The following is a 230,686-nucleotide window of genomic DNA, read 5'->3' on the forward strand; positions in this document are numbered from 1 at the left end:
AGGGATATAGACTCATTTTCATAACCCTTAAATATGTAAGGCAAGATATTCAAGCGTTCCATCTAAGACTATGCTTTATAAGTCTAATACTTTTCTCCATAGCCTAGAACGTTTTTTATGACTGCAATTATATAAACTGTTCGACGTGAAATATTAATGTACCTATATAAAATAGTCTCATTATTTATTTTCCAGATTGTGTAGAACCCACTCAACCAGGAAAATTGCTGAAGGGATGCGCTCTGTTGTATCACCTAAAAATAGCTTATTAAGTAACTCATCTAAATGAATTGGCTTATTCGGCAACGTTTGAATATACCTTAAAGCAGATCCCGCTGGCGGTACTGGCTTATTATTAATAGCCCATATCCCTTCTAACAATGTCCAAGTTGACGTATGAACTAAGTATGAAGCTTTTAACTCATCATTTGCTTTTAAAGCAGATTGAATTTTAATAAGCGAACTATGCAACCAATGAGAAATGCCCTTCATTTTGTCGCTTGAAACACGATAGTTTTCAAATTCATATGTAGCTATTTCCTTTAACTTTTTTAACTCACCGCTTTTATCAAACAAAATTTTCCCTTCTAGAAATGAGTATAGTTCCATCGGATTGTTTTTAAAGTTTACTTGAATTTGATTAAAATCTGCACCCTTATATTCAACTAAAATATCTTCTCTCATTTCAGAATGAAATTTCTTCTTTTGTCCGTCTTCTAAAAGAATATAGAAGTCTAAATCAGATTCAGGATATGCATCGCCTCTTGCAACAGATCCAATTAGCATGAATCCATTTACCTTTTCCATAGATAAGACTTCCGCTACTATTGTTTGCACTAATTTTTTATGTTGTTCATATGTAATGAATGCAAGTTTTTCTATCATTCCCATCCCCCCAGTCATAAAAAAGAGGATACATGATTGCTTCTACAACATGTATCCTCTACTTATATATTACGACTGTTGATAAGCCGATTTCGATGATTTCACATAATAAACTGCATGATCCACATTAATAATATGATCTGGCTTTGGTTTACCACGGCCCGCTCTATGTCCAGCTAAGTGTTCTTCACTTGTTTCCCAGTTTTTCCATGCTTCTTCAGATTCCCAGCGAATCATTACGACAACTTCTTCGTCGCCGCGTCTTACTTTTTTCACGAGAACACTTAAATCGATGAAGCCTTCAAATTTTTCAATAATACCTTCTCCAGTGAAACGTTCTACAACTATATTTGATGTACCTTCTTTTACTGTAAATGTTTTCGTTTCGATAAACATATATCCCACTCCCTCTTTGTTATACGAATACTAGTATTCTTCTATTATAATTGATTATGATAATTATTTTCAATTGTAAAGTTTTAATTTTTTGAATTATGCTGATTTCTTTTCTATCGCCTCATCTAAAAATTTGAAATATGGAAGTAACATGCCTATTAAAGATGTAACACATATAATTGCACCGATGATTACATATAGCGCTCTTACTCCCCACATTTCACTCAATATCCCCCCTACTAACACACCTAATGGCATAGCGGATCGTATAAAAAATAAACGCACTGAAAATACTTGTCCTATCATATTATTTGGGACGGTTTGTTGGCATATTGTCGTGTTATGAACATTGAAAAATGCAATACAAATCCCTGCTATTACTTCAATTATTATTGCAATGATAATACTATGATTGAATCCTAATAAAATGTATGTGAGTCCCCCTATAAACAATCCTCCAAGCATAAGTATACGCCGGCTTTTATATGTTACTTTTCCGACTAATACTGAGCCAATTACGTAGCCAAGTGGAAAACCTGCCATGAAATAACCGTACTCTGCATATCCCGCTGACAGCTCGTCTTTTATATAAGGAAGATTTGTGACCATCGTTACCCCTACTCCAAACTGCACGAAAGTAAGAAATATACCGAGCCAAACGATGATTGGTTTTGTGAAAAAATATGTAAAACCGTGAAAAAACTGTTCTAGCCACGTTTTCCGAATAGGTTGCGACGTTCTATTTTCTTTTATATAAAATAAGAAAGTGCCACTAACAAATAAACATATGCATACGAAAGATAATGTAAGTTCTGTTCCAATCAAATGAATGACTACTCCGCCTAATACTGGCGCAAGAAACATCATAAGGCGAGTCATTCCATCAATGTACGCATTTGCATCTTGAAGTTGTTCTTTCCCTACAATGCTCGGTGTAATTGCTTGACTTGCAGGTGTATAAAGTGGTGTAATAAGTCCCACTACAATTTGAACAACATAAATGTGCCAAACTTCTATACTACCCGAAACTAGCATCACCAAAGGTAATAAAAATACGGACGCTCGTATCCATTGTGAAAATATCATAATCCACTTCCGGCTCCATTTATCAATAAATGGGCCACTTATTAATTGCAATATGAGTGATGGGATGAAATATAATAACCACATACTACTTAAAGCCATTTCTGATCCTGTTAACTCATATACTAGAATTGAATTACCTAACGTTCCGAAAGCCCCTCCTAATTCAGAGATTGCACTACCAATCCACATAAAAAAGAACGAACGATTTTTCAATACACTCTTCATTATAGCTCACCAACTTTTCTCTTAAACTCCTCCCTTTATGTACATTCTTGTTGCATATTATCTACTCAAAAACGCTTCTAATTCTTTCGCTAACGACTGCACTGCTTTCTTCCTTAATACATACTTTCCATCATGTATATCAACTAACTTCGCTGCACGTAACAATTTCAAATGATGGTGTACTGTCGATTTACCAAGCTGCAATCTTTCCGTTATTTCCTGTAATGTACGTTCTTTTTCAAACAACATTTTTACAATTCGCAATCTCGCCTCATCCCCAAGAGCCTTATGTTTTTGAACTAAAAAATAATTCGGTTCATACGGATCTTCAGGATGAATGCTTTCATTCGCAACTGGATAATGAAATACTTTCGTATCATCAATATCTGCTTCAATATTCCACGGTCTGTACGTCATTTGCGGAATAAGAAGTACGTGATGAACACTTGGCTCTGGCATATAGTTCACGCCACCAGTCGCCCACTCGACAAACTCTTCCGGCTTCATCTTTTTATTCATTTCATTTTTTGCTTCATAATCTCGTTTTAATATAGAAAGTATTTCTTCTTCCTCACTCTTAATTACACTCTCATACCAACCTGTCATTACAGCGATTAAATGAGATTTCAGCACTTGTACATCTACATCACATATAAAGCGAATGTACGTAGAGAAAAACTGATGATCATGTGTTAATTCCTTTAGTTCATGTATTGCAGTTCCATCTCTACTTGCGGCTAAACGTCTTTTTTTCTCATATTTCTCCCCTAAAAACGGTAAACATATATACTTCAAATCTTCTTCTGAAAGTGAATCGATTTTAACATGAAACTGTGATACATCCTGTATGTCTTCTTCATACAACAACTGAAGCAATGCTTTCCACGTATTATTTTCTTCGACAAATTGTAAGTGCTCTCTCATTTCTTCTGTTAATGATTTCTTAATTTCTTCCCATTCATTTTGACTCTTTTCAAGTGTATCAATTAACCTCTTATGAGTAATTGCTGCAATGCCAAGCGCACATTCGAAAAGTATCGAATATTTCACTTGAACGTTATAAGTTTCCCTCTTTCTACTCGTTATGTGATAGACCTCCATTTTTATCCCCTCCTTGTTTGCTATATATCAAATTCTATTTTTATCGAATTTAACCTTCTATATTTTTAGAATTATTTTGCGACTTCAAAAAAACTCTAATCCATGAGCAAATAGAGAAAGGTTTATACTCTTTTTCATTCTGACTCAATTAAAGCCTTGATTATTAAGTATCATATTAAAAAGAAGTTTTTTAATGGCTCTGTTATAAGTTGTCTTTCACCCTCTTGTGCAACTATAGAAAAGGTTTATTGAAGAGAAAAGAGAATTGGTTTTATTAAGAAAAATGAACAGGAGGCTATACGAATGGGAAGAAAAGAAATGTTGCAAAATGGAGTCCAACAAGTTTTTTACGAAGAAGAATGGTACCCACCAATATCAGAAGCGTTAAAGAATCTTACGGTTGAACAAGCATGTTGGCAACCAGAAGGTGCTGCCAGTAATACGATTTGGGAAAATGTGAACCATTTATTAATCTTTAAAGAACGCCTACTTTCCCGCTTACATGAAGACGACACATTTGTTGCTCCACAAAATAATGATGAGACGTTTATCCAAGGTGGACCTAATGATGATGCCGCTTGGTAGCAAACCGTAAAGCGAACGCTTCAAGTACATGATGCCTTACAATCTTCATTAACCGCCCTTCAAGAAGCAGAACTAGATCAACTAAGTCCTTCTCTACCAGTTTGGCAACAATATATGAATATCCTTTTGCCTGATGCTTATCATACAGGACAAATTATACAGCTTCGGAAACTTCAAGGTTCATGGCCAACTCACCGTTCTTATTTATAAAGTGAAATTTTAATCAGCTCTTACCAATCGGGATTTTGCGGGCAGCCCATCCCCACCTCACTTCTTTGCTTTCCTTGAATTTTGAGGTAAAAATCTTACTGTCCGTTAATCCGGAATAAACGATGTTTAAAATCGCATACGTTTAATATCCAACAAAACAATTGAAAACAGCTAATTGTTCGATAATTACTGCGATTTCTCAAAATAAAGCAAATTAAAATACATTGATTCCTAACATAACTTACATGCTTCATAACTTCTAATCATAATCCAAATTTGGAAGAATAGATGCTTTTTTATATACAAATAATAACTCTCAAGGAGTTGTTGACATGTATTTCATATTGAATATGTTAGGGATTTTCGTTGTCATATTAATCATTTTCTTATGTTCGCCTAATAAAAAACATATAAAATGGAGACCAATTGTAATTCTCATCCTATTGGAGCTTTTTATTACGTGGTTTATGTTAGGCACAAAGCTCGGCAGTATTATCATTAATAAAATTGCGTCATTTTTCAGTTGGCTACTAGCATGTGCGAATGAAGGTATTCGATTTGCATTTCCTTCAGCTATGGAAAGTCAGCACATTGATTTCTTCTTTAGTGCGTTACTTCCTATCATTTTTGTTATTACTTTTTTCGATATTCTTTCTTATTTCGGAATCTTAACTTGGATTATTGATAAAGTAGGTGCAGTTATTTCAAAGATTTCTCGTTTACCAAAGTTAGAAAGTTTCTTTTCGATTCAAATGATGTTTTTAGGAAACACCGAAGCACTTGCGGTTGTTCGTGATCAATTATCTGTTTTAAAAGAAAATCGATTATTAACTTTTGGAATTATGAGTATGAGTAGCGTTAGCGGATCCATTCTTGGTGCTTATTTATCAATGGTTCCAGCAACATATATTTTCAGCGCAATCCCATTAAACTGTATTAACGCATTAATTTTAGCCAATGTATTAAATCCTGTGGAAGTTTCGAAAGAAGAAGACGTTGTTTACACACCTTCAAAACATGAAAAAAAGGATTTCTTTTCTACTATTTCAAACAGTATGTTAGTTGGGATGAATATGGTTATCGTTATTTTAGCTATGGTAATTGGTTATGTAGCTTTAACAGCATGTTTAAATGGGATTTTAGGATTTTTTGTAACGGGGTTAACAATTCAAAAAATCTTCTCCATTATCTTTAGTCCTTTTGCATTTTTACTCGGTTTATCAGGCAGTGATGCTATGTATGTAGCTGAATTAATGGGGATCAAAATAACGACGAATGAATTTGTTGCAATGATGGATTTAAAATCAAACTTAAAGTCGCTACAACCGCATACGGTTGCGGTTGCAACGACATTTCTAGCTTCTTTTGCTAACTTTAGTACAGTAGGTATGATTTACGGAACTTACAATTCATTATTTGGCGGAGAAAAATCATCAGTCATCGGTAAAAATGTTTGGAAGCTTCTTGTTAGCGGGATGGCTGTTTCTTTATTAAGTGCTATGCTCGTTGGGCTATTTGTATGGTAATTAATTTTAATAATAAAAGACACCCAAGCCAATTGAGTGTCTTTTATTATTATTTTCGAATTTGTCCATTTCCACGAATCACATATTTTGTAGAAGTTAATGCTGGAAGCCCCATTGGTCCTCTTACGTGTAACTTTTGTGTACTGATACCAATTTCCGCTCCGAATCCAAATTCGGATCCATCTGTAAAACGAGTCGATGCATTATGATAAAGTGCCGCGGCATCTACAGAAGTAAAAAACTTGCTGACGTTTTCCTCGTTTTCAGTAATAATTGCTTCAGAATGCATAGATCCATACGTATTTATATGATGAATCGCTTCTTCAACAGTGGAAACCACTTTCACTGCTAGTGTGAGAGATAAAAACTCAGTTTCCCAGTCTTCTTCTGTCGCAAGTAAGATAGAAGAATCAATCGCCACTGCTTTATTATCACCACGTAGCTCCACTCCTCTTTCATTCAAGGAAGAAAACAACTCGCTACCATATTGCTCTGCCCAATTCTCATGAAGTACAATCGTCTCAATTGCATTACATACAGATGGACGCTGTGTTTTTGCATTTATAATAATATTAAACGCCATTTGTTTATCTGCTGTTTCATCAATGAATATATGACAATTTCCCGCACCTGTTTCAAGTACTGGAACAGACGCTTCTCTCACTACTGTATCAATTAATTGTTTACCGCCTCTTGGTATAAGAACATCCAAGTACTCGTTCAATGTAAACAACTGTTTTGCACTATCTCTCGTTGTATCTTCTATGAGCTGTACACTTTCTGAAGGCAAGCTAGTTTGCTTAAGCGCCCGGTGAATAACGCTAACGATGGCTTTGTTAGAATGGATAGCAGAAGAACTACCACGTAGTATTACTGCGTTTCCTGTTTTCAAACAAATTGTAGCAGCATCAACAGTTACATTCGGTCTTGCCTCATAAATCATCCCGACAACACCAAGTGGTACGCGCATCTCCTGAATAGATAGTCCATTTGGCCTTTCCCATGCACTTACACATTCTCCTACAGGATCACGTAATTCAATTAGCTGCTTAATCCCCTCTGTCATATCAATAATACGATTTTCAGTTAGCAGAAGACGATCAAGGAGTGAATCAGAAAATCCTTTTGCCTTACCTTCTTCAATATCCCTCTTGTTTTCTTCTAAAATATAAGCTGTTTCTAATATTAACTGATCAGCTATTGCGGAAAGTGCTTCGTTTTTTTGCTCTGTAGATTTAAGCACAAGCTCTCTAGCAACCTCTTTTGCTTTTATCCCCTTTGCCAACACTTCATTCATTTTTATTTCCTCCTTTTTAAAGTGAAACCCAATGATCCCTATGGATGACTTCATAACTATGTCTCTCGCCTCTTACTTGAATATCTTGGCTTTGCATACCTTTTACATCTATTAGTTCCTCTGCACTATATGTGCATTGTCCTTTTCCTATTACGCGCCCTTGTTGCGTTACAACCTCTACAACTTCACCCACTTGGAAAAATCCTGATACATTCGTAACACCAGCTGGAAGTAAACTCTTACCATGCTGAATGATGGCAGTAGCTGCCCCAGCATCTACTTCAATTTGTCCGCTAACAAGCGAATGTAAGGCAATCCATTGCTTGTTCATCTTCATTTCTTTTTGAGGAGCATTACCAACATACGTTCCATCACCCTTACCCTTCAAAACATCTACAAACTTTTCCTGTCCACGTCCTGTTCCGATAAATACACTCACACCAAGAGAGAGCGCTGTCTTTGCAGCGTCGATTTTTGATTTCATACCGCCAGTCCCAAGTTTTGAGCCAGCATCTCCTGCAAGAGAAGAAATTTCTTCCGTAACTTCAGGAAGAAAATAATATTTTTTTGCATCCGGATTTTTCTGAGGATTTTTGTCATATAACCCGTTCACATCCGTAAAGATCATAAGCATATCCGCCGAAACAAGCCCGCTTACTAAAGCTGACAGCATATCATTATCACCGAACGTCAGCTCCTCTAAAGAGATGGAATCATTTTCATTAATAATTGGAAGAGCGGAGCGGTTTAATAATTCTCCTAACGTAGCGTAAGCATTACTATATTGTTCTTTTCTAGAAAAATCACTCCTCGTCAGCAAAAGTTGCGCAGTAACGATGCCATATTTACGGAATTCCTCCGTGTACGCCTGCATTAACAAACTTTGTCCGACAGCTGCTGCAGCCTGTTTCCCTTTAATCGTTACAGGTCTGCTAGGATATCCTAGCGCTGAAAAACCTGCAGCGACGGCTCCAGATGTAATTAACACAACCTCGTGCCCCTCTTCTTTCAACCGAGCCAATGCGGCAACGTGATCTGAAAGCTGTTCTGTAGAGATGCCTCCGTGACTATCTGCCAAGGAACTACTCCCAATCTTTACAACAACTCGTTGTTTTTTCACTTTTTTATCCCCCAAGTCTAAAATCAAAGTTTTTTATAAATTACACTTCATTCACTTTGTAACTATATCTATTCTCATCAATGCTGCAATGAGGTATTTAAGAGCAAAATAAAAATGACCGCTTCGCCCTTAATAAAATAAAAAGGACGAAACGGTCATTGTTCCGCGGTACCACCTTAATTGATATACATAGATATCCACTTGGTGCCTATAACGCAGGCGAACGCCTAAACTTTCATTTAAGACTCAGGGATAGGTTCGATATATTCTATACGAGGAATCTTTCAGCCGGTGAATTCCACTCTCTTTCGCAAGAAGACATATGTACTAATTCCCTTCAACGATTTTCAATCTAATTTTTTTATATTATGCGATATAGTTCGATTCGGTGTCAAGAGGTATTTTTAAAAATAAATAGAGCCGCAAGTTATTTGTATGAAATTATCGCCCTACTGAATGAAAATACAAAATGATATAAGTTTAACTCATATTCATAAACATAAAACCTTACATTATAGTGTATATATTTACATAATGTCGAATATAATTAATTTTTATCTTTTAGTGTTGCAAAAAGGAATATATTCTCTTAGAATGTTTCTTTATATTGCACAGGGATGTTATTCTTATTCTAAGAAAATAATATCAAACCGATATAATTGATTATAAAAGGAGCAAGATTGAGTTATTATGGATAAACAAATTGGATTCATCGGTTGCGGAAATATGGGAATGGCTATGATTGGCGGAATGATAAACAAAAATATAGTGTCTTCAAATCAAATTATTTGTTCAGATTTAAACACTGCTAATTTAAAAAATGCTAGTGAAAAATATGGGCTAACTACAACTACCGACAACAATGAAGTAGCTAAAAATGCTGATATTTTAATTTTATCAATCAAACCAGACCTATACGCGTCAATAATTAATGAAATAAAAGAAATAATCAAAAACGATGCTATCATCGTTACGATCGCTGCTGGGAAAAGTATTGAAAGTACTGAAAATGCCTTTAATAAAAAAGTAAAGGTTGTAAGGGTAATGCCTAATACTCCTGCTCTTGTTGGAGAAGGAATGTCTGCATTATGCCCGAATGAAATGGTGACAGAAAAAGATTTAGAAGATGTACTAAACATTTTCAATAGTTTTGGTCAAACAGAGATCGTAAGTGAAAAATTAATGGATGTTGTCACATCCGTAAGTGGTTCTTCACCAGCTTATGTATATATGATTATAGAAGCGATGGCAGATGCTGCTGTACTAGATGGTATGCCAAGAAATCAAGCATATAAATTCGCTGCTCAAGCTGTGTTAGGCTCTGCAAAAATGGTACTAGAAACAGGAATACATCCAGGTGAATTGAAAGATATGGTTTGTTCTCCTGGCGGAACGACAATAGAAGCTGTAGCAACATTGGAGGAAAAAGGACTGAGAACAGCGATTATTTCAGCTATGCAGCGTTGTACGCAAAAGTCTGTTGAACTATCTGGTCAAACTAAAAAGTAAAACTGTAAAAGAGATCGCGTTAGCTATGAATTCATATGAATTTAATTAGAAATTCACTACATGATAAACGGCCAAACTCATATATAATTGAGTTTGGCCGTTTCAGTTTTAATTATATTAAAATAATTTCATTCAAATCTTCTTTACAGGTTCTGTTTTATCCCTTACCTATTCCCTACTATGATTGTGTAATTTTATTAGAAACTAATAATTTTTCAATGCACTTCGGTAACATATCTAATAGCGTTTCAAATGCGTAGTTTACATCTAGACGTTCTGTCCATTGATGTGCATCTTTTCCTACCGGCCCCATATTTAATACTGGAACATCAAACTCTTCTAATTCCTGAAGCGGAATTGAATAACCTTTATCCCATAATGGCATATTGTCTACAAGCGAACTCATTGAATCCAGTGGATACTGCAAGCCTACATAACTTAAATCTGAAATCCCCCCAAAATAATTTTGGTTTTCAAATGTAATTTTATGATTGTAGTGTGCATACTTTTCCATTTCTACAACTACCTCTTTTATTAAAGGATTGTTGCGTGAACTCACAGCTGGATAGTACGGCGGAGCGAAGAAAAGTACAATCATCGGTGCCTTTTCTTTACATAAAATCGCTAATTTATCTACTAAATCAATGGTTACCGCACGATCATCTTTATCTCCTCTATTTTTTATAATATTAGATTGAATATGATTTATTTTTTCTCGTCCATGTTGCTCAATTGCATATGTGATAAGCTCTTCATAAGTTAATACATTTACTTTGAGATTAGGTGGTATAAATGGATTATATTTAGAAAAACGATATGCATGTTTTTCATACGACTCTTCTATTTTCTCTGCTACTTTCGTTACTTTTTGACGTAACAATGAAACTACATCTGTCATTGATTTTTCTAATAAAAACAAATTAAATAATGTAACTGCACGATGCGGAATTTGTACAGAATAATCCTCTTTTAAGTCCCTTTGAAGTAAGTTAGTTGGCGGAGGACTCGCTTCCCCTTCTACAATATCACAAAGGTCTGTGTTTAACTCTAATTCTGCTGTTATTAATGAAGCCATATAACTCCCATTTAACCCTGCAAAAGGTTCACCTACATGTGTCTCTTTTCCGTAGCAAAGAAAACCAGGTAACACTTTACCAATAGAGCCAGTGTAAATATACTTATTTTGGTCACCAGGATGTCTTGAAAACATAGGCTCTGAGTTTAGTACCGTTTTATACTCTAAATCATGTTCTCTTGCTAACTCTAGTAATCTTGGAACAGCAGCTCTCATCCCTACAGAGTTTACTTCTTCATCTGGTACAGCCAATAAAAGAACATTCCCATCAAATCTTTCTTCGCAAGCTTGCTCAATCATTGCCATTTGTAATACGAGGCCGCATTTCATATCCATTGTTCCTCTACCAAACAGCCATTCTCCATGTTCTATATCTTCACGTACATGGTCTGGAAGTTCATCTTTATGAGAATAAAACATAGATGTTAACTTTTTAGGATTAAATGCATCTTCTTTCCACATTCCGTAATCTTGTACATCTACAACATCAAAGTGACTTACTAGAATTACAGTATTTTTTGTACTATCGCTTTTCTTTACTAGTGCTGTAACAAAATATCGTCCGTCCCCTGTCGGATTTTTTTGCAAATGGTGCGGGTTTTGTTTGAAATACTGTAAGTCAGATAATTGTTCCACAACAAAGTCTGGCAATATTACTTCAGCTTCTGAACCGGTAATACTAGGAATTTCAACAAGACTGCTTAATAATTGAACCAATTGTTCTTTTGATTGCCACTTTGACATATAAATCCCCCTATTTTCCGCATTATGAAAACTAATTCCAGTATATGAATAAAAAATGACGACAGCTATCAAAATTATAGTTCTGATGTACTGCCGATTTTTATTGATATTTCATGAGCCGCTTGTTTTACCTTGCTAATAAGAAAAGATAGTCGATCATCATTAATACGATGACTAATTAACCCAACACTTAATGCTCCTACTACTTTATGATTAAATCCGATAATAGGTGCAGCTACTGAAGCTGTCCCTTCTGTTTTTTCACCATAACTGACAGCATATCCTTCATTTTTTATTTGCTTTATTTGATTAAGAAGAATTTGCTTTTGTTCTGGTAATGAAGGAAGTAAATACTCTACAATATGTTCCATTTCATTCGTTTTCATATTGGCAAGCATCGTTTTATTTGCAGCACCAATTGAAAGTGGAATTTGTTCTCCTAGATTATCGATAACTCGAATTTTTAAAGGACTATCAATTCTTTCAATGATAATAGAATGTGTTCCGTTTGGAATATTCAAATAGACACTTTCTTCCACTTCAGAAGCCAAACGTTTCATCACTTCTCTTGCAACAGATCTATAGTCTACCTTCTCCAATTGACGCAACCCTATTTCCATCCACATTGGTCCAATTTTGTACTGTTTTGTCTCTGTAATTTGTGTAACTAACCCATGCTCCATTAGAGAGTTAAGTAATCTATGTACTGTACTAACCGGGAGATGTGTTCCATCAGCTATATCAGAAATAGCCCAATACTCTTTTTCATTTGTAGAATTCAATAATTTAATAATACTTATCGCTCGATCAATGGACTGTACCATAACTCGCCTCAACTTTACTCGTAATATGTTAGTACGCTTAATTAACTATCAATTTAGCAAACATTCGAAATGAAATCAATCTATTTATTTAATTTTCTAACAATAAAAACATATCACTAACAACGAATTGAAAACGCAAACAAAAAAATATTGACTTTTCTTTTTAATTATCTGGAAATTATAACAAGATTTCACATCACGGAATACATTCCATAATACGGAAAAACATCAAACGTTATTCTATCAACTACGAAAGTGAGGAAAACAATGGCGCAAGTAAGCAATACAAACAATGAATTAAAACGTACGATGAAAAGTAGACACTTATTCATGATTGCACTCGGTGGTGTGATTGGAACCGGGTTATTTAACGGATCTGGCTTTATTATAAGTCAGGCTGGACCTGGTGGATCCGTACTTGCCTTTATTGCTGGTGGATTATTAATGTATTTCGTTATGCTATGTCTTGGTGAACTTGCTGTAGCCATGCCTGTTTCAGGTTCTTTTCAGGAATATGCTACTAAATTCATCAATCCTGCAACTGGCTTTACAATCGGATGGTTGTATTGGTTAAGCTGGGCGAATACGACCGGTCTTGAATTTACAACTGCCGGTATTACAATGCAGCGCTGGTTTCCTGATATTCCTGTTTGGGTTTGGTGTTTAATATTTGGCGTTACCATCTTCACTATTAACGCATTATCTGCTCGTAGTTATGCAGAAACAGAATTTTGGTTTTCAAGTATAAAAGTATCTGCCATTATAGCTTTTATAATTCTTGGTGGCGCCGCTATGTTCGGTTTTATTGATTTAAAAGGCGATGAACCAGCTCCACTTCTTTCAAATTTCGTAAATCATGGTGGTTTATTTCCGAATGGACTTGCAGCTATTCTATTAACAATGGTTACAGTCAATTATTCCTTCCAAGGTACAGAGCTTGTCGGAATCGCAGCAGGTGAAAGTGAAGATCCAGCAAAAACTTTACCTCGTTCTATTAGAAATATTATATGGCGCACAATGTTTTTCTTCGTCTTAGCAATCTTTGTTCTTGTTGCTTTAATTCCTTGGGAAGAAGCTGGATTAACAAAGAGTCCATTCGTTGCTGTTTTTGATAATATCGGTATTCCATATGCAGCTGATATTATGAACTTTGTTATTCTTACTGCTGTTCTTTCTGTCGCAAACTCAGGACTATACGCTGCTACTCGAATGCTTTGGTCTTTATCAAAAAACGAAATGGCTCCAGCATTTTTAAAGAAATTATCATCACGTGGGATTCCTCTCAACGCTTTAATCATGACAATAGCTATTTCTGCTTTTTCTCTTTTGACAAGTGTAGTAGCTGCTGAAACTGTTTACTTGTGGCTCATTTCAATTTCCGGAGTCATTACCATTATTGTTTGGATGTCAATTTGTGTTTCTCAATTCTTTTTCCGCAAACATTATTTAGCAGACGGCGGAAAATTAGAAGACTTAAAATTTAAAACGCCACTTTATCCACTCGTACCAATTCTTGGTTTTGGATTGTATGGCATTATATTAATCAGTCTTATTTTTATCCCAGAACAACGACTTGGAATCTATTGCACTGTCCCATTTATCATCTTTTGCTACACTTACTATCACTTTAAAGTTAAGAAAAGAAATTCTACTAACACTCATAGTGAAACTAAAATTAGCGAGACTTCGTAATATTTGACTATACATAAAAGACTACACATGGCGTTTCACTTCATGTGTGGTCTTTTTTCATCATTTTAATATGATTTCATCTGAATTTAATGAATATATCCCCTTTCCTACAAAAGTAGTAGAGTGTTCATTTAAACACTTACTACCTCAGTGGGATTTATCACATTCCAATTTCAATATAATAGTAAATAGGTATATCGGATATAGATGTACATTACTAGGCTTATACATATTTCAACTTTAGAATTATATTCACTATTGAATTGGTAGTTACCAATAAAGAAAGAAAGAAAGAAAGGAATGATCATAATAATACAGAACATATACGAAACTCATTTACATGTAAGAAATTTAGAGAAGGCAATAAATTTCTATCAAAACAAGCTAGGATTAACGTTAGCAAGAAAACTCTCCAAAAGAAGAGTGGCTTTCTTTTGGGTCGGAGAAAATAAACAACAAATGCTTGGACTATGGGAAGTACATAACATTGAAGACTTTGAGCCGAGACATTTTGCTTTTGGTGTAAATTTAGAGTTTTTAATGACTTCTAAAGCGTGGCTAGAGGAACGTGGAATAGCAGTGATAGGAAGTCAAGGAAAAGGAAATCAAGAGCCAATTGTCCAAAGGTGGATGCCTGCTGCAAGTGTATACTTTCTAGATTGTGATGGAAACAAATTAGAATTCATTTCTATGTTACATGAGAATCCAGATGAATTAGAATATGCGTCCTATTTAAGTGTATGGAATGCGGAACACCAAGAAAAATGAATGGAATTTTCGTTCAAGTCTTTTCTTATTTTTGGATATAATGTTGTACGATCCCCCCTTTTACTATGAATTTGTTAACATAATGCATTTACTGTCATCTTATATTTGTACTTACGTACGAGCAATTCCTAATCTGCTTCAATTACAATTTGAATTATGTAAATTTTCCTCTTATCTGGTCTGGCATCTACTCTTTAAACACAAACTCCCCTTAAATCGAAAATGATTAAGGGGAGTTTTATATACGATGCAATTATAGTTCAGATTTCACTCGAACAGAAACATTATTTTTAATTATATTTTTGACATCTTTAAAGCTAACAAAATTGTTACTTTTCTCATCCCAAAGACGGAAACGTAGTGATTGTAAGCTTGTAGCAAGCGTAATCGTTGGTACATTTTTTAACGGAAGCGTATTATTGTGTGCCTCTTCTAGTTTATAGTTAGGTACCCTTGGGCTTAAATGGTGAACATGATGGAATCCAATATTACCAGTTAAGAATTGCAAAATTTTAGGAAGCTTATAAAAAGAACTTCCTTCCACTGCCGCTTTCACATATTCCCAATCTTTATCCTCTTCAAAATAAGAATCTTCAAATGTGTGCTGTACGTAAAACAGCCAAATCCCTACTGAACCTGCTATTAAGAATATAGTACCATGTACTAACAGAAACGATTGCCACCCAATTGCCCAGCAAAGTATAGCTACTACAGCAACAATTATAATATTCGTCAAATAAGTATTCATACGTTCTTTCTGCCTTGCACCTTTTCGGTTAAATCTATTTTTAAGCAAGAAAACATAAATCGGACCTAATCCAAACATAACGAATGGATTGCGATATAAGCGATATGCTAAACGAAGTCTAAATGGTGCAGCTACATATTCATCAACTGTAAGCGTCCAAATATCCCCTGTACCCCTCTTATCCAAATTACCACTCGTAGCGTGGTGAATAGAATGTTCATGCCCCCACTGATCAAATGGGAATAATGTTAAAACACCCATACACGTTCCAACTATTCTATTTGCACGTCGACTTTTAAAGAACGAATAATGGGTGCAATCATGAAAAATAATGAAAATTCTTGTCATAAATCCAGCGGCTAACAGTGCTGGAACTAATGTTAACCAATAAGAAACTGACAAACTTTTATAAGCAAGGTACCATAAAATAATAAATGGCACGATTGTGTTGATCAGTTGCCAAACACTTTTTTTAATCGTTGATTTTTCAAAAGGAGCAACTTGTTTTTTTAAATTTTTAGTATTTTCTAAGGTCATTGTTCTAATTCCTTTCCTTTTTGTTGCTAATTCATATTATAGCACACTATTAGTATCAGGTGTTAAAAGTAGCTATAATAAATATTATATACTATGAAAATCTCTTTTTTCTTACTCATTACTTACAAATTACTTACGCCCAAAATAGCTTCTATAATTGGACAGGCGGAGTATTTTATTTATAAAAGAAACTTCGAATTTTTCCAATAAGTACATAAAAAAACAGCAAGTTTTTTCACAAGAAGAAAAAAGCTGCGATAAGTCAGTTTCACCGACTTATCGCAGCTCCTCTTCGTTTTACCTTATTTTATCGATGAAGCCACACTGCACCTGCAGACTTGTCTTCAGCTTGGCCTACCACTTCAAACTTCAGTCCTAGTTTCGGTAACTTACGTCCTGCATCAGGAATAATGCTGTTGATGTATTGCTTAGAATCATCAAATTTTGCCACTCCTGGTAATCCTTTATAATCGAAGATACCGCGAGTTGGTGAATTTACTTTCCATGCTGGTGTTTGATCAAATGAGAATGCCGCATCGGCAATTTGGTAACGCGTACTGCTCTTCACAGTAGGTTGTCCGTTTAATGTCCCTACAATTGCCTCTGGATGAGAATCTACTACTCCTAAGAACCCTTCACCTGGATGAACGCCTACCCAGTTATCTGTAAAGCTTTGATCCGCATACCATACAACCATTCCTGTATTAAATACTGGACCACGTGCATGTTGTAACGCAGTGTCAGAACCAGCGTAATTTCTCCACTCTACATAGTAATTATGTTTTTTCTGTTCAAATCCGTTAGACACAGTAAAGCCTTTTAACGTCATTGCTGGCTGACCTTCTGCATCATCAGAGAAAACAACTTTTCCATCTACAGTTAATGCTGCATTATCTAACGCAAACCCTTTATAAGCTACTGCAATATCTGTTAAGTACTCAAATTGCAGTTTTACTTTTTTTCCTTTGAATTGGCTTAAATCGTATGATTTATCAACCCACTTACCATCAGTTGTATCCGCGCCGCCTTTTACATCTTTTTCGCCCATTCTATCAATGCGTGTCTTCGTTCCATCTTCTGCAATCGCATATACGTCAAGGAAATCATACTTCGCTTCAAGTTCGTAAAATGCCTTATAATCGAACTTAGCATCCTTTGCATTTGTTAAGTCAAATACTGGTGTCTCAAGTGTTGTATGAATGTCATTTCCTTTTGTACTGTAATAGAACTTCTTACCAAACGCTGATTCGATATTTTTTATATCTTTGTCCGGCAAGTTAACACGAACGATTCCAGGTCGTTTAGATTTTGTAGTACTTTGATCTACATATGTCGCAACACCGATTCCTTTGCTAAGTTTGTCATAATCTACTTCAAGGATATTCGCCCAGTTCCCCTTCATATTCTTTTGGAAAAATTCTTTATTTTGTGGTGAGAAACTCGTTGGCTCTGTTCCTGCAATTTTTCCAGCCCAGCTACCACCACTCATAATAGACCATGACTCAACAGGTTCACCTTGTCCTGAGTACTTTGTATCATATTCATCTGGTAAGCCTAAATCATGGCCATACTCATGTGCAAACACACCAACTGCCCCGTCTTCAGGCTCGATTGTATAATCATATGCAGCCATCTTTCCGCCCCAGTTCGAAACAGAAGATTTCGTGCCATCAATTGCATATGGTTTTGAACCTAGTTTTGAACGATGTGACCAAATCGCATCATCTTTCAATTTACCGCCGCCAGCTTCTTGACCAACGCCAGCATGTACAACCATTAAATGATCAATAATGCCATCTGGCTCATTTTTATTTCCATCACCATCTTGATCGTATTGATCAAATTGGTCATAGTCTGCTAAATTGACTCCTTTTGCTACCGCTGCTTTTAATGCTTCTTTCACAAAATCTTTTGGTCCTAAAGGCCCCTTGTTATCATGCCCAGTACCTGCATCAGCACCATAATCTGATGCTTTTCCTGGAACAGTAAGCCATTCTGTTACAGTCCCATCAACTGTGTAGCTACCACCAGATTGTTCTTCATAATATTGCTTAAATGTGTTAATCTTCGATCCATCAAATAAAGTAAATGGTTCATCACCAAATAACATTTTTTGATAATGTTCACGATTAAAGTCTTTAGAATACATGTATCCTGGCTCTTGATCAATATTGTTATGCTTAAAATCGCTAAATTCTACAAGTAAAACAAGTACTTTATCTTTTCGAACAGCTCCATTGTATTCTTCTTGCTTCGCTGATGTAGTAGGTACTTTTCCATTTAATTTCCCAGGGTTCAATGCTGCACCTTGTCCAGCTACCGGGCCTACTTCAGGCTGCTGCGCCTGTTCATTTTCCTTCATTTTTGCATCTTTTACTTTTTTCATAAAATCAGAAGCTTCTTGCGTAAGACTATCTCCTGTTAAGATTTCTTTCCCAGGGTTTTCCCCTTTCTTTTTCTCAACATATTTTTCGACAGCCTTTGACGTCTCAGCTTGCGATGCAGATTGATCAATTACCCCCCGTTGTTTTAGGGCTTCAGCCAAACGCTCCTCCGGTATTAAGTGCTCATCTATTGGTAGAGATGATGTTGGTGTCTCAGCATACGCTGCGTGACCTCCAAAAGCAAACGTACTACTTAGTACTGCTGCTGTTGTTAATACCGCTAATGGTTTTAATTTCTTTTTCTTTTTCAATGTATTTCCTCCCCAGTGTCTGCAAATTATCGTTTTTTGCCGATAACAACATAATATTCGTTATAATACGAATATTCAATATTTTTCAACAAATAAAATGTTGAGAAATATTTTTTATGCAGGGTGAAATACATAAGATAGAAAAACAAACTCACCTATAAATAACAGTGAACTTTTTTAGTAAAAATAAGAATTAAATATTTTCTATACTACTTAATCTATGGGTTACCATATTACTCACTAATCTCATTATTACAAGCTAATAGTGGTTCGTACATCATTATAGCGTGATTCTCTGTTACATATTGATCTTCTATTAACTGTTTCTGTAGATTATATACTTTACGTTGAATCACATTATGTCGTATATAACCGCCCCAGTATGCAGGTTGAATTGAGTGTTCTTTCTCATACACTTCATATTGATAAAGTTGCGGATAGACTGTTCTCCATTCACCAACTAAATGTTCATCTGTCATATAAAGGTGAAGTTGATACGGTTGATCCGTTTCATTTTTAATTTGTAAATCCAAATAGTTATAGGAACAAGTTGCCCCACTCCCAAACGGTTGAGTTCGCCTAGAATCAGGAAAGACATCAAAGCTATGACGATATCGTTCGGTTACTGTCAGTGGTGTATGTAGAGTCATCCAATATATTAAATTTGAAAGCTGACAAAGACCTCCTCCAATACCTGATTGAAAAGATCCGTAGTGTAATACCATACCTTCTACATACCCTTTTTTCCTCGTTGGCTTACCTATTAAACGCCAGTAAGAAAATGTTTCTCCCGGTCTAATGACGATACCATTTAGTTTTTTAACAGCAATTTTCAAATTAACAACCTTATTCTGTTGATACCACATATCTACATCTTTAAGCTTACGAAGTAATATTGTTTGGTGCTGAATTGCTGTACAAGGTAGCTTTTCTTGTTGGAACCTTTTTGCATATGTTTTTCCGTCTGCTAACCACTGAATGTGCCTCTTTGTAGAGTAATACCACTTACCTAGCATAATGCGATACTTAGACCGCTGTTTAGGACGTAAGTGCACTATATTCATTTTATTCCCTCTCTCTTTCTTCAACTAAATTCTAATATATTTCTAATTCAATAAATTACAGTTTTCTTAACTGCATAATAATTTCCGCAAAAAAATAATAAATTTACTCTAGTGGAGATTTTATTTTGATGATTGCTTTATAATTATATAAAACTGAGCTTCAATACAATAAATTGAAATAAACACATTATAAATATAACGGATAACCTTAAATAAAAAATAATGAACATTAAAGAAATTCTAAAGTATTAATATATTTTTCGTAAATATTAATTGATAACCCATTAGACTTTACTATATGTATAACTTCTTATTCTACAAAACGAAATTTTTTAATGTAAGAAAAAACTATACTTTCCCTTTAACATTGATACCAGTCTCATATGGAAAACTTTACAAAACAATTCGAACACTTGCATTTAGAATAAACACAAAAAATTGCCACCAGTTAGCTTAACTGGTTGGCAATTTTTTAACGAGAATGCTTTACAAATAGTTGAATTGCTTCTTCTGGTACATAGCACTTTCCATTACTCTCTACAATAATACTTCTTAATTCATACCCTTTACCATTGATACGAATTATATTTTTGTTACCAAATAATTGTGCTTCTACTTTATTATGTTTTACTACGAGTAACGGGTTTGCTCCTTCGGTTTTGTTGGCTGTTACAGTTGCACCGATCTTCTTAAAGGCTTGTTCACTCTCTAAAAATATTTTATTCGTTACTTCTTCTAAGTTAAAGCCCATCGCTTTCGCCATCGTCTTCGCAATGTCTGTATTTTGGATTAAGCCTTCTGGTTTTTGAGGTCCATAAGAATGTAAGAATACATCCTCACCTGTATGTCCTCCTGTCGTAAAGCCGATATTTGCACGATTAGCCAATAATGTAGTAAGAATTCGTCCTACATCCATTTTCTTTTTTGCCGCTTTTAATTTTTCTTTTTCATCATGAGTTAGATTATCCAAACCGTATAGTTTAGCTACATCTTCTACATTTGATAAATCAGATTTCAGTTTATTTATAGTTCCTTCAAGTGTCATTTTCGCCTTTTTCAATGGATCAATGTATGCAGAAACCGGTGTAGTATTGTATCCTTTTGTCGTATTCCTATTCCCTATAGAGATGCCGCTGTTACCATGATCAGTTAAAGCGATGAGCATCGTATCCCCATCTTTCTTCGCAAATTGTAACGCCTTTGCTACCGCTTCATCAAATGCCAATATATCACTAATCATCCCAATTGGATCATTAGCATGGGCTGCCCAATCAGGCTTACTACCTTCTATGAATAAAAAGAAACCATCTTTATCTTTTGATAATGTTTGAATTGCTTTTTCTGTCATTTGAGAAAGTGTTGGTTGTTCTGGGTTTGTTGCTATACGATCCGTATCAAACGCAAGAGCATGATGTGAGAAAGAGCCCCAAATTTTATTAGATTTGGAGTTCAATAACGCATCTTTCGTTTCAACAAAATCGTATCCTTTGTTTTGAATCACCTTTACTAAATTTTCACCATCTTTTCGGATTCCATTACTTTTCATAGGTAACAGCGCCGCTTTTCCCCCGCCTAATACGACATCTATATTTTGATATACTTGCTGCTTCGCAATTACGTCAAATTGCTTGCGATTGACATGGTGAGCCGAGAATCCCGCCGGAGTAGCATGCTGAATTTCAGATGTAGCAACAATTCCAGTTGCACGGCCAGTACGTTTTGCACCTTCCAATACGTTTGCGACCGGCCGTAACTTGTCCTCTTCTTTTATTGGCTTTAAGCTAGGCGAACTTACAATAGAAGGTAGTACGCCTACATATCCTGAATTCGATTTATTTCCAGTTGCTAATGCTGTTGCTGCTGGCGCTGAGTCTGTAATAGCTGATTCCGCCGAAAACGTACGAACTCCTCCTGTTACAATTTGATCTAACGTAAGCGGTGCCCCTTTATACCAGCGAGCCAATGTTGTCGCCGTTGAACTCGTTCCGTCCATAACCATCATAATTATATTTTTAGGCTGATGTTCTACTTTTTTCACCTTAGCTTTGGCCGCATGATAATTCATCATACTTTCCATACTTAATACGCTTACTATTATAGCTGCCACTAATAGCAACTTTTTCATCTTCACACCATAATTCAACATGATTGTTCCTCCATAAACTTTGCATTCATTTAAATACACACTATTTCCTTTTCCATACCAAAACCTACATATGTTTTATTAGTTCCCAATTCTCATAAAGCTAACAATAGTTACTTTCCCTTTCTTTCCTTTATTAAATATCGGTATGTATCATCTATCTTATAAAAAAGATTTAACACCCTTTTCATTAATTACTTGTTTAACAATAAATCCTCGATCAAAAGAAATAAAAATTTATTGTTAAACAATAAATTTCGTGTTAAATTAATAAGATATTAAATAAATGAGGTGCTTTTTATGAAACAAGGATCCACACTCTTTTTAAAGACCGTTGTGATTCTGATCGGAATCCCCGTTCTTGCTATGTGCATTTTTTTAGTCCCTAAAATAGGAGCTTTCGCTGCAGAATTATATCCAGATATTGCATATATTAAATATCTTGTATTTATCAATTTATATGCAACAGCAATACCTTATTACTTCGCACTGTACCAAACATTTAAGCTTTTAAACTATATTGATAAAAATAACGCATTCTCAGAGTTATCTGTTCAAGCTTTAAAAAATATTAAGTACAGCGCATTGGCAATTAGTGTATTATATGTATTAGGTATGCCACTTTTCTATCTCGTGGCAGAGAGAGATGACGCCCCTGGCATTATTATTATCGGAATGATTATGATTTTTGCTTCAATGGTAATCGCGGTCTTTGCTGCCGTTCTCCAAAGACTATTAAAAGATGCTATAGATATAAAATCAGAAAATGATTTAACGGTCTGAGGTGAATAATATGGCAATTATTATTAATATTGATGTAATGTTAGCGAAAAGAAAAATGAGTGTAACAGAGCTTTCGGAGAAGGTTGGAATTACAATGGCTAACCTTTCTATCTTGAAAAATGGAAAAGCAAAAGCAGTCCGTTTTTCAACTTTAGAAGCAATATGTAAAGCATTAGAATGCCAACCGGGGGATATTTTAGAATATCAACCTGAAGATACCGAGTAAAAAGAGTCCTTCATACGAGAAGGACTCTTTTTATTACACATTACGGTGCAAAACTAATTTGACCAGTAAACAATAGGATAATTGCTATGATCCAAAATATAAAAAATGATGAGGACAGTATTAATGAAAGAATAGCAATTCCCTTCTTCTCTGTTCTTTTCGTCATTGTGATTATTGAAAGTATGATCCCTACACCTGTCAGGGCAATTGTAATATAATCTCCAACTATATTACCTGCATTGGCTATCCTTGTTGGCGTTATAAAAACGAATAGAAAACACAAAATGCCGATGAGTAAAGATACATAGCTTATTATACTGTACTTCTTTTTAGGAACTATTTCAGTTTTCATACTAACCCCACCCCTTCTATATAGCTATGAGTTTATATTAGCATGAATAACCATAATTTAGTTATGATAAAAAGCAGATAAAACGGCCACTATCACTTTATCTGTCTATTTCTATCTAACAACTAACCTGACTATTTCTTTACTAAAGATATACAATCATTCTTTAATCCACGGCAATTGGTATATAATAGCTCTAAAAAATAAAGACTGTACCTTTAAAATGAAAGATACAGTCTTTATTAATAACTTTTTTTATAAAGAAAACTCTCTATCACTCACTACCTTAAAAAACTCCGAGTAATGTGATAAAGAATAATCCGCTACATCACAATTACCTTGAAACATACATGTTGAAATACCTAATTCTTTTGCAGGTAATAAATCTAATTCTCTATCTCCAATAGCTAAATCAATATTGTATTTTTTATGCAGATGATTATAAGCTAAAGAGTTTGGCTTTCGAGGAAAGCCATCGTCAATTGTAACCATATCTACGAAGTATTTTTCCCAGCCGTAATATTTTAAAATGCCCATAACCCCTTCCCTATGTTTATGGGTCATAATCACATTTTTATTTGCAAATTTCAAAACCTCTTCGACACCTGCAAAAGGTTTCATATCTTTTGGCGTGAATTTCTCCTTCAAAACTTTAATCTTTTCTTCCTGCTCGCATGAAATATTATAATACTGAATTGCATGAGAGTATGATATTTTTAAGTTTTTGTATATTTCTTGTTTTTCTACTGAGTCACCTAATATTTCAGAAAGCATCATTGTATATGCAGGATACGTATCAAATAACGTCCCATCAAAATCCCATAAAATATTCATTCTATTCACCTTCTATTTTCAAATCATTCAATGACTAAATCCGCCCTATCCCTCGGCAATTCCGTTTTTAAGTAATAATCCTCTGCTTTCCAATACCTATTTTCAAACTTTGAAAGGTTTTTCTGCGTTTTTTCACTCTCACGTAGAAACCTTGTCTCTCTTGGACAGTCCAAATAGACCATATAATGAAAAAAATCTCTCCATTCTTTTCGCTGCAGAAAAACTCCTTCAATAACAATTACGCCTACAATAGGAATCTGTACTTTTTCCATTTCACATATATCTGTTTCTTCATGAAAGAAAGGTAATTTCAATTTTGTTTCATGTTGTAGCTTTTGAAAAAATTTCCGCCTTAGCCATTCAATGTCCCATTGTAAATAATAATACTCATACCATTCTTCATATCCAGTATGATATCGTTTATTACGCTCCACTATATGATCATCAATATGGAAAATACGAAACGGAATGCCTTCTTGTTTCATATTTTCTTTTAAATTGGCTACGAATGTTGTTTTTCCAGATCGACTTAAACCATCTATACCTAAAATGAATCTATTTTCCCTATGCTTCTTCATAATCGTTATAAGTTCGTTTGTACTCATTACTTCTTCCACTCTTCTTTTAATAAAGAATATAAAATGGTATCATGAGCAACTCCATTTTGAATCATATGTTTTCGAAGGAATCCTTCTTCTTGAAATCCTGCTTTTATTAATAACTTTTGAGAAGCATTATTTTCTACATATACAATCGCTGCGATTCTTATTAGTTGCAGTATTTCAAATCCGTAAGCTAAAATTGCTTGTAATGCTTCCAATGCATATCCTTGTCCCCAATATGTATCATCTAATTCATAACCAATTTCAGCTCGTTTATGATGATTATTAATTAAATGAAATCCGCACGTTCCGATTAATTGGCCCGTCCCTTTTTTCTCGACTCCCCAGCGAAATACACTGCCCTCTTCATAACGATTTTTGAACGTTTGAATCGTTGTTTTCGCTTGCTCAATATTTTGGAAAGAATCCATTCCGAAATAACGTATAACTGATTCTTTCGAAAAATATTGGAACATCGTTTCTGCATCTAATAGTGTAAGTTCTCTTAAGAATAAACGTTCTGTTTCTAGTTTCGGAAATCCCATCTCTCTTTCTCCCTCTATTCTAATGAACTGCAAATTTCAATATAATTTCCATCTGGATCAGCAATGTAGGCAATTGTTTGTCCCCACGGTTTTACAATTGGCTCCACTAAAATTTTTATACCTTGCTCTCTAAATTGCTCAATCGTTTCTTGTACATTCTCAACAACGAATCCTAACTCGAAATGAGAAGACTGTAATTCACCTTCTGTAAGCGGTAATCCTGTTAATTCTTTCACATCTTGCCGCGTATTCATCGCTAAAATGGTAGTTCCAGTATTAAATTCAATATATGTTCCGTGCTCTGCTTTTATAGGTAACTGTAAAATATCTTTATAGAACTTTAAACATTCCTCAAACTTTTCTACATATAAAATGATGTACTTCATTTTCAAATTCATTTTACATCCCCCTTTGTATCTATCCCTAAAATTTCGACAAAAGTCTCATAAAAACCTTGTTCCTTGTAGTAATGAGCAAAAAAAATGAGGCCGATTTCTCGGCCCCCCAGCTTATTGGCATAAAACAGGAGATTTGGTTTGGACATAACCAGTTCGTACTTTTATTATATTTTATTTTTTCTGAATTTTAAATACATTAAACACCTATTTATATTGAGAAAGTTTTTTGCTTGCATAAAATTAAAGATTTTAAGAAATGATACAAATGGAGGTGTATACATATGGAACCAATGCTATGTCCAAGTTGTAAAACGAACCGTACTCGCTTTAATATTCTTGAGCAACAAGTAAAACCAGTCAAAATAAATCCACAAACTGGTCAAGTGGAAGAAGAATACACAAATGAAACGATGAATGCTTTTCATATGGCTTATCAAGGACCTACATACCGTGTCCAATGTGCTGTATGCGGACTTGTTGAAAACCCTGAACAATTTATTAAACCTGCGCAAAATCAGTCTTTCTAATAAAAATATGATTATCCCTTGTAGAAATAGATTTTTCTATAAGGGATTTTTTCGTTTAATACGTTAATTAAAAATGTATTTCTTCCTTATTATATTTTAAATTCCACACCATTTTAGTAATATTTATATAAGGGAGGTGAAACAAATGATTTTAAATAAAAAGATAATGCTTCCATCAACATTTCTACTATTAACTTGTCACATAATCATCTTTTACTTTTGGATTTCCGATTGGAAGAAAATCTCGAGTTCTTACGGTTTAGCTATATGGATACTTTCTACTATTTGTGGTCTTTTACTTTATTTCCTTTATAAAAAACAAAAATCTAATAAAGTGATATTCATTGCTAGTTCGTTATTATTAATTACTTCTTCATTTATGATTTTTTTAGGTATTGTTACTGGTATCATCTTTGTAACTGTTAGTTCTATGCCTTAAATATACAATATTTTATTATATAAAAAATACCCAACAAAACAAGGATATATAGAAATTAAAGAAGATGATTTCCATTCAATATACAACCATCTTCTTTAATAAACCCAATCTTTGTTACAATATTTCATTTTTTAACTTTTTAATCTTCCAATATACATTAATAAATATATATAAATACATACAACCTATAAATCCTATCATGCCTTTAAATATATAAGGAATTCTAGATTCTGATGGTCCAAGAAAACATAAGTAAAGCGCTGGCATTATTGTTACAAACATAATTACAAAAAACTGTAACAACTCAGTAAGTTTTTGTATCCTCGTTTCCTTCTCTGAATATATATCAGGTAACTCATTTTCCTCTTCTACTTCTTTACAAAAGTAATTCCACTTCGCAAAACTCGTTACATGTTTCCAGCCACACATTTCATATATTTGGATATATTCTTTTTGTTTTTCTGTCGAATCTTTATACTCTAATCTAAAGTCTGCTTTATATACTACATCTTTCGGCTCAGTTTTCTTAAACGTATACATTACGTTATACTTTTGTAACGCCCAGCCTTGTTGATGCATTTTACGTAAATACGCTTCTTCTTTTTCTAAGCTCCATACTGCGAAAGGTTTGAATATCTTCTTTGTCTCCATCTCTCATTCACTCCCCTAATATACTATTTCCATTCCTTACAGATCTCTGCAATCTGTTATACTCGAGCTCTAACACTTCTCTCCCAAACGGCGTTAACTCATAGCACTTCTTTCTGTCTGTAGAGGCAACTTCAACAATTAACTTCTCTTTTAGTAATTTCGTCGTATTTCCATATAAAGTACCAGGGCCGAGCTTTACTTCCCCATTTGTCATCTCTTCTACCATTTGCATAATTCCGTAGCCATGCAACGGCTTCACGAGTGACAATAATATGTAATATGTCGCCTCAGTTAACGGAATATATTTTTGCGCCTTCGCATTCATTATAACTACCTCCGATACATCGATATATGATATATCGACTCACGATACATCGTATATCGATATTGTATAATTATATTCCAAAATATGCAAGAGTAATTTAATAATTAAATATCCATTTCTTTGAATTAAAAAATCATACCAATTTTCTGAATAATTTGTTAAAATATAGAAATATTAGCTCTTTTATAATGAAAGGAATGGTACATATGATAAATAAATTGAAAGAAAACATCGGATCTGTGTTTGTTGGTAAAGAAAATGTTATTGATCTACTGCTCGTTTCACTTCTTGCTGATGGACATGTACTACTCGAAGACGTGCCTGGTACTGGGAAAACGTTACTAGCGAAAACCATTTCAAAAAGTATTGGTGGTAGTTTTTCTCGCGTTCAATTTACCCCTGATGTACTTCCAAGTGATGTAACAGGTATTGAATACTTCAACCCAAAAACAAGCGAATTCGAATTAAGAATTGGACCAGTTATGACAAACATTTTGCTAGCAGATGAAATTAACCGTGCAATGCCGAGAACGCAGTCGAGTTTGTTAGAAGCGATGGAAGAACGACAAGTGACGCTGGAGAAGCAGTCAACTCCTCTTCCGAAACCGTTCTTTGTTATTGCGACGCAAAACCCAATTGAATCACAAGGGACTTTCCCTCTTCCAGATGCACAGCTTGATCGCTTTTTAATGACGATTTCAATCGGTCATCCAACTCCTAAAGATGAGTTACAAATGATGCGACGTTTTCGGAACGATTTACCATTAGAAAGTGTCACATCTGTCATCTCATTAGAAGATATTTTAGAAGCTCAAAAACGAGTAAAAGAAATATTTGTTTCGGAACCGTTAGAACATTACATTATTAAACTTGCTCATGCTACAAGAAATCATGATTATATCGCTAACGGTGTAAGCCCACGTGCCACATTAGCTTTAGTACGTGCTGTTCAAGCTTTAGCCTTTTTACGCGGGAGAGAATATTGCACACCAGAAGATATACAATTGTTAGTTCCTTCTGTTTGGAATCACCGTATCGTCTTATCAATGGAAGGTGCCCTGCGTACGACAAAGAATGATATTATGCAAAGTATTTTAAAAGAAGTTGACGTACCTGTGGAGATTGAACAAGCATGAATGGACAGCGTGTTGTAACTGTGCCTTTATTTTTTCAACTCCATATTATTCAACTAACCGTTCCAATCGCATTACTTTTCACATTCTTTTCCCCGCAACGAATGCTTATGTTTCTCTTTTTCTTCTATTATTTATTTGCGATTTTTATTTATAAATATGTCGCTTTCATAGAGAAGAAGTTTCAAATCATAAATGAGAAACAAACTACACGGATTTTTCCTGAGGAATCTGGACAGTTTTTTATTCATTTAAAAAATGGAGCCAGCATACCAATCGTTAATGGCGTTTGTTACTTTCATTTAAATTCGTCCCTTATACCGCATAAAGAGCAAGGCATTGAACAAATATCAAAAACGTTATTCTCTTTCCCATTTTCACAACCTGCACATTCGGCACAAAAATGGGGGTTAACATTAACCGCCACGAAGCGTGGTGTGTTTCAAATTGAACAATTTGAATGTGTATTAAAAGATCCATTTCATCTATTAACTGTACATTTACCTGTTTTTGATAAATTAAGGACTGAAATTATTGTGTATCCTTCTCCTAAAGAAGTAGCAGGTTTGCAAGAACTTCAGCAACTTTTGAATGGATCTTATCGAACGAATTTTTCTTTTTACAATGATGAAACATCTATTATCGGTGTAAAGCGATATGAGCGTGAGTCTTTCCGCTCTATTCATTGGAAGGCATCTGCTAAAATGCAACAATTACAGGCGAAGCAATATGAACCTGTAAAAAATTATAGTTGGACGATTTGTCTTTCTTTAGCTGCCGATCGTGGATTTGGTTGGAAAGATAATGTAGAAGAACTTATTTCATATGCAACATACATTTTCCAGTATGCAACGAAGCACCACATTCCGTTTGAATTGTTTATTAGTGTATTAGCAGAAGGCGGTGCATTACATGTACCGTTAAATGAAGGACAAACACAATATGCAAAAGCTTTAGAAGAATTAGCCCGTATTTCAGATGATAGTACGTTACTTCCGAAACAAGGATTCCTTCATTATGTAAAGAGAAAAAGAGAACGATCGTCTACAATGATATACATTGGTTTACAAAGAAATGAACTCCCTCTTCTCTCGCAGCCAACGTTTCTCATTACTAGTGAAGGGATGGTGGAACCAGTTGAAAACTTGGCTATATCACATTCATGATTTCATTCTGCTCCTTCTGCTTTCATTATTAACAGAAAGAGATGAACTAATTAGTATTGCAATATTTTTAACAACAGGCTATATTGGAGTATTTCTTATTCATAAATTTATGCAGAAAAAAACAACAGGATTTGTAATACTTTTAGTTCTTCAAATCGTTCTTTTCTCTTTATTTTTACCTTTTTCTCTATTTGGCACAATCATATTACCACTATTTTTCTTTATCGTACATGTGGTCGGACCTGGATATCCAGTTCAAAAATCTTTAGGTGGTATTGTATGGTTTGTCGTTTCAGCTATATTTTATGCACCCTTTCCACCGTTGTGGAAACTATTAATGTTAGCCTTGCATCTTATGATTACATTTTGGTTAACCGGGGCAAATCGCAAACAACAACTATTACGTTTTTCTTCTATCATTACGATTGGCTTAATGAGTATATTAATTGTTCAAGTATTTCCTTTCATTCGACTTATTTTTGGTTTTATAACGGAAGTAGTCGCATTAGGCGTCGGCTATGCTTTAATGCCATTAATTAAAGCAGCGGAATTAAAAGATACTGAAGATGTTTGGGCAAATAAAGGACATCTCTTAAAACCAAAAATTGAAGACGGAAAAAAAATTCCTGATTTTGATCCAATACTCATAAATAGCACTACAATAATAGTCTGTACAGCTATCGCTATTTACGTCGTTTGGAAAATAGTAAAAAAACGAAAACATTTAAGTTTACCAAATATGCCCGCCTTCGAATCTACTATCATTACTGATAAAGAAGGAATGAGCCAAAATCGTTTTAAACGAAATAAACCGCCACATAACGAAATTCGGAAGGAAATTTTTAAGCTAGAGAGTAAGTTAACCCCTCCTTTAAATAGAAAACGGGGAGAAACTGTTGAGGCTTGGCTAGAAAGAATAAACGATGAAGAAGATGTAAATATTCAAAGTGATATTATTATAGATACTTATAATACGGTGCGTTATTCAAATAGTGCAAACACTGTACTTCTACATGAATTTAAGGAAGAGATTCATAAGCTTTATGCATATCAAAAAAGTTTGAAGAAACGAAAGAAATAACGTAACAAAAAGACTCCTATATTCATAGGAGTCTTTTTGTACTTCTACGTTGCTTTTTAAATGGAAGCATTCTTCCCTGCTTCAATTTCTAATGACTCTTCATGCCACCAAAGTGTTTCTTCAGGGTCTTCTTTAGCGATTTGGTGTGCTTCTTTTTTCGTTTCTACTGTAGGATATGAACCTTTTAGCGCACGCCCTGAAGTTGTAACGAATAGTACACTAAATACAACTAATCCAATAATACTTACACCTGCTAAATAAAATGCCGGTGCGAGCGGGTTACCAGTTGCATGAACTAAGTATGAACATACAAGCGGTGTTGTTCCACCGAATATCGATACAGAAATATTAAATGAGATCGAAAGTGCTCGATAACGTACATCAGTGAAAAAGAGTGATGGTAATAATGAAGGTAATGTTCCTTCATATACACTTAAGAAGAAACCTAGTACGAAAATACCTGCAAATATAGCTGCAATATGTCCGTTACCTATTAGTAAAAATGCTGGAATTGCAAATACAGTTAAACCAAGTAAACCAATTTGCACAACGCGTTTATTACCAATTTTATCACTTAATTTACCGAAATATAGTGCTAGTGGAATCATAAGTGCCATCGTAATAGAAATAATTAATAAGCCTGTTGTTTCTTCGACTTTAAGTACTTGAGTTAGATAAGAAGGAATATACGAAAGAATCATATAATTTGTAATATTAAAGAAGGCGACAATTACTGTGCTTAATAAGAAGTCTTTTTTGTGATATTTAATAATATCCATGAATGAAAATTGTTCATTGTCTTCAGATTCCTCTTGTGCTTTTTCCATCTCTTCAAAGATTGGAGATTCATCTAGATGACGGCGTAAGTATAAACCGACCAAACCAATTGGTGCAGCTATTAAGAACGGAATACGCCATCCCCAGCTGAGCATTTGCTCATCTGTTAACAATAACGTCAAAATGGTAACAATTACCGATGCAGCAATGTAACCTGAGAGTGTTCCAATTTCAAGACCACTACCGAGTATACCACGCTTTTTATCTGGAGAAGATTCTGCGATATAAACCATTGCTCCTGAATATTCGCCGCCTGTAGAGAAGCCTTGAATCATTCGGGCAACTAAAAGTAGTATTGGTGCCCATACACCAATTTGTTCATAGGTTGGTAGTAATGCGATGAATAATGTAGAAAGTGCCATTAAAATAATAGTAGTACTTAACACGATTTTTCGGCCGTACTTATCTCCTATTCTACCAAAGAATACACCTCCGATTGGTCGAACGAGAAAGGCTGCTGCAAATGTACCGAATGTAAGTACAAGTTGCAATCCACTATTATCAACACCAGAGAAGAATAATTGACTTAAAATTACCGCTAAATACGCGTATAATCCGAAGTCAAACCACTCCATTGCGTTCCCTATACCAGTAGCAATTACTGCTTTCCTGGCTTGTTTAGGATTAACAATATTAACGTCTTGAGGTTCAAAATTTAAATCATTATTTTGTTGCATATAATAAAACAGCTCCTTATTTAATTTAACTTCTTTAAGCACACCTTCTCTTATTGAATAAAATTAATTCGAAGCACTTAAGGAAAAGCAACGTCTCCTTATCTGTTATTATTATTTCACATAATTAATTATTTGTCCAATTAAATGCTCTTTTTATATAAAATTAAACCCTGTTTAACTTGTTATAGAATGACGTTCAGCTTATATAACACATACCTTTACACTACAAATGAAACTTTCATTTATTTATATTTATAACGTTTCTATAATTGCTTCCTTTAACCTAGAAATTAGTAACTTTTACTAAAGATTTGCATATATTTAAAAAGTGAACTCATTAGCTCGAATTTTGTCTTATTACATTCAACTATAGTATTATTATAGATTTAAAGGAGGCTATTTTATGTTGGAAATAATACTTTTACTTGCTACTGTTTCTTTTCTCTTCATTATTTCTGGATTTTTCATTACCTTAAAACAATATAAAGAAATAAAAAATATAAAGACTATATTAACTACAAAAAAAGAAAATGAGAAAACTACATCCAAAAACTCAATCCCTATGCAATTAGACCTTAGCGTTCTCAATAATTTACTCGCGTCTGGAATAAATAAAGGTTCCAATTCAAGTAATGAAAATTCTAAGTCTGATAAAACTAAATAGTGGTTACGTATATAATAAAATATATATCTCCTATTTTATCTAACCTTATTAATAACTACCTCTGATTAAAAAGGAGACTACTTATGTGTAAAAATCCGATTTCTATTATTATTCGTATACAGCATAACATAAAAGTTTTACCTGAAATTTTGAAAGCCTGTGAACAACTACAGCCTTTAGAAATTATCCTTACTATTAACGGATGTATCGATGATTCCATTGATATTTCACAATCTTACAATTGTAAAATTATCACACTAGAAGTACCGACAGAATCAAATAATTGTTATGTAATTGGTGCAAAAAAAGCAAAGGGTAAGTACCTCTTATTTTTAGATGCAAATTACATTATCCAATCTTCCTTACTTACACAATTTCTTCAACCATTACTAGACGAATCAGCTGACATAGTATTAAACAATTTAGATGACTTTTTTTATCAAAAGCAAAAGCCAACTATAGAAATGATTTGGCAGCAAGTTACGAATCATTTTTTTCATCGTCCAGATTTACATGTTAACTCACTATTATTTCCTCCCTATGCAATAACAAAAGAGATTCTTGATGCAATTACTCCAGAAAGTTTATTAAATCCGATATTAGCACAAATGAAAATTATTAAAAATAAATTTCGCATTAGCAATCATTTCAAAATTTCTATACCGCAAATTCCCTCCTTCCCCTCAAAACAACTCATTCGTTATCACCTAGAAGCAATTGAAAATTGGGTAAATATATTACAAGATTCAAGAGGAAACTATACTGATAATAATCGAAGGCGGGATATTATTTTAGAACTTCAAAACGGCGAACAAAGAGCTATATCCAAAATAATTACAGGTAAAGAGTTTTATTCAAATACTTATGGAAATAAACAATTATCCATCATTATCCCTGTTCAAAATGAAGAAAAAACGATAGAATCTATCATTTTTGAGGTGCAGAAATTAAAACCTTTAGAAATCATCATTATTGTTAATGGATCAACAGATAAAACAGAGGAATTGGCGAAGAATTGCGGTGCAACAGTTATTACTTACAAAGAAGCACTCGGCATTGATACCGGACGTGCCGTTGGTGCATATTTTGCAAAAGGTGATATATTATTATTTATTGATGGTGATTTCTTAATTCCTAGTTCTGATTTATTACCATTTGTACAATCTGTTCAAAATGGAACCGATTTAGCTTTAAATAAATTAGAGCACTACTACATGTATCGTGTTCCTTATACTATCGTAACTGCATGTAAGCATGTTGTTAATTTAGCATGTAATCGAAAAGATTTAGGTATGGGCTCCACAACTGCTGTCCCTCATGCTTTTAGTCGAAAATGCATTGATACAATTGGGTTTGATTCTCTTCTTTCACCAACCTTAAGTCAAGTTAAAACAATTTTAGCAGGATTGCATGTACAAAATGTTCATTCTATCGACGTTGACAAGATAAATCGAGTTCGACCAGAAAAACACTTCTCGCAGGAAGGCTACCTTTCATTAGCAACGCAACAAATCATTGGTGATCATATAGAAGCAATTTCTTACCTCATTGAACAAAAAAGAAACACTGAATGCTTTTAATTGTATATTCTTACCACCAAATAATATATGAATTCATTTTAAATATATAGCAAAATAAAAAAAGATGGTTGTAACCATCTTTTTTATTTTTACATTAGATCAAAAGAAAAGTAGCAGGCAGGCTTTTCATTTCTGTATCTTTCTTAAGAAGTTTGAAAATAGAGGCTTGTTAATGAAGAGTCAACACTTAAATCATCTTTTAGTGCAATTGAGAAACATGCAACTAATGGTAAAGTAATAACAATTGATCCACTAGGACTAATTACAATAGTAGGACTTGTCCCACATGTGCCTCCACAATCGACTACTGCATCAATTCCACTACCAGGGGTAATTGTAATTTTAAGACACACATCTAAACAAACATTATTCGTAGTACATGCCATAACTCTCCCTCCTTTCTTTTAACAATATATGCAGTTAATTAAATTCGGACACGACTCTCTTACTAAGTCTTATAAATTAGATGTTATTTTATTATTAACTGCATAGAAAATTAACGTTTTATTAAACTATCTAAATCAACTAAAAAACTCAAATCATCCTTTACTGAAATAGAAACACATGCAATAAACGGTATTACATTAAAATTAGATAAACATTCATCATTGCACCTTACGAATATTTCTGCCCCACCATTTGGATTGACTTTAGTTTCTAAAGAAATATGAAAACAACTTTTATTGATGCAAGACAAGATATTCCCTCCTTTCTTATATCTAATATCAATTTATCCAAAAATAAAAATACCGTTACAACTTTATTTACTCTTTACCTTCCATACTTAAAATAAAAAAGATAAAAGCTTCTTCATATATATAAAGAAGCCTTTACCTTTTAGTTACTTGTTCATTTACTATCAGTCAGTGAAACATGCTCTTCACTTGTACCTGAGCTAAAAATAATAAAAATTTTTGATTTTAGTTTCATTGCAATACTAAATATCGTCAAGTTGCATAAATGAAATGTTTAAGTTACTCATTCAATAGACAAATTTACCTTTTAAAATAAATCTTTAAAATCCTTATTCTTCAATAAATATGAAAGTCCTTCTAAATGATCCCCAGTAATTCTCAATACAGCTGGTGGATGTCCTATCGTCGCAAAATGCTCTTGTGGCCGAATACGATTTGGTTTCATTACATCTACAAAATGGACACATTCGACTTTATACCCTTCTAATATTGCCTTTACTTGTGCAACACACGCTGTGTGAAGAGTGTCCCAGCCAATTCCCTCTAAACATTTTCTACTAATAGCATGGGGAACAGCAATTGTAGATCCTACCCCTAAATCTTTACGGTTACAAGCAATATTCAACATATATTTATATAAACTTACAATATATAGAGGAAATCTAAGATTTAAATTTAAATCATTTAAAACCATATCAACACCATCCGCAACAGCTTGCGTTAACGGATGAAGATCTTTTGCTGGAATAGCAAAATCAGCATCAATAAAGAGAAGTATATCTCCTGTCGCTTCTTGTGCACCAATTGCCCGTCCTACATCATGCCCTAATCTTTCTTCATAAACAATTACTGTTGCCCCTGATTGCTTAGCAATTGCTTCTGTTTGATCTGTTGACCCATTAATGACAACAATTATTTCTTTCGGTTCAATTTTTCTTGCCTCAAGAATAACTTCTTTAATCGTTGATTCTTCATTTTGTGCTGGTATAATAATTGATAACTGTTTTCCATTATAAATAGAGGAATTCATTCCCCATCCTTTATGGAAACGTGAATAATTCTTTTGGTTTTTTAACTGCTCTATAATTTCTCTTTTTCTTCCTCCATCTGTATAATTACCTCTATCATCTTTTCGTTGTAACCAACTCTCCAAAGCTTTTATATTTTCTTTAATCTCATATACTTCTAATTTAGTTAATCCATTTTTATAGAAAGAGGTTTTGTTTGCAGGCATATTATTCAAGGAGGTGTTAGTGATGGCTGACGAGGATTGTAGTCGCCACCCTTTCTCAATAAGAGTTACTTGGGACAGAATAGGGTTCTGCAAGATATCATATCCAATGTCTTCAATTGCTTTTTTAGTAATAGCATATGGCATAGATAACATCGAATCATATTTTAAATCCATACGCCCCAATACATCGTTTACTATTTTTTTATACACCATAGCAATGCTTGGCCATTCTACTCTCATCTTTTCAAAACAAACCGAGTCTATATTATTTAAAATTACATCCTGTTCCTTTTTTAGTAGCGGTTCTATAAATCGTTCTAATTCTACCGAAAAAATAACATCTTCTCCATTTAAAAATAAGACTACATCACCATTGGCGACTTTTGCCCCATGAACTGGTGCTTTCCATTTACTTTTCTCCTCAATCACAACAACGTTACTTTCAACAAATGTTGGTATAGATTGTATCGCACTCATTCTATCATCAGCTACAATAATAATTTCTAGTGGTTTTATATGCTGCACTTTATTTAAAATTTGATTCAATTTTGATTTTTCTTCTCCTAAAACTATAACAACTGATAGGTCCACTTCTTTTTGTTCTTCTTTTACAGTCTGATTAGGTTTTACTTTTTTTATATATTCAATTGTTTCACTCTTCCCTACAGCTGCATGCCCTGCTTTTTTATCAAAATATAAGTCAATTATAATTTGATTTACTTCCGTGTCTTTATCAAGTTGCTCTAATTCGGAAATAAATGGTAGCAAATGATTTTGCACATCAAATTCACACGCGAAATTTTGCAAAAAATAAATATTCGGTACATATTTAATGTGATTAAAAAATTTCACAACATTAATTCTTTCGCCAAATTTCTCTTCAACTTCTTCTCTTGATAAATTTGGATAAGACAAATCGAAAACTAGATTTATTGGTACAGGTATCCATTTTAATAAATTTGTTTGAGGATTATTAATGAAAGCTGTGGAGCCCTTAACGAATCCAGCTAAAATTAAAGACATAAATCCTCCCCCAGAACTGCCATAAAACAACACATTTTTCGAATCAACTTTTAACTTTACAAATACTATTTCTAAAATATTTGCTATATCTTGTAAATAAAATCTATTTAACTCTCCCTGTCCCCAACCTAAAGATAATTTTCCAAGATATAACGTAGGGTCATTATAATATATAACAGTATCTTCAAATTCATCCATCCAAGAATGTCGATGAAAAATAGGTGGACCAATTGGCTGTTCTTGAAACCCACCTGCTCCGGATCCAAAAACAATAGTGTTAGAAGCATCGGGCTTAATACGAATTAAAAATTCATACGTTACTTTATCCCAATCAACCTTGAGTATAAATGGTTCTGTAATTTGAAAATCCATTTGCCATAATTGTTCATATGAAATGTTAATTATTTTATACTGGTCTAACAGTTTAATCACCCTTTCCATCCATTTCGAGTTGTTCTATCAAGTAAGAGAGAGCTTCAACGTGATCACCAATGATTCTTAATACTGCCGGAGGATGCCCATTGTGACTTACATTCTCCATTAAACGAATTCTATTCGGTTTTACAACATCAACGTAATGTACACATTCTACTCTATACCCTTGTAATATTGCTTTTACTTGTGCAAGACTAGGGCATAGTAAGCTTTCCCAGCCTATTGCATCTAAACATGATCTACTCATAGCATGTGGAATTGCTACTAATGAGCCATTGCTTAATTCTGGACGATTATATGCTAAATTAAGCATATATTTTACGACGTCTACAACATAAAACGGAGGGTGTAACATCGGATTCAAATCATTTAATGCTATGTCTACACCAGCTGAAACTGCTTTTGTAAAATGATGCAAATTACTTCCTGAAACACTAAAATCACCATCAATAAATAAAAGAATATCTCCTGTAGCTTCAAGCGCTCCAATAGCACGTCCAACATTATGACCAAGTCGTTCGTTATATTCAATAATAGTAACACCAAGTCTTTTAGCAATATTAGCCGTTTGATCTGTCGAACCATTTACAACGACGATGATTTCTAGTGGTTCTATTTTTCTCGCCTCAAGTATTACTTGTTCTATAGTCTCTTCTTCATTTTGTACTGGTATAATGACAGAAAGTTGCTTCCCATCATAAATTGAAGAATGCATTCCCCACCCTTGATGATAGGAAGGGTATCGCTTACATTCACCTAGTTTTTGAACAATATCTCTTCTTTTTCCTGCATCAGTAAACCCTACTCTTCTTCCTTTTTTCTCTATCCATTTAGCTATACCGCGTAAATATCTTTCTACTTTCTCTTTTTCATTTTTGGATAACTCTTTTTTTATTAAATATCCTCCTTCCTCTATAATCTCATCTTTAGATAACGTATTGATTGCATATTGATCGTTAATCCGCCACCCTTGATTCACAATCTTCATATGAGATAGAACGATATCTTCCATATAATTAAAGCCGATATTTTCCACTACTTCCTTCGTAAGCGCATATGGTAACGAAAGTATTGAATTGCTTTTTAAATCTGGTCGACTTAAAATTTCATTTAACATTTTTCTCCATACAATATCCATATTTGGACATTTACCTATTTCTATCAATTTATCTATTTTATTTAAAACTACATCGGCTTGATTTGTAACAATTGGCTCAATAAATCTCTGCATTTCATTTGTGGATAATAAAAAATTACTATCTACAAATAACAATACATCTCCTTTTGCTGCCTTTACAGAAGCTTCATACCCATCATAATACGTACTATATTTATCCATCAAAACAATATGGCATTTATGTTTCTTTGCTATTTCATACAAATTACTTCTATCGTTAGGAACTAAAATTATAATTTCAAGAGGATTTAGCTTCCATATAGATTGAATTGACTCTTCTAATATTTGCTCTCTTTCACTGTACAAAATAATAACCGTTAACGATTTCATTACACGCCCCCTTTACACATCATGTGACATAAAATATTAAGTATTACCATTTCCTATGAATTTGCTACTTTATTAACATATTCAAAAGTGAATTATACTGTGTGAAAACAAACGTCTATTTTTAAAAATATAATTCTGCACTTACCTCCTTTCTCTTATCATTGTTTGTTACAACTCTCACCATAAAAAACAAAAAAAGTCCTAATTTCTTTAGGACTTTTTTAAATAAATTTATCAATATTATTAATTTTATATACTACCTTTTTCCATGTTATACCGCGATCTTTTGTAGTAAATATTTCTTTTTTATTACACGCCCAACCTTTACGCCGATTAAAAAAATGCAAACAAAATACATTTTTTAACAATGGATTACTTGATACTTTAATCCATTTTGCTCCTTTTTTTATTATTTGATACACACTTCCATTTTCACTATTTATAACCCAGCCATAATAGGAACTAAAAAACGAAACAGCCACTTTACTAGTATTTATTGTTTTATTTGAAATATGCCACGAATTCCCCTTATCAAATGAGTAATTCATTAAAAATACATCATCATTCTTTTTAGTTGGTATTACTAATAAGTTATTTTTATAGATTGCTTTATAAGCCATAGCAGTCCCATTATTAATTCCTTCAAGACTTGGAATATCTTTTATAGGATGCCAACTTTCCCCACCATTTATTGTTTTAAATACCGTTGATGTTTCATAATGTTTTTGTAATGAAATAAACCCAATTAGATCGTTTATAAATGTTATCCCTGAAATACTATCACTAATACTTATATTTTTTATTACTTTCCAAACTTTCCCTTTCGTTTTCAAATAGTATAAATTATGTTCAAATTTATTTGATGCGAGCTTTCTAGATAATACAATCCATATACTATCCATATTCGTAGCATGCAATTGTACTTGAACATCAGTCGATTTCTCCCAATCTTCTTCAACCGGTAAAATAAACTCACTCCACCTTTCTCCTCTATTAACTGTATAAAATATAGCTGGCAATAAATCGTCATTCTTTTTTGTTAAACCATATGCCCAAGAGCTTCGAGCGTTTATTGGATACCCAAATAATACAATTGAATTAAGAGGATTGACAACATCCCATTCTACTCCTCTATTTTGAGTATATAAGATAGCCTGCTTTTTATTTGTATATTGAATACTAGCCCAACCATATTTATCCGTTCTCATTTGTAAAGAAGTAAATTGAATATCATTATTTTCCAATATATCACCTCATTCTTATTATTTATATATTCGTATGCTATTATTTTCAAAACGTTCTATCATTAGTTATTTAAACCACCTGCTTTATCTACTATCTTTATACTTACTTTCCCTTTTCTTCACCACTCAAATATAACGAAATTCCTTCTATTTTTCCGTTATCATATACAAACGACTGTATTTTACAAAATTCAACTATAAAAAATGCACCCCAATTGTAAACTATCCCCAACAATTAGAGTGCACTTTATATAAAATATAGCTTTAATTTTTAAGCACTTACTACAGCAGCAACTTTATCTAAACAAATAATAAACTGATTCATAAATGCGTCAATTTCCTCTTTCGTAATAATATACGGCGGAAGTAATCGAATAATATTCCCTTGTGTTACATCGACTAACATTCCTTTATTCATTAGCTCAACCTGTAATTTCTTCACATTTTCATTCGTATCATTCAGACTAATTCCAAACATCATGCCAGCATGACGCACTTCCTGTATATAATAAGAATTTTCTTTCTGAATGTCTTGCAGTTTGTCATTCAAATATAGTGACGTTTCATAAGCTTCTTGCATTAACCCATCATCAAGTAATGTATTTAATACCTTTAAACCTAAAGCTGTTCCCATTGATGAATGAGCAAACGTTGTCCCGTGATCTCCTGGTGAAAATACATCACATAACTTTTCACCTACAATAATTCCTCCTAGCGGTATCCCGCCTCCTGCTCCTTTACCAATTTGAATAATGTCCGGTGTGATATTAAAATTTTGATAAGCAAATAGTTTTCCCGTTCGACCCATACCACTTTGAACTTCATCAACGACAAGAAGTACATTATATTTTTCACATAAATTTTGAACACCATGCAAATATTTACTTGATAAAGGATAAATTCCCCCACTTCCTAAAACAGGCTCTAGCATAATCGCAATTGGTTTTTCTTTAATAATGGTCTCCTCTAATTGGTCTATATTCTCACGCTCTACTTCGTATACAGGAATAGATGTTTTAGGGAAATTTTGATATACCTTTTCTTGTCTCGTAAAATGTAGTGCCCCTAACGTCCTCCCGTGAAAACTATCTTTTAACACAACTACTCCGTCACGCTCTTCATTCGCAATAGATCTATATTTATCAATTAATTTTAATGTCGTTTCTGTCGCTTCCGTACCAGAGTTTGTAAAAAAGACTTTTCCGCTTTTTAAAGTACACTCTACTAATTTCTTTGCATACTCAATTGCAACTGGGTTTAAGAAATGAAACGGTAAATGCAACGATTTCACAACTTGCTCCATTGTCGTTTGTACAATTTTAGGATGATTGTATCCTAGTACATTTACTCCTACGCCAGAAAATAAATCTAAATACTCTTTACCATCTACATCATATAGTTTACATCCTTCTCCTCTTTCCATTGCAACCTCTGTCCGACAATATGTAGACATCATATATTCTTTATCTAATTGAAACCAATCCGACATGTTAAATTCCTCCTAGTTATTTTTCCTTTTTTAACGTTTATTCTCTATATAATCGTTTATAAATTAAGTTTTAAGATTGAAATTTTAATAGTGGTTTTCTTCCACATTTTTTATTAAAACGTGTGCTTTCTCTTCCCGATATTCATTTTTCCATAATTTCTTCTATTTCAACAGGTCCACTACATATGTGTTTTTTTCATCTAGCGGTATGTTACTGCTTTGAACTTTGTATGTCATACATAATCGAGACTATAAAATCATATTTAGTAACAATCGACGAAAAAATTTGGAGGCTATATCGATGAATGAAAAATATGATAAACATAGGAAAGAATTATTAGAAGAAGACTTTAATAAACATCGAGAACTTACTGAACCAGCTAAATTTCACTCTCAAACAGTTGGTTCACGTGGACCTGTACTAGAGCAAGATAGTGTACTGCATGAGTCATTACAACAATTTATTCATGAAAAAATTTTAGAAAGACCTGTTCATGTAAAAGGATTTGGTGCGTTCGGTTATTTTCAAACGATATATTCGATGTCTGAACATACTAAATTAAGTTTTTTACAAAATTCTAATGAGAAAGTTCCTGTTATGGTTCGATTTTCGTTAGCTGTTAGTACGAAAGGAACACCGGATACTGCTAGAAATGTACGCGGTTTTTCCACAAAATTTTATTCAAAAGAAGGCATTTTTGACCTTTTATGTAATCACATTCCTGTTTTTTCTGTCCGTGATCCAATGCGTTTCCCTGAAACGATTCAAGCATTATTGCCTTCACCTAAAAATAACTTAATAGACCCTAATAGATTTTGGAGTTTTGTCGCTAAAGCACCTGAATCTATTCATTTTGTTGTCCGTTTATACTCTAATAATGGTACGGCCAAAAGTCTTCGCCACATTCCAGGACATAGTGTTAATACATATGTATGGAGAAATGCGGAAGGTAATCGAAAGTATGTAAAGTATCATTGGTACCCATTTGAAGGTGTACAGTACATTACTAGTAAAGAAGCAATTAAATTAGCTGCTGAAAATCCTGATTATAGCGGGAAAGATTTATATGATGCTATTGAAAATGGTAAACCAGTGGAGTATGGTTTATACGTCCAGCTCATGGATCCGAAAGATGAAGCGCACCTTTCTTATGATCCTTTAGATGACACAAAAGTATGGGATGAACAGACGTATCCTCTCATACCAGTCGGGAAAATGGTATTAAATAAAAATCCTGAAAATTTTATGGAACAAGTAGAAAAGGTCGCATTCTCTCCTTCTAATTTACTGGATGGTGCAGAACTATCAGATGATAAAATGCTGCAAGGGCGCGCTAACATTTACAGTGATTCACAAAGAAGAAGAATTGGTCCAGAATTTCGCAAATTAACGATTAACCAGCAGCAAGATTGGACACCTGCTAATCAAATTACAACCGGTGAAGGAAGGTACGTTGAAGGTAAACTTGAAAGAACTTCTATAATGAAACAGGATGACTTTACGCAGGCTGGTGAATTTTATACGAAGTTACAGCCAATAGAAAAAGAACATCTCGCTGAAAACTTAGCTAGTGATTTGAAAGTTATATCCGATGATATTAGGGAGATCGTTTTGGGGTATTTCAATCAAGTATCAACTGATTTGAAAACAAGCATTGAGACAAAAATGAAAGAGCATTAAGAAGATTAAAACATGCTTTACGAATGAGAATTCAAATCTATATTAATTATTTTCTTGTCAAAATCCAATGAGGTTATTTAATTTGAAAATATAAAGCCAACATATCCCTGTTCTATAATTAGAACAGGGATATGTTGGCTTAGTTTAATGTTTAACATTACATACTTTATTTCGCTATAAAATGCGATAAGTAGCCTTTCAAAACAAACTATAGTAAACTATTTTACTTGTACCGTATAATTCCCTGTTCCACCACCATACTTATATACACTTAAGTAATATTTCCCTGGCTTTGCATTATAATTTCCAAGCAATTTGTTTCCATCACGTTTTGTTGCATAAGCTACATAATTATTTAAATCTGATTCAGAATATAATACCCAGTTCAGTCCAAGATTTTGTTCGTTCGTAACAGAAATTTGTAAATCTTTTTGATCCTTTACATCAATAACAAATTTATCCCCCTGATCTTGATCGCTCAAGGTTCCTCTTAACAAAATATTCAAAGATAGTGGGTTTGCTGTTTCAAATGAATTATTTGGTTCTTTTTCTACAGCCGTACCTTCTTCCGTATTCACTCCGCTAAACACAACATCATATTCAAATTGCCCAGCATTATTTACACGGTAATTTACAAAATAAGCAGTCAATGTTTTATATCCAGTCCACTCTTTTCCTGAAAGACGTTTCAACATATCATTTGTTGCTTCATTCATCACTTTCCAGTCCTCAACTTCTCCTTTAGCCACACTTCCTGTATATGTTCCCTGTAGTGTAAATGTATTAAAGAATTGTGATTTATTCTTTGTTACTTTCACATCTTTTAATTTCGCTTCATTCGTAATATCTGAAGTAACGTCCGAAAGCGATTTTGGATCATGTTGAGTTAAATATTCATCTGATACTTGTGGAATCGTATACTTATCGCGATTATCAATAAGCATTTGCATATAAGATTGATATTCTTCATTTAACTTATTATCTTTGCTTAATGTAGCACGGTATGCATCGTAACTTGAAACATCATTTGCGCGAATTAAATCATGTACTTTATCGAACATTTCTGGGCGCTTATTATACATATATGATTGCAGCGCAAACGAATAATTATAAAAATCCCACGTTCCATATTTCGCATTTAACGTTTGTGATGCTGTATAACGTTTTGCAGGATCATTAGATAACCCGCCAATTATACTTTTTCGCGGTACTACACTATCTAATCGAGTTGCACCTGCAAAGAACTCTGCATTCCCTTCTTCAAACCATGTTAAACGTTCATTTTGATACATTTCCCCTTGGCCCCATAATTCCTGAACTTCGTACCTTCCCTGTAAGTAGTGCGTAAATTCATGGCGGAACAATTCTTCCAGACTATAAATACTTTGCTCTGGTGTACGTTCATATGTAAAGAAAGTTCCTGTCCCTTCAATATAAATCCCACCATTATTCGTTTCATATCCGTACAGTTGATGATTAAATTGATACTCATCTGGGCTATTATAAATAACCATCGTTAACACATCATCAGCATGTCCACTTTCAAGTGGTTTATCGCTACCAACTGTACGATAAAATTGAGAACGCACCTCTTTTGCCGCCCAGTATAGACGTTTAATTTTCTCTTCGCTAACTTTATCCCCAGCTTTAAAGACAATTGCTCCATCATCAAACGTATACGTTTTCGGTAAATATTTCTTTTTACCTTCTTCTCGAATTTGATCTAAATTTACAGTTTTTCCATTCGCATCTATTCCTCCATAATTTGTAGTAATTTGTTCTGCCGCAACAAAGTATTGCTCTCCTAAATATGGGTAAATTCGCATTGCATCTGTAACAACTTGTTGTCCTTTTGTCGGCGTGCTATGAAGCTTGCCCAATCGGCCAGCATAATAAATTCCATTATTAATTAACCATCCGTTTTTATTTGTTACTGTACCAAGTAGTGCAAAACGATTTACTTCATTAATAAAGTTATCGATATTCCGAAACCACATCGTATCTTTTGGCTCTTTTCCAGTCGTGTACATATCCGTCTGAATATCAAAGTCAATTCCCTTCATCAACTCATATATAGCGTCTCCTTTTGTTCGGTCTTCAATGAAAGTTGCAAGATTATCGTTATATTGTTTAAAAATTTCACCTGCATATAAAACCGTTTCAACATCTGCTGATGCATTTCCAATTAATTTTCCATATGATGCAATTATTTTATTTTGTTCTGATGTACCAAGTTTGAAATTTGGATTTTTTGCAATTGTTTTTAAAGCTGGTAAACACTTATCATGGTAGCTACGCTCATTTAGTTTGCTTAATTCATCATGGTAAAAACCTAAATAAAATGCTGCACGTAGAGCTTCTACTAATGTTTCAATCCCTTTTGAATCATCTTTCGTATAAGCTTGTCCTTGTTCTGCTAGTTTATTAATAATTGCTTGCATTCGGCTATCATCTTGATAGAATTTAAGACTATCACTATTAAACTGAAATAATTCCGGAATTTGATACCATTTAATTGTCACAAGAAGATCAGTTAATTGTTTATTATTTAATTGATTTAACTCAGCCATTGAATACTTTTTTTCTTCAGCTAACGGTTTAATATTATCGGTTGGTGCTAGTGGGCGCTGTGATAAATCCGCTAATTTTAACCGTTTTGTAAAAGATGCATTTTCTTGTACTTTTGAAGGGTGCGCCAATTCATCAACAGATTTCTGTATTCCTACCGGCTCCATTTGTAATACGTTCTTCACATTTTGCTCTTTTGTCTCTGCTTGAATTTGCAAACCATTACATGTTATTGTCACTAATCCAACACCAAGAATCCACTTAGAAATTTTCGAATATTTAACCATCCCATTGCCCCCTAATAACTTAAAAGAAAATTCAGAATTTTAAATCCAAAAAAACCACTTATTTGTATGTATTTACAGTTCCGCTATAAATACAACTATGATTAATAATGCAATAGTAGCTTGTTTTATACTATTACGAGTACAGATTCCTTACATACAATCTCCCTTCCTTACATGTAATACAAGCAAAAACCGTGCCAATCATATTTCTTATGAATAGCCAACATTCTTTTATAAATACTGTAGAATAAAATATACATAGGTGGTTCGGTAATGTATAAATCATTTGACACAAAATCTAATGTTTATGAAGAACAAATTCATTGAATATTATAAGTTCATTAGCCAGTAAATAATCCCCAATTATTAAATCTCTCAAAAAAAGGTAAACAAACATATTCCATAAAGCTAATATGTTCGTTTACCTTTTTCTATTTCACATCAACAGCAAAATATCGTTGAATAAAAACAGTATGAATAAGTATTTTGTTATTCATTTCTCTTTTTCATATAATCTTTTTCACATTGCAACAGCTTGAATTTCACTTTTTTCCCTTTCTTCTTTTTCGTTTTTATAACGAGCCATTCCCCTTTTTCAACGTCTAGTTTTAGGCGTTTCATTACATTGATATTATCTTTTTCTTTATAAAGTAAAAATGCTTCTTGTGCCCTCACAAATAAGCTGGGCTGTTCGCTAAATCCACCACTATCATAAATTTTAGTTAGCGAATTATAATAAGAATCATTTTCCTTTCCACCATACATCAAATGAGCAGCCTCCAGATCTCTTTTACTTACTTCCCAAAAACTATGTTCATCAATATTTAAATTAAATGTGGATTTAATGTCCTGTATTATATTCTTCACATGCTTTTCATCTCTAACTTTTCTTTCTTCGAGACAATCCGAAGATAATTCTGGTGCATCTGATTGGGAATGTACAACGTGTTGTATCGATACACACAGAATAAATACGCTTAAAATGTAAAATATTTTTTTCATATTTACATATCACCTCAAATGATTTAGATACTATATCATTTGAGGCTTACAATATTCTTATGCTAATAATGAGAAAGATCCTATAAAATTTTTATAGGATCTTTCCTTTTAATATTGCTTTATCAAATTCACGGGCGGGGCAACTACCTTACTACTTTTCACATCATATAATCCTATAGGTGTTACTCGTATAAAAGGCAAGTGCGTCGCAGAAAAGAATAAAATTGTAAATGCTGGATCATCATGCGCGTAGCCACGCTCTTGTAGTAATTTCACCATCTGTTTCTCTTCCTGTATTAATTCTCTCATTTTTAAATTAGACATAATCCCGAGCAATGGTAATGCTATTTCGTGTAACACTTCATTGTTTTCTGCTATGACCATTCCACCACCGAGCTCTTTTACTCTACGAAAAGCTGTGAGCATATCTTCTTTTCTTTTTCCGATAAGAATGATGTCACCTGTACCAGAATAAGAGCTAGCAAGCCCACCTAGTTCTTTCGCAAAACCTTTCACAGCTATATTCACTTGCCAACTGCCATCACGAGCAATCATCATAAAGAAACATTCATCATGATCTGTGGACAATTCATCACAGTCTATATTAATTTCACTAGTGTATGGTTTTGTAATAACGTTGTTTAATAAGTGTATCCCCGTTTTATTAGAGAAAATCATATCCTCTTTTTCTATTGACCAATCTAATAATAATGGAGTTACTTTATGTTTACTCCAGTCTATATGTAATGCTTCATGTGTATTTACACCGTCACGCTTCACCCATTTCCCCTTTGCAAGGACACTGATTGGTACTGGGTTTTCTTTACTTTCTAAAATATTGATATTAGCAATTCTACCTGTCGCAATCGAACCATGTACATGTTCCATATTATAATAGCGAGCAATATTATAACTTGCCATATCGTATGCATCTATTACTGGCACGCCTTGTTTTATCGCGGTAGAAATCATAACGTTTGTCATTCCATTCTCATAAAACGAAGGATGTGAGCCGTCTGTTGTAAAAAAGAATCTATCAAACTGCTTTACGCCTAGTTCCAACAATTCTTTCAGTAAAACTTCTAAATCTGGGCGGATTGAAGAATTTCTTAGGGAAACAGTGTAACCTTGCATAAGACGAGTGAAAACTTCCTGCCCTGTCATCGCTTCATGATCACAATCTGTACCTAACAGTTTTAACTTCGCTAAAGTCGTTTCAGATGCACCCGGAAAATGTCCTTCTACTTTCTTTTGCAATCGCTTCGTTTCCTGCACCCAAGTTAACATTTCATCATCGCCATGTAATAGTTTTGGCCATGCTGTTAGCTCGCCGCCTTGAAGAACCGCTTCATGCTGCAGCCACTCTATTATTTCTTCACGATTAAACAAAGATTCTCCGTTTTGCAATTCAGTCTGTCCATCAAAACGGCACCACCAATACATACTTGCTGGAATCTTATTGAATTCATCTAATAAACGAAATGCTTCTTCACGCTTTAATGTGAAAAATAAAGTTAAATTATCATTAATAAAAGTTGTTGTCCCAAACTGCATCGCATGATTCGCTAGCGTCTCTGGGTTATATAACTGATACGGATGTGCATGTGGTTCTATGTAACCGGGTACGACATACTTTCCTTCGCAATCAACAACTTCACACTCCGTTAATTGCTCTGGCAGCTGCTCCCCTACGTATACAATTCGATCATTATATATCCAAATGTTCGCTGTCATCCACTCGCGCATATAAGAATTTAAATATGTTGCATTCTTTAATAATATGTGTGTGCTTCTCTTACCATCTAGTACTTCAACATGTTCTCGTAATTGTTTATTACTCCATTTATAATGATTTTTCCCCATTGTATTCAACTCCAAATCAACTCATAATTATTTTGATTAAAACGAGTAATATTTAACTAACTAAAGTATTTTCCATTCATAACTCCCCTATTGGTGCCCCTATATCCTTCATTATATGTAAAAATTTAAAAAATAACAATTTTCAGAACTATATACATACCTCTTTTATCCAAAATAAAAAAGAATGTCATGTAACTGACATCCTTTTTTATTTTGTCGTAAGCATTAAGATTGATTTTCACTTTGGAATACACTTGATGTCATATCATAAATGCAACTACTGTCCATAGTTGCGAACTTAAAAAAGCACCTCTTTTAAATACAACTATAACAAAATTCTATTCATTTTCTTTTCATCTATTTATTAAATTCAATTTGCATCATTTTATTTAACTGCGGAACAATATCGACCCCACCTATTGAGTTAAGACTGATAGCTAATGTATGTTTGCCTCCAATTACTCCCCCAGCAAAAGTTGCAAATCCAGGAATTCCTCCTCCATGCCCCCAAACTGAAACACCGTTTGGAAGTTTAGTCTCATAGATTCCAAGACCGTATGCGTCACCAACCCCTTTGCCTTCTATAGGAACTGTAGTAAGCATTTCTTTTAGCTCGCGTTCCTTCAGTAACTTACCACCAAGTAAAGATGAAAAGAACTTATTTAAGTCATCCGCATTAGAAATCATATCTCCAGCTGCATTAGCTAAACTCGGATTATAATACGTAATATCTTTGAACTCGCCTGTTCCTTCCATTTTCACATATCCACGAGCATGATTCTTTCCTGGGATGACGGGTGAATTTCCTGGTAAAAACGTATTTGATAGATCCAAAGGTTCAATAATTCGCTTTTCGATTTCTTCCGCATAACTATTTCCAGTTATTTTTTCAATAAGCATTCCTAGTATTACGTATCCTGTGTTTGAATACAACCAATCTTTACCCGGCGAGAAATCTGGAGGCAGCGAAAGGCCTATTTTCACTATTTCTTCTGCTGTATACGTTTTTTTCGAATTCATTATGTCCGCGTCTTTTGACTTTAAGTATTCAGCGATACCACTCGTATGATTCAAAAGTTGTCGTATCGTAATTTGATTACCATCATACCCATTTCCTTGCACGAGACCCGGTAGCCACTTTTCAATTGGATCGTCAAGTTGTAAGCGATTTTCTCCTACTAATTGAAGCACAGTCGTCGCAGTAAACGTCTTCGTCACACTACCAATCCGAAAGCGATAATCCGAATTCACCGGTTTCTTTGTACTTAAGTCCGCCACGCCAGCAGTAAAACTACTAGTTTTTCCGTTGTTAGACGCCTTAGCTAATATTCCTACAGCACCAAGCTGTACTGTTTCCTGCATTACTTGTTTCCAGCCATTACGATTCTTTTGATCATGTACTTGTGACGAACTAGAAATATTTTGAGTTGACTCTGCAGTCACAGTAAAACCAGGTGTGAATAGAACCGTACCCGCTAATAAAACTGCAAAACTTGCTAACTTAATTGAATTACATTTTTTCATAAGGCTTTCTCTCCTCCATTAATATCGGATTGATTCAAGCTATACTTTCATCCTATATGATAAATCTCTCTTTTTTCTTATCCATTCCTTACGAAATACTTACGTTTAAATTTAAATACGGTAAACTGAGGAAGAGTTATGCATGCAAATAAAAAGAGAACATGTTTTCATTTTTTATGTAAACATGTTCTCTTAAACATTTAAAATTCTATATCAACTTTTCATCCTATTCTTTACACAACTAATTTATATTCCTTTTTACCAGCCCGCACTAGCATTCATACCATTTCCAATAATAGAAAGTAATAGCGGCCATAATACTGGTCCTAGTGTAAGAAATATATTTAGAAGTATGAGCATTCTATATCTAACGGTGAAATTGTGATTTTTACGATTAACAAATACTAAACTGATTAATGATATTATAGTTGTTAAAAATAATACTAACATTAGCAACCAATACCACACCATTAAACTAAGACTCCACGGTGTTAATAGCTCATGTATGATACAAAATGAGATTCCTAATACAGCAAAACTAAAAATAGTCACCGATGTTTTTATAAGCCATTTATTTATTTTTTTATCGTATGTATTTTTACAATATAAATCTATTAAAGTATATAAAGATAAATATGCCATTAATACACCTATCCAAGACAATAACCAGTCTCCGTCTCCTTTGAATAATACGTACAGTAACCAACACATACCTACTGCTGAAAAAACAAAGGAAATAAGTATGCTTTTTAATACCGATTTCATTACATTTTCACACCCTTAAAAAATCAAAAATTAATTATAATTTATAAAAATTAAGTATAGGTTAACATGTAATGAAGTATAAGTAAATAAAGTTAATTTTGTTTACCTATTTGAAGACGGTTTCATATAAGAAAATAATTCATGTTAATCAAATTTCCGTATAAAAATAGAAAAGGTGGATATTTATGTATCCACCTTCCCGTCTCCCTCTACCCACTTCATTATTTCTTCCACATCTAAATCCGTATACGTCTTTTCACCATAACGAACAGACTCATATAACGAGATAATATCTCTTGTTCTACAAATTCTTTTTAACCATTGTTGTATCGTTTCATAGGACCTTCTCTGTTCATGAAATGGTAATGTTCTTTCCCATTCAACTAACGTTTTTCTTATCTTATCTGTCGGTAACGGCCGTTCTAACTGATGAATGACTTTTTCATTCTTTATGCTTCTTACCGCAGTTTGCTTTGTGATCGATTCTTTCTCCTGTACTATTTCTGTTCTCATCAATTTGTTCCTAATATACTTGTAGATGGCATATATAATTAATATTGCGATTATCACATAAAAAACTATAGTAATCCATACATTTGAAAGAACAGAAAGCACGTCACTCCATAGACTTTCTCTTTCGAAAGGTTGAAATTTTTTACCCGTTTTCGTTCTTATACCCGTATCTTTTACTTCTTCATATTCATCTTCATCTATTTTGGAATCATCAAAATTTTCACCTATACTAGTAAAGTCATAATTTCTTTCCGATATTGTCTTAGTCTTACTGAAAAAACGCTCTTTTACTATGTCTTGTACATACACAATACCTTGTGATAACGTTATCGCACTAATCGCAAAGAAAAGTATGATTAAAGTTCTCACACTCCATAACTTCACTTTCATATGTCGCTTTTTATTCACCATGACATAAGCCCCTTCTTATTCTTTCATTACAATCCATTTATTCGTTCTACTGTATTTCTTTGGTGAAGTACCAATAATTAAAGGAACCGCATCCAGTTCCTTTCGACGAAAGCCTGCTGTGTAAAAGTAAGAAGAAGATATAGGCGTATCTTGGTCTGATATCGAGGCAAGTATCCTTAATACATTTTGCAAATGTTTCCGATTATCCCCATTTTTTATATGTAGCAAACCGTTATCTTTTACACTATTGATCCATACTTCAAACGAACAGTTTTGCATAAGAAGTTGTTTGCATATACCTGCTGTTAATTCAATTAGTTCCTCTATATCATTTCGCAAAGAAACACCACTTTTATTTTGCAAGTTGAGATAAATCGCGTATTTATCACATTGTGTTCGCTCATACTTTTTCGCAATTATCGTCCCTGTTTTCGCTGTTGCACTCCAGTGGATGGAACGAAAATCTTCATTTTCATAAGACTTTACTCCCATTACTTTCGTTTCATCATATAAGGGTGAAGACATCGCTTTTCGAAATCCTCGTGACCATTCTTGTAATTCAGGAACTTGTATTTTCGGAACAGCTGGTAAGACTAAATAAGAGGGCGTATCAACTTGTTTATATGTTATATGGTTCGTTATAAATCCAAAGAGATCAGTAATAACAATTTCAACTTCTTCCCATTTCGCGATGCCTCTTTTTAACGCTACAGCTTGCAAATCAAATGAAACTGACTCCCTTCCTTTTAAATTAAAATTCATATAATAATTTGAACCTGTACTATGATTTTTGTTTATTTCATCATGATTCCAAGTTAGCTTATTTTCACATTTAAATCGAAATACGATATTAAGAATAGGAAATATCGACTTGTTTGAAATTTTCATTTTGCACATATTCGTTTCACCTATAAAAACATTCGAATTCCCTTGACTGTATTCCCATTCAACACGAGATACTTTACGTATATATACATGCATAGCACCTATTAAAATTACATATAAAAATACGAGAGATAAAAACAGTAGATTACTTGAAAATACACTTAAAATAACGGCTACAACTGACATAACCCCCATTACGAAAGGCTCCGCTAAAGGTGTATACACAAGCTGTTGATTCATCGTACATTCTCCACTGGCACACTAATCGTATGAAGAATTTCTTTCATAATTTGTTCTTTCGTCGTTTTCATCTCTCCCTCAATCGTTAACGTTAAACGATGAGCACAAACTGATGCAGTGAGCGTCTTAATATCATCTGGCGTACAGTAATCTCTTTCATTTAATATTGCCCGTGCTTGAATCGCTCTCATAAATGCCAACGTTCCCCGAGGGCTTACACCAATTTCAATTAACTCATGGTTACGAGTTGCTTCAATAATTTCAAGAAGATAATCTTGCACATCATTCCCTACTAACACTTCTCTTGCACGCTTTTGCATCGTAATAATTTCTTCACTTGAAATAATAGAGTGTAATGTTTCTAACGGATCATTCATTTGAAACCGATTCATCATTTCCTTTTCAGCTTCTCTCGTAGGATAACCTTGGCGAATCGTAAGTAAAAATCGGTCTAATTGAGCATCTGGTAAAGGAAATGTGCCCGCTGATTCGAGTGGATTTTGCGTTGCTATAACTAAAAAAGGTTCTGGTAATGAATGTGTCTGTTTCGCAATTGTAACCGTACGCTCTTCCATAACCTCAAGTAACGAAGATTGTGTTCTCGGTACAGCTCGATTAATTTCATCCACTAATACGATATTTGCAAAAATGGGTCCTAACCTTGTTTTAAAATCCGATTCCTTCACATCAAAGTATTCAAGGCCAATAACATCTCCAGGCAAAGTATCCGCTGTAAATTGTATTCTTTGAAATTTGGCGTCCACACTTTTAGCCAAACTTTTCGCTAATGTTGTTTTTCCTGTCCCAGGTACATCCTCTAATAAAATGTGTCCTCTTGCTATAAGAGCTATAGCTGCCAGTTCAATCGATTCGTCTTTTCCTATAATAACCTTCGAAATATTATTAGTAATTTTCTTTAATGTACTCATATATTATCTACCACCTTTTAATTATCTAAAAATTAAGAATATATTTTTTCCAAATTATAACATGTAATTCGAAGATGAAATAGAGTGAAAATGAATCTTTTATTTTTTCTTCATTGCACGCAAAAAAGCACCTATTGTCGTATATTGACAATGAGGTGCTTAACTCAATCCAACAGCCTTCTTTCCCTCTAATTTTTAGTAACAATACATCCTTTTTACTCCCATGCATACATTGTTTTCAATTAACTAGTAAAATGCATTCTAATATTACATATAATAAAAACCATTTCGATTTGTTCGTTATAGAACTTCCTGTACATCGACACTCTCAATCTTCACTTCATACATATTTGGGATGCTTGCTTCTTTTGGTACCCATGCATAATAATTTTGATCATTTTCTAATATAAATTGAACTAACTTTGTTTCTGAAACATTCCAGAAATTTTTAAGATTATCAATGTAGTCTTCTAAATCGTCTTTATAGTCCAGTTGTAATATATAATCTCTTACCGTCAGGGCAAACACAATTAAACTTCCTAATAGATTTTTTTGCTCATTTTCTTCTTCATACTCTTGTGGTAAGAACCACACTTGACCTATTCCTATCGTTTTTTTGTATTTTTCATAAAAACTACTATCATCCATATTCTCATAATCATGTATTAATTCATTGACCAATGAATGCCATTTTGGCGGAATAATATTTTCCAATGCAGGATTATGTTCAATTCCTTCTACTATATCCTCGATTTCTTCTGTCTCATCTTCATAGTGATATTCACTTAGGTCTATATGCTTGAATTTCATTTCATTTTTATAATGTGCCAAATCATATGGATAATGATTATTATCTTTTAAACTTGTATCATCAAGTCCGAGTATCTTTACTATTGCAGCTGTCTCAAAGCTCCAATACCCCACATATCCAGGTTCTTTATGTGCATTTTTCCATTCATAATCATAATGGCCTTTAAACCATTCTTTCTCCATGTACGTTTGCAATCTTTTAGACGCTTCTTTTTTATCTGTTTGTGCAAGTTCTATAATCTCTCTCGTTTTTGCATATGGATTTTCTTTATAATATCTATTCGTCATTTTTGTGTATCCGATATCACTAGCGCATAAGAGGAAATCGATTACTGCGTCGTTCATATTTTCCTTCTCAACTAGCTTGGCTAAACTTACAAGATTCTTTTTATCTGTTTCTAATAAAATCCCTAGAGATATCATCCAAATTAGATTTAAATATCCAACTTCATTTTCCCCTATATGCCTCAAATCAATAAGAGCTTTGTCAAAATCTCCTTCTATTGTATGGATAGCTTCTCCTAGGGAATATTTTGCGTTAATATCCTCTAACTCATAATTAAAATTTAATAGATACCTTCCTTCTATAAGACTTTTATTATCTTTAGCCTTTCTTTGAATACCATTCCTTTCATCTTCTTCAAAACTTTTAATCTCCTCTCTATTTTCCTCAATAAACTCTTTATTATATTCTATTCCTTCTCTACATTTTTCTTCTATACATAAAGGATCTCTCATACTATTCAATTCCTCCTAGTTCCTTAAATTATGGCCATTCTCCAATTATGTCTCCCTTTGCATCTATTCTAAATGTTTTCACATTTCCACTACTATCAACCTTTGATAACACTCTCTCAACTTCCTGATCTTGTAATGCTTTCGTAATCTTTGATGCTAATTTTGCATCTCCATCAACTGCCATCAATATTCTACTTTTTCGGGTCTTCGCACCATTCAACCAATCATTTGACATTTGTCGTCCATCTTTAGTTTTCCCCAATTGTGAACTACCAAACTTAGCTTCATCTATAACGTATTTGATCTTTGATTCTGCATTTGCATTTTCGTATAATCCATCAATCCCTTTTACTATTTTATCATTTATGCCTGATGATGCACTTTTTCCGACTGGCTTTAAATCAAATCCAGCTTCTTTTAAACTTTGATTATTCAATAAATTGTCACTAGATTTTATTTCACCATAGTTCCCTTTTTGCTTATTTGTAGCTGTTTTTGCATCAAAATTATCTACATTTGTATTTTTGTTACTGCTAGGTTTACCGTTAGCCGCACCCCCACCAGAAGACTGGATTTTTTGAATAGTATCCTTAGTATTTTGAATCGATTTATTCCAAACAAATCCACCATGTACAAAAAGACTTGCCACAGTAGCTGTTGCTGCTATATCTAATGGAATAACAATTTGTGACGCTAACCCGCCAGTTCCTACTTCTGCTACGATAATCCAGTCGTTGAAAACTTCTTCATATCATGAAAGAGAATTGTGGAAGCACTTCATCATTTGAAACTTTTGTTTTGGTATTTTTGGATATATAATTCACCAAATATTGTAATTCCGAAATAAAAAGCACTTGTTGCTTTTAGTCGGCAATCAAGTGCTTTAAGTTCATCTGCTTATTAAGTAGGATCATTTGAGGGGATTTTCAATTAACTTTACAATATCTTTAAAACTTAGGAATTCATTAGTTTCATGTTTATTCCATTTATTTATATTCTTAGCTCACTAATAGCTATCTCGCCTAGTTATTGTTCTTATATTCAAAAGAATTATCTCTCTTCTTTGCACAAATATAAGTATTGGCCAAACTCAGGGAATGTATCCCAATTTCTAGATACATCATCTTTTGTCTCTCGCTCTTCTACTTCTCCAGTTTTAGAATCTTTTTGCTCCATAGCAATATGACCATTTTCTTGATACCCCAAAATCATACTTTTTAACTGTGTATCCCCGTCATATTCCCAATACATTATTGTCCTTAGGAATAGTCTATTATCTTCTTTAACAATAAAATCGTAGTGTAAATATTTACGAAGAAAATCATCCAAAAAACTTACCGATACCCATTTCTCAGTGACATTTACTAAATACTTTGGCTGCTCTCCATCACTAAGAACAGCAGTATAAGAATGACGATTTTCATGAAGTGTCTTGGCTGCATTCTCATCAATAATATTCCAAGGCTTCTTTTTTATATTAGACCACTTATCACAATAATAAATTTCCATTAATTATACACCTTCCCATTAATATCACGAATAATAATCCCTTTCTCATTCGCCTCTTCAATAATTTTTTGTGGAACTGGCTTTGTTTGTACAGGGATTTCCAAAATTAACTCTCCATCTAGTCGACCACCTTTTAAAGCATTAGGATTAAATTTACCTGAAGAAATTTCTGAACCGGAAGAATACTTTTTAGTAAACTCACTTAGATAACTTAATGCCGTCTTTTCTTTTACTTCAGCCAATTGGGTAAATTTCCTCGAGACAATTTCTTCACCCGGAATATAAGAATCTACAACATATTTCTTCCCATTGATTTCCTTTGCCTCTAACTCTACTTCATTATAAGGATATCGAGGACGATTTTCCTTATTAAATCTATTCCCTGCTTCCCATTGCTTTTTCACAAAGTCCGGTATTGATTTCTTTTTAGATAGTGTTTCACCCGTACCCTTACCACCATCTTTAGACTTCGCAAACTTATAATAAGCTTCTATTAATTCGCCTTGAGGTATTTTGGTTACGATAGTTCCACCAACACTAGAGAGTGCATAGGAAGCCTCTCTCTTAAATGATTGTAACATTTCAAGCGTAGGCTTCAATTCTTTTGCTAGTTTTACCGCATTAGCAAATGTACTTACTCCACTTGATGCTTTTGCTCCTTTTGTGATATGGCCTACTTTATTTAGTGCCCTATCGCCTAATATTGTGGTAGCTATTTGTGTTAATCCATAGGTAGTCAATTCTGTACGACTCTCTGCATCTCCCTCTATCATATCTCGTTTTATTTTATTTGAAAATGCATGCCACATATTTTTTGCAGTTTCATCCAAATGAAAAAGTGCATAGGTTACATTAATAAAAGTTCCTATGTCCATATTACTTAAAGCTATTGCGGACTCGATTTCATCACCAATAGCTTTCCCCGATCCTCTTTGAATAGCTTCCCACATCTTTTTCGCTGTTTCAAACGTGCCAACTATACTGTCTGTCGCATCGTCCCAAGCATTTCTAACCGGAGATTTCTTCTCAATTATGTTATTTGTTTCTATATCTTTAATTGACTGATCATTTTTCCGAGCTATTTCTTCTATAATCCCCTGAATCGAACTCACCCAATCCATATTCAATCCTTGTATACTAAACGTCCCACTCACAGGGCTAAATCCTTTCCCACTTTGCACTTCAGCGAGTCCGGCTGTGATGCTAGCTGCTAATTGGAGAGCGGTGCTGTAGTTGTTGCTGGATGAATGATTGAATTCATATAAATGCTCTAGTTTTTCTTCCAGTTTTTTTCTCATTGCACCTAATACCGTTACAATTGCACCTACTCCGGGCATTGGTGTAAGTACTTCTATTGCTTCTATACTTGTAATCGATTGATTAATTCCCCTTATTTGTTCTCTTATTTCTTGTTCAATCACATCTGTCGAAGCAACTTTCGCTTGGAACTCATTTGGAAATGCTTCGTTTTGGCGAATTAATTCTTCACATAAGCATATAATTCCTTGCGCTAATGGCCGAAATGTTTGGACAAGGTAGGATTTTGCACTACTGTATGTTTGTCCTTGTAATACTGTGTCTATCGCAAAGGCATCAATAGATTGAATGACTTGTTCCATACTTTGAATCGTAGCATTACATATAGCGTTCATACTTTGAGTTTGACTTTGTACTTCTCCCAAATACATGTTTAAACTCATGTATTGGCCTCCCTTTGTAGTTGCTGCTGTTCATAGGAAAGGTCGTTTTCTTTCTCACTGAGATGCCGTTTTTCTTTAAGCAACGTCTCTTTTTCATTTTCTAATTCGAATGTAAGTTTTCTTTCATACTGTCCGATTTCTTGCCGCATATTCGTAAAAAGGTGAAACACTTCTTTGTCGCCGTGCCAAGTTTCTAGTATTCGGTTAAATAAACGATTACTTCTATTTTTCCATTCATGAAAACTAGCCTCAGCTCGTTCTTGATTTTGCAGCGCGATTCGGTTTTCATTTTGTTCTTCAAATATAATTCGTAATTTTTGATTACATTGATTGATTCTCGTTTCAATTCCTTGACTCATCTTTTCCCCCTACCTTTTCCCCTTTACGTAGGTTGTTACATTATTGAAAAGTCTTTTGAAGTCCTGTATCCATTTTCTCAAATTCATTTGCTACGGAATGGATATTATCAATTGTTTGTTGAAAAGCAGTACAAAATTGTTTCGTGATCTGTAAATTTTGTTGATTTGCTTCTTGTGCCTTGAAGTTCGCAGATAGTGTAGTACGCGTTGCCTTATTTATAGAGCGACTAGTAGCACTTTTCATTCTATCTGAAGCATTTCTCATTTTCGTTGCAAGTTGCGTTGCCGTATGCAAATTACTTTGAAATTCTCCCATTACTTGCTCCTCTCTACCTTTTATTTACAAGAAAATTATACCACGGAAAAATATCCCAATAAACCGAATGTTCGAATTTAACATACAATTCAGCACTGTTACTGAGGATACGAGCAACGCTTATCTATCAACATAACTGAGTCCAAAATGGATTCTACTTATACAAAAAAGATGACTTCAGCCATATGATATGATCCCCTTATAGTAGACAGTTGAAAGAAAGTTACTTTACTGTTTATTATGGAGGGGATTTTTTATGGGGAAAATTAGAAGAACTTTTTCAATTGATTTTAAAATGAAAGCTATTGAATTGTACTCACATAGAGGAATTGGAAGCAAATTAATTGGAAAGGAATTGGGAGTTATATATTCAGTTATAGATAGATGGATTAAAAAATATGAAAATGAGGGGATTCTGGGCCTACAAGAAAAACGCGGAAGATCTAAACAAACAAATGAAGTCAGTCAAGATGCTAGAATACAACGATTAGAAGCGGAAAACGCATACTTAAAAAAGCTATTAGCTACGAAAAAGGAGATGAGGTCAACAAAAGTAAATCAGTAGAATACGAAGTCATTCATACCTTAAAACAGAACTTTTCAATTGTATTGCTTTGTGAAATTGCAGGTGTTTCAAGAAGTGGATATTATAAGTGGGAAAAAAGAATCAACGATCCCTCTGAAAAGATGAAAGAGGATCAATTTATCATGTCTAAAATAGTAGAATGCGAACGAGATCCAGATATAAATGGAAGCTATGGTTACCGAAGAATTTGTATATGGCTCAAAAAGTATTATGGTTTACAGATAAATCACAAAAGAGTATATCGTTTAATGAGGAAAATGGGGATACAAGCTAAGATTCGAAAGAAAAAGTGGAGGCATTTTGGTTTAAAAGAACAATGCGTCGTGTCGGAAAATCTGTTAAACAGAGAGTTTTCAACTACAAGACCAAATGAAAAATGGGTTACAGATATAACCTATCTTACCTTTAACAATAAGCGCATATATCTTTCCGTGATACTAGACCTTTACAATAACGAAGTTGTGGCCTACCAAATGAGCGAATACAACAATTTAAAATTAGTTACAGACACAGTCAATAAAGCCTTAAGAAAAAGAAAAGTCCACGAAACAGTATTACATAGCGACCGAGGTTATCAGTATACGTCAAAAAAATATAACCAATTACTTAAAAAGCACAAAATAACTGTGAGTATGTCTAGGAAGGGAAATTGTTACGATAATGCATGTATAGAGAGTTTTTTTAGTCATTTTAAGGCAGAATGCTTTTATAGACATACGTTTCATGAAAAAGCAGAAGTTTTTAAGGCTACTAAAAGATATATGGGCTATTACAATAACAAAAGATTTCAAAAAAGATTAAACAACCTTAGTCCTATTGAATTTGGAACTAAGGCTGCTTAATGAAAAGACACCTAATCTATTACTGTCTACTTGACAGGGGTAAGACCAATATGCTAAAGTCATCTTTTTCTACCTTATTATTTTACTAACTCTCCATTATAAGCTTTTATATCAAGAGGAGCAGTTAAAAATTGTGCTGCTTTACTAACGAAAGATGTGAAGTGTTCACTCGTATTATGGCTCGCAACTGCTGCTTCATCTTTCCATACTTCTACCATCGTATAAACACTTTCTTTTTCTGTATCTTTATATAAGTCATAAGATACATTGCCACTTTCTTCTCTTGAACCATGAATGAGTGGCTGAATTTCTTCTAAAAATGCTTGTTGTTTTGCTGGGTCTACTTGAAATATTGCGTGAATAATAATCATGGTGCTTCCCCTCTCATCTTTCACTTATTGAAGTTCTTTTATAAAATTATTTCCACTCTGCAACTTTTTCAATTGGAAGACGTACTGATTGGTAACCACTGTCTGCAGCTTTCCCGATTGAAATTAACATAACTGGTACGTAGCTTTCTTTATCTAGTCCAAATGCTTCTGCGATTTGATCTTTCTCAAATCCACCAATTGGACAAGTGTCATAACCGTGCGCACGAGCTGCTAGCATAAATTGCATTGCTACAAGACCACCGTCAATTAATACCGTATCTTTCATTACTTCTGGTGTAACCATAGAGAAGTAAGCTGAAAGTTTTTTCATTTGATCTTCTTTTACTTCTGCTGGCATAAGTCCACGCTCTACTGCTGTACCGTAAATTTCTTCTGCGTTATCAAAGTTGTTTAAATCACCAAATAAAGCAATCATTGCTGAAGACGTTTCTACTTGAGATTGATTGAATTTCGCAAGTGGCGCAAGTGTTGCTTTCGCTTCGTCACTTTCAATCACTACGAATCTCCATGGTTGCATGTTTACTGAAGATGGTGCAAGTGTTGCTTCTGTAAGAATTTCTGTCATTTCTTCTTTGCTAATTTTCACTGAAGGGTCGTACTTACGAATTGAACGACGTCCTGTTAAAATTTCGTTAAAATCATTTGTTTTTACTGAGTTAGTCATAGTTGTATTCTCCCTTTTTTATAATTCTTTTATATTTTCTTGAATGTGATTTAACATATTTAAAAGATTATCGCGTTCTTCCTCACTTAATCCTTTAAATGCAGATGCGGCAAAACGTTCTTTTTCCTCTTGAAACGCCTGAATTTTATTTCGTCCCTCTTCAGTAAGAGAAACTAACGTAATTCTGTTATCATCTGGATTTTTACGTCTTACAATCATTTCATTGGCCTCAAGCTGCTTTAAATGCCTTGTTATCGCAGCATTATCAATATTCACTTCTTGCTGAAGTGCTTTTTGACTAATTTCACCTACTTCAAATAATTGAAGTATAAGCTCTAATCGAGACTGGCTCATACCCGTACACCCTTCAAATTTCGAACTTACTTCTTTATTTAGAAAGTGTAATTTATATAAAATAATCGCTTCTTTTGAGCATGAACTTGTCAAATTAACCCTCCTTTACAATCAAAATAAAAACATTTGATGTATCAATAGTTGATATGTCAATTAATATAATCTATATCGATTTAGAATGCAAGCATTTTGTTTTCATTTTATTTTTTCCAAATTAAGGCGCTTTGTAGCGTTACAAATAATGTTAATTGCACTATAATAATACTAATTTAAAGAACTGGAGAGTGATTGATAATGCGGCAATATACAAATAGAAATGAGGAATTGAAAATGGAAAATGAAATGAGGATATTCACAAATGACAACAATAAATATAGGGATTGTCGCGCACGTAGACGCTGGCAAGACGAGTTTGACTGAGCGTATTCTTTATGAAACGAATGTGATTAAAGAAATTGGCCGAGTAGATAGTGGTAATACACAAACTGACTCAATGGAATTAGAAAGACAACGCGGAATTACGATTAAAGCATCTGTCGTTTCTTTCTTTATTGATGCTGTAAAAGTAAATGTCATTGATACACCTGGACACGCTGATTTTATCGCTGAAGTGGAGCGATCATTCCGCGTTCTAGACGGTGCGATTTTAGTTATCTCTGCCGTTGAAGGTGTGCAAGCACAAACAAAAATTTTAATGCGAACATTACAGAAACTAAACATACCGACTATTTTATTCGTTAATAAAATTGATCGTAGTGGCGCAAACAATGAAAAAGTTATGAAACAAATAAAAGAGGTTCTTTCAAATGAAGCATTCCCCTTCTATTCTGTTCTAAACGAAGGAACGAAAGAAGCCCGGATCATTGAATACAAATCATATGACGATTGTATGGAACTGTTAGCACCATTTAATGAATCGTTACTTGAATCATATGTAAATAACGAAATAATACCGGACGCACTATTAAGAGAAAAACTAGAACAGCAAATACAGCAAGCAAATGTGTATCCAATCTTTTTCGGTTCAGCAATGACAGGTATAGGAGTAACTGAACTACTTGAAAAACTACCGGCCCTAATGCCAGCTCTTACATCGGCACAAGAGGAACTATTATCCGGTATTGTTTTTAAAATTGAACGTGAACCTTCTGGAGAAAAGGTTGCGTATATAAGAGTTTTTTCAGGTAGCTTACATGTTAGAAAATATGTTAATATACAGCGCAGTAAGTCTCTATTCCATAAAGAAAAGATAAAAAAAATGTGCCTATTTCATAATGGAGATACCGTTCAAACTTCTACCGTTCCTAGCGGTGAGTTTTGTAAAGTGTGGGGGCTGAATGATATTAAAATTGGTGATATTATCGGTGAACGTACAGATTATATAAAAGATATTCACTTTGCCGAACCACAAATGGAAGCTGCCATTGATGCGGTACCTAAAGAGCAAATTCATAATTTATACGCTGTTCTTATGGAACTATGTGAAGAAGATCCGCTCATTAAAGTTTGGAAAGACGATGTTCATAATGAACTATATATTCGCCTTTTCGGTGAGGTACAAAAAGAAGTAATTGAAACAACACTTTATGAGAAATATAATTTGCAGGTTAATTTTTCAAATACGCGAGTTGTATGTATCGAGAAACCAATTGGCGTAGGCAATTCTGTTGAAGTAATGGGTGAAAAAGAGAATCCATTTTACGCAACAATCGGATTCAAAGTTGAACGTGGTGAACTTAATTGCGGTATAACATATAAATTAGGTGTTGAGCTCGGCTCACTACCTTTAGCATTTCATAAAGCGATTGAAGATACGGTATTTCAAACGTTAAAACAAGGATTATATGGGTGGGAAGTTACAGATATTATCGTCACGTTAACACATACTGGTTATGCTAGTCCTGTTACAACAGCGAGTGACTTTAGAAACTTAACACCGCTCGTTTTAATGGATGCTTTAAAACAAGCTGCAACATATGTATATGAACCAGTTAATGCGTTTGAATTAACTGTACCGGAGCAAGCAATTAGTACCGCAATGTATAAGCTCGCTGCCGTTCCAGCAACTTTTGCAGAGCCTATATTAAGTAATAACTCTTACCAGTTAACAGGATCATTACCTGTTGCGAAAACAGAGAGTTTCAAACGAATACTACATTCATTTACAGAAGGAGAAGGCATATTTACAACGAAGCCAGCTGGTTTCACAAAACTTATGGCTCCCTTCCCTACTCGAAAACGTGTTGATTATAATCCGCTGAATCGTAAGGATTATTTACTTCATGTTTTGAAGGCTTATTAAAGTAAAAGAGGTGCAATTCGCACCTCTTTTGCATGTATTAATAGGTTAGTTTGTCCTAACAACTTCTTTAAGTTTTCCTATTATTTTCGCTATAGCCTCAATTGAACTTTCTGTTTCATATTCTCCAACATTTACAGAATGATTTGCATTTTTGACAACTTCAATCTGTAAATTTGTTTTATGTAACTGATCAACTTGATCTGCATTGTATTGATGATCTTTATCCCCAATAACTAAAAATCCTTCGTGATTACTATGCAAGATAGAATCAAAAATCGTATCAAACGTCAGTAACGGTGTCAGTAATATCATTTTCGACTGTAAAAACTCTTCTCTCTTCATTAAATCATTCGCAATTGGAATTGTTCCGAGTGACTTCCCTAAAAATACAGTATCGTTGTATTGCTCAGCTTTTAATACTTCCTTCATTACAGGATTCATATCATCCATCATTATTTTTGTTACTTCTTCCATTGGTTTATTCATTACTTGTTCGTCGTAAGAATAATGAATATGTACAACATCAATTTTATGTTCAAGCATAAGCATCGTCGCGTAATAAAATAACGGCTTATCATAATTGTATCCTGAACCTGAAAACATAAAGCAAACCGTACTAGAACCTTTTTCGATATGTGTGTAATAAATTACTTTGTCATTTATATGTATCTCTTTTTTAATCCCCTTCATCCTTTTCTCCTCCGAATACATTTAATCTTGTAAAATGATATGTTCTGTATGAACTGCTATATTCTTTACTTTCTCTTTTATAAATGCAGGCTGTAAATTATATGCATGTAACTCTTCTACCGGCACCCACTTAAACAAATATGTTCTATCCTCTTCTTCCAAAATATATTGATCCGCTCCATTTGCAGGTAATTCATGTAGCTCTACTTCATAATAAAAACTAATCTCATGAAACTTTTGCTCAGAAAGTGTAAAGAAATTTTCTACTGACCATATTAATCTCTTCCCTTTAATAGGAGCAGCTAGTTCTTCTGCAAGTTCCCGTTGTAACGCATCCTCACTGTTTTCTAACATTTTCACTCTTCCGCCCGGTACGTACCAAAAATCTTCACCGTCACCTTGCAGAATAAGTATTTTATTATCCTGTTTACAAATTGCTCCAACGCGGTAATTAAAACATGTTTCCTCAACTTTAAACGTAAGATCCATCCGTAACGCCCCCTTATATAAATATCGAATTATTACAAAACAATTATGTAATTACTGTACAAATAAGGTTACAAAATTTATCCACTCCATTCAACGGTTTTTGAATTTTCTAAACTATTATTTTTCATCATTACAAGTGTATATACATATGTTACAATCATATTGCACACTAGAAAACATTATGGGGGTACGGATGGAAACGTTATTAATCCAGCAAACTGAGAAATCAAATAAGTTTTGGAAAATCGTTGTGAAAGAAAAAGACTATGTTGTGTTTTACGGAAAAATTGGCACAGCTGGCAGTGTGAAAGCGAAAGAGTTTGAAACAGAAGAAGAATGTATGAATGAAGCTAATAAACTAGTTGCTTCCAAACGTAAAAAAGGATATACAGACCCGTTGCCTGGGGAAGATTACATAAAAGAAAAAACGATAACCGAAGAAGAATTTTGGGAGCTACTTCATCGTGCAAAAACGAAAGGTGAGGACCAAGAAGAACAAATAGAATGGCTTACTTCTCACCTTGCTAAACGTACAGTACATGAAATTGTAGCTTTTGATACGCTTATGCATCGCCTTTTGAAAGACTCCTATACCTCCCGTTTATGGGCAGCAACCTATATTATTATGGGTGGCTGTTCAGATGATACTTTCGATTACTTCCGCGGATGGTTATTATATCAAGGAAAAGAGACATACGAAGCTTGTATTGAAGATCCAGAACGATTAATTCCTGTATTAGAAAATTTGAGTGAGTATGACGTCCCAGAAATAGAAGAACTTTCTTTATATTTCGGTTTCACTGTATATGCAGAAAAAACTGGTGACGAAGATGATACTTACTTTACACTTTACCATGTCTTATCTAATGAAGAATTCGACGATGTAGATTTTGAATTTGACTGGAATGAAGACGATGAAGAAGGTTTAAAAAAGATGTTTCCTAGGCTATGGGAGATGTATGGGGAAGAACCGATTGAGTGGTAGATTAATTATTCGTAAAAAAGTGCCTTGTTTCTTTAGTAACAAGGCACTTTTTTTGATACTATATTTAAATTATCATCTTTCCACTCTCCCACCACTCCATAAAAGTCTTTAAAGAAGGAGCAACCCACGTTCTACTATCATTTTCATGGTTCCATACATATATATCATCTCTTTGTACTTTTCCATTCAAAATAGAATAGCCAAACAAATCACCATTTCCCCCATCAGCAAAAAATAATAAACAGTCAAAAGGCATGTATAAATCCTTAAAATCAACTATATTTCTCATACTCATATTTTCAGTTTTAATTTTTGAAGCAGACCATATAAAGTCACCGTATTCACCTTCTATACCGTTTGTTTCCTGTAATAATTGATATAAATCATTCGGTAACTCCACATGTAAACATTTTTGTATATCAGTAAGTTCATCCTTCGTAGCTGGGTTTTTCAAGCTTAAATTTGATGAGATACTGTGAATGGTGTCTTTCCACATCACCTTTTCCTCCTTATGTGCAATCAAGCATATTCAAAGAACTCCGCTAAATTTATTGATACCATCTTTCTAACAATTCCTTCTCCCTCTCGCCTGAAATACCTGCTTTTAATTCCCATTCTTCCGTACTCTCCATCCACTCATACACATCTGTAACTGTCTCTTCTATTCTTCTAAAAGTAAGCCCTTCATTAACCGCACTTTTAATACTAATAGAAAATCCACCTCTCCACGGCTTCTTTTCCCCTTCTAATGGAAAAGTTTCCGGAAGCCATAATGGCATTTCTGTCCAAGGCTGCACATTATGTTCACTCATAAACGATTCGTCTACCCAAACAAATTCAGCATCACTATTCGTAACCTTTTTACACGTATTTAATAGCTCTTCCATCGTCAATTCATCATTCGGACCTGTTATATTGAATGTACCTGCTTTATTATTTTCTGCCATGTTGAGTCCAAATCTCGCTACATCTTTTATATCAACTATCTGCACTGGACGATTTTTTCTTCCTGGAACTAACACGTTACCTCTTTTTGCTACACGCTGAATCCAGTATGGAAGTCGATCTGTATAATCAAACATTCCTGAAAGAAGTCCTGCTCTTACATGTAACACACGCCCCGGCCAATACTTCTCTGTTTCTTTTTCACATAATACTTTCAGTGCACCATAATACTCATAAGGTGAAACTTCACCATTCTCTACAGCCTTTATTTGATCATCCGTCGGTTCGGGCTGTAATATATAATCTTCTTTTATGTCATGCGGAATCCAATCTTTATATACGGAAAGGCTTGAGATGAATACATAGTGTTCAATATTATCTTTGAGCACTTCTCCAACATTCCTAATATGATGTGGAGAAAATCCACACGTGTCTATGACAACATCCCACTTTCGATTTTTTAAACTTGATACATCGTTATTTCTGTCACCGATAAGCTGCTCCACTTCAGGAAAGATTTCTTTGTTTGTTCCGCGGTTAAATGATGTAACTTCATACCCTCTGTTCAAAGCCTCTTCTACAAATGCTCTTCCTAAAAATCGTGTACCGCCTAGAATTAATATCTTCATAGTTCTCCCCCATTCTTGATTAATAACCCTTCCTAATGTTTAACGATTTTTTATTGAGGAAAGTTACGGGGCTCGTTTAAATTTTTCTACAAGTTCACCATTACTCTTTTAAAAGTATATACTCTTTGATTAATCTCCATCTATCCTTTGCTTCTGGCACAACTTCAGAAGCCATCACCACCACCAATTCCTTCTCTGGAATACAACAAATCATATTCCCCCCATCACCCATTGCACAGTATGAAAAGATTCCATCTTCTTCTCGTAACCACCATAAGTAACCATATTGATTTGGGTTCATTTCTGTCGATTCTTTTATCCATGATTTTGATAGTATTTGTTTTCCATTATGAATACCTTCATTCAAATACATCTGTGCAAACTTCGCCATATCTCTAACCGTTAACGTTAGTCCCCAGCCACCCGTCGAAATACCATTTGGATCGTGAACCCATCCTTTCACATCTTTTCCGAATAAGTCATCAAATCCAAATGCTTTCATATTGTAGTTTGGAATTTCTCTCATGCCGAGTGGCTGAAATAAGTATTCATTCGCAAATTCACGCGCATTTTTTCCTGTTGCGTTCGTTATGATCGCTGATAGTATATGAGCTCCTTCAGATGAATATTTAAAAGCCCCAATTTCTCCGCCTTGTCCTATCCTATTTAACGTATACTGTACCCAATCTCGTTGCATACATAGTTCTTCTAACGGCTCCTGCCAGTCTACGAAAGGATGTGGAGCTGTCATTGTCAACAGATGTCGTACTGTTATTTCAGATGAATTAACGTTATATTCCGGGAAAAATTCTATTACTCTTTGATCAACGCTTTTTATATAGCCCTTATCTATACATATCCCAATTAGCGCAGAGATTATCGTTTTTGTGACTGACGCTATGTGAAATGCATCATCTGGACCGTAACCGTTATAATATTTTCCAAAAATAACATTACCTTTCTGCACTACTAACATACCATTCATATTTTCATATTCTTCTTTTATAATCTGATCTAACTTTTCAGCAATTTTCATTATTCCTTCCCCTTTAACCTATAATTAAAAAGGTTCGATAGGTACATATATATCAACTATATGTTTATGCTTTGGATGCTGCTTTGGGTCATTTCTATATACTTCAAAAGGATACGAATCTCTCGGTTTATATCCGCTATTTGGAAGCCACTCACCGTATATAAAGTCCCATGCTCCTTTATATTCATCTTGGCATATTTCAAAATGTCCTACTGCATACTTTCCAGAAGGTATTACCATTATTCCAACGTCGTTCGTTTCTACTGTGGATTCATCTGAAATTGTTACACATAAACTTGTTCTTAAATGATAGTCCTCAGTAAATTCATGATGATCGTGGTAAATGGTTAATACTTTCGTATCCTCAAATACATGATAGTTTTGCTTAGCTGCGTAATGAAATAATTTCTCTATCATTTTCGGAAAAGCTATAGTTAACTCTTCATATGTACCGATATGTCTTATGTATGCGACGTTTATATTGTCTGCTGTTACAATTTCAACATTTCCTCGAACCTTCTTACATTCATTGTATTGAGAAGTTCTTCTTACGTCTTTGCAATTCTTGCTATTGTCGTTTCGATATTGAGATGGACTTACGCCGTAATAATTTTTAAATGTTCGGGAGAAAACTGCTGAATCTGTGAATCCGAAGTGATACGCAATATCTGTAATCGTCATATCTGTCCGATATGTAAGTAGATGTGTTGCCCTTTCTAACTTCAATCGGTTTACATACCGTGATAATGACTCGTTTACTATCCCCTTAAAAATCCGATGAAAATGAAACTTTGAAAATCCTGCTACATCCGCTAACTCTTCAATTGAAAGTGAATCATTTATGTTTGATTCTATATAATCTTGCACTTTATAAATGCGTCGTAAGTATTCATTTCTACTTTGTTTACTCTCCATACTTTTAGCTCCTCACAACAAAAAGAACCATCCTAGAATACTTTTAGGACGGCTTTCTATTCGTAATAGATTCTTCCATATTTTATTGTTAAATCGATATAATTTCACTATATTTTTTAAGCTGATGGTAATGTGGCGTTATCCTAATTTAATTTAAAGAAATAACTATTTTTTTATAGCCCTACGCAAGTTAATAATATTATTGGGATTTAGCTCCCATTGTCTCATAAGTTCTCTTTGTCTTGTTTTTAAGTCTTCAAATGGTTCTTCCACCATGTCGATTTTATTAAATTTCCCTTCGAAAACTAAAGCATTTTTTATCTTTTTATATCCACCAAAACCTAAGTCATCATTTAGTAACCAGACTACTCTCTGTATTTTTGCAAATAAAATACCACCTGTACACATTGGGCACGGTTCCAACGTGCTATAAATAGTAAACCTCTCATTTTTTATTTTTGCATCAAACATTGCTTCCCCTGCATTGCGAATAGCGTCTAACTCTGCGTGAGCTGTTATGTCTTTTTCTGGATGCACTCTATTCCTTCCTCTTGCAATGACATTATTATTTCCATCAACAATAACTGCTCCTACTGGATATGTGTTTTCTTTTAATGCCTTTTCTGCTTCTTCCAATGCCATCTGTAAAAAATATCTATCCCTCTCAAAATTCATATAGATCCCTCTTTTTTAGATGAAATTATGTTATGGAAATTCCTTTCGACTATCATACTAGCTTCTATCAAGCTAACAAAGTCAGCTATTCTTTATGCAACGGATAACATTTTCATATACATTTAACTCAGTGGGTTTTGGTAAAGCTTATTTTTCTACACATTTTTCAAAAATAAAACTCTACTACCGCCATTCCCATCATAATTTGTATGTACCGATACACCCTCTATCTCATCATCCCCAGCCTCAATTTGAAAGCCAATCTCCCTATGAAACTGTATCGATTTTTTATTAACTGGTGACGTGATTGCTTTTACAACTTTACGGTTATTTGCACGTGCGACATCAAAGAAATACGAATACAATGTCGATGCAATTCCTCTTCTTCTATACTTCGGATTGACACCGATAAAATGAACGTACGCTTCCTCTTTATGCGTTTGTGAGAAGAATCCGCATAAGAAACCTAACGTTTCTCCCTCTTCTTCAATAATAAAACTCGTTTCTTGAAAGTGAATGAAGAACAATTTTGGCAACATGACAGCCATGTCTCTCCCGCCCCACCAATCATTTAAAACAGAATGAATCTTTACATAATCTTCCCCTTGGATGTTTCTTACTCGCATATGTTTCTCCCTCTCACTCACTTCATTTTTTCATAAATTTTAATGACTGTTTCTACTAATAGGATGAATACCCATATCCCGCAAAATACGAGAACTGACTGAAATATAGAACCTAGCATAACAATACTTATTAAACCTAATTCTGGCCCTGAAATGGGCATTTCATCAAATCCTATATTATGTATAAATGGACCAGTTGAAAAAGCCATTAAAATAGATCCTATTAAATAAATCACACTCATTATTTTGAATATTTTTATAGAAAGATACGAAGTTTGTTCTTGCTCCACTTGTGATAATTCGATTTCACCGCTCGCAATTCCTTTTTGTAAACAGTCCTCACATAGAAATTCTTCCTTAATTTTTTTACCACCGTGCAATGTACCTGTAATTTCTTTACAGCGCGAACACTTTCGATTTATCATTTTGTTATCACTCCAATCTCGTAAGATTATACTTATACAATTCTGTTTTTACCTTATTATTCCTTTTGTGTATTTTATAGAGAGGTGACGTGTTTTATGATATCTAAACTTATTTTTGGTTATAAAAAGCCTACTGAGCAATATGTATTACGGCCTAGTTGTTATGCAATTATTTTTAACTCAACTTCTTCAAACATTGCTATTATCCAAAAAGGAGACCGTTATTTTTTACCTGGTGGCGGTATGGAAGGTACCGAAACAAAAGATGAATGCTTACATCGTGAACTACTAGAGGAATTAGGATGGGCAATTGAAATTAATCAATATATCGGTAATGCAATGCGATATTTTTATGCGGAAAAAGAAGATACATATTATTTAAACGATGGATTTTTTTATATTGCGAACATGGTGCAGACACAAACTGAAAACTATGAGGAAGATCATGTTTTGCGGTGGATGTCTCCTTTACTTGCTGTAGAGCTTCTCATTCATGATCATCAAAAATGGGCTGTTGAACAAGCGCTTTTATTACAAAAACCAAAAGGATCTCCTTCTATATGAAAGAGATCCTTTTTATTGTTAACTTACTTTTTTCAAATTGAGAGCTGGCTTTTTGATTCCACCCTTTTTTACAACATATAAGCCGATAAAGATTATAAGTCCGCCAACGAGTTGCATCATGTTGATTTGCTCTCCGATAGTTACTGCCGCGAAGATAACTGCGAACAATGGTACAAGATACATATAAACCATTACTTTCGTTGAGCCTATTTGACTAATACCGACATACCACATTGCTAGCCCAAAGATTGTCGCAAAAATAATTGAATATGCTAGTGAACCCCAACTTGGCATGTCTACTGGCCACGTTAATGTGTTTACGTTGAATAAACAGTATATAACGAGAGGTACAATTCCAATTAAAGTAGACCATGATGTGACTCTCATTGCGGAATATTTTGTTATAAGAGGTTGCGCTAATATTGGATACCATCCCCACGCAATCGCTGCGACTAATCCAATTATGTTTCCGAGCCACGCATATTCGTAAGTAGTTCCTCCTGTATGTCCTGTTAATAAAACGAATGCTGCACCAATAAACGCTACTATTGAACCAATTTGTACTTTCATCGAAAAACGTTCTTGTTTGTGCAATACTGCTAATATCCCTGTAAAAATAGGTGACATCGCAATTAATAATGAGGCGTTCGTTGCTGAAGTATATTTCACAGATAGCATAAACATCGTTTGATACATTGCCGTACCAACGATACCGACTGCTACTAATCGTAACCAATCTTTTTTTTCAATACGTAATGAGCGTTCCATCATAAAAGTGATAAGTAATAATACCGGTGATGCTACTAAAAATCGTAAACTATTAAATTGAATGGATGACATATATGCCACTCCATACTTTCCTATTGTATAATTTGCTCCCCATACTAATGCAACTGATACTAGGAGCCATTCCATTTGCCATCGTTTCATCCGAATCTCCCCTTCCCTATTTAGCATAGTAAAATTGGCTGGATATAACACCGTCCAATTGGCTGTTTTTTTACCCAGCCAATTTGCTATACTTGATGTATATAAGAGATACGGAGGCGTTTTTTATGGAATGGAAACTAGATAGTGACAGTAAAATCTCTATTTATCAGCAAGTTGTTGACTTTATTGAAAAACGTATTACATATGGAGAACTTCCTCCAGGAAGCTTCCTCCCTTCAGAACGGAAATTAGCTACGCAGTTAAATGTAAACAGAAGTACAGTAACGACTGCTTATAATGAACTACGTGCTATGGGAATTGTAGAGAGTACGACTGGTAAAGGAACACGCGTGAGTACACATATGTGGGGTGTTTCTCCAACATTAACGCCGAACTGGAGAAATTTCGTAGAAGGTGGTACTTTTTTACCAAACTTACCACTACTTCGCCATATTCGGGCAGAAGTACAACAAAATGAAAATATTATTGATTTTGCAAACGGAGAGCTCGGTTGTAATCTTTATCCCCACGATCAACTACAAGCGATTTTACGTGAACAACCGTTAACGCATTCATTAAGTTACGATCATCCGCAAGGCTATCTCCCGCTAAGACAAGCGGTCGTAAAATATATGAAGGAATATTTAAAAGTTGAGGCGACTGAACAATCCATTATGATTACATCTGGCGCACAGCAAGCACTTCATCTTATCGTACAATGTTTATTAAATCCAGGTGATGCTGTTGCTTTCGAAAGTCCTTCACACTGTTATTCCCTGCCTCTATTCCAATCAGCAGGTATTCGTATTTTCCCATTACCTGTTGATGAACATGGGATTAACCCAGATGATGTACAGGAGTTATATAGAAAACACCGTATTAAAATGATCTTTTTAAATCCAAATTTCCAAAACCCTACGGGAACGATGCTTCATCCAAACCGTAGAAAAAAACTATTATCACTTTGTGCAGACTTACGAATTGCGATTGTGGAAGATGATCCGTCTAGTTTACTTACGCTAGAAAAGAAACAACCTTGCCCTACTTTGAAATCAATTGATGAAAATGGAACTGTCATTTATGTACATTCTTTATCAAAAATGATTGCACCAGGCTTACGAGTTGGTTGGCTCGTTGCCCCGCAGTCTGTAGTAGAAAGGTTATCCGACGCAAGGCACCAAATGGAATTAGGTATGAGCATTTTCCCACAGTGGCTTATGCAACAATTTTTTGAAACTGTACCATTTCAGTCGCATATCGTACCGTTACGAAAACAACTAGCAGAAAAAAGAGACGTTATCGTCCACGCTCTAAACGAGCAACTTCATGATAAAATCTCTTTTTCAAATCCGACCGGTGGAATATACATATGGGGAAAATTAAAAGAACCGATAAACGAAAAACAACTTATTATGCAAAGTTTAAAACAAGAAATTGCTTTTATGCCAGGTAGTATTTTCGGCGCAAAAGATGGTTATATACGTTTATCTTATGGAAAAGTGAATATTAGTCAAATTGAGGAAGGTATTTCTCGTTTGCGGGAGGCTATTTTGGTTTGTGAAAAATAACGTGAGATAAAGCTTTCTCGTTTGACAAAAGAAAAATCTACCATTATTATCAACACGAACCTAGTTATAGGAGTGATAAAAATGAAAATTTACGTTGATGCAGATGCTTGTCCTGTAAAAGATGTAATTATTTTTGAAGCTACGAAGGCAGAAATTCCTGTTACCCTCGTTACTAGCTTTTCTCATTATTCTAATGCTCAGCAACCAAAAGGAGTAGAAACAATTTATGTTGATTCTGGGGCAGATGCTGCAGATTACCGAATTATGCAGTTAGCAAAAAAAGAAGATTTAATCGTAACACAAGATTACGGTCTTGCTTCGCTCGCTTTAGCAAAAGGCTGTATCGTACTACACCATAAAGGCTATAAGTATACGAATGATAACATTGAACAATTGTTACAAACACGATATTTAAGTGCAATGGTTCGAAAAAGTGGTAAACGTACAAAGGGACCGAAACCATTTACAGCAGAAGATAAAGAGAAATTTAGAGCGCTCTTTAAAAGTATGATCTCACTTTAAAAATGAATCGTCTATTTGCTAGGAAAACTTCGCAAAACAAAGAAGAGAATATCGTAATGAACATTCTCTTCTTGAGGTTTACCCGTTTAAAATGAAGGTAAATTATCTAAGTTATTTTCTTTTATTCCATCCGGTTCACTACGTATAATATCTCTGCCATACTTATGAAATACGTCCACATGAGCTAACTTCCCTGATTTCGCTTCATTAAGAGCAGTCATATAATCTAACTCTCTCCCGCTACTTGTTTTAAACGCTATTAAATCTCCATCATCATTTTTACGAACAGCAACAATTTGTTCTGCTCCTGTATTGACTTCATGGCCTACTTCAAATTGAGCTTGCTCTTCTCCTTGATGTAAATAATCATTATACACCTTTTCAAAGTCTTTTTTGTCCATAAAACTCACCTCCAACACATTTTATTAGTATGGTTGGGAGGTAGTGGTTTTATGTACTTTTCTCTTAGAAAAACGTATTTTTAATACCTACGCAACCCTTTCAAAGTCTCCAATATATCATCTGTAAAGGCTGTGCTACCCTCTGTCTCTAAAACTCTAAAATATAAACTTCTTAAGAAAGCTCTAATATTTTGTACTAAAATATCATATTGAGGATGCGGGATGTCTTCAACAATTGCTATACTATGTAACCAGTTGCTCCACTCTTCTTCAGTTAAAAGATTTTGGTTACGTAACGACATAATTGGTGCTACTAATCTCTCATCCTCAAAGTGAATGTATACATAGTCATGTAAGCGTACCTTCTGACGAACGGCAGCTAGTATTGCATATGAGAACTCACGATTTTGGATTGTACGCGCTAAAGCATCAAGCGCATCTGCTGCATGTGCAGTAGAGTGTGCCCAGCCTTTTCCTTCTACGTAGCCCCTTACATCTTCTTCTAAATATACATATTCCAACACTTGTTCTGCCACACTGTACAATTGTTCTTCCGATAACAACGGTTCTCTTTCATGAACAGATAAAATAAGTGGTGGAATTAATACGGAGAATGCACGTTTAAATACAGAGTCTGTTCCCTTTTCACCAATTTTATAAAATAAATAATCAGGACTAATTGCTTGTAGCATTAACCCTCGTAATTCTTTTTGTCTAAACACATCATTTGTAATCCATGTATGAAGCGTACTATAAATTAAATCATCACGTAATTCAGCATCTGGTGATCCGATATAATCTAGCATCCACTGCGCATACGGATATGCATCTACGTCTTCTGGTACAGCATAATTATTATTTTTAATTTGTAGTAGTTCTTCTTTTAGTTCTAGTACTTCTGTCATTTTTTTATCCCCTTTAAATTTCTCTTCCTAAATTATTCCCTATTAGTATCATAAAATTAAACCCATTCTTAACGCAATATAAAATGGAATCATTAATTATCTTCACTATGTAACAGTTCTTCCAATGTTGCTTTAACTTCTTCTTCTAATTCATTAATCGTTCCGCTATAAAGTGTTCCTATGCTACTACTTTTTCGATATCCTTGGTAATAATACCAAAGCGAAATAGTACAGACTTCCCATGATTTTGAAGCATCATATTCAAAATTAATTTCTGATCTATATTCATACTCTAAACAATTCTTAGATGTTAGTTCTTCTAATTCATCACCGTCTATATCTCTTTTAATTGACAGCTTCAAATTTAATTTACCATTTTGCGCAAAACGTTCTTCATATATTTTTTGATACTTACTGCAAATGTCTTCACTTATACTCTCTAGTTCCATTATTTTTTGTTTTAACTGTTCATTTATCTGTTCATTTTTGATTTCTAAATATTGTCCATCCTTCTCTTCATTCACTTTATTATTTTTTTGAAACCATCTAAACAAATGTTCATTCCCCCTATATAAACTGTATTAATGTCTTTTAAATAGAACTACTGGATCATCAAATTTACTATTTTCAAATAAAACATCTGCAAGTTCTTTCGGATTATGCTCATCTATATACAACTTACAGGCCGCATGATATCTGTTCAAAAACATCTTCTCTGCTTCTTCATAACTTCCAAAAGCTTCAGTTTCCCGCTTAGCACCACGTTTTCTCGCAATCTCAAAATTTGTATCTACAAAGATTTTGTAATCAAATAAATACGCAACGTCTTTTTTCAATAGAAACGTTCCATCTACTATTAATATCATATTTTGCGTGGCCAATAGCGGCTCATTATGTACAGACATATCCGTTATTAAGTTATGAGAAATCGTTTCATACTGTAAATTCCCGTTAGGTCCTAAAGGCATTAATAATCTTTCTTTGAAAGCTGTATAATCGTGTGCATCTTCATAATACCCTCTTGCAGATTCTTTTCCTTTTGCATAGCGAATCACTCTTGGATTATGAAAATCATCAATGCTGGCGCGTGTTACTGGTAGTCCTCGTTTTTTTATTTCTTCCGCTAGTTCGTTTGCAAATGTTGTTTTTCCTGATGCTGTAATACCACTTACTCCAACTCTTGTTGGATAGGTTAAGTTTAGCTTTACAATATGATCTGCAATTTCTTTGATTCGTTGTTTTCGGTTCATGATATCTCCCTTTATAATTAGTTTACATAATATAATTATAAGTAACAATTCATGTCACTATTTGTCGGTAAATCGATATCCTTTGTCGAATCGTTGATATATCGAAAAAATCGTTGATATATTTTAAGTTATGATAGATATATTTGAAAAATCGTTGATATATTATTAGCTTACTTCCCCTTAAACCCCCGATATAAGGCCGTCCGTAACTCTTGCTTATACTCTTCAATTTCTGGCATTTCGAGTTCTTCTGCTAATCTGATAGCTAATTCAATATCATACGGTACTCGTACAAGTTGAATAGAAAAGCTCGCCGCTTCTTTTTCATTATATGTTCCTTCAAATATTAAATAGGAAGCTTGCGTTATTTCAAGTGGGTTTCCTACGCTACCGGCATTACATAACGTTTTCCCTCTGAAATTTTGAACGAACGCTTGGTGAACATCGCCGTAACAAACGACATCTGGTTTTCTTTCTCCTTCTATATTTTCTGTCAGATCACTATTTTCGAACATACTAATACGTTCTTCTCTTGAAGCGTGTGGTTGAATTCTTTCATATAAACTTCTCGGTGAAGCGTGAAACATACGAATGAGTTTTCCACTCATAAAAAATTCGATTGAAAATGGTAAACTTCTTAAATAATCATTTTGTTCTTCCGATAATTGTTTTTGATGCCATTTTAATGCTTCAAATTCAGTCGGCTTTGTAATAAAATCATCCCAGTTTCCCATTACGACTACTTCACATTCTTTACGAATGATTTCAATTGCTTCACTGGAATGAGGTCCTTTTCCTACTAAATCTCCAAGGCAAATAATGCGCTCGATTCCTCTTAATTTAATATCATTCAACACGGATTCTAATGCTTGAATATTACCGTGAATATCTGAAATTACTGCTATTTTATCCATATAAATTACTCCTTTATTTATTAAATTCGCTTGATTGATACCATTTTGGAATATAGGATGAAAAATCATTATGATCTTCTAAAATTCCATTTAATCTTTCCTTCATATCATCTAATAAATATGGTGTGCTTCGGTTTGTCCATACGATATCAGCCGGGAATATCATTGCTGCATATAATGAGTACAGTTTCCAAAAATGTAGATCAGGTTCTCCTCCGCAATAACCGTGAACTTGTCCAACCGCAAATGGTTTGCTTATATTCGTTGTAAATAGTGCTACTTTATAAAAATCATGAATAGGATCACCAATATCGAATCTAGCAAAATCAATGACAGCCCGAAACTCATTTTGGTCAATCATTATATTAGCCGGATGAAAATCGTCATGTAAAAATACGATGGGACGATTTTTTAATAAATCTTTATGATTTCCTACAAAATCTATCACTGTATTTAAACGAAAAAAGTCTACTTCATATTCTTTCAACGCTTCTAAGTATCTCTCATATTTACTCCATATAGACATTTCCCATGAATTACTTTTATCTTCTTTTTCAACTAAATGAATCTTTTTTAGTACTTCTCCAGCCTTTTTTCCAGCCCTATACTGCTCTTCTGTAGACAACGTTCTTAATATATCTTCACCATCTAATCCATCAATCCATTCAAAAACTTGTACACATTTATTGAATTTAGTAAGACTAATAAAATGAATTAATTTTGGCATAGGAATATGTAAAGAATCTAGCTGCTGCATATATTCATATTCTTCCTGCTTCCGTTCAAAATATGATGAATCGCATACTTTAATAAAATACGAGGCCCCACTCTCTAATTCAATTTTATATTTCTCATCGAATGAAAAGCCTTTTGAAATAACAGTCGCTTTTAACATACGAGGCCATTCTAGTATTCTCTCTATCTCCCTAAGCATTTCTTTCACAACGTTCACCTCTATTAATATATGTACAAACTACCTAGCACTTCATGCTCTCGTTTATTTCCACCTTTAAACTCTACTGCAAATGGATATTCGCCATTCTTATTCAAATGTTCTAGTACTAGCCCTTCTCCAATCGGTTCACAAAACTGCACATGAATATTTCCAAACACTACACTTTGACTCTCAGCATTCCATTTTTCATTTTTCACAACTGAGCTTGTAGATAGTCCCATTACTTTTTTCCATTTCCTTACTGTTTCTCGAACGTTTTTTACTGCGTAATGAATCGTTTCAATTTGTTGCACTTTGTTTTTATGTTCAGTGATCATCCCACTGTTACGTAAATCGTTTCTTCTTTCTTCGTCCGTTTCATTCCACTGTATAAAGAAAGGTAATTTCGGTCCGTTCTCTTCTTGCTTAACAAATAACATTTTCCATTCTAAAAGCCGGCCATCTTTTCTCATGCGTTTCCCTTCAAATGGCCCTATCGTATGTAAGCCGTACTTATTAAAGTTAACTGCTAGCTCCTCAATTGCATCTGTTCGGATCGCGATTTGTAGCATTCCTTCTCCATTTTGTAGTTTCGCCACTGTTTCTTGTACTAATGGATTTTCTGCTTCTTTCGCTTTTTCTTCATGCTGAACTGCTAAAAATTCTATGTATGATAAGTCAAAATAACTTAAACTATTCCAAGTACCCCAAGTAGTATGCTCTCCGCCTAATACAGTATGAAATCCAAGCTCCTGCATTTGTTTTGCCGCTTCCTCCGGTGTACATTGCACTGCGTGAACGAGATGATCAAATGCTAACATATTCTTTCTCCCCCTTTCTCTCCATCCTTTTATTGTATATTTTATTTTTCTTTCATTCAATTCAAAAACTTTAAAACCTAGTTGATTTATACGATTAATATGTATTATAATGAAACAAATTTAATTATTGCTGATTGGAAAAACCAAAGGCACTTTTCTCATACGGGAAAAGTGTCTTTTTCATTTATTATTACAGGGGGATTATTTATGCAGAAATTAATTGTCTTTGCTATTATTGGATTTTTCGCTCAACTGATCGATGGAGCACTCGGAATGGCGTATGGGGTAACGTCTACTTCACTATTATTAATGTTTGGTATTGCACCGGCTGTAGCTTCCGCATCGGTTCATTTAGCTGAAGTCGTTACAACTGCAGCTTCTGGCGCATCTCATATCAAATTTGGAAACGTTGATAAATATACAGTTTCCAGGCTTACATTACCTGGGGCAATCGGCGCATTTGTTGGGGCATGTTTTTTAAGCAATTTACCTGGTGATGTAATTAAACCGTACATTTCCGTATTTTTATTTACTTTAGGGGTTTATATTTTATTACGATTCATCATTCAAAAACAAATTGTCACTTCAAATAAGCGTATGTCTGCAAAACAACTTGTGCCGCTTGGTTTATTCGCTGGATTCGTTGATTCAACTGGTGGCGGTGGTTGGGGGCCGATTACGACACCTGTTCTTCTAGCAAGAGGAAATGAAGCTAGAAAAGTTATTGGATCTGTAGATACGAGTGAATTTCCTGTTTCACTCGCTGCAACAATCGGCTTCTTCATCTCACTTGGCTGGGAACAAGTAAGCTGGGTTTGGGTATTTTCTCTCATGCTCGGTGGTATCGTAGCGGCACCAATCGCGGCATGGCTAGTTCGCATCGTTCCTTCTCATTTACTTGGCGTATTAGTTGGTGGTCTTATTATCTTTACAAACATTCGTACACTGCTTACTACATTTAAAGTGGATCCAACTATTATTTCACTTTCTTACGTTGCAGTTGGTCTTGTCGTTATTATTTCTATTTTCATTGCTGTTCGTAATCATTCCAATCGTCCTAATACGTCAACGGCTGAGTATCCGAATGATCAGAAGCAAATGCTACCATAACTATAAAAAATACCGCTCAATTTAGAGCGGTATTTTTTATTTTTCTATTTTCCAATTAATCATCATTTCTGTAGCATTTACTCTCTTCATATGTAACTTTTCTAAAACACGCATCGAACTATAATTATCTAGAAGTGTCTCTGCAATTATTGTTTCTACCTCACCTGTTTTGAAAGCCCAATCGATTAGTTCTTTTACAGCTTCTGTTGCATAGCCCTGATTCCAATATTTCTCAATGAATCCATAGCCAATTTCTACTGTTTGATCCTCGTTTGGTTTCCCTTTAAACCCAATATCACCTAAAACGCTATCGTCTTCTTTTCGAAGAACATACCACGCCCCCCATGGTAATAAAGTTGCATCTTTTTTTACATTCTTTACATGCCCTACAATATGCGGACCGCTATTATATCCTTGCTCGTTAGCGACTTGAATCCTCTCTTCTGTACACGGCACTATATAGAGCCTTTCTGTTTCTAATTTCATTTTGATTTCCCCTTTTTGCTTAAACGTTACCCTAATTATAACAAATAATATGACTTTATTATGAATGTCGAATTATATTTTTCTGAATTTTCTTTTAATTTAGAGGGTTTTTCAATATTTTTTGCGAAACATTTGTATAACAATTTTTTCTTTGCTTATTGCTACATAATAGTAGGTTCGGGTGGAGTTTTGCAAGCGTTTCCTATACAATAACCGATATTTTTTGACTTTTCCTAACAAAATATCTTGCAATATATTCAGAAAGTCATTACAATTGCCATATATTAAAAATCTTAGCAATATATAAATCCTCATCAATCCGATGAGGTAGAGGTTGCGACTTTTAATAGTAAAACGGACGAGACACAGAGAATGTCAGCTGACTCCGTTTGAAAGGAAAAGTTGCCGAAGTTTATATTTCTTCTCTGGAAATATGAGCTGGGGCTGTCTCCGAAAGGAACAGAACTGTCACGTTTACAAAATTACCGTGTAAACGTGGGGTGCTATCTTAACGGAAGGGTATGATGGGGTGGTTATTTGTGAAACGTTCCGCCAAATTCCTTTGGCGGTTTTTTGTATTTTTCTCCCCCGCTCCTTCCTAACCTACAAGAAAAGGAGTGTTGAACATGAATAGCGCAACAAATCAATCTACCTCTAAAACGCAAACTACACAAGGACAAGGTGAATTAAAACGCGGATTAAAATCTCGTCACCTTACGATGATTTCTCTCGGTGGTACAATTGGTACCGGACTATTTCTTGCCAGTGGTGGTGTCATCCATACAGCTGGACCTGGTGGCGCATTAATTGCATACGCCGCAATTGGAATTATGGTTTATTTTTTAATGACAAGCTTAGCTGAACTTGCAGCTTACATGCCTGTTACTGGATCTTTTAGTACGTATGCAACAAAATTTGTTGATCCATCACTTGGCTTTGCACTTGGATGGAACTATTGGTATAACTGGGCAATTACGATTGCTGCTGAACTTGCAGCCGTAACATTAATTATGAAATTTTGGTTCCCAGATACCCCTTCTCTTATTTGGAGCGGATTATGTTTAGCTATTATTTTCCTTTTAAACTATTTATCTGTTAAAGGGTTTGGTGAATCTGAATATTGGTTCGCACTTATTAAAGTAGTTACGATTATTATCTTTTTAATTGTTGGTTTCATGATGATTTTTGGAATTATGGGCGGTGAAACGGTTGGATTTAAAAACTTCACTGTTGCAGATGCACCATTTAACGGCGGTATCATGGCAATTATCGGTGTGTTTATGGCAGCTGGTTTCTCATTCCAAGGTACTGAACTATTAGGAGTAGCTGCTGGTGAAACTTCTGATCCAGAGCGTAATATTCCGAAAGCGATTCGTTCAATCTTTTGGCGTATTCTTTTATTCTATATCCTTGCAATTCTCGTTATCGGTTTATTAATTCCTTATACAACTGAAAGCCTTGCTGCAAGTGATGTTACAGTAAGTCCGTTTACACTTATTTTTGAAAAAGCGGGCGTTGCCTTTGCTGCTTCTGTTATGAACGCTGTTATTTTAACGGCAGTACTATCTGCTGGTAACTCTGGTATGTATGCATCAACTCGTATGCTTTGGGATTTAGCTCGCCAAGGAAAAGCACCAAAGTTTCTTGGTAAATTAGATAGCCGCGGTGTACCTGTTAACGCATTAATCGTAACATCAATTGTCGGTAGTATCGCTTTCATTGCTTCTTTATTCGGTGACGGTGTTGTATACATTTGGTTATTAAATGCATCAGGAATGTCTGGCTTTATCGCTTGGGTCGGCATTGCAATTAGTCATTACCGTTTCCGTAAAGCGTATATTGCACAAGGAAAAGATTTGAAAGACTTACCATATAGAGCAAAATGGTTCCCATTTGGTCCAATCTTCGCATTTACACTTTGTATCATCGTAATTTTAGGACAAAACTACGGCGCATTTATGGGTGAATCAATCGATTGGAATGGCGTACTCGTTTCTTACATCGGTTTACCACTCTTCTTAGTACTATGGTTAGGATATAAATTTACGAAAAAAACAAAAGTGATTCCACTTGATAAATGTGAACTAAAATAAAGTGAAACGAGCAAACAAATTTGTTTGCTCGTTTTTTGTTGCAAACCTCTTTCCTTCCCTATTGCTCCTGTTTTTGCCATAATAGAAGAAATATAAATAAAAGGTTGGGATACAATGAACATTCGCATTACTGATGAAGCAAAAGCAGCTATACATAGATTAGAACGTGAAGACAAAAAGATCCTTCGCATTAGAGGAACAATGACAAACTCCTGTAGTATTTTCGTTGATGTCGATTTAATTTGGGATACATTTAACGCAGATGATGTTGTATATGAAGATGTGGAGCTTATCGTACAAATGGATTCATTTACGAAAGACTACACTGGTGATACAGTGAAGCTTGATTATAAGACGACAGGTTTTAGTATTACGACTCCGAGTGAGACTTTGGTTTATGGATTGTCGATTAAAAAATAAAAATTGTTTTCATTTGACCACCGAGGTGAAAAAATGGGTAAATATGTTCCGTTAAAATTTTTATTTAATGAAGAATTAGCAGAAAAAATAGCTGATTCTATTTGTAAACACGATCCTTGTTTCTCTAAAAGCATCTTTGTAGATTCTGTAGCTTGTAAAGTTGAAAATTTAGAGTTAAAACAGCGTATTGAAGTAATTGCAGATGAATTACACAATGCTTTACAAAAAGATTTTAATGCCGCAATACATATATTACTGAAAACATTAGGACCAGAAAATACAACAGAAGTAGGCACATTTACAAATGGATATATGTACATGCCTGTTGCAAAATACGTTGAAAAATATGGGCTTAACGATTTTAAAATCTCGTTTAATGCAATGTATGAAATAACGAAAAGGAATACTGCTGAATATGCCATTCGGCCCTTTCTTGAAACATACCATGAAGATACACTAAACATATTACAACAGTGGATTCATGACGAAAACAGCCACATTAGGAGATTAGTTTCTGAAGGTACAAGACCAAGGCTTCCTTGGGCTAAAAAAATAGGAGCTCTAAAAGGTGATTTTCAGTACAATTTACAACTTCTTGAACCATTAATGAATGACCCTTCTAAATATGGTCAAAAATCTGTAGCCAATCATATTAACGATATTACGAAAGAAGATAAAGAACTCGTTTTTCAGTGGTTACAGCAATTACGTGATAAACAGCATCCTATTAATCCTTGGATTATAAAACATGGGTTAAGAACAGTTATTAAAAATGGTAATTTACCAAAAGATTTTTGTTTTTGAGTATTTTAAACAAAAAGTCCTTATACTTCAAAAATGAGGTATAAGGACTTTTTCTCTCCCAAACATTATCCTTGCCTTAAAATATTTTGAAACATTTCCGGCTTATTTCGTTCAAAACTTTCTATTAGTCCTTTTCCAAATATCGTTATACTCTTCTCCCAAGGATGACCTAAATACCCCCACTTAAAGTCCTTCTGAATAAAAAAGTAGTAATCTCCATTCGGAAATATTGGTATAATCCACTCATCAAATTCATTTCTTTCAAACTCTAAGTGAGGATTCACCCAATAACACTCATGTTGCCAATCTAGTGCCATTATATATTCATTCGATGCTGTATTTTCCTTAAACACTTGTAACGCTTTATCTTCCAAATCGTCATACACATCTAAATCTACCGATTCTCCAAAGTAATGAGAAATATTATATGTAATAAAAGGACTTGGCACCTTAAATGATGGAAATGTAGAAACACTTGGCGAAAACTCAAGTTCACTATATAACTTGTTCCAAATTCGATCATCCTCTTTGTCTGTAAACTCCATCCAGTTCTTCATTAAACAACACCTTCCTATGTAAGTTCAAAGGATTTTCACTCTATAATGCCGAATATATAAATAACCATTCTCACAAGGAGCGAATCTATATGAATCTATTCGAACACGAAACGTAAAACTGCCTCTCTTTCATAAGAGGTCCTCCCTTTTTCTTTTCTCATCATATCATTCATTTACGAAATAGGAGGACATAATTATGAAACGTGATCCATTATTTTTAACTTTATTAGAAAGTACAAATACACATTTTAGCGGCTGGGATTTTTCTTTCATTTCAGAAACGGGTCGAATGAAGAGCGAGCCTTTATCGTGGTCATACGGCAGCATTGCTTTCCTGCTTATGCAACGTGCAAAGTCAATGCTCGATATGGGTACTGGCGGCGGAGAGTTTTTATCTATGTTACAACCTTTCCCGTCAACTATTTATGCGACTGAGGGTTATGCTCCAAATGTGCCAATTGCTCGGAAGAAATTAGAGCCTTTAGGAGTTACAGTCGTCGAAGTGATTAATGATACTGTATTACCATTTCAAGATGGGCAGTTTGATTTCATTATAAATCAACATGAATCCTATGCTGCCTCTGAGGTAAAACGAATTCTTTCTCCACATGGCGTTTTTCTTACACAACAAGTTGGTGGTCTTGATTGCGCGGTACTGAATGAGCAGTTCGGCTCACCACTAAATAGCGAATTTGCAAGTTGGTCGCTTGAAGCGGCATGTAGTGAGTTAGAGGAAAATGGATTTACTATCTTAGATGCAAAAGAAGAATTCCCTTTCCAACGCTTTTATGATATTGGCGCTATTGTCTATTATTTAAAAGCGATTCCGTGGCAAATTCCTGATTTTACTGTCGAAAGGTATTATAAGGAACTATATCGTATACATGAAATCATCTTGCAAAAAGGATATTTTGATGTGAAGCAACATCGATTTATCATTAAGGCGATTCGTGACTAACGGAAAAGAGGTGGCAAAGCCACCTCCTTTTTTGTTCCGTTTACGTATGTTCTCTACTCTTTCACCATAAGAAAAGTTATATCATACATATTACAATTCTGACCAATAAATTGTATTTCTGAAACATATAATCACTTCGTATATATAATGAGAACAAAAACGTGATTTTTCACTATCCTCTTCTATTGAGAAATGAGTTGTTTTTCATATCGCTTGTTCGCATCATCTTCTGTCAAACATGCAGTTGTGTAATGAATAATATTCCGGTTATCATACGTAAACATATGTTCTAACTTATTTTCTTCTGTTAATACTGTCGGTAAGTATTTTGGTAAATTGCTAACTACACCTCTATTATCACCATCTAATATCCAATCAATTTCTTTCCATTCTAATAATCCTTCAGCCGTACGTAATGGTGTATTCATTTGCATTCCATCTGGAAAATCAGCAACGAACACATACATTCCTTCACTAGCCTGGGGCTCATCTTTACCTTTAAAAACAACAGTCCCTTTATACGTTACACTTGAAAGTTCTATACCCGTTTCCTCAAACGTTTCTCTAATTATTCCTTCGTATGGCGTTTCATTCTCTTCTATTTTTCCTCCAACACCATTCCACATCCCCATATTCGGCTTTTTATTTCTATTTAATAGCAGTATTTTATCGCTTTTTCTAATAAAACAAATTGTGTATTTGTACATACGATCATTTCCTTTCATTTTCCACATGAGTTATTTGGCTTATTTTCAAGTAAAAACACTCGCCTTACAATTCCTTACTACATAATATATAGTACAACTTTCATGCGTAAACACTTTACGTCAAACGAGAGAATCCTTTTTAGAAAGGAGAATTTAAAATCGATAATATAAGCAATGAATTTCTAAACCAATATTACAACAGCCTCGTGTGGTTAAACGATACACACTGGTTCGGGGTTCCAATCTGTAAACTTCCCTCTGATCTCTTTTTGTATCAAGAAATTATTTATGAATTAAAGCCCGATTTAATTATTGAATGCGGGACTTTTCACGGTGGTAGTGCACTGTATTTAGCTTCTATGTTAGATTTAATTGGAAAAGGTCACGTACTTACTATCGATATAACTCCGCAGCCAAATCGGCCATCACATAATCGGATTACGTATTTAACAGCATCTTCTGTTTCTGTGCAGGCCATCCAAACAATTGTAAGCATGCGCAAACCTGATGATGTGGTTTTAGTTATTTTAGATTCTGATCATAGTAAAGAACATGTCTCCAAAGAACTATTACTATATAAATCTATCGTCACTACTGGCAGTTATATGATTGTAGAAGATACCTCCATTAATGGAAATCCGCTTCTTCCCGATTGGGGTCCTGGCCCGATGGAAGCTGTGGATGAGTTTTTAACTAAAAATAATAACTTCATAATCGACGAGTCTAAACATAAATTTTTCATATCATTTAATCCAAAAGGTTTTTTAAAGAAAATAAAGTGAAACTTTAATAAGTGGGGTTTTGCTCATCCCCCACTTATTCTATCATTTTCATTTTTGAAAAAGGATAATATACAAATTCCACCTTGCCTATTATGTTATCTTCTTCAATATATCCTAAGCCATTTCGACTATCTCTACTTACTTCGCGGTTATCTCCCATTACAAATAACTTATTTGGCGGAATTTTTGTCTTTTGAAAATTATAAAATACTTGTGTGTTGTTAAATAAATCTTTGTTTGTATATGGTTCTTCTTGCTTTTTATCGTTCACATATACCTTTCCGTTCGTTATGTTAATTACATCACCAGGAAGCCCTATTACACGTTTCACATAATATTTCGATTCATCCTCTTCTTTTATAATGACAATTTCTCCGTGTTGTAAATTAGAAAGACGTACTACCGCTTTATTTACAAATACGTAGTCTTCTTCATATAAAGTCGGCTGCATCGATTCCCCTTCCACCTTACATAAAGTAAAAGAATGGTAGCCTATGACTATCACCAATATAAATAGTATGTACTTTCCCCAGCCTCTCTTAATCTCCTTTTTCATATCCATTCCCACCTTATAAAGCGCTTTTTAACTCAAAAAATATATCACTGCACAATATGTTTCCATGCAGTGATACTATTTTTACTGTGCCTTGTTCGGTTGTTCTACTGGAATTGAATTTGCATTTGATCTATTTGTTTTTAATTCAAAATACGCATCCAAAATCTCTTTACCAATCGCAGAATTAATTCCTGATTTATCATCATTCACCCATGGTACAACAACTGAAAAAGCTACTTCCGGATCAGCATCATATGGTGCATAACCGGCAAGAGTTAAATTATAACATTTTTTTCGGTTGTTGTTCTCATCTCTTCCAATATCACTTTCTCCACCATATACTGTCTCAGCTGTTCCTGTTTTTCCCGCTGGTTTATATGGTAGACCTTTAAACGTTCCGGTACCTGTTCCGTCAGCTTCTTGAAAAACTCTTCTAAATCCTTCTTTTACATGATTAATGTACGAAGTGTCCATATCCACTCTATTTAATACAACTGGTTCAATCGACCGAACGACTTTTCCTACATCCTCTGGTCTATTCGGTTGCTCTCTAACTTCTTGTACAATTTGTGGTTTCATTCGGTAACCGCCATTTGCAATGGTTGAAATATATTGCGCAAGCTGAAGCGGCGTATATGTATCATACTGTCCAATCGCGTAATCAAGTAAAAATCCGGGTATGTTATCAGTTCTACCTATTTGACCGATTGATTCATTTGGCAGGTCAATACCAGTCGACACACCTAGGCCAAATTGTCTAAAATAGTAGCGCATTTTATTAAATGTTTCTTGTTTAATGTCCAATGGATTGTTTGGGACATAATTAATGCCTGCCATTTTTAAAGCTGTATTAAACATATAAACGTTCGATGACACTTGCAAAGCTCTTAAATCATCAATATCTCCAAATTCTTTCCACGATTTCTTCGGCTTAGAACTTCCTTTAAAATACATTGGCGCATCAAAGAAATGTGTATACGGCTTAATCGCTTCTGTTTGATATCCAGTTAATAAAGTAGCCCCTTTTACAGTTGACCCTAACTCATAAGAACTTGTCATCGTTCCTAATGCATAATCTTCTATTTGCATCCCGCCATCTTTATTTACAATTTTCTTTCCTGCCATTGATAAAATTTGACCGTTTTTCGGATTCATCATTACTACGAACGCACGATCCATCATCGGCTCTGCAGCATGAAAGGCTCGTAAATTCTTTTCAAGGCTGCCCTCTACTCTTTTCTGTAAATCCATATCGACTGTTAACATCAAGTTATTTCCACTTTTTCCTTCAGTCACTTTTTCTGTTCGAACAATCTTCCCTGCTTTATCCATAATATTTTTAGACTGTTCCTTCGTTCCATGTAGTGCATCTTCATATTGTTTTTCAATGTAACTTTTACCAATACGGTCGTTTCGATTATAATCACGAACTAAATAATAATCTAATTGTTCTCTTGGCAATCCTTCATTTTCATTAGAAACGCTACCTAGTATAGAGCGCAGTATTTTATCATTTGGGTATTCACGTTCCCAATCTACTGTCGTATCTACCCCTGGTAAGCTTGCCAACCTTTCACTAACGACAGCATATTCATTTTGACTTACATCTTTTTTAACGATTTGCGGCGTCATTTTATATCCCGCATTCATTTTGCTTTTAATTACTAATACTTCTATATCTTCCTTTGAAAGCTCATTTAATTCTTCTTGTGTAATTCTTTCCCGGCGCAGTTCTTCTACTTTTTTATCTAACTCTTTTCCTTCTATTTCTTGCTTTCTAAATTTACTCTCATCTTCTTTCGTTACTTTCGCTGCTGCCCGCTTTTCATTTAACTGCATCCAAAAATCTTTCTTATCTGTCTCTGTTAACTTATCCATGTCCTCTTGCGACATTTCAATTAGCTTAGCTAAATCTCTTGCTACTTGTAAAACTTCTTTCGAGTCTACTCCTCTCATTTTCGTATATGTAACGGTTCGCAATGGTTTATTATTTACAATAACGTGACCTTGCCGATCAAACATTTTCCCTCTAGGAACGGGAGTGCTTACCGTTACATCTTCCTTTTTATTTACTTCATTTCTATACGTTTCTCCATCAATGATTTGTACTTTACCTAATTGAATTATAATAGCTGAAAATAAAAGAAAGACAATAAAAAATAGTACATTTAACCGAAATGGAATATGAGTCTTTTTCTTTTTCGATTGTTTTTTCTGCTCCTTTTTCTGTCTCATTTCGCTCCCTCGCTTCATTCTATTAACATTTCTACGCAAAATCATTATGTATCAAATTTATTTATATGATATATATAGAATTTTATATTAATTATAAAAGAAATAAAAGATTTAATTTTCAGTTTTTTGTTTTTACATCCTATTTATTACCATTCCCTTAATGCACAATAACATGAATATTATTCTAAAAGAAAAATGCGGCAAATTGATTTTTATACCATTAGTTTACATTTCTTTGTATACTAAAGAAATAAATTCATAAAAGACATTTCTTAAGGAGAGAACGGAAATGACAGATTCGTTTACCATACATACTCATACACCACATTGTTTAAACTTTATGATCTACATTCAAAATATTTATCTCAATCAAAAAGGAAAAAAAGAAAATTTTCGTTTTCCTTACATAACAAAAACATTACATTTCTCCACTGACTTTAAAACAAATTTCAAAGAATTATGGCTGACTCTTCGTAAACAAACTGCTAACGACAGATATGATTTACAAATTTTTCACGAGGAGAATCATATATTTTATAAGAAGCTTTTTGACGCTAATTTATGTGATGAGGAATCATTTAAAGAATTAATATATAGTTTTAAAGTATGGTGGACTAGCATAGCAGGTCAGCTTTCAATAGAATATTCCGTAAGTAATTATAGTGAACAACTTTATAATGACTTAGTTCTATACTTAAAGCAAAACGAAATAAATCCTTTACAACAGCTACATATTAGCTTACTTTATGACGATTGTGTATTCGCTAAAGATAATATTACTTCTTACTCTGCTATTTTACCTACGAAACAATTTTTTATAAATTATAGAGATGTTGTTACTACATTATCAAAATGTTTTCATATGGCTTAAAACAGTGATTACTCAAATAAAAAACTGAGGCAGATACCTCAGTTTTTTCGATAACTTATTTCATTGAAGATAACCCTTCAACAAACTCACCAATCTTATTTTGAAAAACAAAATCAAAGTTATATTCCTGTCCTGTTAACTCTTCATTTACTAAAATAGTTGTTGCTCCTACTTCCCTCTTTGCAATTTGCGGGAATGAAGCGACAGGCTGTACTTTTAGTGATGTTCCCATAACGATAAGCACATCTGTTTCATATAAACGTTTGATAGCATTTTGATATTGCGGCAGTGTATCTCCGTATAAAACAACGTCTGGATTTAAAATGAAATTACACTTCTCACAACGCGGTACTTCATGATCAATCATATACTGTAAATCATAGCCTGATTTACATTTTGGACAATGTGCTGTTTGAAGTGTTCCATGTAAATCAATGACATGCTTACTGCCACCTAATTGATGTAAACCGTCAATATTTTGCGTTAAAATCGTAATATCTTTCCCTTGTTCTTCTAGCTCAGCTAAAAAGCGATGGCCACGATTTGGTTTATATTGATGGAACGTATTAATTTGAAAGATTTCTTTATAATGCTTCCAAAATTCTTTCGGACTTCGGTTATAGTACCCTCTTGATAAGTACATCTCCACATTCGCATCAGCATACAATCCATTTGCTGAACGAAAATCTGGAATACCACTTTCCGTACTTGCACCAGCGCCTGTTAATACTGTAATTTTCTTCGCTTTTTCTAAAATTGAACGTACTTCTTCAAATTGTTGCACAAAAATCACCTCTATGTATTTTCCTATTCTTATTATACCAGTTGTTTACAGGAGGTGTTGTACAATTCATTTTACTTAATGCGTTGCGCCCCCAACCTCTACAATATCTACCTTAACTGTCGTCGTTACTTCGATTGCCAATTGTATCCCCTTACGAATAGTAGAAAGTGACATACTCGGTTGCCCTGGATAATTACTCGCTTGTTCTGGTAAAAACGGAATATGAATGAATCCGCCTTTTATTTTCTTATCATGTTTCTCTAGTTCATGCATAAGTCCATAGAATAAGTGATTACAAACGAATGTGCCTGCCGTCTGTGAAACAGATGACGGTATACCCTCTTCGCGAAGTTTTTTTACGATTGCTTTCATCGGAAGTGTAGACCAATACGCAATCGCTCCTTCTTCTACAACCGGTACATCTACCGGCTGATTCCCTTCATTGTCAGCGATTCTTGCATCATCAATATTAATTGCGATACGTTCTATCGTAATATCTGGTCTGCCCCCAGCTTGTCCAATGCATATAATAATTTCCGGCGCTAGTTCTTCTATATACTCTTTTAATACGCTTATTGATTTATGAAATACAGTTGGTACTTGTTTGCTTATTATCTTGTATTCTCCAATTGTTTTTTCATGCAAACCTTTTGCTACTTCCCAAGCTGGATTGATATTTTCTCCGCCGAACGGATCAAACCCTGTTAATAATACTGTTTTCATAGTTTTATCCTCCTAATTAGAAACGATATACTAGGCCGTACATAATAAACATATTTATGATAAAAATTGAAAGAGCAATTGGTACTTGCGCTTTAATAACCGCATTTTTATCCTTTAGCTCTAAAAGCATCGCAGGTACGATATTAAAGTTTGCTGCCATTGGTGTAAGCAGCGTTCCGCAATATCCAGCAAACATACCGAGCGCTGCCATAATTGCTGGGTTTCCGCCGTGCATTTGAACTATTAAAGGTAAGCCAATTCCGCCAGTAATAACAGCAAACGCTGCGAATGCATTTCCCATTACGACTGTAAATAGCATCATGCCTAAACAGTACGCCATAACGGCAACGAACGGATACTCTGTCGGTAGCACTTGTCCGACTAAGTCTGAAACAACTTGTCCAACGCCAGACTTCGCGAATATACCGCCAAGTGCTGCTAACATTTGTGGTAAAATTACAGCCCAGCCAACAGCTTGTAATAATCTGCTTCCTTCTTGTACAGGTGTTGTTATTTTTGATTTTGTAATACGCATCGCCGCAACAAATGCGAGTAATGCACCAAGCGCTAGTGCAACTAATGTTACTTTATCTGGATCAACAAGAGAGACATTTCCCCATTTAATTTTCCCTAAGGTCAACGTACCGATAATTGTAAAAATAGGAATTAATAGTGCAGGCATAAAAATTTTATTTTTTAATTTCTCAGCATGTTTCACACGTTCTTGTACTGGAACTTCTTTTTCCTCTGATTTTGTTACTTTATTTAGCGAGGCTAAAACGACCATAGCGAGCACGATACAGCCAACGTAAAACGAAGGAATTACATTTCCAAATAAAAATGTAACTGCAAACAATGCCCAAAATAAACTAGAACCGAATCTGTTTGGATGTTCACGATCGAATGCGATACGAACAGCGATAAAAGCAACGATTATCCCTAATACATAATAGATTGTATCCATTGTGATGATGTTCATATTAAATTGCCTCCTTCTCTTCTTTTCCTTCTGCCTTCATTGTTTTCTCTATATATTTATCAAACCTTCTAAATCTAATCCAGCTTACAATAAGTGCAGATATTGCTGTCGGAATGCCCCAAAGTGCCATATCCCATACTCCGACATGCATACCTACTGAATCGAAGAATCCTTTCATTAATAAAATAGCTCCAGTTGCGATGAAAATATCTTCTCCGAAAAACCAAGCTGTATTTTCAGCAGCTGCTGCGTTTGCTTTAATCTTTTCTCTTAATTTTTCAGGAAGTTTACCGTATTTACCTTGCGCGGCCCCTTCTGCCATCGGTGCAACGAGCGGCCTTACTGTTTGCGCATGCCCACCAATATTAAGCCCTAGTGCTGCTGATGATTCTCTTATCGTAAAATATGACATTAATACTCTTCCAGTTGTTGCTCCTTTTGATTTCGTTATAAGTGCTTCTGCTCTTTCTTTTAAACCGTAACGCTCTAAAATTCCGATTACCGGTAAAGTTAATATAATTGGCATAGACATATATCTATTTTCTATGAAAAATCTACCGAACATGCTGATCACATCATAAAAACTTAATCCTGAAACCATACCAGTAACAATACCTGCAACCATAACTACTAAAAGTGTATTTAATCTAAATAAAAAGCCCACTGCAACAAGTAGTATTCCGATTAATTTAATCATCCCAGCACTTCCCCCTATTTTTTATTTCGGTGCACAAATAGAAATATCATTAAGTTTGAATGTTCTGTATATTCTTTTTGCAAATTGCACTGCTTTTTCCCCATCACCGTGTAAACAAATTGTTTGCGCCTGAACTGCTACTTTCTCTCCATTGACCGCATTTACATGGCCTTCTTTCACCATTTGAAGTACTTGCTTTATCGCTTCGTCTTCATCTTTTATAAGCGCATTTTCTTCTGTACGGCTCGTTAATGTACCATCTTGCTTATATGTACGATCCGCAAAAGCCTCTTGTACAAGAGTTACTTTGTATTTTTCTGCAGCCTGTATAAACGCCTCGCTATTTGCTAATCCATAAAGTAATAGACTTGGATTTATATGATAAATTGCCTTTGCAATTGCATCTGCAATTTCCGGATTAGACGCCGCCATATTATATAAGGCACCGTGCGGCTTTACATGCTGCATTTTCCCGCCTGCCGCTTTCACAAATGCGTCTAATGCGCCTGTTTGATATAGAACATAATCGTATACTTCACTTGCTGAAACATTCATGTTTCTTCTACCAAATCCAATTAAATCAGGAAATCCAGGATGCGCCCCTATTGCTACGTTATGCTCCAAAGCTTTTTCAACAGTTTGACGCATAATAGACGGATCACCCGCATGAAAACCGCAAGCAACGTTTATAGAGGAAACGAACGGAAGAATCTCATCATCATTCCCCATTTTATAAGCGCCAAAACTTTCTCCTAAATCACAGTTTAAATCGATTGTAGTCATAATGTATTCCTCCTAATTTCAGCTTCGTAAAGCGATGAATTTCTTTAATAAATTCATATTTACTTCTTGTTCTATGTACAATTGTTCCGCTTCTTCAAGCGTAATTTTCTCAAAAGAAACATAGTCCCCCGGCTTTAGCTGGGCAAGAAGAGGTAAATCTACTGAAATGATATTTCCCATTCTCGGATAGCCACCTGTCGTTTGCCTATCTGCCATTAATATAATCGGCTGTCCACCATTAGGAACTTGAATGGTTCCTAATGTAACAGGACTCGATAAAATCTCTTTTTCTTCATTCCTATTTAAAACCTCTCCCTCAACCCTATAGCCCATACGGTCAGCATAATTAGATACCTTATACTCTTTCGTAAAAAATGCCTTTCTACTTTCTTCTGTAAATTGATCGTATTCAAAGTCAGTTATGACACGAAGCTTTGGATGTTTCTTATACTTTGGTAGTACGCTGTTGCTAATTGCCCATTTCGTTTTTATTCTCGCATCTTTTTGTAAGTCTAGAATGAAACGACTCGCCATTTCTGGTTGTGCACCAATTTGGAAGTAGTCACCCTTTTTCAGCATTCTTCCTTCTATACCACCAATCGCAGCACGTATGTACGTACTTTTGCTTCCCATTGTACGCTCAATATGTATACCACCCGCAAAAGTTACATACGCTCTGCAACCACTTTTCACTTTTCCAAAACAAAGCATACTACCTTCTTCCGCTAAAATGGGACGCCATAACGGGATACGTTCTCCATTCAATAACGGTTCCATATCTGCTCCGCCAATCGCAAGTAAAGTCGTTTTCTTTATTAACAATTTAGGTCCCATAATCGTCATTTCGAGTCCCGCTTCATTCTCTTCATTACCAACTAACATATTGATCATCCGAAGTGCACTTTGATCCATCACCCCGCCAACTGGCACACCGTATTGTTGATAATGAGATCGCCCTAAATCTTGGACTGTTGTAAACATTCCCGCATGCAAAACCTCTACATCCATTTTTTAGCCCCCTCAAGCGATACGTACTCTTCCTTCGTTATTGGAATAAATCGTAAATACATACCACTTTGAATATATGTCGGTATTTCTTCTTCCGGATTAAATAATGAAATAGGAGTTCGGCCGATAATATTCCATCCTCCTGGTGTTTCAAGCGGATATATACCTGTTTGATTTCCGCCAATACCTACTGAACCAGGAGAGATTTGTAACCGTGGTGTTTCTTTTCTAGGTGTTTCTAATTCTTTTGAAAGTCCTCCTAAATACGGGAACCCTGGTGTAAAACCTAGCATATATACAAAATATGTAGTTTCACTATGTATTCGAATCACATCTTCTACTTGTAAACCGTGATAATGCGCGACTTCTTCTAAATCAGGTCCATATTCTCCCCCGTAGCACACTGGTATAGAAATATGTTTCACATCCTGTTTTACTTCTTCTTTATAAGAATCACACAGCTCCTTTATATACTGGCGAACGTAATCATGTGACCTTTCACTTCTCTCATTTCCCTTCCATACTTCGTATACATTGTAGTAAACAGCTAATGAAGTAAACGACGGAACGCACTCTATCATTCCTGCAAACGGATGTTGCTGCAGTGCTTGAAATAACCGCTGTACTTTCTCATATATATCCCTCTTAATTTCTTCACCAAATGTAACAATAATTGCTTGATCCCCTAACGCAGAAAATTTCATCCTACTCCCTCTTTCTATGCCAAAAAGCCGAGTTCTTTCGAAATGCGATGCGCTGTTTCTTTCACCTTCGCAATAAAATATGAAATGTTACTTTCGTTGTACTCAATTGCTAATCCCGAAATACTAATGCCTGCTACAACCGTTCCATCGCTCGCGAAAATGGGTGCTGCTATCGCGGCTGTATGATTTTCTAACTCAGAATAACTAATGGTGTAGCCTTCCTTTTTTGCCATTTGCAACACTTCTAACAATTGTTTCTTATCCACGATTGTTCCATCTGCAAACTGTTTTAAATCCACTTCCTCTATGTATCTCCGTTTCTCTTCCTCAGAGAAATACGATAGTAAAATTCTTGGACATGCGCCAGCATAAAGCGGTGCTCTTCTTCCAACCGCCGTATACACGCGTACCGGCTGAACACCTTCCATTTTTTCAACATAAATTGCGTCATTTCCATCCTGAATTATTAAATTAACTGCCTGTCCTAAACTATCTCTAAGTTCTTTCATATAAGGAATTGCTATATTTCTTACTGATAATCGTTGTGAAACAAGTTGACCGAACCGTAAAAATACGACCCCTAAACGATATTTCCCCTTTTCGTTTTTTTGTAAAAACTCCATCTCTTCCAACGAGCCAATTAAACGATAAACAGATGTTTTCGGCATATTTGTAAGCTGAACCATCTCTGTTAAACTTAGCTCTTCATGCTCATAAAACAACTCCAAAATATCCATTGTCTTAACTGCCGTTTTATTTATACTCATTCTATCTCCCTTTCGTTCCGAATTACGGAACTTAAATTCCGTTTTTCGAAACAAACATATAATTTAAAATTATAAAATATTCTTTCAATTCAATCAATAGATTTTAAGCAAATAAAAAAGTATGGAAGAATATCTCTCCCATACTTCACCACACTTTATAACGCTCTTACTTGTTCCAACGGCCAGAAAACAGCTTGTCCTTTTCCGACAATTTCATCTTCTGAAATAAAGCCAAACATGCGACCATCCTTAGAAACTTCACGATTATCCCCTAAAACAAATACTTGGCCTTCTGGCACTTTCGTTTTCCCAGTGATTTGTTCTAACGTAAAGTCTGGAGTTAATACACGGCCTACTGCTTTTTCTTTAAACTGTTTTAAATATGGTTCTTCCATCGCTTTTCCGTTTACATATAAAACATCATTTTTATACTCAACTGTATCGCCTGGCAAACCAATTACTCGTTTTACTAAATCGTATCCTTCTTTCCCGTGGAAGACGATAATATCAAAGCGATCTAATCCACTTATACTATAACCAATCTTATTCACGAGAACTCTTTCGTTATTTTTTAAAGTGGGCATCATTGATTCACCTTGTACTAAAGAAGGTGTAAATAAAACACCGCGAATAATAGCAATTAATACAAGGGTAAAACCTATCGTTTTAGCCCAAGAGAATAATTCTTTCTTCGTATTTTCCTTCATCGTTTCTCCTCTTTCTTAAGCACTTATTTTATTATTTCAACTAATTCTTGTACTAAATTAGGATCTATTTCAGAAAAACATGATTTTCCTTCTCTTACCGCTGTACCGACATGCGCCTGCGTGATTCCAGTTTCATCTAGCAATCGCTTTATATTTTCTTTCGTCACGCCAGCTCCAGCTACAAGCTGAATTTGACCCTCACTTACCTTTTGCATTTCTGTAAGCACCGGAATATTCTCTACTATATTTCCTTGTCCACCTGAAGTTAAAACGTGAGTCACTTTATGAAACTTCTTTAAAGTGCTCATCGCTTCTACTGGATTTTTTATATCATCTATCGCACGGTGGTACGTTACATTTATTCCATCTACAACAGATAGTAAATCCGCTAATTTCTCTTCATCCACTTCATTTCGTTCGTTTAATACGCCTAATACTACCCCAGCTGCTCCTAACTTCTGTGCAACTATAATATCTTCTTTCATCATTTCAATTTCTTCTTCCGTATATGTAAAAGACTTCGCATGCGGACGAATCATAACATGAATTGGTATACTTACCACTTCTACCGCTTTTTTTATAAAAGCATAACTCGGTGTTAAACCACCTTCTGTATAAGATGAAATTAATTCAATCCGCTTCCCGCCAGCACTTTCAATTCGTTTTACATCTTCTAAACATGTTGCAATAACCTCTAGCATGAGATGACCTCTTTTCGTGCTTTTTTCTTATTATAACATTAGTAAAAATAAGAAGCCTAGCTTTCTCCTTTAAAACTTAAAAAAGAAGAATGAAAAGAAAGATTTTTTATTGGCAACGATTATTGGTAACATCCTATTATTCATGTACACTCCTACCATAATGAAAAAAGCCCTTCATTTTGACGGATTTTTCTAATTTCAAGCTTTTCTTTCCTCAGTTTTCATATCAATGCCTAATTGATCTTCCAATAACTTTACACCTTTCTTTGTAAGATGGACAGCTCGGTTCTTATCCGTTTTCGTAATCCATCCCTGTTCAAAAAGCAGTTTTGCAATTGCAGACCCTAACCAACCAGAAATATGGTAACGCCGTTCACTCCAATCAAGGCAAGGTTTTGCAAATACCCTCCTTTTTGTATCTGCCTCATCAACATTTATTCCAAAATTCAGAAACCATTTCTTACCTTGTTCCGTTACAATGTATTCTCCATCCTCTAAAATTATAAATTGCCTATCTAGTAATTTTTCAGTTATCTCTACACCGAGTTTGCCTGCAAGATGATCATAACAAGTTCGAGCATAACGAATTTGTTTTAGTTGGCTTGATTGTTTTAAAGAGCGAACTTGAACTGTTGGTGCAATTGTCCCTAACTTTTCAAGCACTTCTGCAACTTCTTGATTAGCAAGTCGATAGTAACGATGTCTACCATGTTGTTCAACTGTAAGTAAATTCCCTTCTACTAATTTAGAAAGATGCGAACTAATTGTTGGATGTGACACTTTTGCCATATAAGCCAATTCACTAGCAGGTAGTGCCTGATTATTCATTAGACAATCTAAGATGATTGCTCTTGTAGGTTCAGCAATTAGTTTAGCTATATATGAGATATTCGGATATACATTCATATTTCGATGATACCCTAACTATTAAATTGATACAATTATTTTAAGTTTAATAGTAAAGGAGAATGTATTATGAATGCAATTGATCTTAGTATATTAAATTTAAAAGAAACGAGAAGGCGCTCAGAAAAATTATGGAATTCTCTTCCCGATAATTTTCTTAATTGGAAGCCTGATTCTGAGGCTATGTCCTTTGGTGAAATGATTCGTCACGTATGGAGCTCAACTTTTTACTATCATATGATTATAAAAAACAACGGTTCAATAAACGACATACGTACCCCGTATGATGACGAGCCAATTACTTGTGTAAAAAAAGAAATTGAATTGGCACAATCACACTTTACTGACTTCATAGAATATGTTCAATCAATAAGCATAGCCGAGCTAGATTCAAGACTTATTGATAGAAGTGATGTTGGCTATCAACGATATTTAGGTGATATGCTATTACGAATTGCCTATCATGATGCGGTCCATGCGGGTCAATTTTTACAATATTTGCGAATGGTTAACTTGGAAAGACCTTTAATTTGGGATTAAATACGAAAAATGTTTATACAGCCTCCAAACTGGCATTACAATAAGAATTTTTCAACAAGAAACAATCACAACACCATGATAATCATTTATATTAAAAACCTACATCTCCATTAAGTACTTCATACACATAAAAAGCACGGGTTTGATTACTAATCAAACCCGTGCTTTCAAAACAACTATAATATCCATAAACAATAAAATGTAAACTTCAAAAATCACGACCGAAACGCCGCATCCGCCAGCATAGACAATGTTGCATCATCCATCGGTGGATTGTGTAATCCTGCTCTGACGTTTAAATAGTAACGATGGAGCGGATTTTTTTCTGATAAACTTTTTGCTCCTACGATGCGCATCGATTTATCCACTATAGATATCGCCGCATTTGTTACAGCATATTTCACAGCTGCTAATTCTGCTTGCAGTGATAGTTTATCTTCTGCCTCATCGTACTTTTTCGCAATTTGATATAAAAAGACACGAGCTTGCATAAGCTCAAGTTCTAACTCTCCAACTAATTTTCTAACATTCGGCAATAAACTAATAGAATGATTTAAACTATTTGGCTTGTATGATTCCGCAAATTGAACTGCATAATTTCTTGCTGATTGTGCAATTCCTAAATAACATGCTGGTATATGTAGCAACCAGCCAATACCCTTTTGTTTCACTTTCCCGCCTTTTACATCCGTAAAAAAGCGGTTGTCTATCTCTACATTTTGTAAGACAAGGTCGTGGCTAGCAGTCCCTCGCATTGCAACGCTATCCCACGTTTCTTCAATAGATACACCGAGTGTATTTCTTGGAATAACAAACTCACCAACTTCTTCACGGCCTTCCATACTTGCTGAAATAATAAAATAATCAAGTACTGGCGCCATCGTTGTAAAAGTTTTTCTTCCATTTATAACCCACTTCTCGCCTTGTTGAGCCGCTATTGTTTCTGGTTTGCCGCCACGCGTCGGACTCCCTGTTTTCGGTTCTGTTGCTGCCCTGTTAAAGAGCGCACCATTACGTACTTCTTCGCAAAACCATTTGAACATCTCATCATTCCAAGAGCGATTTTCCGCTAGCTCCTTCACAATGCCAAGATGCCAGCCAATCGATAATGCAGTAGCTCCACAGCCTTCCGCGATTTTCTCTTGAAATAAAACGAAGTCATATAAAGAAATGGCACTACCACCAAATTCCTTCGGTAACGTTAATTTCGTATATCCGATATCTTTCAAATCATTTATATTTTCATACGGAAATGATCCTAATTCACTTAGCTGATGCTCCCTTTCCATGAACTTCGGAATCAATTTATTTATTTTCTCAATAATTAAAGACTGTTCTTCTGTTTCAACAAATGAGAGTGCCATACTATAATCTCCTTTATCCCGCTATTTGCGAGCAGTAAAACTCCCACCTAAAAATTCAGGTGAAGCAAAGGAAGTTAGATGGGAGATCAACTGCCCGTAAACGCCCGATTGGTTCAACTAATAATCAGTGAGAAACCCACCCACTGATTAAAGTTTCACTTTATGCTCGATTCATAAACCGTTCATTTTGTCATTATGATTATATGAAGCTACCTCTCTATTGTTTCACTATTCCGATAAAAATACAATGTTTTTGACTAATAAGAAAAGTTCCTATTTAAGGATAGATCCTTTTCTTATATTAGTCCCCCTTCAATGCTTTTAATGGCAAAGAGGTTACATATCCAATATACGAGAATAATTCTTTAAAGAAGAATGGTATTTCTGTATCTAACGTTTTATATGCTGATGTCGGCGTTGGTGAAGCATACGCTTCAATATTAATATGTTTTGCGATTCTCATTGCCCGTTTCATATGAAGTGGATCACTTACAATCGTGTATGTTTGTATGCCGTTCTCTATTCCAACTTGCTTCGCATTTTTTAAATTTTCTTCAGTGAAAAGGGATTTAGTTTCAATTAAAATATCTTCCTCTTTTACACCTTGTTTCATTGCATATACTCTTGCAGTACGTGCTTCCTCGAGTTCTGCCTCGAACTTTGTACCACCTGTAAAAATAATCTTTTTAATATTTCCGTTCTTATATAAAGAAATCGCATGATTAATTCTTTCTTTAAATACAGGAGATGGTTTTCCGTTCCATGAAGCTGCTCCTAGTACGATACCAGCATCCGTTTTCACGTCATCATTTGCTTTAAAACGATAACTCCAAATATCGTAAGCTGCATAACTTACATATAAAATAGCAGAACAAATCATTAGTAAAAATACTTGAAAGATTCGTCTTTTCTTACTCTTCTTATTTTCTTTCATTTGTAATTGCCTCCGTACATCATCCATACTTCTATAAAAAACATTTATATCAAATCGTTTTGTTTGAGTTTATTTAAAAGAAGGAACTTTACTTGTTATTTATGTATAAAAGGGTTTTCATTTAAAATTGAGGATTATCAATTCATTTTCATTTGCGGTTTTCATTACATTTTTTAAATTCATAAGTTTATTACCATACAACTACATTGTAACGAATTTTTTCTCAGAAGGGAACGATGAAACAAAAGGAATTAAAATAAAGTAGCATTTTGTAAGAAAAAAGGTATATTTTTCATATCTCACGAACAATATACCTTTCAAAACACGAATTATAACTTTTCTTTATACAACTCTAATTTTTCTAACAATTTTTCTTTTACGCTTGGCCATTCACTCGAGATAATACTGTACACCACCGCATCTCTCACATAACCATTCGGTAATTTTCTTTCATTTCGAAGCACACCCTCTTTTACTGCGCCTAACCTTTCAATTGCTCGTTGTGCTTTTTCATTTCTTGCATCCGTCTTAATTTGCACTCTCAGCATATGCAATTTTTCAAAAGCATACTGAAGAAGCATATACTTACACTCTGTATTTATACTCGTACGTTGCACACTCGGATGATACCACGTTTGCCCTAACTCAACTGTCTTATCTTCTACTGAAATATTATATAAACGTGTACTTCCTACAATCTTATTCGACTGTTGATCTACGACTATGAAAGGTATTTGAGTACCTCTTCCGTAACCCTTTATCGCTTTTTGAACGTATTGTTGCATATCTTGCACACTATCCATTTTAGAGATTAAATACGCCCAAATATCCCGATTTCCTTCTACAATCGAAAACAAAGTTTCGACATCAGTATTATCCATTAACCGCAACTTTGCTCTTTCGTGAATAATTTCCATTTTTAAGCCCCCTTTGTTGTTACTATATCATAAGAATCAAAAACGCATTATAAGAATAAAAAAATATAAAGAAACGAATTCTTTTCAAATATATTCTTCTCGTATAAGGTAGGAAGACTCATCAGTAATCATTAAAAAAAGAATTTTTTGATAATTTCCAATAAATTCTATATAATGATAAACGGGAGGGGATAAAAAATGCTAGATCAAATTACTTGGGGAACGCCAGGCAGCTTATTATGCTTAGGATTCTTTTTTGCGGGACTAGGAATCTTCTTAAGAAGCGTTACGTCATATACGAAAAATAAATAAGAATATCCCGCTTTTAAACAAAAGAAACCCTCTTTTTACAGACGGCTTCTTTTGTTTAACTTTATCTTATTAAAACTTCAAAGCAACAAATAAGCAATCGGCGTAATAATAAGCAACGTTAAAATCGTTCTCTGCACATATAAAATAATGAGTTCAGATACTTTTAACGGAATATCTGTTGATAATATACAAGGAATGGAAGCGGAGAAAAACAAAATAGATGATACGGAAACAACTGCAATAACAAACTTTGTCACGAGTGGTGCACTTACTACTAATAATGACGGTAAAAACATTTCTGCAATGCCAACTGATGCGGCTTTAGCAGCTAAGTCTGCTTCTGGTAATTGTAATAGCCATGTAAACGGATAGAAAATATAACTAATCCAATCAAATGTTGGCGTGAACTTCGCTAAGACGATACCAATTAATCCTACTGACATAATGGATGGTAAAATTCCCATTGTCATAATAAATCCGTCTTTTAAATTCATTGCAATATTTTTCATAATGCTCGGTGCAGACTTTGATACTTCTAACGCATCTTCCCAAGCACGTTCTAACATTTTCTCTTTATAAACAGGCTCTGGGAACCCTTCTTCTGTTACATATGTATCTGGTTTTCTACTAAGGGGCGGGATTCTTACGGTGATAGCAGTCACGATGAATGTTACAACAAGTGTAGTCCAAAAATAAACATTCCATAAATGCATAATATCTAATGTTTTTGCGATGATGATCATAAATGTAGCGGATACTGTAGAAAATCCTGTAGCGATAATCGCCGCTTCTTTTGTCGTATACTTTCCTTCTTTATACACGCGATTCGTAATAAGGAGAGCAAGCGAATAACTTCCAACGAAGGACGCAACTGCATCGATTGCCGATCTCCCCGGCGTATTCCATAATGGCCTCATAATCGGACGACAAAATGTACCGATAAATTCAAGCAATCCATATCCGACTAATAACGCTAAAAACGCCGAGCCAATTGGAACGAGCAAACTTACTGATATGACTAGCTTCTCATATAAAAACGGTCCAACATCTGGCGCAAAGAACCAAGCTGGTCCTACTTTTAAACAATATAATATGCCAAAAACAACGCCAACTACTTTTAAAATAGAAAAACAAATGTCTACGATAGATGCATTCCATTTCTTCGTATAAAATGGATAAATCGCACCAATCGCCATAACAAATAATGCATAATAAGGTACTACGCCAGGAACCGAAGCCCTAATCCACGATACGATATGATCAATCATAATAGACGATGCACCATTTATCGTAACAGGAACGAAAAACATAAACACCCCAACGAGACTAGCAAGTATAAACCGAAGAATAATCCCCTTCTCTCGCCCTGTCTTAATTACATTACTCTTTAATTCAATTTCACTCAAAATTCGACACCTCCTATTATCTAAATATTCTGTATAATAATGTTGTATTCCTTCTTTCCATTTCTACTATTTAATCATATGAAAAAGCCTATTTTAAAATAGGCTTTTCTATTACCTCTCATAATCATCCACAAGCACTTGAATGATACGATACGATTCTTCTGCTACTTTTTCATTACTATCCCAATTCGCATCATATGTAATTATCGCCTTCCAAAGTGCCCATCCTCTCGCTCTATTCCACGTCTCTTCATCCATGCGTAATACTTCTTTAAATACATTTCTACTATTTGCATCAAAAAACGTCCACGCCATCGCTGCATCACAAGCAGGATCTCCTACACCTAAAATACCAAAATCAATTACAGCACAAAGCTTTCCATCTTTAACGAGTAAATTCCCTGGCGCTACATCTCCATGAACCCAAACTGGCTTACGATCCCATGTTGAACTAAGTGCTACATTCCAAAGGTGTTTTAATAATGCCTCGTCAAAAACATCCTTATTATTTTCAATAGCAACTCTCGCCTCTTCATCATATACAGATATAAGTCCGCCCCTGTAAAAATTATGTGTTCCAGCTAAAGGTCCGTTACTCGCATTAATAGATTGCAATTCTACTAAAAAAGATCCTAAGTCCGCCGCAAATTCATTTAAATCCCGAACGTTTTGTTTCGTAACTGTTTCTCCCTCTATCCACTTATTAATAGACCAAGGCAATGGATACGCTTCAGACGGATTTCCTTTCGCAAGTGGGGTAGAAATCGGTAAAGAAAGCCCCTTATTTAATATAGGAAGCCAACTATTTTCTTTCTCTACTTGCGGTGCATATGCCACATCACTTGGCAATCTTACACTCATCTCATCCCCTAAGTGAAACGTCCTATTATCATGCCCACTAAACTTTACAGGTTTCACTTCTAAATGGGCCCATTTAGGAAACTGTTCCTGTATTAACTTTTCAACTAAACTTATGTTAATTGGATGCATTCACACTCTCCTTTTCTTTTGAAACTTACTAAGCCCATCCGTACTTCCAACATATTCAAAACTATTTTTCTTATAAAAATCATTCAACGTACGATTATGCCCCACGCAATCTAACTTCAAATACTCTTTATCACATTGCACATTCTCTTCTACCCACCGTAAAATCCATTCTCCTATTCCATATCCCTTATACTTCCGTTTCACCGCAAATCTATGAATATATAATGAATTAGAAATTTCCTCTTTACCAAAAATATGTTCATCCCATTCATTTTGTTTAGGAGAAACTGTAACCGTACCAACTATTTCAGCTTCTTTCAGAACAACATATGTATATTTCTCTCTTATACATTCTAGTATTTCAGCCGTAGCTTCCTCTCCTAAAAGATACTGCCACTGATCCACTTCTTTATATTGTAGCCATTGTGCTACCTCTTTTAATAAAAGGATAATACTATCACTTTCATTTTCAGTAGCAATTCGAATTGCATATTCTTTACTTATATTTCTCTCCATATTGCCTTTCCCCTTTCAAATTGCTACCATACTGACAAACGAGTCCTTCCATCATTTTCATCTGTAATATATTCTACATAAAATCCTTGATTCACTGCGTTTTCATACATTAATTCAATCGATTTTTGATCTTTCGCATAAATTTGTATGTATTGAGCATCCACCGCTAATACAACTACCTCACACTTGCTTTCCTTAAACTCTTCGTATGTTTCAATATCTATCGCTATTTCTCCTTTAGGATATGCTTTTAAATCTGCAAAAATAAGATAATATATGTTGTCTTTAACTAACTTTTTCAACGCTAACCCTTCCACTACACTTGGTTCTTCTGGAAATAATGCCTCATCCAATTCACCACGTGCTATTAAGTAGGACTCCTCATCCCTCACTCGCCAATCAAATACAGTAATATCAATTGGCTTTAATACTTTCCAAAGTAAATTATCATATCCATCTAGAATATCTACTGTAATCCCTCTTTTCATATGTCTGCTCCTAGCTTATTTATTTTTGTTCTATACATTATATATGAAATGTAATTACTATATTTTGTCGATACATAAGTACATCATAAAAAAACCGCTCCACGACTAGCGAAACGGTTTCCTTCTGCTTACATTTAAATATTTCATTCAATTGTTGGACTACGTTTTAAAATATTTTTTAATATATGCACCACATCATTCGTTCATTCTTAATGCTCACTTCGACTTTACAAAGTAATATAAAAACCATACTGCATGATTTTGTTCATCCGCAGCTATTCTCCGTAACAACTCTTTCAAATGTACATCCGATGTCTCATCTGAAATTTCCAAATAAAAATCTACTGTTTTTTGTTCATCTTGTATAGCGAACTCTAATCCTTGTAAATACGTATTTGGGCAGTCTTCAGTAATTTGTGGTTTTGGCTGCCTACCAGTTAAGTTCGTATAAATTTGTACAAAGTTGTGGAAATGCTTTATTTCATCATTACGAATTTCAAGAATTTGTTTTTGTTCTACTTGATTTGGAGCCATATTCGCTAATTTTGCATAGCAGCTTATAGCGCTATACTCTCCATTTATAGCTTTTTCAATATCACTAATTAACTTATCATTCTGCCTATACCAATCATAATAATTCGAATTATACATCATATCCCTCCATACTTTCGCTTAACATTTTATGCATTTAGAAATAGTAGGAGCCTGTGTATATAACGGGACGGCTTTAGATTGAAAGAAAAGTTTGAGAAAAGGGTCTATTTTGTAAAGGAATTGCTTATTCATAAAGTGAAACTATAATCAGTGGGGATTTTACTACACGGCAAATAGCGGATAAAATATCACTATTTTTTTGTACGCTGTTGCTATAAATTCGCGAATGAATCAGGTTTCCAACCAGATGTGGTGTTGAGATGCGAAGCTATTATGAATCCAGTCATATAACTAGGAGGTACCACTATGCCATCTTTATTTAAAACTATGGCCTTCCAGCTGAAAACCGAAAGACTTGAGCTTAGTATGTGGGAGGAATCCGATTCCGTTTGGCTGAGCAAATTAATTGGCGAACGTGGCGTGGACATTCCAGCCGTTGATTCCGTTCGTAACCGGCTTATTGAGATGCGCAAGAAGGCAGACGAAAATGGTATTTCCCTTCTCACTATTCGAAGGAGAGACGAAGGCGATTTCATTGGGTACTGTGGCTTAATTATCGGTCGTTCCACACTTGAAGAGCCGGAGATTGCATACGAGTTGTTCCGCAGCGCTCATGGTAAAGGTTATGCGACTGAGGCCGCATCTGTTGTACTGGACGCGGCGATTGCTACTGGGCGCCAAAGACTTTGGTCGACTGTAGGTGCTTGGAATATCGCTTCCCTCCGGGTACTAGAAAAGATAGGATTTAAGCGGCATCACAGTACGTGGGATGATGAACGTGGTGAGATTGTTTGGAACGTACGCGATCTTTAAAGATTTCGCCTTAATTTTAAACACTACACTTTTCAACAATCAGGCATTTACATTGAGAAAAAATCACAAACAAGCCGTTTCACTAATTAGTGAAACGGCTTGTTTTTAAGCGTTCAATTCTGTTTTATGCCCTTTTACTACACTACGTTTGAGTGCAGTTGCTAATATAGTAACCATACTTACTATACCAATCCAAACGAGTACAGTAACAGGTGTATTCCAGCTTAACCCTTTTCCAAAGAAGAAGATTTCTCTTAGGCCTTCAATCATAAATTTCATTGGTAACCATGAGTAAACCCAGTCTTGATAAAACGGAGACAACATCTCAGGTGCTAATGATAATAACGGTGCCCCGAAGAATAGTAATAAAGCGAATAAACCGATTCCTTTTAGCCCAACTAATGATAGTACTGCAGATATCATTAAGAAGAAACTAAAAGAAGTAATGGATAAGAATAGAGCTGTATCCGTGAAGTTCGAAATATTTAACCCTACCATCCCATCTGCAATCCATGTAAGACCAAACCCAATTACAAGTGTCGCAATAGCTCCTGTTACGATTTGTTTTACTTTTAACAGAAAGTTTTCTTTTCTTGAGCTTACTGGCATTTTACTAATCGCAATAAAAATAATCGCTGCACTAGCTAAACTTGCAATCCATAACGGCTGGAATAATGATATTGGTGAGTTACCGTTCGCACTATTTTTGCCGACCTCATTCACATTTTTCACGTTCTTTACAATAGGTGTTACTAATTTCTCAGCTTGATTTGTTGTTACAGTAGCTCCTTTTGCTTTCAACCCTTCTAATATTTGTGTACGAACAGTATTGTTCATATTATCAACAATCGCCTGTAATATTTGCCCTGCCATAGTTGATGCAGCCGTATTCATTCCTTGATTAATATATATTTCTATCTCAGGTGAAGATGGCTGTAGTGTTCGTAACGACGCTTGTTTTGCGCTAAATTCTTTCGGGATGACTAATGCCGCGTAATACTCTTTATTGTTTAATCCCTTTTGAACGGCTTCTTTATTTTTTACTTCTACCCACTTCACTGCGGGTTCTTCCTCTGATTTCGCTGTTTTTTTCATGTTATCAACGATCGTTTGCCCCATATTCATTTTCGGTTGATTTGGAATTTCTACACCTTGATCCTCATTTACAATTGCAATTGGCAAGTTTTTCGGCTGCGGTTGAACAGTTGGAAATAGCGTTAATGAAAAAATAAAAACAACAAGTAGTGCAATAACTGGTGATAAAAATAAAAGTTTATTTTTAAACATTTTCTTTTCTCCTCCCTTAATTTGATCTATAATAACCAACAACGTGTTGTTTATTTATATTTTGAATTATATGTTCGAGTTGAACCTTATACAATAATCAAAAATCGTGAATGTGTTGGTTATAAGACACATTTTCCAAATGTGTTGAGTAAAATTAAGGAGGGATATGCTTTGCGCGATAATAATTTAGATTTGCGTGTTGTTCGTACGAAAACTGCCATACGAAATGCATTGGTGGAGCTAATTGAAGAAAAAGGTTTTGACGCCATTACAGTGAAAGATATTACAACGAAAGCAAACATTAATCGCGGTACTTTCTATGCGCACTATCAAGATAAATTTGATTTAATGACAAAATGCCAAGAAGACATTATGTACGAGTTTTCTAGCATTGCTAAACAGAAATTCCCGGAAGTTATTGCTGACCTTGGATCAAATCCTTCTCCAACAATGCCATTTATACTTATCACTTCTATTCTTGAATTTCTAAATGAAAATAGTGATTTTATGAGAGCTGTACTAAGTCCGAAAGGAGATTTATCTTTCCAAACAAAACTGAAAGACTTTATGTGGAAAACATTATTTGAAGATACGAATGGTCCTCTCATTAATAAGAAGAATTTACTTGTTCCAAGCGAATATTTAACTTCTTATATGGCATCTGCACATATAGGTGTCATCCAACAATGGTTAAATAATGGACAAAAAGAAACACCTGAGGAGATTGCTCGCTTTTTATCAACTATTGCAGTTCATGGACCTTTTTATGCAGCTGGTTTAAAGAAATAAGTCAGCTTGCTTAGTAATTTCTATTATTTTATTAATAACTTGAAATTTATGTTTCTGTAAAAAAGCTGTTGAAAGGACTTCCCCTTCAACAGCTTCTACATTATTAACGATATAAACGAACTGCACCTGCAGAATTATCATCTGCTTGTCCAACTACTTCAAATTTCAATCCGAATTTTGGTAATTTACGTCCTGCATCTGGGATTAAATCATTTATATACAATTTAGAGTCATCAAACTTCGTTACACCTGGTAATCCTTTGTAATCATATGTTCCGCGTGTTGGAGATACGACTTTCCATGCTGGCGTTTGGTTAAGGGAGAACGCAGCATCTGCGATTTGGAATCGTGTACTATTTTTAACAGTTGGTTTGCCGTTTAGTGTTCCAACAATTGCCTCTGGGTGAGAGTCAACAACTCCTAAGAAACCTTCACCTGGATGTAAACCAACCCAATTATCTGTAAAGCTAGAGTCTGCATACCATACTAGCAGACCTGTATTATATGGTACACCACTGCTATATTTTAACGCTTGATCAGCACCAGCATAGTTTCTCCACTCTAAATAGTAGTTATGCTTCTTCTTATCAAAACCGTCTGCTACAACAAAACCATTTAATTTAAATTTCGTTTCGCCTTCTGCATCATCAGAGAACACAACATTTCCATCTACAGTTAATGTAGCATTATCAAAAGTAAAACCGGTCGGCGCTAAACCACCATCTGTAATGTATTCGAATACTAATTTTACTTTTTGACCTTTGAATTTGCTTAAGTCATAAGACTTATCTACCCATTTACCATCTGTTGTGTCTAGACCATTTTTCACATTTTTTTCACCAATTCGATCCACTAACGTTTTCGTACCATCTTCTTTCACTGCATGTACTTCAAGGAAGTCATAATCCGTTTCAATTTCATACATTGATTTATAATCAAACCTCGCATTTGTTGCATTTGTTAAATCAAACACTGGCGTTTCTAATGTTGTATGAAGGTTATCACCTTTTGTACTATAGTAGTACTTCTTACCGAATGCAGGCTGAATACCTTTTACCTCTTTATCTGGTAAGTTAACACGAATCAGACCAGGACGATTTGATTTCGTTACACTTTGATCTAAATACGTCGCATAGCCAATACCACGATTTAATTTATTATAGTCAACCTCTACAATATTGGCCCAGTTTCCACCCATGTTCTTTTGAAAGAACTCTTTGTTTTGCGGAGAGAAACTCGGTGGCGTTGTTCCTGCAATTTTACCAGCCCAGCTACCGCCACTCATAACAGACCAGGAGTTAATTGGCTCACCTGCTCCTGTGTACTTCGTATCATACTCATCTGGAAGACCTAAATCATGACCAAATTCATGTGCGAATACACCAACCGCTCCGTCTTCTGGCTCAATTGTGTAGTCGTATGCTGCCATCTTACCGCCCCAGTTATCAACTTTTGCTTTTGTTCCTTCAATTGGATATGGTGTTCCAAGGTGCCAACGATGTGACCAAATTGCATCATCACCTAGTCTACCACCGCCCCCATCTTGCCCAACTCCAGCGTGAATGACCATTAAGTGATCAATCAGACCATCTGGTTCATTTTTATTGCCATCACCATTATTGTCATATTGATCGTATTCGTCAAATTCAGATAAATCAATACCACTTTCTACAGCCGCATTTAATGCCTCTTTTACAAAATCACGAGGTCCTTTTGGTCCCATATTATCATGACCGCCATCTCCTGCATCTGCGCCATAATCTGCCGCATTACCAGGAACTGTCAACCACTTTGTTACTGTGCCATCTACTGTATAACTACCACCAGATTGCTCTTCATAATATTGTTTAAATGTTGGTACTTTTGAACCATCAAAGAGTGTAAATGGCTCATTACCAAATAACATTTTTTGATAATGTTCTGGATTAAAATCATTTGAATACATATAACCTGGTACTTGATCAATATTGTTATGCTTAAAGTCCGCAAACTCTACTAGCAATACGAGAACTTTATCTTTACGAACATCGCCGTTATATTGTTTTTGCTTCGCTGAAGTAGTTGGTACTTGGCCGTTTAATCCCCCTTTAACCGGCTCTTGTCCCGCTACTGGACCACTAGCAGGTTGATCTGCTTTTTCTTTCTCATCTGCTTTTGCATCTTTAACTTTTTTCAAAAAGTCAGCCGCTTCTCTCGTAACACTATCCCCCGCCGCTGGTTCTTTTCCCGCATTTTCTCCTTTTTTCTTCTCTACGTATTTTTCAACAGCTTTTAATGTGTCTTCTTTCGACGTAGATTCATTAATTACACCGCGTTTCTTGAGCGCATCTGCTAAACGCTCCTCTTGAATTAAATTTTCATCAATCGGACTTAAAGTTCCTCCATTAGACGGCGTTGCCGCATAAACAGATTGACCCCCATACCCAAATGTGCAACTAAGCACAGTTGCCGCCGCAAGCGTAGACAGCACTTTAAAAGGCTTTTTCTTCATCCCTATTCCTCCCCAATATTAAATACGATACAACGTTTATATATTACTGAAAATTCAGAAAATTATCAATGTATTGTCTGAATTTGTAATATTTTTGAAAAAATCCTTTGTTTTAGATGAACATACATTCTGATTCATCAATATTTCAGAAAATATTGATGAAAGTTGATAAAACTATTAAAATCATAAAGAAATCGTCCACTATATTTAGTGGACGATTTCTTTATTTATCTAAAATACAACTACAACACTTCAATATATCCTTCTGTTCCATGTACCCGAATTCGTTGCCCGTCTTTTATTAGTTTCGTAGCGTTCTCTACTCCAACAACTGCTGGCAGGCCATACTCACGTGCAATCACTGCTCCATGCGTCATAAGCCCGCCGACTTCAGTGACTAACCCTTTTATAGAAACAAACAAAGGTGTCCACCCAGGATCGGTAAATGCCGTAACTAATATATCTCCATCTTCCAAATTCGCGTCTTCCATGTTTAAAATAACGCGTGCTCTCCCCTCAACCACTCCAGAAGAAACAGGCAAACCTACAATTGCTTCAGCCGGGAGATTTTCGCGTTTGTACTTACCTGTAATGATTTCTCCATCAGACGTGATAACACGCGGAGGTGTTAGTTTTTCATATAATTTGTACGCATTTTTTTGTTTATGAATAGTCTTGTAATCTAGTTTATTTGTGCGGACGACTTCGTGAAGTTCTTCAAAAGTTAGATAGTATATATCTTCTATTTCATCCAGAACATTATTTTGCACAAGTTTCTCTGCTTCTTTCAGTAATGCCTGCTTATATATGAAATAACGATGAATCATGCCGTATTTCGGATATTCACGATAACCGATGAAATTGCGGATGTTACGAATCATTCTCTTCGTCTCTTCTACTTTTTGTTCCCCATCCGGCAAGTGCTGCAATCGCTCTAACAACTCTTTTTCTTTTTTCAAAGCTTCCTGCAGCCCTTCTTCAAACTTCCGCTTACTAGCACCATATTCAAAGTCTCTTATATGATTTAAAATCATCGGTATAATTGTAGCTGGCTGTTCACTCCAGCGCGTTTTCGTAATGTCGATTTCTCCGCTGCATCTCATTCCATATTTATTTAGAAAAGCATCGATTGCATCCCGAACTTTTTCCCCGCCTTTAAACTGAATTAATTCATCTAAAAAGCTATCATCTTCTACATGCTGTAAATACGCAATGACTTCCGGATACGGCCGAATCACATCTGCCACATCCAATAACGCTAGCCCCATTTCTGACGTAATATTATGTTGTACAGATTGTGAAAGTACATCTGCTGCATTTTTTTCTCCTAGCCACTGCTCCATCTTTTCATTAATCCATGATGAAGCATTCATACCTGCCATAATGATAGCTATACTTTGCGAGTTAAATAATACTTTCTTTAATTGCTGAATGTCTTCTAAAATAAAATCAAGTACATCCACCCCTGATTTCGTTTGCATGTTTCGTTTTAATTCTTCTATTGATAATTCACTATTCTTTATTAAATTCGTAACGATTTCCGGATCGTTTTCAGGTTGTTGTTGCGAACTTGCAGGTGGCACATTTTTACTAAGATCCTTTTCTTTTTCATCATCCGATAACAATTTAATAAAATTCTCTCGCTCAATTACAGTCGTTAATGCATCTCGTATGAGCGGATCCGATTTACCTAAAGCGTTTATTAAGTAATCTCTGCTAGCAGGTGAAGCTAGTCTTTGCGTAGCATCAACAAATAGTCTTCCTCCGGCTTTACACATAGGTGCACTAGTCGTTAACAGGAAAAAAGATAAACCTAATGGTTTCATCGCATCGGTCATCATTTGTTGGTGACCAACTGATATATACACGTGATTTTCCCCATCATTTACTTCTGGAATTGGATATAAAGTCGTAATCGGTCTGCTTTGGACTATATAAATTGTATCATCAACTAAGCACCATTCAATATCTTGCGGACAACCAAAATAAGCTTCGATTTGTCTTCCGATGCGTGCTAGTTGTAAAATCTGTTGTTCAGTAAGTGTTTGAAATTTTTGCTGATTAGGAGCAATTTTCTTTCTCTCTGTTCCGCCTTCTTTTCGTCCATAGATGGCTAATTTTTTCGTTGCGATGACCTTTTCGACGATTTCGTCTTCTTTTACCTTATAATTATCGGCAGAAACCAATCCAGATACTAGCGCCTCGCCAAGTCCAAAGCTGGCATCGATTGACAACACCTTCCTATTCGAAGTAATCGGGTCCGCAGTAAATAAAATCCCTGAAGCCTCAGGGAAAACCATTTTTTGAATGACAACACATATAGAAACTTGATTATGATCAAAACCGCTTTGCATTCGGTATATAACCGCCCGATCTGTAAACAAAGAAGCCCAGCATTTTTTAATATGCTGCAAAATGTTTTCTTTTCCAATAACATTTAAATACGTATCTTGTTGACCAGCAAACGAGGCATACGGTAAATCTTCAGCAGTAGCACTCGAACGCACTGCATATGCATGTTCATCGCCAAAGTGCGAGAGATAATGAGCTACTAATTCCACTACATCAACTGGAATTTCCACCGCCATAATGACTTCTCTAATCTGCTTACTAATTTCACCAATTCGATCTCGTTCCTCAATTTTTAGCATTGCTAATTGATTCAATAAAGTTTGAAACGCTCCATTTTTTCCGATGGCCTGTTCATACCCTACCGTTGTAACACAAAATCCTTCTGGCACTTGTATCCCTTGAATATTGGATAACTCCCCTAAATTCAATCCTTTTCCACCAACGAGAAAAAGCTGCGTTTTTTCTATTTCCTGAAAATCGAGAACGAAAGAACTCATTTGGCACCTCTCCTTACTATTCATGTGTTCTTGATTGTAACAGTAGTAAATGAGAAGAAACAGTCTATTTCGAACGTAAATTACATGATATAATTAAGTTAGGAAGAGATCATCACTTCTATTTCCCCTCTAATTCACTTCAATTACATCACCAAACTTAAACATTCTTTTATTATGAAAAGCAATCATTAGACATAATGGATTTCTATCGAACTTTGTTATGTCTTTTTTATATAAATCCATATTGTAATATCTTTATAAATCTTTTATTAAGCCATAAATTCGCCTCAAGAATAGTAGAATCTGTGACTTTAAAAGCAATATTTTTTGTTTGCACTTTATATAAATTGATATGAATCCCTCTTAATTCTAGGACTAAATTATTGTTTTTTAATCCCACATTAATTCTTTTCTCAAATTCGCCAAAATGAATTTTCAAGATTAGGGAACTATAATGTCGTATTAAAATATATTAAGGGGGAGAAAAATTGGACAATGAAATGAATTATGGAAGTGATTACAAGTTTATTCCAGCAACTTCAATTGAAAGTGGTCACGGCATCGAAGTATTGCCTGATTTATTTTGTTACACGATTCAAATCGTCAATATATGCTTTGTTGGAAATCCTAAGACCAATGATTTTGTTTTAGTTGATGCTGGAATGCCTAAATGTGCAAATGAAATTATCTCTATCGCTGAGGATCGATTTGGTACCAATAGTCGCCCAAAAGTAATTATTTTAACTCACGGCCATTTTGATCATGTTGGGGGAATAATTGAACTCATCAAGTATTGGGATGTTCCCGTCTATGCACATCAAATGGAGCTACCGTTCCTGACTGGACAACAAAGCTATCCAGAACCAGACCCTACAGTTGAAGGTGGTATGGTAGCGAAAATGTCTCCTCTGTTCCCAAACGAACCAATTGACTTAGGAAATAACGTAAAAGCGCTACCTACCGATGGAACTGTTCCCCATATGCCAGAGTTTAGATGGATTCATACACCAGGACATACTCCAGGACATATTTCATTATTCCGAGAAAAAGACCGAACTTTAATCGCTGGGGACGCTTTTGTTACAGTGAAACAGGAGTATCTATATAAAGTAATAACCCAAGAACAGGAAATAAGCGGTCCGCCTCGTTATTTAACAACAGACTGGAAAGCCGCTAAAGAGTCAGTTCTTAAGCTAGAAAAGTTAAAGCCTCTAACCGCCGTTACTGGACACGGGATACCGATGTCGGGTGAATTGCTATCAACAAGCCTCAAAACACTCGTTCAAGAATTTGATAAAATTGCTGTACCTGATTACGGAAAATATATAGATAAAAAGATGCATTAAACGCGGGAATACTTTGTTTATTTTTATATTAACGAATCAGAATATGATACAAAATCAAAACACCAAAAAATATTAAGTTTAATATGAAAAAAACTGTACTTAGGCAACCTCTCTATTATAAGAATGGAACTATCCTTTGTGAATAAAGCTCGATATTCCGCAAATACTATCCATAGTATAAGCCTGCTTCTTACCCAGGTTGTACTTCTTACCATTAAAGGGTGATTAAAACGGGTTACGCTATATAAAAGCATAATCCGTTTTTAATGAAATATTGTATTCCATATACATTTAAACAATGGAGGAAAATAATGAAACATATTGTTGCCTTATTAATTAAGTACACAGCGATAACTGCAGTATTGCTAATCATGCTCAGTATCTTTCAAGGCATTTCAATTCCTAAAGTATTATTAATTTCTCTTTTCCTTACGGGCACTGCCTATTTAATCGGAGATCTCTTCATTTTACCTAAATACGGAAATGCGATTGCTACAATGGCAGATTTCGGCTTAAGCTTTTTCGGAACTTGGTTACTAACATCCTTGTTTACTAATTTAGATGCTACTCGTAATATTGGATTTTCTTCATTTTTAGCTGCTTTAATTATTGGCGGAATAGAAGTTTTCTTCCATATTTATATGCAGAAGTTAGTACTGCGTAATGACAATAAATTAAGAGAACATAATCATATTCCCCATGATAAATACGCTATGGAGATATCAGATGAATATATGGATTCTTCCACAATAAATAAGTCCAAGCTTGAGGATACACCTAAAAAATAAAAAAGTGGCCAACACCACTTTTTTATTTTTGTTTATTACGCTTGGTCAGAATTTCTTACATGTAATGGAGGTGGAACTACCCATCCCTTTTTCTTACTTAAACGTAGCAGAGTTACACCTGCCTGCGCTTTTTTCATATGAAATTGTCCGAATAACATACCTACATCTTCTCGAAGGCATTTTCCCATTACTTGACTACATGTCACAAGTCCAGCTGCTAATCCTGTAGAAACAGCTGCAGCAATTTCAACATCATTAATACGCGCTCCCGGAGGAATGTCTTCAATAGATGCAACTGGTCGTTCTGGAGGAGCAGGCGGTAAAGCGACCCCATTAATCTTTAAAAGAGCTTTTAATTCTTCTATTTCCGAATTCATATCATTTTCAATTAAGCCTTCTAAAAACTTCTTCAAATCTTCATCACCTGTGTGATTCATAAACACTTGATGGCTTGCAATTGCACCCTGTGCAGCAAGAAGATAACTCCAAATGTCAAATACTTCTCCGTAATGTAAAGGTTCATTTTGAGGATTTCCACTTAATATACCCATTTTTAAATTCCTACCTTTCGAAAATATCATAATAAATATTGATTTCAATATTGAAATCAAATTTTTAAGTATGCTTTTTCCTGCAAAAGATTTTCTACTATGCATGGAAAACACCTTTCCAACACTGCGTGTTTATTGTTTAGGAAAGTAGTTTACAAATTAAATACTCAAAGATTATGAAAGAAGATTATCAATAATCTTTGAGTGAGAATCTGTTTAATATAAGGTTTTTTATTTTTATGAATACACAAAAGAAATTGATTTACATATTTGCTATATTTTAAGCCAATTTACTTAGCGGTTAGCTCTACCACCAAGTTGTTGTTCTGCCATTGCTACTAAACGTTTTGTAATTTCACCACCAACAGATCCGTTTGAACGAGCTGTTGTATCTGCACCAAGTTGTACACCAAACTCTTGTGCAATTTCATATTTCATTTGATCAAGAGCTTGTTCAGCGCCTCGAACTAATACTTCATTACGACTTCCACTATTATTTTTTCCCATATTGTTTCACCTCCGATGTTTTTAATATGCTACAAATTATGAAATAATAATTATCCTTTTTATGGAAATTAGATTATGAATAAAAATTGATTTTTTTCTTAAAGTAGGGCAAAACATATAAGAAAGAATAACTGATATAACATACTTTCATAACAACACTATGTATACTTTCTAATTCCCTTCAGTAAACAAAAGAAAGATTTCTATTTCACCAAGAGATTAAATAAAATTATGTTTTGAGACATAATCCAAAAGGAGATATGAGATGAAAGCTGTAACCTATCAAGGACCAAACCAAGTACAGGTTAAACAAGTGGATGATGCAAAATTAGAGAAAAAAGATGATATTATTGTAAAAATTACTTCAACCGCTATTTGCGGTTCTGATTTACATTTATATCAAGGCAACATGCCCTTACCTCAAGGATACATTATCGGCCATGAACCAATGGGAATTGTTGAAGAAGTCGGGCCAGATGTCACTAAAGTGAAAAAAGGCGATCGTGTTGTCATCCCATTCAACGTTTCTTGTGGACATTGTTTCTATTGCCAACATGAAATGGAAAGTCAATGTGATAACTCAAACCCTCATTACGATTCTGGTGGATACTTTGGTTATACAGAGAAATTTGGTAATCATCCGGGCGGACAAGCAGAATATTTAAAAGTTCCTTTTGGAAATTTCACTCCATTTGTTATACCGGAATCATGCGAACTTGAAGATGAATCCCTACTATTTCTATCAGATGTTTTACCAACAGCCTATTGGAGTGTAATAAACGCAGGCGTTAAGCCAGGTGATACTGTTATCGTCCTTGGTTGTGGACCTGTTGGATTAATGACACAAAAATTCGCTTGGATGCAAGGTGCTAAACGTGTAATTGCAGTGGATTACTTAGATTATCGGATGAATTATGCAAAAAAGATTAACAATGTTGAGGTATTTGAGTTTACAAAATTCCCCGATATGGGAGAACATTTAAAGGAAATTACACGTGGCGGTGCTGATGTAGTTATTGATTGTGTGGGGATGGATGGAAAAAAATCGCCTCTAGAATTTCTGGAACAAAAATTAAAATTACAAGGTGGAACTCTCGGTCCTATTCAAATCGCTACGAAAGCCGTAAGAAAATATGGAACGGTTCAAATGACCGGCGTTTATGGTGGCAATTATAACGCCTTTCCACTCGGTGCATTTTGGGTTAGAAATATTAATCTTAAAATGGGACAAGCACCTGTCATTCATTTTATGCCGGAACTATTTGAAAAAATAACAAATAAAGAATTTGATCCAAAAGAGATTATTACACACAAAATTCCCCTTGAAGAAGCGAGTTATGGTTATCAGATTTTTAATAATCGTGAAGACGACTGTATAAAAGTCATTCTGAAGCCTTAAAGCTACAATTCATTATTCTTAATGAAAAGATAAGATTACATTTCGTAATCTTATCTTTTTTTATTAAATGCTAAGTATCTATCCCCTATTTTCATCTCACATCTAAAATAGTTATTTTCAAAAACTTTGCATTTTGAGGTAATAAATAATTGGTAAAAACATGAATTAAAGTATTAAGTAACCAAATAGCGGACACGATAACAATGTTAACTAACTTAAAAGTGATGTTGATTATATTGCTGCTCCTCTTAATTTTGTTTCTATGAACTATTAAACGCCACTGTTACTTACTTATAATCTCCCTACCTCTATTCACATATAAAATCCCTATATTGTAAACAAAGAGGAGGGACTTGTCCCCCCTCTTCTTTTAATTTTTCTTTAAAAGAGTTGCTCCTGCAATCCCTGGATGTGTCATTTCGAATGGATCTAGAATTAACTCTAAGTCTTCTTGTGACAATACACCATTTTTCACACAAAGTTCTCGAACGGATTGGCCTGTTGCAATTGCTTCTTTCGCAACGCGAGCTGCTGCTTCATAACCGATATGAGGGTTCACGGCTGTAATAATTCCTACACTTTTCTCAACATACTCTTTTAAGCGATCTTCATTCGCTTCAATTCCTTTTAAGCAATTATCTGTAAAGGCACGGAAACCGTTATTCATAATGCTAATCGATTGCAGTAAGTTGAAAACAAGTACTGGTTCCATCACGTTTAATTCTAATTGTCCTGCTTCTGAAGCAAGGCAAATTGTATGATCATTACCTATTACTTGGAACGCAATTTGATTAATAACTTCTGGCATAACAGGGTTTACTTTCCCTGGCATAATAGATGAACCTGGTTGACGAGCTGGTAACATAATCTCTGCTAAACCAACACGTGGACCTGATGCCATTAAGCGAAGGTCATTCGCAATTTTAGACATATTCATCATACATACTTTCAGTGCTGCAGATACTTCTGTGTATGCATCTGTATTTTGCGTTGCATCTACTAAGTCTTCTGCACCAACTAGTGGTAGTTCACTAATTGCAGCTAAATGTTTTACAACTGCTTCAATATATTCTGGATCTGCATTTAAGCCTGTACCAACTGCAGTTGCTCCCATGTTCACTTCATATAAGTGTTGACGTGATTGCTGAATTCGTTTCATATCACGTTCAAGTACACGAGAGTACGCCTTAAATTCTTGTCCAAGGCGAATTGGCACAGCGTCTTGTAAATGTGTACGACCCATTTTAATCACATGATCGAACTGTTCTGCTTTTAATTCAAATACATCGTGCATATAACCCATCGTTTGTAATAAACCTTCTAATGCGTTTAATGTAGCGATATGAATCGCTGTTGGGAATGCATCGTTTGTTGATTGCGCCATGTTTACATGACTATTTGGACTAATATAATGATAGTCTCCCTTTTCCATCCCTAATAATTCAAGAGCACGATTGGCAATGACTTCATTTGCATTCATGTTCATTGAAGTACCCGCTCCGCCTTGGATTGGATCTACGATGAAATGATCATGCCATTTTCCATCAAGAATTTCTTGAGCAGCTTCTGCGATCGCGCCGCCCTTGTTCAATTCCAATCTTCCTACATCTGTATTCGCAAGCGCTGCTGCTTTTTTTACAATTGCGAACGCTCTAATTAAACTTTCATGAATTTTATACCCTGTAATCGGGAAATTTTCAACAGCGCGTAAAGTCTGAATTCCGTAATATGCCTCAATAGGTAATTCCTTTCCTCCCAAAAAATCATTCTCCACTCGCACGTTCTTGTTTGTCATTGCCATTTTAATTTCTCCCCCATATTAAATGTAAAACCTAAATAAATCATATGAAGTCATTACCAATCCTTATCAGATTTTATTGTTAAATCGTAGGCTAAAGGCTCTTCAATAATTTTTTTAATCTCTTCTAATTTATTAGTTTTCCCAAGCGCCCACATCAATTTTGCTATGATGGCTTCCGTATTCATATCTCCAGACAATATTACTTGATGTTGCGCCACTTTCCGTCCTACTTCATAGAGAAGTATGTCTTCTCCTTCTTCCAGGCATTGAGTAGTAATCACTACAGCAATCCCCATTTCAGTCAACTCTTGAATTTTCGAAAGCAAGTTCCTTCCTTCAAAAGGTAATCCACCGTTTCCAAAACTTTCAATAATAATCCCTTTATACAAATCTTTTAAACAATCAAATACCTCAGGCTTTGTACCTGGATACAATTTCATAAGAAAAACATCCGTACATAAATTAGTATTTATTGAAAGTTCACTATGTGAGGAAGTTGGCTTCCAATGATATTTCACCTCATCTTCATTTACCTCAGCAACATATGGATAATTCACACTTTCAAATGCATCATAACTTTTTGTTCGCATTTTAACTGCTCTCGTCCCAATAATCACCCTACTATCAAAAACAATAAACACACCGCCAACATCCTCACAGGCAAACCTAAGAGCATCAGCTACATTTTTCTTTGCGTCTGTCTTTTTAAAACTAATAGGTACTTGTGAACCTGTTAAAACAACTGGTTTTCTTAAACCTTGCAGCATATAAGATAACGCAGAAGATGTATAAGCTAACGTATCCGTTCCATGTGTAATCACAAACCCGTCATAGTCATCATAGTGATTAAAAACAGCATTAGCTATTTCTTTCCAGTGCTCAGGTTGCATATTGGTACTATCAATATTCATTAAGATTTTGCAATCTATTTCTAAGTTTCGAGAAGACTTCGAAAAATAATTCAATAATTCCTCAGCGGACAATCCTGGAACAAGCCCCTCATTCCCCTCCACAGATGCAATTGTCCCACCAGTTGCAAGTAATAAAATTTTCTTCATACACAACCCCTCCATAAAATAAACAACGATATTGCGTTCGCGTAATGCGTATTTATATTTATCATTATAGAACTTAATTTGAATTAATCAAGATTTTGTATTCAATACGCGTACTTTTTTTCTATTCTTGATTCTTTTTCTATGTTATAATTAATTTAATAAAATTAGATGGGGTATGAGACGAATGCTGGAACGTTTATCTAAATTAAGAAAAAATCAAAAATGGTCCTTACAAGAGACAGCAGATCGACTTGGGATTGCGAAAAGCACCTATGCCGGGTATGAAAATGGTTATAGATTACCTTCATTACAATCTTTATCAAAGATAGCCGATTTATTTGATACATCTGTAGATTATATATTAGGCCGAATTGAACATTCACATCAAAACAAAGATGTAATTGATATTACAAGACTCCTAAACGATCCAGATACAACACTTTTAATAGATGGAGAAGCACTGTCAACAGAAGAGATAATAGATTTTATTGCTTTTGTGAGAAGTAAACGAGAACTAAGTTCCAAGAGAATAGAAAATATTGAACCAACATGTAAAAATTGATTCAATAAAAAACGAAGACACTGTACTCTTTAAACTTAGAAATACTTAGACAATTAATTTGCAAACGGTTTATATAATGAATTCTTAGCAGCTGGCCTCATTCGGGGACTTATACTTGGAAACAATCCCATTGGTTATATGATTCAATTATTTTTCATCATTTGTATAGTGGTAGCAGCTATTTTCGGAGGTTTCACATCCAATAAATCAATTATCATGAAACAAGGATTTCTCGCTATTTTAGCGTTGCTTGCCCTTTTATCTGTCATATAGAACTAAAGCTTTTCAATAAAGGAACTCACTTTTGAAGAATACGCCATTCTTTCTGTAGATTTATAAGAAAGAATGGCGTTTTTGTATGTCTATTTCTGCATCGAAAGAATTTGAAAGTATAACAGAATTTAAACAAGAATTAGCAAAGTATATAAAATACTATAATCATGAAAGAATCAAGGAAAAATAAAAGGAAATGAATCCAGTATTGTACTAGGCTCATTCCCTAGAGGCTACTTAATAAACCGACCTTTCTAACTTTCGGGGACACAGTCTAATTGAAGTGCTACAAGCAACGAATTTACTATTTTAAAGTTAAGTGTTTAACCTTTAAGTACTTAAATTCTTTTTTCCAGATAAAGCATACATTATATCTTGATGTTTTATTGTCCTCTTATAATTATGTGGTATCGGGAATTTATTTCGGTGTTCTTTTATTATAATTATGATTACTATAAGTGATAAAGCTACAGGTATAAAAACGATTAACAAAGCATCTTACTATTTATGAAATTCTTTGTTAATCGTTTCTCTTCTCCCTAATCTCCTGCGAGACTATATTTTTTTATTAAAATTTTCCATATCTTATTTGATTTATTCTGTAACACCAGATTGGGTTACTTTTACATCAGCTGTTACACGAAAACGTAAATGTTTATAGGATTCTTCCCATTCTTGACTGTTCCATTTTCTTACGTGAGTTCTACCAAGCTTTCTAAGTCCTATAGGATCTGTGTCTTTTTTAATAAATCTCTTTATCAATGTAGTTGCTTTTTTTTCTATTTCTTTTTCCATAATTTTTTCTAATTTTTTTATTTCTTTAGGATTATCTAGATTTTTTGTTTTTGTAAATTCTTGAATTTCAGCTTTAACTTGAATATGAGCATTTACGAATGGATGCTTACTATTCCCCTCCATCTTATATTTTGTTCTAGCTTTTATATTCTCTATCGTGGCGTAAGTATTTGAGGAACCAGGTAGTTTGAATTGGTATGTACCTTGTTTAAAATTATCTGTCAACAATTTAAATACAAATAAATCTTTAGGGTTTACTTTATCAACCATTTTACATCTTTTAAAAAGTGCTATTCCATCTAACTCCAACACATTACCTTTTTTAGATATTATCGGTAAATATGAATCTCTCGCATCATCATTAAGTTGGTTTAAAAACATAAAAAAATTTGTTTTTGGCTGCGTTCCATTATCCATATTTTGCTCCAGTAAAGAGGATAGATAGGAAGCAATTTCTTTTTCTTCAGAATAATTCCCCTTTAATAGTGATTCCCCTTTTACATTTGTAATTGCTAAATAAATTGCATTTCCTACACTAGGATTTCGGTTCAAAGTCTCTAAAATTTCCTGCATTCCCTTATCAATTATTTTTTCATTAAATATAATAACACGCAATTGCCCCAACTCTAGAGGTCCAGAAGATTTTTCGGATGCTCTTGCAAGAACTTCTCTACCAGTCTGGCCTGATGCTGAATAGATTTTCGTTTCACCTTGCCCGCCTCCTTTATAAGCTGAAATCGCAAAGGTTCCTTTTAGCTTACCTTTTGCTTCGGTATCATATGCCGCAACTTGAACTAAGTCAATGTCATCCACAATTTTCGTTTTAGCACAACCTATTAAGAAGACACTTACTATAAGGAAAAGTATCCATCGCTTCATGTTTATCTCCTTAACTTTATTTTGGCGGTTTGAATTAGCCATAATATAGGTAGGTATACATATATATATACAAAGCCAATTTGACCTGTCCAAGTATTTAATAAGTTAATTTTATTACGGTTATTCAAGAAAAATGATAAAACAAAGATGAACAGGATGATAACTGGCAAAACATATTTTTGCTTTATTCCCAGTGCCTCTTTTATACCACGACTTACTCCCCATAATGTAAAGGAAACATTGGGTAATATAAAAAAAGCCCAAACAGAAACAATAATGTATTCAAACCGCTCTATAAAGGGAAATTGTATAATTTTAATCATGCTTAAATATGCCCATATCGCGCTCGCTAGTTGTTTTTCACTAAAAAACGCAAGAGTTAAAATCATAAGGTATGTGTAGACAATAGTCGTTACTAAATTTGCATAGTGCGCATATTTTTGAGACGTTCTTGCCTTTTTAATAAATGGGTAGTATAACAATAACATTTCAAATCCAAAAAAACTAAACATATTTCCTTTCATTCCTTTCATAATTTCTAGGAATGAATGCTGTGCAATTGGAAATAAATTTTGGAAATCTGCATACTGCAAAGGATAAAAAAATGTGAAGATTAGAATGCTTGGGATAACGATTCCAAAGAAGCCGATTCCAGCAACTACACGAAATCCTCCAGTCACAATGTAATAACATAGACCCAAAAAAGCCCCTGCTATAATCCAAGATGAAATGGAAGGAAACATCCAAACATGTACTACTTCGATATAGGTATGTAGTGTTGTTGCACCTAACAATACAATATAAGATAAAAAAATGAAGTTGAACAATCCACCAATCCATTTTCCAAGTACGTCTTGATTGATTGCAATGATATCTCCATTACCCTGATTTAAAATCTGATATATGATCCAAATCATAAGATTAACAGATATTCCAAAAAGCAGCGTGCTAATCCACGCATCATTTCCAACTAATTTTGCACTAATCCTTTCAAAACCAAGCATACCAACCCCCATCTGTATAGTAATAATTAAAAAAAACACCATATATGGAGAGACTTGATACTCAATTGGGATCTGTTTCATAATGCTCCTCCCTGTTAATTTCAATCATCAAAATCATTTCGTGATTTAATTTTATTTTTCTCTACCTCTTCTGGATTAAAACGAAAACGCTGTTTAGATCTTGAAAAAATAGGACGTCGAAACATCGCTGAGATCGGCAAACGGATAATGCTGTCTTTCCAATCTGTAGGGCGTGTAGGATAAAAAGGAAACAAATAAGGACGTCTTAATGATTCTGTACGTAATAAACGTGCTAAAAGCAAAGAGCTTGTTAAAACAATTCCTAATAAACCCAACAGGTGTGCAGATATTATAAAAGGAAAACGAATTACTCGAATTGTATTACCAATTCGATATATTGGTGCTGTAAATGAGCTAAGCGCTGAAAGTGCAACAATAATAATAAGTACATTACTTGTAAGACTTGCCTCTACAGATGCCTGTCCAATTACAATACCACCTACTATACCGACAGTTAGACCCACTTTAGTTGGTAAACGTGCCCCCGCTTCTCTCAGTAATTCAATCGTTATTTCTAAAAAAAGCGCTTCAATTAATGGAGGAAAAGGTACTTTACTTCTCGATATGATTAACGTTTCAAGAAGTTCTTTTGGAATAAGCTCGTAATGATATGTTAAGATTGCAACATATAATGGAGTCGTTAAGACAGAAAACATAAAAGCAAAAAGCCTTAATAGACGAAAAAAAGAGGCAATAATCCAAGGCATGGTGTAATCTTCTGTCGTAGAAAAAAAGTCAATTAATGTTGTTGGAAGAGTGATCGCATAAGGTGAGCCATCTACAAAAAGTGCAATTTTTCCTTCTGCCAATACAGCTGCTACACGGTCTGGTCGTTCTGTATTCAAAAATTGAGGAAATATAGAATTCGGGTTGTCTGCAATTAACTGCATCAAATACGTGCTATCCAAAACGTGGTCTGTTTTTATTAGACTCACCCTTTTTATAATTTCTTGTAGATTTTGATCATTTACAATTCCCTCAATATATACAATCGCAACGGTTGTGTTAGATAGAGAGCCTACTTTCAATTCCTTCATTTGTAAATAAGGTGTTGGAAGCTTTCTACGTACTAAATTTAAGTTTACATCTAAATCTTCAACAAACGCGATTTGTGGACCCACGATATTGTATTCAATTTCAGCTTTTGTAATATCTCTTTTTTCTTTCTTTGCCACATTGATTAACAAGCCATTTAATTTATCTGTATCGAACTGAATAAGTATATAGCCGTTTAAAATACTATCCTGAATATCTTCCATTTGATTTGTTATTTTTGAATTTTCAAAGGGTAAGACAGACCGAATATCTTGTAATGAATCGAAGCTCTTCTCTTTTATATAAGTTAAAACCTCTTCATGAAATATATTTACATCGATTAAGGTTCTAAAATATGAAATGACTATAGAGGATTTGTTTGAAGCGATCTCCAACGTTATAAAATCTTTAGATTTTTTTAGTAATTGCATTAATTCCTGCAAAGATTTTATAGAGTGAACAGGTACTTTTTCATGTGGTTTCAATTGATAATACCCTTCCTTTCAAAAAGAACCTATATATAGTTTTTAGAAATTTCTATTTTAAAAATGAGGGATATTTATATGTGAATATGCTCCTTAAAAATAATGCCTTTTTAACTAACTTAACCAAAATTAGTTAAAAAATGTATTAAAAGTAAAAATTTGAAATGTATCCAGGAAAAATTACAATATTAAAAACATCCTTTCTTTTGGTTCTAAAGAAAGGATGTTTTTATAACAGGCTTTTTCAAGTATCTATTCTATAGGGTACATTTACCAGTGTTCTTCTCTTTATTATTTCATTAAGTAACATTGGCATTACATTCTGTATGGTTTCTTAAAAAATTTCAGTAAGAGAATATCTTAATTTTGAAGTGTACAAATAGGGAGAGTGACTTCAACTGTAGTCCCCTTATTCATTTCACTCTTAATAAATATCTTTCCCTGATGTGTTTCAATGATTTTATAACAGATCATTAATCCTAAGCCAATCCCCTCTTCTTTAATACTATAAAAAGGTTCTCCGAGGTATGGTATACGTTCTTTTGGAATCCCACACCCTTGATCGATAAAACGAATGCTTACTTGATTATTATCAAGTATATTTATTTGAATCAGAATTTCCCCTCCCATCGGCATAGATTCAATTGCATTTTTTAATATATTAACAAATACTTGTTTTAATTGATTTCCTTCACATGAAATCAATGGAATACCAGGGTTAAGATCGATTCTAAATTTTATATTATGCATCATTGCTTGAGGTTGTAGTAGCATTAAAACTTGATCCATTAGCACACTAATGTTATTAGGTTGCATTTTTACTACCTGTGGTTTGGCTACCGCCATAAATTCAGTTGTTATGCTCTCTATACGCTCAATCTCTGATGATACTATATTAATATAACCCTGATTATTCTCATTTTCCGTTGATTTTAGTAATTGCATGAACCCTTTCATTGCAGTTAATGGATTATTAATCTCATGAGCCATTACAGTCGCTAATTGTCCTACAACAGCAAGTTTTTCAGATTTTCGTAATAATTCTTCTGTTTTTAGCCGTTCAGTGATATCACGAGAAATACTTAGAAAAACTTTTTTACCATTTAAGTTAAAAACACGAACACTAAACTCAGTTGTTATTACTTTTCCTGTTGGAAAAACATATTCATCTTGCAAAGTGAAGGAAGTTTGTCCTTTTTTAATTTTTTCTAATAACCTTACGATTATTTGAGAATCTTGTGGTACTATATTTGAAAATGATAATGAAAGCAACTCTTCTCTACTATATCCAAATCTTCTACACCCAACAGGGTTTACCTCAATAAATCGACTTGGAGTATTATCTTCATTCAGCTCTACTACATATACCGCATCAGTTGCTTGTTCGATTAGTGCACGGTACTTCATTTCACTATCTCTTAATTGCTGGTGTAATTGATGCCGTTCTCTTTCTGCTTGTTTTCTTTCAGAGATGTCTCTACATATTGCTGATAAAGCTATCACATTTCCTCTTACATCTAGTATAGGAGAAACTGTCAGACTGATATCAAGAAGACTCCCATCGCTCCGTTGTCTAACAGTTTCTAATCTAGTAACCACCGATTCTCCCGTTAGAATTTTCTGAATATTTTCAAGCGATTCTTCCATTAAAAAATCTGGTACACAAGGTAATCTCTTACCTATGATTTCTTGTGATGACCACCCAAATATCTTTTCATAAGCTTTGTTGGCTTGTAAAATATGCCCTTCTCGATCAGAAATGGTAATAGCATCTAGATTGTGCTTTATAAATGATTCTAATAATTCTTTGGTAGCGCTTAATTCTGATTCTACCTTTTTCCTTTCGGTTATATCAACTGTAGAACCAACAACTTCAATAACTTGTCCATTTCGTTTAATTGGCCTAAGCGCAATAAGAATAATAGTTTTATCATTTGGCCAAGGTAATTCAAATATAATTTCTTTTCCTTCCCATGCCTGGAGATAGTACTTCATCAATTGTGGAACTAAATGTGGAGGAATAATAGAAGCATCAATAGTACGTAAGCTTTTTCCTACCACCTGTTCAGAATAAAATCCGTTTTGATAATAAAACTGTCCATCACATAAAGTGTGTATAAAGTGCTTATCCACTTTTTTAAATTTAAAAATTCCTCCTTGAAGCTCATGTACGGTATCTGTAAGTTCTTGCTTCGATTTTTTTAATTCTCGATTCATTTTAGATAAGTCCTGTGTTAAATAATACAATCTCTGGTAGGCTTCCATAAGAAATAGCCCAATTAAAAGTCCTAACGCTATATATAATAAGCCTCCTGTGTAAAGTAATGTAGTATTAAATAATACGCCAACTAACCACTTTATTCCAATAAAAACAGAAAAATATAACGATGCACTTTTAAAAGGATGTAGTTTTTTAAAATAAGTTTTAAAAGTAGAAAATAGAATCCCCATACCTAAATAAGCAATCACAGGAGGTTCCCAATACCCTCCAGTGTAAAAGATACGCATTACAATTATGCTAATTAACGTAATCCAACCAGCAATACGACCAAAGTAAATAAAAGATAGAATAAGAGGAACAACTCGAAGATCGTAGGAAAATCCCATGTATGGAAAAGAAAAGAACATTAACGTAACTGCAATAATCCCTCCATAGAGCTTTTCGAAATATCGACTAGAATTAATTGTAAACACTTGAATAAATATTGCTGCGCTAACTAATAAAGAAAAAATAGAAAGGTTGATGAAATAATCTTTAATAATCATGTAATGTCCCTCCTTGCATTAAGTGTATTCGACAAAAAAGCTAAAAATCCTACAAATTGTATAAACAGTTCAAATGCATAAATTTTAAACTAGGATAAAATCTGGAAAAGTAAATAAGGAGCACAGCAGATGAGATATTTTAATGAAAAATAGTTCAAAAAAGATAATAGTAACCGTTGACTACTATTATCTTTTTTCTTTAAGTTATCGTAGTATGTCTGAAACTCTAAGGGACGTGGTATGTCATTTCATCAAACAATAATTATATACTGAGTCATGAATATAGGAACTTCAACAGTAATTTTTGAAAAATAACATAAAAAAACAAAACTATCTTTGAAAATGGAAAAAATCTATATGAATGTCAACTAATCTATGTACAAAAACGTTCACTTAATTTTGCATAAAGTCACTCCACTTAGGAAGCTAAGTAGTTCCTCAAAGTCGATAAGAACACCTGTAGATGCTTCAGGATAACTACATAATTGTATGAGTAATGTACTTGAAACCTTTCGGTAAAGCCATCCACATAATGCAAGTAACGCCTTGGTTCAATATTTACTTTTTCTTGAGCTAAGTATTCTAGGACATAAGGAGAAATATGCCATTACAATTTTTCAATTAACTTGTTGTCTAGTTTATTGTCCAGCTCCAATTACTTCGTTACTTTCAGATTCAGTTCATTATATTTTGTACTTTTTCTTTATACACAACATATTCTTTACCATTCACTACTGCTACTACCGCAAATTCATCATTTGGATTGAATGAAAGCCAATCAGCCCATATGTTAGTATTAGCCCCTCCACTCCACATATTATGAACAGTGTTTTTAGTTAAATTCATAACTTTATAAGACGCATTTGGCGCATTTGTTCCAGTCTTTATTTCAAAAGTGTATGCGTTATGAATCTTTTTATAAAAGTAGAAAACGTTTGATGGACGAAGCTGATTCAAAAAATCCTGTTCTTTTTTCTCTGCAATTTTTATCCCTTCTTGCAAAGTGACAACATCTGTTTTTAATGTTTTCCAACTGTTTTTCGCTGCATTCAAGCTAGGGGTTAAGAATTTATATTTATTTTGATCAGCTTTTTGATCAGCTTTATCAATATGTCCCAGTACACCCGAATATTGAGAATCTAAATCCTCCCATTGCGTAGACATATAAGTAAGAGCAGTGATAGCACTATCAAGCATACTATGCATATCACTAATATTATGAAATGCAACTCCAACTACACGATTCAATGTTATTTTATAATCTACAGTCTGACGCAATTTTGCTAATTCAGGTTCTAGCCAACCTAACTTACCTCTTGCATCACCTATCATTATGCCACCAGCAATCAAGGTTGGAATAAAGGGGATTTTCACCATGTCTAACCCCTTAGATTCTATGTCTTTCTGATATTTTACTTGTCCTAAAAGGTCCTCTAGACGCTTTTGGTCCGCCTCCACATCAGCACCTTGGTTTTTTAAAATCGATTGCAATGTCTCTTTATGACTTCCAAATGTTCTAACATCTTCTCCAATAGCATTTTTTAATTGAATTAATTCTTCTATTAATGCTTTTGCAGACTTTTGATTTTGTTGAATTCCTCCCTGTAGATCTTTAATCCCTTTTTTTAAAGTATCTCCATTTCCAGTATTGATCGCCTCTACTAATGTTTCATAATGATTTTCAAATTTTGTATCGTATTCTATAATGCCTGTCAATGTATCAAAAAGTTGTTTTTTTACTTGTGTATTCCATGTAACAGCATGTGCTCTTGCATTCTTTTGATCTTGTACAATTTTACTAGGTAAATCTGCATTTCCATTAATAGTTATTCCTTCAAAACTCACATCTGGATTATTAATTAGCAAATAAGAGTATTCATTCATAGCTTTTGCAAATAAACCAGCATCTTGCAAAGCTTTTTTCATCTGTTCTTCATTTGCTGAAAGAGATATATTTTCAATGTTCGTTTGTTCAATTTCAATTGCAAAAGTTTCTATTGGTATGACTGCATAAGTAGTTGTTATAGTTATAAACGCTGATACAGCGAGTAGTTTATTAGGGATTTTTTTCATCATTTCGTATTCCTCCTATATAAGGTATGGTTTCAAGTTCTAATCTTATTAAAAAGCGATGTCTTTCAAAATGAGTTCTACATCTTTTATCAGTATCGTTTGAACTTTCTTTAGCAGCCTTCAAATCATTAAGTATTAAAGAAAATGTATATAATCTACTTCAAATTAACCGATTCTGTTGCAAATTTTAAAAAAGCAATTAAACTACAAGGTTATTTTTTATTCGAATCATACTTATATATAATTGAAAGGCGAAGTCTTTAATGAGACTCCGCCTTTCTGTTATATAAGGATTTATTAATTATTACTTTTCTGTTTAACAGTGTAATCATAGACTTGCTATGTTTTAGTTCACTTTACAACAGAATTAATATTTCCCTATTTTTGTGGAGTAACAGTTTCCACTTTTAATTCCTTTATTCCTTCTTTTAATGTAACAGCATCTGTTCGTAATGTTTTCCAACTGTCTTTCGCTGCATTTAAATTAGGTTTTAAGAATTTAAATTTATTTTGATCGGCTTTTTGAGCTGCATTCTCAATATGCCCTAGAACGCCCGAATATTGAGAATCTAAATCATGCCACTGCGTGGACATATAAGTAAGAGCGTTAATAGCATCATCAAGCGCCTTGTGCATTTCATTAATATTACTGTAAGCAACTCCAACTACACGATTTAAGGTTACTTTATAATCCACGGTCTGACGTAATTCTGCTAATAAAGGCTCTAACTTACCTAAATTATCCCTTGCTACTCCGACTATAATACCGCCAATTATTGGTAGACCCAAAATAGCACCCTTCATTACATTAAACCCATCAGATTCTAATTGTTTATAATAGTTTACTGATCCTAATACTTCTTCTAGACGCTTTTGATCGGCATCAACATCTGCACCTTGATTTTTTAAAATTGACTGCAAGAGCTCTTTATTACTTCCAAAAGCTCTAACATCATGTCCAATAGAGTCTCTTAATTTAGTTAATTCTTCTATTAGTTGTTGTGCATACTTTTGATTTTGTTGAATTTCACCTCGCAAATCTGTAATCCCTTCTTTTAAAGTTTCTCCATCCCCTGTATTAATCGCTTCTACCATTGTTTCATAATAATTGTCAAATGTTGTATCGTATTCAACAATACCATTCAATGTATCTAAAAGCTGTTTTTTTACTTTCGTATCCCAAGTAACAGCATGTGACCTTGCATTCTTTTGATCTTGTACGATTCTACCAGGTAAATCTACATATCCATTAATGGTAATTCCCTCAAAATTCACATCAGGATTCTTAATTAACATATAAGAATAGGCATTCATAGATTTTGCAAATAATCCAGCCTTTTGCAAGGTCTCTTTCATTCTCGCTTCATTTGCAGAAAGAGCCGTATCTCCATTGTTCGTTTGTTCAATTTCACTTGCAAAAGTTGTTACTGGTGAAACTACATTAGCAGTTGTAATAGTTAATAGCGTCGATACAGCGAGTAATTTGTAAGGGATTTTTTTTATCATTTCATTTTCCTCCAATTTAGGTGTTAAATTTCAGTTCTACTCCTGTTTAAAAGCAATATCCTTTGAAATGAATTCTGCATCTTTATGAATATCATTCCAACTTTCTTTAGCGGCTTTTAAATCATCTGGTATTAAAGAGAATTTGTGGTCTTGCATAGAATCGATATTATCCAGTAAATCTGTATAATTTGCGCCCATTGTATTCCATTGCTTTTGAATATTTGTTAGAGACAATATCGCTTGATCTACAGTCTGATATAAATATGCCAATGTTTCTTTCGCATTAGTAAGCGAAAGAACTGCTTGATTAGCACGATCTGCTTTCATACTTAATTCTCCGATTTTGTTAGAAATTTCATTATAGGAGTCCATATGCTTAGATGCTGTGACACCAGCCGCAGTTCCTAGACCGATACCAGCTGCACCAAGAGCCGAGAGTCCACCAACAACAGCCGGTGTTGCTGTACCGCCAGTTACAACAATAACTACCGCTCCTCCAATAGCTGCAATAACTAAAATAGCTGCTCCCAATCCACCACCAATTGACCATGCTAATACATCATCAAAATGTTTTTTCTGAGTAGAACGAAGTTGCTCAATTTCAGCTTGAAGTTGTGGAATCGTTGCCTGTTGACCTGCTAATATTGCAGTTAATCCACCTTTCCCATCTGGACCACCAACATTATTTTTAAAATCTGTAGAATTTTGATATAGTTTCCCTTTGAAGTCTTGTAGCATCTTAATCACATCTGTAACTTCTTTTGAATTTGTATTGATTGTAGTAATTAAATCATTTATACCCTCTTTTAGACCTGCCTTATCTTTCTTTTGTACAGTTTCTACTAATGTGTCGTAATAATTTTGAAATTGTTCATCGTAATTTACAATATTACGAGCAGTTTTTTGAATCTGTGGCTTCGCTGTATCTAACCAGTAATTCGCATTGATTCGTGACAGCTCTTGATTAAGGTGAATATTTTTGAGCAACTCTCCCCCCTCTGAGCCTAAATCGATATTAGATAAATTTACATTTGGTTGCTTAATCATTGTTTTTGCGTATAAATCCATTACTAGAATATGAGACCCTGTTTCAGCCAATGCTTTCTTCAGTCCTTCGGGGCCTAATGCATAATTGCCTACTTTTTGTTCTTGAGCAGTCGTTTCTTGTGCAAATGCATGAATAGTGTTACCGGTAGTAGCAGTTATAACAGTTGCTAATGTAGCTAAAGTTAGTACTTTGAATGGAAATTTTTTCATGACTATTCTCCTTCTTTCGCTAAATGCTTATAATCTTTACATATTTCCGAAAAACGCAATATTAAAATTTATATACTTGTTCTTCAAGGTAACTTATTACATTTTTTAATTGTCTTAATGTATCTTTTTGAGACTGCTCGTTAGTTGTATCAACATTAGTAGATAATTTTGTAATGCTATTTTTTATTAGATTTAAATCTTCTTTATAGCGCTTTAGTAGATCCAGTTCTACATCTACTTGATTTGCAAACGTATGCAAATCATTTTGTGTAAGAAGAAGCATTGATTTTTGTAAATCAGCTATTGATAATTTCGTTGTTAAATCATATATTTTTTGATTTTGTTTCTCTAAATCATCTAAATATGCTCGCTGTTCTGCTGTTAATTTATTTACTTCAGCAAAAACGCCAAATGTTTTCTTAATCTTTTCGGTATCAATGACCTTCATCAGGTCATACTCTTGTGTTTTTGCTGCGGCTGCGGCTGCTATTTCACCTTGTTTGCTTTTCTCAATTGCTTCACGAGCTGCTTTTTTTGCTGATTCAATCTCTAGAGCCGTTTTACCTTGCTCTGTTGCTTCTTGCACTGCTTTTTTCTCAGCTTCTAGAATAGAGTTGTTAATTTCTTTTCCTTTGTTATATGCTGCCACCCCTGCTTGCGCAGCTGGTTCAATAATTTCTTTTGAAAGACTATAAACTTCTTTGAATATAGCAAATCCCTGTTCATTTAAAGCCCCTGGTATTAATGCAATTTGCTGTAAATCATTTTGAATTGCTTTTTTTGTATTTAATATTTCATTTTTTAACTGATCTATTTTTCCTGTTCCATCTGTACTTAGTATGCCTTGCGCAGTTGCCACATTGGTATCAAAATCTTTTAATTTTTTATCAAGCTGTAATTTAAGATCTGTTAATTCATTGATTTGCCGTTGCGTATTTTCTTGATTCGTCATAGCCATTTCTTGAAGTACTTCAAGTCTATCCGAAAACCCTTCTCTATCTTCTTTATTGTCTACAAACGATTTTAATGTCGGGTAATAGCTATTAAATTTTGTTACAAATCCTTTGCTTTTTGAATTTAATAGAATTAACTGTGGATAGAGTTCCGATGACCATTCCTTCATATCTTGTTTGATTAGGAATTGATTTGTATTTAAAGCTGTGACTTCCTCTAACTGTACATTAGGACTCATTAAAGATTGATCAATATACGTTTGGATTAATTTAGATTGCGCACCTAATTTTCGTAATGAAGAGGAAATATCCATGCCTTCCTGTTGAGTTTCTGCTTGAACGATTGGTGTTGCGAGAGTATTGATAGGAATATTTCCTCCAGTTACAATGGATGTGACTAATAATCCTGTAATTATTTTAGTTTTCATTCCGTACACTCCTTTACCATTGTTTTTATAACTTAATTCATATAACTTGTATGACCTCTCTCTTTGTAAACTGATTAAGAAGGAGAAATCTTTCAGATAGGATAATATCGTTATTTTTTACTTCTAATAGAATGTAAGGATTTTACTTACCTCTCACTTCGATACTCTATTTTTTCAAATATAAATAACAAAAATTTATTAACTATATTTGAATCAAGCACCCTATGAATAGTAAATGTGTAATTCTTCCCTAGAATTGCGGTTTAACTTACAGAACCGCGAGAATCAATAAACCAATGCTTACAGTTAATCTTGCCATAACATTGTTTAATTTAAATTTAATAATATTACTCTTAGTTTTATCAGCAAACTCCTTACTAGACTAAAAAAGGTAAAATTATACTGTACATCGCTTATACTTTTATTGCGGAATAACTTCACTTTTGTTATGCAGAAACTTAGAACACGTTTATTACAAACTTGATTCTTGACCTCTTGTAAATAAATAGACTATTCGAAAAATATTTTCAACATAATGTTACTTACAACTTCACTATAATTCCTATTAGCGTAACCTTATCCTTTCTGTCTGGTCATACCAGTTATGTTGTTCATTAAAACATTAAATTTTTAATGCGTAAATAGAAAAATTTTGTCGATTACGATCGATAATTTACTGTTAAATAAAAATATGAACCGAAAAAAATTATACAAATATAGTTATCCGTAAATTTCATTTCTGTAATTGTAATGATTACAAATTAATGTGTATACGGTTAAAAATAACTATTTTAGCTCAACCGAGAAATTTTATTTTAGAAAAAATACTTATAGAATAATATAATAGGTCTTTTTATACTTTTTTACCTTTATTTAGTTATGTATAATTGCATAAAATGTAGATATATTTAGTAATATATGTTATATTGTTGATTTTTTCACAAAACATCCTAATATCATTATTAACAAATATTCAGTATGAAGATATTAGTCTATAAACTTATCATCGTTATAAACATAGGTTTTAAATTACAAAAAAGCTGCAAAGCTTCCTTGGAACACTTTGCAGCCTTCTGTCTTTTTGTTTTCTTTAGCAAAATAATGGTTAGTGAATTTTCATTTTTGGGGATACTTATACCCATGTTTAAGTCTTTACATTGGAGACAGCAGATAACAAGCTTATATTACTGTATATTTTTCACGGTACTGCCTAGGAGTCATACTAGTGATTTTTTTGAAAACTCTTATAAAATAACTTTGGTCATTAAAGTTAAGCCAAGCACAGATATCTGATAACGAATAAGTAGTGAGTGTTAATAATTTCTTTGCTTCTTCCACTCGTTCCCTTTGAATATATTCGCTTAAAGTAATTCCCATTTCTTTTTTAAATAGTTTAGACAGATAAGTAGGCGTAATTTCTAAATGATTAGCAAGTTCATTCAGAGATATTCCATCGTAAACATTTTTATTAATATGTTTTATACATGTAGTAACCGCGTAAGAATACTTTTTTGCATTGTATTCTTTCACACGATCTGCAAAAGTACGTAAAGCATCCCCTGACAATCGCTTTACAGATTCTACATTATCTAATTGTTCTAGGGTTTGTATATATAAAATACTATGAGCAAAAGCAATATCTGGTGGCAGGTTTCCTTCTATTGCATATCGAGTGGCTAAGGTAATCGCAATAATTCCAAGGTTTTTTTGATTCCTGAGCGGATCCTCTATTAGCATAAGTTCAACATCTTCTTGCGAAACCGCATACATATACTGTATTAACTTTTTTTTATTTCCTTCTTTAATAGTCGAAAAGAAATCATTTACTAATGCCATATTGTGCGTTTTAGGTTTGTTTTGTCGGCGTTTTAAAATATATAAATCCGGTTTCACAATTTTATTAGGAACTTCCTCTAGTACTTTATTTTTTTCCAAGACAATATCTACATCTAACTTTTCATTGAAAATCATGTAATGTAATAAAATTCCCATATCAATTAATGTAGTTTTTTTAATCTCAGATAAACACTGATAATAGGCAAGTCTTTCTTGAATGTTATCATTTGCTTTAAATTCTTTCTGAAATTTTATGATCATATCATCTGAATCTTTTGGATGTATAGTAGGACCGATTATAATAGTCCCTTTAATATCATCATGATTTTCTATATGAATTAGAACAAAATTTTCAAGATAGTTGTTACTTCGGAAAAGTGGCAAGTTAAAGGGATCGTTTTCTTGATAAATATCAGTAAGATGTTCTTCTTTTGAAGAATAAAAAGGACTACAAACATTATCAGATGTAGAATGATATAAAATTTTTCTGTCTGCAGATAAAATATGTACAGGGGCATTAAATGCTTTATGTGCAAGATCACACAAGTGTTGTATATCGATAGAAGTATTCATTACATTCTCCTTTATAGATCCATAAAATATATTCTGTTATATATAATTCACGACAAATAATACTATAAAATATCAAATTAGTACAATTCACAACAAAATATTACTATATCTTTTTTATAAAAATCATATATTATTTAATTGTAGTTAGCATCTAAATATCAGAGTAGATAAGATAAGTAAAGGAAATAAGCTAAGTTCTTTTCTTAATTCTACAAGATATAATTATTGAACTTGAGAAAACAGTGAAATACTACAAAATACAGTGGTAGTCAATGCGAGGACCAAGCTGGAAAAAGATTTAAAATAAAGCGAAAATAACAGGAGATACTGTACCACCGCAAGAAATAACAGTCAAAGTTCCAATTCAATCACTTATACAAATTGAATTCAAAAAAATAAATACTGCTAATTTAAATATGAAACTGAAAAACTATTTTGCTCCAAATTTTAAAAAAAGATAATAAAGAAGTTGTGAAATTGGAAACAGATGAAAGCGATACGGCTATTTTTGAAGCACTATGCTTTGAAAAATACAAGGTGGAGGAAATTCAAGTACTCAACTAAACATTTAATTGAGAGAAAGGTCTTTTCATCAACTAAAAATAAAAAAAGAATGGAATTTTCAAAAAAATGACACTATATTACTGGTCGCAACATTAGCTTACTTTCCACAAAAGAGGAAAATATATATAGACTTTACAAATACTAAAAATAGCAAACTAGATGGTTTTAGTACCGCATCACATAAAGTGAAACTTTAATCAGTGGGTGTTTTGTTCATCCCCACTGATTATTAGCCCACACCAATCGGGCTTTTACGGGCAAATAGCGAGATAAACTTATTATTAATTTCCAAATACAATAGTTGTTAATCAACCAAAAACTTCAATAACCAAGGTGCACAGTAAATTGACATCAAAACAATTCTTACTACAATATCAAGTTTTGCTTATTCTATAAAAAAAGAAATATCACTTAAAAACTATTCCTTTATATCGATTTAGACATAAAACATTTTATTATATCGGCTTAAGTATTATGGAATTAAAATTGCAAATAACACCAAAACTCTTTAAAGGGTTCATACATCGCTCGTATCGAATTTATCACCTTCCAATACCTACGTCATTAACATAACTAAAAAACATCATTACAAAAGAATCTGAGAGGTTTTTTCAATTTCGAAATTTATTTTTTTGTAAATTAAAGGAAAAATAATCCGTATATATACGGATTATTTTCTTAGTGTAGTCTGTATTGACCTGTTAACTGTTTTTCAGCCATTCGAACTAAGCGTTTTGTAATCTCTCCACCGATCCGAACCATTTGCAGATGATGTGATGTATCAGGTCCCAGTGTGACTCCTAGTTCAAAAGCAATTTCATACTTCATTTGCTCAATAGTACTTGTAGTAGCAGAAATAAGAATTTCATTTGTATTACTTTCGTATCTTTGAATATTTATAAATAACATGTACCTAATTATGCTATTTACGCATGAATAACCTTATTTATTCCAGTATTTTTATAGGAACCCTTTCCCTCCCCTTATTTCACCAATTAAATTTGAAACACAAATGTACATTGCATTTCAATATAACAATAAAAGCTACAAAAGCAACGAATTTACTATTTTAAAGTTAAGTGTTTAACCTTTAAGTACTTAAATTCTTTTTTCCAGATAAAGCATACATTATATCTTGATGTTTTATTGTCCTCTTATAATTATGTGGTATCGGGAATTTATTTCGGTGTTCTTTTATTATAATTAAAGTTTGAAGTTCTATGCTCAATACTTTTGCGAGGACATGATAGTTATATCCATTATTTAACAGAGAAATTATGTCATAAAACATAGTTTTTCCACCCACTAATTTTACTAATTTATTCTTTAACTCATCCCTTTTTTCTTTAGCTTCATCAATTTCTAACAACATAGATTTTTTATTTGTCTGCTTAATGTATTGAGTATACAACTCTGGGAATTCTTTTTGTACTTCTTTGTTTAATACTGGTCTATATTTAATCATATAAGTAACTTGTAACAAAGAGCGTTTTAACAAACTATCTTCAATGAGATACGCTACTTTATTAAATAAATGTACATATTCCTCAATATTGGAATAACTATTAAAATGAGCTAATACTCTACTTTTTATACTAAAAGCCTTGCCTACATAAATAATATTGTCATTATAGTCTTTAATGAAATAAATACCACTGTCAGATTTTTTCAATTTATTATCCAATTCTTCTATACTCATAAAATGCAATTCACTCATACTTCTCTCTCCTTAGCAGTTTTAAATCGTAAAAAACAAGCAAGGTTTCTAAAAAAGTACTTAGCTGCCCTAGCATCTCTTATTTTATCTCTTGCTAAATGTCAAAAAACTGCTTCTATGTTACTCAACTATCAATATGATTATTAATAAAATTTTCGATCGTTATTATCTCGCAATTTTATCATGTAATTTCGAGATCGTTTCCTCATTTAAATTACTGTGTTTTATCGAATAAAGGAAATATACTACTACCCCAATAGTAATCCAAATACTAAAGTACACCCATGTCCTTAACGGTAAATTTAGCATTAAAAACACACAGCATACAATTGCAACGCATGGTAATACAGGTACAAAAGGTACCATAAATCCACGTTTTAAATTTGGGTGTGATTTACGAAGGATAATAACTGATAGACAAACTAACGCAAATGTCACCAAACTACCGATATTAACTAAATTAACTAATTCTTTCAAATCAATAAACCCAGCTATTATAGAGCTCCCTATTCCTGCTAATCCAGTTATAAAAGTGGGTGCTCCAGTTTTCTTATTAACTTTCGCAAATGATTTCGGTAACAATCCATCACGACTCATTGCAAAGAATACTCGTGTTGCCGCATACATATTGGAAAAAATAACAGCCATAAGGCCAATTACAGCACCTGCAGCAATTGCACCAGCGACTTTTCCTTGTCCTACAACTTCCATTACATACGCCATTGCCTCAGGAACATTTAATTCTTTATAGGAAACCATTCCTGTCATAACAAGGCATACCATAACATAAATAATTGTACATATGATTAATGATGCAATAATACCGATTGGAAGATTACGTTTCGGATCTTTTACTTCTTCTGCTGAAGTTGCTAATATATCAAAACCCGTAAAAGCGAATAAAATAGCTGCTCCACCCGTAAAAACTCCACTTAAACCGTATGGTGCAATTGGTATCCAGTTCATTGGTTTTACATAGAATATACCAACCGTAATAAACAACAAAATCATTCCAATTTTAATCAATACCATTGTATTATTGATTCGTTTGCTTTCCCTCGTACCACGGGATAACATCCATGCTAATATCAATGTAATAATTACTGCTGGTAGATTCACAATACCACCATGCGAAGGAATCGTTACTAGAGCTTTAGGTATCTCTAATCCAAATCCCTTTATTAAATTGTGGAAATAGCCTGTCCATCCAGCAGCGACAGCTGCTGTTGCCACGATATATATTAACAGCAATGACCAACCTACTAGATGAGCAACAAACTCACCAATTGTTGCATATGAGTACGTATATACACTACCAGACGCCGGGAGTGTAGAAGCAATTTCCGCGTAACATAATGCTATAAATCCACATATAATTGCTGCAAGTATAAATGAAAAAACAACTGCTGGACCAGCATTTCTTGCTGCTACTAATCCAGTTAACACAAGAACGCCTGTTCCAACTATCGAGCCTACCCCTAACATAATTAAATCAAATGCCCCTAATGTTTTCGTTAAAGTCTTGCTTTGATTATGCTCTAACAATTGTGTAACGGATTTCTTTTTTAGTAAATTACTCATATTTTCTGTATCCCCTTTAAAATAAGGTTTGTTCTTCTCGTTAGTGTTGTATATAAATTTACTTAGTTATTAACTAGCCTCATAATATTTCTTTTACATTAAATAGATTTGAAATATTATATAAATTCGCTTCTCACTTACTAGTTAAACTAGACATTTCCATAGATTTTTGCGTACAACGTTTCATAGCTGAAATGATAGCTGTTCTTAAACCTTTTTCTTCTAGCGTTACTACAGCTTCTATCGTCGTTCCACCTGGAGAACAAACCATATCCTTCAATTCACCTGGATGTATTCCTGTTTCCAATACCATTTTTGCAGAACCTAATACAGCCTGAGCCGCAAATTTATAAGCTTGTTTTCTCGGCATACCACCAAGTACAGCAGCATCTGCCATGGCTTCTATAAACATATACACATATGCTGGAGAAGAACCACTAATAGATGTAACAACATCCATTAGCTTTTCATTTATGACCTCCGTCTGGCCGAAAATATTAAATATGTTCAGTACCTCTTTTATATCTTTTTCTGTAACCATTTCATTAAAACATAACGCAGACATTCCTTCTCCAACAAGTGCCGGTGTATTAGGCATTACTCTAACAACTTTTAACTTTCTACCAAATTCATTCTCAGTGCTCTTAATACTTTTTCCTGCAGCAATAGTTACAACGATTACATCATTTTTTATTTGATCTTTTATTTGGTTAATTACCGATGAGTATAAATCTGGTTTGATTGATAAAATTAAAATGTCAGCACTGTTAGCGACTTCATTATTGTTAGTAGTTATAGTTATGCCATATTCATTACTAGCATTTTTTAAATTAATGACGTTTAAATCTGAACAAATTATTTGATCTGGAGAAACTATATTTTTTTTTATCATCCCACCTATCATAGCGATACCCATGTTTCCACATCCGATGAATCCTATTTGTTTATTCATAATAATTTGCTCTTGCTCCTTCTACTCTAAATTTTATTGATTTTGAAATTATTATTCTAAATAAGGGCTATTACAATTACTGGGTTTATCAATAGAATTTCAAAATTCTCCTTCCTATATAGAGCTTACATATACCTCTAATAACTTCTTTGCTTTCGCTGAATTTTGAGGTGGGGGTCTTACTGCCCCGCAAATAGCGGGATAAAATCATTTCTTTAATCTATAATAAGAAGGACATAAAAAAACAAAAAGTTACAAAAATTTTTAAATTAAAATTTTTGTAACTTTTTGTTTTGATGCAAATATAATTTCAATTAAGGTATCTCACCGTTTTAAACTTGACGCTCCATAATCTTGTATAGTTACATTTATATGATATTTAATCGGTACCATACTAAATGTTCGATCCCAATCTTTTTTGACTTTCTCCCATGTTCTCGGGTGCTTAATTCTTAATTGGTTTCCAAAACCCGCAATATCGACTTGGTATTCTTTTTGTATTTTTTTTGTAACATGATGTACTAAGTGCTTTACTTCTTTTTCAATAGCTTTTTCTTCCCTTTTCAAAAATTCATTTTCAAAATCTTTTCCTGATTGCATCCAATTTTCAGACAAACGCCCTTCTGATTCAATGTTTACATCAAAGGAAATATTATTTCCGTTAACATGTGGTATGATTTTGCTTTTTATTGACTTTATTTCGTATATAATGAGTTTCTTTGATTCTTTATCAAAAGTTTTTACCACACCACCATTCCTTTTTCCGTTTATCCATACTACTCCTTCCAATTCCTGCTCATTTAAAAAGCCCATCAACTTTTTTGTCTTCCCTTTAATTACAGCAGCTCCTGCAAATTTTGTTTCCCCATTTATCGAGATTACATTTTGCAAAAGAAAACTGGCCCCTGACCGCATCTTTCCTTCCAATTTAGCGAGCGATACAGGAGGTAAAATCCTTGTTGTTCTATTTCTATTATCTGCAATTCCAGACAAACGAAATGCTGGGATTTCTCCTTTTTTGTTTGATTCCAGTACCTCCTTCGCTAGACCCTTGCTAATTAAGAGCATACAGCTAAGCCGAACTTCATTGTCACGGAGATACTGTTCAAGTAATTGTTCTAAACTGTATGTACGTACAAGACTATCGCTAATAACAATATTTTTTAAATGTGGGCTGAACATTGTGCTCTCTCTTTTCAATGAAAACTCACGAACAATTTGATGAATGGAATCACCGGTCTCAGAAACATTTATATAACGTTTTTGTTGTCCATTTCCTTTACTTTGTGCTTGCGAACTAACAATTTGATAAGTAGCTGTTATAAGGTTTCTTTTAGGATAACCTCCTTCCTCATCCTCTTTCTCAATTGTTGAATCCTTCCCTTTATCTAGTGCTATACCTGCAGTTAAACTCAATTCTTCTACTTCTTTACTGCTCCAACACCCTGTTAAAAATAGAAGCAAAAGCGTCCATAACAAAGCCAAATAGAACCGCATATAATTAAATTTATGTTTCACACTACTCCTCCTTTTAATCGCGTAATAATAAGAAGAAGCAGTGGCAGTAAACCAAATAAAAATAAAGCAGCATTACCGAGCATATCCCCCAATTTAAGCAAGTCATTTATATTTTTCGAAGTCATAGCAATGATGTAAATGATTGGAATCAAAGCAAAAATAAATGGATGAATACTCTTTTTAAAGAGTTGCGCTAATCCTAATGCAGCTGCATAATAACTAATCGTATAGGTAGCAAATATTTGCATAATCCATATTACAAGCAGTAAAGATTCAAAACGTTCAAATATCAAACCAGAAATTTCAAAACTGCGCATAAGGTCAATTGTCGGCCATGTTCTTGTTACAACCCCATCAACTGATAATGCACCAATGACCATTACAACAGTTATTACATAAAAGATTAACGGAATAGAAATTCCAACTAAAATAGCTTTTACTGCTTTCTTTCGTTGTTCCATAAATACCAAAAGAATTAACATAATTTCAGGACCTGTATATGCGAGAGACGTTGTTTTTATCCCATCTAACACTGGTTTAATTCCCAAACCTAATACGGGACGGAGATTATCTATCTCGAATATTCCGATACTCATAAAGGAAATGATTAAAAAAATAAAAACAGTAATAGGAAATATTATTTCAAACATCCGTGCAATTGAATTAATACCACCCATAATCAAATAGAGACCTATCCACATAAAAGGCATAACAATAGCCCATGTGGGGGTTCCTTCTAGTAAAAAAAAGCTTATTACTTCTGCCATTGAACGAATTTGAAATGCTGAAGTTGTAAGAAAATACCCTATAATAAGAAAACTAAGCAATCTCCCTATCCATTTCCCTACAATATCTTGACTGTATTGGTAAAATGTTTTTTCTGGAAACTGCTGACTTAATTTGACCATAATTACTCCTGAAACCATTGCCAGTATCCCACCTAATATCACACTTAACCATACATCTGGTGTTTTCACTTTTTCCACAGATGCTCTGGGCAAAGTAAGAATTCCTGTCCCAAGTATGTAATTTACAATAATAACAACTGCTTGTGAAGTTGTTATTCGGTCTTTAGGTATAGTAATCACTGAAGGCCACTTCCTTTCGTCATCAGCTACCTTTTGCGGATAGTTTTTTTGGTATGCATTATTTTCGGTCGACGTCTCATTATTTTTAATGGCATGCGAACCATAAAATCTTTCCAATCACTGAATCGATATGGAACAGCAGGGCTGGTATAAGGAACGCCAAAACTTTTCAGTTTCACTAAATGACTGCAAAGTAAAAGAAAGAAGAGAATAACTCCATACAATCCAAATATCGCAGCACAAAACATAGCTACAAAACGAAGAATGCGTAACGTAATTCCCACACTATATTGCGGAATAGTAAAAGAAGAAATAGCTGTTACCGCAACAACGATAACCATTATTGGACTAACAATTCCTGCTTCTACGGCAGCCTGACCAATTATTAAACCGCCCACAATTCCCATTGCCGGTCCAATCGGTTTAGGCAGACGTAAACCTGCTTCTCGTAAAACTTCGATAGCTACTTCCATAATTAACGCTTCTATTAAAGCGGGAAAAGGAACTCCTTCTCGCGATCCGATAATAGAAATAGCGAGCTTAGTGGGAATTAATCCTGGATGAAATGAAATAAAAGAAATATACAGTGCTGGAGCAAATAATGAAACAAAAGCTGTCATGAAGCGTAATAAGCGGAGAAGCGTACCAGGAAGCCACCTTTCATAATAATCTTCTGGTGATTGCAGCAGCATACTAAATGTAACTGGAGCAATTAAAACAAATGGTGTTCCATCTAACAAAATAGCTACTCGACCTTCCATCAAAGCACTAATAACACGATCAGGTCGTTCTGTATTTTGAATCTGCGGAAAAGGACTGAGATAATTATCTTCAATAAGTTGCTCTATATAACCAGATTCGAGTACACTGTCTATGTCAATTTTCTGAATTCTGTTTTTTATTTCATCCACCAATTCTGTACTAGCAAGATCTTTAATAAATGCGACGACTAACTCTTTCTTTGCACGTTCTCCTACTGGTAGCTTTACTAATGATAAGCTCTCATCCGCACAGTGTCGTCGCAAAAGTGAGGTATTATCACTTAATACTTCAGTAAAACCGACCCGTGGCCCTCTGACTAATGCCTCCGATACTGGTTCTTCAATGTTTCGTTTATTTGCTTTTGTTGTACCAAGAATAAACACATCTGCTAAACCATCAATTAAAAGAGCTGTTGAACCTATCAATACTTTGGGTATTAAATCTTTTATGTAATGGACTTCTGCTACTTCACTAATTGTAAGAACTTTATTTTTAATATATTCTTTTGAAACAGTCCCCTCCACATAAGAAGATTCATTTTTATATTCATCAGAAAAATCATCCATTAGTAATTTCATAATATGTTTGTCAATTATCTCTTTATCTGATAGACCATCAACAAAAACGATCCCAGCCTGAATATCTGTGCGTCCAATATTAAACTTCCGAAATCGAACATCAGAATTATGTCCGATTTGTTGCTTTATAAGTTCTAAGTTAGAGGCAAAATCATTTGTGAAATGAACGTTTGTATTTTGAGATGGTTTATGCTCTTGTTTCGTTTTACTTTGAATATTATTTTTTTTCACTTGTTTGTCTCTTGACTTCCACCAACTCATTCTTCCCACTCTTTCTCTGACATACGAACCCAATGAAAAAATCTTGAGATAGTATACGGAATTAAAAACAAGATAAAAGCTTGTACAAAGACTTTCCAATCTGGAAGATAAGAAGTAATTATGTTCCACATTTTTATCACCCAATTTATATACTCTGCTAGGATTGAGATTTCTAAAAAACGATATGTACTTAATAAAAAATAACGATAAGATTAAAGAGCAGAAAAGCGAGACATTATGCTTATTTAGTACCAATAACCTAATTAGTATAAAAACATTTCTGACCTAAAATACCATTTCCAATTATAATTTGTTAAATATTATCTCCTTTTCCCTTATTTATATGCCCGCATTTGAATTTCAAATAATATAAGGATCAATGATATTTCCTCTTAAAGAAAAAAAGATGCCAGAAGGTAGCATCTTTTTTTCAATTCAACTTACTATGTATTTATATTTTATTGTGAAAATACTCGTTTTTTTTAATGAATATTAATGTGTAAAAAATACATATTCTTTTGTTTTAAGTTCATACACTTCTACCGAATCGATACGGAATTTTCTGATTTTAAAACCAATATGAAATAAAGGAAAATCCTCTCTTAGAAAAACTATATAAAACCAATAACATGAAAACAATTATCAATCTATCAATTGAAAATAATACTTAGCAAGAGTTTATTATCTTAACTCCAAGTGTATTCGTTTTGCTTCAAAATAAAGAACTTGAATAAATTTTTTCGTATCAATACGAGCAGGTAATGTTGGTTCATTATTCAATTCTGTCATCTTTCTCCTTACGGTAGTAAAATCAAAAAATCTAGAAGCATAATTTTCGAACTTCGGGTTTAAAAAATCAGTAAGTCCAAGGGATGCTAAATGGTTTAATGATTGATAAATTGCTCTCCGAATCCGTTGTTTGGAAGCTTCTATGAACCTTTTTAATTCGGCATCTTCAGCTGAATCCCCAAGTTTTTTTTGAGCTAAATTCATAAAAATCTCTTTTAGTGAGGGAAAGCCTTGTTCCAACGTGTTATCTTGTTCATATTTATATAAATAATCTAGCATATCCATTAAATCTTTACTTCCACTTTCACTGGCTATTCCTAATTCAGACAAAAGAAAATGAATGGAATTTTGAAAATGATTGAAAGTATTTAAATGTTTTTCATTACGGTATTTTTCTTGCACAATTGAATTACTATCCAATTTTAGTACCATATTAAGCGATTCTTGAATGTTTTTTATTGATTTTTCCAAACGAATTCGTTCAATGACTTTCCGAACAACTGTTAATACTTCAATCCGGTTAATTGGCTTAATAATATAGTATTCAACACCAAGCGAATAAGCTTCAGCAATTAATTCTTTTGATTCTACTTGAGAGACCATGATGATTTTCCCTTTAAACGAAGGCTTTATTTGACGAATTGTTTTTATTCCATCTTGATTCGGCATTAACAAATCGATAAATAAAATGTCTATATTTTTAAGGATTACCATTTGTTGCTCTAAAGATAAACCATCCTCAGCTTCTCCTATAACCTCCCCAAGATCTTCATCCTCGATAATTTGAGCCAACATTGAGCGAACCGCTTTTTCATCATCTACTATATAAAAATACATAGAATCACCCTTTCGAAATTATATGATCAATCCCTAATCTAATTATAAAAATTGATCCTTTTCCTTCGGTTCTGTCCTCAAACGTAACATCACCTTCAAGTTGTGCGACCATTTCTTTAACATACGATAATCCGATACCTGTCGATGGGTTGCCTAAATCATCATATTTAGAAGTAAACCCAGGCTCAAAAATTGAATCTTTATATTTTGAAGAAATACCAGGACCATTATCGCCTATTTGAAATTCAACAAAATGGTGGTCTTTATTAATGTCAATTGTGATGGTTCCCATACCTTGGATAGCTTCTACAGCGTTTGTAACGATATTATTTATAATAGATAAGATTGTGTAAATATGATAATGAGGATGCACACCATCAATTTTATACACAAATTGGATGTCTTTCTCTAGCAACCGTGCATATTTCGTATTTGCCCGTATAATGATATTTACTAGTTCATGTACAGACATATAATCTGTAAAACTTTCATCAGAAATTAATTTTGAAAGTCCCGCAAAAATACGTTGGTTATCCTTTTTAACGTCATGGACCTCACCAGCAATTTGTAATGCCTGTTGCCTTAAATCCTCAAACTGAAAATCCATCTGTTTGTGCTCAAAGGAGTCTAAGGTTTTATATAAATCATAGGATTTTTTTGTTATATTCTCAGCATCTTGTAATGTTTTCTTTAAATGAACAGCATCTTCATATAAATTAGAGATGAGCATGAGCATATGTTCATTTTGTTTCTTTATATGTCTCTCCCTTGATTGCGCTTCATACAATTTCATCATATTGAAAAAGCTTAGAACTATAAAACTATGGGAACATGCGATAACAATGATCTCATTTATTGCCTGGGATGTGATCGATGTTTTTAATACGAAATATTGAATCATTAATTCCACACAGTCTGACAGTATTTCAATCATGCAACCAATAAAACCAATCATTAGTGGTTGATGATAAAAACGTTTGATTTTTGCTAAATGAAAGAGATACGAATAGGTAAAATAAAAGAAAAAACTAGGATAGTGAGTATGAAAAGCGGCTAGCCAATCCATATTTCCCTTTATAATGACATCCATTGAGATACGAAATACTACCACGACTATCGCTGTTAAAAAACCCGGTAAAAATGCTGGAATTCGTCGAAACAATAACAAAAAAAAGAAAAATGTTGGTGCACCAAAGCTCATTCTAAATGTTTCATTTAAAGGAAATGACTTTATTTCACCTACTAAGGGTACTGTAAGTATCATTAAAACGAGAATATAGATGTCTTTTTTTACTAAATTACTAAGATTCAAAATAATCACTTCTCACTTTCGCCTAACAGTCAGTATACAAACCTATTTGCATTAATACAATACTTACTCTATTTTTTTCAAAAGCTGATAAATAAGATATAAACGAAAGCATTATAGATTGTGAGTATTCATTACACCCTTCTACTTTAGAAAGATACTTTATAACTCAAAAATGTTCAGACACAATATAAGGTCTGAACACTTTTGGACTCGCTCTAACACCAAAATATCTGTGCTCCTTTTTAAAATATACTTAAATCCCATTCTTTTGCAATATGTTCTAACAACATAATTCCTGGTAAACTATTCCCATATTCATCAATGGCTGGTCCGTAAATACCAATACCACATCCATCTTGGAACGATAAATCCTTCCTAGATTTTGAGGGAACAAGTGTCATAATTCCGCCGGATACCCCACTCTTAGCTGGTAATCCAATGAAAGCAGCAAATTTTCCAGAAGCATTGTACATTCCACAAGTTAGCATTAAAGCTTTTGTTAACCTAGCTACTTCTTTAGGGAGCACTTGTTCTTTGCGAATAGGATGATATCCATCATGTGCTAGTATAAGCCCTATTAAGGCAATATCTTCTGTATTTATTTCAATCGAACATTGTTTTAGGTAAACCTCTAGTGTCTCCTCCACATCTGATTCTAGAAAACCATTCTCCTTTAAATAGTATGCTAATGCTCTATTACGATGAGCCGTTTCCCATTCTGATTGAAATACTATTTCATTAATAGCGGGACGCTTCTCTATCATTTTTTCAATTAATACGTATAGAGATTCTAATTTTTCTTGCACCGATGTCCCTGGCAAAAGTGAAGCTATCGTAATCGCTCCAGCATTGATCATAGGATTAAAAGGTTTTCCTGGTTTATGTATCTCTAAACGAATAATTGAATTAAAGGCATCTCCAGTTGGCTCTACGTCAACTCGTTCTAATACATAAGAAATACCGCGACTTAAACAAGCGGCTATAAAACCGATTACTTTTGATATACTTTGTAATGTGAAAGGTATCTCCCAATCTCCTGATTTTATCATTGTTCCATCTGGCTTTACTATACAAATACCTAACTGCGATACATTTATTTCCCCCAGAGCGGGAATATAACTGGCGCTTCGTCCCTTAGCTGCATACGCTCGATAATGAGCTACCCATTGATCTAAGCAAACTTTTTCTTGACCCTCAACTTGAACGCTAGAATCCTTTATCATTTAATCATATTCCCCCGTACTATTAACTTTATATAGAATGATTTTTTCTTTACTATAATCAATAATATTTGCACTAGAACCAAGAAAAATATTCAGACATATTGCAGTCTGAATATCCTTCTTATTACACACTTTTCTTTTTTGAAGTTTTCTCATAACTATCCCAACATTCAATATTTTCAAGCCCTTTAATGTTTTCTTTATAAAAAATAGGATCTTTACCAGCTTTTTTCTGGTTTATATAATCTTGTAACGCCGCAAATGCTACTTTTGAAAGTAAGGTAATAGCAATTAAATTAATAATAACCATAAAGCCCATAAATAAGTCCGCTAAATCCCATACAATTTGAATCTTTGCAACAGAACCAAATACAATCATAGCCAACACACTTATTCTGTATATCATTAACCACACTTTACTTGTATGTAAGAAGCGAATATTTGTTTCACCATAATAATAGTTGCCAATTAACGCACCAAATCCAAATAAAAAAACAAAGATAGCAAGACAACCCGATGCCCAAGGACCTATGTGTTCACTTAATGCTGCTTGTGTAAGTGCAATACCATTTAATCCCGGTTGTTTATATGCATCAGACAGCAAAATAATAAAGGCAGTGCTAGTACAAATGATCAGTGTATCCGTTAATACACCAAATGCTTGAATCAGTCCTTGTTTCACCGGATGACTTGTTGTTGCTGTTGCGGCAACGTTTGGTGCACTTCCCATACCAGCTTCATTTGAAAATAAACCACGTTTAACTCCATTCATAAGTGCTGCACCAATTGAACCGCCTGCTATTTGTTTAAAACCAAATGCGTTTTGAACAATAAGAGAAAGAACTTCCGGCATTTTTGATATGTTGGTAACTACAACAAATAATGCGACTCCAATGTATAATACCGCTAAAAATACCACCTTGTATTCAGCCATTTTTGCAATACGTTGTACACCACCAAAAATAATCGCAGCGAAAGCAATGGCCATGATTATCCCAACTGTTAGACGATCTGTACCAAATGAGTTTTGAAAAGCAATTGTAACTGTATTTGATTGTACTGAATTGAATACAAGTCCAAAAGTAATTGTGATTAAAATAGAGAATAATACTCCCATCCAACGTTTATTCAACCCTTTTTCCATATAATAGGATGGACCACCGCGGAAACCAGTTTTATCTTTTACTTTATATATCTGTGCTAATGTGCTTTCGACAAAACTAGATGCCGAGCTGATAATAGAAATAATCCACATCCAAAATACAGCTCCAGGACCACCTAATGCAATTGCAATCGCAATTCCTGTAATATTCCCTGTTCCAACGCGGGCTGCCATACCAATACAAAACGCTTGAAAAGGAGAAACTTGATCTTTAGCACCACTTTTTCCCTCCATTAATACACGGACCATCTCTTTTAACATTCGAAACTGTACAAAATTCAATTTAAATGTAAAATAAATTCCGCAAATAACAAGCATAATAATTAACAATTTAGACCATAAAAAATCATTTGTTGATCCGACTAAATCTACAAAAAACCTTTCCATATCATCACTCCATACCAAAATTTATCTATCATAATCTATATAAAATCACCTATATTTCCTGGTATAAATACCTCTTTCATATTCAAATACAACAAGGATAAAAATTTTCTATATGAATCGGATTGGCCTGTTTAAGCAAACATCACAACATGTAACCGTAAAACTGAAATTTTGAAGTACTTAACAATTATACAAACGGATGCTCTACCCCTTTCTGCAAAACTAATATTTTTATCCACTAACATTGTTGTACTACTATGTTTGTTTCGTTTACCGGTGATTTAAATCATAATAATCAATAGTGATTAAGTGGTTTTTTGTTAATCTTCTCAAGAACATGGAAATATCTCCTTTCTCACTACTAATCTCAAAAATAGGCTAGGTAAAAACTTCGCGAAAAACTCTATAAAGCGCTTTCACTATTCAACTAAGAAAATCTTGTCTTTAATTTATAATTAAAAGTACAGAATGTTACGAAAAAGTACAGATTTTTATAAAAACAAAAAATATTTTAAGTTTTTTCCATCTAAAAAACACTGAGATTTTGTAAATTTTATACAGTATCCAAACGTCGCAGATTCTGTTCTACCTAACCTTTGACAAGCCTCTATTTTCTTCATAAAAAACATGCATACTTTTTCTCTTTTAGAACTTCTTATAAAGTATTTGAAATCAAGAATCAATAGAATATTATAAGAATATTAAAAAAATAAAGCATTTAATTTATTTATGGTATCATACAAAAAACATTTGTTTTCTCAATTAATCCCCCTAGCTGGATTCGTCTATATTGCACATATTTACAACATGAAAGACACTAAGCAAAAAAGGATTTTATTGAAGGGATGAAACATTACAAAACTCTTATTTAGGAACTTATGACATCCTCTTTTCTAGCAATATCGAGTTATCCCAAAAAACGTATATTTACTAACATAGATTACAGGTGGTGTATTGTGAAAGAAATAGTATTCGTTCAAAATAAAAAAAGACTCCTTATGAAATTCGGATTTTTAAAAAAAGATTTAGTACTTACCATTTCACTAATACTAGCAATTGTAAGCTGCTTAATACATTCGCCAAAGATCGAATATATTAACTTTGAAGTGTTAATTAGCTTATTTAATCTAATGGTGGCCATTAAGGCCTTGGAACAGCTAAAGATATTAGACAAACTTGCCGTTGCCATTTTAAATAAATGCAATAACAGCAGGTCAATATCTATTATTCTAATTTTGTTATGCTTTATTTGCTCCATGTTTGTAACAAATGATGTCGCTCTCCTCACTTTTGTACCAATAACACTTGTCATTAGTAAAAAAACACAAATGAACATGATGGATACAATCATCTTGCAAACAATTGCGGCAAACATCGGTAGTAGCTTGATGCCTATGGGAAACCCACAAAATTTATACCTATATTCTTACTATGGAATTAAGCTCATCCCATTTTTAGGTTCAATCCTGCTTTTAGCTGTACTTGGAATTAGTTTGTTATTTATATGTACTCAAAAACTTCAAAAAACAGATTTGAAAATAGAACTACCTGTTATTACCGTGAAAAATCGAAAAAAAGCTAACGTCTGGATTTTAATACTTCTCACTATCATTGCATCTATTTTTGGTGTCATTAATTATTACATTGCACTAATAGTCACATTGATAGCAGCATTTACGTTAGATAGAAACTTACTATTTAAGATCGATTACTTTCTTCTAATAACCTTTGTCTGTTTTTTTATTTTCATCGGAAACATTTCACATTCGGATGCACTGGAGACATTTGCTCGCGCTAATTTAAGAGGAGATACTTCAGTCTTCTTTAGTTCCATATTTTTGAGTCAATTGATTAGCAATTTTCCTACTTCAATTCTTCTATCAAACTTTACTTCTGATTGGAAAGCTTTATTACTAGGAGTAAATATTGGAGGGCTCGGAACAATCATCGCATCTTTAGCCAGTGTAATCTCCTATAAACTATTCATTCAGGCCAATGTTAAAGAGAGCAAGGCGTATTTAATTAAATTTAGCATTTACAACTTTTCATTTTTAATCATACTTACATGTATACAATACTTTATGTTTAAATTTCTAAAAATTTTTTAAAAAATTGATTCCTTTAGAAAAACCCAAATTTCTCAATTTAATGCTGAGATATTTGGGTTTTAATATAGGTATGTTTAAAGAGCTACAACAAAGTTACCATCAATTTAATATTTTGAGATGTTCTCACAGCGAAAATCTTTTAGCTTTTACGTTGTTTATTAGATTTCAGTTCATTTTTGAAGTCTTCTTCACAAAATCCTTAATGCCCCTCAATTTTTTCCTGCTAATATTATCTTTAATGGTTGAATCTATTTCAATTTCTAATTTTGCAAATGCTGCTCCTACACAATTATAGATACTTAATCCAAAAGCAAGATGTCTTGCAGTACCACTAAATGCCTTTTTAATATCAATGTCAGGACGATAAACGTTGAATTTATCAGGCCTTTCAAATACGTTAGAGTCACAATTTGTTGCACCAATCATACAGTAGTATCCACATAACTAGTTACATTCTCCTTTTTTCTATTGTTAATAGCTTCGTAATAAAAGCTGTTAAACATCAAAAGTGCGAAGTCTTAAATTAAACTTCGCACCTTATACAAATTTACAATCCGTGACGATACCAATACAAATGCAATACTAGATACATACTAATCACTCATTATATCTGTTGCTCTTTTAATTGGCCAATGTATAAACAAATCCTTTTACTTAGCCATTCTTCATGATTGGCTTGATTGTTTCTAGATACTTAATCCCTCTATACTCTTTCAAGCGGTAATCCATTCCGATGGAAATTACAAATGACAAAATTTATCCGTTTTTCCTACTTTCTAAATTCAGCAAGTAAAATGTTCTTAAAAACTTCCGGGTTATTAAGGTTTAAACTGTTCGAATTGATAGCGAGTGTATGTTTACCTCCAAGTGTTCCACCAGCAAAAGTGGAAAACCCTGGAACGGCACCCCTGTGTCCCCATACCGAGACACCGTTCGGAAGCTTAATTTCAAGTATTCCAAGACCATATCCGGTTCCCTCTCTATTTGTAGGAACTGTAGTAAGCATTTGTTTTAACTGCTGTTCCTTCAGTAATTTGCCACCTAGTAAGCAAGAGAAGAATTTGTTTAAGTCGTCAGCAGTAGAAATCATATCTCCATCCGAGCTACCTGGGTTAATATAAGTAACATCTTTTAGCTCACTCGCTCCGTCTAGTTGCAAGTAGCCACGGGCATGCTTGGTGCCTGGAATCACGCTTGAATTACCAGGTAGAAATGTATTTGACAAATCCAGCGGTTCAATAATCCGATTTTCAACCTCTTCCGCATAGCTGTTTCCTGTTACTTTTTCAATAAGGATTCCTAGTATTACATATCCTGTATTTGAATAAGACCAACCCTTTCCTGGGGCAAAGTCTGGGGGAAGTGAACTCCCCATCTTTACAAATTCTTCAGCCGTATACGATTTTTTTTTATCCGTAATATCGAAGTCTTTTGAATTTATATAGTCAGCAATACCACTTGTATGATTCAATATTTGACGGATAGTAATCTGGTTACCATCATATCCGTTTCCTTGAATAACGCCAGGTAACCATTTTTCAATGGAGTCGTCTAGATTCAAACGGTTCTCTCCAGATAATTGAAGTAGAACTGTTGCAATGAACGTTTTCGTCACACTGCCAATGCGAAAGCGAAAATCTGCTTTCATTGGTTTCTTAGTTCTCAGATCCGCTATCCCAGCCGTATAACTCCAAGTTTTACCACCCTTAGAAATTTGAGCGAGTATTCCCGGGTATCCAAGTTGCAGTTCATCTCGCATTGCTTTCTTAACGGAAGTACGATCGCTTTGCGTACTTGTTTGTAACGAACTAGATACATTTTGCGTAGGTTCTGCTTTTACAACTGATGTTGGTGTTATGTATAACAGGGAACTTCCACCTATTAAAAGCGCTAGACTTGCACATGTAATTTTACTGCGTGTTTTCATAAAGAATTCCTCTCTTCTATTTAAATTGTATTGATGGCTAATAGCTGTCTCATATACGAACCACACAGCTATCAACTCTCCCAATGATAAAAGTCAACACTGAATTTGCAATCAACGTACTAATCATTATTTTCACAAACACCATTGTGTTCTAACAATCTCTAAATCACTCTTTTTCCACATACATATTAACCATAGAAATTACTTCTTTTCCTTAAAACACTCTTGTTACTGATTATTTGTTTTATATGTAGGCCGTACTTGTTCCCCCCTTCATGCCTCCTTATATTTTTATCCTACACAATGAAAATCTCTTTTTTCTTACCTATTCCTTACAAATTCCTTACATACAAAATCACTTCTACAATAGGATTGAAGTAGCATCTGTGCCCGAAAGCGCAAAAAACACCGATGCTTTTCGCTTCAGTGTTTTTGCGCTTTACATATTGTAAGATTCGTTTTACTCTTAACAGGTTAAACTGCTGATTTTTTCTAATGCGATTATTCTTCTTGCTATATAAAACAAATTTCATTGTGTTATATGAAACACTATGAAATTTGTCATTAAGGCACATGATTCTAAATTTATTGATGTACTTGAGATGGACTCACTTTTTGAATTTGAACAAGTATATCAAACGCTTTACCTAATGATATATCAACAGTTTTTGGTATATCAGGCCCTTCGGTAGTTATTCCAGCGAAAATTGGATGTTGTTCGTTTAACCAAGTTTTTGTCACGCCGTTCGCCTTACGTAAATCAATAAAAAATTGATCTTTTTTAACTTGTCCAAAGATGTAGTTATAACTGTTTGGATCATCCGATTTTAATGTTCCATAGGGGCCAAATTCACCATTGCTATTCTTCACATTGTATTGTCCTTCATAAACTGACGTTCCAATAGATACGTACCGTTTTCCGTAATATTCTGCTAAATGCTGCCCTGCTACTTTAGGGTATATAAAAGAAAGCATATTTGTTTTCGAAACGTGTCCATTATGTCCCCATACAATGGTTTTTCCTAAATGTTCTTCAGTCCACTTCGCATTTTCATACATTGCAATATCATGTTTCAAATAAAAATCCACTGGTTTATCAGGAGGTGTCGCTAACATTGTAGTAAACTGTTCAATAATACGAGCATTTTGCTTTATCCATACGAACTCTTTAGATTTCCCATTTAAATGACTTTTATTTTCCTCTAATAAAGCACTAATTTGTTTAGCATCTAAAACATACTTTTCTTTTTCTTCTTTCGTAAGGCTTTCAAAAGTATTCATATCCTTTGTTACAGGAATAAGCCCTTTTATCTTCTCTTCTACTCTAGGCAACAGTTTTGAATTATTCGCTTTAATATATTCTATTATATTATTATAAACATTTTCGTTTACTGATTGAATGTCCATCCCGATGACACGTACTTTCGATTTATGTTTTGGATTAGCATTATATTGCCGAATCCAATCAAGTAAATCTAGCATTTCTTTCGTCTTAAATACAGGTGTTAGATGTTGGCTTGGGTTTCCCTTACCAGTAAGAACATATCGATCAAGTTCCAAGGCCCTGTCCCATCCCTCTTCTAAAACTAGATTGGTAAAGCCCTTTTCAGATACTAAATACTTAACAATGCGGTGTTTCATCGTAAAAACTTCATGAGCCCCATGCGTAGCTTCACCTAAACCTACAATTGAAGCTGAACCTACCATATCCTTAAGTGGTTTCAAATCATTAAGAGATGCAGTTGGATTAGTTGTTTTTAAAGGCTTTGCATGTGCTTCTAACCATTTCGCTATTTGATTTGTATTATAGGGAGCTGTAACAGAAACCTCTGTTTTCGAATCTGCATAAGTATTTCCTACAAAATGAGTCATTGTTATAGCAGAAACAACAATTGCAATAATCATTTTCTTTTTCATAAAAAACCTCCTGAAATATTTACTTATAGCTTTTTGACATACTCTGCCAACTTCCGTTTAAAACATTCATTTTCTTATTACTGTTAAGATACATTTATTCTAGTTCCTAAAACTCACTTATTTCTTAATAGGTTCTTAAGAAATTCTTAATTCATTTATACAAATATAAAACTAAATAAGCTTCAATTCATTGTATTGTAAATTCCTCATTGCATAACATTATAATGTACAGATATTCGTTATAAATGATGTTATCTAAAGTATTCAATTTCAGTATGTATTATTAACGTAGTTAATATATGGTTAATATGAAGTTCCAAATTTTGATTGTTTGTAGTCTCTTTATCATAGAGTTAATTTAGGGGTTATTTTTTGTTCACTTCATTTTTTTCGGCACTCTGCATCTAGACGGTATACCCATTGGCCACAGTTAGACTATTTCAAATCAAAAAAATAGATTACCTGCACACTAAAGAGTATAGCGCACAGGTAATCTAGTTGTTTTTGAGATTAATAAAAAACTAATTTATCTTTTGAATTCTTCCATCAATAATAGACTGAATTGGTTCTTTTGATTTTTTTATATAATCTACTAATGCTTCAAAATCAGTTGATCCTGTTTCAGCATCTTTACCGTTTTTAAAGGATACAAATCCATCTCCACCTGAAGCTAGAAATGCGTTCGCAACGACGCTGTAAGTTTTAGAAGGAATAATTTCTTCTCCATTTGTTAAGCGAATACTTGTTACTTTTTCTCCATTAGGCTTGTTCGCATCCCAAGTGTATTGGATACCTGAAATTTGAAGCATTCTTGTTATGTCTTTTTGCCATTGTTGATTTAAAATATCACGAATGTCTTGACCTGTTAAATTTACTTTTATTAATTGATTTCCGAATGGTTGAATACCATATATCTCTCCCCATGTAATATCACCAGCATCTAAGTCATTACGAATACCACCAGGATTCATAAGTGCAATTTGGGATTGCATTGTTGTACGCTGAGCATCAGCAACTAAATTTCCAAGAGTAGATTCACCAGCCATATTTTGTTTGCGATCTAGTGGAGCGATAGACTTACCTACAACTTCATTAACAAGAGGTGCGATTTTTGCTTGATATTTCTCCATCTTCTTCTTTATTTTTTTATCAGGCTCTATGCCTTCATGATAAGTTGTAACAATTTCTGCTTTTTTCTCAACAATATCTTGTGTCTTACGATCAATCTTTACATCAACATCAGCAAAAGCCATACCATAAGAATTTGCTTGTACGACAAGTTTATTATTAACAGTTCCATTTACATAGGTGTGGCTATGGCCACCAAAAATAACATCGACTTCTGGATCAGTCTCATTTGCTAATCGGACGATATCACCATTTGTTACGCCGTTCCCATCTGTTATACCTCCGTTATGTGCAAGAACAACGATAGATTTAACGCCTAGTTTTTTTAATTGCTTTACGGATTTGTTAATAGCTTCAACTTCATCTGTAATTTCTACATTCTTTAGCATAGTAGGCATAACAAGGTTAGGAACATCCGTTGTTACGACTCCAATAAAGCCAACAGGAACTCCTTGTACCTTTTTTATAGTGAATGGTGGTAAAAATAAACGACCGGTGGATTTATTATAGAAATTTGCAGCAACATATGGGAATTTTGCTCCTTTAAAATTTCCTGTTTTCTCATGGTATCCACCATAAATAAGGCGGTTCATTTCTTCAACACCTTCATCAAATTCATGATTTCCTATCGTTCCAACATCGAATTTCAAATCATTTAGAAATTCAATTGTAGGTTCGTCTTGTAATAATGCTGAAACAGGAGTACTTGCTCCAACAACATCTCCAGCATGTACCTTTAATGTATTTGGATTTTGTTTTTCACGATCACGTAAATAAGCCCCTAAGTACTCAATTCCCCCTGCATCTTTATTGTTAATTTTTTTTACAGTGTCTAGTTGCCCATGAAAATCGTTAATACCGAGCATTTGTACATCTATGTAGCGATTTTGTTCTGTACTTGCTTGGATTGAAGGCGCAGCAAATACACTAGTAAAAGTAACTGTACTTAATGCTAAAGCAACTGGAATAATTTTTTTCAACATAAAATTTCTCTCCCCTAATTAAAATCTGACATAATACGATGTTATTTTAATATATTAAGAGAATTATTTCCATAAAAATTCTACCAATTATAAAAATTAATAAGATTTTATTGTTTTCTGACAAGATATTTCTTCCTCAAAAAATGTACATTTCTTTGTTTTGCGGATTATTCAAAATATTATCTTGATAGTAATATAGCAATACATCTAAAAGACCTAAAAAACTCTAAACAATAAATTTTTGCTGTTAAGAAGAATATTCAATTCGAAACTAATGAAGATTTATCAACCTAACATATCAATACCACCATTTAAAAAGATGCTCCTGGATTTATCCAAGAGCATCTTTTATAAAGCTTTATTTTTTACTTATTTATAATTTATCAACTAACAAGTATATAGTTGTAATCAGTCCTTTAAAAATAATAGGAGTGCTTCATTAAATTCTTTAGCATGCGTTGCATTTAGCCCATGTGGACCACCCTTTATTAAGGCTACTTTAGAATTAGGAATTGCTTCATGTGTTAATTTCCCACTATATTCATATGGTACAGTTGCATCAGAATCACCGTGAATAATAAGAGTAGGTATATTAAACTTCTCCAAGTCTTTTCTAAAATCTGTCTTACTAAAGGCGGTAATACAATCAAGTGTTCCTTTAGGTGATGCACTGGCTGCAATATCCCAATTATATAAACGGAATGGCTCACTAACTAAATCTGTTCGATTACCAGCCGCGAAAAATCCCTTAGTAAATTCATCAAGAAATGCAAGGCGGTCATTTATCACACCACTTTTGAATGCTTCAATTGTTGCATCATCTAAGGCCCCTTCAGGATGATCCTCTGATTTGTATAAATACGGAGGAACTGCCCCAGCAAAAACAGCCTTTTCAATACGATCTGTTCCATACGTACTAATATACCGGGCTACTTCGCCTCCACCCATAGAAAAACCAACAAGTGTGACATTTTGAAGCTCTAAATGTTCTAATAGTTGATGTAAATCAGAAGTAAAGGTATCATATTCATACCCTTCCCACGGCTGAGATGATTGTCCAAATCCTCGACGATCATATGTTATAACTCTGTATCCAGCCTCAACAAGAGCGGGAACTTGGTATTCCCAAGATCGACCACTTAACGGCCAACCATGAATGAGTACAACTGGTTTTCCTGTGCCATGATCCTCATAATATATCTCAATTGGTTCTTGCTTTTCGGTTCCTACAGTAATTTTAGCCATGCTTCTACCTCCTAAAAATATTCCAATATGTATCCTTTTCTTCAATAATCTAGATGAATGTCATAACCTATTCATGCACGTTTATGTTGTGAATTCTAAGTATGAAACTCTATTGTTCCAATGCATTCATTTTCTCCTTTTGGAACAATCCCCCCTCTAATACCTTTTGCATCATAAAATAATTACTGAACATTACTCCTATTCAATTGTAATAACAAAAATAGGTGACTATCAATATCGTTCTATCTATAGGATGTATAGGTAAAACCAATCTATTTTATAGTGAAAACAACTATAGTTACGACCTATACAAATTATAGATAATTTAGAATTGATTAACGAATCAGTTTTCAAATACTATAAATTTGTATAGCACTTCATGTTCTGTGAATGCTGCTATAACCAATATTATTGGTCAGCTTAGTTATAAACGAAGAAACTTATGATAGTATCCGACTATTTAAACTTTCTTCGATTACTTAATTTTTAGGAGGAATACATAATGACTGATCTCTATTCTCGTATTAACAAAGATGATGCTGTTGTGCTTTTAGTAGATCATCAAACTGGTCTTATGTCCGGACTAGTACGTGACTATGGTGTTGATGAATTCAAGAACAATGTTTTAGCTCTTGCTCATACTGCTAAGTTTTTTAATTTACCAGTTATTTTAACAACAAGTTTTGAAAACGGGCCTAATGGACCTTTAATGCAAGAATTGGTTAATCTCTTTCCTCATGCACCAAAAATAGCTCGACCTGGACAAATTAACGCATGGGATAATGATGATTTTGTAAAAGCAATCGAAAAAACTGGAAAAAAACAACTTATCATCGCAGGCGTAGTTACGGACGTTTGTGTTGCTTTCCCGGCACTTTCCGCTATAAAAGCTGGATATGAAGTATTTGCTGTTACTGATGCTTCAGGAACTTTCAGTAAACAAGTTGCAGATGCTGCCAATACACGTATGGCACATAGTGGCGTGCAACTTATGAACTGGTTTAGCGTAGCTTGCGAATTACAACGCGATTGGCGCAACGATGTCGAAGGTTTTGGCAATTTGCTTGCTAGCAATCTTCCAGGCTATCAAAATATAATTGGAAGCTATAGAGGAGCTCAGCGAGATCTTAGTAAACAAAATGCATAAATGTATCTCAAGGAAATAGCTTTAAATCACCTTTTTTAAAGTAGATAGTATAAATTTAGTGCTGATTAAATCAGCACTAAATTTAAATTAAAAAGTATAGTAGAGCTTCAATTGACAGAAGATACATTACTTTCAATAAACAATTGAAAAAGGAGCGTTTTATTATGAGTAATTTAGAATTGTTAAATCCGGAGAACAGTGCCTTAATTTTAATTGATTTTCAACCTCAAATGACTTTTGGAGTTGCAAGTATTGATAGACAAACATTGATTAATAACGTTATGCTACTTGCTAAATCAGCAAAAACTTTTAACGTACCTACTATTCTTACTACAGTTGAAACACGCAGCTTTTCTGGTTATTTTTGGCCACAAATTCTTGATATATTCCCAAACCATGAAATTATAGAACGTAGTTCAATGAACTCTTGGGAAGATCCGAAATTTGTTGAGGCAGTTAAAGCAACCGGTAGAAAGAAATTAATATTTGCAGCACTTTGGACTGAAGTTTGCCTTGCATTCCCTGTGCTTGAAGCAATTAAAGCTGGCTATGAGGTATATGCAGTTGATGATGCTTCAGGTGGTACTAGTTTGACAGCACATAACGCTGCTATGCGTCGTGTAGAACAAGCTGGTGCAATTCCAGTGACAGCAATTCAAGTTTTACTTGAATACCAACGTGACTGGGCACACAAAGACACTTATGATGCTGTAATGGAGATTGTAAAGGAACACACTGGTGCTTATGGTCAAGGTGTAGAATACGCATATACTATGGTGCATGGCGCGCTTCCAAGCAGGAAAATATGAAACAAGAAGGAGTAGCTGTCGAAGAGACTTATACAGGGAACACGATGGATGCCGGCAATCCAGTAACAACGATTGTTACATGGGAAATTCAAGAAGGTAGAGAAAAACAGTTTGAAACATGGAGACATGAAATTGAGGCTGCGGCTACTAAATTCCCAGGACATTTAGGTGTAAATCTAATAGTCCCAAGTAACGAATCCAGAGAGTATACTGTTATTTTTCGCTTTGATACGTATGAGCATCTACGTACTTGGCAAGAATCAGATATTCGCCGGGATTTGTTAAAAACGGCGGAGCAATTTCAAGCCACTAATCCAACTTACAAAACTGAAAGCAGTTTGGCTTATTGGTTTGTTACTCCGAAAACGCCAGTTCCACCGCCAAAATGGAAAATGTCTATCGTTACCCTTCTGGGTGTATGGCCTCTTAGCATGTTAGTTCCTAAAGTGATAGGACCTATTATAAAACATATGAATCCTATTATGTCAGCTTTTTTTGTTTCTGTATGTATAGTGTCCTTGCTATCATGGGTAGTCATGCCGATTTTCGGTAAATTATTTCATCCATGGTTACAAAATAATAGAAAGTAGACGAGGTGTGAACATGAATTTACCGGATATGATCTTATATAACGGAAAAATTACTACCCTTGACCCTTCTCAGCCTGAGGTATCTGCTATCGCCATAACTGATGGTTTAGTCACTGCAGTAGGTGGAGATGAGCTTCTTAATAGTGCCACGGAAAAAACAAAAAAAATAGACCTTAAAAGAAAGAGAGCTATTCCAGGCCTGAATGACTCCCATATACACGTGATTCGTGGTGGTCTGCATTATAATATGGAATTACGTTGGGAAGGCGTGCCATCACTTTTTATTGCTCTAGAAATGCTCAAAGAACAGGCAAGGCGTACACCTGCTCCTCAGTGGGTAAGAGTAGTTGGAGGCTGGTCTGAATTTCAATTTAAAGAGAGACGGATGCCAACATTAGAAGAGATTAATGCTGTTTCTGAAGACACGCCTGTCTTTGTGCTACATCTTTACGATAGAGCACTTGTAAATCGTGCAGGGCTACGTGCACTGGGATACACGAAAGATACCCCAGACCCTCCAGGCTGTTTAATTCAGCGGGATAAAAGAGGTAATCCAACGGGCCTTTTAATTGCTAACCCTAACGCTTCTATTCTTTATTCAAGTTTGGGTAAAGCTCCAGTACTTAATCTTGACGACCAGATTAACTCAACTCGCCATTTTATGCGTGAATTAAATAGATTAGGTATTACAAGTGCCATCGACGCAGGTGGTGGTTTCCAAAATTACCCTGATGACTACAAAGTTGTTGAACATTTAGCCGAGAAGGAACAATTAACTTTGCGTATTGCTTATAATCTATTTACGCAAAATCCTAATCATGAATATGAAGACTTTGCTTCATGGGCAAACATTGTTTCTCCCGGTCAAGGAAATGATAAGTATAAAATGAATGGTGCCGGAGAAATGTTAGTATTCTCGGCAGCCGATTTTGAAAAATTTCAAATGCCACGGCCCGAACTAGCTACAGTAATGGAAGCCGACTTAAAGAAAGTAATTTCTCTATTGGTGGAAAACCGTTGGCCATTCCGTTTACATGCAACTTATGACGAGTCAATCACACGTTTCTTAAATGTATTTGAGGAAGTTAACAGAGAAATTCCTTTTAATGGGCTACGCTGGTGGTTTGATCATGCAGAAACAATCTCAGATCGTAGTATGGAACGTGTTAAGGCTTTAAATGGCGGTATTGCCATCCAAGACCGCATGGCTTTTCAAGGTGAATACTTTGTTGACTTATACGGAAAGGAAGCTGCAAAGCATACTCCTCCGATTTATCGTATGTTAGACCTTGGTATACCTGTTGGCGCCGGTAGTGATGCAACCAGGGTTTCCAGCTATAACCCTTGGGTTGCTCTTTACTGGATGGTTGCTGGAAAAACCATTGGTGGGCTTTCCATATACGATGAAAAAAATAAACTTGATAGAAAAGTAGCCCTGGAATTATATTCAAAAGGAAGTGCGTGGTTCTCTGGCGATGAAGGTAAAAAAGGAACCCTGGCAGTAGGTCAGTTTGCTGATATTGCTGTATTGTCTGCTGACTACTTTACTGTGCCGGAAGAAGAAATCAAAGACCTTGAATCATTGCTCACCATTATGGGTGGGCAGGTTGTTTATGGAAATAATGAATTTAAAAACTTATCACCTGAATTGCCGCCAGCATCACCTGATTGGTCACCGACGGGCGTTTATGGTTATGGTGGTGCTAACCTAGCCAACACTATACTTTCTCACGATTCCCATGATAACAAGTTACATAGTTGTAGTAACCCTCTCCATCAACACACTCATACCGTAATAGGAAAAGATGGAACTAAATGGGGTATTGGTTGTACTTGCTTTGCTTTCTAAATCAAAACCACCGGTATAATGCCGGTGGTTTTCTTTCTACAATAAGGATATATAAATTCAAAATAGCAGTGTATATCCCTACATGGAATCTGTTACTATGCGATAAGACCGAAGAATTGATTGATTGATTGATTGATTAACTTAACTTGTTTTTGATAGCCTTCTCTCCTTGCAAAGTCTGTCCTTTTTTCCTTAATTAAAAGTCAATGGTATCCCCCTTTTTGATCGACTACACCACACATATAAATCCACTGTCCTTCGACTTTAATATAGATTTTAATTTTTTCAATTGTTACACTAGGATCATTATTATTTCTATTACACTGATACTTTTTGAGAATCATTTAACTTCTGCATAAAGATGCGTGCTGCAAAACTTAAAAATTTATCATCAAAGTGTATAAGATTAATATCTTGACTTGGTGTTGGATCAGTAATACGAACTATGCTCAAAGTATCATTATTAACAAAGTTAACCAGTGAAAGAGGTATTATGGCAACACCATGTCCATTGTATACAAGGCTCAATAGAGAAATAGAAGATTTTGTTTCTATATTTGCTTCAGATAAAGATAACCCTAAACTCTCACAATATATCTTAATAGATTCACGACAACTACATGAAACCATTACTCTACTGAGCCCTACTAATTCTCGAAAAGAAACAAATGATTTTTCATTCAAAGGATGATTTTTGGGAATTACAAGGACGAGCTCTTCACTATACAAAAGGGTGTTTGTTAATGTGTCTGGAATTTGAGCACTACGTGTAATCCCGAAATCAATATTTTTGTCAACGATTTGATTTACAGCAACTTCGGATTCTATAATCTTTACTACAATGTTGGGATAATGTTGTTGAAACTTCATAATATAGGGTGTTAAATAAGTGAGATCCTCTAATAAACCTCCTATAGTAATCACACCTCTTTTTACACCCTTTAATTCAAAAATTTCATTATAAACGTCATCAAATTGTTTCATGATAAATTTTCCTTTATCAAATAGCAGCTTACCCGCTTCTGTCATTTTGATACCTCTTCCAACTCGATGAAACAAGGGTGTATCAAGTTCACCTTCTAAAACTCGTATTTGTTGACTTAAAGTCGGCTGTGAAATACCTAGAACTTCCGCAGCTTTAGTGAAACTATTATTATTACAAACTTGAATAAAATACTCTAAATGACGTAATTCCATTCTTGATACCCACTCTCCGCTTTATGAAAGATTTATAATTTAAAGGACGATATGTATACATTAACATAACAACTTTATTTCATATTATACCGATTGAAATTACACGCTTTATTCATTTTGTATTATAATAAATTTACTACCATTTATTAATTTTTCCTCCTATTTATTTAAATTATATTTAATTAGGACATTACTAATTCGAGATATATTTCTAAAGATTTATAGTTCTAGTGCATAATACCCTAATTTTTTCAACTTTTCGATTATCATTTTTTTCTCAGTATAGTCCAAACCACCAAATATTTGCTGAATCGCCTCTTTATGCTGGGGAAAAATAATATCCATTAGTTCAATACCTTCTGAAGTAATTGACGCATACGTGACACGGCGGTCTTTAGGACATGGTTTTCGTATTAAGAACCTCTTCTTTTCCAACTTATCCACTACATACGTGATACTACTACTTGCAAGTAATATTTTGTCTCCAATTTTTTGTATAGGCTGATCGCCTTTACTATACAGTAGCTCAAGCACTGCAAATTCAGTTGGATTAAGTCCATAACTTTTTATATCCTCTTCAATACGCTTAGTAATTGACTGTACTGCCCTTGATAATATAACAAATAACTTTAAAGATAAGCTCTCATCGTTAATCACGCTCATAATTACCAATCCTTTACAAGTTATCTTGAATTCGAGATTCATTATATTATCGTCAAAATATTATGTCAATCATTCATTTTAGCTTTATCAATCCATTTATAATTTATTTCTCAACATATGACATATGGAATTAGAAGAAAACAATTGTTACTATATAAGTATCTCAATTACGTTATTTCTTTTAAAGAGAGCTTGTTTTTAATCGCAAGTTCTCTTTTGCCATATTCTAAATTGAATCCGGACAAATTTCAGAGTATATGATATAGTTTTTAAATAAAGATTAGAGCTCTCCTACAGGAAGGAGAGCTCTAATCTTTCATATAAATATTCACCATTTTTATCATTGTGAGGACATCAAAACTTTAACTTGATGGGGATATGGTGCTATCTCAATTAATAAATATTACAAACCATATATCTATCATATTTTTTATAAACAGGATTAATTAGATTTAAAAAAAGATTTCTTTTTCTTTACTCGTAATAAGTCACCTGTCCATCCTTTGAATCGCATATACATATACATACCCGCTGTTGTGAAAATAATAAATAAGAGAGCGATTAAATAGCTATATTTCCATTCTAGTTCAGGCATGTATTTAAAATTCATACCCCATAATGCTCCTAAGGCTGTCAAAGGCGTACTCACAGCAGTTAATACAGTAAGAGCTTTCATAATTTCATTCCCACGATGAGAAGAAACAACTTCTTGTAAATGAATCATCGTGTCTAATTCTTCTTGGTACTCTTTAACAAGTTGTAATCCACGCTCTAATTTTACGTATGTTTGTTTATAACAAAGGGTGTTTGTTAGTTTTTCTAACCAAGCTTCTTTTAGGCCTTGTAACACTTCTTGTATTAAGCGAAACACATGTGTGTTCATAAATAATTCATGACGAATATGATAAATCCTTTCTAAAACTGCTATGTTATTATGATGATAAAAATCCCATAATACATTTCTGAAATTGTTTTCAAAGTAGTCAACCTTTCGCAAATAATGAGATATAAACATTGATAAGATAGCACATAATCCTTCAGCGGAACTATTACAATTTTTTGTACCCATAGGGAAATTATGTATTATTTTTTGGAAATCCTCTTCCTCTTTTTCCTGAACTGTTATCAGTATTCCATCAGCTACGAAATAATGAAGAAATTTTTGAATTTTGGCGTCCTTTTTATCTTGATCATATAAAAACGAACCATATACACAAGTTTGACTTGGTGATAACGTATAAACATATAATCCATTTTCACAAGGAGAACTTATTTTCTTTACAAATTGAGCGAAATAAGATGTTACATCACGAGGGATTATAGAAGAAAGTTTTTCAAGCTCACTAGTTTTCACATGATACCAACTCCATTTCGTCATTTTTATGCATTCCATATTATTCTTCCTTTCTAAATAGTTTTATGTTTGATTGAATCATATCCGTAATACGAAATTTGTATGTAGGTATTCATGTCTTGGAGGAAGAGTTTTTAGATCATCTAAATTACAAAATAAATAACATAGGAGGTCTTATTCTTTTAAAAGGAAGACCCCCTATATATTAGTTATTTTTATTTTCAATTTTAAACATTTCCTCTATACAAGCACTTTTTATCTTTTCTTATAAAGAATTTATTATATGTGGAAAAGAAGCTACATAATTTGGCACGTCTATTCAACGAACTCCATTTCATTCGTTATTATAATTTGGATTCATATGCAGATTGATTGGTAATGTCCTCAAATACTTGACTCCCAATAATGTAGTATCCATGGAGTGCAGCCTCTTTCGAAGCGTCTACCATACGGAAAGAAGAAATTTCACTTTGCATTTTTTCAATTCGTTTTTTGTGGAGATCTACTATTCCTCCTGTCCAAATAATAGTGTTATACTGTTCTAACTTAAATTGTTCTTGTAATACACGCATGACGTCTTGGAAGTGTGCATCCAACTCTTTTTGAATCAAAGTATGAACCTGACTTGTCTCATGATTTTCTTCTCGACATTCATATCCTTTTTCTAATATGTTTGGCATGTCGTTAATATGCAATTGATTACTTTCACCCTCATGATTCTGCACGATATTCTTAATATTTTTCAAAGGCTTGCTACATCCTAGTTCCGCCTCATAATGATTTAAAATGACATTCTGTTTCATATCTGTCATTTCTACTGTACGAAATCCGCCATCAATAATTAAGATGCGATCTCGTTCCTGAATGATTCCCTCTTTTAAGAAATAGGCATGTAAAGCGACCGGTTGCTGAAGAATCAAAGCATTTTCCACCGTAATATGAATAAATTTCCCATCAATTTGTACGGAAGTCTCTTTTTTTAGTGCACGTTGTAATTGCTCATGCTGACTACCAAAACAAGTAACGGGGAGCCCAGTAACAACTAGAGGTAACACGACATTTTCTTTATAATCCTTTGCAATGCAACCAAATATTTGTTGTTTAAATCGTTCGCTTTCATAATAATTTTCTATTTCTTCGTCAAATGGAGGAAGAAACGAAGCGTCAGATTGATGTGCTTCATTTCCCATGTAGTATGCAAAATCTAAGTCTATAAAACTTACCTTTGTTAAATCTTCACTTTCAGCATGATTAGGTACAGGGGCTAGTGTGGAAGCTTCACTCTTGATTGTCATCTCAGAATCTACATCCTGTCGATATGCCCTTTTGGTAAAGCCAATTCCTACATCAATTGCATACAGAGATTTCATACTTTTTTCCTCACTTTCTATTTTTAGAATTAAATCTAGGCACTCTCTTCTTTCCCTTCTTTCACATATTTCTTTTCATTTTTCGTTTTTTCCCCGTCTAAGTTCTTACTATTTTCATTTATTTCGTAATCCTTTTCACCTGTTTTCTTTTTATTATTTTCGTTTTCTGTTAAGTCTTTAATGGTAGAAATGACAACTGGTGTGGCTGTAAGCAGTTGTGGTAATGTTTGTTTTGCAACATTAGCTGCAGTTACAGAAAATTGTTTACTTGTCTCAGTTACCTTCTCCAATGTTTCCTTTATGTTTCCTTCTTGTAGTTTTTCTTTTACGCTTTTTCCTTTTGTTTGTATAGCTTTCCGATTTTCTTTTTTTAATAGGGAGACTATGACTCCGGTCGTAATTCCAATCACAGCATATTTAAATATTGTATGTTTCATTTTTCTCATCCTTTTCTATTTTTATTTTCTTCCATGCTACAAACTAAAATAATTCCCTTACCTATTTATCAGATGTTGCAATCTATTACAGAGAATGATAGTTTTGCGGCTGCCTAGCATTCGCCATTGGTACTTCAGCTGTTACTAGGAGTAAAATCTTCCCTTGATCTAGTTTTTCTTCATATAAGTTAGCTTCCTCCTTCGACAACCCCATTTCTTCCATTTGATTTCGAAGTTCGTCCCCTTTTTTGGAGAAAAAGTTGATAATACTTGTTCCCAATCCTTGTTCTTTTACTCCAATCGTATTTGTGTTTGTATCATCCGCAATCCTTTTTGTTATATGTTTTTCATGTGCTAAAACATAAATGTCATCGTGGCGAACCCCTTGCAATTCTAGCTCTTTTACTTTCATAACTACTTCCTGTTCATTTTGATATTCATAAACTACCGTTTTTCTTTCATTCGTATGCATCGTATCTTTCCTCCTTTAGATTTTTTATTTTTTTATTTAGTTGTTATGTAATATGTAATACACCTATTTTAAAGATGTTAAACCTAAATTTTCAAAAAATTTTACACAATAGGTTATTCATGTTTTTAATATCAAAGAAATGTCACAAGCACTTTGCTTTGATAAAAGCGCTCCAAATAACGATTTGTTTGGAAGGTAAGCCCATTGTTTTATAGAAATCATAGCAAAATAAAAAAGCACTCCTTTTCAAAGAGTGCTTTAAAAAAACATACAACCTAATCAAAATATTTCTATTTTGATTACGGAAAGAAAGTCCTTATTAAAACATATGGTTGCTAATTTAATTGCGATCTGCCTTGCACCCAAGCAGCAATATCATTTATAACATACTCAGGGATATTAGCAGGACTATAATATTCATCTGGCTTACTTATTTCCCCATCACCCTCTGTAAAGAAATGATTTAACTTTGGATATAGTCGATAATCTACGTTATCTCGTTCTTTTAATTGTTCTTTCCAAAGAGGAATTTCAATTTTTGATTGAACTTGATAGTCTCTTTCTCCTTGAATAATAAGAAGCGGTGTCTTTTGTTCTTTTGACATTTCTGCCGCTTTAATTTTCCGTATAGAATCCCAAAATACTGCTGACCCTAAGTAAAAATCTTTTGGGGGATTCTGACCAGAGAAATTGGGATCATTTAATAATTCAAATTGCGATTTGTAGAATTTATATTGATCCAGGTTCATTGCTCCAATAGAGAAAAGGTACTCAAATTGATCTAAAACAACGTCTTGGATCGTACGAGCTGGCCCTCCCATTACAATTGCTCCAGCAATATTTTTATTTTGGTCTTTTTCAATCATTTTCGGAAGCATCATTCCACCTTGACTATGACCAAGAATATATATTTGATTCTTATTTATTAGAGGCTCATTTTTAAGAAATTGAGTTACAAGAAGAGCATCATCTGTTGTCTCTTTATCAACTGTATAAAAGGGACTGAATTGTGTTTTCAACCCATGTTCATACGTTCTTTTATTATAGCGAAGGACAGCAATTCCCTTCGATGCAAGACCTTCAGCTAAATCGCGAAATGGTTTTAAAGCAAACGCTGTTTCATCCTGATCAGTTGCTCCTGATCCTTGAACAAGAATAACCGCTGGAAAAGGCCCCTTTCCTTTTGGAACCGACAATGTTCCTGGTAATGGAAATGCACCACTTCCAACTACTACTTCTTTATCAACAAATGACTCAGGCTTACTATATGATGGACGCTCTGCAACAGGACTAAACGACATGCTGAGTTGAAAATCGTCTATTTTTCCAGATGGATCTAGTTTAATTAGTAAAGGTACAGTCATTTTTTCAAAAACTAATTGAATCTCCACATTTGTATGAACAGGATTTGTCTCTTTTTGTGTAACCTCTCCAATTTCTATAAAAGAACCTGCTTGTAATTGCACTGGGAGTCCCCCCCAATAGCTCTTCAACCATTCTTCGGATATTATTTTCTGTAATGACCTTGAGGTTAAATCAAATGCAGATTTATAATCTTCACTATTCATATGGCGAATAAATGAAAGAGTAGTAGATATAATAGGATTTTCATCATCACTATTGTCTACTTTTTTTATAGTTGTGTTTGCTTCCTTTAATTTCGAACTAAATTGGTAGTTAAACGGATAGTTATATGTATCAGGATATAAGCTTGTTTTCAATACTTCCGTATTCCGTCCCTCATACAAACTTGAAGAACTCGTAAAATTTTCAGGTGAAATTACTTCCTCCGCATATGAGACTGAAGGAATTGCTATTGTAAAAATTGCACTGACAAGTAATAACTTATTACTTATTCTTCTTTTCTTACCCATAATTATTGATTCTCCTTCCAAAATTTAAAATTTCTAATAAAACATGCCAACTATAAGGAAAATAAAAATTATTAAAGAGATTAATAATCTATTTTACGCTCCCCCCTAACTAGTTAAAAATCTATCATTAACAAACTTCAATAAAAAATGCCTTCCCCCTCTTTTTTTTATCATTGGATTTTTCAGTGACATAGAAGCGCAGCGCTGCATTACATGTAACTGACCCATGGGGTTCTCTATTCTAAAAGAAAGCAGCACCCCACAAGATACTTTCTTTAATTGTTCTCACTCTAATTTATTTAGATAATTCTCTTATTACTGTAAGATACATTTATTCTAAATCCTAAAACTCACTTATTTCTTGATAGGTTCTTAAGAAATATCAAAAAATAAAGAAAAAAGTTATTTGGTTATTCATTCCGCAAGCTTAATGCTCAAGTTAGTTTTTTTCACACGGTTAAACTTTATTAAGAAAACCTTAAGAAATTTCCCTCTATATTTATAAGAATTTTTTTCTATACTGAAGCATGTAAATGAACAAGAGGAGAAACGATAATGAGAAAATTTGTAATTTGCATATTAGGAATAGGCCTTCCTATATACTTACTACCTTTCATATTACGCGGGGATTTAGACAGATTTAATCCGATTGCTGAAGAAAAAAATGTATATGCCGTTGCGAAAGGATATGGTGTTCCGGATTATCATCAAAAAGGAAAAGCTATGTACTCACTAAAAGCTGTTGATGAATTAAGCAATGAAAAAGAATATAATGTTGGAACGAACACGCCTAATGATTTTATAAGAAAAACTTACTTAAAAATTCATGTAAAAGGAAAGTATGTGTATTCTTACGATATTATTTCTAAAGAGGATATTCCGGAGAAAATAAGGGGACAATTGGAGATAGCAAATAAATAAAAGAGCCAATTCATACGAGTTGGCTCTTTATTCTCTCTTCCATCTACCGCTGGGAGAATTCTTTCGGTAGATTTATTAAATTCGTTATCATTGTTTCAATAACCATTCTTCAATTACTTTCACTGTTTCATCTCGTTGTGCTTTTGGCGTAATTAAACTCGCATTATCACCTTTTTGCTCACCGTACATGCCAAAATTAGCATGATTCCCCCCTTTTATCATGTGCATAGTATTATTCTTTGACATTAACTTTTTATTGTTCTCTATTTTTTCTACAGTTGCTAAAGCATCTACTTCCCCGTAAATTGATAACATTGGAATCGACTTAGTAGAGAAGTCATCTGCAGGATACGAACCTAAGAAAATAATCCCGTCTACCTTTTCTTCATGTTGAAAGGCATACCTAGAAATCATAGCTCCACCCATTGAATGCCCAGCAACATACCATTTTTGAACTTCAGGATACTGTTCAATTACACTATCTACCTCATTTATTCCAAATATCGCTAAATTTAATGGTAACTTAGGCATTACTACAAAATGCCCATCTTTTGCAAGAGCTTCTCCTAAGTAACTATAAGCCTCGGCTTCTACTTTAGCTCCTTGATAAAAAATAACTCCTATTTTTGCATCTTTCTCTCCAAAAACTATATAATCTGCATCTTTTTTATCATCTACTAAAGACAAAGCCTCTTTCGTTGGTTTATAAGTAAACTGAGACCAAGTTAAAAAAGTAATACTTCCGATCATTAAAATACCTAATACAGAGTACAGAACAATTTTTATCCATTTCTTCACACATATGACCTCCCTAAGATGTGTATATTCTATACTTTAGATTATCATTAATAAACATAAAAACTCGAGCATTTTCTTTGTGCTCAAGTTTTCATTTACGTCTTTAATTTATACTATAAATTGTCCAAGATAAATATGTAGCAAATGCAGACCATAAAAAATATGGGATTAGCAACCATGCCGATACTTTAGATAAATTGGAAGAAAACATAATGAGAAGTAACGTAGTAATAGCGACTAGTAAACAATCTACTGTTGCTAAAAATAAATTTTTTTGGCTAAATTGAAAGTAGCTGAACGCTTGATTGAACATATAATTTAAAAGGAAAATAAACCAAAATGTTTTTGGCTTGAATCCATAGTTGTTGTAAATAATTGCAACTGATAATGCAATAAGTCCAAATAATACAGCCCATATCATTCCGATTGTCATACCAGATGGTGTCCAAGACGGCTTTTCTAACGCATCATACCAAGTACGATCAATAGGGAATAAAACACTAGAAACATAAAACAAACCATATGTTAGTAAAAATACTATAATACTAGATTTTTTCATAAACATTCTCCTTTTTACTAGAAGATTATAGAAACTTTATATGATTAGTATGTCCTTGTAATGGATAAAATTCTAATATTAAAATTCAAAATACATATTGTTTAACCTATTTCATACAAATTCTTTCATACTTTTATATGCACAAAGGGCTCTCTCCCGTGCTGCCTTATGATCAACAATCGGAAAAGGATATGTATCCCCAAGTTTTATATTGGATTTTTGTAAAATATGCTCAGGTGCTTCCCAAGGCTTATGTATATATTTGTTTGGGATATCTCTTAATTCTGGTACCCATCTTCTTATATACTCTCCATTTTTATCAAACTTTTCTCCTTGTGTGATTGGGTTAAAAATACGAAAGTACGGTGATGCATCTGCTCCACTTCCAGCAACCCATTGCCATCCCATTGTATTATTTGCAATATCAGCATCTAGTAGTGTATCCATAAACCATTTTGCTCCTTCTTGCCACGGAATTAACAAATGCTTTACAAGAAAAGAGGCTACAGCCATTCTTGCCCGGTTATGCATAAAACCTGTTTGCCATAGTTCTCGCATTCCCGCATCAATAAACGGATAACCCGTTTTCCCCTTTTGCCATACTCTTAATAACTCCTCTTCCTTATCCCACGGGAAATTTTCAAAGCTCTTATTAAGAGGTTTATATACTGTAAATGGATAATGATATAGTAAATAATAAGAAAACTCTCGCCAAATTAATTGACGTATAAAGCTATTAACTTGTTTTTCAAAAAGACTACATTGTCTTTCGGTACTTTTATTTATTAAGTAATGAAACATTAGCTTTACTGATATTTGACCAAATGAAAGATACGGTGCCAACATCGAATGGACATTTTGACCTGGAAAATCTCTTCCTTCACTATAAGAGACTAATTTACTAGAGAAAAATTTCTTGAATGTTTTATATGCCCCTTCTTCTGTCGGATCCCATATTACTTCCATATGAGATGTCCACGGTATAATCGGCAACAATTGTAATTCTGAAACAGATAAGCTTGCTGGTAAAGAGTTCCCCCACTTTATACTCTGCACTCTGCTAAAAGGTTTAGGTATTACCTGCTTTTGAAATGCATTGTAAAAAGGCGTAAACACCTTATATTCAGTGTTATCTTTCTTTTTAATAATCCACGGTTCTAATAATAAATGCGAATTAAATTCTTTACAGATAATACCTTTATCCTCTAACATCATTTTCATTTTTTGATTAGATTGTAATCTGTCCGGATCATAACAAATATTCCAATATACAGCCGTTATATCTAATTGCTCTATGAGAGAAAGTATTTCTTCCTCCGTACGTCCTTTACGAATTATTAAAGTAGAGCCCAATGCCTCAAGTTGCTTCTTTACATCTATTACAGCATGGTGCAACCACCACTTTGACGCACTTCCTATTGAAAAAGTTTCATCTTGTATATATACAGGAAGAACCTCACCAGACTGAACAGCCTCAAATAGAGCTGGGTTATCATATAAACGAAAATCTTTTTGAAACATAACAATAATTTTATTTTGCATGGCTATCCTTTCTAATTCTTAAAGCACAATTCATTCTTTATTAGAACAAATACTTCTGTTATTTTTAAATGATTATAAGAATCATTTTTTGTAATTGCAAACAAACTCTTCTATCTTTAATGGATTTTTCCAACTCTTAATAAAGATAAAAATATAATGCACTTTGTACTTATCTTAAACTCTTATAAAATAAAAAAGAAAATGGAGAGAAAGATGAAAAAACAATTTTATAAACAATCAAACTTAAATACATCTATAGATTCAACAATCCTATGGACTTTTCAAAACCAAAATGCCATAAATACACTTTTGAATGAAGGTAAGCTTATAGCCGATCCTATTTTTGTTAGTAAAGAAGATTGCACAGCATATAAATACATTGTAAGACACATGAAACAGAAAGGTATTGAATTTATTATAGATTTACCCATTTGGGCATGGCATTCATGCAATGGTTACCAAAAGAAGCCTACTTATGAGACTGCAAGAGAATTACTATCAGATATTCAATTAGAGAAAGAAATATACCTCATCGAATTCACATGTCCTAATTTTTTATTCATGTTAACAAACTATAGCCGATGGTGCGACATTTATTTTAAACTTACTGGCAATCCTAAAGCAAGTGTAACAAATGATGAAGAAAAATACTTATTTAATCTTTACCCTACCATTGAGGAAGAATGGGAATATCATCATATCCAAGCAACTCTACCCTACCTAAAAAAAGAATGGATTATACAAATAACTGAACTTAGTAAAATGAATGGATTTAACAAATAATATTGTTTATGAATGCTTTATTTAAGCATTCATAAACATAACAAATAGTCACATGAAACTAATACATTTAAAATAGCTTTTTTTATAATGGAATCCTAAATATGCTCCTTACTACTATGATTTTGTATACATGCAGTTTACTCATTTAGTTTTGGTCTAGTTTGTAAATATAAATTCAAATCTGGACTTGAACCGTTAATAATTATATCTCGAACAATTTTAGAAAGTACCATACTATAAACTAATCCATTATCTCCATACGCATAGATAAAGTGACAATTTGGAAACTCTTCATACATTCCAATTATAGGTAAACCATCATGAGTACCACCATAAAAAGCACTTAAATAAAATTCAGGTTCAACTGTTATATTGGGAAAGAGCTTATTAAATTCATTCACTAATTTCTCTTTTTTATGGATTAATTTTGAATCTCTTTCTTGAGCAATGTTTGTATCTTCATCTAATCCACCTATAATAATCCTATTATCTACAGTAGTTCTCATATAAATATATGGTCTCGCAGTTTCCCAAATGAGAGTGCGTTTATACCAAGAAGATAAATCTTCCACAGGATTAGTAACAATTGCATATGAGCTAATCAGTGTAGCGTTCTTTTCCTTTTTAAATTCCAATCCTTCATATCCTGCAGCCACAATTACTTTATTGGCAGTAATAGAATTGCCCTCCTTTGTATAAAAGATAGCACATTCTTTCTCTAACTTTTTGCCAACAATCTCTGTATCTTCATAAATGTGAACTCCTTTATTAGAGGCTTGTTCTAATAAACTATGTGTAAATTTATAAGGATTTATTTCACCATCATTATACGTATAAATAGCTGCACGTTTTTTAAATGGATATCTCTGTCCAATTTGTTTTTCTGATAACCAAGCCGCTTTAAAATCATGCTTATGTAAATAATACAGTTCCTTTTCTAATTTCTTTATATCCTCTTCATAACTTGCATAATATAAGCTGTCACGTCGTTTAAAGTCAGAGCAATAAGGCAAGTTTTGATCAGCATATTCAATATCATTAATAGCTTGTTCACATAATTTCATATGCTTAACTGCATACTCTTCCCCAAATGTATTTACAAGTTCAAAAAACATCTTATCACCTAAATATTGAATAAGTGCTGTATTTGTAAGGTTACTTCCATGTCCTACCTTTCTTTTATCAACGATAACAATATTTAAATCTGATTCACTCAAATAGTATGCTGATTGAGCACCCGAACTTCCTGCTCCTATTATTAGTACGTCACATTTTATATCTTCGTCCAAACGAGGATAAGAAGGTGTATTAGAAAAAGTCGTGTTCCAATATAATTTCCCTTTCTGTAAATCCATTTTAATTGCACCGTCCTAAATAAAATAGTTATATCCCCATCGGTATCTCCAAATCATTCTTACTATATACTTCTTATCAAAATTATCTTGCTATCATGAATAAAGGTTTTCATAAACCTAAAAGCCTTGTCTTAAAAATTTTTTCGAAAAAACGTCAAATAATTTTTTATTTTTATTATAAAAAGAGCAAAAGATCTCCATTTATAGAAGATTTCTTTTACTCTTTTTTAAAGGAAACAACTCCAAATATTTAACATATTATAGTATCTACTAAATAAAAGTTGCTTATCTATCGATAACTTACACATAAGAATGCATTTGTTTCACTACTTTATTAACAGAAACTTTAACAACCGTTTCTTTTTCCCCTGTTCTATCAATCTTGAAACCATGAACTTTAACATCAGACGGTACTAGTGGATGATGACAAATCATATCTATACTCTTCTCAATATTTTCACTAACATTTTCTTTTCCACTTAGCCATTCATCAAGGCTACCACTTGAAAATTCAGGCATGCAATTTTCAAAGAGATAGTCTAGTTCCCTGTTATTTTTTATGGAATCACGTTGAATTTGTAGATTAACTACATCAGTTTCTTTATCCTCTATTCCTACAACGAAAATTTCTTTAACATTTTCTTGATAAATAGCAATAATAATAGATCTCATTATATCTCCATAAGGATGCACAATTACAGAATCGTAGCTGTGTATAGTCAACATGTTTTCTTGTTGAATGTTAGTTACTTGTTGGATAATAGGCTCTATTTCATGTTTAATGTCTGTTAACAATAAAACTTTTTTATTCTTTGAATTCATATGGAGCACTCCTTCTTCATTATTTTATTTATGAAACTTTTAAGCTAGTAACAATAGTTGATAATTCATTACATGATTGTTACCAGTTTTTCCAGTGTCCCTCTGGATCAACACTTGCAAGTCTAACCCATCCATTTTGAACTTTTTCTCGAAATGTGAAATCATTATTTAGCAAACGTTCTATATATTGACTAGGCGCTTGAATTACAATTAGTAAACGAAGTGGTGAATGATACGTTTCACTATCTGACTGCATAACGGATTGCCAAGGTAAGCCTGGCAACAAATCACTTGCATTTCCCTGCATAACACCTAGACCCGCGGTTACAGTTTGGGTTGTTTTGTTTCCACTACCATAATAATGAGGAGCTACAGTTGAAGCGTAATATTGTAGATTTATCCACTGAGCTACTGTTCCTGGTCCTGCAATAATGTTAGCTAATATATCGCCACTTTCATCCTGTTTCCAATCATAATTATGAAGGAAAGCCCTACCTTCTAAGTCACAATCCTGAGTTAATTCTCGTTGCCCGATAATAAAAGATGCATTACGAGCTAATCCCCATTCTGGACGTATTTCACTCCAATCTTCTGCAAATCGATGTGCCTCTTTACTCGCATTTTTTATTTTCGTTTTAAAATTTGGTAATTGCGTTAAACGCTCTCTATTTGCATGTTGGCTCACATTTGGCATAATCGATTCGATACAATCAAATGCTTCTTGCGCAGTTTCCGAAAGTTCTGGGACGTAAATCCATTCCAATTCGTCCACTGTTGTTTTATGTTCAGCTGCTGCAAAAATGGTATCCTCAGGAATTTTAATACCTTCCACAAACAACGCCTCTCTCACTTCTGGGAGATTACATAAAGTAGCAAAAACTCTTGCATTGAATCCTCCTGCTGCTCCGCCACAAGCACCACACTCAAGTGCTGCAGCATAAGGATTGTTCGTACTTTGACTACTATGTCCGCACATTACAACTAAAGGAGCAAATTTTTCTGTCAGTCCCACCATTTTTAAAGCTTGACGCACATAGTTCACTTTTTCTTCTTTCGTAAAACCGATAGGTATCTCGCCCTTTGTGTCATGAACATGATTAAGCGAGAATGTTGTATCAGGTTTTTGTAACATAGTTTTACGAAGGTTACGAATGAAGCCACCAACTCCTCTTGGGACAAAGCTTCTTGTCACCATCTGTAGACCAAGTAAAGGACCACTTAACTCAGGTAGCACCATACTTGTCAGTACGTTCTGTTTCATCGTTTTAAAAGTATAACGTACCGAACTGCCTACCCTCTTACGTTGCTCATAAGATTTAAGTTCATTTTCATTTGTGAGCTCTTTTATTTGATGTTTCGGTTTGAGTATAACTGGCAAAGAAGGATGGTTGTTATTACTACCTAGTTCACTAGTTGCAATTGGTAACCCAAAGAAACCAGCTATTCCAAATGTTTCAAACGGACCTAATTTTTCAAGATGGCGACGAAACGGTTCTGAACGTACATCAATACAGAATGCTAATTGAGCTAATACACGCTTTTTATCATTGGTTGCACGTTGTGTAGAAGCAATCTTCTCCCTTAATTGCTCTGCATGCGTTTGTTCCCAAGCTTCCAGCCAAAGTTTCTTGCGAATATTTTCATCAAAACGATAAGCGAATACTAATAATTCACTTTGTTCAGTAGCAGGCATTTGTAACCATTCCCGTGTTGAAATATTCCCCCAATAGATCCAAGAAGCTATAAGTGGGACGATCGAAACTTTTTTCTCAACCTTTTGATTTTTTAAAGGTAAATAAGGTTTTACAATAGCCAGCTCCATAGAAATTCGAACTGCTAAATATTCTATGAGAAGTTCCTGTTCCTGAATTGATTGTTGTGAGCGCCATCGTATCATTCCTGACCACCCAGGCAAAGAAAGTAAGTGCCCTTCAAGGTAAGATTGTATGTTAGATTCAGAAATTCCTAGTTCAGATAATGCTCTCGCTAAAGCTACTTCGGCATCTTGTGGCCAATTTTTTAAAACTTTACGCTCATTTTTACTGAGCGCTGGATCAAATTTAATAAGGTGTTGCCATGCGCGATAAAAACCTTTCTCTCGATTTGGCATCGTCCAATTTGATCCGGATTCATCAAGATATAATTTACACCATTTAATGATATGATAATTAAGAACATCAGATAGGTTTTCACTATTTTGACTCTCTATAAGCGAACTTATTGGCTGCATAACAGAGGCTTGCATACTTGCTGTATTTATATAATTCATTTCTTCTGCCAATTTATTTACTTCTGGCGATGATAATAGACTAGAAGGTAATTTTTCTAACTTTAAAGCTGCTTGGCAAAATCGCTCTGCTTTCTCTCGCGGAATATGAAAAGATTGTGAATCCAGCCAACGAGACAAACTCATTTGTAAAAATGATTCCTCAATCTCACCTTTCGCTTTTGCCGAATGAATCATGGAGGCACTAGGATAAATATCCACATTACGAGCTTCTTTTAACCAATTTGCGACTTGTTCAAATGATTGCTTTTCAAGTCCCATCCAAGGGTGGTGAGCTGCAAACGTAGAGATAGGCCAAAGTGGCGCAATAACTCGGCTAGCAGATGCAACTAAATCATTTATATTATTTTCTTGCATATCAATGTTTGTATCTTTCTTTAATATTGACGGTATGCTCATCACGAATTACCTCCCTTTGATACATAATGTTTCAGATAGCTTGGGTGACTTTCTACTGACTTTCGTCTCGCCTCACCTACTCGAACTAACCAAAGATAAAGTACAGCGAATAAAGTAGAAGATTGATGACGAGTAACGAAAGTACTAATAACACTACTAAATAGTAAAATACATATAACAAAGATAACGGCTGGAGCTGAAGGTTGAACACTTTGATAAATATCAGTATGCAACCATTTATAAAGAGAATTATGAACGGTAAAGTAAATGAGAGAAAATCCAATCAAAACAATTACGCCAGCAATTCGTCCCATTCTTCCCTCTCCAAAAACAACAAGCTGTTTCCATGAAAAGTATAGTGACCAGCCTAAGATTAACGCACTAACTAGTTGATACCCCTCTCCAGAAGTCATAAACCAGAAAGTAATTGCTATAAATAATCCTAAAACACGCCCAACTATAATCCATAAATTGGACATCTTTTCATTAGACTGATTCACTACCCCAAAACGTTGCACGGAAGAACCAGCTTGTAAAAATAGTGTAGCTTTAAACAAACCATGTAAAATTAAATGAATAATAGCCGCTAAATAGGCGCCTAATGCACATTGAATAAGCATAAATCCCATTTGTGCAATAGTTGAACCTACTAGCTGACGTTTATAATCAACTTGGACTAAACTAATTCCTGTACCTATTAAGATAGAAATACTAGAGAAAATTAGTAAAATTATTTGTGCAATATCATCATGAAAAAGAGGTGAAAATCTAGTTAACATGATACCGCCAGCATTTACTAAACCCGCATGCATAATAGCAGAAACAGGAGTTGGAGCAACAGCAGACTCAATTAACCATCTTTGAAAAGGCCATTGTGCTGCTGGAATCATCACCGCTAATATAATTAATAAGTTAATTCCTGTTCTCTCCAATGTTCCATGTAGCACTACATTTTCATTCGTTAAAACTGATGTTAACTGCCACTGTCCTGTTACTTGAAAAAGCCAAATGATAGCTGATAGTAAGGCAATCCAACTTATTGTAAATAGGTAGCCCGAGATTTTAGTTGCTTCACTAACTACTTTCCACCCTTTATTTAGCCCTATAAGTAGAACCAATCCTATAAGCGTTGCTCCCCAACAAATGAGCATTAAGCGAAGATCATCACTTAACCATGCAACCGAAGATACACCTGTAGTAAATGTAAAAAGTGCAAAGTATTTTCGATATGAACGATCTCCCATTAAATAACGTACAGAGAAACGCTGAATGATTAAACCAATTGTAAGAACAAAGAAAGCCATTAACCAAGCTAAAGTATCTAGATGCCAAGGCCCCACAACTCTATCTCCATTGTTATTAACAAGTGCGAGTAAAGAAACCAATGAAGGTAAAGCAGCGATACCAATATGGATATGAACAAAACGTAAAGGTATCCTTGCATGTAAAAATAATAATCCACTTAGCCAAGAAGCACTAAGCGCCATAAAAAATAAAGTTAACAGTGTTGATGAACTCAGCGAAATTAACATGTTAAATACTCCCTTCTAAGCGAAAATAGCCTATAAAAATTCCTTTTCATTACGATAGTTTTTTAAATTTCAATTTTCATTCACTCTTTTTAGTACATCGTTTTTTCCCATAAAAAAAACCGACAACTTCCATAATTCAATGATTTTATATCATCATTGAATTATGGAGATTGTCGGTTTCACTTCAACTAACTTCAATAAAGTTTTTTGAAGAGCTCCCATTTTATAGAGGATAGTAATGTATGTATTACTCCTATTAAAAATAACAGTATATCTCTGATCTCCTAGATTATGCAATCAATATATCAATTTATGTTATGCGCTATCTTTCAATTAAGAAACTTTTTCATTTAGTCAATATTACATATTAAAAAAATGCTAAAGCCTTAATTATAGCAAACAGTTAAAATAAGCATCTATTAATTTTTTAAAACAATTATAAGATAAACTATATTAAGCAGTTTGTCAATTTATTTATCAGTTTTTTTGAGCCTTATTCCAATTAAAATTCAGTATACGTAAATAATTTCAAGTTATTAATTATTATCATGTTAATAAATTTAAATAAAGCGCAAAACTTTTAGGTTTCTTAATTATCTCCCACTAACCCTACGGTGGTTTTAATTTTTAAAATTTTTCCTCAAGATTATGAAACAATTTAAAAATCATTACTCGTTCACCAGTACGGGAGCTTATATCCGTATGAAAACTTTTCACTTTTTCTCCAGTTAATTCTAGTATAATCTCTTTCAAATCTTCAATTCCAGATTCAACTAGCTCCGAACGATTTTTCTTTATCGTTAGCATACCGTCTTTTGTTTCGCAAACCGTATATTCAGCTGGCGTTAAAATACCTTGTAAATTTACGATAATCATATCCCGTAATATATCTGTCTTAACGGATATAGACCCGCGTCCTAGGTAGTCCTTTTCCCAGTGAGTAATTGCTTTGCTTATCTCTGATTCAATAGAGCCTTTTGAGTTTTTCATCTTTGTATCCTCCTTCAATAAAATGTAATTACATTTATAATTACAATAACAATATAATAATCTGGATTGATTTTATTTTCAATTATTGAGAAGAATTTATAGGAATCGTTGTCATGTATCCTTTAGTATTAAGGTGAATTTTTATATTGTAATATACATTTTTTGATTATTCCCCGATAAAATACTCTTACTATAAAGACTCTGTTGCATAGATTTCAAAAAAGGACATTCCAGAGAAAATAAGAAAACTCTTGTAACGTAATATACAAACAAAAAATCCTACACTTATGAGTAGGATTTTTCTCTATTTATATTAGTCAAAAAACTAAAAGTATACCTGCCCTCCAAACATATTACCGATTGGGTTTATGCATATTTCCTTCGAATTTTGCCAACCACCAATAACAGTAAAGGAATCCCTAGCTCATAAACAGGAAATGCAATTGGAATTACGAAAAATATGTAGTAATAATGGGTAAATGTTTGGATATTTTTAACTGACACAGCTATGATGAACGAAATAGGAGCAAGAACTAACGCTACTTTTCGCCAATCCTTCAAATGAAATATTTGTGCTGTTCCATAACAAGCGATAAACATGTATAACGCCAATTTCACAAAAATACTAAAAAACCAAATAATAACTATCAAAATATCCACATTTTGAATGAACTCCATGACAGATATGTATCGGCTCAAATCGTAAACCGGATACAAAAAACTTGAAGATAAATTCGGACCGAATGTTAAAATGACCGCTAATGTTCCAATCGTTACCATGAAAACGGCTAATCCTACCCCCAACATCGCCCTTGATGACGCTTGCTCTGGTTTATCCATAAAGAAAACGAACATCATCATCATAACAGCCTCTCCAAAAAATGCGGCTACAGGAGTATAGGAACCTTTAAGGATGGGAAGCCAGCCAGAATCGTGATAAATAGGCCGCATATAATCCCAATTCATATTGCCAACATTCAAAATGATTACAAACGTTATCATTAAAAGTACAATTGGCCCTATGATTTCACTTAAACGTCCAATACCTTCCACCCCTCCTTGGTAAATGATAAAAATGAGCAATAACATCGCAGTAAAGACAATGACCCACAAAGGTGTATTATGAAACAAAGCGATAATAATGAATTCACCAAATTCACGGACGGTTATCCAAATTATCATGTACCACCCAAAGAAGTAAGGAATCATCAGTAGCTTTCCTAGCCATTTACCAAGAATAGTTTGACTAAATTCAATGAGAGTTTGTTTCGGATAAAGCGAACCAAGTGTAGTTGCCAAAAAAGTAAGAGCAACCCCTATCACTCCTGCAATCAAAATCGAGATCCACGCATCTTGTTTGACAGTACGAATCGTCGCTGGAATAACTAGAAGGAGTGATTGTCCCACTTCAAATGTGAACATCATCCAAAAGATTTGCCTGCCAGAGATTTTCATCGAATTTCTCACACTCTATATTCCTCCTTATTTTTTCATTTCATTTTTCTTCAACTGCAACGGTGGTCCAGTCAGTCCTACTCGCCGAATAGTGAGCTGTGTATGAACAGAAACCTCCACTTTTCGAAATTGTTTACTCCAATTCTTTTTTAACCCTTTCCATTCGGATGGATATTTTTGATGAATGGCTTCTCCAAATCCAAAGATATCGGTTCCGTATTGTTTTTGAACCTTTTTAATAGTTTGGAGAGCTTCCTTTTCGGACTGTTTTTCCAATACATGTTCTAAAAGAGTAAGATTTTTTGGCTGCGAAAGATCTAAATTCGTATTGTTCTCCTGAATTGTTCCTTCACCAGAAAAAACAATGTCACACTTAATTGTGTCCCCTTGTATAGTAGGTATGATTTTTCTATTGATCTTTGTCATATATAAACTTGCACTACCATTTCCTTTAGAGGCCGTTGCTGTAACTGTCTGTTTACTTAAACGATTCACTATCCAAAGAGTAGTTAACCATTCCTGCATGTTCAAGTATCCTACCAATTTGAAATCGTTGTTAAATATAGCACCGCCTACAATTTGAAACCCTTTGACCTCAGTTTTTCCTTTTTTATGAGACACATTTAGTTTAATAACGGGCAAAATCGGAGTGATTCCATCACTCGTACCAGCAATAAGAAAATTTAATAAAGACATATCTCCCGCTGCCTCTATTTGCATATGCTCTTTAAGTGCCCCAAGTGCCGGGATAGACTCTAAAGGGATGGATGCTTTCAGAAAATCTTTTGCAGTATTCCCTTTTATGACAAACACACCTGCTCGTAATCGAATATCAGGATCGCGGCTATATGCATCTAAAACTGGAGCAAGACCACTTTTAGCCATTTTTTCTCCAATCAATATTACACGCTGGTGCCCTCGAAAAATTTCTCTCGACATTTTTGTTTGCATCATTTGTATAGCTTCATGTGTATCCCTTCCCGTTCCCGATTCTGTAAAAAACGCTTTTCCTGCATTACTTCTTCCGCTCTGTCCCATTCCCATTTTTGATGGAATAATAAACTGAGCACTAATTTCAATCTTATTATTCTTCGCTTGATCAAGTCCCCATCCTAATTCTATTGCCAAATCATTTAATTCTGTCCGATCCCAACATCCCGTCAAGAAGCATAAAGAAATGACCAGTATCATACAGAGTGCCTTGTGCAGGCTCATTCTGTTTCCCCTCCCCGTTTCTCATCTGGCTTTTGTCCACCTGGAAAACGGACTTTCTCTTCACCAGATACCATTATTGGGCGGTGGGTCATATTCCAACGAGGTGTTCGGAGAAAAACATCCTTTAAATCACGAGGAGTTTGTGGTGCAACTGGACTTAAATACGGAATGCCAAAAGAACGAATGTTAGTTAAATGAATCAAAATCGCAAGGGTACTTATTGCAACACCGTATAGCCCGAGCATCCCTGCCAATAACAGCATCGGAAAGCGTAACATCCGGTAAGCTGTTCCTAAGTTGTAGCGTGGGAACGCAAATGACGCAATACCGGTCGTCGCCACAACAATGACCAAAGGTGCGGAAATAATACCTGCTTGCACAGCAGCTTGCCCGATAACAAGTGCTCCGACAATACTAACTGCTGATCCAACAGGTTTTGGTAACCGAACCCCCGCTTCCCTCAAGCCTTCAAATAAAAACTCCATCATTAGCGCTTCTATGACAGCCGGGAACGGAATGCCTTCTCGCGCAGCTGCAATACTAATAAGCAAATTTGTCGGTATTAATTTAGGATGAAAGGTTGTAATAGCAACATAGAGAGAAGGAAGAAATAATGAAATATTAATTAATATTAAACGTATCCATCGAACAAAAGTTGTGTAGATGGAGCGTTCATAATAATCCTCCGCTGCTTGTAGACCAGTCCAAAATGTCATAGGAACAATCAAAACGAAAGGTGTGTTATCTACTAAAATGGCGACTTTCCCCTCTAATAAACTTGCACAAACCGCATCTGGCCGCTCAGTATTTTGAATTTGTGGAAAGGGTGAAAAGGGTTGGTCCTCAATAAACTCTTCAATGAAAGCTGACTCCAATACTCCATCAATTTGAATTCGCTTTACCCTTTGGCGAACTTCATCCAAAACCGAATCAGGTGCAATTCCCTCAATATAAGCAATTACCACATCTGTCTGTGACAATTCCCCAATCGAATAAGGTTCCATTTTTAGTTTTTGGCTTCGAATTCTTCGGCGAATCAGGCTCGTATTGACCCTTATCGTTTCCGTAAACCCGTCCCGAGGGCCACGAACAGAGATCTCGGCAGCCGGCTCTTCAATACCTCGTTTTTCAAAACCTTTTAAATCAGCGACTAGAGCTTGACTTTCTCCTTCTGTTAAAATGACAACATTCGCTTTCAATACTGCTTCTATAACCTCACGAACTTTAGAGATTGTCTTTACTTGAGAAACCGCAATTAGCTGATTTTGTATAATTTCTCCTACCGAATCCACACTCTTTACTCCACTAGGCAGACCTTCGAACATCATTGGTTTCAAAACAACTTGTTCCACAACTTTAGTGTCAATTAATCCATCTATATAAATAAAAAGAATTTTATTTTGACTATCTATGATTATTGGACGAAAAACAATATCGGAACAATTTTCAAAAACTTGTCTCAAAACTTCTTCATTCGCAGATACACTCTGCTTGAGTTCGCACTCTTGATCATTTTGGAGCAGCATACTTGCACTCTCAAGTTCCTGAATATCTTTTCTCAAACGCTTTCTACTAAGTTTTTTCATCATACTACCCCATTTATCGAGTGGTTTATGTTTTGAACCCAATTGTTAGTAATTTCTTGACAGAATAGCTTTAAAAAACCGTTCCACTAAATGTTTTTTTGTAAGTAATCATTTATCTAGAAAACAAAAGGAAAATATCCCCTCTATATCCTTCTTAAAATTTCCTTACACATGAAAATTATTCAATTTTTTCTATAAGTTAGTTATTCTAAAATGAGGTATCCATAAAGTAACTTGTAAATTCTGCTTTGTTAAATTGGTAGTAATAAACTTATAGAAGCGAGCAAAAAAAGCATGTTCTGAAGAAAGATAAATCAGAACATGCTCTTAATTTATTTATTTGATACTATAGACGTTGATCTTTCTGGAAGTTTAGTTGAAAATGATCCGCTTCATTGTATACCCTGAATTCATATCCTTTTTCCTTATAAAATTTAATAATTTCCGGAAGCGCTTGTAATGTCTGTGGTTTTTCATGCATTAGAACTACTTCCACATCTTCTGTTGTTGTACGCTTTACATTTTCTATAATTTGCTGTGGGTTACCTTTTAATTTCCAATCATTTGAATCTATCGTCCAATCCCAAACTTTTATTCCTGCTTCTACAATTTTGTTACGAATGTCCTGCCCCTTTAATCCTGGTGCAGATCCGTATGGGGGACGGACTAGTTTAGGAGTTGTACCTGTAATATTATGAATAAGAGCTAACGTTTCTTTCATCTCCGTTACAAATTGTCCTTTTTTGTATAGCTTATCACTATTATGTGTCATACTATGTGCACCAATATAATGTCCTTCTTTTACTGCTCGTTTTACATTTTCCTGAAAACCAGTATTCTGTAAATTGCTACCTTGCATAAAAAATGTCGAAGCAACATGTTGCTCTTTTAGTACATCTAAAAATTTGCTAGTTAATTCGCTAGGACCGTCATCAAATGTTAAATAAACAACCTTTCCTACTGGTTTTCCATCAGCTCTTTTCTGTTTTGCCAGCGATGTGTCCTCTTTCTTTCCTTGTTGTTGCGTATTAGCTAGCCTAATATTTTCATTAGCTACCCCTTTCGCTGGGATAAAGTTCCATTTCCCTATTAAAAAGAACGTGAAAAAGGTCGTTGCTAAAACAACTACTAGAGATAGTATTGCCTTCGTTACTACATTTGTTTTTTTCTTATTTTGTGATTCTTTCATTATGTTTCGATCCTTTCCCTACTCATTTTCATATTCATTATTTATACAGCTAAGCATTAACCCCAGCTGATATTTACAATAAATAGATTAATAGAGGAAGGTGAAGATAAAATGCAGATAATGTCGAAATTAGTTAAAGAATAGCCTATTACATCCACTCTTTAAAAAAATATTTGTTTCTCTACTACAGTTAAATTTGAAAACTGGATATACATCCAAAATAAAAAATACTACTCTTTCTAAACAATATTTTCATATCAAGATAACAGCATACTGATATAAAGATAAAATACAAAGATAGCCGTACAATTGAAATTCTATTATAATTTTGTAATTGGAATTCATTTGAACCAAATGAAGAACTAGAAGAAATATTATTATGTGGAGGTACTCCGATGAACCTTGTAATTAGAGAGTTAGAAACAAATGATTTAGATAATCTCCCGGAGATTGATGACAGTTTTATAGTGAATGCTCGGTTAATTCTTTCTCTTTCCAAAGGAAATAGACGCATAGAATATACAGTAGAAGACGTTCCAAGTTATGAAAAAAGTTATTTACAAAATCAAGATGATAATGAAGAACTGGCTTACAATGAATATATAAATAAACCTAATCAAGTAATTTACATAGCACTGTTACATAACCAAATCATCGGATTAATAGTATTGAAAAAGAATTGGAACCACTATGCTTACATAGAAGATATAACGGTGGATAAAAAATATCGTTCACTCGGAGTTGGTAAAAGATTAGTTAATCAAGCAAAGCAGTGGGCAAAAAAAGGAAATATGCCAGGTATCATGCTTGAAACGCAAAATAATAATGTCGCAGCATGTAAATTTTATGAAAAATGTGGATTTGTAATTGGTGGGTTTGATTTTCTTGTTTATAAAGGTTTGGATAAGACAAGTGATGAAGTTGCAATTTATTGGTATATACATTTCAAATGATAATAGTTTATAACGTAAAAAACTCAAAATAAAACCCCAATTTCTCTATATTAAAATCGAGAAATTGGGGTTAAGTTATTTAAAACAAATAACTAATTAATAATCCTGCTGACAACAAGAAGCCGAAAATCGTATTTGTCATCGCTGTTGATTTCATTGCGATGCGCATATATCCAGGATCCTTTGCCCCTTTTTGGAAACTTTGAATCGCAGAAATTGGCTTTCTCAAACCTAAGAACATAACTAATGCCCAAGGGCTTATATAACCCATTAATACAATTACGGCAATCCATAAATACGCAATGAAAAAGGCTACCGCTAGTGTTACCACAGCTTTTTCTCTCCCAAGGAGGATTACTAATGTCTTTCTTCCACCTTTAATATCTTCTTCGATATCTCGGATGTTATTTGACATATTGATTGCACCTACTAAAATTCCAATTGGAATGGAAATCAATACACTTTCAATCGTTACAGTATTCGTTTGAATAAAGAAAGCAATGAGTACAAAACATGTCCCCATTAACAACCCAGAAACTAATTCTCCAAACGGGGTGTACGCAATTGGTAATGGACCGCCTGTATATAAATAGCCAACTGCCATCCCAATTAAACCAATAACCACTAACCACCAACTACTATTCATACAAATATAAATGCCAATAAAAGCTGCTACGACATATAATAAAAGCGCAACTGTTAACACATTTTTTGGCTTCAATCCATGACGGACAATTCCGCCACCGATGCCAACGGATTCAGCGGTATCTAATCCACGTTTGAAATCATAGTACTCATTAAATAAGTTCGTTGCTATTTGCAGCGCTAAACATGCAAGCATCATCGCAATAAATAAAAGCCAATCAATTTTGGCAACATAAAGTGATGCCACTGTCCCTAAAATTACAGGAGAAAACGTCGCCGTTAATGTATGCGGGCGCGTCATCTTCCATATTAATTTAGCGGAACTAATTTCCTTTTCATTCCCCATAACTCTGTTCAATCTCCCTACATTTTAAGTATAAATTACTAGCAGTATCTTTCTATCTATTTCCTGCCACGCATCCATTCATTATAGCAATAAATGATTATCCTTTCTAACAAATCAACTTTTAATAAAGTAAAATTTATAAAATGAAACTTTAATCAGTAGGAGTTTTGTCATCCCCACTGATTATTAGTACATATCCATTGTTTTTTTACGGGCAGCCCTCCCATTCGCTGAATTTTGTGGTGGGAGTCTTACTGCCCGTTAATGCGGGATAAAAAAGAAGTCAAATTACTTCCAAACAACACCTCGCCTCTCATATTCCATTCTGTATTCAACAGCAGCCGCAATTTTAGGACTTGCGAATCTTTCCGTGATCCAAAGTCCCAAATCAACTCCTGAAGTGACCCCTCTTGCAGTGATAATATCCCCTTGATCCGCAATTCTGTAATGAAGAAGCTCTGCCCCGTATTCACTCATTTCATCCTGTGCAAAACAGTGCATCGTTGCCTTTCGACCGTTCAATATACCAGAGGCAGCTAATAGCATACCCCCTGTACACACACCAGCAACGATTGTTCCTGCATTGTGCATCTCGCTAATCATTTTAGTCAAAGTTCCAAGCTCTGCTTGTTTTCGTGCCCCATGCTCTGCTTTATGATTCCAGCCACCACCAGGTACAATTAACAAATCTGGACGATTCTCCTTCGTAAAAAATCATGTAGTTTAACTGTAACTCCAAACGAGGTAGTAACTTCCTTCTTTTGTTCACTCGAAACGAATTCAACTATAAATTGAGCCCCTTCTTCTATCGCTCTTTTCAGTACCTCAAACGGTGCGAAAGAGACAAGTTCTCCGAAACCATCAAACCATACTATTTGTATTTTCATTTTCGCACACCTCATATGCTTTCTTTTTTAAATTGTAGATATATATAATAATTGGACAATCTCAAAGTGTAAATTGTAAAGTATACCTAGATTATTCAAATAAAAAATAATATCCCACATAGTTAAATACATTTGTAAACCCTACATTTTCTACAACTGCAACAGAAGGCTTGTTCAATTCCATACAGTCCCAATATGGAATAATATCATTCTCCAAACAATCTTTTACAAAACTATGCGCTATCTTTTGAGCTAATTTTCTCCCTTGGTGACCTTCTATCGTTTCAATATCTATACAGTGTATATTTTCAAAGACGAATCCTGAAAAACAAACACTCACAATTAAATCATCATAAACAATGCAATAGCCAATCCCCTCATTGAAAAAAGAATCCGGTGAAGACCAAAACTCTAAAATTTTTGATTGTAAAAAATCAATGTTCTTAAATGTATTATTATTATTTTCATAGAGAGCTTTACTCATTTTCAGTACATTATATCTCTGTTCAAATTTAGGCTCATGATGATTTTCATAATCCTCTTTTCCTAGCATATACACTCTTTGATTCCAACTCTTTAATTTACGATGCTGAAATATTCTTTCGATTGTTTTATTCCACTTCGAATGATTCCCGATTCCTTCAAAGCAATCTAATCCTACTTTCCTCGCCTCAGGTACTATTACATGATTAATAAAACGATTCACTTCTTTATTAAACTCTTCATTTTCAGCATCTCCAATAAAGAAGAAGCCATCATTATTACCTAACCAAATGAGTCCCGAATTAGGAGAAGTCACGTTATCTACAAATATACGACCAGGATTCACTCCTGCAATTACAGCACGTACCTCTAATTGACCTTGTTCATTCACTAAACGATTACACCTATAAAAATCATCCTTGCTTAGTTCACAGATCATACGTTACACCCCTTTTTTAAACTGTTCTATTCTAACTTTACCATTTTTACATAATATTCTGTATTTTTACTAAGAGTAGTTTTAAAGCGATGCGATAAGTAAATGAAATACATAATAAAAAAGAGCCAATCTCCAACACAATAGAAGATTGACTCTTTCCTTTATTTACTCACCTGTTTCAGAAAATCGTTTTATACGTTCACCAATTTCATCGCGAACACGTTGAAATTCAGACCATTCTTTTCCTGCCGGGTCATCAAATCCCCAGTGAACACGATTTACGTGCGAAGGTGTCGAAGGACAAACAGAATCCGCATGACTACAAAGTGTAACGACTAAATCAGCATTATTTAAAATGTTTGTATCAATCATATCTGATGTTTGATTTGTTATATCGATATTCACTTCATTCATTGCTTTAATCGCATTTGGATTCACTCCATGTGCTTCGATTCCTGCAGAATATACATTCCACTTACCTCCTAAATATTGTTTACCCCACGCTTCTGCCATTTGGCTTCGGCATGAATTTCCTGTACATAAGAAATAGATTGTTTTTTTGTTTTCCATGTTGTTTTCCACCTTTGTTTTTAAGTTGATTGATCATTAAAATATTTACGTTTAAACCAAAAAGCGACATTTACAAGTGCAATCATGACAGGTACTTCGACTAACGGTCCAATGACAGCTGCGAATGCTGCGCCCGAATGAATACCAAACACACCAACTGCTACAGCAATTGCTAACTCAAAGTTATTACTACCTGCTGTAAATGCTAACGTTGTCGTCACCGGATAGTTTGCACCAATTTTTCTTCCCATAAAGAAAGAAACAAAAAACATTACAATAAAATAGATTAATAACGGAATCGCTATTCTTACCACATCTAGTGGCACGCTAACAATCATCTCTCCTTTTAAAGAGAACATAACGATGATTGTAAATAGCAATGCAAGTAATGTAAGTGGACTAATTTTAGGTATAAACACTTTTTCATACCACTGTCTTCCTTTTAACTTAACTAGTACAAAGCGTGTCAACATACCTGCTATAAAAGGAATTCCTAAATAGATACATACTGATTTTGCTACTTCTATCATTGTAATATCGACAATAGCACCTTCAATCCCTAACCATTCTGGAATTACAGTTACAAATACGTATGCATAAACTGAGAAAAAGAGCATTTGGAATACCGAATTAAAAGCAACTAAACCTGCCGCATACTCTTTATCCCCATCAGCAAGATCGTTCCAAACAATTACCATTGCAATACAACGTGCTAACCCAATCATAATGAGACCAACCATGTATTCTGGTTTATCAGGAAGAAAAATAATTGCTAACCCAAACATAAGTACCGGACCAATAATCCAATTTTGTACTAAAGATAGCACTAACACTTTTACATCTTTAAATACTCGGCCCATTTCCTCATAGCGAACTTTCGCTAACGGTGGATACATCATTACAATTAAACCAACAGCAAGCGGAATAGACGTCGTTCCAACCTGTAATGTATTCAGTCCGTCTACTACACTAGGGAACACAAACCCTAAACCAATCCCAACAGCCATCGCTAGAAAAATCCATAGTGTTAAATATCGGTCTAGAAAAGATAAACGTTTCATTTTATTTTCCATCTCCTATTAACAACAAGAATTTTTAGCTACCTCATTTGAAGTCGCGCAACAAGATGACTCTTCAATTTTGTGAACATTACTATCTGCTTTCGTATAAAAGAATTCCCACTCATTCCCATCTGGATCTGTTACCCAAAACTTATCTTGCACCGCATAGCAACAAGTCGTATCCATCTCATCACGCGCAAAGAAACCTTCTTTTTCTAATCGTTCTTTATGTAATGTAATTTCTTCAGCTGTATCCACTTGGAAACCGAAATGATTTACTTGATTTCCATTCACCTCATCTCGTACGTTCAGCGTAAAATTAAGTCCTGGCGTCTCTAATAAAAATTTTGCATAATCTGTTTTCACTTTAACTGGTGAAACACCAAATACCTTTTCATAAAATTCAATAGACTTCTCTAAATTCGTAACGTTTATACCGACGTGAACATATCTCATACCTTATTCCTCCTTTTTATATATCATTAATCGATTTTTTTTGATTAACAACTCAAAATTTTAACAGCAACTACCTTTCCCTGTTTTTCTAAAGATACAGCACAATTCTTCTGATAATAAATTATTCACTTCCGCATCATTTAAATCATAATAACTCCACGTACCTTTTGTTTCTTTTACAATCAAACCTGCATCTAATAAAATTTTTAAATGATATGATAATTTAGATTGCGTCATTTCAAAAACTTCTGTTAAATCACATACACACGTCTGTCCTCGCTGGCAAAGTTCATACATGATTTCTAAACGTTTCTGATCCGCCAACGCTTTAAACTTTTTCTCATAGAGCTGAAAATTTTGTGCCACTGTAGTTCACTTCCCTTCATCAACTTTTTTTGATGTTTATAGTATATACGTAGATGAGTTCTATATGCAACTTATTAATCAAGTTTTTTTGATTTATCTAAAAAACTTCCTCGCATCATATCTTTGTTACAATTAAAAAAGACCATAACCTTTTCAAAAATGAAAAACTATGGTTCTTTTTACAACTTAATAGTTACAATATTTCCGAGAAATGGAGTCTCTATAACTATTTTAAATTTTAATTTGATCATTATAGAGTAGTGCCCCATCACCCTCAATCTAAGAAAAACAAATACCCCAAAATGAGAAAAATCGATATGCTCTTGTTTTTGGTGCATATTCATAAAAAGCACGTTACTATTCTCATTAACATAAGAGAATAGTAACGTGCTTTTAATTTCAAAAATTGTCTAAGATGGTTGTGGGGCGGGCCCCCCATAAGAACGGTATCTAAAAGATTGTATGATAGGTGTTAGTTCCATTCCAATGGCCTCAGCCGGCGATTAACTCAAATACCGATTTCGGATGACCGCCATGTGATGAAGTTCGTGTCCTGCGACGCCGTACGCGAGGGCGCGCGCCGTAATGCTTAGGTTGTTGGCTGTGCCCTTGCGGGTCCACGCCTCAGCCGGTAGCCCGCGCAGCAATGTGATCGTTGATTGCCGTACGGCCCGGTAGTCTTCGGCCAATTGCGCGGTTGTCCAGCTTCCGAAAGGAGGTATGAATAATTCCTGATCGAAACCAGTCAGAGGCGTCTGGTCCCCTCTTGCGAACCGGAGCAGGCGGTAGGTCATGACGCGTTCCGCGTCTGTAATGTGGCCCACGACTTCTTTCAGCGTCCATTTTCCTTCCGCATACCGATATGTGGCCTGGCTTTCGGTCAACGATGCCAGGAGCTCTGTCATTTGCTTTTCCTGGGCGAGCAGAATATCGATGATGTTACCGTCCGGCACCAAACGGATATATTCGCCGGAGCTCCCGGCATATTCTTCTTCTGACGGTCTTTGATTCATGCGTAGCCACCTCTTTATGTAGATATAGAAAATTATAGCACTCGTCTATGTCTAATCAATTCGCGAAATAATAGAACTTCCCTTCTAATAATTGAGGATAAGCAACTATTTAGTCAGTCGCCACACTATCCTGATTCGTTAGCACAATAAGCAATGCTAATCAATAATGCATAAAAATTAGAAGTTATACAATATTTCAAAGTTATTAACATATATTAGATTATTCCGAAACATATATAAATACATTTTGTCGAAACTATTAAAAAGGGAGAATTTCTCTAGCTGGAGAATTAATAATTGTGTTACCAATATGTAAAAATCTCAATTTAAAATTAAAGGAGAACAAAATGGGACAAATAATTGTATCGATGTACCTCTCACTAGATGGTGTCATGGAGGAACCAGCTTGGACTGCTCCATACTTCAATGAAGAAGTAGCAAAGTTTCAATCCGATTTACTGTTTGAAAGTGAAGCTCTTCTACTAGGGCGAGTAACCTATCAAGGTTTTGCAGCTGCCTGGCCTTCTATGACTGATGAAGAAGGTTTTGCTGATAAGATGAACAGCATGCCTAAATTTGTTGCTTCAACAACTTTGGAAAAAACCGAATGGAATGCAAATCTTATCAAGGGTAATATTGTAGAAGAAATATCGAAATTGAAGGAACAGCCCGGTCAGAACCTTTTAATTTATGGTAGCAGTGATCTTACACAAACATTGATGCAACATGACCTCATTGATGAATATCACTTTATAGTCAATCCCGTTATCGTAGGAAGCGGAAAGCGTCTCTTTAAAGACCAGAGCAATACAAAAGCATTAAAACTTATAGAAACAAGAACGACCAGTTCAGGTGTCGTTATTCTTTCCTATCAGCCGGAGAAAAAAGAATAATTATTGATAAATTATAAAAAAAAGATTGACTCTTTCAGATCAGGAAAAGTTAAAAATAACTTCCAATAACGAGAATAATGTAAATAAGCTGTCCATGTGGACAGCTTATTGTTTTTTTGCTTAGCGTGCAAAATTCGCGTCTTGTTCGCGGGACTCCAAACAGTACGATTTTATTTCAAAGACACAACGATCTTACTACACACTTTTTATTTATCCCACACTCTCATCTGCTACTATTACTATTTTTTATTACTAATGTTGCCGTTTCACTCGGATGGCTAAGAGGAAAATGATGGCCATATGGAACACAATCAACCTTACCAAGATGCGATGGAGCAGAATAGCCTCTGTCATACTCCCCCCAAATAATGTGAAGGTTATACTTTGTTACTTCATTGAAATCACCTTGATCATTTTTTAGTAGTAAACCGTTAAGCTGGACCGTAGTATTTAAAATTCTGGGAGAAGTAAAACTGTTTCTTATTTTTTCAATATAATGTTCAGGGATGCTCTCCATACTTTCAAACAAACCATTACTTAATAAATAACGCTCTATCAAATTAGTAGTTGCCAATTTTAATGTCCATTTGTTCATAAATTGAGGAACATTTAGCGATTTAGCATTTTTTTTAGCAACAGGTGGCTGAAGTAAAGTGATGGAATACTTCTTATCTATGTACTCTTGTACCAACGCTTCCAGAAGAATAAACGCACCGAATGAATGGCCAATTAGATGTGCACCATTCGTAGCTTTCTCCAATAACTTTTTCACTACATTCAAATAGATATCTAGAAGATTTTTCTCTCGTTTAAAAGGAGAACGTCCCAAACCTGGAAGATCCAAAATCCATACAGGTTGACCAGTTTTTTCATGAAGCTCTTGTGCTAAAGGAAATAAATCCTCTCCATCACTCAATAAACCATGTAATAATATAAACGGTTTACCCTTTCCTTGTAATTGGTAAAGGGTAGTGTTATCGCATAATGTTCGTTTAAATAAATGATTATGCTGGCCATTTTGATACATCATTCGATAATCCAGATCAGCTACTACGGCAGGGAAAAATTTCATTACACTCGTCTTCTTAAACCAATCTCCTCCCATAATTTTTTTCGCTGAAACATTTGAAAATTTTTGTTTTGTAATAAAATTCAGTCCATCAGAAGGAATTTTTGTTATTTTACTTCCTCCACTATTCATAATTGCTTTCATAAATGGCATTGGAACAGAGATTTTTGGTGCCCTCATATTCATACTTTCCGACATAATACTTAATAATTCAGCAATGTTTTGATCGTGCTGTTTGTCTTCAACAAGTGTATATGTTTGAATAGTCGGTTGCTCCAATCTGAAAACCTGCACAATAAACTTCGCAAGCTCATCGTTTGAAATAAGTGGTAACCTATATCCCTTACCTCCAGGAATCACTGGCATGAGCCCTCTTCGCATACTCATCACAAGCAAACCTAATCCTGCTATCTGCTCTGTACTCCCTGTTTTACTACTACCGACTACAGTTGGCGGATTAATTACAGAAAGCGGATAACCTACTGCTGATGCCTGCTGACGGATATAAAGATCTGCTAAAAATTTTGTTCTCTCATATGGATTTTTTATTTTCAAATAATTGTTTCCTTCTTTAAACACATCAATTGCAATCTTGCTATTTTTATCATCAAAGGGACTCATATAACCTACAACATGAATAAATTGTTGCAAACCCTTCAATTGATGAATACTTTTAGCTAATTCACTAATATGTTTGGCGCCATTTAAAAATACGGAAGCTGCCTCTTTACTTGTCGCTTGAATATCCATGGGGCCTCCTGCGTGAATAATCACATCCGTTTTCAATACCCTCTCCTTATCTTCAGTACTTAGACCTAAATCTATTTTCGTCAAATCACCTTCAATAAAGTGCATAACTTCCTTTTTTAAGATGCCTCTTTCTTGAAAAAGGCGTGTTGCTTTATTTTTCGACCTCACTAAAAGAAGAATTTTAACATCCTCTTTGGCTAATTCTTTTACTAATTGCTTTCCAATAAAGCCTGTTCCACCAGTTAAAAATACTGTTCTCATATAAAATCCCCCTTTTAGTACTACTTAGTACTAATTTGATGTAAAAAAAATGCTTCTTTTATCGAAGCAATTTTAAAAAATGATCTGCTGTTTTCGTGATTACAGTTGCATCCTTCAATGTTTCTGAAATAAATAACGCTCCTTCAAGATTTGTAATAAAAAGTGATGCAACCTCATCAATATTAATCGTATTTCTGAATTCTCCATTCTCTACCCCTTGTTTAAGTAATAGAGAAACTTTCTTTTGTAATCCTGTAAAAAAAAGACCTATTTTTTCTTTTATTTGCGTGGCCTGTTTAGGACTTTGAATATAAAGAGTAATAAATGGACAGCTCCCCTTATACTCCCTCGACTGAACTCCTTGTGATAATTGCTTTAAAAACAGTTGGATACGATCTTCAACTAAAAATTGGTTCTGAGAAAGTATGTCATCAATTGCAGATTGATACATTTCAATCCAATAATCAACGACCCCTTCTAATAATACTTCCTTATTAGAAAAGTGATAATACACATTAGACTTTGAAACTTTGCTTACACGTACTAATTCATCCATACTTGTATAAGCAAACCCTTTTTCTAAAAATAATGTTGCAGCTACTTCAATCACACGTTTTTGATTCATTAATTTTATCTTTGCCATAACTAGAACTATATAGTACTAATTTAAATATTGCAAGTATTTATGTTAATTTTTAAAAAAGTTTGATTAAAAAAGTTCCACTAACATTGATTTTACTGCAAAAAAATCTTATTTTGAATAAAGTTGAACTGAACCCCGAAATTGTTCATTCACTATCGTCTAATCGGGGGCACCATACATACCCGTCAACTTAAGAAAAAGAAATGCCCCCTGATTCAAGTTGCCTAGCGAAAAAATCACGTTTTAATAGACTTCTTTAGTATGCCTATCTTTCTATAAATTACTAGATTAGCTTGATGGCTATGGAGTAGTGACCCTATAAACAAAACCCACCTGAAACATCTAAAATCTGCCCCGTTACCCAGCGGCTATCAGAAGAAGCAAGGAATGCTACTGCATCTGCAATATCTTCAACTTGCCCTATTCGTCCGAACACAGATGAGTTGGTAGCAAAATTTCGTATTTCCGGATCATCTAGCAATTTTGCATTGATATCTGTCTTCGTATATCCAGGCATAATTGTATTCACTGTTATACCTCTTTCTCCAAGATGTTTAGCTAGAGGCAGTGTCATCGTATTAAGCGCACCTTTACTTAAGCCGTATGCAATTGAGCCTGTAAAACCAAGCCTTACTTCAGCTGATGAAATGTTAATAATGCGACCCTCTGCTCGTATTAATGGTAATGTTTTCTGGATTAAAAAGAATGGTGCTTTCATATTTACAGACATGATTTCATCAAAAACTTCTTCTGTCGTATTTTCAATCGTTCCTTGTGTACCTATCCCTGCATTGTTTACTAAAATATCAATCTCTGATGTACCAACTTTTATTTGTAATTCATGCTTTAACTGTTCTACTAGCTTTTTGACACCATCAATTGAATTGAGTTCAGCTTCAATTAAGAACGCTTTTCCTCCGTTAGATTCAATCTCACTAATCGTTTCATCTGCAGCTGTTTTATTTCGACCGTAGTGAATCGCAACTAATGCTCCATCTTTCGCCAATCTCATCGCAATCGCACGGCCAATTCCGCGACTCGCTCCTGTTACTAATGCTACTTTTCCATTAAGATTCTTCATTTCTTCCATCCTTCCTAAATTTCCGTTTGATGAATGCTATACTTATATTTTCATGTAAACACCAATCATTTTAAATATAGATTTATAGGTAATTTAGTCCATTCGCTTATGATATTATAGTTATAATTCGTAATTTACTTTAGAAAACAAAAATAAGGAGGCTACACAATGCAAAACGCCGTAAAACTGGATGAAATCGATCATAAAATTATGAACTTGTTGTATGAAAATGCGAGAATTTCTGTTTCAGAAATAGGACGAATTATATCCATGACGCAACCTGCTGTAAAAGAACGTATTAACAAGCTTGAAGATCAAGGAGTTATAGCGGCTTATCGAACGAAATTTGAGCCTGCAAAAATTAATAAAAACATTCAAGCATTCATCATGTTTAAAACGAGCCAATGCTCTGATTTTATCCAGTATTGTAATGCAGCTCCTGAAGTAACAGATTTATTTCGAATTAGTGGGGAATTTAATTATATGATGAAGGTCATGAGCGATTCGATGGATTCCCTCGCTGCATTTTTAAACTCCTTAATGCAATTTGGCTTGTCATCTCCTTTAATTGTTTTAAAGAGTGAGTTTGAGGAGAAATTGTCGTTCTAATAAAGGGATACGTATTATCCTCCGCTAACAGTACAAGCTTTTCCTTTATGAGAAAATCCAACAGAATCAATGATTAGTAACAAAAAAAAGAACATTGATTTTCAATGTTCTTTTTTATATCTCTACTTATTAATTAGATCTCTATTCGAAAAAAGTACCTTAATCCCCTTACCCTTGATTCCTCTGCGCCTCTCTAAACTCCTCCTTCACCTTCTCTAACAACCCTTCTTCCGTAATTAATCGATACGCCGTATTTGCTAATGCTTTTGCCGATGTAATTAATGCTTTATCTCCAAGTTCTGAACGTGCTGCTTCTCTAAATTCATTCGTATGTGCAATTAAATCATCTGGTCCGATTTTAATGTACGGATGAATTGTCGGTACGACTTGACTTACGTTTCCTGCGTCGGTTGAACCGATTCCTACTCTTTCTGTACGATTTACATCTTCACCTAATAGTTCTAGTTCTTCCGCTACAATATCGTTATATGTTTTTGTTACGAGTAATTCATCGATTTCATTTTGGAATTGATGGATTTTTACTTTCGCACCTGTTGCTAACGCTGCTCCATCAGCAATATTTTTTACTTTTTCTGTTACTTCTGCACATCTTTTTCGCGTTGCTGCACGGATGAAGAACCTTGCTGCAGCGTAGTCAGGAATAATGTTAGGTGCTTTTCCTCCTTCTGTAATGACGCCATGAATTCTCACGTCTGACGGAAGTTGTTGGCGAAGTGCATTAATACCGTTATAGAGCTGAATAACCGCATCTAATGCGTTAATCCCTTCTTCTGGCGAAGCTGCAGCGTGAGCTGTTTTTCCGTAAAAATGAAAATCAAGTGGATCGACTGCTAGTGAAGGACTCGTTGTCGCTGTTTTTCCGCTCGGATGAATCATAAGCGCCGCATCAATGTCTTTAAATAAACCTGCCTTTACATAACTTGATTTCGCGCTACCATTTGGCCCGCCTTCTTCTGCTGGCGTACCAAACACGACAACTTCTCCGCCAATTTCTTCAAGTGTTTCTGATAATGCAATTGCTGCTGCAACACTAATTGTGCCGATTAAATTGTGACCACACGCATGACCGAGTCCTGGTAAAGCGTCGTACTCCGCTAAAAATGCAATTGCCGGTCCTTGTTTTCCAGAGCTTTTTCGCGCGATAAATCCCGTTTCATGTCCAGCTATATTGTGCTGCAACTGAAACCCTGCACTACCTAGTAATAAACTTAACGTTCTTGATGCGTAAAACTCTTGGTTTCCAATCTCCGGATTCGCATGAATATCATGACTTGTTTCTATGTACTTTTCCTTATTTCTTTCGATACTCTCTTCAATTGTTTTTCTTTGTGACGCTACTCCTGTCGCTCCCATTTTTCTTCCTCCTTTTATTTTCACGTAAAAAAGCCTCTTTCTAAAAGATAGAAAGAGGCTTCTGTATATACAGTCAAAATGAGCTTCTTTCTTATCTTTCAAGTTACCTTGCTGGAATTGGCACAGTATTCATAACGAATCCGCTGCCGAGGTATCATAGGGCCAGTCCCTCCACCTCTCGTGATAAGAATTTTCATAAAATTATATTAAATTATTTTTTATTCTAAGTTCATTCCAAGTAAAAGTCAAGGAATTCCTATCCGAATTTACCGAATATCTAAAAATCCTTTTAATACACCAATTGTCTCAGGTGCTTGCAGTCTTGCACATACGTACGGAAATTCCGTACTACCTTCAAACATCATTTGAGATGTAAGCGGTGCGCCTGCCCAGAAGATTTCATCATCGATTACTAGGAACGGGAATGCTTTATTTTGTCTTTGTAACTTTACATTTTTCAGTGGAACTGGTCCGTCACTATACACTGTTATTTGCGCATTTGTACGCATTAACGCTTGCCATACTCGCTTATCCACTTGTTTTGTACTTGGAAGTGAAATAATAATTTTTCGTTTTGCTGCTAAAATATCTTTTAATAGCCCTTTCGTTTCCTCAAGATTCATTTCCATAAACCAGCGTAAACGTTTCGATATTTTTCGTTCCCACAATTGTCTTGATGTCGTGCGATCATACACATCTCCGTGACGTTCTATATGAGCTGTTAATTGTGATAACGCTTGTTTTCTCGAAAGGTTTTTACGCATATAATGGCAATCTGATAATTGAATGAACTTCCCTCTCGCCCTTGTCACTGCTACATTGACGAGGCGATGGTTTTTATGGTCAAAGAATAATACGCCAGGTCGTTCTTGCGGATAACTGTCCACCGTATCAAAAATCATCATATCTCTTTCAGAACCTTGGAACTTATGAACTGTCGCCGCTAAAACTGGTATGTTTTGATATTTCGTTCTCTGCAACATTTCTCTAATACACGTCGATAAAAAGCGTGACTGCGCCCTGTAAGGTGTCACAATACCAATTGATTGAACACCGTCTAACAATCCGATTAACATCATTTGCATTGCTACTAAACCAGACATAATGTTAAAACGTGAACCAGAAGCAGCATCTTTTAACGAAAAAGCTCCCATTTGGCTCGTATCAAATAAAACACTCGCTTCATTTGCAAACGGCTGCAATTGCGCAAGTTCTTTACGCTCTGAAACAGACGGATGATCGTATACTCTATTTTTATAAATAAACGAATTCGTAAACTTCGATATATCCGCATGCATACGTCTTTGTTCCTGCAACATAAATAGGTTTGGGTGTGCTTCTGATTTATTAACAGACTCCACAATCCCAGCATGGTAAAACATATCTTCCCCAAGCCATTTGCGAACGAGTTCATGATTTGCCATCGCAATTGGAGGTAACTGTAAAAAGTCACCGCAAACGACGATACGTTTTCCAAGTGAAGCAGCTAATGCAATTTGCGGAACGAACGCCATACTCACCTCATCTACGACAACTAAATCAAATGTACGCTCATAAATTAGCGCATCAATGGCACATTTCGATAAAGTTGCGCCGATTACTTTCGCATTTTCAATATATTCTTTTTCTACTTCTTTAATTTTAGCCTTTTGCTTTCGAAGATCACTTTCAATCTCCTGCATACGCTTCTTATCAGAGGACGTTGCCTTATACGATAAGATTTTTTCACGAAGCTCTTGGCGTGTTTCTTCCAAGTAGAGTCTTTCCTCACCCCATGATCCGTTCGTCGTTTCAACTAACTTAGATGCAAGTAACGTTTCATGATTTCGTATATGTTCATGTTGACTATAACCGTAACGAACAATTTCGCCAGGCGTCCATTTCTTTTTCTTCTCAATTTGCTTCGTTACTTCACTCATTAATACGTCTACTGCCGCATTACTATGAGCTAACACAAGTACCGATTTTCCTTTTTGATAATGGGCCGAAATAATACGTGATAAATTGTAAGACTTCCCTGTTCCCGGCGGTCCCCATACGTACGTTGTCGGATTATAAAACGCGCGATATGCCAGTTCATTTTTTGGATTTTTCATCTTCTCAATATGTTTCGGGCTGCTCGTCCCATCAACAAGACGCTTTATACGATTACGTTTCAGCTTATCTTTACGTGCTTCTTTCAATCGCTCTTGCAGTTGCTCTAAAAGTTGCCACGGTTCACTGTATAAAACCGCTTCTCTTATTTCACCTTGTATATAATCATTTAATTTCAGTTCTATTTCTAATCCATGTACAGATAATACTTCTCCTGTCGCTTCCTCACCATCGAACTCAATTCGAATCGGTGAACCTTCAGGTAAGCTTACTTCCGAAATAAGCTGAAATACGTATACTGTACTTTCATAATCTGTATATAAAAAACGACCATTCATGATAGAAATTTTACTACCACCTATCGTTTTCCAATGTTTAATTTCATATGCTAATGCATAATGCCACTCTTTCATCGTTTCCGATAATGAAGGAGTTTGAGTAGTTGTATTCATCGTATAATCTCCTTCCTTCTCCCCAAACATACTTTCTCACTATACCATATAACACGCTAAAATTTGTAAGGTTTTTATCTTGCTTATTTTCTTAATTTTCAATAATATATTGTATATAATTTTCAGAAAGAAGGAATCTACATGCCAGTTAGAAGAATAGAACACGTTGGACTTATGGTTGCAAACTTAGAAGCATCTATCTCATTTTATGAAGAAGTAGTCGGCTTACAGCTCCTTAAACGTATGGGGCACCCGAACCCAGACTTAAAACTCGCTTTTTTAGGTGTGGAAGAATCGAAGGAAACGATACTCGAACTCATTGAAGGTTATAACTCTTCTCTTCCGGCAGAAGGAAAAGTACATCACATTTGCTTTAAGGTAGATTCATTAGAGGATGAAATTGAAAGAATACAAAAACACGGCGTAACCTTTTTACTAGGAGAAGAAATCGAAACATTACCAGATGGAACACGTTACATATTCTTCGCTGGCCCTGATGGAGAGTGGATTGAGTTTTTTGAGACGGAGAGATAAAGTGAAACTTTAGTCAGCCCACAATAAACGGGATAATAACTTTATGATTCACATAAGGAGTAGAAACTGATGAATACAGTTTTTATTATCGTTTTTTGGGTACTTATACTATTTCCACTTCTTAATATCATTCTGATAAAGAAGTGGAATATAAGTCCCATTGATCTCATGGGGGTATTTGGCAATTTAAAAATGCTGTTTACTTATAGCACTTTTACGAATGCAAAAATAGCCAAAATACGCAAGCAGTTTCGCATAAAAACTTGCATATTTTAGGCTGTTTAATTGTACTCCTTATTTTGTTAAAGTTACCCGTCGGTTCAATTCCAAAGATCTCAGCTGACGATTAACTCAAGTACCGATTTCGGATGACCCTCATGTGATGAAGTTCGTGTTCTGTATCCGCTACACTATCTGTAGCAACAGTTGCTATCTCATTTTCTTCAACACTTGACAAGGTAACACCTTCTTTTCAAATTCAAAGAAAAGTTTTTATTTTTCAGCATAAAGCATTATAACTCAACTGTTTTCATACAAAATTTTATGCAAAAAAAGAAAAGCGAGGCTCCTTCATATCCCCGCTACATCAATGATGTATAAAATCCTATATAAGAGATACATAGACCAAAAAACAAGATCCCCTGTACATACAAGGATTCTATGAAATTATTTGCTATCGATAATGGGACGTTATATTAACTATATACGAATATCATATTCATCCAAAATTGCCCTTATTGATGGTACAATTAAAGTCTTGGAGGGGGATTATGGGAATTATTTTATATTTTGCATTTTATTTTGGAGTACTATTTCTTATAATTGGTACTGCATTAGTTTTATTTATTATGGCTGCATTACCAAAAATCTGGAGTAAAAATCTATCATTCGTAATGATCGGTTTAGGGATAAATATACTTACTATTCCGTTGTCTTTTTTTATAGGTGGGATGGCAACAGATTCTCCTGATAGTACTAGGTTAGATTTTTGGAAAGGATTTTTCTTTATTCAAAAAATATCGCTCTTTTTACTGAGTTTTTTATTATTTTTAACTGTGGTGTTGTGGTTTATTCGTAAGAACAAGAAAAAAGTAAACATATAGAATTTCAAAACGACTTCCAATAACAAGAATTATGTAAATAAGCTGTCCATGTGGACAGCTTATTGTTTTTTTTGCTTAGCGTGCAAAATTCGAGTCTTGTTGGCGGTACCCCATCGCTATCAAGCTAAGTTCATACAACATCAAAGTCATTACAGCTCCATGAGTGCCTAATACTACTTTCCTTTTAAACATATAATTACATTTCTACTATTTATTTTACCACTTGTACAGATGCTGGTTTCCACCCCTGATTCTCTACCCAATCAATATCAACCTTATATTTTTTATTACTTTGTTTATCTCGTACATTACCGTAGGCTTTATTATTACCATTATTTCCAATAAAATCGAAAATCAATTGGCTCTCTGGAACATCAACAGCATAAGAGATTGCTTTTTTCATCTCACTCCAATCTACTGTTCCTTCTTTAAATTTCATATCAGGTTTTGCTCCTTGCTCTGTACCAATTGGCTTCCATGAAGGATTAGTTTGAGGATCCTTTTCTTGAGATACCGTTTTTTCTTCCTCTTTATTTTCAGTTCCGTTCGTTTTTACCGATTTTTCTACTTTTTGTTTCCCTTCTAACTGTGCTGCTTCTTTATCTTCGCTTTTCTTTTCTTCTATCTTTGCTATTTCTTTATCTTTAGTTTTCTTCTCTTCTAACTTTGTTGCTTCTTTATCTTCAGTTTTCTTCTCTTCTATCTTTGCTGTTTCTTTATCTTCAGTTTTCTTCTCTTCTATCTTTGCTGTTTCTTTATCTTCAGTTTTCTTCTCTTCTATCTTTGCTGTTTCTTTATCTTCAGTTTTCTTCTCTTCTATCTTTGTTACTTTCTTTTCTTGAGCAATTGCTTTCGTTGATGTATTAGAAGGGGTAAACAATTGGTATGTCACTATACCAACTGTCACTAATACCAAAGTAAATGCAATATTAAAAATTGCCTTTTGACGACGATTCTGTTGTTTTTCTTGAAATCTGCTTACTTGTCCCATTCTTCAAACCTCCGTGTTTACTTTCTCCTCTACTCTTTATGTATTATCCCTAAAATTCTTAATATTTTTATTAAACAATAGAAATAAACTACACTTTCCATACAGGATTTCATATCATAATAAAATTTGTGTTTTTTCAAGTATCTGACATATGTTATTCAAAATAGTTTAATACATTAAAAATTGATAAGCTTCTGCACTTAAGAAACCTTCAATTTTATTCAAAGGTGATTCCAATTACGTCCACATTAGATCTCCTGTAGAAAGCTTTTTAACAATTAAACCTCTTCTTCCCTTATTAATAATTTTAAAATTAAATTTCCCTCTATAGTATAATAAAGATGTTTCGTTTTCTAATGGGGTATGTCGTAAAATCAAAAGAGATTTTATCTCTTTTACCTTCTTTTCAGAGTAAAGTTCACCACTAGGAAATTCTATTATTCCTAATGTAATCTTTAATTCGCTCTCATCAAAAGCCCACTCTTTATTAAGTTCTCTTATCTTTTGTATAAAGCTTCTTTTAGTTTGTCCTATATAGAGCAATGTTACATTCTTAGCATATACTCTAGAGATTGCAAATATCCCCTTCTTAGAAGCTTCTTCCCTATTATAAAAGTCATTTATACTATACATGCCATACCACTTAATATGTACTGTTTCTATGAATCTCACCTCGTTTTTAGACAACATTATAATTTCTGAATGTTCAAATTATTATAGGTACATATGCTTGATTACTTGAATTATAAATTGTGCTTTTCAATAATACATTTTATTATTACTAATTTCAATAATGAAGAAAAAATACAATATTATAGTTTAATTACAAAGCTGTATAAAAACAAAGTGATGTCGTGCCACATATTTTCTTTTTTTACAATTTCAAACTATCGCGAACAAAATTTTAAAATTTATGGAATAAAAATATAACGTGTATGTACATACATTTCTATTAATTGAAGAAACCTTCTTAATTGAGGTCGTACCACATGCCCATCAACTTAAGAATTCAGAATTACCCCAAAACGAAAAAAATGAGTTTTTTTGCTACAAGTTAAAACAAAATTTCGTTCTGAGGGTATTTACCTTTCTTAGCTTGATAGCGATGGGCTTTACCTCTATTTAAAAAAGAATCCATTTTAATCAAAATGGATTCTTTTTTGCTTATATAATATTTTCTCAGTTTTCTTGTCTTATTTATTTTCTATAATATAAAATTCAGTTTTATATGTATAAATTACTTTTAATATCTTTATGATTAACTAAAGGTTCTAATCTTACTTTATATTTAAGTTTAAATCATTAACTTCAGCAAGTTTCTTCTTGCGTAAATAAATCATCGCAAATACAAAAACGATGCCTGATGCCACCGCAATAGCAATAAGAGCCTTTCTAACATCATCTCCTGCGCTAACATGACCCGTAACTTTCTCTGGATCGATGCCCATATCTTGTAATACACCACTGAAATTTATCACGAAGTGACCGATAATTGGTATTAATAGATTGTTTGTTCTTAAATACACAGCCGCGAAGAGGAAGCCCATTGCTGTTGTATAAATAAGCTGTAATAAAGTTGCATCTAAAGGTGCGCCAGAAAGTAAGTTTATAGCATGCACTAATGAGAAGAGCGCACTTGACCATATAACAGCTAACAAAATACCGTTCTTTTTCTGGCTCCAAGCTTTTAACAATCCATTTAATAGAAGCCCACGTAATAGAATCTCTTCATATGAAACAGCAGCAATTGTAGATACTACCGCTATTAGATAAGCTTGCATACTTGCTTTCATTAAATTATCAAATTCAACACCTATTAAATTTAGTACAACATAACTTAATCCTGGAAGTAATAACAGAAGGCCTAATCCAATTCGATTCATCATATTTCCAAATTTCAGTTTGAATACTGTCACATTAACTAGCAACATAATTACAATTAGAACAAAACGCGCTACTAATTGCGCTACATTATCATCAGTAAATATAATCGAGAAAACTGAATCTACTACGATTGTAAGTACCATAATTACTGCAAAAAAGCTAAGTATTACACCGGCTGGTGACTTTTCAAATAATTTTTTCATTAAATATCCTCCATTTTAATATATATATAAATAATTCATCGAACCGAACGGTTCGGTTCGGTTCGGATTCTAATGATACTATAAGTTTCTAGTTTTTTAAACCCTTTCTACAAATTATTAACATAGTAAAAACTAAATGTAATTATATCTCAGTTGCTTATTTACAATCAAATTCCAGTAATCATTAATGATTACTGATTACTCTTTTATAGAATGAAATGAAGGTGTGAGTAGCTCGCTCACTTTAGATAAACATATTAATAAAAATTATATATAATAGTTAAATGTCTATACATTAAAATTAACTATATATTTTTACTTTTTCTATGATTTTAGGTGAAATTAGTTGTATAACATGACTGAATTAACCAACTGGTCAATTATTATTGACAGAAAATTCTTTCATACGGTAAAGAATATATAATTTAATGAATCTCAAACTGTATTGTTTTAGGTTCCTATAAGATAGGGATTGATATGATAATTTTGCTTCAAACTTTTTTATACTTACAATAAAAATTCAAAAAAATTATAGTGAAAATCACCCTAAATATTAAGTTCTTTTTATTAGGAGGACCACAAAGCATGACTAAAGTCGATAAGGTAAAAGAAAAGATCATTGAAACATCTTTATATTTATTTAATACTAATGGGATAACTTACACATCCATTCAGGATATAATGACAGCTACTGAACTATCTAAAGGAGCTATTTATCGTAGATTCAAAAATAAAGAAGAAATTGTGCTTGCTGCCTACGACAAAAGTGGTGAGATTATGTGGGGGCATTTTCATAAAGAAATGGAAAATAAAAAGACAGCAATCGATAAAATCCTTGCAATTTTCCTTATATATCAAGATGCAGCTAATAATCCTCCAATTGCTGGAGGCTGTCCATTACTTAATAGCGCAATTGAAAGTACTGGAGTATTTCCAGAATTACAAAAAGCAGCAGCAAAAGGTTATGATGATACAGTAATGTTAATGGCCTCTCTCATAAAGGAAGGAATAGAGAAACAAGAACTTAAAGAAGATATAGACATTATATCGCTCGCTTCTTTTCTTGCATCTTCAATGGAGGGAGCTATTATGGCAAGTCGAGTATCTAACGATAATATACACCATCAATATTTTATTGAACAAATAAAGCATCATCTTTACTCTTATTCTAAATAAATGAGTACTTGCATCGCCTTCATTCAATTTTTATAAACTTAAATTGAATAAATACTCCTCATAAAAAGTATTTTCTGTTTATGAGGGAGGGATCATTTTTTAGCAGAGGTAGCTTACAGAAGAAATAGGGTAGTTTAATTAGATGAATAGCAATTACAGGTATTTTGGAATTTCTATACCTAGTTTATGGCTAAGTGACCAACTAAAGAAATTCACGCTAACTTTGTATCTATATGTTGAATACACGCATTTATATCAAGAACCCTGAACCAGAATACTTCAACAATGGTACATTAAAAAAGCAAACAGAATACATCCAGCTTGATATGACACAAATGATGTCTGATCTAATCCCTGGTGAAACGATAGAAATCCCCGAGGCATACATTGGCCAAAATCAGAAACTTCCAGCACGTGTTATTATCCATCGTTTAACCGATGATCAAACGCAAACACGTCTGAAAAACCAGGCTATACGTGAAAAGAAGAAAGGCATTATCATGAAGGATAAAAGTAAACGTTTAATGGGCATGAATGTATATATCACGAACACGTCGCTAGAAGAAGTACCGACGAACTACGTGCATTCATTATATTCACTTCGTTGGCAAATTGAAATTTTGTTTAAAACGTGGAAGTCATTCTTTGGAATTGATGAATGTAACAATATAAAAAGAGAACGCCTAGAGTGCCATTTATATGGACAGCTCATCGGCATTCTCCTCTGTTCTTCTACGATATTTCAAATGCGACAGTTTCTACTTGAAAAGAAAAAACAGGAGCTGAGTGAATACAAAGCGATTTATATGATTAAAGATTACTTTCCTTTACTGTTTCAAGCGATAGCCGTTGGCACAGAAAAACTTTTAAAAATTCTGCATCCCCTTTATCAGCTGCTCAAAAAAACGGTCGTAAATGTCATAGGTATAAGAAGATGACGGTCTTTGATATTCTAGGGATTGTGTATAAAACGACGGTGAAGCAAAGACAAGCTGCCTAGCGAAAAAATTACGTTTTAATAGGCTTCTTTAGCATGCCTAATTTTTTATCACTTGCTAGTTTTGAAACAAAGGTCATTTCGTATCTAGTAATTTACTTGGTTAGCTTGATGGGTATGAGGTCGTACCCCAAAAAGAGTAGAAATTTAATCTCTCTACGCTGTTAAAATTATTCAACTCCAAAAAAACTGTACATCTTCTAGAGATACTAATTTTCTAGTTTGGATGTTTTTATAGTGCTTGAGAGTGATATTATTCAAGTTTTTTCATTGATAATGCATAAATACAAACAAAACCAGTAATACATCTTTTCTGTGCCGTACTGGTTTTGTTTAGATCATCTTAAATTGTAGCTAGTTCACCGAGATTGCAAATACCGATTTCGGTGCCCCAGCGAATACGATTGTTCCGTTCTTCGGCAGTTTCGCCTTGTTATTGCCACTCACGATGCTAAAGTTGACACAAACTCCCTTCTCATCATACACCGCAAACGAACCCTTTGGTGGCAACGTCACGGTCATTCTTTTCTCTGCTGCCGCTTGCGGAATTGTAAACCATTTCGCATGTCCATTTGCTCCCAGCGTAACTTGGGATGATTGGCCTATATCAATTGGTTTTACATTTGATTCACTTACGTATAACAACCCAGCCATCTTCATATATTCATTTCCACCTTCTGTATAGAAGTGTGTTTCCGTTGTATCACGGCCATTCATTACGGGAATTTGGAGCTGATGCGTTGCGGTATTCGGACCTGTAATTTTTCTGCCCCCCCAATAACCTGCTGGGCCTTCCTTGCGAGTAATTTGTGTACTAAGAAGTTTCGGTTGAACGAGATATTGAATAGAACTAAATTTCTCGTTTACAAGATAGAACTTGACACCTTCCCTCTTTGCCCATGCAGCAGTGGTTTTCTTCGATAGCACGTTGTCTTCTAGTTTCTCAGCTAAATAGTGGGTCATCACACTTTGCCCTAAACCTGGATGCGATTTATATGCGCTCTCCTTCAAATAAGTTCTTCCATTTTTCTCGGTTACGAAGTTGAGCTTGGAAGTCCCCTTCTCATTAATAAAGCTTCCATCAGTAGTATATACATATTTTTCTTCTGGATTAGATGGTAAGAACAGTTCTCCGTTATTCGTAATTTCAATTTTGAAATGAGTTTCGCTATTGCCATAAAATCCAGCTTTCTTTGCTACGCCTTGAGGCATTTTTACTTTGACCGGCTTACCAAAGGATTTGTTCGGCTTGATTTCCTTAATAGTACCTTTTTCTTTAAGCGTAGCGAGCAGCAATTCAGTTGCCATTAGCTGATTTGTAGAGCTCCGTCCACCAGATGTCAATACAGCCGCTGCTATTTTCTGTTCCGGAAGCACGACTAATATAGCATGTTGCAATGCCGTATCGCCGCCCTTAGCCAAAGCTTTGATCCCATATTCACTGAATGGGTATAGTTTCACACTATCCCAGCCAAGACCATAGTTAAAAATATTCTCGCCAGCCCCCGGCCACATTCCTTTTTTATATTCCTCTTGCTCCATTGCCTTAACTACCTTATCAGAGAGGATTCCTTTTCCCTGTCCCATAAATAGTTGTGAGAATCGCACCATATCTTCTGCCGTGGAAGATATACCTCCCGTACCAATAACATTCACCGATTCAATTGGAAGTTGCCCTTGGTACGCCGGGTAATATAGTCCAGCCCGATTTTCATCCCTCCATTTGTCCTGCGGCGTTTTCGTATGATTCATTTTTAAAGGCCCTGTAAAGTTTTGATGTAGAAATTCAGTAAAGCTCATACCACTAACTCTTTCCACCAAAATTTCGGCCAGCGTAAAACCATCGTTACAGTATACCGAGAAAGCACCAGGGTCCGCCTTCAAGTTTTGATTTGACAATTGCTGTAACAAGGTATCATGGGCATAGGTATCATTATCGTTAAATAAAAATGCATTACCTAACGTAGAACCTTGCAATCCAGAGGAGTGATTCAATAACATACGCGGTGTAATACGTTTGTATCGACCGTCCTTCATCTTAAAATCAGGAACATAGCGGACAACAGGAGCATCCAAATCGACTTTTCCTTCATCGACCAATTTCATTACAGCCGTTGTTGCATACATTTTACTAACTGAACCAATCCCGTATAAAGTATCTTTGGTTAGCGGCTTTTCCCCTTCCATATCGTTCTTGCCAGCCTGACCAGACAAAATAAGTTTTCCATTATCAATTAGTGCATACTGCACGCTAGCTGCCCCATGGGACTTCGTAAGTAGCTCCGCTTTCTCTGCTGCAATCGTCTTCATTTCCTGACTAGCTACTTCTTCACCAGTTACAACAGTAGTCTTACTTTCAGAAAATGCTTTCGCTCCTGTTGGTAGAATCATAGTTACCGCTAATGCAGTAGCTAACACACCAGTTAGCTTATTTTTCATCACGGAATTACCTCCTTAAATAATTGATCGTTTTCATCATTCCTTTGTTTAACTATGAAACTATGATAAATTTTACCCGTTTTTACTTTTAGACTACTTGCTAAATTCAGCAAGTAAAATATTTTTAAAAGGATCAGGAGTATCAGCTTTAAGGCTGTTCAAATTGACTGCCAATGTATGCTTGCCTCCAAGTGTGCCTCCAGCAAAAGTTAAAAAGCCAGGAATGGTTCCTCCATGCCCCCATATCGATTCACCGTTTGAAAGCTTCATTTTGAAAATTCCAAGCCCGGAATCACCAAGCTCATCTACTCCTGTAGGGACTGTTGTAAGCATTTGCTTTAGTTGCTGTTCTTTCAATAACTTGCCCCCAAGTAAATAAGAAAAGAATTTGTTTAAATCATCAGCTGTAGAAATCATATCTCCGGCCGAGCTCCCCATACTTGGGTTATAATAAGTAACATCTTTTGGCTCACTTGCTCCGTCTAATTGGATATATCCATGGGCATGCTTGGTTCCTGGAATGACGCTTGAATTTCCAGGTAAGAATGTATTCGCTAATTCAAGTGGTTCAATAATTCGATTTTCAATCTCTTCCGCATAGCTGTTCCCAGTTACTTTTTCAATAAGAATTCCTAGTAATACATATCCTGTATTTGAATACGACCAGCTCTTTCCTGGAGCAAAATCTGGAGGCATGGATATTCCCATCTTTACTAATCCTTCAGCAGTATAAGATTTTTTTGTATCCATCATATTAAAATCCTTTGACCTTGTGTAATTAGCGATACCACTTGTGTGATTCAATAATTGCCGGATAGTAATCTGTTTATCATCATATCCATTTCCTTGAATGACACCAGGTATCCATTTTTCAATAGAATCGTCTAGATTCAAGCGGTTTTCTCCTGCTAATTGAAGTATAACTGTTGCAGTGAACGTCTTTGTCACGCTGCCAATTCGAAAACGAAAATCTCTTTTCATTGGTTTCTTAGTACTCAGATCAGCTACACCAGCCGCATAACTCCATGTTTTTCCACTCTCAGAAGTTTTAGCAAGTATCCCTGGATATCCTAGTTTCAATGTATCCCGCATTGCCTCTTTGACGGAATTATGATCTCTTTGGGTGCTTGTTTGTAACGAACTAGATACATTTTGAATGGACTCCGCTTTTACACTTGAGGTTGGAGTTGTATAAAACAGGGAACCTCCAGTTATTAAAAGGGCTAAACCTGTACATGTAATTTGGCGATGCTTTTTCATCAAAATATTCCTCTCCCCTATTCATATTGTATAAATGGTTATTTGCTGTTTGGAACTAATCACACAGCTTTCTTCTTACCCCACTGCAAAAGGACGATATTGAATCTGTAATGTCTCTTTTCCTCCAAACAAGTCTTATTAATTGATTTGTTTTTTATAGAAATATATAGTATTTTTCTCCTCTCACTCTTCTTTACATTTTCATCTTACACAAGGAAAATCTCTTTTTTCTTACCTCTTCCTTACAAATTCCTTACGTTCAAAATTACTTTTATAATTGATTATTTTTTATTTTAATAACATTTAGTTGTATTAATTTGATAGGAATTTGACTTCACATAAAAGTTTATTTATTTCAAAAAATGAATTTAAATACAAATTAACTATTTAATATTCAACACCTCACCTATACATGTCCTAACATAAGTTCCTATCATCTATATGTATTATTTATTACAACAGCTTCACGCTAAAAATAAGATATTTCAAAAAAGAGAAATATAGGTATCTCAACAAGAGATTACCAATATAAACAATGTGAAAATGTAAGAACCCCTGTATTACTGCTGATTTCCCTCTAACTAATACAGTTTCAAACATTGGACACAAATACTACATGTAATGTTGAATTTATTACCTATTCAAAATTCTGTTTGTTCATTTTTTCTTAAAATACAAAAATATTTAACTTATAAATATACAAGCTATAATAGGGACGTCTAGGGATAACCTATTAGCACCTTAGAAAATATCAACTTTCTAAAATTGGACAAGATGAAAAAATCACTCAAAGAAAGGTGTGTAATCAAAAAGAAAATTCATTAAAAATTCTTTAGCAGCAAAAGACATCGCATTAGCTATGCCTTAGCAATGTCTACAATGTTGACGAGGTTATTGAAGCGATGTAAAGGGATGGAAGACAGATGTCTTGCGAATTAAAAGCAATAGTTTTAGAGGAATTCTGGACATACTTACAATTTTTTAATCCTTATTCACTTAAATACACCCATCTACAATCAACAGATTTTAAAAGCGTTAACAAACATTAAATTTTAGATTCAATTAGAGAAGAACACACGATTTGAGGAACTTGTAGGAGATTCATTTTCCAGAACGACTTATATTCCTAAGACTTAAGAATAGGATACAAGGAGGATTTATTATATGAATGGGAATACTGCTAAAAAAATAGAATTGCAATCTGAAAATACTGTGATTACAAACGAGAAATATTTGGATCCTAAAAAGTGGCATAAGCAAGATACTACGTGGGCATTGAGCCTTTTTGGGACAGCAATTGGAGCAGGAGTACTCTTTTTACCAATTAATGCAGGTTCAGGTGGTTTATTATCATTATTACTCATTACATTACTTGCCTATCCAGTTATGTATTACTCACATAGGGCGCTTGCTAAAATGATATATGCTTCCAATTCTGCCGATGAGGGAATTACGGGGACAATAAGAGAGTATTTCGGAAATACAGCGAGTATTATTTTTAACATCGTATACTTCGTCTCAATTTATACAATTGTCTTGATGTATTCAGTTGCACTTACAAATACTGCAAGTAGTTTTATTGTGAATCAATTACATATGAAAGAGCCCTCAAGAGCCATTTTATCGCTTGTCTTAGTACTGGGTCTTATCGCTATACTAAATTTTGGTCAAGATATCACTGTAAAAATTATGAGCTTGCTAGTATACCCTTTCATAGCTTCTCTACTATTTATCGCAATATCTCTAATTCCTCAGTGGAACACATCAATGCTTAGTTTTTCAGATGTCTCTACTGCTTCAACCGGAACAGGTTATTTGGGAACGATATGGATGATACTACCTATCATAGTGTTTTCATTCAACCATTCTCCAATGATTTCGTCTTTTGTGATAAAACAAAGATCTACGTATGGAATAGAAGCAACTGATGCTAAATGTGCTCAAATACAAAAAGTTTGTTATATCATGACGTTCGTTGTTGTTATGTTCTTCGTTTGGAGCAGCGCACTGAGTTTGACTCCAGATGATTTAAAAAGTGGCAAAAGAGCAGAACTTATCAATCCTATCCTATCTCGCTAATGAACTTAATTCGCCAGTAATTACGATTGCAGCTCCTATTATTGCTTTTATGGCTATAACAAAGTCTTTCCTTGGTCATTATATAGGCTCATATGAAGTAATGCGTGACATGATTATCAAATTTGGTAAAACACGTGGAAAAGATATAGAAGAAAAAACAGTTAGGACAGTAATTCTTACTTTTGTCGTATTAACATGCTGGTATGTTGCTTATGCAAATCCAAGTATTCTTGGGCTCATTGACGCTCTAAGCGGTCCATTAGTTGCTGCTATCTTATGTCTATTACCAATGTATGCGATCCGTAAAGTACCGGTATTAGCTAAATATAGAGGTAAAATGAGCAATGTATTTGTTATTATTGTAGGAGTACTTACAATCTTAGCAAGTATTAAATCTTTATTCTAACTTACTAGTTGATTATCGTTATTACAAATCAGAATAACAAATTATCAAAACGAAAAGAAGTTGACGAACAATGTGTATAAACATAAAAAATCTATATATATTAAAAATTTAATTTATTTTTGTCTATATTAATATCCAACAAATTATTATTAACCACTATATTTTCTTTCATAGTATGTCAACGTATAAAAAGACACTTTCTATAGTGTCTTTTTATACGTTATAAGATGAATACACTAACTACATACTTATAATTGGAGAGCTTTTGTGAATATCTTCTGTGAGTTGGTCCTTTTCTTTCCCCGTTCATTTCTTCTTTTGAAAAGGTACCCCTATATGGACTAAATATCATAAAATGTTAATTTTCTTTTGCTTGCCTATATATTCAATCGCCATCCAGCCATTTTTGGGTATGTTCGATGAAACGTTTTGTCGCTGGTAATGCGTGTTTAATTGAAGTAAGCGACAACCCAAGCGATCGTGTAGGTTTGTCTTCCAATTCCACAACCGTAACATTTTCGCATTGTCCTTGTAATGCGAGTTCAGACATGACACTGATTCCAAGCCCGTTCTCCACCATCGCGACAATCGCATGATCATCACCGGTTTCAAATTGGATATCGAGATGAATCCTAGCAGCTTCTAATACTTTCCTAACATCGTAACCACATGAAGAAGCAGGCATAATAAAAGGCTCTTTCTTGAGCTGATCGTACTGAATTATAGATTGTTTACTTAATGAGTGATTTTTAGGAAGGACACATAGCATTCGATCTTTTCTTAGTGGAATAGATTCTAGATGGCCCGCCGATGGTAGTGACATAAAACCTAAGTCAATCACCCCTTGTTGAATCCACGTTTCAATCATTCCATAATCACCTTCCATTAATTTGATTTCAATTCGAGGATATTCCAAGTGAAATCGATGAATGATTGCAGGCAACCAGTGAATAGAAACGCTTGTAAAGGTTCCAATGCGCAAGGTTCCTGCAACTATCCCATTAATCTCTGCAACAGTTTGCTTCAATCGCTCATTATGATTTACTACTTCACGAACATGCGTTAAAACACGCTCACCATTTTCCGTTAATCGAACTCCCGTTTTATTCCGGGATAACAGTTGAAAACCATACTCCAATTCAAGACTTCTAATCGCATGGCTGACACCTGACTGAGTCACGTTCATTGCTTCGGCCGCTCTTGATAAGTTCCCCATTTCAACCGTCTTCAGAAAGATTTCTAACTTAGTCAGACTCATCGATTCTCCTACTTTCTCATGTATGAATTTTGTTCAAGTATATCATTACATATATTCGTTTTACTAATACTTGAATCACAATTAAACTAAGTACATAAAAATTTTAAAGGAGAACTAAAAATGAAACCAATAAAGGCTAATCTTATGATCTTACTTGTTACAATGACCTGGGGTACTTCCTACCTTTTTATGAAAATCGGATTGGAAACTGTCCCTTCATTTTCTCTTGTTGCATTACGCTTTGGTATTGCTTTTTTGGTTTGTGCTGCTGTTTTTTTTAAACAATTTCGTTCAATTCATTTTGTCACCTTAAAATACGGCTTTATTCTAGGATTTTTACTTTTCGTTGTATCTGCTTCAGTCATCTTAGGTTTAAAAACGACATCAGCTTCAAATGCTGGTTTTCTAGCCAGTTTGACCGTAATCTTTATCCCTTTATTATCTATCGTTCTGTTTAAGGATCGACTGAGCTACAGACTAATCATTAGTTCCCTTGTAGCAATGACTGGAATTGGTTTACTGACTTTGAATAATCAATTAACACTTAATTCTGGAGATTTACTCTGTATACTCGCTGCTCTCTTTTATGCTTTTCATATTATTGTCACCGGAAGGGCGGCTAAAGTGGCCAATACATTGCAGCTTGGAATTCTTCAGTTGGGATTTGCAGGAGGGTTTGGCGTACTCTCTGCCCTGATTTTCGAAGAGCCGCAACTTCCATCCACTAAAGAAAGTTGGATCGCTGTACTGGTATTAAGTATATTTTGCAGTGCTTTTGCCTACATCCTTCAGGCGATGGCACAGAAATACACAACACCGACACATACAGGACTCATTTTTTCATTAGAACCTGTATTTTCTGCACTATTTGCATACCTGTTCATGAACGAAGTATTGTCACTCAAAGGGTATATTGGAGCATTACTTATTCTAAGCGGTGTTATACTTGCTGAGATAAAAGTAAAACGAAAATCTACATTATTGCTCTAAACCTAATCGTTCTTAACATAACAGAATCAGCAATTACTGTCTCTGGTTTATATATTATTAGGGCTTTATCAACATTGTTTACTAATATTTGGTCAAGAAGTCTTGTAGATCGTTCAAATAAAAAATGTCTCATGATAGCACTAGGTTTATTTTTTATACGAGCCCCCTCACCATCAATTTAAGAATTAAAAAAGAGGGGATTATCCCCCTCCTTTTTACGCTTACTCCAACTTTCGAAATTATTTAATATACCCACGATTCAGTTCCGTTAACTTTTCATTGATGTTAAAAATTTTCACTCTAATATCTTTTACACCAGCTGCTTCAAGTCTGCTCTTGTGCATTTCCGCGTATTTTTCAGCATCTTGTTTTTCTTCAAATACATAAATGCCTCCAGCTTCTTTTGTTTCTTCATTCTCAGTCCATATTTTCCAATGGAATCCTTCTTCTTCGTTAATACTTTTTGCTAAATCCCAAAATCCTTTTTCCATTTCTTCACCAAAAGGACCTTCAAACGGAAAATCAACTTGTAATAAATATGCCATTTTCACTCACTCCTATTTTTAATATAAAATTCTTGCCATTCTTTTACTGATTATGATTCGAATGATAGTAATGTCTAAATCCATATTGCTATTATTATTCAAGCACTAATTGGAGAATCCCCCTATTTGTAACATAATCACAAAACGATAGTAACTTGAACGCATAAAGTGAAAGTTTAATAGTTTTCAGTTATGTTTAAAAAATGTGATACAAACTTATCCCTAAACTAAGGACAAACAAAACAAGTGCAGGTATTGCTTTCTTAAAGGGATCTCTCGCTAATACAATTAGAGTTAATGCGGCTGCAAGCATCGTACCGCCTAATAACAATCCTGCTAATAAAGCTATTGTTGGAATCCAAATTCCTATCAACATTCCAATCGCTCCTACAATCTCAAAAGCTCCAGTTAAGAAATTAAAAAACGAAGGTAAACCAAATCGTTTGAATTCATCTGCCATTTTCCCCGATATAATTTTCGTTCCTGTCATTAAAAAGAACAGAAACAACACTACTTTTACAATATTGATGAAAATTAAAATAGTAATCACACCTTTCTTATTATTTGATAAAAACTCAGTATTGTTCAGGTAGTAGTCACTACCTTTACCCTATTTCCTGAGATTACCCGTATGGAAGTCGCTTCAATTTACATTACCCTTTTCAATATTAAAGGGCTGAAAATTATATGCTATAGCATATATAATACAAAAATTTGACTGGTACTAGGCAAAAAAGTGAACCTGAATCAGATATGATACAAAATAAAGTTATCTTTCCATTCGTCCAAACAAACAAAAATTATATGCTATAGCATATATAATACCTAAAACAAAGTTTGTTCCTTATGAATAGCATAGCATCAATAAGGAACAAATATTAATAGTGTGTATCATACAATTTGTTTAATAACGATTGTAATACTTTAATTTCTTCCTCGCTCAAATTACTCGTAACAAAATGGTGAGCGTCTTTCACTACAGGCAAGATTGTTTTCTTTAATTCGTCACCTTTTTCAGTTAAAAAAAGGTTATGTGAACGCCTATCTTGGTCATTCAAAGCCTTCTTTACAATCCCTTTTCTCTCCATTGACTGTATCATTCTAACAACAGTAGTTTGATCTTTATCAATAGCTTCCGCCAACTCTTTTTGAGTAGTGCTCCTTTGGCTACAAAGAACACTAATGATCCCCCACTGCTCTGGCGTAACTCCATACGGCTTTAATTTCTTCGTAAAATAATTGGTCATTTTCACATCAGTACGATGAACAAGATAGCCTATTAAATCATGTAAGTTCATATATCACCTCTATAAATTAAGATATAAAAGGGTATAGCATACCAGTCAATCATTCACAATGAATGTATTTGTTTCACCATATATATGCTATGGCACATATAATAAAGTAGATTATTTTAATTGTCAAATGATTTACCTATTATTTTTCAAAAACAAAATCGCCTCCTTAGATTATAGAAGGAATGACTAATTTGACGTATCTCTCTGACGATTTCTCCCTTATCATTTTATGATATGCTAATAACATTTGATAAAATATGGTATCTACAAATAGTCAAACACCTTTAAAGATACCTCGTCCAGTTCTTGCTGTTACAAGATAAACAGCATATAATCAGTTAACCACCCACATTAGCAACGAAAACATAAAGAAAAGGCATTCCAAATATGAAACACCTTCTTTCGTTTTATAAAACCATCCACTTAAATCTATTTTACAACTATAACATTCAACACGCTGAAATCTTCTATTTAACGTAATCATTCATTTAACTAAAAAACTTAGTTAATTGCACAATGCTCTTCTCACTTTTCTTGCAAAATTTAGTGGATCATCAACGTCTTCGATATTAACGTAAATCAAATTTGGATCATCACATAACCACTCATTGTGTATAGACGAAACGATTATTCCTTGTTTAATAATTGTCGCCACAAATTCAGTGACTTCTTTTTGTAAGAGTGCTACTCGGCCTAGGCATAATGCCCGTCCAGTTTTATTGTCTCGTGATTCGAATGAAAAGGAAGTTGTTACTCTAAAACGTTTTCCTAAGATTGTTGCTCGTATTTCATCCCTGTTTATTGTTGCCACGCATTTCCCACCGGCGAATCCTTCTTGCCCGCCGATAATTCTTGCAAACTGTTGACAAATTAATTCATCATTAAACGCCATACCTTTAATCATCCCCCCTTTTACTGTTAGGTTATGAATGAATACATAGGTCTGAAACGGTAATGAATCTAATCTATAAAAAAATGATGGCAATCTACCGAGAGCTATTAGCTCAATTATTCTTGATCGTATGAATTGTTATCAGAGTTTAAATGGTGCAGAATTTTCAT

Annotated in this window: 207 protein-coding genes, 6 pseudogenes, 2 riboswitches and 1 other annotated feature; of the genes and pseudogenes, 55 read left to right on the plus strand and 158 right to left on the minus strand. The window is 34.2% G+C overall.

The window, feature by feature from the left end; translation table 11 throughout:
• Positions 1-180 precede the first annotated feature (180 nt).
• From V7S45_RS14595 to V7S45_RS14610, 4 genes are all read right to left on the minus strand, one after another.
• The gene (locus V7S45_RS14595) at positions 181-885 is read right to left on the minus strand and encodes a nucleotidyltransferase domain-containing protein (protein ID WP_000570640.1); all 705 of its coding nucleotides are present in this window, start codon (positions 883-885) and stop codon (positions 181-183) included.
• A 69-nt stretch (positions 886-954) separates the two neighbouring features.
• Complete coding sequence (gene hmoA / locus V7S45_RS14600) at positions 955-1,281, minus strand: heme-degrading monooxygenase HmoA (RefSeq protein ID WP_000469498.1); 327 nt, start codon at positions 1,279-1,281, stop codon at positions 955-957.
• A gap of 96 nt (positions 1,282-1,377) precedes the next feature.
• Positions 1,378-2,592, minus strand: coding sequence for an MFS transporter (locus V7S45_RS14605; protein WP_025687460.1), 1,215 nt, complete (start codon positions 2,590-2,592; stop codon positions 1,378-1,380).
• A 57-nt stretch (positions 2,593-2,649) separates the two neighbouring features.
• Positions 2,650-3,693, minus strand: coding sequence for a metalloregulator ArsR/SmtB family transcription factor (locus tag V7S45_RS14610; RefSeq protein WP_025687459.1), 1,044 nt, complete (start codon positions 3,691-3,693; stop codon positions 2,650-2,652).
• Between the two features lie 303 nt (positions 3,694-3,996).
• Here V7S45_RS14610 and V7S45_RS14615 point away from each other — a divergent pair.
• Both V7S45_RS14615 and V7S45_RS14620 read left to right on the plus strand, forming a co-directional pair.
• Positions 3,997-4,488 (plus strand): annotated as a pseudogene (locus V7S45_RS14615) (DinB family protein).
• 332 nt (positions 4,489-4,820) lie between these two features.
• A complete protein-coding gene (locus V7S45_RS14620) occupies positions 4,821-6,014 on the plus strand; it encodes a nucleoside transporter C-terminal domain-containing protein (RefSeq protein ID WP_000273596.1) in 1,194 nt (397 codons plus the stop codon).
• A 49-nt stretch (positions 6,015-6,063) separates the two neighbouring features.
• Here the strand turns inward: V7S45_RS14620 and V7S45_RS14625 are convergent, their stop codons facing one another.
• Positions 6,064-7,311 carry a glutamate-5-semialdehyde dehydrogenase gene (locus V7S45_RS14625; protein WP_025687458.1) on the minus strand — a complete coding sequence of 416 codons (1,248 nt, stop codon included), beginning with the start codon at positions 7,309-7,311 and terminating at the stop codon, positions 6,064-6,066.
• 16 nt (positions 7,312-7,327) lie between these two features.
• Positions 7,328-8,431, minus strand: a complete 1,104-nt coding sequence (gene proB / locus V7S45_RS14630) for a glutamate 5-kinase (protein ID WP_000744808.1) — start codon at positions 8,429-8,431, stop codon at positions 7,328-7,330.
• A 139-nt stretch (positions 8,432-8,570) separates the two neighbouring features.
• Positions 8,571-8,781 (minus strand) — a binding site (T-box leader).
• 340 nt (positions 8,782-9,121) lie between these two features.
• Here proB and proC (V7S45_RS14635) point away from each other — a divergent pair.
• Entirely contained in the window at positions 9,122-9,940 is an 819-nt protein-coding gene (gene proC / locus V7S45_RS14635) for a pyrroline-5-carboxylate reductase (protein WP_000360723.1), read from the plus strand.
• Between the two features lie 178 nt (positions 9,941-10,118).
• Here proC (V7S45_RS14635) and V7S45_RS14640 read toward each other — a convergent pair whose 3' ends face one another.
• Complete coding sequence (locus V7S45_RS14640; RefSeq protein ID WP_025687457.1) at positions 10,119-11,759, minus strand: M20 family metallopeptidase; 1,641 nt, start codon at positions 11,757-11,759, stop codon at positions 10,119-10,121.
• 74 nt (positions 11,760-11,833) lie between these two features.
• Positions 11,834-12,583, minus strand: coding sequence for an IclR family transcriptional regulator (locus V7S45_RS14645; protein ID WP_000250758.1), 750 nt, complete (start codon positions 12,581-12,583; stop codon positions 11,834-11,836).
• A 267-nt stretch (positions 12,584-12,850) separates the two neighbouring features.
• On the opposite strand from V7S45_RS14645, the gene V7S45_RS14650 reads away from it, so the two are divergent.
• Positions 12,851-14,275: an amino acid permease gene (locus V7S45_RS14650; protein ID WP_000079991.1), complete on the plus strand. Its 1,425-nt coding sequence runs from the start codon at positions 12,851-12,853 to the stop codon at positions 14,273-14,275.
• Positions 14,276-14,584: 309 nt separating this feature from the next.
• Positions 14,585-15,043 carry a VOC family protein gene (locus V7S45_RS14655; protein ID WP_025687456.1) on the plus strand — a complete coding sequence of 153 codons (459 nt, stop codon included), beginning with the start codon at positions 14,585-14,587 and terminating at the stop codon, positions 15,041-15,043.
• Between the two features lie 253 nt (positions 15,044-15,296).
• Here the strand turns inward: V7S45_RS14655 and V7S45_RS14660 are convergent, their stop codons facing one another.
• The 4 genes from V7S45_RS14660 to V7S45_RS14675 form a co-directional block, all read right to left on the minus strand.
• Positions 15,297-16,328 carry a fatty acid desaturase gene (locus V7S45_RS14660; protein WP_000171504.1) on the minus strand — a complete coding sequence of 344 codons (1,032 nt, stop codon included), beginning with the start codon at positions 16,326-16,328 and terminating at the stop codon, positions 15,297-15,299.
• Positions 16,329-16,635: 307 nt separating this feature from the next.
• Positions 16,636-19,023 (minus strand): immune inhibitor A domain-containing protein, encoded by a 2,388-nt coding sequence (locus V7S45_RS14665; RefSeq protein ID WP_025687455.1) that lies wholly within the window; start codon positions 19,021-19,023, stop codon positions 16,636-16,638.
• Positions 19,024-19,256: 233 nt separating this feature from the next.
• Positions 19,257-20,087: a VanW family protein gene (locus V7S45_RS14670; RefSeq protein ID WP_001028236.1), complete on the minus strand. Its 831-nt coding sequence runs from the start codon at positions 20,085-20,087 to the stop codon at positions 19,257-19,259.
• A gap of 472 nt (positions 20,088-20,559) precedes the next feature.
• On the minus strand, positions 20,560-22,233 hold the full coding sequence (locus tag V7S45_RS14675) for an alkaline phosphatase (protein WP_000935912.1): 1,674 nt from the start codon (positions 22,231-22,233) through the stop codon (positions 20,560-20,562).
• A gap of 297 nt (positions 22,234-22,530) precedes the next feature.
• Here V7S45_RS14675 and V7S45_RS14680 point away from each other — a divergent pair, with 297 nt between their 5' ends.
• Both V7S45_RS14680 and V7S45_RS14685 read left to right on the plus strand, forming a co-directional pair.
• Positions 22,531-23,013: a DUF2975 domain-containing protein gene (locus tag V7S45_RS14680; protein WP_000809113.1), complete on the plus strand. Its 483-nt coding sequence runs from the start codon at positions 22,531-22,533 to the stop codon at positions 23,011-23,013.
• 10 nt (positions 23,014-23,023) lie between these two features.
• On the plus strand, positions 23,024-23,239 hold the full coding sequence (locus tag V7S45_RS14685) for a helix-turn-helix transcriptional regulator (protein ID WP_000974619.1): 216 nt from the start codon (positions 23,024-23,026) through the stop codon (positions 23,237-23,239).
• A 40-nt stretch (positions 23,240-23,279) separates the two neighbouring features.
• Here V7S45_RS14685 and V7S45_RS14690 read toward each other — a convergent pair whose 3' ends face one another.
• The 5 genes from V7S45_RS14690 to V7S45_RS14710 all read right to left on the minus strand — a co-directional run bounded on the left by V7S45_RS14690 (position 23,280) and on the right by V7S45_RS14710 (position 25,967).
• Positions 23,280-23,591 (minus strand): hypothetical protein, encoded by a 312-nt coding sequence (locus V7S45_RS14690; RefSeq protein ID WP_000845558.1) that lies wholly within the window; start codon positions 23,589-23,591, stop codon positions 23,280-23,282.
• Between the two features lie 252 nt (positions 23,592-23,843).
• Positions 23,844-24,422, minus strand: coding sequence for an HAD-IA family hydrolase (locus V7S45_RS14695; protein WP_001024236.1), 579 nt, complete (start codon positions 24,420-24,422; stop codon positions 23,844-23,846).
• Between the two features lie 23 nt (positions 24,423-24,445).
• Positions 24,446-25,027, minus strand: a complete 582-nt coding sequence (locus tag V7S45_RS14700; protein WP_000106114.1) for a kinase — start codon at positions 25,025-25,027, stop codon at positions 24,446-24,448.
• A complete protein-coding gene (locus tag V7S45_RS14705; protein ID WP_000506640.1) occupies positions 25,027-25,569 on the minus strand; it encodes a GNAT family protein in 543 nt (180 codons plus the stop codon). The genes V7S45_RS14700 and V7S45_RS14705 overlap by 1 nt, the downstream gene beginning before the upstream one ends.
• 14 nt (positions 25,570-25,583) lie before the next feature.
• Positions 25,584-25,967, minus strand: a complete 384-nt coding sequence (locus tag V7S45_RS14710; RefSeq protein WP_001049849.1) for a glyoxalase/bleomycin resistance/dioxygenase family protein — start codon at positions 25,965-25,967, stop codon at positions 25,584-25,586.
• A gap of 281 nt (positions 25,968-26,248) precedes the next feature.
• On the opposite strand from V7S45_RS14710, the gene V7S45_RS14715 reads away from it, so the two are divergent.
• Together V7S45_RS14715 and V7S45_RS14720 are read left to right on the plus strand one after the other, a co-directional pair.
• Complete coding sequence (locus V7S45_RS14715) at positions 26,249-26,494, plus strand: hypothetical protein (protein ID WP_000433602.1); 246 nt, start codon at positions 26,249-26,251, stop codon at positions 26,492-26,494.
• A 145-nt stretch (positions 26,495-26,639) separates the two neighbouring features.
• Positions 26,640-26,933: a hypothetical protein gene (locus V7S45_RS14720; protein WP_000602672.1), complete on the plus strand. Its 294-nt coding sequence runs from the start codon at positions 26,640-26,642 to the stop codon at positions 26,931-26,933.
• Between the two features lie 114 nt (positions 26,934-27,047).
• Here the strand turns inward: V7S45_RS14720 and V7S45_RS14725 are convergent, their stop codons facing one another.
• Both V7S45_RS14725 and V7S45_RS14730 read right to left on the minus strand, forming a co-directional pair.
• Entirely contained in the window at positions 27,048-27,584 is a 537-nt protein-coding gene (locus tag V7S45_RS14725; RefSeq protein WP_000448311.1) for a DUF2812 domain-containing protein, read from the minus strand.
• Positions 27,585-27,591: 7 nt separating this feature from the next.
• Complete coding sequence (locus tag V7S45_RS14730; RefSeq protein ID WP_000991882.1) at positions 27,592-27,909, minus strand: helix-turn-helix transcriptional regulator; 318 nt, start codon at positions 27,907-27,909, stop codon at positions 27,592-27,594.
• Positions 27,910-28,115: 206 nt separating this feature from the next.
• On the opposite strand from V7S45_RS14730, the gene V7S45_RS14735 reads away from it, so the two are divergent.
• Genes V7S45_RS14735 through V7S45_RS14745 form a run of 3 tightly spaced genes read left to right on the plus strand, consistent with a single transcriptional unit; the run spans position 28,116 to position 31,289 of the window.
• On the plus strand, positions 28,116-29,045 hold the full coding sequence (locus V7S45_RS14735; RefSeq protein ID WP_000608784.1) for a MoxR family ATPase: 930 nt from the start codon (positions 28,116-28,118) through the stop codon (positions 29,043-29,045).
• Positions 29,042-30,208 (plus strand): DUF58 domain-containing protein, encoded by a 1,167-nt coding sequence (locus V7S45_RS14740; RefSeq protein ID WP_342761417.1) that lies wholly within the window; start codon positions 29,042-29,044, stop codon positions 30,206-30,208. The genes V7S45_RS14735 and V7S45_RS14740 overlap by 4 nt, the downstream gene beginning before the upstream one ends.
• Positions 30,180-31,289: a DUF4018 domain-containing protein gene (locus tag V7S45_RS14745; protein WP_000860490.1), complete on the plus strand. Its 1,110-nt coding sequence runs from the start codon at positions 30,180-30,182 to the stop codon at positions 31,287-31,289. The genes V7S45_RS14740 and V7S45_RS14745 overlap by 29 nt, the downstream gene beginning before the upstream one ends.
• 56 nt (positions 31,290-31,345) lie before the next feature.
• Here V7S45_RS14745 and V7S45_RS14750 read toward each other — a convergent pair whose 3' ends face one another.
• Positions 31,346-32,803, minus strand: a complete 1,458-nt coding sequence (locus tag V7S45_RS14750) for an MFS transporter (RefSeq protein WP_001186926.1) — start codon at positions 32,801-32,803, stop codon at positions 31,346-31,348.
• Between the two features lie 403 nt (positions 32,804-33,206).
• On the opposite strand from V7S45_RS14750, the gene V7S45_RS14755 reads away from it, so the two are divergent.
• Entirely contained in the window at positions 33,207-33,467 is a 261-nt protein-coding gene (locus V7S45_RS14755; RefSeq protein WP_000889743.1) for a hypothetical protein, read from the plus strand.
• An 83-nt stretch (positions 33,468-33,550) separates the two neighbouring features.
• Entirely contained in the window at positions 33,551-35,047 is a 1,497-nt protein-coding gene (locus V7S45_RS14760) for a glycosyltransferase (protein ID WP_000335251.1), read from the plus strand.
• Positions 35,048-35,190: 143 nt separating this feature from the next.
• On the opposite strand, the gene V7S45_RS14765 is transcribed toward V7S45_RS14760, so the two are convergent.
• The 6 genes from V7S45_RS14765 to V7S45_RS14790 form a co-directional block, all read right to left on the minus strand.
• Positions 35,191-35,433, minus strand: a complete 243-nt coding sequence (locus V7S45_RS14765; RefSeq protein WP_000752474.1) for a hypothetical protein — start codon at positions 35,431-35,433, stop codon at positions 35,191-35,193.
• A 110-nt stretch (positions 35,434-35,543) separates the two neighbouring features.
• Positions 35,544-35,744, minus strand: a complete 201-nt coding sequence (locus V7S45_RS14770) for a hypothetical protein (protein WP_001277646.1) — start codon at positions 35,742-35,744, stop codon at positions 35,544-35,546.
• 305 nt (positions 35,745-36,049) lie between these two features.
• Entirely contained in the window at positions 36,050-38,371 is a 2,322-nt protein-coding gene (locus V7S45_RS14775) for a glycosyltransferase (protein ID WP_139310366.1), read from the minus strand.
• Positions 38,372-38,423: 52 nt separating this feature from the next.
• On the minus strand, positions 38,424-39,941 hold the full coding sequence (locus V7S45_RS14780) for a glycosyltransferase (RefSeq protein ID WP_025687673.1): 1,518 nt from the start codon (positions 39,939-39,941) through the stop codon (positions 38,424-38,426).
• Between the two features lie 221 nt (positions 39,942-40,162).
• A complete protein-coding gene (locus tag V7S45_RS14785) occupies positions 40,163-41,185 on the minus strand; it encodes a hypothetical protein (protein WP_000429609.1) in 1,023 nt (340 codons plus the stop codon).
• Between the two features lie 271 nt (positions 41,186-41,456).
• A complete protein-coding gene (locus V7S45_RS14790) occupies positions 41,457-42,674 on the minus strand; it encodes an aminotransferase class III-fold pyridoxal phosphate-dependent enzyme (protein WP_001286472.1) in 1,218 nt (405 codons plus the stop codon).
• A 301-nt stretch (positions 42,675-42,975) separates the two neighbouring features.
• Between V7S45_RS14790 and V7S45_RS14795 the strand changes: the two genes are divergently transcribed.
• Positions 42,976-44,355: a catalase gene (locus V7S45_RS14795; RefSeq protein ID WP_001003610.1), complete on the plus strand. Its 1,380-nt coding sequence runs from the start codon at positions 42,976-42,978 to the stop codon at positions 44,353-44,355.
• Positions 44,356-44,573: 218 nt separating this feature from the next.
• On the opposite strand, the gene colA is transcribed toward V7S45_RS14795, so the two are convergent.
• The 14 genes from colA to V7S45_RS14865 all read right to left on the minus strand — a co-directional run bounded on the left by colA (position 44,574) and on the right by V7S45_RS14865 (position 60,774).
• Positions 44,574-47,210, minus strand: a complete 2,637-nt coding sequence (colA, locus tag V7S45_RS14800) for a collagenase ColA (protein ID WP_025688704.1) — start codon at positions 47,208-47,210, stop codon at positions 44,574-44,576.
• A gap of 489 nt (positions 47,211-47,699) precedes the next feature.
• Positions 47,700-48,212 (minus strand): hypothetical protein, encoded by a 513-nt coding sequence (locus V7S45_RS14805; protein WP_000719372.1) that lies wholly within the window; start codon positions 48,210-48,212, stop codon positions 47,700-47,702.
• A 108-nt stretch (positions 48,213-48,320) separates the two neighbouring features.
• Positions 48,321-50,075, minus strand: a complete 1,755-nt coding sequence (locus tag V7S45_RS14810) for an adenine deaminase C-terminal domain-containing protein (RefSeq protein WP_000517625.1) — start codon at positions 50,073-50,075, stop codon at positions 48,321-48,323.
• Positions 50,076-50,432: 357 nt separating this feature from the next.
• Complete coding sequence (locus V7S45_RS14815) at positions 50,433-51,599, minus strand: serine hydrolase domain-containing protein (protein WP_000710640.1); 1,167 nt, start codon at positions 51,597-51,599, stop codon at positions 50,433-50,435.
• Between the two features lie 258 nt (positions 51,600-51,857).
• Positions 51,858-52,364 (minus strand): DUF3902 family protein, encoded by a 507-nt coding sequence (locus V7S45_RS14820; protein WP_342761418.1) that lies wholly within the window; start codon positions 52,362-52,364, stop codon positions 51,858-51,860.
• Positions 52,365-52,547: 183 nt separating this feature from the next.
• Positions 52,548-53,288: a hypothetical protein gene (locus tag V7S45_RS14825; RefSeq protein WP_000247497.1), complete on the minus strand. Its 741-nt coding sequence runs from the start codon at positions 53,286-53,288 to the stop codon at positions 52,548-52,550.
• Between the two features lie 15 nt (positions 53,289-53,303).
• A complete protein-coding gene (locus tag V7S45_RS14830) occupies positions 53,304-54,413 on the minus strand; it encodes a DUF58 domain-containing protein (protein ID WP_001075940.1) in 1,110 nt (369 codons plus the stop codon).
• Complete coding sequence (locus V7S45_RS14835) at positions 54,410-55,342, minus strand: MoxR family ATPase (protein WP_000105663.1); 933 nt, start codon at positions 55,340-55,342, stop codon at positions 54,410-54,412. Before V7S45_RS14835 ends, V7S45_RS14830 begins: the two co-directional genes overlap by 4 nt.
• A gap of 300 nt (positions 55,343-55,642) precedes the next feature.
• Entirely contained in the window at positions 55,643-56,890 is a 1,248-nt protein-coding gene (locus tag V7S45_RS14840; protein WP_001205550.1) for a PoNi-like cognate immunity protein, read from the minus strand.
• Positions 56,891-56,918: 28 nt separating this feature from the next.
• Positions 56,919-57,539: a hypothetical protein gene (locus V7S45_RS14845; protein ID WP_000157554.1), complete on the minus strand. Its 621-nt coding sequence runs from the start codon at positions 57,537-57,539 to the stop codon at positions 56,919-56,921.
• A gap of 401 nt (positions 57,540-57,940) precedes the next feature.
• Positions 57,941-58,399: a hypothetical protein gene (locus V7S45_RS14850; RefSeq protein WP_000409336.1), complete on the minus strand. Its 459-nt coding sequence runs from the start codon at positions 58,397-58,399 to the stop codon at positions 57,941-57,943.
• Positions 58,399-60,099: a T7SS effector LXG polymorphic toxin gene (locus tag V7S45_RS14855; protein ID WP_000056121.1), complete on the minus strand. Its 1,701-nt coding sequence runs from the start codon at positions 60,097-60,099 to the stop codon at positions 58,399-58,401. The genes V7S45_RS14850 and V7S45_RS14855 overlap by 1 nt, the downstream gene beginning before the upstream one ends.
• Positions 60,096-60,458 (minus strand): DUF3958 family protein, encoded by a 363-nt coding sequence (locus V7S45_RS14860; RefSeq protein WP_000077520.1) that lies wholly within the window; start codon positions 60,456-60,458, stop codon positions 60,096-60,098. The genes V7S45_RS14855 and V7S45_RS14860 overlap by 4 nt, the downstream gene beginning before the upstream one ends.
• Positions 60,459-60,498: 40 nt before the next feature.
• A complete protein-coding gene (locus V7S45_RS14865; protein ID WP_000503633.1) occupies positions 60,499-60,774 on the minus strand; it encodes a TIGR04197 family type VII secretion effector in 276 nt (91 codons plus the stop codon).
• Positions 60,775-61,030: 256 nt separating this feature from the next.
• Between V7S45_RS14865 and V7S45_RS14870 the strand changes: the two genes are divergently transcribed.
• On the plus strand, positions 61,031-61,339 hold the full coding sequence (locus tag V7S45_RS14870) for a transposase (RefSeq protein ID WP_342761419.1): 309 nt from the start codon (positions 61,031-61,033) through the stop codon (positions 61,337-61,339).
• Complete coding sequence (locus V7S45_RS14875; protein ID WP_231130557.1) at positions 61,294-62,202, plus strand: IS3 family transposase; 909 nt, start codon at positions 61,294-61,296, stop codon at positions 62,200-62,202. Before V7S45_RS14870 ends, V7S45_RS14875 begins: the two co-directional genes overlap by 46 nt.
• A gap of 77 nt (positions 62,203-62,279) precedes the next feature.
• Here the strand turns inward: V7S45_RS14875 and V7S45_RS14880 are convergent, their stop codons facing one another.
• The 3 genes from V7S45_RS14880 to V7S45_RS14890 are packed head-to-tail and all read right to left on the minus strand — an operon-like array spanning position 62,280 to position 63,705.
• On the minus strand, positions 62,280-62,573 hold the full coding sequence (locus V7S45_RS14880; RefSeq protein WP_000583804.1) for a putative quinol monooxygenase: 294 nt from the start codon (positions 62,571-62,573) through the stop codon (positions 62,280-62,282).
• Positions 62,574-62,619: 46 nt separating this feature from the next.
• Positions 62,620-63,258 carry a nitroreductase family protein gene (locus V7S45_RS14885; RefSeq protein WP_000185393.1) on the minus strand — a complete coding sequence of 213 codons (639 nt, stop codon included), beginning with the start codon at positions 63,256-63,258 and terminating at the stop codon, positions 62,620-62,622.
• Positions 63,259-63,276: 18 nt separating this feature from the next.
• Positions 63,277-63,705: a MarR family transcriptional regulator gene (locus tag V7S45_RS14890; RefSeq protein WP_000204162.1), complete on the minus strand. Its 429-nt coding sequence runs from the start codon at positions 63,703-63,705 to the stop codon at positions 63,277-63,279.
• A gap of 265 nt (positions 63,706-63,970) precedes the next feature.
• Between V7S45_RS14890 and V7S45_RS14895 the strand changes: the two genes are divergently transcribed.
• A complete protein-coding gene (locus V7S45_RS14895; RefSeq protein WP_000207793.1) occupies positions 63,971-65,914 on the plus strand; it encodes a TetM/TetW/TetO/TetS family tetracycline resistance ribosomal protection protein in 1,944 nt (647 codons plus the stop codon).
• A 45-nt stretch (positions 65,915-65,959) separates the two neighbouring features.
• Here the strand turns inward: V7S45_RS14895 and V7S45_RS14900 are convergent, their stop codons facing one another.
• Positions 65,960-66,604 carry an alpha/beta family hydrolase gene (locus tag V7S45_RS14900; protein ID WP_000676202.1) on the minus strand — a complete coding sequence of 215 codons (645 nt, stop codon included), beginning with the start codon at positions 66,602-66,604 and terminating at the stop codon, positions 65,960-65,962.
• A gap of 21 nt (positions 66,605-66,625) precedes the next feature.
• Positions 66,626-67,093, minus strand: a complete 468-nt coding sequence (locus V7S45_RS14905) for an NUDIX hydrolase (protein ID WP_000366244.1) — start codon at positions 67,091-67,093, stop codon at positions 66,626-66,628.
• 193 nt (positions 67,094-67,286) lie between these two features.
• Here V7S45_RS14905 and V7S45_RS14910 point away from each other — a divergent pair, with 193 nt between their 5' ends.
• On the plus strand, positions 67,287-68,078 hold the full coding sequence (locus tag V7S45_RS14910) for a DUF4240 domain-containing protein (RefSeq protein WP_000449129.1): 792 nt from the start codon (positions 67,287-67,289) through the stop codon (positions 68,076-68,078).
• Between the two features lie 64 nt (positions 68,079-68,142).
• On the opposite strand, the gene V7S45_RS14915 is transcribed toward V7S45_RS14910, so the two are convergent.
• The 7 genes from V7S45_RS14915 to V7S45_RS14945 all read right to left on the minus strand — a co-directional run bounded on the left by V7S45_RS14915 (position 68,143) and on the right by V7S45_RS14945 (position 73,329).
• Positions 68,143-68,574, minus strand: coding sequence for an SMI1/KNR4 family protein (locus V7S45_RS14915; protein ID WP_000265342.1), 432 nt, complete (start codon positions 68,572-68,574; stop codon positions 68,143-68,145).
• A 52-nt stretch (positions 68,575-68,626) separates the two neighbouring features.
• Complete coding sequence (locus tag V7S45_RS14920) at positions 68,627-69,652, minus strand: SDR family oxidoreductase (protein ID WP_000697724.1); 1,026 nt, start codon at positions 69,650-69,652, stop codon at positions 68,627-68,629.
• 100 nt (positions 69,653-69,752) lie between these two features.
• Positions 69,753-70,688 (minus strand): serine hydrolase, encoded by a 936-nt coding sequence (locus tag V7S45_RS14925; RefSeq protein WP_342761420.1) that lies wholly within the window; start codon positions 70,686-70,688, stop codon positions 69,753-69,755.
• Between the two features lie 24 nt (positions 70,689-70,712).
• Positions 70,713-71,603 carry a GyrI-like domain-containing protein gene (locus V7S45_RS14930; protein WP_025687520.1) on the minus strand — a complete coding sequence of 297 codons (891 nt, stop codon included), beginning with the start codon at positions 71,601-71,603 and terminating at the stop codon, positions 70,713-70,715.
• A 165-nt stretch (positions 71,604-71,768) separates the two neighbouring features.
• Positions 71,769-72,278 (minus strand): nucleoside deaminase, encoded by a 510-nt coding sequence (locus tag V7S45_RS14935; protein ID WP_001008618.1) that lies wholly within the window; start codon positions 72,276-72,278, stop codon positions 71,769-71,771.
• A gap of 155 nt (positions 72,279-72,433) precedes the next feature.
• Positions 72,434-72,904: a GNAT family N-acetyltransferase gene (locus V7S45_RS14940; protein WP_001266062.1), complete on the minus strand. Its 471-nt coding sequence runs from the start codon at positions 72,902-72,904 to the stop codon at positions 72,434-72,436.
• A 17-nt stretch (positions 72,905-72,921) separates the two neighbouring features.
• Complete coding sequence (locus V7S45_RS14945) at positions 72,922-73,329, minus strand: DUF3980 domain-containing protein (protein WP_000610495.1); 408 nt, start codon at positions 73,327-73,329, stop codon at positions 72,922-72,924.
• A gap of 96 nt (positions 73,330-73,425) precedes the next feature.
• On the opposite strand from V7S45_RS14945, the gene V7S45_RS14950 reads away from it, so the two are divergent.
• Positions 73,426-73,893: an NUDIX hydrolase gene (locus tag V7S45_RS14950; RefSeq protein ID WP_025687521.1), complete on the plus strand. Its 468-nt coding sequence runs from the start codon at positions 73,426-73,428 to the stop codon at positions 73,891-73,893.
• An 18-nt stretch (positions 73,894-73,911) separates the two neighbouring features.
• On the opposite strand, the gene V7S45_RS14955 is transcribed toward V7S45_RS14950, so the two are convergent.
• The gene (locus V7S45_RS14955) at positions 73,912-74,823 is read right to left on the minus strand and encodes a DMT family transporter (RefSeq protein WP_000832976.1); all 912 of its coding nucleotides are present in this window, start codon (positions 74,821-74,823) and stop codon (positions 73,912-73,914) included.
• 125 nt (positions 74,824-74,948) lie between these two features.
• On the opposite strand from V7S45_RS14955, the gene V7S45_RS14960 reads away from it, so the two are divergent.
• Both V7S45_RS14960 and V7S45_RS14965 read left to right on the plus strand, forming a co-directional pair.
• Positions 74,949-76,391, plus strand: coding sequence for a PLP-dependent aminotransferase family protein (locus tag V7S45_RS14960; protein ID WP_000454946.1), 1,443 nt, complete (start codon positions 74,949-74,951; stop codon positions 76,389-76,391).
• A gap of 81 nt (positions 76,392-76,472) precedes the next feature.
• Complete coding sequence (locus tag V7S45_RS14965) at positions 76,473-76,913, plus strand: YaiI/YqxD family protein (RefSeq protein ID WP_000708757.1); 441 nt, start codon at positions 76,473-76,475, stop codon at positions 76,911-76,913.
• Between the two features lie 86 nt (positions 76,914-76,999).
• On the opposite strand, the gene V7S45_RS14970 is transcribed toward V7S45_RS14965, so the two are convergent.
• The 7 genes from V7S45_RS14970 to V7S45_RS15000 all read right to left on the minus strand — a co-directional run bounded on the left by V7S45_RS14970 (position 77,000) and on the right by V7S45_RS15000 (position 82,138).
• Entirely contained in the window at positions 77,000-77,314 is a 315-nt protein-coding gene (locus V7S45_RS14970) for a DUF3892 domain-containing protein (RefSeq protein WP_000358176.1), read from the minus strand.
• Between the two features lie 80 nt (positions 77,315-77,394).
• Positions 77,395-78,219 carry a DUF2785 domain-containing protein gene (locus V7S45_RS14975; protein WP_000141231.1) on the minus strand — a complete coding sequence of 275 codons (825 nt, stop codon included), beginning with the start codon at positions 78,217-78,219 and terminating at the stop codon, positions 77,395-77,397.
• 92 nt (positions 78,220-78,311) lie between these two features.
• Positions 78,312-78,773, minus strand: a complete 462-nt coding sequence (locus V7S45_RS14980; RefSeq protein WP_000490271.1) for a hypothetical protein — start codon at positions 78,771-78,773, stop codon at positions 78,312-78,314.
• A gap of 27 nt (positions 78,774-78,800) precedes the next feature.
• Complete coding sequence (locus tag V7S45_RS14985) at positions 78,801-79,469, minus strand: uridine kinase (protein ID WP_001080563.1); 669 nt, start codon at positions 79,467-79,469, stop codon at positions 78,801-78,803.
• 170 nt (positions 79,470-79,639) lie between these two features.
• Positions 79,640-80,383, minus strand: a complete 744-nt coding sequence (locus V7S45_RS14990) for a metallophosphoesterase family protein (protein ID WP_000357656.1) — start codon at positions 80,381-80,383, stop codon at positions 79,640-79,642.
• A 13-nt stretch (positions 80,384-80,396) separates the two neighbouring features.
• Positions 80,397-81,326, minus strand: coding sequence for an aminoglycoside phosphotransferase family protein (locus tag V7S45_RS14995; RefSeq protein ID WP_000661756.1), 930 nt, complete (start codon positions 81,324-81,326; stop codon positions 80,397-80,399).
• 14 nt (positions 81,327-81,340) lie between these two features.
• Positions 81,341-82,138, minus strand: a complete 798-nt coding sequence (locus V7S45_RS15000) for a VOC family protein (protein WP_342761421.1) — start codon at positions 82,136-82,138, stop codon at positions 81,341-81,343.
• A 99-nt stretch (positions 82,139-82,237) separates the two neighbouring features.
• Here V7S45_RS15000 and V7S45_RS15005 point away from each other — a divergent pair, with 99 nt between their 5' ends.
• Positions 82,238-83,248: a sulfite exporter TauE/SafE family protein gene (locus V7S45_RS15005; RefSeq protein WP_002024365.1), complete on the plus strand. Its 1,011-nt coding sequence runs from the start codon at positions 82,238-82,240 to the stop codon at positions 83,246-83,248.
• A gap of 36 nt (positions 83,249-83,284) precedes the next feature.
• Here the strand turns inward: V7S45_RS15005 and V7S45_RS15010 are convergent, their stop codons facing one another.
• The gene (locus tag V7S45_RS15010) at positions 83,285-83,734 is read right to left on the minus strand and encodes a GNAT family N-acetyltransferase (protein WP_000764604.1); all 450 of its coding nucleotides are present in this window, start codon (positions 83,732-83,734) and stop codon (positions 83,285-83,287) included.
• 320 nt (positions 83,735-84,054) lie between these two features.
• Positions 84,055-84,248, plus strand: a riboswitch (Lysine riboswitch).
• Positions 84,249-84,360: 112 nt separating this feature from the next.
• On the opposite strand from V7S45_RS15010, the gene V7S45_RS15015 reads away from it, so the two are divergent.
• The 3 genes from V7S45_RS15015 to V7S45_RS15025 all read left to right on the plus strand — a co-directional run bounded on the left by V7S45_RS15015 (position 84,361) and on the right by V7S45_RS15025 (position 87,051).
• On the plus strand, positions 84,361-85,827 hold the full coding sequence (locus tag V7S45_RS15015) for an amino acid permease (RefSeq protein ID WP_001083395.1): 1,467 nt from the start codon (positions 84,361-84,363) through the stop codon (positions 85,825-85,827).
• Positions 85,828-85,941: 114 nt separating this feature from the next.
• Positions 85,942-86,247: an iron-sulfur cluster biosynthesis family protein gene (locus V7S45_RS15020; RefSeq protein ID WP_025687522.1), complete on the plus strand. Its 306-nt coding sequence runs from the start codon at positions 85,942-85,944 to the stop codon at positions 86,245-86,247.
• A 33-nt stretch (positions 86,248-86,280) separates the two neighbouring features.
• A complete protein-coding gene (locus V7S45_RS15025; RefSeq protein ID WP_025687523.1) occupies positions 86,281-87,051 on the plus strand; it encodes a DNA alkylation repair protein in 771 nt (256 codons plus the stop codon).
• Positions 87,052-87,116: 65 nt separating this feature from the next.
• On the opposite strand, the gene V7S45_RS15030 is transcribed toward V7S45_RS15025, so the two are convergent.
• Entirely contained in the window at positions 87,117-87,608 is a 492-nt protein-coding gene (locus V7S45_RS15030; RefSeq protein WP_000800539.1) for a DUF2716 domain-containing protein, read from the minus strand.
• A gap of 196 nt (positions 87,609-87,804) precedes the next feature.
• On the opposite strand from V7S45_RS15030, the gene V7S45_RS15035 reads away from it, so the two are divergent.
• On the plus strand, positions 87,805-88,566 hold the full coding sequence (locus V7S45_RS15035) for a class I SAM-dependent methyltransferase (RefSeq protein WP_000817605.1): 762 nt from the start codon (positions 87,805-87,807) through the stop codon (positions 88,564-88,566).
• Between the two features lie 182 nt (positions 88,567-88,748).
• Here V7S45_RS15035 and V7S45_RS15040 read toward each other — a convergent pair whose 3' ends face one another.
• Positions 88,749-89,273: an 8-oxo-dGTP diphosphatase gene (locus tag V7S45_RS15040; RefSeq protein ID WP_002164515.1), complete on the minus strand. Its 525-nt coding sequence runs from the start codon at positions 89,271-89,273 to the stop codon at positions 88,749-88,751.
• A 158-nt stretch (positions 89,274-89,431) separates the two neighbouring features.
• Between V7S45_RS15040 and V7S45_RS15045 the strand changes: the two genes are divergently transcribed.
• On the plus strand, positions 89,432-90,055 hold the full coding sequence (locus V7S45_RS15045) for a CmcI family methyltransferase (protein ID WP_265736937.1): 624 nt from the start codon (positions 89,432-89,434) through the stop codon (positions 90,053-90,055).
• Between the two features lie 34 nt (positions 90,056-90,089).
• Here V7S45_RS15045 and lepB (V7S45_RS15050) read toward each other — a convergent pair whose 3' ends face one another.
• Both lepB (V7S45_RS15050) and V7S45_RS15055 read right to left on the minus strand, forming a co-directional pair.
• Positions 90,090-90,611 (minus strand): signal peptidase I, encoded by a 522-nt coding sequence (gene lepB, locus V7S45_RS15050; RefSeq protein ID WP_002094069.1) that lies wholly within the window; start codon positions 90,609-90,611, stop codon positions 90,090-90,092.
• Between the two features lie 81 nt (positions 90,612-90,692).
• Positions 90,693-92,846, minus strand: coding sequence for a penicillin-binding protein 2 (locus V7S45_RS15055; RefSeq protein ID WP_001249190.1), 2,154 nt, complete (start codon positions 92,844-92,846; stop codon positions 90,693-90,695).
• A 289-nt stretch (positions 92,847-93,135) separates the two neighbouring features.
• On the opposite strand from V7S45_RS15055, the gene V7S45_RS15060 reads away from it, so the two are divergent.
• Complete coding sequence (locus V7S45_RS15060; protein WP_000132271.1) at positions 93,136-93,717, plus strand: hypothetical protein; 582 nt, start codon at positions 93,136-93,138, stop codon at positions 93,715-93,717.
• Between the two features lie 55 nt (positions 93,718-93,772).
• Here the strand turns inward: V7S45_RS15060 and V7S45_RS15065 are convergent, their stop codons facing one another.
• The 11 genes from V7S45_RS15065 to V7S45_RS15115 all read right to left on the minus strand — a co-directional run bounded on the left by V7S45_RS15065 (position 93,773) and on the right by V7S45_RS15115 (position 102,476).
• Entirely contained in the window at positions 93,773-94,501 is a 729-nt protein-coding gene (locus V7S45_RS15065) for an NAD-dependent protein deacylase (protein ID WP_001183803.1), read from the minus strand.
• A 75-nt stretch (positions 94,502-94,576) separates the two neighbouring features.
• The gene (pcp, locus tag V7S45_RS15070; protein ID WP_025687031.1) at positions 94,577-95,224 is read right to left on the minus strand and encodes a pyroglutamyl-peptidase I; all 648 of its coding nucleotides are present in this window, start codon (positions 95,222-95,224) and stop codon (positions 94,577-94,579) included.
• A 16-nt stretch (positions 95,225-95,240) separates the two neighbouring features.
• Complete coding sequence (locus V7S45_RS15075; RefSeq protein WP_001021658.1) at positions 95,241-96,203, minus strand: DUF979 domain-containing protein; 963 nt, start codon at positions 96,201-96,203, stop codon at positions 95,241-95,243.
• A gap of 1 nt (position 96,204) precedes the next feature.
• On the minus strand, positions 96,205-96,900 hold the full coding sequence (locus tag V7S45_RS15080; protein WP_000593400.1) for a DUF969 domain-containing protein: 696 nt from the start codon (positions 96,898-96,900) through the stop codon (positions 96,205-96,207).
• Positions 96,901-96,921: 21 nt separating this feature from the next.
• Positions 96,922-97,683 (minus strand): 5-oxoprolinase subunit PxpA, encoded by a 762-nt coding sequence (gene pxpA, locus V7S45_RS15085; RefSeq protein ID WP_000207317.1) that lies wholly within the window; start codon positions 97,681-97,683, stop codon positions 96,922-96,924.
• Between the two features lie 18 nt (positions 97,684-97,701).
• Positions 97,702-98,691 carry a biotin-dependent carboxyltransferase family protein gene (locus V7S45_RS15090; protein WP_000382247.1) on the minus strand — a complete coding sequence of 330 codons (990 nt, stop codon included), beginning with the start codon at positions 98,689-98,691 and terminating at the stop codon, positions 97,702-97,704.
• Positions 98,682-99,395 carry a 5-oxoprolinase subunit PxpB gene (gene pxpB, locus V7S45_RS15095; protein ID WP_000672280.1) on the minus strand — a complete coding sequence of 238 codons (714 nt, stop codon included), beginning with the start codon at positions 99,393-99,395 and terminating at the stop codon, positions 98,682-98,684. The genes V7S45_RS15090 and pxpB overlap by 10 nt, the downstream gene beginning before the upstream one ends.
• A 14-nt stretch (positions 99,396-99,409) precedes the next feature.
• On the minus strand, positions 99,410-100,162 hold the full coding sequence (locus tag V7S45_RS15100) for an IclR family transcriptional regulator (protein WP_000026367.1): 753 nt from the start codon (positions 100,160-100,162) through the stop codon (positions 99,410-99,412).
• A gap of 155 nt (positions 100,163-100,317) precedes the next feature.
• Complete coding sequence (gene lepB / locus V7S45_RS15105; RefSeq protein WP_000662501.1) at positions 100,318-100,869, minus strand: signal peptidase I; 552 nt, start codon at positions 100,867-100,869, stop codon at positions 100,318-100,320.
• Positions 100,870-100,892: 23 nt separating this feature from the next.
• A complete protein-coding gene (locus V7S45_RS15110) occupies positions 100,893-101,570 on the minus strand; it encodes a copper homeostasis protein CutC (RefSeq protein WP_000895121.1) in 678 nt (225 codons plus the stop codon).
• A 198-nt stretch (positions 101,571-101,768) separates the two neighbouring features.
• The gene (locus V7S45_RS15115) at positions 101,769-102,476 is read right to left on the minus strand and encodes a helix-turn-helix transcriptional regulator (protein WP_001103807.1); all 708 of its coding nucleotides are present in this window, start codon (positions 102,474-102,476) and stop codon (positions 101,769-101,771) included.
• Between the two features lie 69 nt (positions 102,477-102,545).
• Between V7S45_RS15115 and V7S45_RS15120 the strand changes: the two genes are divergently transcribed.
• On the plus strand, positions 102,546-103,016 hold the full coding sequence (locus V7S45_RS15120; protein WP_000991275.1) for a DinB family protein: 471 nt from the start codon (positions 102,546-102,548) through the stop codon (positions 103,014-103,016).
• Positions 103,017-103,231: 215 nt separating this feature from the next.
• Here the strand turns inward: V7S45_RS15120 and V7S45_RS15125 are convergent, their stop codons facing one another.
• The 8 genes from V7S45_RS15125 to V7S45_RS15160 form a co-directional block, all read right to left on the minus strand.
• Entirely contained in the window at positions 103,232-104,380 is a 1,149-nt protein-coding gene (locus tag V7S45_RS15125; protein WP_001218360.1) for an acyl-CoA dehydrogenase family protein, read from the minus strand.
• A 301-nt stretch (positions 104,381-104,681) separates the two neighbouring features.
• A complete protein-coding gene (locus tag V7S45_RS15130) occupies positions 104,682-105,314 on the minus strand; it encodes a YdcF family protein (RefSeq protein WP_000662215.1) in 633 nt (210 codons plus the stop codon).
• A gap of 329 nt (positions 105,315-105,643) precedes the next feature.
• A complete protein-coding gene (locus V7S45_RS15135) occupies positions 105,644-106,231 on the minus strand; it encodes a GNAT family protein (protein WP_000402586.1) in 588 nt (195 codons plus the stop codon).
• Positions 106,232-106,620: 389 nt separating this feature from the next.
• Positions 106,621-107,949, minus strand: a complete 1,329-nt coding sequence (locus V7S45_RS15140; protein WP_001289418.1) for a YjiH family protein — start codon at positions 107,947-107,949, stop codon at positions 106,621-106,623.
• Positions 107,950-108,060: 111 nt separating this feature from the next.
• Positions 108,061-108,939 carry an aminoglycoside phosphotransferase family protein gene (locus V7S45_RS15145; RefSeq protein ID WP_000553362.1) on the minus strand — a complete coding sequence of 293 codons (879 nt, stop codon included), beginning with the start codon at positions 108,937-108,939 and terminating at the stop codon, positions 108,061-108,063.
• A complete protein-coding gene (locus V7S45_RS15150; protein WP_000440748.1) occupies positions 108,940-109,455 on the minus strand; it encodes a GNAT family N-acetyltransferase in 516 nt (171 codons plus the stop codon). It lies immediately after the preceding gene.
• A gap of 23 nt (positions 109,456-109,478) precedes the next feature.
• Positions 109,479-109,943, minus strand: a complete 465-nt coding sequence (locus tag V7S45_RS15155) for a DUF2691 family protein (protein ID WP_000820201.1) — start codon at positions 109,941-109,943, stop codon at positions 109,479-109,481.
• A gap of 216 nt (positions 109,944-110,159) precedes the next feature.
• Positions 110,160-110,594, minus strand: coding sequence for a ferritin-like domain-containing protein (locus V7S45_RS15160; RefSeq protein ID WP_000282831.1), 435 nt, complete (start codon positions 110,592-110,594; stop codon positions 110,160-110,162).
• A gap of 309 nt (positions 110,595-110,903) precedes the next feature.
• Here V7S45_RS15160 and V7S45_RS15165 point away from each other — a divergent pair, with 309 nt between their 5' ends.
• The gene (locus V7S45_RS15165) at positions 110,904-111,410 is read left to right on the plus strand and encodes a GNAT family N-acetyltransferase (RefSeq protein WP_001139523.1); all 507 of its coding nucleotides are present in this window, start codon (positions 110,904-110,906) and stop codon (positions 111,408-111,410) included.
• Positions 111,411-111,515: 105 nt separating this feature from the next.
• On the opposite strand, the gene V7S45_RS15170 is transcribed toward V7S45_RS15165, so the two are convergent.
• Positions 111,516-112,697: a DUF3533 domain-containing protein gene (locus tag V7S45_RS15170; RefSeq protein ID WP_025687029.1), complete on the minus strand. Its 1,182-nt coding sequence runs from the start codon at positions 112,695-112,697 to the stop codon at positions 111,516-111,518.
• Between the two features lie 171 nt (positions 112,698-112,868).
• On the opposite strand from V7S45_RS15170, the gene V7S45_RS15175 reads away from it, so the two are divergent.
• On the plus strand, positions 112,869-113,486 hold the full coding sequence (locus V7S45_RS15175; RefSeq protein WP_001205507.1) for a TetR/AcrR family transcriptional regulator: 618 nt from the start codon (positions 112,869-112,871) through the stop codon (positions 113,484-113,486).
• A gap of 103 nt (positions 113,487-113,589) precedes the next feature.
• On the opposite strand, the gene V7S45_RS15180 is transcribed toward V7S45_RS15175, so the two are convergent.
• Positions 113,590-115,977 carry an immune inhibitor A domain-containing protein gene (locus V7S45_RS15180; RefSeq protein WP_000728996.1) on the minus strand — a complete coding sequence of 796 codons (2,388 nt, stop codon included), beginning with the start codon at positions 115,975-115,977 and terminating at the stop codon, positions 113,590-113,592.
• A gap of 242 nt (positions 115,978-116,219) precedes the next feature.
• A complete protein-coding gene (gene ppsA, locus V7S45_RS15185) occupies positions 116,220-118,826 on the minus strand; it encodes a phosphoenolpyruvate synthase (RefSeq protein WP_025687028.1) in 2,607 nt (868 codons plus the stop codon).
• Between the two features lie 488 nt (positions 118,827-119,314).
• On the opposite strand from ppsA, the gene V7S45_RS15190 reads away from it, so the two are divergent.
• Positions 119,315-120,172: an MBL fold metallo-hydrolase gene (locus V7S45_RS15190; protein WP_025687027.1), complete on the plus strand. Its 858-nt coding sequence runs from the start codon at positions 119,315-119,317 to the stop codon at positions 120,170-120,172.
• A 311-nt stretch (positions 120,173-120,483) separates the two neighbouring features.
• Positions 120,484-120,960 carry a YndM family protein gene (locus V7S45_RS15195; protein WP_000680665.1) on the plus strand — a complete coding sequence of 159 codons (477 nt, stop codon included), beginning with the start codon at positions 120,484-120,486 and terminating at the stop codon, positions 120,958-120,960.
• 35 nt (positions 120,961-120,995) lie between these two features.
• Here V7S45_RS15195 and V7S45_RS15200 read toward each other — a convergent pair whose 3' ends face one another.
• Together V7S45_RS15200 and sasP are read right to left on the minus strand one after the other, a co-directional pair.
• Positions 120,996-121,511, minus strand: coding sequence for a DUF3231 family protein (locus V7S45_RS15200; RefSeq protein ID WP_001986359.1), 516 nt, complete (start codon positions 121,509-121,511; stop codon positions 120,996-120,998).
• A gap of 294 nt (positions 121,512-121,805) precedes the next feature.
• Complete coding sequence (gene sasP, locus V7S45_RS15205; RefSeq protein ID WP_000517671.1) at positions 121,806-122,018, minus strand: small acid-soluble spore protein, SasP family; 213 nt, start codon at positions 122,016-122,018, stop codon at positions 121,806-121,808.
• Between the two features lie 265 nt (positions 122,019-122,283).
• Between sasP and V7S45_RS15210 the strand changes: the two genes are divergently transcribed.
• Positions 122,284-123,417, plus strand: coding sequence for a zinc-dependent alcohol dehydrogenase (locus tag V7S45_RS15210; protein WP_000649086.1), 1,134 nt, complete (start codon positions 122,284-122,286; stop codon positions 123,415-123,417).
• Between the two features lie 370 nt (positions 123,418-123,787).
• Here V7S45_RS15210 and aspA read toward each other — a convergent pair whose 3' ends face one another.
• Together aspA and ansA are read right to left on the minus strand one after the other, a co-directional pair.
• A complete protein-coding gene (gene aspA / locus V7S45_RS15215; protein WP_001251924.1) occupies positions 123,788-125,218 on the minus strand; it encodes an aspartate ammonia-lyase in 1,431 nt (476 codons plus the stop codon).
• 53 nt (positions 125,219-125,271) lie between these two features.
• On the minus strand, positions 125,272-126,276 hold the full coding sequence (gene ansA, locus V7S45_RS15220) for an asparaginase (protein WP_000722302.1): 1,005 nt from the start codon (positions 126,274-126,276) through the stop codon (positions 125,272-125,274).
• A 184-nt stretch (positions 126,277-126,460) separates the two neighbouring features.
• Here ansA and ansR point away from each other — a divergent pair, with 184 nt between their 5' ends.
• Both ansR and V7S45_RS15230 read left to right on the plus strand, forming a co-directional pair.
• Positions 126,461-126,838, plus strand: a complete 378-nt coding sequence (gene ansR / locus V7S45_RS15225) for an HTH-type transcriptional regulator AnsR (protein WP_025687026.1) — start codon at positions 126,461-126,463, stop codon at positions 126,836-126,838.
• 57 nt (positions 126,839-126,895) lie between these two features.
• Positions 126,896-127,111: pseudogene (locus V7S45_RS15230) on the plus strand (DUF1304 domain-containing protein); the annotation flags it as partial.
• Between the two features lie 594 nt (positions 127,112-127,705).
• On the opposite strand, the gene V7S45_RS15235 reads toward V7S45_RS15230, so the two are convergent.
• The 9 genes from V7S45_RS15235 to V7S45_RS15275 form a co-directional block, all read right to left on the minus strand.
• Positions 127,706-128,785 carry a Ger(x)C family spore germination protein gene (locus V7S45_RS15235; RefSeq protein WP_000832880.1) on the minus strand — a complete coding sequence of 360 codons (1,080 nt, stop codon included), beginning with the start codon at positions 128,783-128,785 and terminating at the stop codon, positions 127,706-127,708.
• A 2-nt stretch (positions 128,786-128,787) separates the two neighbouring features.
• Positions 128,788-129,870, minus strand: coding sequence for a GerAB/ArcD/ProY family transporter (locus tag V7S45_RS15240; protein ID WP_000809697.1), 1,083 nt, complete (start codon positions 129,868-129,870; stop codon positions 128,788-128,790).
• A 20-nt stretch (positions 129,871-129,890) separates the two neighbouring features.
• Positions 129,891-131,390: a spore germination protein gene (locus V7S45_RS15245; protein ID WP_000802295.1), complete on the minus strand. Its 1,500-nt coding sequence runs from the start codon at positions 131,388-131,390 to the stop codon at positions 129,891-129,893.
• Positions 131,391-131,750: 360 nt separating this feature from the next.
• Positions 131,751-134,156 carry a PAS domain S-box protein gene (locus V7S45_RS15250; protein ID WP_089607556.1) on the minus strand — a complete coding sequence of 802 codons (2,406 nt, stop codon included), beginning with the start codon at positions 134,154-134,156 and terminating at the stop codon, positions 131,751-131,753.
• A 675-nt stretch (positions 134,157-134,831) separates the two neighbouring features.
• A complete protein-coding gene (gene hblA / locus V7S45_RS15255) occupies positions 134,832-136,232 on the minus strand; it encodes a hemolytic enterotoxin HBL binding subunit HblA (RefSeq protein WP_000976153.1) in 1,401 nt (466 codons plus the stop codon).
• A gap of 375 nt (positions 136,233-136,607) precedes the next feature.
• Positions 136,608-137,735: a hemolytic enterotoxin HBL binding subunit HblB gene (gene hblB / locus V7S45_RS15260; protein ID WP_000591975.1), complete on the minus strand. Its 1,128-nt coding sequence runs from the start codon at positions 137,733-137,735 to the stop codon at positions 136,608-136,610.
• 36 nt (positions 137,736-137,771) lie between these two features.
• The gene (hblD, locus tag V7S45_RS15265; RefSeq protein WP_000714435.1) at positions 137,772-138,992 is read right to left on the minus strand and encodes a hemolytic enterotoxin HBL lytic component L1; all 1,221 of its coding nucleotides are present in this window, start codon (positions 138,990-138,992) and stop codon (positions 137,772-137,774) included.
• 61 nt (positions 138,993-139,053) lie between these two features.
• Positions 139,054-140,373, minus strand: a complete 1,320-nt coding sequence (gene hblC / locus V7S45_RS15270) for a hemolytic enterotoxin HBL lytic component L2 (protein WP_000850152.1) — start codon at positions 140,371-140,373, stop codon at positions 139,054-139,056.
• A 1,179-nt stretch (positions 140,374-141,552) separates the two neighbouring features.
• Complete coding sequence (locus V7S45_RS15275; RefSeq protein WP_001097912.1) at positions 141,553-142,782, minus strand: helix-turn-helix domain-containing protein; 1,230 nt, start codon at positions 142,780-142,782, stop codon at positions 141,553-141,555.
• 435 nt (positions 142,783-143,217) lie between these two features.
• Here V7S45_RS15275 and V7S45_RS15280 point away from each other — a divergent pair, with 435 nt between their 5' ends.
• Positions 143,218-143,346, plus strand: coding sequence for a hypothetical protein (locus V7S45_RS15280; RefSeq protein WP_003288606.1), 129 nt, complete (start codon positions 143,218-143,220; stop codon positions 143,344-143,346).
• Between the two features lie 678 nt (positions 143,347-144,024).
• On the opposite strand, the gene V7S45_RS15285 is transcribed toward V7S45_RS15280, so the two are convergent.
• The 11 genes from V7S45_RS15285 to V7S45_RS15335 form a co-directional block, all read right to left on the minus strand.
• Positions 144,025-144,255, minus strand: a complete 231-nt coding sequence (locus tag V7S45_RS15285) for an alpha/beta-type small acid-soluble spore protein (protein WP_000897403.1) — start codon at positions 144,253-144,255, stop codon at positions 144,025-144,027.
• A 181-nt stretch (positions 144,256-144,436) separates the two neighbouring features.
• Entirely contained in the window at positions 144,437-145,063 is a 627-nt protein-coding gene (locus tag V7S45_RS15290) for a hypothetical protein (RefSeq protein WP_025686874.1), read from the minus strand.
• A 165-nt stretch (positions 145,064-145,228) separates the two neighbouring features.
• Complete coding sequence (locus tag V7S45_RS15295; protein WP_025686875.1) at positions 145,229-146,644, minus strand: amino acid permease; 1,416 nt, start codon at positions 146,642-146,644, stop codon at positions 145,229-145,231.
• A gap of 133 nt (positions 146,645-146,777) precedes the next feature.
• Complete coding sequence (proC, locus tag V7S45_RS15300) at positions 146,778-147,596, minus strand: pyrroline-5-carboxylate reductase (RefSeq protein ID WP_001041290.1); 819 nt, start codon at positions 147,594-147,596, stop codon at positions 146,778-146,780.
• Positions 147,597-147,920: 324 nt separating this feature from the next.
• Complete coding sequence (locus V7S45_RS15305) at positions 147,921-149,114, minus strand: Ger(x)C family spore germination protein (RefSeq protein ID WP_025686876.1); 1,194 nt, start codon at positions 149,112-149,114, stop codon at positions 147,921-147,923.
• The gene (locus V7S45_RS15310) at positions 149,111-150,202 is read right to left on the minus strand and encodes a spore germination protein (protein ID WP_025686877.1); all 1,092 of its coding nucleotides are present in this window, start codon (positions 150,200-150,202) and stop codon (positions 149,111-149,113) included. Before V7S45_RS15310 ends, V7S45_RS15305 begins: the two co-directional genes overlap by 4 nt.
• Before the next feature lie 26 nt (positions 150,203-150,228).
• Complete coding sequence (locus tag V7S45_RS15315) at positions 150,229-151,803, minus strand: spore germination protein (RefSeq protein WP_000119234.1); 1,575 nt, start codon at positions 151,801-151,803, stop codon at positions 150,229-150,231.
• Between the two features lie 681 nt (positions 151,804-152,484).
• Positions 152,485-153,429 carry a response regulator gene (locus V7S45_RS15320; protein WP_000274087.1) on the minus strand — a complete coding sequence of 315 codons (945 nt, stop codon included), beginning with the start codon at positions 153,427-153,429 and terminating at the stop codon, positions 152,485-152,487.
• A gap of 4 nt (positions 153,430-153,433) precedes the next feature.
• Entirely contained in the window at positions 153,434-154,750 is a 1,317-nt protein-coding gene (locus tag V7S45_RS15325) for a sensor histidine kinase (RefSeq protein ID WP_025686878.1), read from the minus strand.
• A 233-nt stretch (positions 154,751-154,983) separates the two neighbouring features.
• Positions 154,984-155,964, minus strand: a complete 981-nt coding sequence (gene glsA, locus V7S45_RS15330; protein ID WP_000588648.1) for a glutaminase GlsA — start codon at positions 155,962-155,964, stop codon at positions 154,984-154,986.
• Between the two features lie 124 nt (positions 155,965-156,088).
• Positions 156,089-157,513, minus strand: a complete 1,425-nt coding sequence (locus V7S45_RS15335; RefSeq protein WP_000439275.1) for an alanine/glycine:cation symporter family protein — start codon at positions 157,511-157,513, stop codon at positions 156,089-156,091.
• A gap of 956 nt (positions 157,514-158,469) precedes the next feature.
• Between V7S45_RS15335 and V7S45_RS15340 the strand changes: the two genes are divergently transcribed.
• A complete protein-coding gene (locus V7S45_RS15340; protein ID WP_025687853.1) occupies positions 158,470-159,621 on the plus strand; it encodes an anion transporter in 1,152 nt (383 codons plus the stop codon).
• A gap of 165 nt (positions 159,622-159,786) precedes the next feature.
• Here the strand turns inward: V7S45_RS15340 and V7S45_RS15345 are convergent, their stop codons facing one another.
• The 5 genes from V7S45_RS15345 to V7S45_RS15365 all read right to left on the minus strand — a co-directional run bounded on the left by V7S45_RS15345 (position 159,787) and on the right by V7S45_RS15365 (position 166,821).
• A complete protein-coding gene (locus V7S45_RS15345) occupies positions 159,787-160,047 on the minus strand; it encodes a cytochrome P450 (protein ID WP_025687852.1) in 261 nt (86 codons plus the stop codon).
• A 343-nt stretch (positions 160,048-160,390) separates the two neighbouring features.
• Positions 160,391-161,548: a serine hydrolase domain-containing protein gene (locus V7S45_RS15350; protein ID WP_025687851.1), complete on the minus strand. Its 1,158-nt coding sequence runs from the start codon at positions 161,546-161,548 to the stop codon at positions 160,391-160,393.
• Between the two features lie 585 nt (positions 161,549-162,133).
• On the minus strand, positions 162,134-163,465 hold the full coding sequence (locus V7S45_RS15355) for an erythromycin esterase family protein (protein WP_342761422.1): 1,332 nt from the start codon (positions 163,463-163,465) through the stop codon (positions 162,134-162,136).
• A 521-nt stretch (positions 163,466-163,986) separates the two neighbouring features.
• Positions 163,987-165,576: a 5'-nucleotidase C-terminal domain-containing protein gene (locus V7S45_RS15360; RefSeq protein ID WP_025687849.1), complete on the minus strand. Its 1,590-nt coding sequence runs from the start codon at positions 165,574-165,576 to the stop codon at positions 163,987-163,989.
• Positions 165,577-165,984: 408 nt separating this feature from the next.
• Complete coding sequence (locus tag V7S45_RS15365) at positions 165,985-166,821, minus strand: bromoperoxidase (RefSeq protein WP_001074300.1); 837 nt, start codon at positions 166,819-166,821, stop codon at positions 165,985-165,987.
• A gap of 502 nt (positions 166,822-167,323) precedes the next feature.
• Here V7S45_RS15365 and ycaC point away from each other — a divergent pair.
• The 4 genes from ycaC (at position 167,324) to V7S45_RS15385 (ending at position 171,216) form a co-directional block, all read left to right on the plus strand.
• The gene (gene ycaC, locus V7S45_RS15370) at positions 167,324-167,968 is read left to right on the plus strand and encodes an isochorismate family cysteine hydrolase YcaC (protein ID WP_088322369.1); all 645 of its coding nucleotides are present in this window, start codon (positions 167,324-167,326) and stop codon (positions 167,966-167,968) included.
• 164 nt (positions 167,969-168,132) lie between these two features.
• Positions 168,133-168,777, plus strand: coding sequence for a hydrolase (locus V7S45_RS15375; RefSeq protein ID WP_000067162.1), 645 nt, complete (start codon positions 168,133-168,135; stop codon positions 168,775-168,777).
• Positions 168,774-169,367 (plus strand): antibiotic biosynthesis monooxygenase, encoded by a 594-nt coding sequence (locus V7S45_RS15380; protein WP_000806857.1) that lies wholly within the window; start codon positions 168,774-168,776, stop codon positions 169,365-169,367. The genes V7S45_RS15375 and V7S45_RS15380 overlap by 4 nt, the downstream gene beginning before the upstream one ends.
• A gap of 13 nt (positions 169,368-169,380) precedes the next feature.
• On the plus strand, positions 169,381-171,216 hold the full coding sequence (locus V7S45_RS15385; protein WP_025687847.1) for an amidohydrolase: 1,836 nt from the start codon (positions 169,381-169,383) through the stop codon (positions 171,214-171,216).
• A 318-nt stretch (positions 171,217-171,534) separates the two neighbouring features.
• On the opposite strand, the gene V7S45_RS15390 is transcribed toward V7S45_RS15385, so the two are convergent.
• From V7S45_RS15390 to V7S45_RS15420, 7 genes are all read right to left on the minus strand, one after another.
• Complete coding sequence (locus V7S45_RS15390) at positions 171,535-172,413, minus strand: LysR family transcriptional regulator (RefSeq protein WP_000423182.1); 879 nt, start codon at positions 172,411-172,413, stop codon at positions 171,535-171,537.
• A gap of 219 nt (positions 172,414-172,632) precedes the next feature.
• The gene (locus tag V7S45_RS15395) at positions 172,633-173,076 is read right to left on the minus strand and encodes a MarR family transcriptional regulator (protein WP_000111425.1); all 444 of its coding nucleotides are present in this window, start codon (positions 173,074-173,076) and stop codon (positions 172,633-172,635) included.
• Between the two features lie 442 nt (positions 173,077-173,518).
• Positions 173,519-174,469 (minus strand): magnesium transporter CorA family protein, encoded by a 951-nt coding sequence (locus tag V7S45_RS15400; RefSeq protein ID WP_000388923.1) that lies wholly within the window; start codon positions 174,467-174,469, stop codon positions 173,519-173,521.
• Positions 174,470-174,774: 305 nt separating this feature from the next.
• A complete protein-coding gene (locus V7S45_RS15405) occupies positions 174,775-175,800 on the minus strand; it encodes a ParM/StbA family protein (protein ID WP_000839441.1) in 1,026 nt (341 codons plus the stop codon).
• Between the two features lie 35 nt (positions 175,801-175,835).
• Positions 175,836-176,237: a hypothetical protein gene (locus tag V7S45_RS15410; RefSeq protein ID WP_000683216.1), complete on the minus strand. Its 402-nt coding sequence runs from the start codon at positions 176,235-176,237 to the stop codon at positions 175,836-175,838.
• Positions 176,238-176,322: 85 nt separating this feature from the next.
• Positions 176,323-176,709, minus strand: coding sequence for a general stress protein (locus V7S45_RS15415; RefSeq protein ID WP_000557320.1), 387 nt, complete (start codon positions 176,707-176,709; stop codon positions 176,323-176,325).
• 335 nt (positions 176,710-177,044) lie between these two features.
• Positions 177,045-178,583, minus strand: a complete 1,539-nt coding sequence (locus V7S45_RS15420) for a prolyl oligopeptidase family serine peptidase (RefSeq protein WP_017673630.1) — start codon at positions 178,581-178,583, stop codon at positions 177,045-177,047.
• Between the two features lie 555 nt (positions 178,584-179,138).
• Here V7S45_RS15420 and V7S45_RS15425 point away from each other — a divergent pair.
• Positions 179,139-179,504, plus strand: coding sequence for a YxeA family protein (locus V7S45_RS15425; RefSeq protein ID WP_001225224.1), 366 nt, complete (start codon positions 179,139-179,141; stop codon positions 179,502-179,504).
• Positions 179,505-179,591: 87 nt separating this feature from the next.
• Here the strand turns inward: V7S45_RS15425 and V7S45_RS15430 are convergent, their stop codons facing one another.
• From V7S45_RS15430 to V7S45_RS15440, 3 genes are all read right to left on the minus strand, one after another.
• The gene (locus V7S45_RS15430) at positions 179,592-180,302 is read right to left on the minus strand and encodes an alpha/beta hydrolase (RefSeq protein WP_025688069.1); all 711 of its coding nucleotides are present in this window, start codon (positions 180,300-180,302) and stop codon (positions 179,592-179,594) included.
• Between the two features lie 103 nt (positions 180,303-180,405).
• Complete coding sequence (locus V7S45_RS15435) at positions 180,406-180,861, minus strand: tryptophan-rich sensory protein (RefSeq protein WP_025688067.1); 456 nt, start codon at positions 180,859-180,861, stop codon at positions 180,406-180,408.
• Between the two features lie 111 nt (positions 180,862-180,972).
• Positions 180,973-182,403, minus strand: coding sequence for a deoxyribodipyrimidine photo-lyase (locus tag V7S45_RS15440; RefSeq protein ID WP_001179969.1), 1,431 nt, complete (start codon positions 182,401-182,403; stop codon positions 180,973-180,975).
• Positions 182,404-182,616: 213 nt separating this feature from the next.
• Between V7S45_RS15440 and V7S45_RS15445 the strand changes: the two genes are divergently transcribed.
• Positions 182,617-183,186: a DUF3841 domain-containing protein gene (locus tag V7S45_RS15445; RefSeq protein WP_025688064.1), complete on the plus strand. Its 570-nt coding sequence runs from the start codon at positions 182,617-182,619 to the stop codon at positions 183,184-183,186.
• A gap of 137 nt (positions 183,187-183,323) precedes the next feature.
• Here the strand turns inward: V7S45_RS15445 and V7S45_RS15450 are convergent, their stop codons facing one another.
• From V7S45_RS15450 to V7S45_RS15490, 9 genes are all read right to left on the minus strand, one after another.
• Complete coding sequence (locus V7S45_RS15450) at positions 183,324-184,541, minus strand: FAD-dependent oxidoreductase (RefSeq protein ID WP_000365632.1); 1,218 nt, start codon at positions 184,539-184,541, stop codon at positions 183,324-183,326.
• 300 nt (positions 184,542-184,841) lie between these two features.
• Positions 184,842-185,363: a carbonic anhydrase gene (locus V7S45_RS15455; protein WP_025688061.1), complete on the minus strand. Its 522-nt coding sequence runs from the start codon at positions 185,361-185,363 to the stop codon at positions 184,842-184,844.
• A gap of 79 nt (positions 185,364-185,442) precedes the next feature.
• The gene (locus V7S45_RS15460) at positions 185,443-188,049 is read right to left on the minus strand and encodes a putative inorganic carbon transporter subunit DabA (protein ID WP_025688060.1); all 2,607 of its coding nucleotides are present in this window, start codon (positions 188,047-188,049) and stop codon (positions 185,443-185,445) included.
• The gene (locus V7S45_RS15465; protein WP_025688059.1) at positions 188,049-189,581 is read right to left on the minus strand and encodes an NADH dehydrogenase subunit 5; all 1,533 of its coding nucleotides are present in this window, start codon (positions 189,579-189,581) and stop codon (positions 188,049-188,051) included. The genes V7S45_RS15460 and V7S45_RS15465 overlap by 1 nt, the downstream gene beginning before the upstream one ends.
• 627 nt (positions 189,582-190,208) lie before the next feature.
• Complete coding sequence (locus V7S45_RS15470) at positions 190,209-190,571, minus strand: DUF2294 domain-containing protein (RefSeq protein WP_000798162.1); 363 nt, start codon at positions 190,569-190,571, stop codon at positions 190,209-190,211.
• Positions 190,572-190,937: 366 nt separating this feature from the next.
• The gene (locus V7S45_RS15475) at positions 190,938-192,026 is read right to left on the minus strand and encodes an endospore germination permease (protein ID WP_000703146.1); all 1,089 of its coding nucleotides are present in this window, start codon (positions 192,024-192,026) and stop codon (positions 190,938-190,940) included.
• 27 nt (positions 192,027-192,053) lie between these two features.
• On the minus strand, positions 192,054-193,241 hold the full coding sequence (locus V7S45_RS15480; protein WP_025688057.1) for a Ger(x)C family spore germination protein: 1,188 nt from the start codon (positions 193,239-193,241) through the stop codon (positions 192,054-192,056).
• Positions 193,238-194,830 (minus strand): spore germination protein, encoded by a 1,593-nt coding sequence (locus tag V7S45_RS15485; protein WP_025688055.1) that lies wholly within the window; start codon positions 194,828-194,830, stop codon positions 193,238-193,240. The genes V7S45_RS15480 and V7S45_RS15485 overlap by 4 nt, the downstream gene beginning before the upstream one ends.
• Before the next feature lie 343 nt (positions 194,831-195,173).
• Positions 195,174-196,016: a polysaccharide deacetylase family protein gene (locus tag V7S45_RS15490; protein WP_342761423.1), complete on the minus strand. Its 843-nt coding sequence runs from the start codon at positions 196,014-196,016 to the stop codon at positions 195,174-195,176.
• Between the two features lie 395 nt (positions 196,017-196,411).
• Here V7S45_RS15490 and satA point away from each other — a divergent pair, with 395 nt between their 5' ends.
• A complete protein-coding gene (gene satA / locus V7S45_RS15495) occupies positions 196,412-196,969 on the plus strand; it encodes a streptothricin N-acetyltransferase SatA (protein ID WP_025688052.1) in 558 nt (185 codons plus the stop codon).
• A gap of 79 nt (positions 196,970-197,048) precedes the next feature.
• Here satA and menA read toward each other — a convergent pair whose 3' ends face one another.
• The 8 genes and pseudogenes from menA to V7S45_RS15535 form a co-directional block, all read right to left on the minus strand.
• A complete protein-coding gene (menA, locus tag V7S45_RS15500; RefSeq protein WP_000526090.1) occupies positions 197,049-197,960 on the minus strand; it encodes a 1,4-dihydroxy-2-naphthoate polyprenyltransferase in 912 nt (303 codons plus the stop codon).
• A 288-nt stretch (positions 197,961-198,248) separates the two neighbouring features.
• A pseudogene (locus tag V7S45_RS15505) lies at positions 198,249-198,847 on the minus strand (DJ-1/PfpI family protein).
• Positions 198,848-198,938: 91 nt separating this feature from the next.
• Positions 198,939-199,769 (minus strand): GNAT family N-acetyltransferase, encoded by an 831-nt coding sequence (locus V7S45_RS15510; protein ID WP_025688047.1) that lies wholly within the window; start codon positions 199,767-199,769, stop codon positions 198,939-198,941.
• Positions 199,770-199,934: 165 nt separating this feature from the next.
• Positions 199,935-200,339 (minus strand): arsenate reductase (thioredoxin), encoded by a 405-nt coding sequence (gene arsC / locus V7S45_RS15515; RefSeq protein WP_000428364.1) that lies wholly within the window; start codon positions 200,337-200,339, stop codon positions 199,935-199,937.
• A 20-nt stretch (positions 200,340-200,359) separates the two neighbouring features.
• The gene (arsB, locus tag V7S45_RS15520) at positions 200,360-201,400 is read right to left on the minus strand and encodes an ACR3 family arsenite efflux transporter (RefSeq protein ID WP_025688045.1); all 1,041 of its coding nucleotides are present in this window, start codon (positions 201,398-201,400) and stop codon (positions 200,360-200,362) included.
• 18 nt (positions 201,401-201,418) lie between these two features.
• Positions 201,419-201,856: an ArsI/CadI family heavy metal resistance metalloenzyme gene (locus tag V7S45_RS15525; RefSeq protein WP_001271022.1), complete on the minus strand. Its 438-nt coding sequence runs from the start codon at positions 201,854-201,856 to the stop codon at positions 201,419-201,421.
• Positions 201,857-201,916: 60 nt separating this feature from the next.
• Complete coding sequence (arsR, locus tag V7S45_RS15530; protein ID WP_002026021.1) at positions 201,917-202,222, minus strand: arsenical resistance operon transcriptional regulator ArsR; 306 nt, start codon at positions 202,220-202,222, stop codon at positions 201,917-201,919.
• Positions 202,223-202,725: 503 nt separating this feature from the next.
• Positions 202,726-203,235 (minus strand): DinB family protein, encoded by a 510-nt coding sequence (locus tag V7S45_RS15535; RefSeq protein WP_001076319.1) that lies wholly within the window; start codon positions 203,233-203,235, stop codon positions 202,726-202,728.
• 347 nt (positions 203,236-203,582) lie between these two features.
• On the opposite strand from V7S45_RS15535, the gene V7S45_RS15540 reads away from it, so the two are divergent.
• Positions 203,583-204,128 (plus strand): dihydrofolate reductase family protein, encoded by a 546-nt coding sequence (locus tag V7S45_RS15540; protein ID WP_000529758.1) that lies wholly within the window; start codon positions 203,583-203,585, stop codon positions 204,126-204,128.
• Positions 204,129-204,351: 223 nt separating this feature from the next.
• On the opposite strand, the gene V7S45_RS15545 is transcribed toward V7S45_RS15540, so the two are convergent.
• The 3 genes from V7S45_RS15545 to V7S45_RS15555 all read right to left on the minus strand — a co-directional run bounded on the left by V7S45_RS15545 (position 204,352) and on the right by V7S45_RS15555 (position 207,932).
• Positions 204,352-206,208 (minus strand): alpha/beta fold hydrolase, encoded by a 1,857-nt coding sequence (locus tag V7S45_RS15545; RefSeq protein WP_088322366.1) that lies wholly within the window; start codon positions 206,206-206,208, stop codon positions 204,352-204,354.
• Positions 206,209-206,266: 58 nt separating this feature from the next.
• Entirely contained in the window at positions 206,267-206,833 is a 567-nt protein-coding gene (locus V7S45_RS15550) for a TetR/AcrR family transcriptional regulator (RefSeq protein WP_001072312.1), read from the minus strand.
• A gap of 334 nt (positions 206,834-207,167) precedes the next feature.
• Positions 207,168-207,932, minus strand: a complete 765-nt coding sequence (locus V7S45_RS15555; RefSeq protein ID WP_002164505.1) for an SDR family oxidoreductase — start codon at positions 207,930-207,932, stop codon at positions 207,168-207,170.
• Between the two features lie 168 nt (positions 207,933-208,100).
• On the opposite strand from V7S45_RS15555, the gene V7S45_RS15560 reads away from it, so the two are divergent.
• A complete protein-coding gene (locus tag V7S45_RS15560; RefSeq protein WP_025688036.1) occupies positions 208,101-208,541 on the plus strand; it encodes an Lrp/AsnC family transcriptional regulator in 441 nt (146 codons plus the stop codon).
• Between the two features lie 168 nt (positions 208,542-208,709).
• On the opposite strand, the gene V7S45_RS15565 is transcribed toward V7S45_RS15560, so the two are convergent.
• Both V7S45_RS15565 and V7S45_RS15570 read right to left on the minus strand, forming a co-directional pair.
• Positions 208,710-209,915 carry a M20 family metallopeptidase gene (locus tag V7S45_RS15565; protein WP_025688034.1) on the minus strand — a complete coding sequence of 402 codons (1,206 nt, stop codon included), beginning with the start codon at positions 209,913-209,915 and terminating at the stop codon, positions 208,710-208,712.
• 88 nt (positions 209,916-210,003) lie between these two features.
• Positions 210,004-210,105: riboswitch (SAM riboswitch) on the minus strand.
• Positions 210,106-210,181: 76 nt separating this feature from the next.
• Entirely contained in the window at positions 210,182-212,491 is a 2,310-nt protein-coding gene (locus V7S45_RS15570) for an AAA domain-containing protein (RefSeq protein WP_002041447.1), read from the minus strand.
• Positions 212,492-212,602: 111 nt separating this feature from the next.
• Between V7S45_RS15570 and V7S45_RS15575 the strand changes: the two genes are divergently transcribed.
• The gene (locus tag V7S45_RS15575; RefSeq protein WP_001145268.1) at positions 212,603-212,995 is read left to right on the plus strand and encodes a VOC family protein; all 393 of its coding nucleotides are present in this window, start codon (positions 212,603-212,605) and stop codon (positions 212,993-212,995) included.
• A gap of 770 nt (positions 212,996-213,765) precedes the next feature.
• Positions 213,766-214,098 (plus strand): hypothetical protein, encoded by a 333-nt coding sequence (locus V7S45_RS15580; protein ID WP_025688009.1) that lies wholly within the window; start codon positions 213,766-213,768, stop codon positions 214,096-214,098.
• Between the two features lie 211 nt (positions 214,099-214,309).
• Here the strand turns inward: V7S45_RS15580 and V7S45_RS15585 are convergent, their stop codons facing one another.
• The 3 genes from V7S45_RS15585 to V7S45_RS15595 form a co-directional block, all read right to left on the minus strand.
• Positions 214,310-215,089 carry a YrrS family protein gene (locus tag V7S45_RS15585; protein WP_234574159.1) on the minus strand — a complete coding sequence of 260 codons (780 nt, stop codon included), beginning with the start codon at positions 215,087-215,089 and terminating at the stop codon, positions 214,310-214,312.
• 237 nt (positions 215,090-215,326) lie between these two features.
• Positions 215,327-215,761, minus strand: a complete 435-nt coding sequence (locus V7S45_RS15590) for a hypothetical protein (RefSeq protein ID WP_002164503.1) — start codon at positions 215,759-215,761, stop codon at positions 215,327-215,329.
• Positions 215,762-216,366: 605 nt separating this feature from the next.
• Positions 216,367-217,176, minus strand: a complete 810-nt coding sequence (locus tag V7S45_RS15595; RefSeq protein WP_025689809.1) for a CPBP family intramembrane glutamic endopeptidase — start codon at positions 217,174-217,176, stop codon at positions 216,367-216,369.
• A gap of 585 nt (positions 217,177-217,761) precedes the next feature.
• Between V7S45_RS15595 and V7S45_RS15600 the strand changes: the two genes are divergently transcribed.
• The gene (locus V7S45_RS15600; RefSeq protein ID WP_000169655.1) at positions 217,762-218,352 is read left to right on the plus strand and encodes a TetR/AcrR family transcriptional regulator; all 591 of its coding nucleotides are present in this window, start codon (positions 217,762-217,764) and stop codon (positions 218,350-218,352) included.
• Positions 218,353-218,588: 236 nt separating this feature from the next.
• A pseudogene (locus tag V7S45_RS15605) lies at positions 218,589-219,352 on the plus strand (transposase); the annotation flags it as partial.
• A gap of 351 nt (positions 219,353-219,703) precedes the next feature.
• On the opposite strand, the gene V7S45_RS15610 reads toward V7S45_RS15605, so the two are convergent.
• Together V7S45_RS15610 and V7S45_RS15615 are read right to left on the minus strand one after the other, a co-directional pair.
• Positions 219,704-221,788, minus strand: coding sequence for a serine hydrolase domain-containing protein (locus V7S45_RS15610; RefSeq protein WP_025688031.1), 2,085 nt, complete (start codon positions 221,786-221,788; stop codon positions 219,704-219,706).
• Positions 221,789-221,881: 93 nt separating this feature from the next.
• On the minus strand, positions 221,882-223,048 hold the full coding sequence (locus V7S45_RS15615; protein ID WP_025688029.1) for a serine hydrolase domain-containing protein: 1,167 nt from the start codon (positions 223,046-223,048) through the stop codon (positions 221,882-221,884).
• Between the two features lie 1,164 nt (positions 223,049-224,212).
• On the opposite strand from V7S45_RS15615, the pseudogene V7S45_RS15620 reads away from it, so the two are divergent.
• Positions 224,213-225,533 (plus strand): annotated as a pseudogene (locus V7S45_RS15620) (aromatic amino acid transport family protein).
• 385 nt (positions 225,534-225,918) lie between these two features.
• On the opposite strand, the gene V7S45_RS15625 reads toward V7S45_RS15620, so the two are convergent.
• Positions 225,919-226,791, minus strand: coding sequence for a LysR family transcriptional regulator (locus V7S45_RS15625; RefSeq protein ID WP_025686871.1), 873 nt, complete (start codon positions 226,789-226,791; stop codon positions 225,919-225,921).
• A 120-nt stretch (positions 226,792-226,911) separates the two neighbouring features.
• Between V7S45_RS15625 and V7S45_RS15630 the strand changes: the two genes are divergently transcribed.
• Both V7S45_RS15630 and V7S45_RS15635 read left to right on the plus strand, forming a co-directional pair.
• Positions 226,912-227,781 (plus strand): DMT family transporter, encoded by an 870-nt coding sequence (locus V7S45_RS15630; protein ID WP_016124845.1) that lies wholly within the window; start codon positions 226,912-226,914, stop codon positions 227,779-227,781.
• Positions 227,763-227,933: pseudogene (locus tag V7S45_RS15635) on the plus strand (MFS transporter); the annotation flags it as partial. The gene V7S45_RS15630 and the pseudogene V7S45_RS15635, both read left to right, overlap by 19 nt.
• An 87-nt stretch (positions 227,934-228,020) precedes the next feature.
• On the opposite strand, the gene V7S45_RS15640 reads toward V7S45_RS15635, so the two are convergent.
• From V7S45_RS15640 to V7S45_RS15655, 4 genes are all read right to left on the minus strand, one after another.
• Positions 228,021-228,326, minus strand: a complete 306-nt coding sequence (locus tag V7S45_RS15640) for a monooxygenase (RefSeq protein ID WP_000323757.1) — start codon at positions 228,324-228,326, stop codon at positions 228,021-228,023.
• Positions 228,327-228,522: 196 nt separating this feature from the next.
• Entirely contained in the window at positions 228,523-228,873 is a 351-nt protein-coding gene (locus tag V7S45_RS15645; protein WP_025686870.1) for a DoxX family protein, read from the minus strand.
• Positions 228,874-229,204: 331 nt separating this feature from the next.
• Positions 229,205-229,624, minus strand: coding sequence for a MarR family winged helix-turn-helix transcriptional regulator (locus V7S45_RS15650; RefSeq protein WP_001048563.1), 420 nt, complete (start codon positions 229,622-229,624; stop codon positions 229,205-229,207).
• 505 nt (positions 229,625-230,129) lie between these two features.
• The gene (locus tag V7S45_RS15655; protein ID WP_000589729.1) at positions 230,130-230,528 is read right to left on the minus strand and encodes a DUF1259 domain-containing protein; all 399 of its coding nucleotides are present in this window, start codon (positions 230,526-230,528) and stop codon (positions 230,130-230,132) included.
• Positions 230,529-230,686 lie beyond the last annotated feature (158 nt).

This window comes from Bacillus sp. BR3(2024) (assembly GCF_039134555.1).
Lineage (GTDB): Bacteria > Bacillota > Bacilli > Bacillales > Bacillaceae_G > Bacillus_A > Bacillus_A cereus.

Bases quoted from the DNA above. Each gene is read 5' to 3' on its own strand.
- V7S45_RS14595 (WP_000570640.1), bottom strand. From the start codon at position 885: ATGATAGAAAAACTTGCATTCATTACATATGAACAACATAAAAAATTA.
- hmoA (WP_000469498.1), bottom strand. From the start codon at position 1,281: ATGTTTATCGAAACGAAAACATTTACAGTAAAAGAAGGTACATCAAAT.
- V7S45_RS14605 (WP_025687460.1), bottom strand. From the start codon at position 2,592: ATGAAGAGTGTATTGAAAAATCGTTCGTTCTTTTTTATGTGGATTGGT.
- V7S45_RS14610 (WP_025687459.1), bottom strand. From the start codon at position 3,693: ATGGAGGTCTATCACATAACGAGTAGAAAGAGGGAAACTTATAACGTT.
- V7S45_RS14620 (WP_000273596.1), top strand. From the start codon at position 4,821: ATGTATTTCATATTGAATATGTTAGGGATTTTCGTTGTCATATTAATC.
- V7S45_RS14625 (WP_025687458.1), bottom strand. From the start codon at position 7,311: ATGAATGAAGTGTTGGCAAAGGGGATAAAAGCAAAAGAGGTTGCTAGA.
- proC (WP_000360723.1), top strand. From the start codon at position 9,122: ATGGATAAACAAATTGGATTCATCGGTTGCGGAAATATGGGAATGGCT.
- V7S45_RS14640 (WP_025687457.1), bottom strand. From the start codon at position 11,759: ATGTCAAAGTGGCAATCAAAAGAACAATTGGTTCAATTATTAAGCAGT.
- V7S45_RS14645 (WP_000250758.1), bottom strand. From the start codon at position 12,583: ATGGTACAGTCCATTGATCGAGCGATAAGTATTATTAAATTATTGAAT.
- V7S45_RS14650 (WP_000079991.1), top strand. From the start codon at position 12,851: ATGGCGCAAGTAAGCAATACAAACAATGAATTAAAACGTACGATGAAA.
- V7S45_RS14660 (WP_000171504.1), bottom strand. From the start codon at position 16,328: ATGACCTTAGAAAATACTAAAAATTTAAAAAAACAAGTTGCTCCTTTT.
- V7S45_RS14670 (WP_001028236.1), bottom strand. From the start codon at position 20,087: ATGAATATAGTGCACTTACGTCCTAAACAGCGGTCTAAGTATCGCATT.
- V7S45_RS14675 (WP_000935912.1), bottom strand. From the start codon at position 22,233: ATGTTGAATTATGGTGTGAAGATGAAAAAGTTGCTATTAGTGGCAGCT.
- V7S45_RS14680 (WP_000809113.1), top strand. From the start codon at position 22,531: ATGAAACAAGGATCCACACTCTTTTTAAAGACCGTTGTGATTCTGATC.
- V7S45_RS14685 (WP_000974619.1), top strand. From the start codon at position 23,024: ATGGCAATTATTATTAATATTGATGTAATGTTAGCGAAAAGAAAAATG.
- V7S45_RS14690 (WP_000845558.1), bottom strand. From the start codon at position 23,591: ATGAAAACTGAAATAGTTCCTAAAAAGAAGTACAGTATAATAAGCTAT.
- V7S45_RS14695 (WP_001024236.1), bottom strand. From the start codon at position 24,422: ATGAATATTTTATGGGATTTTGATGGGACGTTATTTGATACGTATCCT.
- V7S45_RS14700 (WP_000106114.1), bottom strand. From the start codon at position 25,027: ATGAGTACAAACGAACTTATAACGATTATGAAGAAGCATAGGGAAAAT.
- V7S45_RS14705 (WP_000506640.1), bottom strand. From the start codon at position 25,569: ATGGGATTTCCGAAACTAGAAACAGAACGTTTATTCTTAAGAGAACTT.
- V7S45_RS14710 (WP_001049849.1), bottom strand. From the start codon at position 25,967: ATGAATTTGAAAATGAAGTACATCATTTTATATGTAGAAAAGTTTGAG.
- V7S45_RS14715 (WP_000433602.1), top strand. From the start codon at position 26,249: ATGGAACCAATGCTATGTCCAAGTTGTAAAACGAACCGTACTCGCTTT.
- V7S45_RS14720 (WP_000602672.1), top strand. From the start codon at position 26,640: ATGATTTTAAATAAAAAGATAATGCTTCCATCAACATTTCTACTATTA.
- V7S45_RS14725 (WP_000448311.1), bottom strand. From the start codon at position 27,584: ATGGAGACAAAGAAGATATTCAAACCTTTCGCAGTATGGAGCTTAGAA.
- V7S45_RS14730 (WP_000991882.1), bottom strand. From the start codon at position 27,909: ATGAATGCGAAGGCGCAAAAATATATTCCGTTAACTGAGGCGACATAT.
- V7S45_RS14735 (WP_000608784.1), top strand. From the start codon at position 28,116: ATGATAAATAAATTGAAAGAAAACATCGGATCTGTGTTTGTTGGTAAA.
- V7S45_RS14740 (WP_342761417.1), top strand. From the start codon at position 29,042: ATGAATGGACAGCGTGTTGTAACTGTGCCTTTATTTTTTCAACTCCAT.
- V7S45_RS14750 (WP_001186926.1), bottom strand. From the start codon at position 32,803: ATGCAACAAAATAATGATTTAAATTTTGAACCTCAAGACGTTAATATT.
- V7S45_RS14755 (WP_000889743.1), top strand. From the start codon at position 33,207: ATGTTGGAAATAATACTTTTACTTGCTACTGTTTCTTTTCTCTTCATT.
- V7S45_RS14760 (WP_000335251.1), top strand. From the start codon at position 33,551: ATGTGTAAAAATCCGATTTCTATTATTATTCGTATACAGCATAACATA.
- V7S45_RS14765 (WP_000752474.1), bottom strand. From the start codon at position 35,433: ATGGCATGTACTACGAATAATGTTTGTTTAGATGTGTGTCTTAAAATT.
- V7S45_RS14775 (WP_139310366.1), bottom strand. From the start codon at position 38,371: ATGGATTTTCAAATTACAGAACCATTTATACTCAAGGTTGATTGGGAT.
- V7S45_RS14780 (WP_025687673.1), bottom strand. From the start codon at position 39,941: ATGAAATCGTTAACGGTTATTATTTTGTACAGTGAAAGAGAGCAAATA.
- V7S45_RS14790 (WP_001286472.1), bottom strand. From the start codon at position 42,674: ATGTCGGATTGGTTTCAATTAGATAAAGAATATATGATGTCTACATAT.
- V7S45_RS14795 (WP_001003610.1), top strand. From the start codon at position 42,976: ATGAATGAAAAATATGATAAACATAGGAAAGAATTATTAGAAGAAGAC.
- colA (WP_025688704.1), bottom strand. From the start codon at position 47,210: ATGGTTAAATATTCGAAAATTTCTAAGTGGATTCTTGGTGTTGGATTA.
- V7S45_RS14805 (WP_000719372.1), bottom strand. From the start codon at position 48,212: ATGAAAAAAATATTTTACATTTTAAGCGTATTTATTCTGTGTGTATCG.
- V7S45_RS14810 (WP_000517625.1), bottom strand. From the start codon at position 50,075: ATGGGGAAAAATCATTATAAATGGAGTAATAAACAATTACGAGAACAT.
- V7S45_RS14815 (WP_000710640.1), bottom strand. From the start codon at position 51,599: ATGAAAAAATGTAATTCAATTAAGTTAGCAAGTTTTGCAGTTTTATTA.
- V7S45_RS14820 (WP_342761418.1), bottom strand. From the start codon at position 52,364: ATGAAATCGGTATTAAAAAGCATACTTATTTCCTTTGTTTTTTCAGCA.
- V7S45_RS14825 (WP_000247497.1), bottom strand. From the start codon at position 53,288: ATGGTGAATAAAAAGCGACATATGAAAGTGAAGTTATGGAGTGTGAGA.
- V7S45_RS14830 (WP_001075940.1), bottom strand. From the start codon at position 54,413: ATGAATCAACAGCTTGTGTATACACCTTTAGCGGAGCCTTTCGTAATG.
- V7S45_RS14835 (WP_000105663.1), bottom strand. From the start codon at position 55,342: ATGAGTACATTAAAGAAAATTACTAATAATATTTCGAAGGTTATTATA.
- V7S45_RS14840 (WP_001205550.1), bottom strand. From the start codon at position 56,890: ATGAGAGATCCTTTATGTATAGAAGAAAAATGTAGAGAAGGAATAGAA.
- V7S45_RS14850 (WP_000409336.1), bottom strand. From the start codon at position 58,399: ATGGAAATTTATTATTGTGATAAGTGGTCTAATATAAAAAAGAAGCCT.
- V7S45_RS14855 (WP_000056121.1), bottom strand. From the start codon at position 60,099: ATGAGTTTAAACATGTATTTGGGAGAAGTACAAAGTCAAACTCAAAGT.
- V7S45_RS14860 (WP_000077520.1), bottom strand. From the start codon at position 60,458: ATGAGTCAAGGAATTGAAACGAGAATCAATCAATGTAATCAAAAATTA.
- V7S45_RS14865 (WP_000503633.1), bottom strand. From the start codon at position 60,774: ATGGGAGAATTTCAAAGTAATTTGCATACGGCAACGCAACTTGCAACG.
- V7S45_RS14870 (WP_342761419.1), top strand. From the start codon at position 61,031: ATGGGGAAAATTAGAAGAACTTTTTCAATTGATTTTAAAATGAAAGCT.
- V7S45_RS14880 (WP_000583804.1), bottom strand. From the start codon at position 62,573: ATGATTATTATTCACGCAATATTTCAAGTAGACCCAGCAAAACAACAA.
- V7S45_RS14885 (WP_000185393.1), bottom strand. From the start codon at position 63,258: ATGACTAACTCAGTAAAAACAAATGATTTTAACGAAATTTTAACAGGA.
- V7S45_RS14895 (WP_000207793.1), top strand. From the start codon at position 63,971: ATGACAACAATAAATATAGGGATTGTCGCGCACGTAGACGCTGGCAAG.
- V7S45_RS14900 (WP_000676202.1), bottom strand. From the start codon at position 66,604: ATGAAGGGGATTAAAAAAGAGATACATATAAATGACAAAGTAATTTAT.
- V7S45_RS14905 (WP_000366244.1), bottom strand. From the start codon at position 67,093: ATGGATCTTACGTTTAAAGTTGAGGAAACATGTTTTAATTACCGCGTT.
- V7S45_RS14910 (WP_000449129.1), top strand. From the start codon at position 67,287: ATGGAAACGTTATTAATCCAGCAAACTGAGAAATCAAATAAGTTTTGG.
- V7S45_RS14915 (WP_000265342.1), bottom strand. From the start codon at position 68,574: ATGTGGAAAGACACCATTCACAGTATCTCATCAAATTTAAGCTTGAAA.
- V7S45_RS14920 (WP_000697724.1), bottom strand. From the start codon at position 69,652: ATGAAGATATTAATTCTAGGCGGTACACGATTTTTAGGAAGAGCATTT.
- V7S45_RS14925 (WP_342761420.1), bottom strand. From the start codon at position 70,688: ATGAAAATTGCTGAAAAGTTAGATCAGATTATAAAAGAAGAATATGAA.
- V7S45_RS14930 (WP_025687520.1), bottom strand. From the start codon at position 71,603: ATGGAGAGTAAACAAAGTAGAAATGAATACTTACGACGCATTTATAAA.
- V7S45_RS14935 (WP_001008618.1), bottom strand. From the start codon at position 72,278: ATGAATTTTGAGAGGGATAGATATTTTTTACAGATGGCATTGGAAGAA.
- V7S45_RS14940 (WP_001266062.1), bottom strand. From the start codon at position 72,904: ATGCGAGTAAGAAACATCCAAGGGGAAGATTATGTAAAGATTCATTCT.
- V7S45_RS14945 (WP_000610495.1), bottom strand. From the start codon at position 73,329: ATGATAAATCGAAAGTGTTCGCGCTGTAAAGAAATTACAGGTACATTG.
- V7S45_RS14950 (WP_025687521.1), top strand. From the start codon at position 73,426: ATGATATCTAAACTTATTTTTGGTTATAAAAAGCCTACTGAGCAATAT.
- V7S45_RS14955 (WP_000832976.1), bottom strand. From the start codon at position 74,823: ATGAAACGATGGCAAATGGAATGGCTCCTAGTATCAGTTGCATTAGTA.
- V7S45_RS14960 (WP_000454946.1), top strand. From the start codon at position 74,949: ATGGAATGGAAACTAGATAGTGACAGTAAAATCTCTATTTATCAGCAA.
- V7S45_RS14965 (WP_000708757.1), top strand. From the start codon at position 76,473: ATGAAAATTTACGTTGATGCAGATGCTTGTCCTGTAAAAGATGTAATT.
- V7S45_RS14970 (WP_000358176.1), bottom strand. From the start codon at position 77,314: ATGGACAAAAAAGACTTTGAAAAGGTGTATAATGATTATTTACATCAA.
- V7S45_RS14975 (WP_000141231.1), bottom strand. From the start codon at position 78,219: ATGACAGAAGTACTAGAACTAAAAGAAGAACTACTACAAATTAAAAAT.
- V7S45_RS14985 (WP_001080563.1), bottom strand. From the start codon at position 79,469: ATGAACCGAAAACAACGAATCAAAGAAATTGCAGATCATATTGTAAAG.
- V7S45_RS14990 (WP_000357656.1), bottom strand. From the start codon at position 80,383: ATGGATAAAATAGCAGTAATTTCAGATATTCACGGTAATATTCAAGCA.
- V7S45_RS15000 (WP_342761421.1), bottom strand. From the start codon at position 82,138: ATGTTAGCATTTGATCATCTCGTTCACGCAGTGCAATGTACACCGGAG.
- V7S45_RS15005 (WP_002024365.1), top strand. From the start codon at position 82,238: ATGTATTATAATGAAACAAATTTAATTATTGCTGATTGGAAAAACCAA.
- V7S45_RS15010 (WP_000764604.1), bottom strand. From the start codon at position 83,734: ATGAAATTAGAAACAGAAAGGCTCTATATAGTGCCGTGTACAGAAGAG.
- V7S45_RS15015 (WP_001083395.1), top strand. From the start codon at position 84,361: ATGAATAGCGCAACAAATCAATCTACCTCTAAAACGCAAACTACACAA.
- V7S45_RS15020 (WP_025687522.1), top strand. From the start codon at position 85,942: ATGAACATTCGCATTACTGATGAAGCAAAAGCAGCTATACATAGATTA.
- V7S45_RS15025 (WP_025687523.1), top strand. From the start codon at position 86,281: ATGGGTAAATATGTTCCGTTAAAATTTTTATTTAATGAAGAATTAGCA.
- V7S45_RS15030 (WP_000800539.1), bottom strand. From the start codon at position 87,608: ATGAAGAACTGGATGGAGTTTACAGACAAAGAGGATGATCGAATTTGG.
- V7S45_RS15035 (WP_000817605.1), top strand. From the start codon at position 87,805: ATGAAACGTGATCCATTATTTTTAACTTTATTAGAAAGTACAAATACA.
- V7S45_RS15040 (WP_002164515.1), bottom strand. From the start codon at position 89,273: ATGTACAAATACACAATTTGTTTTATTAGAAAAAGCGATAAAATACTG.
- lepB (WP_002094069.1), bottom strand. From the start codon at position 90,611: ATGAAAAAGGAGATTAAGAGAGGCTGGGGAAAGTACATACTATTTATA.
- V7S45_RS15055 (WP_001249190.1), bottom strand. From the start codon at position 92,846: ATGAGACAGAAAAAGGAGCAGAAAAAACAATCGAAAAAGAAAAAGACT.
- V7S45_RS15060 (WP_000132271.1), top strand. From the start codon at position 93,136: ATGACAGATTCGTTTACCATACATACTCATACACCACATTGTTTAAAC.
- pcp (WP_025687031.1), bottom strand. From the start codon at position 95,224: ATGAAAACAGTATTATTAACAGGGTTTGATCCGTTCGGCGGAGAAAAT.
- V7S45_RS15075 (WP_001021658.1), bottom strand. From the start codon at position 96,203: ATGAACATCATCACAATGGATACAATCTATTATGTATTAGGGATAATC.
- V7S45_RS15080 (WP_000593400.1), bottom strand. From the start codon at position 96,900: ATGATTAAATTAATCGGAATACTACTTGTTGCAGTGGGCTTTTTATTT.
- pxpA (WP_000207317.1), bottom strand. From the start codon at position 97,683: ATGACTACAATCGATTTAAACTGTGATTTAGGAGAAAGTTTTGGCGCT.
- V7S45_RS15090 (WP_000382247.1), bottom strand. From the start codon at position 98,691: ATGGATGTAGAGGTTTTGCATGCGGGAATGTTTACAACAGTCCAAGAT.
- pxpB (WP_000672280.1), bottom strand. From the start codon at position 99,395: ATGAAATTTTCTGCGTTAGGGGATCAAGCAATTATTGTTACATTTGGT.
- V7S45_RS15100 (WP_000026367.1), bottom strand. From the start codon at position 100,162: ATGAGTATAAATAAAACGGCAGTTAAGACAATGGATATTTTGGAGTTG.
- lepB (WP_000662501.1), bottom strand. From the start codon at position 100,869: ATGAAGGAAAATACGAAGAAAGAATTATTCTCTTGGGCTAAAACGATA.
- V7S45_RS15110 (WP_000895121.1), bottom strand. From the start codon at position 101,570: ATGCTAGAGGTTATTGCAACATGTTTAGAAGATGTAAAACGAATTGAA.
- V7S45_RS15115 (WP_001103807.1), bottom strand. From the start codon at position 102,476: ATGAATGTATATCCGAATATCTCATATATAGCTAAACTAATTGCTGAA.
- V7S45_RS15120 (WP_000991275.1), top strand. From the start codon at position 102,546: ATGAATGCAATTGATCTTAGTATATTAAATTTAAAAGAAACGAGAAGG.
- V7S45_RS15125 (WP_001218360.1), bottom strand. From the start codon at position 104,380: ATGGCACTCTCATTTGTTGAAACAGAAGAACAGTCTTTAATTATTGAG.
- V7S45_RS15130 (WP_000662215.1), bottom strand. From the start codon at position 105,314: ATGAAAGAAAATAAGAAGAGTAAGAAAAGACGAATCTTTCAAGTATTT.
- V7S45_RS15135 (WP_000402586.1), bottom strand. From the start codon at position 106,231: ATGGAAATTATTCACGAAAGAGCAAAGTTGCGGTTAATGGATAATACT.
- V7S45_RS15145 (WP_000553362.1), bottom strand. From the start codon at position 108,939: ATGCATCCAATTAACATAAGTTTAGTTGAAAAGTTAATACAGGAACAG.
- V7S45_RS15150 (WP_000440748.1), bottom strand. From the start codon at position 109,455: ATGGAGAGAAATATAAGTAAAGAATATGCAATTCGAATTGCTACTGAA.
- V7S45_RS15155 (WP_000820201.1), bottom strand. From the start codon at position 109,943: ATGAAAAGAGGGATTACAGTAGATATTCTAGATGGATATGATAATTTA.
- V7S45_RS15160 (WP_000282831.1), bottom strand. From the start codon at position 110,594: ATGTATAATTCGAATTATTATGATTGGTATAGGCAGAATGATAAGTTA.
- V7S45_RS15165 (WP_001139523.1), top strand. From the start codon at position 110,904: ATGCCATCTTTATTTAAAACTATGGCCTTCCAGCTGAAAACCGAAAGA.
- V7S45_RS15170 (WP_025687029.1), bottom strand. From the start codon at position 112,697: ATGTTTAAAAATAAACTTTTATTTTTATCACCAGTTATTGCACTACTT.
- V7S45_RS15180 (WP_000728996.1), bottom strand. From the start codon at position 115,977: ATGAAGAAAAAGCCTTTTAAAGTGCTGTCTACGCTTGCGGCGGCAACT.
- ppsA (WP_025687028.1), bottom strand. From the start codon at position 118,826: ATGAGTTCTTTCGTTCTCGATTTTCAGGAAATAGAAAAAACGCAGCTT.
- V7S45_RS15195 (WP_000680665.1), top strand. From the start codon at position 120,484: ATGAAACATATTGTTGCCTTATTAATTAAGTACACAGCGATAACTGCA.
- V7S45_RS15200 (WP_001986359.1), bottom strand. From the start codon at position 121,511: ATGGGTATATTAAGTGGAAATCCTCAAAATGAACCTTTACATTACGGA.
- sasP (WP_000517671.1), bottom strand. From the start codon at position 122,018: ATGGGAAAAAATAATAGTGGAAGTCGTAATGAAGTATTAGTTCGAGGC.
- V7S45_RS15210 (WP_000649086.1), top strand. From the start codon at position 122,284: ATGAAAGCTGTAACCTATCAAGGACCAAACCAAGTACAGGTTAAACAA.
- aspA (WP_001251924.1), bottom strand. From the start codon at position 125,218: ATGGCAATGACAAACAAGAACGTGCGAGTGGAGAATGATTTTTTGGGA.
- ansA (WP_000722302.1), bottom strand. From the start codon at position 126,276: ATGAAGAAAATTTTATTACTTGCAACTGGTGGGACAATTGCATCTGTG.
- ansR (WP_025687026.1), top strand. From the start codon at position 126,461: ATGCTGGAACGTTTATCTAAATTAAGAAAAAATCAAAAATGGTCCTTA.
- V7S45_RS15235 (WP_000832880.1), bottom strand. From the start codon at position 128,785: ATGAAGCGATGGATACTTTTCCTTATAGTAAGTGTCTTCTTAATAGGT.
- V7S45_RS15240 (WP_000809697.1), bottom strand. From the start codon at position 129,870: ATGAAACAGATCCCAATTGAGTATCAAGTCTCTCCATATATGGTGTTT.
- V7S45_RS15250 (WP_089607556.1), bottom strand. From the start codon at position 134,156: ATGATTATTAAAGATTATTTCATCAACCTTTCTATTTTTTCTTTATTA.
- hblA (WP_000976153.1), bottom strand. From the start codon at position 136,232: ATGATGAAAAAAATCCCTAATAAACTACTCGCTGTATCAGCGTTTATA.
- hblB (WP_000591975.1), bottom strand. From the start codon at position 137,735: ATGATAAAAAAAATCCCTTACAAATTACTCGCTGTATCGACGCTATTA.
- hblD (WP_000714435.1), bottom strand. From the start codon at position 138,992: ATGAAAAAATTTCCATTCAAAGTACTAACTTTAGCTACATTAGCAACT.
- hblC (WP_000850152.1), bottom strand. From the start codon at position 140,373: ATGAAAACTAAAATAATTACAGGATTATTAGTCACATCCATTGTAACT.
- V7S45_RS15275 (WP_001097912.1), bottom strand. From the start codon at position 142,782: ATGAATACTTCTATCGATATACAACACTTGTGTGATCTTGCACATAAA.
- V7S45_RS15285 (WP_000897403.1), bottom strand. From the start codon at position 144,255: ATGTTATTTATAAATATTCAAAGATACGAAAGTAATACAAATGAAATT.
- V7S45_RS15290 (WP_025686874.1), bottom strand. From the start codon at position 145,063: ATGAGTGAATTGCATTTTATGAGTATAGAAGAATTGGATAATAAATTG.
- V7S45_RS15295 (WP_025686875.1), bottom strand. From the start codon at position 146,644: ATGAGTAATTTACTAAAAAAGAAATCCGTTACACAATTGTTAGAGCAT.
- proC (WP_001041290.1), bottom strand. From the start codon at position 147,596: ATGAATAAACAAATAGGATTCATCGGATGTGGAAACATGGGTATCGCT.
- V7S45_RS15315 (WP_000119234.1), bottom strand. From the start codon at position 151,803: ATGAGTTGGTGGAAGTCAAGAGACAAACAAGTGAAAAAAAATAATATT.
- V7S45_RS15320 (WP_000274087.1), bottom strand. From the start codon at position 153,429: ATGTATTTTTATATAGTAGATGATGAAAAAGCGGTTCGCTCAATGTTG.
- glsA (WP_000588648.1), bottom strand. From the start codon at position 155,964: ATGATAAAGGATTCTAGCGTTCAAGTTGAGGGTCAAGAAAAAGTTTGC.
- V7S45_RS15335 (WP_000439275.1), bottom strand. From the start codon at position 157,513: ATGGAAAGGTTTTTTGTAGATTTAGTCGGATCAACAAATGATTTTTTA.
- V7S45_RS15345 (WP_025687852.1), bottom strand. From the start codon at position 160,047: ATGATTGGTGCAACAAATTGTGACTCTAACGTATTTGAAAGGCCTGAT.
- V7S45_RS15350 (WP_025687851.1), bottom strand. From the start codon at position 161,548: ATGAAAACACGCAGTAAAATTACATGTGCAAGTCTAGCGCTTTTAATA.
- V7S45_RS15355 (WP_342761422.1), bottom strand. From the start codon at position 163,465: ATGAAAAAGAAAATGATTATTGCAATTGTTGTTTCTGCTATAACAATG.
- V7S45_RS15360 (WP_025687849.1), bottom strand. From the start codon at position 165,576: ATGTTGAAAAAAATTATTCCAGTTGCTTTAGCATTAAGTACAGTTACT.
- V7S45_RS15365 (WP_001074300.1), bottom strand. From the start codon at position 166,821: ATGGCTAAAATTACTGTAGGAACCGAAAAGCAAGAACCAATTGAGATA.
- ycaC (WP_088322369.1), top strand. From the start codon at position 167,324: ATGACTGATCTCTATTCTCGTATTAACAAAGATGATGCTGTTGTGCTT.
- V7S45_RS15375 (WP_000067162.1), top strand. From the start codon at position 168,133: ATGAGTAATTTAGAATTGTTAAATCCGGAGAACAGTGCCTTAATTTTA.
- V7S45_RS15380 (WP_000806857.1), top strand. From the start codon at position 168,774: ATGAAACAAGAAGGAGTAGCTGTCGAAGAGACTTATACAGGGAACACG.
- V7S45_RS15385 (WP_025687847.1), top strand. From the start codon at position 169,381: ATGAATTTACCGGATATGATCTTATATAACGGAAAAATTACTACCCTT.
- V7S45_RS15390 (WP_000423182.1), bottom strand. From the start codon at position 172,413: ATGGAATTACGTCATTTAGAGTATTTTATTCAAGTTTGTAATAATAAT.
- V7S45_RS15395 (WP_000111425.1), bottom strand. From the start codon at position 173,076: ATGAGCGTGATTAACGATGAGAGCTTATCTTTAAAGTTATTTGTTATA.
- V7S45_RS15400 (WP_000388923.1), bottom strand. From the start codon at position 174,469: ATGGAATGCATAAAAATGACGAAATGGAGTTGGTATCATGTGAAAACT.
- V7S45_RS15405 (WP_000839441.1), bottom strand. From the start codon at position 175,800: ATGAAATCTCTGTATGCAATTGATGTAGGAATTGGCTTTACCAAAAGG.
- V7S45_RS15410 (WP_000683216.1), bottom strand. From the start codon at position 176,237: ATGAAACATACAATATTTAAATATGCTGTGATTGGAATTACGACCGGA.
- V7S45_RS15415 (WP_000557320.1), bottom strand. From the start codon at position 176,709: ATGCATACGAATGAAAGAAAAACGGTAGTTTATGAATATCAAAATGAA.
- V7S45_RS15420 (WP_017673630.1), bottom strand. From the start codon at position 178,583: ATGGGTAAGAAAAGAAGAATAAGTAATAAGTTATTACTTGTCAGTGCA.
- V7S45_RS15425 (WP_001225224.1), top strand. From the start codon at position 179,139: ATGAGAAAATTTGTAATTTGCATATTAGGAATAGGCCTTCCTATATAC.
- V7S45_RS15435 (WP_025688067.1), bottom strand. From the start codon at position 180,861: ATGAAAAAATCTAGTATTATAGTATTTTTACTAACATATGGTTTGTTT.
- V7S45_RS15440 (WP_001179969.1), bottom strand. From the start codon at position 182,403: ATGCAAAATAAAATTATTGTTATGTTTCAAAAAGATTTTCGTTTATAT.
- V7S45_RS15445 (WP_025688064.1), top strand. From the start codon at position 182,617: ATGAAAAAACAATTTTATAAACAATCAAACTTAAATACATCTATAGAT.
- V7S45_RS15450 (WP_000365632.1), bottom strand. From the start codon at position 184,541: ATGGATTTACAGAAAGGGAAATTATATTGGAACACGACTTTTTCTAAT.
- V7S45_RS15455 (WP_025688061.1), bottom strand. From the start codon at position 185,363: ATGAATTCAAAGAATAAAAAAGTTTTATTGTTAACAGACATTAAACAT.
- V7S45_RS15460 (WP_025688060.1), bottom strand. From the start codon at position 188,049: ATGAGCATACCGTCAATATTAAAGAAAGATACAAACATTGATATGCAA.
- V7S45_RS15465 (WP_025688059.1), bottom strand. From the start codon at position 189,581: ATGTTAATTTCGCTGAGTTCATCAACACTGTTAACTTTATTTTTTATG.
- V7S45_RS15470 (WP_000798162.1), bottom strand. From the start codon at position 190,571: ATGAAAAACTCAAAAGGCTCTATTGAATCAGAGATAAGCAAAGCAATT.
- V7S45_RS15475 (WP_000703146.1), bottom strand. From the start codon at position 192,026: ATGAAAATCTCTGGCAGGCAAATCTTTTGGATGATGTTCACATTTGAA.
- V7S45_RS15480 (WP_025688057.1), bottom strand. From the start codon at position 193,241: ATGAGCCTGCACAAGGCACTCTGTATGATACTGGTCATTTCTTTATGC.
- V7S45_RS15485 (WP_025688055.1), bottom strand. From the start codon at position 194,830: ATGATGAAAAAACTTAGTAGAAAGCGTTTGAGAAAAGATATTCAGGAA.
- V7S45_RS15490 (WP_342761423.1), bottom strand. From the start codon at position 196,016: ATGAAAGAATCACAAAATAAGAAAAAAACAAATGTAGTAACGAAGGCA.
- satA (WP_025688052.1), top strand. From the start codon at position 196,412: ATGAACCTTGTAATTAGAGAGTTAGAAACAAATGATTTAGATAATCTC.
- menA (WP_000526090.1), bottom strand. From the start codon at position 197,960: ATGGGGAATGAAAAGGAAATTAGTTCCGCTAAATTAATATGGAAGATG.
- V7S45_RS15510 (WP_025688047.1), bottom strand. From the start codon at position 199,769: ATGATCTGTGAACTAAGCAAGGATGATTTTTATAGGTGTAATCGTTTA.
- arsC (WP_000428364.1), bottom strand. From the start codon at position 200,339: ATGGAAAACAAAAAAACAATCTATTTCTTATGTACAGGAAATTCATGC.
- arsB (WP_025688045.1), bottom strand. From the start codon at position 201,400: ATGAAACGTTTATCTTTTCTAGACCGATATTTAACACTATGGATTTTT.
- V7S45_RS15525 (WP_001271022.1), bottom strand. From the start codon at position 201,856: ATGAGATATGTTCACGTCGGTATAAACGTTACGAATTTAGAGAAGTCT.
- V7S45_RS15535 (WP_001076319.1), bottom strand. From the start codon at position 203,235: ATGAATCAAAGACCGTCAGAAGAAGAATATGCCGGGAGCTCCGGCGAA.
- V7S45_RS15540 (WP_000529758.1), top strand. From the start codon at position 203,583: ATGGGACAAATAATTGTATCGATGTACCTCTCACTAGATGGTGTCATG.
- V7S45_RS15545 (WP_088322366.1), bottom strand. From the start codon at position 206,208: ATGAGAACAGTATTTTTAACTGGTGGAACAGGCTTTATTGGAAAGCAA.
- V7S45_RS15550 (WP_001072312.1), bottom strand. From the start codon at position 206,833: ATGAATCAAAAACGTGTGATTGAAGTAGCTGCAACATTATTTTTAGAA.
- V7S45_RS15555 (WP_002164505.1), bottom strand. From the start codon at position 207,932: ATGAAGAATCTTAATGGAAAAGTAGCATTAGTAACAGGAGCGAGTCGC.
- V7S45_RS15560 (WP_025688036.1), top strand. From the start codon at position 208,101: ATGCAAAACGCCGTAAAACTGGATGAAATCGATCATAAAATTATGAAC.
- V7S45_RS15565 (WP_025688034.1), bottom strand. From the start codon at position 209,915: ATGGGAGCGACAGGAGTAGCGTCACAAAGAAAAACAATTGAAGAGAGT.
- V7S45_RS15570 (WP_002041447.1), bottom strand. From the start codon at position 212,491: ATGTTTGGGGAGAAGGAAGGAGATTATACGATGAATACAACTACTCAA.
- V7S45_RS15575 (WP_001145268.1), top strand. From the start codon at position 212,603: ATGCCAGTTAGAAGAATAGAACACGTTGGACTTATGGTTGCAAACTTA.
- V7S45_RS15580 (WP_025688009.1), top strand. From the start codon at position 213,766: ATGGGAATTATTTTATATTTTGCATTTTATTTTGGAGTACTATTTCTT.
- V7S45_RS15585 (WP_234574159.1), bottom strand. From the start codon at position 215,089: ATGGGACAAGTAAGCAGATTTCAAGAAAAACAACAGAATCGTCGTCAA.
- V7S45_RS15595 (WP_025689809.1), bottom strand. From the start codon at position 217,176: ATGAAAAAATTATTTGAAAAGTCACCAGCCGGTGTAATACTTAGCTTT.
- V7S45_RS15600 (WP_000169655.1), top strand. From the start codon at position 217,762: ATGACTAAAGTCGATAAGGTAAAAGAAAAGATCATTGAAACATCTTTA.
- V7S45_RS15610 (WP_025688031.1), bottom strand. From the start codon at position 221,788: ATGAAAAATAAGCTAACTGGTGTGTTAGCTACTGCATTAGCGGTAACT.
- V7S45_RS15615 (WP_025688029.1), bottom strand. From the start codon at position 223,048: ATGAAAAAGCATCGCCAAATTACATGTACAGGTTTAGCCCTTTTAATA.
- V7S45_RS15625 (WP_025686871.1), bottom strand. From the start codon at position 226,791: ATGAGTCTGACTAAGTTAGAAATCTTTCTGAAGACGGTTGAAATGGGG.
- V7S45_RS15630 (WP_016124845.1), top strand. From the start codon at position 226,912: ATGAAACCAATAAAGGCTAATCTTATGATCTTACTTGTTACAATGACC.
- V7S45_RS15640 (WP_000323757.1), bottom strand. From the start codon at position 228,326: ATGGCATATTTATTACAAGTTGATTTTCCGTTTGAAGGTCCTTTTGGT.
- V7S45_RS15650 (WP_001048563.1), bottom strand. From the start codon at position 229,624: ATGAACTTACATGATTTAATAGGCTATCTTGTTCATCGTACTGATGTG.
- V7S45_RS15655 (WP_000589729.1), bottom strand. From the start codon at position 230,528: ATGATTAAAGGTATGGCGTTTAATGATGAATTAATTTGTCAACAGTTT.